This window comes from Paenibacillus sp. TY11, assembly GCF_059772165.1.
Map to the genome: position 1 here is coordinate 1 of NZ_JCBAIQ010000010.1, position 230,686 is coordinate 230,686.

General features: G+C 45.9%; 211 protein-coding genes, 1 tRNA gene and 4 pseudogenes (1 of these 216 cut by a window edge). 155 read left to right on the forward strand and 61 right to left on the reverse strand.

Annotated features, from left to right (window positions below; translation table 11 throughout):
- Positions 1-619 (forward strand): NAD(P)H-hydrate dehydratase (locus AC6EJC_RS12830; RefSeq protein WP_444954284.1); only part of this gene is annotated, 619 nt, incomplete at its 5' end.
- Here the strand turns inward: AC6EJC_RS12830 and AC6EJC_RS12835 are convergent.
- A complete protein-coding gene (locus tag AC6EJC_RS12835; RefSeq protein ID WP_444954285.1) occupies positions 603-1,097 on the reverse strand; it encodes a hypothetical protein in 495 nt (164 codons plus the stop codon). The genes AC6EJC_RS12830 and AC6EJC_RS12835 overlap by 17 nt on opposite strands.
- A gap of 167 nt (positions 1,098-1,264) precedes the next feature.
- Here AC6EJC_RS12835 and AC6EJC_RS12840 point away from each other — a divergent pair, with 167 nt between their 5' ends.
- Entirely contained in the window at positions 1,265-2,101 is an 837-nt protein-coding gene (locus AC6EJC_RS12840) for an HAD hydrolase-like protein (protein WP_444954286.1), read from the forward strand.
- 308 nt (positions 2,102-2,409) lie between these two features.
- Here the strand turns inward: AC6EJC_RS12840 and AC6EJC_RS12845 are convergent, their stop codons facing one another.
- The 4 genes from AC6EJC_RS12845 to gap form a co-directional block, all read right to left on the reverse strand.
- The gene (locus AC6EJC_RS12845; RefSeq protein ID WP_444954287.1) at positions 2,410-3,684 is read right to left on the reverse strand and encodes an oligosaccharide MFS transporter; all 1,275 of its coding nucleotides are present in this window, start codon (positions 3,682-3,684) and stop codon (positions 2,410-2,412) included.
- A 354-nt stretch (positions 3,685-4,038) separates the two neighbouring features.
- Positions 4,039-4,662: an MFS transporter gene (locus AC6EJC_RS12850; RefSeq protein ID WP_444954288.1), complete on the reverse strand. Its 624-nt coding sequence runs from the start codon at positions 4,660-4,662 to the stop codon at positions 4,039-4,041.
- Positions 4,640-5,386 carry an MFS transporter gene (locus tag AC6EJC_RS12855; protein ID WP_444954289.1) on the reverse strand — a complete coding sequence of 249 codons (747 nt, stop codon included), beginning with the start codon at positions 5,384-5,386 and terminating at the stop codon, positions 4,640-4,642. The genes AC6EJC_RS12850 and AC6EJC_RS12855 overlap by 23 nt, the downstream gene beginning before the upstream one ends.
- A gap of 82 nt (positions 5,387-5,468) precedes the next feature.
- Positions 5,469-6,479: a type I glyceraldehyde-3-phosphate dehydrogenase gene (gene gap / locus AC6EJC_RS12860; protein WP_103046957.1), complete on the reverse strand. Its 1,011-nt coding sequence runs from the start codon at positions 6,477-6,479 to the stop codon at positions 5,469-5,471.
- 274 nt (positions 6,480-6,753) lie between these two features.
- Between gap and AC6EJC_RS12865 the strand changes: the two genes are divergently transcribed.
- Complete coding sequence (locus AC6EJC_RS12865) at positions 6,754-7,353, forward strand: TetR/AcrR family transcriptional regulator (RefSeq protein WP_103046956.1); 600 nt, start codon at positions 6,754-6,756, stop codon at positions 7,351-7,353.
- A gap of 233 nt (positions 7,354-7,586) precedes the next feature.
- On the opposite strand, the gene tnpC is transcribed toward AC6EJC_RS12865, so the two are convergent.
- The 3 genes from tnpC to AC6EJC_RS12880 form a co-directional block, all read right to left on the reverse strand.
- Positions 7,587-9,047 (reverse strand): IS66 family transposase, encoded by a 1,461-nt coding sequence (gene tnpC, locus AC6EJC_RS12870; protein WP_444954290.1) that lies wholly within the window; start codon positions 9,045-9,047, stop codon positions 7,587-7,589.
- 353 nt (positions 9,048-9,400) lie between these two features.
- The gene (locus AC6EJC_RS12875; protein ID WP_444954291.1) at positions 9,401-10,432 is read right to left on the reverse strand and encodes a ribonucleotide-diphosphate reductase subunit beta; all 1,032 of its coding nucleotides are present in this window, start codon (positions 10,430-10,432) and stop codon (positions 9,401-9,403) included.
- 20 nt (positions 10,433-10,452) lie between these two features.
- Entirely contained in the window at positions 10,453-12,786 is a 2,334-nt protein-coding gene (locus AC6EJC_RS12880; protein WP_444954292.1) for a ribonucleoside-diphosphate reductase subunit alpha, read from the reverse strand.
- A 525-nt stretch (positions 12,787-13,311) separates the two neighbouring features.
- Here AC6EJC_RS12880 and AC6EJC_RS12885 point away from each other — a divergent pair.
- Entirely contained in the window at positions 13,312-13,659 is a 348-nt protein-coding gene (locus tag AC6EJC_RS12885) for an MTH1187 family thiamine-binding protein (RefSeq protein ID WP_025682770.1), read from the forward strand.
- 74 nt (positions 13,660-13,733) lie between these two features.
- A tRNA-Thr gene (locus AC6EJC_RS12890) sits at positions 13,734-13,805 on the forward strand.
- A gap of 245 nt (positions 13,806-14,050) precedes the next feature.
- On the opposite strand, the gene AC6EJC_RS12895 is transcribed toward AC6EJC_RS12890, so the two are convergent.
- Both AC6EJC_RS12895 and AC6EJC_RS12900 read right to left on the reverse strand, forming a co-directional pair.
- Positions 14,051-14,701, reverse strand: a complete 651-nt coding sequence (locus AC6EJC_RS12895) for a hypothetical protein (protein WP_444954293.1) — start codon at positions 14,699-14,701, stop codon at positions 14,051-14,053.
- Positions 14,702-14,866: 165 nt separating this feature from the next.
- Positions 14,867-15,043 (reverse strand): hypothetical protein, encoded by a 177-nt coding sequence (locus AC6EJC_RS12900; protein ID WP_444954294.1) that lies wholly within the window; start codon positions 15,041-15,043, stop codon positions 14,867-14,869.
- 468 nt (positions 15,044-15,511) lie between these two features.
- Between AC6EJC_RS12900 and AC6EJC_RS12905 the strand changes: the two genes are divergently transcribed.
- From AC6EJC_RS12905 to AC6EJC_RS12915, 3 genes are all read left to right on the forward strand, one after another.
- Positions 15,512-16,327 carry a DUF2935 domain-containing protein gene (locus tag AC6EJC_RS12905; RefSeq protein WP_444954295.1) on the forward strand — a complete coding sequence of 272 codons (816 nt, stop codon included), beginning with the start codon at positions 15,512-15,514 and terminating at the stop codon, positions 16,325-16,327.
- A gap of 281 nt (positions 16,328-16,608) precedes the next feature.
- Entirely contained in the window at positions 16,609-17,463 is an 855-nt protein-coding gene (locus AC6EJC_RS12910) for an aminoglycoside 6-adenylyltransferase (RefSeq protein WP_444954296.1), read from the forward strand.
- A complete protein-coding gene (locus AC6EJC_RS12915; RefSeq protein WP_444954297.1) occupies positions 17,447-18,058 on the forward strand; it encodes a dienelactone hydrolase family protein in 612 nt (203 codons plus the stop codon). Before AC6EJC_RS12910 ends, AC6EJC_RS12915 begins: the two co-directional genes overlap by 17 nt.
- Positions 18,059-18,323: 265 nt before the next feature.
- Here AC6EJC_RS12915 and AC6EJC_RS12920 read toward each other — a convergent pair whose 3' ends face one another.
- A complete protein-coding gene (locus tag AC6EJC_RS12920) occupies positions 18,324-19,013 on the reverse strand; it encodes an ArsR/SmtB family transcription factor (protein ID WP_444954298.1) in 690 nt (229 codons plus the stop codon).
- A gap of 107 nt (positions 19,014-19,120) precedes the next feature.
- Between AC6EJC_RS12920 and AC6EJC_RS12925 the strand changes: the two genes are divergently transcribed.
- The 4 genes from AC6EJC_RS12925 to AC6EJC_RS12940 all read left to right on the forward strand — a co-directional run bounded on the left by AC6EJC_RS12925 (position 19,121) and on the right by AC6EJC_RS12940 (position 23,747).
- Complete coding sequence (locus AC6EJC_RS12925) at positions 19,121-19,768, forward strand: flavin reductase family protein (protein WP_444954299.1); 648 nt, start codon at positions 19,121-19,123, stop codon at positions 19,766-19,768.
- A gap of 63 nt (positions 19,769-19,831) precedes the next feature.
- Positions 19,832-20,449, forward strand: coding sequence for a nucleotidyltransferase family protein (locus AC6EJC_RS12930; protein ID WP_444954300.1), 618 nt, complete (start codon positions 19,832-19,834; stop codon positions 20,447-20,449).
- A 145-nt stretch (positions 20,450-20,594) separates the two neighbouring features.
- A complete protein-coding gene (locus AC6EJC_RS12935; RefSeq protein ID WP_444954301.1) occupies positions 20,595-21,887 on the forward strand; it encodes a homocysteine synthase in 1,293 nt (430 codons plus the stop codon).
- Between the two features lie 195 nt (positions 21,888-22,082).
- Positions 22,083-23,747: a CoA-disulfide reductase gene (locus AC6EJC_RS12940; RefSeq protein WP_444954302.1), complete on the forward strand. Its 1,665-nt coding sequence runs from the start codon at positions 22,083-22,085 to the stop codon at positions 23,745-23,747.
- On the opposite strand, the gene AC6EJC_RS12945 is transcribed toward AC6EJC_RS12940, so the two are convergent.
- On the reverse strand, positions 23,732-24,100 hold the full coding sequence (locus AC6EJC_RS12945; protein ID WP_444954303.1) for a VOC family protein: 369 nt from the start codon (positions 24,098-24,100) through the stop codon (positions 23,732-23,734). The two genes, AC6EJC_RS12940 and AC6EJC_RS12945, sit on opposite strands and share 16 nt — an antisense overlap.
- A 141-nt stretch (positions 24,101-24,241) precedes the next feature.
- Between AC6EJC_RS12945 and AC6EJC_RS12950 the strand changes: the two genes are divergently transcribed.
- From AC6EJC_RS12950 to AC6EJC_RS12975, 6 genes are all read left to right on the forward strand, one after another.
- Positions 24,242-24,571: a hypothetical protein gene (locus tag AC6EJC_RS12950; RefSeq protein ID WP_444954304.1), complete on the forward strand. Its 330-nt coding sequence runs from the start codon at positions 24,242-24,244 to the stop codon at positions 24,569-24,571.
- A gap of 340 nt (positions 24,572-24,911) precedes the next feature.
- Entirely contained in the window at positions 24,912-25,034 is a 123-nt protein-coding gene (locus tag AC6EJC_RS12955) for a hypothetical protein (RefSeq protein WP_444954305.1), read from the forward strand.
- 102 nt (positions 25,035-25,136) lie between these two features.
- Positions 25,137-25,445: a hypothetical protein gene (locus tag AC6EJC_RS12960; RefSeq protein ID WP_444954306.1), complete on the forward strand. Its 309-nt coding sequence runs from the start codon at positions 25,137-25,139 to the stop codon at positions 25,443-25,445.
- Between the two features lie 808 nt (positions 25,446-26,253).
- A complete protein-coding gene (locus AC6EJC_RS12965) occupies positions 26,254-27,756 on the forward strand; it encodes an HD-GYP domain-containing protein (RefSeq protein ID WP_444954307.1) in 1,503 nt (500 codons plus the stop codon).
- A gap of 174 nt (positions 27,757-27,930) precedes the next feature.
- A complete protein-coding gene (locus tag AC6EJC_RS12970; protein ID WP_444954466.1) occupies positions 27,931-29,376 on the forward strand; it encodes an ATP-binding protein in 1,446 nt (481 codons plus the stop codon).
- A gap of 48 nt (positions 29,377-29,424) precedes the next feature.
- The gene (locus tag AC6EJC_RS12975) at positions 29,425-30,144 is read left to right on the forward strand and encodes an NAD(P)H-binding protein (RefSeq protein WP_444954308.1); all 720 of its coding nucleotides are present in this window, start codon (positions 29,425-29,427) and stop codon (positions 30,142-30,144) included.
- 84 nt (positions 30,145-30,228) lie between these two features.
- On the opposite strand, the gene AC6EJC_RS12980 is transcribed toward AC6EJC_RS12975, so the two are convergent.
- Positions 30,229-31,494 carry a DUF4179 domain-containing protein gene (locus AC6EJC_RS12980; protein WP_444954309.1) on the reverse strand — a complete coding sequence of 422 codons (1,266 nt, stop codon included), beginning with the start codon at positions 31,492-31,494 and terminating at the stop codon, positions 30,229-30,231.
- The gene (locus tag AC6EJC_RS12985; protein WP_444954310.1) at positions 31,491-32,018 is read right to left on the reverse strand and encodes an RNA polymerase sigma factor; all 528 of its coding nucleotides are present in this window, start codon (positions 32,016-32,018) and stop codon (positions 31,491-31,493) included. The genes AC6EJC_RS12980 and AC6EJC_RS12985 overlap by 4 nt, the downstream gene beginning before the upstream one ends.
- Before the next feature lie 274 nt (positions 32,019-32,292).
- Between AC6EJC_RS12985 and AC6EJC_RS12990 the strand changes: the two genes are divergently transcribed.
- The 3 genes and pseudogenes from AC6EJC_RS12990 (at position 32,293) to AC6EJC_RS13000 (ending at position 33,088) form a co-directional block, all read left to right on the forward strand.
- Positions 32,293-32,673 (forward strand): RidA family protein, encoded by a 381-nt coding sequence (locus tag AC6EJC_RS12990; RefSeq protein WP_013308546.1) that lies wholly within the window; start codon positions 32,293-32,295, stop codon positions 32,671-32,673.
- A gap of 121 nt (positions 32,674-32,794) precedes the next feature.
- Positions 32,795-32,923 (forward strand): annotated as a pseudogene (locus AC6EJC_RS12995) (glycosyltransferase); the annotation flags it as partial.
- 51 nt (positions 32,924-32,974) lie between these two features.
- Positions 32,975-33,088 carry a hypothetical protein gene (locus AC6EJC_RS13000; RefSeq protein WP_444954467.1) on the forward strand — a complete coding sequence of 38 codons (114 nt, stop codon included), beginning with the start codon at positions 32,975-32,977 and terminating at the stop codon, positions 33,086-33,088.
- Positions 33,089-33,359: 271 nt separating this feature from the next.
- Here the strand turns inward: AC6EJC_RS13000 and AC6EJC_RS13005 are convergent, their stop codons facing one another.
- On the reverse strand, positions 33,360-34,115 hold the full coding sequence (locus AC6EJC_RS13005; protein WP_444954311.1) for a TspO-related membrane protein: 756 nt from the start codon (positions 34,113-34,115) through the stop codon (positions 33,360-33,362).
- A gap of 446 nt (positions 34,116-34,561) precedes the next feature.
- On the opposite strand from AC6EJC_RS13005, the gene AC6EJC_RS13010 reads away from it, so the two are divergent.
- From AC6EJC_RS13010 to AC6EJC_RS13020, 3 genes are all read left to right on the forward strand, one after another.
- Positions 34,562-35,503, forward strand: a complete 942-nt coding sequence (locus tag AC6EJC_RS13010) for a bile acid:sodium symporter family protein (RefSeq protein WP_444954312.1) — start codon at positions 34,562-34,564, stop codon at positions 35,501-35,503.
- Between the two features lie 174 nt (positions 35,504-35,677).
- On the forward strand, positions 35,678-36,802 hold the full coding sequence (locus tag AC6EJC_RS13015) for an NADH-dependent flavin oxidoreductase (protein ID WP_444954313.1): 1,125 nt from the start codon (positions 35,678-35,680) through the stop codon (positions 36,800-36,802).
- Positions 36,803-36,913: 111 nt separating this feature from the next.
- Complete coding sequence (locus tag AC6EJC_RS13020) at positions 36,914-37,501, forward strand: GNAT family N-acetyltransferase (protein WP_444954314.1); 588 nt, start codon at positions 36,914-36,916, stop codon at positions 37,499-37,501.
- Here AC6EJC_RS13020 and AC6EJC_RS13025 read toward each other — a convergent pair.
- Positions 37,431-39,092 carry a response regulator gene (locus AC6EJC_RS13025; protein WP_444954315.1) on the reverse strand — a complete coding sequence of 554 codons (1,662 nt, stop codon included), beginning with the start codon at positions 39,090-39,092 and terminating at the stop codon, positions 37,431-37,433. The two genes, AC6EJC_RS13020 and AC6EJC_RS13025, sit on opposite strands and share 71 nt — an antisense overlap.
- 7 nt (positions 39,093-39,099) lie before the next feature.
- Entirely contained in the window at positions 39,100-40,914 is a 1,815-nt protein-coding gene (locus AC6EJC_RS13030) for a sensor histidine kinase (RefSeq protein ID WP_444954316.1), read from the reverse strand.
- Between the two features lie 208 nt (positions 40,915-41,122).
- Between AC6EJC_RS13030 and AC6EJC_RS13035 the strand changes: the two genes are divergently transcribed.
- The 3 genes from AC6EJC_RS13035 to AC6EJC_RS13045 all read left to right on the forward strand — a co-directional run bounded on the left by AC6EJC_RS13035 (position 41,123) and on the right by AC6EJC_RS13045 (position 44,360).
- Positions 41,123-42,004 carry a carbohydrate ABC transporter permease gene (locus tag AC6EJC_RS13035; protein WP_444954317.1) on the forward strand — a complete coding sequence of 294 codons (882 nt, stop codon included), beginning with the start codon at positions 41,123-41,125 and terminating at the stop codon, positions 42,002-42,004.
- The gene (locus tag AC6EJC_RS13040) at positions 42,005-42,841 is read left to right on the forward strand and encodes a carbohydrate ABC transporter permease (protein WP_444954318.1); all 837 of its coding nucleotides are present in this window, start codon (positions 42,005-42,007) and stop codon (positions 42,839-42,841) included.
- Positions 42,842-43,064: 223 nt separating this feature from the next.
- Positions 43,065-44,360 (forward strand): ABC transporter substrate-binding protein, encoded by a 1,296-nt coding sequence (locus AC6EJC_RS13045; RefSeq protein ID WP_444954319.1) that lies wholly within the window; start codon positions 43,065-43,067, stop codon positions 44,358-44,360.
- 197 nt (positions 44,361-44,557) lie between these two features.
- On the opposite strand, the gene AC6EJC_RS13050 is transcribed toward AC6EJC_RS13045, so the two are convergent.
- A complete protein-coding gene (locus AC6EJC_RS13050; RefSeq protein WP_444954320.1) occupies positions 44,558-45,097 on the reverse strand; it encodes a dihydrofolate reductase family protein in 540 nt (179 codons plus the stop codon).
- A gap of 104 nt (positions 45,098-45,201) precedes the next feature.
- On the opposite strand from AC6EJC_RS13050, the gene AC6EJC_RS13055 reads away from it, so the two are divergent.
- The 9 genes from AC6EJC_RS13055 to AC6EJC_RS13095 all read left to right on the forward strand — a co-directional run bounded on the left by AC6EJC_RS13055 (position 45,202) and on the right by AC6EJC_RS13095 (position 55,503).
- Positions 45,202-46,155 carry a helix-turn-helix transcriptional regulator gene (locus tag AC6EJC_RS13055; RefSeq protein WP_444954321.1) on the forward strand — a complete coding sequence of 318 codons (954 nt, stop codon included), beginning with the start codon at positions 45,202-45,204 and terminating at the stop codon, positions 46,153-46,155.
- Positions 46,156-46,334: 179 nt separating this feature from the next.
- On the forward strand, positions 46,335-49,460 hold the full coding sequence (locus AC6EJC_RS13060; RefSeq protein WP_444954322.1) for a DEAD/DEAH box helicase: 3,126 nt from the start codon (positions 46,335-46,337) through the stop codon (positions 49,458-49,460).
- 20 nt (positions 49,461-49,480) lie between these two features.
- The gene (locus AC6EJC_RS13065; protein ID WP_444954323.1) at positions 49,481-50,206 is read left to right on the forward strand and encodes a phosphoribosylglycinamide synthetase; all 726 of its coding nucleotides are present in this window, start codon (positions 49,481-49,483) and stop codon (positions 50,204-50,206) included.
- A gap of 151 nt (positions 50,207-50,357) precedes the next feature.
- The gene (locus tag AC6EJC_RS13070) at positions 50,358-51,263 is read left to right on the forward strand and encodes a M15 family metallopeptidase (protein WP_444954324.1); all 906 of its coding nucleotides are present in this window, start codon (positions 50,358-50,360) and stop codon (positions 51,261-51,263) included.
- Positions 51,264-51,353: 90 nt separating this feature from the next.
- Positions 51,354-51,911, forward strand: coding sequence for a hypothetical protein (locus AC6EJC_RS13075; protein WP_444954325.1), 558 nt, complete (start codon positions 51,354-51,356; stop codon positions 51,909-51,911).
- A complete protein-coding gene (locus AC6EJC_RS13080) occupies positions 51,911-52,258 on the forward strand; it encodes a hypothetical protein (protein ID WP_444954468.1) in 348 nt (115 codons plus the stop codon). The genes AC6EJC_RS13075 and AC6EJC_RS13080 overlap by 1 nt, the downstream gene beginning before the upstream one ends.
- Before the next feature lies 1 nt (position 52,259).
- Positions 52,260-53,726: a glutathionylspermidine synthase family protein gene (locus AC6EJC_RS13085; protein WP_444954326.1), complete on the forward strand. Its 1,467-nt coding sequence runs from the start codon at positions 52,260-52,262 to the stop codon at positions 53,724-53,726.
- Between the two features lie 72 nt (positions 53,727-53,798).
- Complete coding sequence (locus AC6EJC_RS13090; RefSeq protein ID WP_444954327.1) at positions 53,799-54,212, forward strand: DUF350 domain-containing protein; 414 nt, start codon at positions 53,799-53,801, stop codon at positions 54,210-54,212.
- A 214-nt stretch (positions 54,213-54,426) separates the two neighbouring features.
- Positions 54,427-55,503, forward strand: coding sequence for a Gfo/Idh/MocA family protein (locus AC6EJC_RS13095; RefSeq protein WP_444954328.1), 1,077 nt, complete (start codon positions 54,427-54,429; stop codon positions 55,501-55,503).
- Between the two features lie 410 nt (positions 55,504-55,913).
- On the opposite strand, the gene AC6EJC_RS13100 is transcribed toward AC6EJC_RS13095, so the two are convergent.
- The gene (locus tag AC6EJC_RS13100) at positions 55,914-57,383 is read right to left on the reverse strand and encodes an MFS transporter (protein WP_444954329.1); all 1,470 of its coding nucleotides are present in this window, start codon (positions 57,381-57,383) and stop codon (positions 55,914-55,916) included.
- 165 nt (positions 57,384-57,548) lie between these two features.
- Here AC6EJC_RS13100 and AC6EJC_RS13105 point away from each other — a divergent pair, with 165 nt between their 5' ends.
- On the forward strand, positions 57,549-57,971 hold the full coding sequence (locus AC6EJC_RS13105) for a MarR family winged helix-turn-helix transcriptional regulator (RefSeq protein ID WP_444954330.1): 423 nt from the start codon (positions 57,549-57,551) through the stop codon (positions 57,969-57,971).
- A gap of 172 nt (positions 57,972-58,143) precedes the next feature.
- On the opposite strand, the gene AC6EJC_RS13110 is transcribed toward AC6EJC_RS13105, so the two are convergent.
- Positions 58,144-58,722 carry a TetR/AcrR family transcriptional regulator gene (locus AC6EJC_RS13110; protein ID WP_444954331.1) on the reverse strand — a complete coding sequence of 193 codons (579 nt, stop codon included), beginning with the start codon at positions 58,720-58,722 and terminating at the stop codon, positions 58,144-58,146.
- A 187-nt stretch (positions 58,723-58,909) separates the two neighbouring features.
- On the opposite strand from AC6EJC_RS13110, the gene AC6EJC_RS13115 reads away from it, so the two are divergent.
- The 3 genes from AC6EJC_RS13115 (at position 58,910) to thrS (ending at position 62,558) form a co-directional block, all read left to right on the forward strand.
- Positions 58,910-60,136 carry an MFS transporter gene (locus AC6EJC_RS13115; RefSeq protein ID WP_444954332.1) on the forward strand — a complete coding sequence of 409 codons (1,227 nt, stop codon included), beginning with the start codon at positions 58,910-58,912 and terminating at the stop codon, positions 60,134-60,136.
- Positions 60,137-60,209: 73 nt separating this feature from the next.
- Positions 60,210-60,344, forward strand: a complete 135-nt coding sequence (locus tag AC6EJC_RS13120; RefSeq protein WP_444954333.1) for a hypothetical protein — start codon at positions 60,210-60,212, stop codon at positions 60,342-60,344.
- 300 nt (positions 60,345-60,644) lie between these two features.
- Positions 60,645-62,558, forward strand: a complete 1,914-nt coding sequence (thrS, locus tag AC6EJC_RS13125) for a threonine--tRNA ligase (protein WP_444954334.1) — start codon at positions 60,645-60,647, stop codon at positions 62,556-62,558.
- Positions 62,559-62,716: 158 nt separating this feature from the next.
- Here the strand turns inward: thrS and AC6EJC_RS13130 are convergent, their stop codons facing one another.
- Positions 62,717-63,517 carry a GTP pyrophosphokinase gene (locus AC6EJC_RS13130; RefSeq protein ID WP_444954335.1) on the reverse strand — a complete coding sequence of 267 codons (801 nt, stop codon included), beginning with the start codon at positions 63,515-63,517 and terminating at the stop codon, positions 62,717-62,719.
- A 276-nt stretch (positions 63,518-63,793) separates the two neighbouring features.
- Between AC6EJC_RS13130 and AC6EJC_RS13135 the strand changes: the two genes are divergently transcribed.
- From AC6EJC_RS13135 to AC6EJC_RS13150, 4 genes and pseudogenes are all read left to right on the forward strand, one after another.
- Positions 63,794-64,255, forward strand: coding sequence for an S-ribosylhomocysteine lyase (locus tag AC6EJC_RS13135; RefSeq protein WP_444954336.1), 462 nt, complete (start codon positions 63,794-63,796; stop codon positions 64,253-64,255).
- A 75-nt stretch (positions 64,256-64,330) separates the two neighbouring features.
- The gene (locus AC6EJC_RS13140) at positions 64,331-65,032 is read left to right on the forward strand and encodes an SDR family NAD(P)-dependent oxidoreductase (protein WP_444954337.1); all 702 of its coding nucleotides are present in this window, start codon (positions 64,331-64,333) and stop codon (positions 65,030-65,032) included.
- Between the two features lie 30 nt (positions 65,033-65,062).
- A pseudogene (locus AC6EJC_RS13145) lies at positions 65,063-65,943 on the forward strand (MetQ/NlpA family ABC transporter substrate-binding protein).
- Between the two features lie 262 nt (positions 65,944-66,205).
- Positions 66,206-67,024: an alpha/beta fold hydrolase gene (locus AC6EJC_RS13150; protein ID WP_226000989.1), complete on the forward strand. Its 819-nt coding sequence runs from the start codon at positions 66,206-66,208 to the stop codon at positions 67,022-67,024.
- A gap of 178 nt (positions 67,025-67,202) precedes the next feature.
- Here the strand turns inward: AC6EJC_RS13150 and AC6EJC_RS13155 are convergent, their stop codons facing one another.
- A complete protein-coding gene (locus tag AC6EJC_RS13155; protein WP_444954338.1) occupies positions 67,203-68,996 on the reverse strand; it encodes a response regulator in 1,794 nt (597 codons plus the stop codon).
- Between the two features lie 1,331 nt (positions 68,997-70,327).
- Here AC6EJC_RS13155 and AC6EJC_RS13160 point away from each other — a divergent pair.
- The 10 genes from AC6EJC_RS13160 (at position 70,328) to AC6EJC_RS13205 (ending at position 77,290) form a co-directional block, all read left to right on the forward strand.
- Positions 70,328-70,957 (forward strand): YkoP family protein, encoded by a 630-nt coding sequence (locus tag AC6EJC_RS13160; protein ID WP_444954339.1) that lies wholly within the window; start codon positions 70,328-70,330, stop codon positions 70,955-70,957.
- A gap of 141 nt (positions 70,958-71,098) precedes the next feature.
- Entirely contained in the window at positions 71,099-71,737 is a 639-nt protein-coding gene (locus AC6EJC_RS13165) for a YqaA family protein (protein ID WP_413232181.1), read from the forward strand.
- Entirely contained in the window at positions 71,715-72,236 is a 522-nt protein-coding gene (locus AC6EJC_RS13170) for a phosphatase PAP2 family protein (RefSeq protein ID WP_444954340.1), read from the forward strand. The genes AC6EJC_RS13165 and AC6EJC_RS13170 overlap by 23 nt, the downstream gene beginning before the upstream one ends.
- A 24-nt stretch (positions 72,237-72,260) precedes the next feature.
- Complete coding sequence (locus AC6EJC_RS13175) at positions 72,261-73,427, forward strand: MGDG synthase family glycosyltransferase (protein WP_444954341.1); 1,167 nt, start codon at positions 72,261-72,263, stop codon at positions 73,425-73,427.
- A gap of 30 nt (positions 73,428-73,457) precedes the next feature.
- Positions 73,458-74,159, forward strand: coding sequence for a polysaccharide deacetylase family protein (locus tag AC6EJC_RS13180; protein WP_444954342.1), 702 nt, complete (start codon positions 73,458-73,460; stop codon positions 74,157-74,159).
- Between the two features lie 22 nt (positions 74,160-74,181).
- Positions 74,182-75,315, forward strand: coding sequence for an MGDG synthase family glycosyltransferase (locus tag AC6EJC_RS13185; RefSeq protein WP_444954343.1), 1,134 nt, complete (start codon positions 74,182-74,184; stop codon positions 75,313-75,315).
- Complete coding sequence (locus AC6EJC_RS13190; RefSeq protein WP_444954469.1) at positions 75,315-76,538, forward strand: MFS transporter; 1,224 nt, start codon at positions 75,315-75,317, stop codon at positions 76,536-76,538. The genes AC6EJC_RS13185 and AC6EJC_RS13190 overlap by 1 nt, the downstream gene beginning before the upstream one ends.
- Positions 76,516-76,734 (forward strand): hypothetical protein, encoded by a 219-nt coding sequence (locus tag AC6EJC_RS13195; RefSeq protein WP_444954344.1) that lies wholly within the window; start codon positions 76,516-76,518, stop codon positions 76,732-76,734. The genes AC6EJC_RS13190 and AC6EJC_RS13195 overlap by 23 nt, the downstream gene beginning before the upstream one ends.
- Positions 76,731-77,153 carry a DedA family protein gene (locus AC6EJC_RS13200; protein WP_444954345.1) on the forward strand — a complete coding sequence of 141 codons (423 nt, stop codon included), beginning with the start codon at positions 76,731-76,733 and terminating at the stop codon, positions 77,151-77,153. Before AC6EJC_RS13195 ends, AC6EJC_RS13200 begins: the two co-directional genes overlap by 4 nt.
- The gene (locus tag AC6EJC_RS13205) at positions 77,150-77,290 is read left to right on the forward strand and encodes a hypothetical protein (RefSeq protein WP_225999856.1); all 141 of its coding nucleotides are present in this window, start codon (positions 77,150-77,152) and stop codon (positions 77,288-77,290) included. Before AC6EJC_RS13200 ends, AC6EJC_RS13205 begins: the two co-directional genes overlap by 4 nt.
- 89 nt (positions 77,291-77,379) lie before the next feature.
- Here the strand turns inward: AC6EJC_RS13205 and AC6EJC_RS13210 are convergent, their stop codons facing one another.
- Entirely contained in the window at positions 77,380-77,838 is a 459-nt protein-coding gene (locus tag AC6EJC_RS13210) for a Rossmann-fold NAD(P)-binding domain-containing protein (protein WP_444954346.1), read from the reverse strand.
- A gap of 196 nt (positions 77,839-78,034) precedes the next feature.
- Here AC6EJC_RS13210 and AC6EJC_RS13215 point away from each other — a divergent pair.
- Both AC6EJC_RS13215 and AC6EJC_RS13220 read left to right on the forward strand, forming a co-directional pair.
- A pseudogene (locus tag AC6EJC_RS13215) lies at positions 78,035-78,178 on the forward strand (MFS transporter); the annotation flags it as partial.
- A 727-nt stretch (positions 78,179-78,905) separates the two neighbouring features.
- The gene (locus AC6EJC_RS13220) at positions 78,906-81,065 is read left to right on the forward strand and encodes a serine hydrolase domain-containing protein (RefSeq protein WP_444954347.1); all 2,160 of its coding nucleotides are present in this window, start codon (positions 78,906-78,908) and stop codon (positions 81,063-81,065) included.
- Between the two features lie 726 nt (positions 81,066-81,791).
- Here AC6EJC_RS13220 and AC6EJC_RS13225 read toward each other — a convergent pair.
- Positions 81,792-82,355, reverse strand: coding sequence for a spore coat protein (locus AC6EJC_RS13225; RefSeq protein WP_444954348.1), 564 nt, complete (start codon positions 82,353-82,355; stop codon positions 81,792-81,794).
- Positions 82,356-82,773: 418 nt separating this feature from the next.
- Here AC6EJC_RS13225 and AC6EJC_RS13230 point away from each other — a divergent pair, with 418 nt between their 5' ends.
- The 5 genes from AC6EJC_RS13230 to AC6EJC_RS13250 all read left to right on the forward strand — a co-directional run bounded on the left by AC6EJC_RS13230 (position 82,774) and on the right by AC6EJC_RS13250 (position 87,845).
- Positions 82,774-83,526 carry an ABC transporter ATP-binding protein gene (locus AC6EJC_RS13230; protein ID WP_444954349.1) on the forward strand — a complete coding sequence of 251 codons (753 nt, stop codon included), beginning with the start codon at positions 82,774-82,776 and terminating at the stop codon, positions 83,524-83,526.
- Positions 83,523-84,539 carry an ABC transporter permease gene (locus AC6EJC_RS13235; RefSeq protein ID WP_444954350.1) on the forward strand — a complete coding sequence of 339 codons (1,017 nt, stop codon included), beginning with the start codon at positions 83,523-83,525 and terminating at the stop codon, positions 84,537-84,539. Before AC6EJC_RS13230 ends, AC6EJC_RS13235 begins: the two co-directional genes overlap by 4 nt.
- Positions 84,540-84,589: 50 nt before the next feature.
- On the forward strand, positions 84,590-85,933 hold the full coding sequence (locus AC6EJC_RS13240; RefSeq protein ID WP_444954351.1) for an HlyD family secretion protein: 1,344 nt from the start codon (positions 84,590-84,592) through the stop codon (positions 85,931-85,933).
- Between the two features lie 42 nt (positions 85,934-85,975).
- Positions 85,976-86,674: a TetR/AcrR family transcriptional regulator gene (locus AC6EJC_RS13245; protein ID WP_444954352.1), complete on the forward strand. Its 699-nt coding sequence runs from the start codon at positions 85,976-85,978 to the stop codon at positions 86,672-86,674.
- A 712-nt stretch (positions 86,675-87,386) separates the two neighbouring features.
- Positions 87,387-87,845 carry a hypothetical protein gene (locus AC6EJC_RS13250; protein ID WP_444954353.1) on the forward strand — a complete coding sequence of 153 codons (459 nt, stop codon included), beginning with the start codon at positions 87,387-87,389 and terminating at the stop codon, positions 87,843-87,845.
- A 166-nt stretch (positions 87,846-88,011) separates the two neighbouring features.
- On the opposite strand, the gene AC6EJC_RS13255 is transcribed toward AC6EJC_RS13250, so the two are convergent.
- Entirely contained in the window at positions 88,012-90,441 is a 2,430-nt protein-coding gene (locus tag AC6EJC_RS13255) for a UvrD-helicase domain-containing protein (protein WP_444954354.1), read from the reverse strand.
- 315 nt (positions 90,442-90,756) lie between these two features.
- On the opposite strand from AC6EJC_RS13255, the gene AC6EJC_RS13260 reads away from it, so the two are divergent.
- Together AC6EJC_RS13260 and AC6EJC_RS13265 are read left to right on the forward strand one after the other, a co-directional pair.
- Entirely contained in the window at positions 90,757-91,602 is an 846-nt protein-coding gene (locus AC6EJC_RS13260) for a zinc-ribbon domain-containing protein (RefSeq protein ID WP_444954355.1), read from the forward strand.
- A 65-nt stretch (positions 91,603-91,667) separates the two neighbouring features.
- Complete coding sequence (locus AC6EJC_RS13265; protein ID WP_444954470.1) at positions 91,668-92,456, forward strand: TrmB family transcriptional regulator; 789 nt, start codon at positions 91,668-91,670, stop codon at positions 92,454-92,456.
- Between the two features lie 8 nt (positions 92,457-92,464).
- Here AC6EJC_RS13265 and AC6EJC_RS13270 read toward each other — a convergent pair whose 3' ends face one another.
- The gene (locus AC6EJC_RS13270) at positions 92,465-93,097 is read right to left on the reverse strand and encodes an NUDIX hydrolase (RefSeq protein ID WP_444954356.1); all 633 of its coding nucleotides are present in this window, start codon (positions 93,095-93,097) and stop codon (positions 92,465-92,467) included.
- A 172-nt stretch (positions 93,098-93,269) separates the two neighbouring features.
- On the opposite strand from AC6EJC_RS13270, the gene AC6EJC_RS13275 reads away from it, so the two are divergent.
- Together AC6EJC_RS13275 and AC6EJC_RS13280 are read left to right on the forward strand one after the other, a co-directional pair.
- The gene (locus AC6EJC_RS13275; RefSeq protein ID WP_444954357.1) at positions 93,270-93,563 is read left to right on the forward strand and encodes a hypothetical protein; all 294 of its coding nucleotides are present in this window, start codon (positions 93,270-93,272) and stop codon (positions 93,561-93,563) included.
- A 72-nt stretch (positions 93,564-93,635) separates the two neighbouring features.
- Positions 93,636-94,337, forward strand: a complete 702-nt coding sequence (locus AC6EJC_RS13280; protein WP_444954471.1) for a histidine phosphatase family protein — start codon at positions 93,636-93,638, stop codon at positions 94,335-94,337.
- A gap of 75 nt (positions 94,338-94,412) precedes the next feature.
- Here the strand turns inward: AC6EJC_RS13280 and mscL are convergent, their stop codons facing one another.
- On the reverse strand, positions 94,413-94,904 hold the full coding sequence (mscL, locus tag AC6EJC_RS13285; protein ID WP_250267358.1) for a large conductance mechanosensitive channel protein MscL: 492 nt from the start codon (positions 94,902-94,904) through the stop codon (positions 94,413-94,415).
- Positions 94,905-95,056: 152 nt separating this feature from the next.
- Here mscL and AC6EJC_RS13290 point away from each other — a divergent pair, with 152 nt between their 5' ends.
- Together AC6EJC_RS13290 and AC6EJC_RS13295 are read left to right on the forward strand one after the other, a co-directional pair.
- On the forward strand, positions 95,057-95,500 hold the full coding sequence (locus tag AC6EJC_RS13290; RefSeq protein WP_444954358.1) for a carboxymuconolactone decarboxylase family protein: 444 nt from the start codon (positions 95,057-95,059) through the stop codon (positions 95,498-95,500).
- Between the two features lie 18 nt (positions 95,501-95,518).
- Entirely contained in the window at positions 95,519-96,457 is a 939-nt protein-coding gene (locus AC6EJC_RS13295) for a sigma-70 family RNA polymerase sigma factor (RefSeq protein ID WP_444954359.1), read from the forward strand.
- Positions 96,458-96,520: 63 nt separating this feature from the next.
- Here the strand turns inward: AC6EJC_RS13295 and AC6EJC_RS13300 are convergent, their stop codons facing one another.
- The 4 genes from AC6EJC_RS13300 to AC6EJC_RS13315 form a co-directional block, all read right to left on the reverse strand.
- On the reverse strand, positions 96,521-96,859 hold the full coding sequence (locus AC6EJC_RS13300; RefSeq protein ID WP_444954360.1) for a DUF4870 domain-containing protein: 339 nt from the start codon (positions 96,857-96,859) through the stop codon (positions 96,521-96,523).
- A gap of 364 nt (positions 96,860-97,223) precedes the next feature.
- Positions 97,224-97,505 carry a transposase gene (locus AC6EJC_RS13305; RefSeq protein WP_444954361.1) on the reverse strand — a complete coding sequence of 94 codons (282 nt, stop codon included), beginning with the start codon at positions 97,503-97,505 and terminating at the stop codon, positions 97,224-97,226.
- 30 nt (positions 97,506-97,535) lie between these two features.
- Positions 97,536-98,687 carry an MGDG synthase family glycosyltransferase gene (locus tag AC6EJC_RS13310; protein WP_444954362.1) on the reverse strand — a complete coding sequence of 384 codons (1,152 nt, stop codon included), beginning with the start codon at positions 98,685-98,687 and terminating at the stop codon, positions 97,536-97,538.
- A gap of 43 nt (positions 98,688-98,730) precedes the next feature.
- A complete protein-coding gene (locus AC6EJC_RS13315) occupies positions 98,731-99,768 on the reverse strand; it encodes a serine hydrolase domain-containing protein (RefSeq protein ID WP_444954363.1) in 1,038 nt (345 codons plus the stop codon).
- Positions 99,769-100,130: 362 nt separating this feature from the next.
- Here AC6EJC_RS13315 and AC6EJC_RS13320 point away from each other — a divergent pair, with 362 nt between their 5' ends.
- Both AC6EJC_RS13320 and map read left to right on the forward strand, forming a co-directional pair.
- On the forward strand, positions 100,131-100,319 hold the full coding sequence (locus tag AC6EJC_RS13320; protein ID WP_007428354.1) for a hypothetical protein: 189 nt from the start codon (positions 100,131-100,133) through the stop codon (positions 100,317-100,319).
- Between the two features lie 139 nt (positions 100,320-100,458).
- Positions 100,459-101,208: a type I methionyl aminopeptidase gene (gene map, locus AC6EJC_RS13325; protein WP_444954472.1), complete on the forward strand. Its 750-nt coding sequence runs from the start codon at positions 100,459-100,461 to the stop codon at positions 101,206-101,208.
- Positions 101,209-101,273: 65 nt separating this feature from the next.
- Here the strand turns inward: map and AC6EJC_RS13330 are convergent, their stop codons facing one another.
- The gene (locus AC6EJC_RS13330; RefSeq protein WP_444954364.1) at positions 101,274-102,560 is read right to left on the reverse strand and encodes a hypothetical protein; all 1,287 of its coding nucleotides are present in this window, start codon (positions 102,558-102,560) and stop codon (positions 101,274-101,276) included.
- A gap of 147 nt (positions 102,561-102,707) precedes the next feature.
- On the opposite strand from AC6EJC_RS13330, the gene AC6EJC_RS13335 reads away from it, so the two are divergent.
- Positions 102,708-103,220 (forward strand): GNAT family N-acetyltransferase, encoded by a 513-nt coding sequence (locus AC6EJC_RS13335; RefSeq protein WP_444954365.1) that lies wholly within the window; start codon positions 102,708-102,710, stop codon positions 103,218-103,220.
- Here AC6EJC_RS13335 and AC6EJC_RS13340 read toward each other — a convergent pair.
- A complete protein-coding gene (locus AC6EJC_RS13340; RefSeq protein ID WP_444954366.1) occupies positions 103,209-104,468 on the reverse strand; it encodes a DUF438 domain-containing protein in 1,260 nt (419 codons plus the stop codon). The two genes, AC6EJC_RS13335 and AC6EJC_RS13340, sit on opposite strands and share 12 nt — an antisense overlap.
- Before the next feature lie 14 nt (positions 104,469-104,482).
- Positions 104,483-104,710, reverse strand: a complete 228-nt coding sequence (locus AC6EJC_RS13345; protein WP_444954367.1) for a DUF1858 domain-containing protein — start codon at positions 104,708-104,710, stop codon at positions 104,483-104,485.
- Between the two features lie 238 nt (positions 104,711-104,948).
- Here AC6EJC_RS13345 and AC6EJC_RS13350 point away from each other — a divergent pair, with 238 nt between their 5' ends.
- The 19 genes and pseudogenes from AC6EJC_RS13350 to AC6EJC_RS13440 all read left to right on the forward strand — a co-directional run bounded on the left by AC6EJC_RS13350 (position 104,949) and on the right by AC6EJC_RS13440 (position 123,780).
- A complete protein-coding gene (locus tag AC6EJC_RS13350) occupies positions 104,949-105,668 on the forward strand; it encodes a hypothetical protein (protein WP_444954368.1) in 720 nt (239 codons plus the stop codon).
- A gap of 41 nt (positions 105,669-105,709) precedes the next feature.
- Positions 105,710-106,111, forward strand: a complete 402-nt coding sequence (locus tag AC6EJC_RS13355) for a GntR family transcriptional regulator (RefSeq protein ID WP_013369244.1) — start codon at positions 105,710-105,712, stop codon at positions 106,109-106,111.
- 5 nt (positions 106,112-106,116) lie between these two features.
- Entirely contained in the window at positions 106,117-107,094 is a 978-nt protein-coding gene (locus AC6EJC_RS13360; protein ID WP_444954369.1) for an ABC transporter ATP-binding protein, read from the forward strand.
- Positions 107,091-107,993, forward strand: coding sequence for an ABC transporter ATP-binding protein (locus AC6EJC_RS13365; protein WP_444954370.1), 903 nt, complete (start codon positions 107,091-107,093; stop codon positions 107,991-107,993). Before AC6EJC_RS13360 ends, AC6EJC_RS13365 begins: the two co-directional genes overlap by 4 nt.
- The gene (locus tag AC6EJC_RS13370) at positions 107,986-109,314 is read left to right on the forward strand and encodes an ABC transporter permease (RefSeq protein ID WP_444954371.1); all 1,329 of its coding nucleotides are present in this window, start codon (positions 107,986-107,988) and stop codon (positions 109,312-109,314) included. The genes AC6EJC_RS13365 and AC6EJC_RS13370 overlap by 8 nt, the downstream gene beginning before the upstream one ends.
- Before the next feature lie 74 nt (positions 109,315-109,388).
- Complete coding sequence (locus tag AC6EJC_RS13375) at positions 109,389-110,594, forward strand: TraB/GumN family protein (protein WP_444954372.1); 1,206 nt, start codon at positions 109,389-109,391, stop codon at positions 110,592-110,594.
- Between the two features lie 594 nt (positions 110,595-111,188).
- Positions 111,189-112,337 (forward strand): pentapeptide repeat-containing protein, encoded by a 1,149-nt coding sequence (locus tag AC6EJC_RS13380; RefSeq protein WP_444954373.1) that lies wholly within the window; start codon positions 111,189-111,191, stop codon positions 112,335-112,337.
- Between the two features lie 6 nt (positions 112,338-112,343).
- The gene (locus AC6EJC_RS13385) at positions 112,344-112,901 is read left to right on the forward strand and encodes a hypothetical protein (protein WP_444954374.1); all 558 of its coding nucleotides are present in this window, start codon (positions 112,344-112,346) and stop codon (positions 112,899-112,901) included.
- A gap of 20 nt (positions 112,902-112,921) precedes the next feature.
- A complete protein-coding gene (locus AC6EJC_RS13390) occupies positions 112,922-113,581 on the forward strand; it encodes a hypothetical protein (protein ID WP_444954375.1) in 660 nt (219 codons plus the stop codon).
- A complete protein-coding gene (locus tag AC6EJC_RS13395; protein ID WP_444954376.1) occupies positions 113,578-115,002 on the forward strand; it encodes a phage baseplate assembly protein V in 1,425 nt (474 codons plus the stop codon). The genes AC6EJC_RS13390 and AC6EJC_RS13395 overlap by 4 nt, the downstream gene beginning before the upstream one ends.
- A 27-nt stretch (positions 115,003-115,029) precedes the next feature.
- Positions 115,030-115,464, forward strand: a complete 435-nt coding sequence (locus AC6EJC_RS13400; RefSeq protein ID WP_444954377.1) for a DUF4280 domain-containing protein — start codon at positions 115,030-115,032, stop codon at positions 115,462-115,464.
- An 11-nt stretch (positions 115,465-115,475) separates the two neighbouring features.
- Positions 115,476-118,493 carry a phage baseplate assembly protein V gene (locus AC6EJC_RS13405; protein WP_444954378.1) on the forward strand — a complete coding sequence of 1,006 codons (3,018 nt, stop codon included), beginning with the start codon at positions 115,476-115,478 and terminating at the stop codon, positions 118,491-118,493.
- 8 nt (positions 118,494-118,501) lie between these two features.
- Positions 118,502-119,011: a hypothetical protein gene (locus AC6EJC_RS13410; protein ID WP_444954379.1), complete on the forward strand. Its 510-nt coding sequence runs from the start codon at positions 118,502-118,504 to the stop codon at positions 119,009-119,011.
- 308 nt (positions 119,012-119,319) lie between these two features.
- On the forward strand, positions 119,320-119,664 hold the full coding sequence (locus AC6EJC_RS13415) for a DUF2185 domain-containing protein (RefSeq protein WP_444954380.1): 345 nt from the start codon (positions 119,320-119,322) through the stop codon (positions 119,662-119,664).
- A gap of 815 nt (positions 119,665-120,479) precedes the next feature.
- Positions 120,480-120,947 (forward strand): hypothetical protein, encoded by a 468-nt coding sequence (locus tag AC6EJC_RS13420; RefSeq protein ID WP_039270437.1) that lies wholly within the window; start codon positions 120,480-120,482, stop codon positions 120,945-120,947.
- A gap of 431 nt (positions 120,948-121,378) precedes the next feature.
- A complete protein-coding gene (locus AC6EJC_RS13425) occupies positions 121,379-121,552 on the forward strand; it encodes a GMC oxidoreductase (protein WP_444954381.1) in 174 nt (57 codons plus the stop codon).
- Positions 121,548-121,925, forward strand: a pseudogene (locus AC6EJC_RS13430) (GNAT family N-acetyltransferase); the annotation flags it as partial. The gene AC6EJC_RS13425 and the pseudogene AC6EJC_RS13430, both read left to right, overlap by 5 nt.
- A gap of 184 nt (positions 121,926-122,109) precedes the next feature.
- Positions 122,110-122,508 carry a MarR family winged helix-turn-helix transcriptional regulator gene (locus AC6EJC_RS13435; protein WP_444954473.1) on the forward strand — a complete coding sequence of 133 codons (399 nt, stop codon included), beginning with the start codon at positions 122,110-122,112 and terminating at the stop codon, positions 122,506-122,508.
- A 39-nt stretch (positions 122,509-122,547) separates the two neighbouring features.
- Positions 122,548-123,780: an epoxide hydrolase family protein gene (locus tag AC6EJC_RS13440; RefSeq protein WP_444954382.1), complete on the forward strand. Its 1,233-nt coding sequence runs from the start codon at positions 122,548-122,550 to the stop codon at positions 123,778-123,780.
- Positions 123,781-123,961: 181 nt separating this feature from the next.
- On the opposite strand, the gene AC6EJC_RS13445 is transcribed toward AC6EJC_RS13440, so the two are convergent.
- On the reverse strand, positions 123,962-125,323 hold the full coding sequence (locus AC6EJC_RS13445; protein WP_444954383.1) for an amino acid permease: 1,362 nt from the start codon (positions 125,321-125,323) through the stop codon (positions 123,962-123,964).
- A gap of 134 nt (positions 125,324-125,457) precedes the next feature.
- Positions 125,458-125,853, reverse strand: coding sequence for an acyl-CoA thioester hydrolase/BAAT C-terminal domain-containing protein (locus AC6EJC_RS13450; RefSeq protein ID WP_444954474.1), 396 nt, complete (start codon positions 125,851-125,853; stop codon positions 125,458-125,460).
- A 196-nt stretch (positions 125,854-126,049) separates the two neighbouring features.
- Here AC6EJC_RS13450 and AC6EJC_RS13455 point away from each other — a divergent pair, with 196 nt between their 5' ends.
- Positions 126,050-127,015, forward strand: coding sequence for a bile acid:sodium symporter family protein (locus tag AC6EJC_RS13455; protein ID WP_444954384.1), 966 nt, complete (start codon positions 126,050-126,052; stop codon positions 127,013-127,015).
- Between the two features lie 160 nt (positions 127,016-127,175).
- Here AC6EJC_RS13455 and rpoN read toward each other — a convergent pair whose 3' ends face one another.
- A complete protein-coding gene (rpoN, locus tag AC6EJC_RS13460) occupies positions 127,176-128,495 on the reverse strand; it encodes an RNA polymerase factor sigma-54 (protein WP_444954385.1) in 1,320 nt (439 codons plus the stop codon).
- Positions 128,496-128,730: 235 nt separating this feature from the next.
- Here rpoN and AC6EJC_RS13465 point away from each other — a divergent pair, with 235 nt between their 5' ends.
- From AC6EJC_RS13465 to AC6EJC_RS13500, 8 genes are all read left to right on the forward strand, one after another.
- Positions 128,731-131,523 carry a sigma-54-dependent transcriptional regulator gene (locus AC6EJC_RS13465; RefSeq protein ID WP_444954386.1) on the forward strand — a complete coding sequence of 931 codons (2,793 nt, stop codon included), beginning with the start codon at positions 128,731-128,733 and terminating at the stop codon, positions 131,521-131,523.
- A gap of 199 nt (positions 131,524-131,722) precedes the next feature.
- Positions 131,723-132,142, forward strand: coding sequence for a PTS sugar transporter subunit IIA (locus AC6EJC_RS13470; protein ID WP_444954387.1), 420 nt, complete (start codon positions 131,723-131,725; stop codon positions 132,140-132,142).
- A gap of 2 nt (positions 132,143-132,144) precedes the next feature.
- Positions 132,145-132,633: a mannose/fructose/sorbose PTS transporter subunit IIB gene (locus AC6EJC_RS13475; RefSeq protein ID WP_025682751.1), complete on the forward strand. Its 489-nt coding sequence runs from the start codon at positions 132,145-132,147 to the stop codon at positions 132,631-132,633.
- Positions 132,634-132,664: 31 nt separating this feature from the next.
- Positions 132,665-133,435, forward strand: coding sequence for a PTS mannose/fructose/sorbose transporter subunit IIC (locus AC6EJC_RS13480; protein WP_225999790.1), 771 nt, complete (start codon positions 132,665-132,667; stop codon positions 133,433-133,435).
- An 11-nt stretch (positions 133,436-133,446) separates the two neighbouring features.
- The gene (gene manZ / locus AC6EJC_RS13485) at positions 133,447-134,289 is read left to right on the forward strand and encodes a PTS mannose transporter subunit IID (protein WP_444954388.1); all 843 of its coding nucleotides are present in this window, start codon (positions 133,447-133,449) and stop codon (positions 134,287-134,289) included.
- Between the two features lie 245 nt (positions 134,290-134,534).
- The gene (locus AC6EJC_RS13490) at positions 134,535-135,275 is read left to right on the forward strand and encodes a LytR/AlgR family response regulator transcription factor (RefSeq protein ID WP_444954389.1); all 741 of its coding nucleotides are present in this window, start codon (positions 134,535-134,537) and stop codon (positions 135,273-135,275) included.
- Position 135,276: 1 nt separating this feature from the next.
- Positions 135,277-136,578, forward strand: a complete 1,302-nt coding sequence (locus AC6EJC_RS13495) for a GHKL domain-containing protein (protein ID WP_444954390.1) — start codon at positions 135,277-135,279, stop codon at positions 136,576-136,578.
- A 123-nt stretch (positions 136,579-136,701) separates the two neighbouring features.
- Positions 136,702-138,744 (forward strand): serine hydrolase domain-containing protein, encoded by a 2,043-nt coding sequence (locus tag AC6EJC_RS13500; protein WP_444954391.1) that lies wholly within the window; start codon positions 136,702-136,704, stop codon positions 138,742-138,744.
- A 71-nt stretch (positions 138,745-138,815) separates the two neighbouring features.
- On the opposite strand, the gene AC6EJC_RS13505 is transcribed toward AC6EJC_RS13500, so the two are convergent.
- A complete protein-coding gene (locus AC6EJC_RS13505) occupies positions 138,816-139,799 on the reverse strand; it encodes a glycoside hydrolase family 5 protein (RefSeq protein WP_444954392.1) in 984 nt (327 codons plus the stop codon).
- Between the two features lie 491 nt (positions 139,800-140,290).
- Here AC6EJC_RS13505 and AC6EJC_RS13510 point away from each other — a divergent pair, with 491 nt between their 5' ends.
- The 3 genes from AC6EJC_RS13510 to AC6EJC_RS13520 all read left to right on the forward strand — a co-directional run bounded on the left by AC6EJC_RS13510 (position 140,291) and on the right by AC6EJC_RS13520 (position 144,223).
- Positions 140,291-140,854, forward strand: a complete 564-nt coding sequence (locus AC6EJC_RS13510) for a 5' nucleotidase, NT5C type (protein ID WP_444954393.1) — start codon at positions 140,291-140,293, stop codon at positions 140,852-140,854.
- A 124-nt stretch (positions 140,855-140,978) separates the two neighbouring features.
- Positions 140,979-141,773 (forward strand): Nif3-like dinuclear metal center hexameric protein, encoded by a 795-nt coding sequence (locus AC6EJC_RS13515; RefSeq protein ID WP_444954394.1) that lies wholly within the window; start codon positions 140,979-140,981, stop codon positions 141,771-141,773.
- Positions 141,774-141,853: 80 nt separating this feature from the next.
- Positions 141,854-144,223 (forward strand): glycoside hydrolase family 2 TIM barrel-domain containing protein, encoded by a 2,370-nt coding sequence (locus tag AC6EJC_RS13520; RefSeq protein ID WP_444954475.1) that lies wholly within the window; start codon positions 141,854-141,856, stop codon positions 144,221-144,223.
- 140 nt (positions 144,224-144,363) lie between these two features.
- Here the strand turns inward: AC6EJC_RS13520 and AC6EJC_RS13525 are convergent, their stop codons facing one another.
- Positions 144,364-144,915: a helix-turn-helix domain-containing protein gene (locus AC6EJC_RS13525; protein ID WP_444954395.1), complete on the reverse strand. Its 552-nt coding sequence runs from the start codon at positions 144,913-144,915 to the stop codon at positions 144,364-144,366.
- A gap of 114 nt (positions 144,916-145,029) precedes the next feature.
- On the opposite strand from AC6EJC_RS13525, the gene AC6EJC_RS13530 reads away from it, so the two are divergent.
- From AC6EJC_RS13530 to treR, 6 genes are all read left to right on the forward strand, one after another.
- The gene (locus AC6EJC_RS13530; protein WP_444954396.1) at positions 145,030-145,611 is read left to right on the forward strand and encodes a LysE family transporter; all 582 of its coding nucleotides are present in this window, start codon (positions 145,030-145,032) and stop codon (positions 145,609-145,611) included.
- A gap of 358 nt (positions 145,612-145,969) precedes the next feature.
- On the forward strand, positions 145,970-146,443 hold the full coding sequence (locus AC6EJC_RS13535) for a MarR family transcriptional regulator (protein ID WP_444954397.1): 474 nt from the start codon (positions 145,970-145,972) through the stop codon (positions 146,441-146,443).
- Positions 146,444-146,599: 156 nt separating this feature from the next.
- Complete coding sequence (locus AC6EJC_RS13540; protein ID WP_444954398.1) at positions 146,600-147,835, forward strand: MFS transporter; 1,236 nt, start codon at positions 146,600-146,602, stop codon at positions 147,833-147,835.
- Positions 147,836-148,304: 469 nt separating this feature from the next.
- On the forward strand, positions 148,305-150,038 hold the full coding sequence (gene treC / locus AC6EJC_RS13545; RefSeq protein WP_444954399.1) for an alpha,alpha-phosphotrehalase: 1,734 nt from the start codon (positions 148,305-148,307) through the stop codon (positions 150,036-150,038).
- A gap of 98 nt (positions 150,039-150,136) precedes the next feature.
- Positions 150,137-152,104, forward strand: a complete 1,968-nt coding sequence (treP, locus tag AC6EJC_RS13550; protein ID WP_444954400.1) for a PTS system trehalose-specific EIIBC component — start codon at positions 150,137-150,139, stop codon at positions 152,102-152,104.
- Positions 152,105-152,179: 75 nt separating this feature from the next.
- Complete coding sequence (treR, locus tag AC6EJC_RS13555; protein WP_444954401.1) at positions 152,180-152,929, forward strand: trehalose operon repressor; 750 nt, start codon at positions 152,180-152,182, stop codon at positions 152,927-152,929.
- 125 nt (positions 152,930-153,054) lie between these two features.
- Here treR and AC6EJC_RS13560 read toward each other — a convergent pair whose 3' ends face one another.
- From AC6EJC_RS13560 to AC6EJC_RS13570, 3 genes are read right to left on the reverse strand one after another with little or no spacing between them, the layout of a single operon-like run.
- Positions 153,055-154,248 (reverse strand): Ger(x)C family spore germination protein, encoded by a 1,194-nt coding sequence (locus AC6EJC_RS13560; RefSeq protein ID WP_444954402.1) that lies wholly within the window; start codon positions 154,246-154,248, stop codon positions 153,055-153,057.
- Positions 154,241-155,344, reverse strand: a complete 1,104-nt coding sequence (locus tag AC6EJC_RS13565; RefSeq protein ID WP_444954403.1) for a GerAB/ArcD/ProY family transporter — start codon at positions 155,342-155,344, stop codon at positions 154,241-154,243. Before AC6EJC_RS13565 ends, AC6EJC_RS13560 begins: the two co-directional genes overlap by 8 nt.
- 24 nt (positions 155,345-155,368) lie before the next feature.
- Positions 155,369-157,039, reverse strand: coding sequence for a spore germination protein (locus AC6EJC_RS13570; RefSeq protein ID WP_444954476.1), 1,671 nt, complete (start codon positions 157,037-157,039; stop codon positions 155,369-155,371).
- Positions 157,040-157,377: 338 nt separating this feature from the next.
- Here AC6EJC_RS13570 and rpe point away from each other — a divergent pair, with 338 nt between their 5' ends.
- From rpe to nirD, 7 genes are all read left to right on the forward strand, one after another.
- The gene (gene rpe / locus AC6EJC_RS13575; RefSeq protein WP_444954404.1) at positions 157,378-158,034 is read left to right on the forward strand and encodes a ribulose-phosphate 3-epimerase; all 657 of its coding nucleotides are present in this window, start codon (positions 157,378-157,380) and stop codon (positions 158,032-158,034) included.
- A gap of 19 nt (positions 158,035-158,053) precedes the next feature.
- Positions 158,054-158,503 carry a ribose 5-phosphate isomerase B gene (rpiB, locus tag AC6EJC_RS13580; RefSeq protein ID WP_322172494.1) on the forward strand — a complete coding sequence of 150 codons (450 nt, stop codon included), beginning with the start codon at positions 158,054-158,056 and terminating at the stop codon, positions 158,501-158,503.
- A gap of 44 nt (positions 158,504-158,547) precedes the next feature.
- Entirely contained in the window at positions 158,548-159,507 is a 960-nt protein-coding gene (locus tag AC6EJC_RS13585) for a DUF7916 family protein (protein WP_444954405.1), read from the forward strand.
- Between the two features lie 140 nt (positions 159,508-159,647).
- The gene (locus AC6EJC_RS13590) at positions 159,648-161,507 is read left to right on the forward strand and encodes a beta-glucoside-specific PTS transporter subunit IIABC (RefSeq protein WP_444954406.1); all 1,860 of its coding nucleotides are present in this window, start codon (positions 159,648-159,650) and stop codon (positions 161,505-161,507) included.
- The gene (locus tag AC6EJC_RS13595; RefSeq protein ID WP_444954407.1) at positions 161,504-162,175 is read left to right on the forward strand and encodes a DUF4867 family protein; all 672 of its coding nucleotides are present in this window, start codon (positions 161,504-161,506) and stop codon (positions 162,173-162,175) included. Before AC6EJC_RS13590 ends, AC6EJC_RS13595 begins: the two co-directional genes overlap by 4 nt.
- A gap of 368 nt (positions 162,176-162,543) precedes the next feature.
- The gene (gene nirB / locus AC6EJC_RS13600; RefSeq protein ID WP_444954408.1) at positions 162,544-164,973 is read left to right on the forward strand and encodes a nitrite reductase large subunit NirB; all 2,430 of its coding nucleotides are present in this window, start codon (positions 162,544-162,546) and stop codon (positions 164,971-164,973) included.
- Between the two features lie 40 nt (positions 164,974-165,013).
- Positions 165,014-165,334, forward strand: coding sequence for a nitrite reductase small subunit NirD (gene nirD, locus AC6EJC_RS13605; protein ID WP_444954409.1), 321 nt, complete (start codon positions 165,014-165,016; stop codon positions 165,332-165,334).
- A 75-nt stretch (positions 165,335-165,409) separates the two neighbouring features.
- Here nirD and AC6EJC_RS13610 read toward each other — a convergent pair whose 3' ends face one another.
- The 3 genes from AC6EJC_RS13610 to AC6EJC_RS13620 all read right to left on the reverse strand — a co-directional run bounded on the left by AC6EJC_RS13610 (position 165,410) and on the right by AC6EJC_RS13620 (position 171,261).
- A complete protein-coding gene (locus AC6EJC_RS13610; RefSeq protein WP_444954410.1) occupies positions 165,410-166,675 on the reverse strand; it encodes an exosporium glycoprotein BclB-related protein in 1,266 nt (421 codons plus the stop codon).
- A gap of 295 nt (positions 166,676-166,970) precedes the next feature.
- The gene (locus AC6EJC_RS13615) at positions 166,971-170,873 is read right to left on the reverse strand and encodes an immunoglobulin-like domain-containing protein (protein ID WP_444954411.1); all 3,903 of its coding nucleotides are present in this window, start codon (positions 170,871-170,873) and stop codon (positions 166,971-166,973) included.
- Positions 170,874-170,919: 46 nt separating this feature from the next.
- Positions 170,920-171,261 carry a phage tail protein gene (locus AC6EJC_RS13620; RefSeq protein ID WP_444954412.1) on the reverse strand — a complete coding sequence of 114 codons (342 nt, stop codon included), beginning with the start codon at positions 171,259-171,261 and terminating at the stop codon, positions 170,920-170,922.
- 301 nt (positions 171,262-171,562) lie between these two features.
- On the opposite strand from AC6EJC_RS13620, the gene AC6EJC_RS13625 reads away from it, so the two are divergent.
- Genes AC6EJC_RS13625 through AC6EJC_RS13635 form a run of 3 tightly spaced genes read left to right on the forward strand, consistent with a single transcriptional unit; the run spans position 171,563 to position 175,576 of the window.
- Positions 171,563-173,263, forward strand: coding sequence for a spore germination protein (locus AC6EJC_RS13625; RefSeq protein WP_444954413.1), 1,701 nt, complete (start codon positions 171,563-171,565; stop codon positions 173,261-173,263).
- Between the two features lie 22 nt (positions 173,264-173,285).
- Positions 173,286-174,380: a GerAB/ArcD/ProY family transporter gene (locus AC6EJC_RS13630; protein WP_444954414.1), complete on the forward strand. Its 1,095-nt coding sequence runs from the start codon at positions 173,286-173,288 to the stop codon at positions 174,378-174,380.
- Positions 174,377-175,576: a Ger(x)C family spore germination protein gene (locus tag AC6EJC_RS13635; RefSeq protein WP_444954415.1), complete on the forward strand. Its 1,200-nt coding sequence runs from the start codon at positions 174,377-174,379 to the stop codon at positions 175,574-175,576. Before AC6EJC_RS13630 ends, AC6EJC_RS13635 begins: the two co-directional genes overlap by 4 nt.
- A gap of 99 nt (positions 175,577-175,675) precedes the next feature.
- Here the strand turns inward: AC6EJC_RS13635 and AC6EJC_RS13640 are convergent, their stop codons facing one another.
- Positions 175,676-176,224 (reverse strand): PadR family transcriptional regulator, encoded by a 549-nt coding sequence (locus tag AC6EJC_RS13640; RefSeq protein WP_444954416.1) that lies wholly within the window; start codon positions 176,222-176,224, stop codon positions 175,676-175,678.
- Between the two features lie 167 nt (positions 176,225-176,391).
- Between AC6EJC_RS13640 and padC the strand changes: the two genes are divergently transcribed.
- Entirely contained in the window at positions 176,392-176,883 is a 492-nt protein-coding gene (gene padC / locus AC6EJC_RS13645; protein ID WP_444954417.1) for a phenolic acid decarboxylase, read from the forward strand.
- 111 nt (positions 176,884-176,994) lie between these two features.
- On the opposite strand, the gene AC6EJC_RS13650 is transcribed toward padC, so the two are convergent.
- From AC6EJC_RS13650 to AC6EJC_RS13660, 3 genes are all read right to left on the reverse strand, one after another.
- On the reverse strand, positions 176,995-177,441 hold the full coding sequence (locus AC6EJC_RS13650; RefSeq protein ID WP_444954418.1) for a hypothetical protein: 447 nt from the start codon (positions 177,439-177,441) through the stop codon (positions 176,995-176,997).
- A 270-nt stretch (positions 177,442-177,711) separates the two neighbouring features.
- Positions 177,712-178,101, reverse strand: a complete 390-nt coding sequence (locus AC6EJC_RS13655; RefSeq protein ID WP_444954419.1) for a winged helix-turn-helix transcriptional regulator — start codon at positions 178,099-178,101, stop codon at positions 177,712-177,714.
- 165 nt (positions 178,102-178,266) lie between these two features.
- Positions 178,267-179,610 (reverse strand): glycoside hydrolase family 30 protein, encoded by a 1,344-nt coding sequence (locus AC6EJC_RS13660; protein WP_444954420.1) that lies wholly within the window; start codon positions 179,608-179,610, stop codon positions 178,267-178,269.
- Between the two features lie 211 nt (positions 179,611-179,821).
- Between AC6EJC_RS13660 and AC6EJC_RS13665 the strand changes: the two genes are divergently transcribed.
- The 7 genes from AC6EJC_RS13665 (at position 179,822) to AC6EJC_RS13695 (ending at position 185,317) form a co-directional block, all read left to right on the forward strand.
- Positions 179,822-180,502 (forward strand): response regulator transcription factor, encoded by a 681-nt coding sequence (locus AC6EJC_RS13665; RefSeq protein ID WP_444954421.1) that lies wholly within the window; start codon positions 179,822-179,824, stop codon positions 180,500-180,502.
- Positions 180,499-182,268, forward strand: a complete 1,770-nt coding sequence (locus AC6EJC_RS13670; protein WP_444954422.1) for a sensor histidine kinase — start codon at positions 180,499-180,501, stop codon at positions 182,266-182,268. The genes AC6EJC_RS13665 and AC6EJC_RS13670 overlap by 4 nt, the downstream gene beginning before the upstream one ends.
- 24 nt (positions 182,269-182,292) lie before the next feature.
- A complete protein-coding gene (gene pssA / locus AC6EJC_RS13675) occupies positions 182,293-182,802 on the forward strand; it encodes a CDP-diacylglycerol--serine O-phosphatidyltransferase (protein ID WP_444954423.1) in 510 nt (169 codons plus the stop codon).
- 22 nt (positions 182,803-182,824) lie between these two features.
- Positions 182,825-183,319: a DedA family protein gene (locus AC6EJC_RS13680; protein WP_444954424.1), complete on the forward strand. Its 495-nt coding sequence runs from the start codon at positions 182,825-182,827 to the stop codon at positions 183,317-183,319.
- 87 nt (positions 183,320-183,406) lie between these two features.
- On the forward strand, positions 183,407-183,823 hold the full coding sequence (gene psiE, locus AC6EJC_RS13685) for a phosphate-starvation-inducible protein PsiE (RefSeq protein ID WP_444954425.1): 417 nt from the start codon (positions 183,407-183,409) through the stop codon (positions 183,821-183,823).
- Positions 183,824-183,878: 55 nt separating this feature from the next.
- Entirely contained in the window at positions 183,879-184,886 is a 1,008-nt protein-coding gene (locus AC6EJC_RS13690; protein WP_444954426.1) for an AI-2E family transporter, read from the forward strand.
- A gap of 227 nt (positions 184,887-185,113) precedes the next feature.
- On the forward strand, positions 185,114-185,317 hold the full coding sequence (locus AC6EJC_RS13695; protein ID WP_444954427.1) for an NADPH-dependent FMN reductase: 204 nt from the start codon (positions 185,114-185,116) through the stop codon (positions 185,315-185,317).
- Between the two features lie 264 nt (positions 185,318-185,581).
- Here AC6EJC_RS13695 and AC6EJC_RS13700 read toward each other — a convergent pair whose 3' ends face one another.
- Positions 185,582-186,463, reverse strand: a complete 882-nt coding sequence (locus AC6EJC_RS13700) for a metal-dependent hydrolase (RefSeq protein ID WP_444954428.1) — start codon at positions 186,461-186,463, stop codon at positions 185,582-185,584.
- A 124-nt stretch (positions 186,464-186,587) separates the two neighbouring features.
- On the opposite strand from AC6EJC_RS13700, the gene AC6EJC_RS13705 reads away from it, so the two are divergent.
- The 3 genes from AC6EJC_RS13705 (at position 186,588) to AC6EJC_RS13715 (ending at position 188,691) form a co-directional block, all read left to right on the forward strand.
- The gene (locus AC6EJC_RS13705) at positions 186,588-186,956 is read left to right on the forward strand and encodes an MmcQ/YjbR family DNA-binding protein (protein ID WP_444954429.1); all 369 of its coding nucleotides are present in this window, start codon (positions 186,588-186,590) and stop codon (positions 186,954-186,956) included.
- 106 nt (positions 186,957-187,062) lie between these two features.
- A complete protein-coding gene (locus AC6EJC_RS13710) occupies positions 187,063-187,689 on the forward strand; it encodes a nitroreductase family protein (RefSeq protein ID WP_444954430.1) in 627 nt (208 codons plus the stop codon).
- A 51-nt stretch (positions 187,690-187,740) separates the two neighbouring features.
- Positions 187,741-188,691: a ring-cleaving dioxygenase gene (locus AC6EJC_RS13715; RefSeq protein WP_444954431.1), complete on the forward strand. Its 951-nt coding sequence runs from the start codon at positions 187,741-187,743 to the stop codon at positions 188,689-188,691.
- Positions 188,692-188,814: 123 nt separating this feature from the next.
- Here the strand turns inward: AC6EJC_RS13715 and AC6EJC_RS13720 are convergent, their stop codons facing one another.
- Both AC6EJC_RS13720 and AC6EJC_RS13725 read right to left on the reverse strand, forming a co-directional pair.
- Entirely contained in the window at positions 188,815-192,180 is a 3,366-nt protein-coding gene (locus tag AC6EJC_RS13720) for a DEAD/DEAH box helicase (RefSeq protein WP_444954432.1), read from the reverse strand.
- A gap of 163 nt (positions 192,181-192,343) precedes the next feature.
- Entirely contained in the window at positions 192,344-193,294 is a 951-nt protein-coding gene (locus AC6EJC_RS13725) for a macrolide 2'-phosphotransferase (protein WP_444954433.1), read from the reverse strand.
- 335 nt (positions 193,295-193,629) lie between these two features.
- Between AC6EJC_RS13725 and AC6EJC_RS13730 the strand changes: the two genes are divergently transcribed.
- Complete coding sequence (locus AC6EJC_RS13730; protein ID WP_444954434.1) at positions 193,630-194,718, forward strand: site-2 protease family protein; 1,089 nt, start codon at positions 193,630-193,632, stop codon at positions 194,716-194,718.
- 157 nt (positions 194,719-194,875) lie between these two features.
- Here AC6EJC_RS13730 and AC6EJC_RS13735 read toward each other — a convergent pair whose 3' ends face one another.
- Positions 194,876-195,790, reverse strand: a complete 915-nt coding sequence (locus AC6EJC_RS13735) for a helix-turn-helix domain-containing protein (protein ID WP_444954435.1) — start codon at positions 195,788-195,790, stop codon at positions 194,876-194,878.
- A gap of 148 nt (positions 195,791-195,938) precedes the next feature.
- Here AC6EJC_RS13735 and AC6EJC_RS13740 point away from each other — a divergent pair, with 148 nt between their 5' ends.
- The 7 genes from AC6EJC_RS13740 to AC6EJC_RS13770 all read left to right on the forward strand — a co-directional run bounded on the left by AC6EJC_RS13740 (position 195,939) and on the right by AC6EJC_RS13770 (position 205,135).
- Entirely contained in the window at positions 195,939-196,631 is a 693-nt protein-coding gene (locus AC6EJC_RS13740) for an MFS transporter (RefSeq protein ID WP_444954477.1), read from the forward strand.
- Positions 196,632-196,853: 222 nt separating this feature from the next.
- On the forward strand, positions 196,854-198,860 hold the full coding sequence (locus AC6EJC_RS13745) for a beta-galactosidase (RefSeq protein WP_444954436.1): 2,007 nt from the start codon (positions 196,854-196,856) through the stop codon (positions 198,858-198,860).
- A gap of 134 nt (positions 198,861-198,994) precedes the next feature.
- Entirely contained in the window at positions 198,995-200,794 is a 1,800-nt protein-coding gene (locus tag AC6EJC_RS13750) for a sensor histidine kinase (RefSeq protein WP_444954437.1), read from the forward strand.
- The gene (locus AC6EJC_RS13755; RefSeq protein WP_444954438.1) at positions 200,791-201,858 is read left to right on the forward strand and encodes a response regulator transcription factor; all 1,068 of its coding nucleotides are present in this window, start codon (positions 200,791-200,793) and stop codon (positions 201,856-201,858) included. The genes AC6EJC_RS13750 and AC6EJC_RS13755 overlap by 4 nt, the downstream gene beginning before the upstream one ends.
- 249 nt (positions 201,859-202,107) lie before the next feature.
- On the forward strand, positions 202,108-203,388 hold the full coding sequence (locus AC6EJC_RS13760; protein ID WP_444954439.1) for an ABC transporter substrate-binding protein: 1,281 nt from the start codon (positions 202,108-202,110) through the stop codon (positions 203,386-203,388).
- Between the two features lie 38 nt (positions 203,389-203,426).
- Complete coding sequence (locus tag AC6EJC_RS13765; protein ID WP_444954440.1) at positions 203,427-204,311, forward strand: carbohydrate ABC transporter permease; 885 nt, start codon at positions 203,427-203,429, stop codon at positions 204,309-204,311.
- Positions 204,308-205,135: a carbohydrate ABC transporter permease gene (locus tag AC6EJC_RS13770; protein ID WP_013308681.1), complete on the forward strand. Its 828-nt coding sequence runs from the start codon at positions 204,308-204,310 to the stop codon at positions 205,133-205,135. The genes AC6EJC_RS13765 and AC6EJC_RS13770 overlap by 4 nt, the downstream gene beginning before the upstream one ends.
- A 234-nt stretch (positions 205,136-205,369) precedes the next feature.
- On the opposite strand, the gene AC6EJC_RS13775 is transcribed toward AC6EJC_RS13770, so the two are convergent.
- Positions 205,370-205,756, reverse strand: coding sequence for a hypothetical protein (locus tag AC6EJC_RS13775; RefSeq protein WP_444954441.1), 387 nt, complete (start codon positions 205,754-205,756; stop codon positions 205,370-205,372).
- 186 nt (positions 205,757-205,942) lie between these two features.
- Between AC6EJC_RS13775 and AC6EJC_RS13780 the strand changes: the two genes are divergently transcribed.
- Positions 205,943-206,989 carry a hypothetical protein gene (locus AC6EJC_RS13780; RefSeq protein WP_444954442.1) on the forward strand — a complete coding sequence of 349 codons (1,047 nt, stop codon included), beginning with the start codon at positions 205,943-205,945 and terminating at the stop codon, positions 206,987-206,989.
- A gap of 318 nt (positions 206,990-207,307) precedes the next feature.
- Here the strand turns inward: AC6EJC_RS13780 and AC6EJC_RS13785 are convergent, their stop codons facing one another.
- Together AC6EJC_RS13785 and AC6EJC_RS13790 are read right to left on the reverse strand one after the other, a co-directional pair.
- The gene (locus tag AC6EJC_RS13785) at positions 207,308-210,607 is read right to left on the reverse strand and encodes a DUF5695 domain-containing protein (RefSeq protein ID WP_444954443.1); all 3,300 of its coding nucleotides are present in this window, start codon (positions 210,605-210,607) and stop codon (positions 207,308-207,310) included.
- Between the two features lie 128 nt (positions 210,608-210,735).
- Entirely contained in the window at positions 210,736-211,464 is a 729-nt protein-coding gene (locus AC6EJC_RS13790; protein ID WP_444954444.1) for an HAD-IIB family hydrolase, read from the reverse strand.
- A 73-nt stretch (positions 211,465-211,537) separates the two neighbouring features.
- Here AC6EJC_RS13790 and AC6EJC_RS13795 point away from each other — a divergent pair, with 73 nt between their 5' ends.
- Both AC6EJC_RS13795 and AC6EJC_RS13800 read left to right on the forward strand, forming a co-directional pair.
- Positions 211,538-212,200 carry a Crp/Fnr family transcriptional regulator gene (locus AC6EJC_RS13795; protein ID WP_444954445.1) on the forward strand — a complete coding sequence of 221 codons (663 nt, stop codon included), beginning with the start codon at positions 211,538-211,540 and terminating at the stop codon, positions 212,198-212,200.
- An 80-nt stretch (positions 212,201-212,280) separates the two neighbouring features.
- Positions 212,281-212,919, forward strand: a complete 639-nt coding sequence (locus AC6EJC_RS13800; RefSeq protein WP_444954446.1) for a pentapeptide repeat-containing protein — start codon at positions 212,281-212,283, stop codon at positions 212,917-212,919.
- Positions 212,920-212,928: 9 nt separating this feature from the next.
- On the opposite strand, the gene pdxR is transcribed toward AC6EJC_RS13800, so the two are convergent.
- The gene (pdxR, locus tag AC6EJC_RS13805) at positions 212,929-214,443 is read right to left on the reverse strand and encodes a MocR-like pyridoxine biosynthesis transcription factor PdxR (RefSeq protein ID WP_444954447.1); all 1,515 of its coding nucleotides are present in this window, start codon (positions 214,441-214,443) and stop codon (positions 212,929-212,931) included.
- Between the two features lie 115 nt (positions 214,444-214,558).
- On the opposite strand from pdxR, the gene AC6EJC_RS13810 reads away from it, so the two are divergent.
- The 8 genes from AC6EJC_RS13810 to AC6EJC_RS13845 all read left to right on the forward strand — a co-directional run bounded on the left by AC6EJC_RS13810 (position 214,559) and on the right by AC6EJC_RS13845 (position 221,317).
- Entirely contained in the window at positions 214,559-215,170 is a 612-nt protein-coding gene (locus AC6EJC_RS13810; protein ID WP_444954448.1) for a pyridoxamine 5'-phosphate oxidase family protein, read from the forward strand.
- A gap of 352 nt (positions 215,171-215,522) precedes the next feature.
- A complete protein-coding gene (locus AC6EJC_RS13815; protein ID WP_444954478.1) occupies positions 215,523-216,107 on the forward strand; it encodes a TetR/AcrR family transcriptional regulator in 585 nt (194 codons plus the stop codon).
- 114 nt (positions 216,108-216,221) lie between these two features.
- Positions 216,222-216,323 (forward strand): hypothetical protein, encoded by a 102-nt coding sequence (locus tag AC6EJC_RS13820; protein WP_014599460.1) that lies wholly within the window; start codon positions 216,222-216,224, stop codon positions 216,321-216,323.
- A 345-nt stretch (positions 216,324-216,668) separates the two neighbouring features.
- Positions 216,669-217,124, forward strand: a complete 456-nt coding sequence (locus AC6EJC_RS13825; RefSeq protein ID WP_444954449.1) for a MerR family transcriptional regulator — start codon at positions 216,669-216,671, stop codon at positions 217,122-217,124.
- A gap of 40 nt (positions 217,125-217,164) precedes the next feature.
- Complete coding sequence (locus AC6EJC_RS13830; RefSeq protein ID WP_444954450.1) at positions 217,165-218,394, forward strand: MFS transporter; 1,230 nt, start codon at positions 217,165-217,167, stop codon at positions 218,392-218,394.
- Between the two features lie 27 nt (positions 218,395-218,421).
- Positions 218,422-218,850, forward strand: a complete 429-nt coding sequence (locus tag AC6EJC_RS13835; protein WP_444954451.1) for a universal stress protein — start codon at positions 218,422-218,424, stop codon at positions 218,848-218,850.
- A gap of 43 nt (positions 218,851-218,893) precedes the next feature.
- Positions 218,894-220,312 carry an aldehyde dehydrogenase family protein gene (locus tag AC6EJC_RS13840; RefSeq protein ID WP_444954452.1) on the forward strand — a complete coding sequence of 473 codons (1,419 nt, stop codon included), beginning with the start codon at positions 218,894-218,896 and terminating at the stop codon, positions 220,310-220,312.
- A gap of 438 nt (positions 220,313-220,750) precedes the next feature.
- On the forward strand, positions 220,751-221,317 hold the full coding sequence (locus AC6EJC_RS13845) for an NAD(P)H-dependent oxidoreductase (RefSeq protein WP_444954453.1): 567 nt from the start codon (positions 220,751-220,753) through the stop codon (positions 221,315-221,317).
- A 111-nt stretch (positions 221,318-221,428) separates the two neighbouring features.
- Here the strand turns inward: AC6EJC_RS13845 and AC6EJC_RS13850 are convergent, their stop codons facing one another.
- Both AC6EJC_RS13850 and AC6EJC_RS13855 read right to left on the reverse strand, forming a co-directional pair.
- Positions 221,429-222,292 (reverse strand): hypothetical protein, encoded by an 864-nt coding sequence (locus AC6EJC_RS13850; RefSeq protein ID WP_444954454.1) that lies wholly within the window; start codon positions 222,290-222,292, stop codon positions 221,429-221,431.
- A gap of 569 nt (positions 222,293-222,861) precedes the next feature.
- A complete protein-coding gene (locus AC6EJC_RS13855; protein ID WP_444954455.1) occupies positions 222,862-223,326 on the reverse strand; it encodes an AbrB/MazE/SpoVT family DNA-binding domain-containing protein in 465 nt (154 codons plus the stop codon).
- Positions 223,327-223,682: 356 nt separating this feature from the next.
- Here AC6EJC_RS13855 and AC6EJC_RS13860 point away from each other — a divergent pair, with 356 nt between their 5' ends.
- From AC6EJC_RS13860 to AC6EJC_RS13870, 3 genes are all read left to right on the forward strand, one after another.
- Complete coding sequence (locus AC6EJC_RS13860) at positions 223,683-224,054, forward strand: MerR family transcriptional regulator (protein WP_444954456.1); 372 nt, start codon at positions 223,683-223,685, stop codon at positions 224,052-224,054.
- Positions 224,055-224,184: 130 nt separating this feature from the next.
- On the forward strand, positions 224,185-225,165 hold the full coding sequence (locus tag AC6EJC_RS13865) for an aldo/keto reductase (protein ID WP_444954457.1): 981 nt from the start codon (positions 224,185-224,187) through the stop codon (positions 225,163-225,165).
- A 259-nt stretch (positions 225,166-225,424) separates the two neighbouring features.
- Positions 225,425-226,189: a MerR family transcriptional regulator gene (locus AC6EJC_RS13870; RefSeq protein ID WP_444954458.1), complete on the forward strand. Its 765-nt coding sequence runs from the start codon at positions 225,425-225,427 to the stop codon at positions 226,187-226,189.
- Between the two features lie 102 nt (positions 226,190-226,291).
- Here AC6EJC_RS13870 and AC6EJC_RS13875 read toward each other — a convergent pair whose 3' ends face one another.
- Both AC6EJC_RS13875 and AC6EJC_RS13880 read right to left on the reverse strand, forming a co-directional pair.
- Entirely contained in the window at positions 226,292-226,768 is a 477-nt protein-coding gene (locus AC6EJC_RS13875; RefSeq protein ID WP_444954459.1) for a hypothetical protein, read from the reverse strand.
- A 90-nt stretch (positions 226,769-226,858) separates the two neighbouring features.
- Complete coding sequence (locus tag AC6EJC_RS13880) at positions 226,859-227,338, reverse strand: free L-methionine (R)-S-oxide reductase MsrC (RefSeq protein ID WP_444954460.1); 480 nt, start codon at positions 227,336-227,338, stop codon at positions 226,859-226,861.
- Positions 227,339-227,558: 220 nt separating this feature from the next.
- Here AC6EJC_RS13880 and AC6EJC_RS13885 point away from each other — a divergent pair, with 220 nt between their 5' ends.
- From AC6EJC_RS13885 to AC6EJC_RS13905, 5 genes are all read left to right on the forward strand, one after another.
- Entirely contained in the window at positions 227,559-228,584 is a 1,026-nt protein-coding gene (locus AC6EJC_RS13885; protein ID WP_444954461.1) for a hypothetical protein, read from the forward strand.
- Positions 228,585-228,680: 96 nt separating this feature from the next.
- Positions 228,681-228,986, forward strand: coding sequence for a hypothetical protein (locus AC6EJC_RS13890; protein ID WP_444954462.1), 306 nt, complete (start codon positions 228,681-228,683; stop codon positions 228,984-228,986).
- Positions 228,987-229,173: 187 nt separating this feature from the next.
- A complete protein-coding gene (locus tag AC6EJC_RS13895; RefSeq protein WP_444954463.1) occupies positions 229,174-229,770 on the forward strand; it encodes a GNAT family N-acetyltransferase in 597 nt (198 codons plus the stop codon).
- Positions 229,754-230,512, forward strand: coding sequence for an energy-coupling factor transporter transmembrane component T family protein (locus AC6EJC_RS13900; RefSeq protein ID WP_444954464.1), 759 nt, complete (start codon positions 229,754-229,756; stop codon positions 230,510-230,512). The genes AC6EJC_RS13895 and AC6EJC_RS13900 overlap by 17 nt, the downstream gene beginning before the upstream one ends.
- Before the next feature lie 158 nt (positions 230,513-230,670).
- Positions 230,671-230,686, forward strand: partial view of an ECF transporter S component gene (locus tag AC6EJC_RS13905; RefSeq protein WP_444954479.1) — the 5' end (the start) only. The gene runs 575 nt beyond the window's last position; 16 of the gene's 591 nt are visible here — the first part of the coding sequence; the start codon lies at positions 230,671-230,673; the stop codon falls past the right edge of the window.

Genomic DNA, 230,686 nt, shown 5'->3' on the forward strand with positions numbered 1-230,686 from the left:
AGCAGCAGGCGAAGACGGCGAATGGAACGCCGACTCCGCAGACGAGCTGCTACAGCTCGCGCAGGCACGCGATGTGCTGGCCGTCGGTCCCGGCCTCGGCCGCTTCGCAGGGGACACCGGCTGGCTACGTCGCCTGTGGGAGGAATACAGCGGCCCGCTCGTGCTTGATGCGGACGCCTTGAACATCCTCGCCTCGGCGGGGCCTGAGCTGGATGCTTGGAAGTCGAGAAGCGCGGCGGTCGTGCTGACGCCGCACCCCGGTGAAATGGCTCGTCTGCTGGGCATATCGACAGCAGAGGTACAGCGTGACCGCATCAACCATGCCCGGCAGTACGCCCGGACACGCAAGGTCACGCTGGTGCTCAAAGGAGCGCGCACCGTGATCGCGTGTCCCGACGGAACGGCCTACGTTAATACCACAGGCCACGCCGGGATGGCGACAGGCGGAGCGGGCGATGTGCTGACAGGCATCATCGCAGGTTTGCTGGCTCAGGGCTTGAACGCTTCGCAGGCAGCAGCCTTTGGCGTGTATCTGCATGGTGCGGCTGGAGAAACAGCCGCGCGTCATCGCCAGCATCCCGCCTCAGTGGTGGCTGGTGATATTATTGAAGCCCTATAGGCCATAGCAGCAGTGGCAGGAGGAAGGCCAGCATGATCTGTACTCCATATTCACGGTTCAGCCAGTGCCTTCCCCCATAATACAGCAGTGTAATCCCTGCACCTGCTATGCCTGTGCTCCATGAAATACCCGTTCCGGCAGGCGACATCAAAGAACCTAGCAGGAGAAAGACACTGAATCCTGCGGCAAGGTATAAAATGGACTGCTCGGGCTTGCGAAGCCAAGGTAAAAGATCGCGTAGCGCATCAGCGGCAAGAGCCGCCGGAAGGGCAAAGCCATAGGCCCACAGCTGCGCGGTCAGTTCACCGCTATTGCCTGCTATAGTCACAGGAATCCCTGTTATTTCCTCTGTCAGATAGCAGTAGACCCATAAGAGACCAAAAACCAATCCTCCACAGGCCAGTTTATTCAGCGCATAACAACCAAGCTCCATCCGCCAAGGCATTTTAGAATTAAATTCATTCCAAGGCTGTCTCATGTTGCGACTCCTCCTTATCACACTCGGTAATTCACAACCAATCAAGGAATTTATTTTCAATTACAATCCGCTTACGGTTTACGGCATTTCAGTTTACGTTAGCTGTGTATCATGTTCCTAAGCAATAAAGATTGCGGATAGCCGCGGTACGGAAAGGCGGGGATTGCATGATACAGGCGGTTATTTTTAATCTCGAAAGTACATTGTTAGACCCCGGAGGACGGGGCTTAATCCAGGGAATGCGTGACATTTTCAGATGGAAGGGTATACAGGTAACCGAAGAACAGGTATCTCATGGGCGGGGATTGCCGATCCGGGATCATATTGCGAATGTGCTGGGACTTTCAGAGGTTCGGAAAAAATGGTTGGAGAGCTTCGGTACGCATCCCGGCAGAGTGGATATTGAGCATATTTATCTTGAGCTTGTCCCTGTTCTCCGCTCTTTGATCCAAGGGGCTGAGCCTGCTATCGGTATAGACAAGGCGCTGCATGAGCTGCAGGATCGCCGCATTCAGTCAGGTGCCACTGCATCCTGTCCGATGGAGATGCTCAGTCACGTGTTTACGCCTGCACAGTCACCCTATACGCTGGATTGTATGGTAGCCCCTTGTGAAGTTTCACAAGGGAGGCCTTATCCCTGGATGATCTATGAAATTGCACATCGCTTGCAGGTATTCCCGCTTAGCGATATTGTGAAAGTAGGAGATACAGCAGCCGATATGCAAGAGGGACGGAATGCTGGCGTATGGACGATTGGGGTGTTGAACCATAACGAAAGCGTGCTGACCGCAGCTCAAACCACCAGCTGTGAAACGGATGACAGAGTGGCTGAGGAACGGCGCAGACAGAGCGTATATGGTTTGAAAAGGGCAGGAGCCCACATCGTGATGAACTCGGTTGCTGACTTGCCGCGTATTTTGCGTGAAATCGAAATGCTCCAGCATACGGGAGGCTATCCTTCTTATACGAAACAGGTAAAAACAGCGGCGATGCCCCCGTCGTGAGAAGAACGGGTATGAATCTCGAGTGCTTGAATACACACTTCTAGGTTATATGTATGCACCTACCTGGATAAAGGTGAACTCTGCTCGGCTTTCATAACATAATAATGGAGCATTCGCTACGTTAGCGAATGCTCCATTTTAGTTTACTCCTTTTCGTTTGTTGGACAACTTTCACCCGGAACGCAGTATCCGCGAAGCCCTATTATTCGGACATCCCCCTTTCACTAGACGAGCAAAAAACGATCTTGAGCAGTATGCCCGCCTTGCCGGACAAACCTTATGATTTGGATATCGATGTCACCATTAAATTACGAATGAACTACTTTAGATTTTTTAACTGCTCTTTTCAGGTCCTGCTTGCGGCGTTCCTCCAAATACCGCTCCCCATTCTTCTTGTCTGCTGTCAGCGTAAAGCAGGAAATGATGGTGAACAAACCTGCAATAGAACCCAGAATTAAATAAGTAATCGGGAAATTCAGAACTTCATACATATGTCCGACAACTGGCGAGAAAACGGAAACCACCAGGGAGCCCATAAACAAATACAGCAGGTACATGGTGGAGGACAACCGCTGGTCAAAGTTAACGGTAATGTACTTGAAGATGGCTACCAAAATAAGCGGTTTCTCCAGAGAGTGAATCATCTTCATCGCAGCCACCCATATGGAACCGAATGGCAGCGAAGAACCGATAATACGCAACGACATAATCGCCCCGGCAATAATCAATGCCCATTTGGCGGTCGTTTTGTTCACAAACCAAGGGGTAACAAACAGGAACACAAATTCCAGGAAAACCTGCACAGCGCTCAAATCGCCAAGGAATTGATTTCCTTCCGCTTTGGAACTGAACTGCGATACGAAATATGTGGCAAACTGCTGGTCATATACCTCATAAATTTGGGTCACGCCAACCATGAATAGCATAAGAAACCAGAACTTTGTGGTACGTACGAGATGCAGCACATCAATTAGCTTCAACGATTCTGTTTTCTGCTGCTCTTGTCCGGAAATTTCGACTTTGGTCAGGAAGATACAGATCATAGCAACAACGGCAGATACGGAGGCAATCCAGAAGGTCAGATTTACATTGATATTGATGACCCGTCCCGCAACAAAAGTAGCCGCCGCCCACCCGAGTGAACCCCACATACGAACCCGTCCGTATTCAAAGCCGTATTTGCGCGAAACTTTGTCCATATACGAATCGACGACACCGTTACCTGCGTTAAACACCAGGCCGATAAATAGCGCACCGACAATGGCACCAATGACGAACTGCGTTTGAAGCAATGGACCGTAAACATAGATAAAAAAGGGACCGACGAGCAAAAGGATCGTAAAGAGTATGTACAACAGATGTTTTCTCAAGCCCAGCTTGTCGGATAAGTAACCGAACAGGGGCTGCATGACCAAGGCGACGATTGAGTTAGCCGCGTATAGAAACCCCGTGTAGGTTTCTGAAATCCCCAGGCTTTGCCCCAGCCAAATGACAAAAAAGGACATGGCCGCAGACCATGTAAACAGATAAGCGAAGTTAAAAATACTCAGAGACCAATAGTTGCGTTTTGCCAAATTCATCATGTTCAAGCACCCCTTAAAATTGTAGCCGCTCAATGTGTTGCAAACGTGAGTATGCATTGTCTTTACTATTAATTGTAAGGATTATTCCATTGAATCCATAGGGCACTTTTCCAAGATTTCCTGTGCTTTTCGCAATCAGTTGCTGGATTCTATAGAAACACAAAACGTAACTATTCAGGTACCGATCTTATAGCCAACGCAAATAAGGGGTGCAGCGCACCCCTTAGGGAAAAAATAAATGGGAAGAGCAACTTTCCCTATCTATAATTTGAAGGAAGGGGATGGGGATGGGGAATAGATAAAAAACAAATATTCGCATTTAATTAAACGAAGCCCCACCTTTGAAGATGCCCATCAACTTATTCTCGACAACGCCGCATTTTGGGCTAGTCGTCTTACGTACAGAAAAGCACACAAATTGGCCAAAACCGCTACCATGGCCAGTCCCCAGAATAGGTTTGCATACGCATGGCTAGTCGGAAGATGCTTTTGCCATTCCATTGCGCTAGACATCACGGCAATGCTGAATGCCCCGCTGATAAATTGCATCAGTTGAAACAATCCCGTGCCTGAGCCAATTTGAGAAGAGGGCAATATGCACGAAATTTCGTTTGAAACGCTACTGCTGATGATAGCAAAGCTTAAGTTCATCAGCATGTACACGAAAACATCCGCTATCCAAAATTGGGTACCCACTCCTGCGAACAATACGGCCGCCAAAAGTATTAGCATGGGAGTCGTACGCAACATCCTGCTGTTTCCCCGCTTGTCGATCATCGCCCCGATCATTCTCGATAGCAATATGGACAAAATAGCCCCCGGAAAAATAACAAAACCGGCATGACTTACGCTCAAACCAAAATGGTTCAATAGCATTTGTGGCAACAAAAAAAGCGTTGCAAAGTTGCATAAATAGGATAAGACCCCGAGTAAGGCAAGCACAAGATAGGTTCTGTTAGCTAATAATGACGGCAGCACAAACGGGTGCTTCGCTCGGCGGATACGCAGAGCAAAGACGAGCAGCCCCGAGATTCCGATCAACAAGGCGACGGGATGAAAGTTGGTGAAAAATAGCAACAGACCTGCTGTACCTGCGCTCAGTGCCACTGCCCCCAGTAAATTCGAAAGACCGTTTGGACAGCGACTCTTTTGGAATATAACGCATAAGCAGCGGGGCAATGCACATCAACAAGGATGTAATTGCAAAGAGATACTTCCAACCGAGATATTGCACCACAAAGCCGCCGATCACCGGACCTAGCCCAAACCCCAGTGACACGGAGGACATGATGAACGTCATCGATTTTCCCCGGCGCACCAGCGGTACGTAACGGGTCAGAAAAACGATAGACAGGGAGAGCGCCGCACCGGCACCGGCAGCTTGCAAAACGCGTGCCGCAAGCAGTATCCAGAAATGGTTGCTCAGCATCGCCCCAACCGACGCGCCTCCCGTCAAAACCAGACTAATGGCGAACAACCGGTTCAACGGAACAAAATCAGACAACCGGCTGTAGGTTATCGAGGAGATGGCGAACATGATAGAATAACTGGTGACCGTCAATGAAACGATAGATGCCGGCAAGTTAAAATAATGGCTTAAATCGTTTAACGCCAAATTAAACATGGCCGTATTCATAGTGACCAACACAACGGTAATGCAAAGCAACGTAATAATAACGCCTTCACGGGGAAGAAGGAGCACTTCGTTTTTCTCGACCATAGTATTGTGGAGAGCATCCTCCATGGGATTTTCCTTCTTCCATCTTTTGATTTGGGGAGGTTATTTATCTAGCGACCTTAGCGAAATGCTCCAAAGTGCGAACCAGTTGGGCTGTATAAGACATTTCGTTATCGTACCAAGCTACGGTTTTCACCAGTTGCTGGTCTCCGACTGTCAGAACTTTCGTCTGCGTGGCGTCGAAGAGCGAACCGAATGTGATACCTTTGATATCGGAAGATACAATTTCGTCTTCCGTGTAGCCGTAAGTTTCTGGATCGGAAGCTTCTTTCATAGCAGCGTTAACATGCTCAACCGTTACCGTCGTATTCAATATGGCAACGAGTTCAGTCACGGAACCTGTTGGTACAGGTACACGTTGGGATGCTCCATCCAGTTTTCCCATCAGTTCCGGAAGAACCAGACCAATGGCTTTTGCGGCACCGGTTGAGTAGGGAACGATGTTCACCGCAGAGGCGCGCGCGGCACGGAAGTCGCCTTTTGGATCTGGAGCGTCAAGCGTGTTTTGGTTGCCCGTGTAAGCGTGAACTGTCGTCATTAGCCCTGATTGGATACCAAACTTGTCGTGCAAAGCTTTAGCCATAGGGGCCAGGCAGTTCGTTGTGCAGGAAGCGCCGGAAATAACCGTTTCAGTTCCGTCCAGCGTGTCATGGTTCACGTTGTATACGATCGTTTTCATATCGCCTGTAGCAGGGGCAGAAATGACGACTTTCTTCGCTCCACCTTTCAGGTGAAGCTCGGCTTTTTCTTTCGTGGTGAAGAATCCTGTACATTCGAGAACAATGTCAACGCCCAGCTCTTCCCAAGGGAGTTCTTCAGGATTCCGCTTAGCCAGAACCTTAATCTCTTTGCCGTTTACTTTAAAAGCTCCTTCATGGACTTCAATATCACTGTGAAAAGTGCCTTGCGTAGTATCATATTTGAGCAGATGAGCTAACATTTTAGCATTCGTAAGGTCGTTAATCGCTACAACTTCGACACCTTCCACATCTTGTATTCGGCGAAAAGCGAGTCGTCCGATCCGTCCAAAACCGTTAATGCCTACTTTTACAGTCATTGAAAAATCCCCCTAAATGTTTTATTTATTCCAAACAGGCGGATGCCTGTCATGAAATCAAAAGAAATCAGTTCTTCCATGATCAGAATACCCTGCGTCCCCTTGGTGAATGGCCCAGCCCAGGGCTATTTCATTTTGGAATGGCTTGCTGTACAATAAAAAAAGAGACCGAATGGTATCTTTTATTTTATCATGATTCTAGTAAATGACAAGGCCAGAATTGTATAATTTGTTTAAAACAAATGAAATAGAATAAGTTCATACGGAGGAGCTCATGAAAAAAGGGGATAGAACACGGGAGCACATCATTATAAAATCGGCTGAAGTTTTTAACCAGAAAGGATATGCCGGTACATCGCTGAACGATATTATTGCCGACACAGGAATCAAGAAGGGGGGCATCTATCGACATTTCGCCAGTAAAGACGAGATAGCGCTGGAAGCCTATAATTATGCTGCTAGCATAGTCACCAGAAAAATTTTAGAGGCGGCCGATCATGAGCAGTCTGCGTCAGGAAGGTTGATTGCTTTTTTTCGTGTTTATGAGGATGTTATCAACGATCCGCCATTTATTGGAGGGTGTCCCATGCAGAATACGGCTGTGGAGAGTGACGATACTCATCCGGAGCTTTGTGGTCGGGCAAGGCAAGGGTTGCATACGTTCTTGGATATGATGAAAAGTATTATTCGTGACGGTATTCAAGCTGGGGAGTTTAGAGAGGATCTGGATGTTGATGCGCTAGCATCATTTGCATTTTCCTTGTTGGAGGGAGGGATTTTGCTCAGCAAGTTGGATGGGGATAACAAGCACATGTTAATGAATATAAAAATTTTCTCGTCCTATTTGCAGCAATGCTGCTTAAAGACCGGTTAAACAGGTGAACTGGCACATCGGAATGGACCATGTAGGGCTGCATTCTAAATATGCAAAGGGAGAGATGAATTGCGGCCGTATCGGAAATCGGCAGACAAGTTAACCCGGTTTAAAGCGAAGTAGCGAAGCTTGTTGATTTAAATCGATTTTTTGCTATCGTGAAAGGTAACTATTCAGGTACCGATCTTATAGCCAACGCAAATAAGGGGTGCAGCGCACCCCTTAGGGAAAAATTAAATGGGAAGAGCAACATTCCCTTTAAGCACGGACTGAATACTTTCGAGCACTGGAAGGGAATGTTTTTTCAAGGTGGATAGGAAGCCTCGTATACGGCAAAAGGTTTTCGCCCCTTGTTCACTACGGAACGTTCCGGAGACCTTTTGCTGGACTTTCATCATGCGAACGTCCCGCTCCGCTTGGTTATTATCGAAAGGAATGTGGAATTCACACAAAAATGAGAGTACGTCCAAGCGATGAAATTCCAAACGGTCCAACAAGTTCTTGGCTTTACTTTGCTTCAGCCGCCCTTTTCGTTTTTGCTCAATGGGAGCACTTTTCATCGACTCCTCCAATCGACCATGCGCTAAAATGAGATCGTACCGTTCGGCAAAACCAGCTAATTCTGCCACTGTGAACGACTCTGCACGAGTCCTCCTGTCATCCACTGCGTGTTTCATGTCAACGAGCAGTTCGATCATGCGGCCTGCCCATAGCTGCTTCTCCTGCTCCAGAATATAGGTGAGCTCTCGAAGGTGGTGAGCGTTGCACAGCGCATGTTGACACTGGTCGTAGGCGAAATAGGGCTTCCATGCATCATGGATGGCGATTCCCTCATAATTAGGAAGTATTCCTGCGGCCTCGAGACCTTTCAGCCCGCGACGAGCATGGATCGTGTAATGGGTGTGGCTGGTGGTGCCGGCCACATGGAGCCAATGCTTTCTCCCCTCCACTTGGAGTCCAGTTTCGTCGAAGTGAACCACGGGAGTCTGCAAGATCGTCTGAGCAATCTGTTCTTCGACCGGTTCCAGTCGTCGATATAGATCGAGATTGCTATTGATGATGGTCGCTTGACTGGGAAGATGACCGAACCAATCCTTGAATAGTTCTGCGATTCGCTCGTAAGGCAGCAACTGGTATTGGTTCAAGTAAATCCAGAACGCCTTCATGTTCGGGCCATACTGAACCGGAGCCGCTGCTTCCGGAGGGAATACCGCTTTCGCGATACCACCACAATCCGGGCATTGTTTCACCTCGGCCCAGTGCTCGGTGACCTCTACAGGGATAGGCGGTATGTCCCAAACCTGTCTCTTCTCATAACGAGTCAATGTTTGTTCCTCTAAACATCGCCCGCAGGAGCAAGAGGAAAGCGAATGAATCACGACGTGGTCCGGTTCCGCAGTGAACTTAAGGGTATGCCCCGGATACCCTTGTTGACCTCCCACAGCGTTCTGGCCTTTCTGGCGTAAACTTTTAGGCTGAGGTTTGTTAAAGCCATCAGAGGAAGGCGGCTTGCTGCTGTTCCGGCTATTCTTATGGACTTGCTGTTCCAACTTACGAACGCGTTCCTTGAGTTCGGCTATTTCTTCACGCTGCTGCTGGATAATCGTCGTAAACTCTTGAATAAGTCCTGTGACCAGTCGTACAACTGCATCAGGACCGGCTTCGTAAACAGCCAATATCTCTTCTCGTTTCATCACATTTCATCCCTACTGGAAAATTCTACTTGAATCTTACCACAGGAGTTATACCGATTAATACATGTTTTTGGAAGTACCTGAATAGTTACCACAAAACAGCCAAACGACGTGTATACGTCATTCGGCTGTTTTAGTGTAATTGGGTGAATATAGGGAATTAATTAAAAGATCTATACCAGTTTATTTTTGAATCTTCACGAACACCGGATTGGAGTAAAACCACAGATCCTGCTACGGATTTCCCCATTCTATATGTTTCATGGAATTTTTTTTGCACACTGCGTAGTTTTTATCCTTCATAAAAAAAGCCTTAGCCCGGTAAGTACCGAGTTAAGGCTGTAGCTTATTACTTACAAATCGTCAAATCCGTTGTCATCTCCGACCTTGCCATAATTGCGTGATTTTGCTTCAAAGAAATCCGTTTTGGTTGCATTCAGCGCTTCATCTGAGAATGGTTTGATCCAAGGCATACAATTTACATCTACGCCTTCGTAAGCTTTGTCCATACCAAGCAGTCTCAGGCGCATATTTGCCATGTATTTGATATAATCGCTCAGCTCTTTCAGGTCGATGCCGCGAACCTCTTTAAGCGTATAATGCGCCCAATTCGTTTCCAGCTCCACTGCGCGGTCGATCATACGATAGACATAGTCCGTATTTTCCTTGGTATTCAGCTCAGGGAAATCAGACAATAGCTGCTTGAATACTTCGGCAAAAAAGTAGCAATGCTGATTTTCATCGCGCTGAATATAAGAGATCATTTGGCTGGTTGCCATCATTTTCTGGTCACGGGCCAAATTGTAGAAGAAAGCAAATGTACTGTAAAAGAAAATACCTTCCAGAATCAAATCGGCTACCATCGCCTGGAAAAAGGTTTGCGGGTTCTGCTCATCGCGGAACTCCTGGTAAATGTCCGAGATGAATGTGTTACGCTCCAGCAGGACAGGATCGTTTTTCCAGTATTCGAAAATTTCCTTCTGTTCCTGATCTGACACCAAAGAAGACAGAACGTAGGAGTAGGACTGGTTATGCACCACTTCCTGCTGTCCGATAATCGCCGAAATGGCTTCCAGCGAGGAATCGGTAAAATAACGTTTTACATCCCCGACAAACATCGTTTGCATGGAATCCAGCACAGCCAGCAGGCCGATGTTAATTTTGAATGTGCGCTGTTCTTCGGCATCCAGCATAGGGAACTGGGACGCATCCTTGGACATTGGAATTTCATCCGGAATCCAGTGGTTCAGCAGCAGTACTTTATACAGTTTGTACATATGCGGCATCCGAATATCGTTCCAATTCAAAATACCGGAGCTTTCGCCTTCAATAATACGGGTAGAGCGATTCGGCGCTTCCGTGTTAAAAATCTTTTGTAACTGCATGGGAGATTCTCTCCTTTAATTTAGGATGCGCAGCTATCGCATTCTTCAATCGTCAGTGCGCGGCTGCGTACATAATAGGTCGACTTCATACCTGATTTCCAGGCATGGATGTGCAGCTCTAAAAATTCGGTAGCTTTAATATCCGGACGTACATACAGGTTAAAGCTTTGGCCCTGGTCAATATGACGCTGACGTGCAGAAGCCATGTTGATCGAAGCATGTTGATCCAGCAAGAAAGCCGTCTTGTAGTACCAGATGGTTTTTTCGTTCAAGTCCGGTGCAGGGTTAGCGATCTTGTAGGTTGTTTTCTCTTCATAGGAAAGCAACTCATACAATGGATCAATGCTAGCGGTAGAGCCTGCGATGATGGACGTGGAACCGTTAGGCGCGATGGCGAACAGCCATGCGTTGCGGACACCGTTTTGCTTGACTTCTTCCGCAAGTTCGCTCCACTCGGACGTAGTGACAAATTTGCCTTCGCGTGTACCGTCCGTATAGCCACGGGAAGTGAAATAATGCCCAGTCGACCAGTCAGAACCCTCGAATTTGGCATAACGGCCTTTTTCTTTCGCTAGCTCCATGCTGGATTTTACAGCCAGGTAGTTAATTTTTTCATACAAATGATCGTTATAAGTTACCGCTTCATCGGATTCCCAACGGATGCCTTCAAGTGCGAGCAGATGATGCAGTCCGAATGTACCCAGACCGACTGCGCGATATTGGCTGTTCGTATATTGTGCTTGCAGCACTTCAATGTTATTGATATCAATAACGTTATCCAGCATACGTACCTGAATCGGTACGAGACGATCCAGCACACCTGCCGGAACGGCGCGAGCCAGATGGATGGAGTTCAGGTTGCACACAACAAAGTCGCCAGGAATTTTGGAAATAACAATGCGTGTTTGTCCGTCCTTGGTGACTAGTTCTTCTTTTTCCACTACAGTTGCAGATTGGTTTTGCATAATTTCCGTACACAGGTTGGAGGAATACACCATACCGTGGGCGCGGTTCGGGTTGGCCCGGTTTACCGTATCGCGGTAGAACATGTACGGTGTACCTGTTTCCAGTTGTGATTTCATCAGGCGCTTCATGATGTCGATGGCAGGCACCGTAATGCGGGAGAGAATCGGATGCTGTGACGCCTCCTCATACTTCTCACGGAAGGAACCTGAACCGAAGGTTTCATCATAAAAATCCTCCAGTCCCAGTGGACGACCCTTGTCATCTTTCCAGCCCATCACCTTCTTCACTTCATGCGGACAGAACAGATTCCATTCGCCGCGTGCTTCGACCCGCTCCATGAACAGATCGGGCAGACATACACCGTGGAACACGTCATGGGCACGCATTCGCTCGTCACCGTTGTTCAGCTTCAGGTCAAGGAACGCGAGAATGTCCTTGTGGAATACGTCCAGATAAACGGCAATTGCACCTTTGCGTGTACCCAATTGGTCTACGCTAACAGCTGTATTGTTCAGCTGACGAATCCACGGAATGACGCCGGAACTTGTGTTTTTATGTCCACGGATATCGGAGCCGCGCGCCCGTACTTTACCGAGGTATACGCCGATGCCGCCGCCCATTTTGCTAAGACGGGCTACATCGGTATTGGAGTCGAAAATGCCTTCCAGCGAGTCGTCTACGGTGTCGATAAAGCAGCTGGAGAGCTGTCCGGCCACCTTTTTTCCGGCATTGGACATGGTTGGTGTAGCTGCCGTCATGTACATGTTGCTCATCGCCCAGTATGCTTCCTTGACCAGTTCCATACGCTTGTCGGCAGGTTCTTGGTGCATCAGGTACATCGCGATGATCATATAGCGTTCCTGTGGCAGTTCCATCACGCGTCCATCAAAATCATTTGCCAAATAGCGCTCAGACAGCGTCAATAGCCCGATATAATCGAACAGCAAATCATTTTGTGGCAAAATGGCTTCGCCTAACTCGTCAATTTGCTCTTTGGTATAGTAGTCGAGCAGCTCTTGACGGTAGATTCCCTTTTCGACTAACTCGGTAATGAGTGGATAAAAAGCACCGTAAGGCTCGTCTGCGTAGGATTTGTAACGGCGGTGAGTAGCCGCTTTTTTATATAAGGAAGTGAGCAAAGCACGCGCAGCAGCGAATTTCCAGTCTGGTTCTTCTTTGCTAACCAGTTCAAGGGCAGCCATCGCAAACGCGTTGCTGATTTCATCTCCCGTCACTTCGTCCCGGCGCAGCTTACTGGTTACACCACGAATGAGACGATCTTTATCCAGCTTGTCCAGCCCGCTGAGTACACGGTCGGCATATACGGAAATGCGTATTTCATCAAAAGCCAACTGGCGATTGTTTGGTTTGGTTACGAGTTGTGGCATAGGATTAATTCCTCGCTTTCCTGATTTGGAATTCATACTTAGGGAATAGGCATGAAAATGATCATGATGAAAAAGATAATGATGAAATAGCGATGGTTCAGACAGCATTTGGGGGCTGTATGTAATCCAATAACATAGAAATAGCGATGCGTTTGCCAATGAAGGGGGAAAAGATGGTTCCCGTACGACTTATCGGCTACATCACTATATTTAGACGTGTTATGAATATTTAACCCAACATATTGTGTTTATAAACTTAAAATTTCAAATAAGTGCAAGGAGTATTATAGCAACATTCGAAGCCATACGTAAAGGAAAAGGAATGGAAAATCAAAATATGCAGAGAAGTCGCGGACTGTATTTGAATTGAGGCTGTGTGAACGGTACAATGAATGATAAAGGTGTTTCCTACAGAAACAAGTAGCATACATATGGACTTTTTTTACGAAATAAGGTTGCTTTATCGGACAGAGGTTTTAGATTTTTAAAGAAGTGACGATTTTAAATTAAAGGAGGAACTTGGCGATGGCCATTGCAGAAGTGACTGTGATTCCGATTGGAACGGGGAGTACGAGCCTGAGCGACTACGTTGCCCAGATGCAAAAAGTGTTGAAGACGCAAAAAGGAATTACCTATGAGCTTACCTCCATGAGTACGATTATTGAAGGTTCGTTGGACGATGTGTTTACCGCTATTGCTGCGCTGCACGAAGCGCCATTCCTGTCAGGAGCCAAGCGCGTTTCCACCTCGGTCAAAATTGATGATCGCCGTGACAAGCCTTCCTCCAGTCGCCAAAAGCTCCGTTCCGTCGCAGATAAACTATCTGGCACCGCGACAGGAAATGTTACCGAACTAAATCCAAATCCTAGTTGAAAAAGTTGATGTAAGTGATTGATTTTTATGTAAGTAAGAGTATAATAGTTTTTGTTGTCAGTTTATACTGACTCGCTGGTGTAGCTCAGGGGTAGAGCAACGCACTCGTAATGCGTAGGCCGGGGGTTCAATTCCCTTCACCAGCATTCTATAAAACTCAAGCACAGCGCGGCTTCCAAGCTTTTTGGAGGTCGCGCTTTTTTAAGTGGAGTAAGGAGAACGCAAACAGTTTGCAAACCTTTAGTCTAGTAAATGTAAAAAAGGACTCTATGGGCATTTAGCCGGATAGAGTCCTTCTTGTTTATTTCGTTGAATACTCGCTTACTTCAAATGTAAGGATTCTTTTTTTTGCTTAAAAGAAAAAGCCCCGAAGGGCTTACATGATTAAAATTTATTGATTTTCTTTCGTGAGAAAAGAAGCTGCTAACAGTGTAGTATTCGTATAGCCACCTGAAACATTTTCATATGAAAAATTAGCGATAGGAACTCCAATAACTGAAGCAACGTCTCCTTCAAAAATTTCTCCACTTGCTCCCGGATAAACTGCCATTACTGTATTATCATTTTCATCACTAATATAAACGATGGCCATTGTCCCTTCAGCAACGTTATCTTCTTCTATATCTATTACATCGCCGCTTATTTGTACAAATTTGTTTAAGTATAAATTCAGACTTTTATTTAAGTGTTTTGTTGTTACAGATTTGTCTACTAGATGAATGACTTTGCTTTTATCTGTGGAAGGAAACAAGCTGCTGTTGTTAACAATGAAGTCGTAAGATGTTTGCTCCATAGAAGCTTGATCTTCTGTTAAAATGGGTGTCCCATCTTTCATGAATTCGGCAAATAAATATTGCTTGTCTGTAACCTGATTATTTGTAGAGGCTTGCTGAGCAGTATTCTCATTGCTCGCTGTTTGTTCAGTAGCAAAGGATGTGGTTGAAGAGTCAGATCCTAATTTTGTTGTTTCTTCTTTAAAAATGCTTCCACAAGCTGTTAGAGATACAGAAAGTAGAGCAATGAATAGAATTTTTTTTAACATGATGAATTCTCCTGTGAGGTCCCTCATCGGCTGAGGTAGTTGCTCATTTTATCTTGTTACCTTTATTATCGAATATTGGTGTTGAATATGTAATACTTTTCAATTTTACATTAATGATAATAAACTGGGCTCATTCTATTCTTGAGGCATTTCGTTAATATGCTGCTATAACCCAGCTACATGCTTACGCGCCAGCCAAAGGCTTTTTTCAATGACAGTTGTGGCGGGTACGCTCACAACGTTGGCGATCATCATCCCCTGTAATGATACGCGCAATATCATGGCCTCGTAATTCCAAGCCAGCGCACCCAGCGTTTGTCCGACTAGAAAAAGGACCGTCACCAGTAGGAGAGCTTGTTTGTGGTGTTCTTAACAGCCCGGCTGTCAGCAAGGTGCCCTCTACGACCAACCCCGCAGTAAAACCGAAATTAAATATCCAATAGAAGATACCGAAACGCCGAACTCTACCGCGAGAGAATTCATCATCCCAGCCACCATAAATTCAGAAGTGTTCATGCAAAAGATGATCAGGCCTAGTACATGGATGACACGGAACAAAACTTTTTGGAGAAGTTCGATGTGACAGTTGAACATGTGATCCACTACAGGGTCAACACCGGATCGCTCCATCGCAGCAATGATTGCCAGGCAACCACTATGCTCTAAATTGGAAAAATCATCAATTACACTAAGAAACTACATCGGTACGCACCATAATGTATGAGGCGTGGGATTCAATATTCATAATGAGAAGGCATATTCCATATGACTAAGTAAGTGCTTTTTTGCTCACATAGAGGAGGGATATGTTTGGATGCATTCGTAGCACGCTCATTAGATGAAATACGATTTTGGTCCAGGATCATGAAGGAGCATTCATTTTTTCTGGGGTTAGGTTTTAGAGCGGAAGATACTCAACTCATTACAGAAGCCAATCAGTTTTACGCTATTTTTGAGGATATTGAGAGAAGATCCCACGATTTTAATATCAATACAGACCCTCACACCATCAAAGAGTTTAATACGGAGGTCCGGAATGCAGCGACTAATATTTGGGCGTTTAAGAGAATGGTATTGGGCCTTATATTGCAATGCAAACTTCCCGGACAAACAAATTTTCCCTTACTGGTAGATCATGTGAGTCGGGAAGCGAATTATTTCAGAAACCGTTTAGAGGAACTCAATTCAGGAAAGCTCGAACCATTACCCGATGCAATTATTGATGAAAATGTATTTTTCTTAAAAATCATGGCCGATCATGCAAAATTTATAGGCCATTTGCTTGATCCATCCGAACGTAAACTGGTTGAACAAGCTAGAGAGTTTAGTAATGATTTCGATATGCTGATGTTTCAAGCGATTGATTTAAGTCATATGCGGCCACAGTCACAAACCGCTCCACTCCTAAGTCAATTTGTGGATGAAAACCGTGTCTCTGTTAAGTCCTTGCGTGATTTTAAGAAAACAGCGCGTGATTTAATCGACGAATGCCGAATAAAGAGCATTATCCATCCTTTATTAGCCGATCATGTATTTCGTGAAGCTGAGCGCTTCCTTTTTATTCTCGATATGTTTGATCAATCTTTATCAGGTGTTAAGGTGAATAAGAAAGAAATCATGCACTGAGAGAGCCATGTCGATGAAATAGGGCCAGCTGGTTCTATTTGTGGTCATCGACCATCAGGTGATAGATACACTTAAATACATTTATTAAGACGGAGGAGCGCTGAAAAGCGTTCCTTTTTTAGAATCTTTGTTTTAAATAAGACGGATTAAATGGGGAAGAAGACAACACACTTTTAATTAGTGTTATGAGAGACGACATTCCTTTGAATGTTAACTAAAAAATATATACCGTAATTATCGGATTGGATATAATGTTCCTAATACAAGGAGGCTGCGTAGTGATGAGTAATGCTTACGAGGTGCTCGAGGAGCGCATATCCGATTGGGGACTTTCTAATGAAGAGATTATTGCGGTTTATGTCGTTGGGTCCCGGGCAAGAGAGGACAAACCATTTGATAAGTTTTCCGACTTGGACGTAGTCGTCTTTTCAACGAATCCAGATTACTATCTTCAAAACGATCAATGGTTACAAAGCATCGGTAAGGTTTGGACCAGCTTTATGTTTCAAACGGCAAAAGGAGATCCGGAAAAACTGGTTCTCTTTGACCAAGGGGCTGAGGTGGATTTTGTATTTCATCATATTTCTGATCTAGATCATTTAATCAAAAGCGGGCGTATTCCTCAAAGTTTTCAGCGGGGGGTCAGGATTCTGCTCGATAAGACGGGGAACGGAAACCAAATAATCCCTCAAACGACAACGATCCCTGATGCTCCTCCGATAACTGAAGGAGCTTTTCTACAGGTTGTTAATATGTATTGCTTCGCCTCTCTGTATGTGGCTAAACAAATTTTGCGCAATGATATGTGGGTAGCAAAGCAAAGGGATACAGACTGTAAACAATTATTGCTGCAAATGATAGAATGGCATGCAAAAGCTGTACATGGATCGGTATATGATACCTGGCATGCAGGGAAATTCATTAACGAATGGGCCGATAAAGATATAGTTGCTGATTTGAAAAAATCTTTCGGGAAATACGATCCAAATCATAGTTGGGAAGCACTGATCGTATCTTTTGAGTTATTCAACCGGTTATCCTCTGAAGTGGCAGCTAAGTATAAATATGCGTATCCGGATCACTTATTTTCCCATAAACAAACTTGGTTAGGGGTGCAACATGATAAGCATAGATAAAAAGTCGGATACCGTAATCGTTGTGCTGCACGAGATATACGGGATTAACCAGCATATACAACATATGTGCAAATTATTAGCGGATCAGGGTTATGACGTCATTTGTCCAAATTTACTGGGAAGAGAAACACCTTTTGACTATTCGCAAGAGGAAACTGCCTACAGAAATTTTATGGAAAATGTAGGGTTTACCCACGTTACATCTCAAATTGAAAGTTTATTATTAAGTATTCGAGATCGCTATAAAAAGGTATTTATCGTCGGCTTTAGCGTAGGGGCAACGATTGCCTGGCTGTGTAGTGAAGAAAAATATATTGATGGAATCGTAGGATATTATGGCTCCCGTATTAGAAATTATTTAGAAATGACTCCACAATGTCCAACACTGCTATTTTTCCCACAGGAAGAACCATCATTTGATGTAGATGAGCTTATTTCAACTTTAAATAACAATAATAATATCAGGGTACATAAATTCAGCGGACAGCACGGATTCAGTGACCCGTACTCTCCTCGATATAACGTACATTCAGCTCAGCAATCATTTAACGAAATGGTGGATTTTTTCGATAGAAAGGGACGCGTCCATGAGTGATGAGATATCGAAGGTACCCAGGGACGAACTGGGGCAGGAGATTGGGGTTCCGTATGGCTGAATACCAGTAACGATCGGCTTAACAACTATGCGGCCGCAGTTCATTTTGCCGGGTCAACCGACGGAACACGTTCTGTATCTTGCCCGATTGACCGGGCGATGAGAACGTACGGAACCTTGGTTGCCATCCCGGCTGGAGCTGGAAGATATAAAGCAGGTGTGGCAAAAGGGAAGGCTCCAAAAAAAGGACTAGAACTATGGTTATCTAGCCGATCTCTATCGAAAATATCTCTTGAAAACCTCTTTTACCATCGGCGGTAATGCGTAGCGCTCGGGTTGTGGGCAGACGTTCGATCCAATTTAATTCGAATAATCGGTCCAGAAGAGAACTCCCTAAAGCACCTGCAAGGTGATGTCGTCGTTCACTCCAATCCAGGCATTTATGTGAGAAGGAGCGGCGCTTTTGTCTCATTTGTTTAAGGTCCATCTGAAGGTCTGCGAAGAAAGTCTCTCCTTTTTCGGTGACATGAAGTCCGTCCTGATCCTCGGAAAGAATCCCCTTTTGAATGAAAAAACTCATGATCTGCACGCCTAAATGCCCCGCAATATGATCGTAGCAAGTTCTTGCCAACCGTATGGCCTCGTCTTCGGAGGCTTGTTTGAATGATTTAATCTGAACGGGCGGAGCTATGGATAAAAGTGACTCCATCACCCGGGCAACTTCGGAATTTTGGATGCCATAATAACGGTGCCGCCCTTGTTTCTCCACAGTAACGATTTGAGCCTCGGTCATTTTAGACAAATGGAAGCTGGCGGTTTGCGGTTTGATGCCTGCCATATGGGCCAATTCGCTTGCCGTATGAAATCTGCCGTCTAATAAAGCGATGAGTATAGCTGCACGGGAAGGCTCGCTGACGAGAGAAGCAATCATGGCTACATTTGATTTGGTGCTCATGGCACAGTTATCCCCCTTTGTAATCCATACTTCGATGAAAGTTGAAGTATTTACATTTTATAATAAGGAAGAAGACATGAACAGAAGGTGAAGGGATGATAGACCAAATGAATCAAATAAATGAAATAAATCAGATGAATCAGATGAATCTCAGCCCAGGCATTAAAACGATTAACCCTAGCATTTTATATTACGGAACCCCTGTGATTTTACTCAACACGCTGAATGAGGATGGAACGACCAATATTAGCCCTATTTCCTCCTCATGGGCATTAGGAGATTGTGTGGTACTAGGCATTGGAATAGGCGGAAAAGCATTTGAAAATATGAAGCGGCATCCCGAATGTGTAATTAACGTTCCGGGACCTTCTATGTGGGAAAATGTAGAACATTTGGCTCCTTATACAGGCAAGAATCCTGTTCCAGTGGAAAAGAAGAAAAATGGATTTACATATCAAAAAGATAAATATGAAGTCAGTGGACTAACTTCGATTGACTCGAGTTTGGTCAAACCCGCCCGAATCAGAGAATGCCCTATTCAAATCGAAGCCAAGGTGAAGGAGGTACGGATTCCTGAGCATTCTCCTTATTTTGCAATCGTCGAAACCCAAGCTATACAGGTGCATGTTCATCAGGATATGATCCTCGGTGAGAACCATATTGATCCGGCAAAGTGGAGCCCGCTCATCTATAACTTTCGCCATTATTTCGGCCTTGGGGAGCAGTTGGGTAAAACCTTCCGGTCTGAAACCTGATGATATAATGAATGTAAATAAATCCTGATGAAGCATTTATTTTCAGAAAATGGAGGGTACAAGTTGAAAACCAATTTCTCTGTTTATAATCAGGATCTTGCTGTTCAGATGGATGGTCTAACCCGGATTATAGAGTCAAACCCTATGCTAGATGCAGTGTTGCAGAAAGCAGTTGAGTTAGAAATAGAGCATTATTACGTAGGTGCCGGGTGTATTGCGCAAAGTGTCTGGAACCATCTGCTCGGCTTGCCCCTTCAACATGGGATTAACGATGTTGATTTTGTGTATTATGATGCCGACGTATCGTATGACAAAGAATGCGAGGTGATCCATAACGTCAGGGAACAGTTTGGAGATATGGATATGCCTGTCCGTCTGGATATTAAAAATCAGGCGCGCGTTCACTTGTGGTATGAACAGCATTTTGGCTATACGATCCAACCGTATAACTCTCTAGAGGAAGCTATCAATACTTGGCCTACGACTGCTACGGCCTTAGGCGTGCGAAGGACAGAGGGCGGAGCTTGGAAAGTTTACGCCCCTTTCGGATTAAATGATCTGTTTGGGTTAATCGTGAGGGCTAATAAAGTCCAGATAACCCAAGAGATATACAATAACAAGGTACAAAGATGGAGAGCCAATTGGCCGGGACTAAGAGTTATTCCTTGGGAGTCGAATTGAACATTTTAATAATATCCTACCTGAATAATGAGAATTATCTTCCCAAATCGTTCTTTTTGTGCGAGAATGATTGAAAAATCATCCATGAGTACGCATACAGGAAGAGACGATTCATACAGCACGTATAACAAGGGAGGAAATAACCATGTCAGAAGAACGCAAGCTGTCATTCGAAACTCTCGCTGTCCATGCCGGACAACAAATTGATCCTACTACCTTTGCCCGCGCCGTTCCGTTATACCAAACCACGTCGTATGGATTTCGGGATGCCGAGCATGCGGCTGATTTGTTCTCTCTAAAAGAATTCGGCAACATTTATACGCGTCTGATGAATCCGACTACGGATGTGTTCGAACAACGGATCGCAGCGTTGGAAGGTGGGGCTGGCGCGTTGGCAACGGCTTCGGGAGCAGCGGCGATTTCTTTTTCCATCTTGAACATTGCGGGAGCTGGGGATGAAATTGTGTCGGCCTCCAGTCTGTATGGCGGTACATATAATCTATTTTCTACAACACTGCCGAAATTGGGCATTAAAGTGCATTTTGTTGATTCGGATGATCCGGAGAACTTCCGTAAAGCCATTACAGATAAAACGAAGGCCATATTTGCCGAAACGATTGGCAACCCGCAGGGCAATGTGCTGGACGTGGAAGCAGTGGCGGCGATTGCGCACGAATATGGTATTCCGCTGATTGTGGACAACACGTTTCCGAGCCCATATTTATTGCGTCCTATCGAATACGGAGCGGACATTGTCGTGCATTCTGCAACGAAGTTTATTGGCGGACACGGTACGTCTATTGGTGGGGTGATCGTGGACAGCGGCAAGTTTGACTGGAAAGCGAGTGGTCGTTTCCCGGGACTGACTGAGCCGGACCCAAGCTACCACGGGGTTGTATACACCGAGGCGGTGGGACCTATCGCATATATTATCAAGGCACGGGTGCAATTGCTGCGGGACTTGGGAGCAGCCATTTCTCCGTTCAATTCATGGCTGCTGCTTCAGGGCTTGGAGACACTTCATCTGCGGCTGGAAAGACATAGTCAGAATGCCTTGAAGGTAGCGCAATATCTCGAAAGCCACAAGGACGTGGAGTGGGTCAGCTACACCGGGTTGCCGAGCCACCCGTCCTATGAGTTAGCTCAAAAATACTTGCCAAAGGGGCAAGGAGCGATCCTGACCTTCGGCATTAAAGGTGGAAGTCAGGCGGGAAGCAAGCTGATTGCGAATGTGAAGCTATTTTCCCATTTGGCGAATGTGGGTGATTCCAAGTCTTTGATTATTCATCCGGCAAGCACAACGCACCAGCAGTTGAATGTGGAAGAACAGGTCGCTGCCGGAGTCAAACCGGAGCTTTTACGTCTATCTGTCGGGACAGAAGCGATAGACGATATTTTGTACGATCTGGAGCAGGCGATCGCGGCCAGCCAGCAGTAATTATCAGTAGTTTGCGGCTTGTTAAGCCAGGTATGATAGAGTATTCGTATAGCATTCGCAAGTGATTTTTCGACCCAGAACGGTATTCGTTCAGTGTTTGATCAGGCGGGGGGCAACCTCCGTCTTTTTGTGTGTTGACAACATACCCCCATAGGTATATATTATACCCCATAGGGTATGTGAGGAGGAGAAGAAATGGGTAGGAAAATAGTTATTATTGGTGGGGTAGCAGGTGGAGCTTCTGCTGCGGCGAGATTGCGCAGATGGAGTGAGGAAGACGAGATTATTCTGTTTGAACGCGGAGAGCATGTTTCTTTTGCGAACTGTGGTCTTCCCTACTATATTGGCGGGACAATTCATGCGCGGGAGAAGCTGTTTCTCCAGACGCCTCAAGGGATAAGAGACCGATTTAATATAGATGTACGGGTACTGAAAGAAGTGATACAAATAGACCGCGAGCATAAGCTCATCCGCTTCCGGGATATGATCACAGGGGAAACGGATGAGCAGCCGTACGACATAGTGGTATTGTCGCCGGGGGCCAAACCGATGATACCGGACATTCCCGGATTACATGAAGCTGCGAATTTATTTACGTTAAGAAACATTCATGACACGGACGTTATTAAGGCATATGTAGATGAAAGGCATCCAAAACATGCCACGGTGATCGGGGCCGGATTTATTGGGCTGGAGATGGCCGAGAATTTGCGGGAGCGTGGACTTGCAGTAACCATTATTGACATGGGACAACAATTGCTGAATCCGCTAGACCCTGAAATGGCCAAACTGGTGGAACAACATATGAAGCTGAACGGGGTGGAGGTGCGTTTAGAGGAAGGAGTCACGGCTTTTGAAGAGCAGGGTACACGGCTCCGTTTGACCTCCGGGGGTGTGCTTCAAACGGATATGGTTATTCTGGCGATCGGTGTTGTTCCTGAAAATGAGTTGGCCAAGCAAAGCGGATTGGAACTGGGTTTTCGCGGGGCCATTCAGGTAAACGCTCAACTGCAAACCAGCGATCCGGCCATTTATGCGGTGGGGGATGCCATCCAGGTCAAAGACCGCAATCATGGGTTTGCAACTATGGTATCGCTAGCCTGGGGAGCCAATCGCCAGGGGCGATTGGCGGCGGATCATATTAACGGTCAGGCAATTTCTTATGATGGCGCGCTCGGAACATCCGTAATTAAGACCTTTGCATTGACTGCAGCCTCTACAGGCAATAATGAAAAAACATTGCAGCGGCTGGGCGTTCCTTATCAGGCTGTTCATATTCATCCTGGTTCGCATGCCGGTTATTATCCTGGCGCATCACCCATCGCTATGAAGCTGCTCTTTAATCCGGAGAACGGGATGATCTACGGGGCACAGGCTGTTGGAGCTGATGGTGCAGACAAAAGGATTGATGTCATTGCGACGGCTATTCGTGGCCATTTGAACGTTCGTGAACTGGCTGACATTGAACTTGCTTACGCACCTCCCTATTCTTCAGCAAAAGACCCTGTGAATATGGCGGGTTACGTGGCTTCGAATATCATGGATGGGCTGGTCCAAACGATACAGTGGCATGAAGTTGACGATTTTCACCGCGATGGTGGTCTTATTATTGATGTTAGGGATGCGGTGGAGCTACAGGCAGGAGCCATTCCAGGTTCTATTCATATTCCTCTGGCCGAGATTAGAGAGCGGATGTCGGAAATCCCTCGTGATCAGGAGGTGGCGGTATCCTGCCAAGTCGGCTTGCGAGGCTATATTGCAGCCAGAATTTTGACCCAATACGGTTATCAGGTGAGGAACGTTGATGGTGGCTATAAGACGTATTCAGTTATGACTGAACGTGTTCATCTCTTAAAATAGTTCATCACCCATCCGATCTGGTTGAGGTGATCCGTTACTTCGCCGTGCAGCGCACCAAAGAAGGTATCTTGTAGCTCCACGGTAACGGTGCCTTTTTCCGCTAGTGCGCGGTAAGCCTGCTTAAGCTCGTCCTCACTTTCACAGTCGAGAATGATTTGTACAAGCTGCGCTTTCAGCGGTTTACCGTAGGAATCCGAAAAATGGATATGACTGCTACCCAGATGAAGCTCAGCGTGCAAGAGCCTGCCTTCCTGCTTGTTTAGTACTTTGATTTTCCCGCCTAAAACAGATTGGTAATAATCAATTGACTGCTGCACATCGTTTACAATGACAAAAGGACTTGCACTTCTCATGGGATCATTTCCTTTCATGTCTTTGATGTAGGATCGCTACTATACATTATTTACGTTACCCGCAGGGTTTACCCCTTTTCTGATCAAATTATGGCTTGGTTCACTGTGTGACGTCTGTTACAATAGAAGAGGCATATACGAATGGATAGAAAAGAGGTCGAACAGGTGGGCACTTCAGTGATTTGGGAAGCAGTTATATATTGGGTGATCTTGGTGATTTCTGCTTTGTGCGTGATCGCAGTATCTGGTAGTCGGAAGACAGCAAGCACGATTATTTTGGCGCCCGTTGTTTTGTTCTGTACCATATTTATGATGCAGGGCTCGGTGTTTACTGCCATGGAGCACCCGACGATGGGGTCTAATGTAGGTTTGGGTATGGCATTTCTGACAACATGGGTAGTCAGCGGAATTTTGTTTGCTGTAGCGCTTGTGATTGCTTTTATTAAATATAGCAAGAAGAACAAGGCGTGATTTAGCCTTAATCTCAGATGAACAAAGGCTTTCGGTGATGTACCGAAAGCCCTTTTTGTATTCTTTTTTAACCATGCAGGATGTCTCCGCTTATCTGCGTCTTCTCATAAGCAATACAACGATCAGCACCACGATGATTACGATCAATAGAAATTTCATATTTGATAACCTCCTTGGTCTGTCTCATATTTTGGTATTAACCATTTTTGCTTAGTATGCACCGATGGATCTCAAGTAAGTATCTATTGTCGAGTTCTTGGGAAAAATAAGCATGTGGCATCAAAAAGAGGTTTACAGGCTTAGCTGGAAAGTGTATACATAAAGTAAGGAGGCGATTGCCATGAGTGATCGTGCATTTCATTTGTTTTACATTATTTTCTTAACGGTTCTGGCACTTGGAAGTGTTGGTGGAATCGGCTGGTGGCTGCGCTCTGTCAGTCGTCAGGAGAAGGAAAAAAACTAAATTCAGCATGGGCATACAAGCTTACATGCATCTTCCAGTAGGAGGGTGCATTTTTATGTGTTATAATGAGAACATATGTTCTTTGTAGAGGGAGAGAAGACGATGTTGCCAGATTTGGAACGAAAGCTGCTACGTATTTTGTATAATTATTTTGCCCAGCATCGCCATATGCCCACAATGACGGAATTGACCGTAAAAACGGGCAAGCGAGACGATGAAATTACAATTGCCTTGCGACATATGGAACAGGAGCGCTACATTACATGGGAAAATAATACGGGTACCCAGCATGTTGTTTTACTGGAAGGGTGGGAGCGTCCTTCAACCCATAGGCGCACCCAAACGGAAACAGGATGTTCTACTACGCAAACGACGCCGCCCGATGGTACAGAATATTGGACGAATTATTAGAAGGTATATAAAACTGGAAAATTAATGAGTTTTTAAGGTGCATATCATTTAGTTTTAAGAAAGCGAGACTATAATGACCCTATTAACCCCTTTTTGATCAAGCTATAGGCCCTGCCGATGTATCGGCGGGGTCACTTTTTTGTTCATAGATACGCTCGGCGGGGACACAAAATATCCTATGTAAAAATATATCTAGTGTGTATGGATGAAAATCTGTATATGAAAAATCCCCCGGGGATCATCCGGAGGATGGGTGCAGTTTGCATATACTGCACGGCCTGCTCAAACTTTATCGTTTGATGGCATAATATATATTCAACCCCTGCTACCTTGCATTATATGGTCAGCATGTTCATAAGGGGCAGTCTGATTCCACTGTTCATTTTCCAAACGACAAAAGCCCTACCTCTCTTTCGTCCTTGCGGCTCCGATGACCGCGCCAGTGTGAATGTGAAAATCTTCGGCAAAAGCTCAAAATTCTACATTAGGGTTATACATAAAATTTGGAGAAGCTCCATACGGTGATTAGGAGTATAGCTTGTTGCGTGGAATCCTATGGGGTTAATACATACTTTAACAGTATAGCAAGAATGGTTCTAAAACACAAGGCATTTTTGGTTTTTTTGATTATAGGCTGGAAAAAATGTTGGATAAGATCATATCCGTACCTCTATACATTGCGGTTTGAAACCCGTCTTCTGTATTTGTGTAAAATGCTCAAGCAAGAAGGTTAACTTTTGATGGTTGGACTCCGATATTGAATACACAAGATGTTTTTGAGTGTACGGATGAAAAGAGGGGTAGCAATTTGCCGACCTATAAGCGCTTTATTCAGCATGTTATCCTGAACTATATTATAGGTTCGTTTATCGCTGTATTGTTGGTAGGTATGATTTTTGTATTTTCAACGTTAAATGTTGCCCATTATGAATTTCTGGGTCTTTTGAAAATCATTGGATTTTCCAGCATCATTATGATTGGTTGTGAAGTGATGGTGTTTCGGATGCATTTGAGACCGGTTCATCATTTTTTTCATGGCAACCAGATAACGTTCAAGGATGTAGAAGCGGTGTATATCCGGGTTCATCACCTGCCTAATTTGTCGGTTTTACGTATTATTGGGCCGCACTTGTTGGGTTTTTCCATCCCGGCAGCCATCATAGCCTTATGGATGATACATACCGGACAGCTTACCTTTCCTTTTTATTACGTAGGGATCGCCTGTATAGGGGCTTGTCTAGTTGCTTCTATGCATGCCTTGGTTGAATTCTTCCTGACGATGAGAGCGATCCGGCCGCTGCTAGAGGAAATTCGTGACCGAACCTACCAGCAATATGGATTGAACCTGTCCCTACGAGGACGAGTTCTGCTATCGCTTCGGCATAAATTTCAGTTAAGCGCGACGTTAATTGGTGCTTTTCCTCTGTTTCTGTTTTGTCTGGCTACGCAGATTCGGCTGGAACGATTGGGTGCGACGCATTCCAGCTCCTATTGGGCATGGGCTGGAACGATTTTAATTTTTGGTGTGGCCTTTGCCTATCTGGGAGGAAGGTTGCTGACCCGTGAGATCGAGCAGCCGATCCACCATCTGCTGGAAAAAATGAACGCAGTGAGGGAAGGCCGACTGAACAGTAATGCCAGCGACTTGTACTCCGACGAATTTGCGGAACTGGTTGAAGGCTTTAATGTGATGATCGAGGGCCTGAAGGAACGGGAAGAAAAGAACGGTCAGCTATTGGACAGTTACTTCGCCACCTTGGCAGCAGCGCTGGATGCGCGAGATGCCTATACCGCAGGTCATTCTTTGCGTGTGGCTGAATACTCTGTACTCATTGGGCGAAAGGGAGGTTTGAACGAGACGGACCTCGACTTGCTGCGCAAAACAGCCTTGCTGCATGATATCGGTAAAATCGGTGTGGCTGACGCTGTGCTGCTCAAGGACGGCAAGTTGACGGACGAGGAGTTTGATCAGATTAAAATGCACCCGGTTATGGGAGAAAGCATTCTCCGTCAAGTTGAGCCAGCTTATGCTATGGCTCCTTATTTGCCCGGCGTGCGCTCGCACCATGAGCGTTACGATGGCAAGGGATACCCTGACCAGCTCTCCGGGGAGGATATCCCGCTATTTGGGCGAATCATTGCCGTAGCGGATGCTTATGATGCGATGACGTCTGACCGCCCTTATCGGAAAGGTATGAACGAAGAGGAGGCGGTTATGATATTGGAAGAGGGAAAGGGAACCCAGTGGGACCCTTACTTTGCCGAATTGTTTGTCAAGGAGTGGCGTCGGAACAAAGGCATCACAAGCTGACTCTATAGGTACCTGCACTAGAGCGAGCCATTGCGGTTCGCTTTTTTTATATATGCATGTAAGCATCTTTTGGCATGTCGAAAGATGGGGCTTCATGTTATGATGTACGAGAAAGGCAAACGCGGTGAGCATAGACCTGGCATCCAAATTTTCGCGCTATGGGAGTGTGAGTCCATGCAATTTTCAATGATGTTTTTAATGAATTTGGGGATGCTGATTGCCGTTGCCTATGTGGCGAACGTGATTTACAAATATGGTTTAAGTCGTACCTCTTCGCGGTTCAAATATGTCAGCTCGGTGCTGCTAGTGATATTTGGCGGATGGGTCAGCTCTAGCTTTGGTTTTAACTTTAGTGAAACGGTTATTTTTGACCTGCGTTTCGTACCGCTGATTATCGCGGCGTTGGTGTATCCCCGTTCCTATACGCTTATTATTATTGGGGTAGCGATCGGACTTACGAGATTTACCTTCGGTCTGAATATGGCGGCGTGGGTCGGCTTTCTGAATATGAGCATTCTGGGCGTGTTGTGCGCCGGATTGAACTACTGGATGCGCCGCTCCACCTGGCGTCTGATTATTAAGGCATCGGTGACCATTTTAGCGGTTAATATCGTAAATACGTTAAATATTGCCTGTCTGGGCGTCATTCCCTGGCGCTATTATGTAGTGGAGGTGGTTCCTCTTACACTGCCTATCGGCGTCGTCCTCAGCTTTTTATTTGCTCTGATTTTACGTGACTTTCAAATGGAGCAACAGCGAAATTATCAGATTAAGCAGGCGAATGAGTTATTATCAGAGCAGCGTGACAAGTTGCAGAAGGCGAAGGTTGTTTTAGAGGAACGTGCCAAGCAACTGATGATGGCTTCCCAATATAAATCGGATTTTATGGCAACGATGTCGCATGAGTTACGTACACCTCTTAACAGCATCATTAACCTGGCGCAGATTATCAACGAGCAGGGAAAAGAGCTGGATGAGGACGAGCTATACCAGTACAGCGATCTGATCTATGCCTCGGGGCATGATTTGCTCCAACTGATCAACGACATTCTAGACTTGTCCAAGGTCGAGGCTGGGCATATGGAAATCGTAAGTGAGCCGGTCAGTGTGCGTGAGATTGCGCAGGTGATGATGATGCATTTTGAAGTCACTGCGAAGGATAAAAATCTGGAATTCAGCTTGAAGGAGCATGAACATATACCGGATGAAATCCGGTCCGATTCCAAACGTGTACAGCAAATTTTGCGTAATCTGTTGTCCAATGCCTTTAAATTCACTCATGAAGGACGTATATTGCTGGAAATCAGCACACAGCATCTGGATCGAAAGGGACAAGAGGGAGATTGGGTTGTATTTGCTGTAAAAGATACGGGCATCGGTTTTTCCAAGCTTCAACAACATGTTATTTTTGAGGCATTCCAGCAGGCGAACGGTTCCATTAATCGTAAATATGGAGGAACCGGGTTGGGATTGTCCATCAGCCGTGATTTTTCCCGCTTATTGGGCGGGTTTATCCGTCTGGAGAGTGAGGAGGGCAAGGGAAGTACATTTTCCCTGTACTTACCCATGTGTCCGTCTAAAAGCATGGAGGCGGACGAACAGCCGTTTAAACTAACCTAATCGCAATTGTAAGAGCAGGAGCGTAATGGTGCACAAAGGAGGTCTATCATGGAACGTAAAGCGGTCGTTGTGGGTGCAACAGGGCTTGTCGGGGGTTATGTTGCACGGGAGCTGCTGGTGCAAAAAGAATACAACCGCGTCATGGTTATGGGCAGACGTCCGTTGGAAATCAAGCATCCCAAGCTGGAGCAGGTGCTCATCGATTGGGAACAACCGCAGAAAGCGGCGTTCGCCTTCGAAGGGGTTGATGATGTTTTTTGCTGCCTTGGGACAACGATGAAAAAGGCTGGTTCCAAGGAGCAGTTTCGTCAGGTGGATCTGGACTACCCGGTTCTGGCTGCCCAGTTGGGCAAAGAGGCTGGTGCAGTGCAGATGCTTGCGATCTCTGCGATGGGAGCCGATCCGGATTCACGCGTGTTTTATAACCGTACCAAAGGTGAGGCTGAAGAGGCGCTTGCCGCTGTAGGGTTGCCTGCACTGCATTTGTTCCGTCCGTCGCTGATTTTGGGCGCGAGGCCTGAACGACGTTTTGGCGAAACCGCCGCCGCTGTTGTCATGAAGGCGCTGGATGGCCTGATGACGGGCAAACTCGCTTCCTACCGCGCCATCCCGGCTTCGGTCATCGCACGAGCCATGGTACGAATCGCTCTCGCACAGGCGAGCGGCGTACATATTTATCCGAATGATATCATTCGAGTCATCGGCGCAGAAGTGACATCCGATAATGATGAAACTGGCACGGAAACGGATGCGGATGACAACGTGTAAAACCTCGCTCAGGTCAGGATACCCAATGACAATAACGCCGCTGTTACCCGGTGATGCGGGTAGCAAGCGGCGTTATTTGTAGTATCATTTTTGGTTTGTATTTTGTGGTACATCCATCGTAATCTCCAACTCAGGAATGTAACGGCGGATCCAGTTGCCGTTAGCGTCCAGAATGGCCCTTCCATCCGGTTCGGTGGGATTAAAAAATGGTTTGAAGATAATCTTTTTCGGTGGCTCCACAAAAGGAGTAAACAACATGACCGTTTTGCCCGGATGGTTTTTGGAAAGGGAACTTCCCGAACCACTAAGCATTTTTAATTCACGTCCCTGATCGTCAAAAACCGCATAACCGAGGACATTGAGTTCTTTTTTGGTATAGTTTTTGTGTGGTCCCTCTGTAGAAATATACTTCCGTTCTATTGCATAGTCGTCAGGCATCTCTTTAAGGTCCACAAGCATAGTGAACGTAGTGATGACTTTGGTTGTAACCGGGGTCATTTCTACCTGATCTGCAGTAAATTTAAGATACGGGGTGGATTTGTTCATCTGCGGCTGGAGCACCTTACTGGCGATCTTCGTTTTGTAAACAGTTGTTTGGATAGTGAACGGCTCTGCTACTCCCTTTAATTTGCTGTATACTTTTAGCTCGAACTGATTTGGTAAGGCAGGTAAACCGCTGACAGGGTCACGCATATAGGAGATCAGTATAGAATTGCTGTCTTTGCCCGGGCCCCATGTCAATAAACGAAACGCGCCATTTTCGTTGATCACAGATTTCCCGTTAATGAATAAGTCGAGTTGTTCTATGATGTCTTCAGGCTTGTGTCCATCTGAACTTACTTTTGAAAACAAGGGTAAAACTTCCTGATCGCCGTCCTGTTTTTCGAGCGCAATGACCAGACGTGTGCCGTCAAAGACAATTTGGGAGACCTTCAACGTAATATCGTCATGGGTAGCGCTAAGATTCGTGGAAGTTGCCAGTCCTTTCTGATCAGCGGTTTGCAGCCCGAGATCGCCGGCCAGCCTGAATACGCTGTCGACAAGCGGTACCTGCTTCAATGACTCAGCCATTGTAGGCGAAACAAAGGCGCTGCCAATGATCATAACGCCAATGACAGCCGCAGAAGCAGCGGTAATTGCGGTTCCCCGAAGAAATCTTTTGATGGGTCGATGTGAGGATGGAGAGCTGGATAACGGCTCCATATCCGATTCCATTTGTGCATAAAATGCATCTAAGCGTTGTCTTACCAAGTCGGGAATCTTCATCGTGTCTGCTTCCACATTTTCTTTTTCCGATTGTAATTTCTGATCCAGCTCCTGATCCTGTTTCTCAAACTCTGAAGGTCTCATTGAAAGGTCACCTTCCTTTCTCCGCGATTTTGTAGCAGGTCCATTAACGTTCTGCGAGCACGGTGCAATCGTGTTTTGACGGCACCCTCCGATAAATCTAGTACCTCTGATATTTCTTTGATCGGCATATCCCGCAAATAGTGCAGGGAAATCACGGTTCGCATAGATTCCTCCAAGTGGTCGATGGCCTCGCGCAGTTCGATTTTCTCATATCCGCCCGAGGTGGAGGGTTCCTTTATAAATTCCGCCACGGGTACGACCCGTTTTTGCTTGCGGATAATCTGATGGCACTCATTAATGAGGATGCGAAGCAGCCATGTTTTAAAATAGCGAGGTTCACGCAGCTCACCCAGAGACTTATAAGCCTTGAGCATTGCTTCTTGCATCGCGTCCGCGCAATCCTCATTGCTGCGAAGAATGGAACGCGCCATACCATACATATCGGCTTCCATATGTTTCATCAAGGCAACGAATGCCTTGCGGTCCCCGTGCCTTGCTTGGTGTAAATTTATTTCGAGATTCAAAGGATGGTGCTCCTTTCCCGTCTATACTAGCTATGATCATTGTACCTGTACCTGTACCTGTATCTGGATTTGTAGAATCTATTTTTTACAGGTTACAGGAGTTAGATGTTTAGCAAGCTTTAAAGGTTACAGCGGAAATAAAAAAATATAGCACAACCGCAACATGGTGTCTTAAGAGAAACCCTGCGCGTTAATCCGTCGTGCGGAATAGTGGCTTTAGGCTACCCGTGCTATAATACGGTGAACCAGTATCAGGAAGGAGAATCCCAACCATATGAAGAAAACAATTGCTACTGAAAAAGCACCCGGTGCTATCGGCCCTTATAGCCAAGCGGTAGAGGCAGGCGGGTTTATTTACACCTCAGGACAGCTTGGGCTGAATCCGGCAACCGGTGAGTTCGGTAAGGATGTCCAGGAGCAGGCACGCCTGTCCTTGAGCAATGTACAAGCCATTCTGGAAGCGGCAGGCAGCAACATGAACCAGGTTGTGAAAGCGACTGTATTCCTGAAGGATATGAACGACTTTGTCAGCGTCAATGAGGTGTACAGTTCTTTCTTCGAGCAACCGTATCCAGCACGCAGTGCAGTAGAGGTAGCTCGTCTGCCTAAGGATGCACTGGTGGAGATTGAAGTCATTGCATTGAAGGGTGAATAGTCCGGAAGGTTCGTTCATAAAATAAAAAGTTTGCATTGCAACCGGGTGTCTCTACTATAGTGGCATCCGGTTGTTTAAATGTAATGTTTGTTGTTCTTTTGGATATAAAGTGGAGGTGGAGATGATCAATAAAAAAATAATTTTCACGGGTGGAGGCTCTTCAGGACATGTAGCAGTAAACCTGGCTTTAATTCCTCACTTATTGGAACAACATTGGAGTGTCAAATACATAGGCTCTGAACAAGGGATTTAAAGAAAATTGATCCTCCGGACTGGAGACCAAGTAAATCAATCCATTCATATGTATGGCTATAAGCAATTTGAATACATAAACGATGAACTAGCGGATGTTATGACGATGGCAGATATTGTTGTTTCTAGAGCGGGATCAAATTCTAAATGCAAAATCATTTAAAGTACAAGGCTTTTGTGAGTTTTTAGAAGAAGAAGAGCTGGCATCTAAACTATTTGTCGACATGATTCTTCGTTTGTATGAAAAAAGGTCGGATTATATTCTCAATATGGAGAAAATAAATGCAGATCACTCGACAAGCAAACTTATGGATTTGATTAAAGTCTATGCCAAATAGTATTTGGGAAAATGAATAAACGAAGCAAGCGAGCCTGGACTAAATGATTTAGACCCAAGCTCGCTTGCTTTTTCTAGGAGATTATAATATTTTCCTCTAATCCCGGTCTCGATTACGGGCAAAGAATAAACATAGCGAGTAGACCAGAATGATTGCGGCCAAGATGAATGCAGCCAGCCGCACATTTTCATTGTTCGGATGCCCGACGGCGATAGCGACATAGGCCCATACAAATACGAGAGGATAAATGCTGTCACGATAAGGGAAGCTGACCATGATCGCCAACGCGGTGCCGATGAGCAGGATGATGATCGCCCATGTCGTATCGCAGAGTCCCCAGCCACTCCATTCATTCTTTTCCAGTGCAACCGCAATGTTGACGATGGTAGCAACGGATACCCAACCGAGGTTCAGACTGAACGGCAGCTTGACGAACCACATTTCTCCGCGGGTTGGCTGCGGCGTGCGGGTACGTACATACACGACGAGCAGGGAAATCAAGTATAGAATAATGACGATCACGCATAGCTCTATGTATACATACTGCCACAGGAAAATCCAGATGATGTTGAAGAGACAGCTTAAAATAAAGAAAATACTGATGGACTGAACGCTTGTCTTGGCTTGCCCTGTAGGTGTAGCTTGGTACACGACAAAGCCGGCGAGCAGCACGAAGATGACCGACCAGATGGAAAAAGCGTAACCCGCTGGTGTGATCAAGGTAGGATACATGTTGGATACAGCAGCAGTGCTCCTTCCGCCGATAGGAAGTGTAGAAGCCAGGGTGTTAACGAGAATGACAGCGATGAATGCAATGATATTCCACCATTTATACGGATGGCTTCGTGACATAGGATATCTCCTCCTCAACGAATGATGATCCAAAATGACCGACTGGTCACAATCTTCTATTATGAATATACCCACTTTGCTCTCAAATATGTCCTCACAAGGAAAAGTATCGCGCTGCGGCTATGTTTAACAAAAAAGGTGTATGTATATGCAGTCATATGTAGTACAATGAAAAAAATTTTAAGCACTATATAACCTAAATTGAGAATTCACATGGGGTGCCAATTATGCAGGCGGATGATGCTTCCCATCGCTGTTGCCCCTAGATTTTCCTGAATAAACGCACCATGGTAGAAATCTGGGGGCAGTATATGCTTACGATGTGAGCTTTCCTCAAGAAAGCTTTCAGGCGACCGCTAACGCTTGTACAGCATCATTCTGCCTACTTCGTTTCCCATGTGAATTTCCTCAAATTCAGCTTATATAGAAGTGAGGAGACAAGAAGGATGAATGGTTTGGAAAAAGTGGGGAAGTTCGTAGGAGGAACCTTTTCCATCTGGGTACTTTTATTTGCATGTCTGGGATTTTTCTTTCCTGCGGCGTTTACGGGGTTGAAAGGATACATACAGTTATTTCTTGGCATTGTTATGTTCGGGATGGGACTGACCTTATCTACGGCTGACTTTCGTGAAGTATTCCGGCGTCCGGTGGATGTGGCTATTGGTGTTGTCGGGCACTATCTGATTATGCCGTTTCTGGCTTTTGCGTTGGCGCTGGTATTGCAGCTGCCACCGGATATTGCGGTGGGTGTCATTTTGGTAGGCTGTTGCCCAAGCGGAACCGCGTCCAACGTAATGACGCTCTTATCCAAAGGCGACGTGGCGTTGGGAGTATCGATTGCTTCGGTGTCGACGCTGATTGCCCCACTGGCGACCCCCGCCATGATCAGCCTGCTTGCTGGACGTTGGATGAATATTGATGCGAAATCGCTGATTATGGATATTCTCGTCGTGGTTATTGTCCCCATTGTGCTGGGCGTTATCGTCAAATCGCTATTTCGCAAACAGGCGGAAGCCAGTGTCAAGGTGCTGCCGCTCATATCAACGCTAGCGATTGTAGTCATCGTGGCTATTGTGGTTGCAGGCAGCAAAGGCAAGATTTTGGAGACAGGTCCGATTATTTTTGCAGTGGTTATTTTGCATAACGGTATCGGGTTTCTGCTCGGATATTGGTTTGCCAAGCTGTTCGGCATGAATCTTTCCAAACGCAAAGCCGTTACGCTGGAGACGGGAATGCAAAATTCCGGGCTGGGCGCTGCGCTGGCAGCGGCTCATTTTAACCCGATTGCTGCTGTACCGAGTGCGATTTTCAGCGTGTGGCATAATATTTCCGGCTCGTTGCTCGCGACCTGGTTTTCTCGTCGGGAAGAGAAGGATAGAAGAGGATAATTTGACTTTATAGGTCCGGATCATTATACTGTGGTTGTTACAACCACTGTATTTAAGTAAGCAACAGTAGATAGGCTTCATCATTGAAGTAAAGTTACACTGAATTCGTATTCGGCTTCATGCTCAACAGCCCTATATTATCTGATCTGACTTAAACTGAAGGAGAGAGAACGAATGAACCCAAAATATAAGCCTCTATTTGAAGCTTTTACCCTGCCATCCGGCGTTACGTTGAAGAACCGTATCACCATGGCCCCTATGACTAACTTTGCTTCCCACGAAAATGGCGAAGTCAGTGACGAAGAGCTGGCATACTACCGTGAACGCTCCGGTGGTGTGGGCGCGGTTATTACAGCTTGTGTGTATGTAACTCCAGATGGCAAAGGCTTTGTCAATGAGTTTGGTGCGGACAAGGATGAAATGATTCCGAGCCTGCGCCGTCTGGCAGATACGATTCATCAGGAGGGCGCGAAAGCGATCCTGCAAATTTATCATGGCGGCCGTCTGTGTCCACCGGATCAAATTCCAGACGGACAACCGATCAGTGCAAGCGCAGTAGCCGAGGAAAAAGAAGGCGCACCTGTGCCGCGTGAAATGACATCCGACGATATCCACCGCGTAATTCGCGCCTATGGCGAAGCGACTCGCCGCGCGATTGAAGCAGGCTATGACGGTGTGGAGCTTCACGGAGCGAATGGTTACCTAGTGCAGCAGTTCTTCTCCCCGCACTCCAACCTTCGTACCGATGAATGGGGAGGAAGTGTCGAAAAACGATTGACCTTCCCGCTGGCGGTTGTTCACGAAGTGAAGAAAGTGATCGCAGAGCATGCGAAGCAGCCATTCATCTTCGGATACCGCTTGTCTCCTGAGGAAGGACACACGCCAGGCATTACGCTGGATGATACGATGGTGCTTGTAGACCGTCTGGCGGATCAAGGGCTGGATTACCTGCACATTTCCGTAAATCATTTCTTCGGTGGTTCGTTCCGTGACCGTAGTGACGAACGGTCACGTACCGTTCTCATCCATGAGAAGGTGGGTAACCGTGTGCCGATTATGGGAGTTGGGTCGCTGAATACACCGGATGAGGCGCTTGCAGCACTGGAGACAGGTGTACCGCTTGTATCGCTGGGACGTCCGCTTCTGATGGAGCCGCAATGGGTTCAGAAAGTGCAAAACGGCACAGAAGATACCATTCGCACGACATTATCCAAGCAAGCCCAGCAGGAGCTAGTCATTCCTGACTACTTGTGGGGTGCCTTGACGACCCTTCCAGGCTGGATGCCTGTTACGGACTAAATTTTGAATGATGGAGATACCCTAGGCTGCTTTTAGGCACCTGGGGTATTTTCTTGTCTCGTGACCGTGAACACAATAATATAGGAATAACAAAGAAAGAAGGTGATGACAATGATACATGAAGCTAATGGTGCGATTTCGATTAAGTCCACCCATCCGGGGCTACAGATTCGACTTTTACAAGTAAGTGATGCAGAACGCTTATTAGAGATCAGACGTGAAAATTTTGACTTTTTCAAACCGTTCGAGCCTGAACGACCTGAAATTTACTTTACGCTGGAAGAACAGGCGCGTCTGATTTCCAACGGTTTGGAAGCTGCACAAGCTGGACAGGGATATACGTTCGGACTTTTTTTGCCGGAAAATGATAAGCTGATCGGCAGAATGGAGCTGTCTGGTGTCGCTAGAGGTCCCTTTCAAAACGCCAATCTGGGCTACTTCGTAGATCCTGCATATCACGGACAAGGCTATGCTACCTCTGCAGTGAAGGATATTGTACGTTACGCCTTGAATGAGTTGGAATTACACCGTATTCAAGCCGGAGTGATGCCAAGAAATACACCTTCCAATCGAGTGATGGAAAAGGCGGGATTTCGACGGGAAGGGCTGGCTCTCAACTATTTGAAGATTAATGGTGTGTGGGAAGATCATGTGTTGTATGCGGTAACGGCTGAGGATTTGCAGAATGGCGCCTTCTAAATTCGCCAGGCGTGACACCCTCCAGTTTTTTGAACACCTTGCCAAAGTATTTTTCATCCTGATACCCGACCATACCAGCGATATGATGAAGACGCAGCTTGTCATTCAACAATAGCAACTTTGCCTTGCCCATCCTGATCTGGCACAAATAGTCGGACAGATTAACCCCGTACTCCTGCTTGAATTTACGAGAGATATATTCCCGACTGAGGTAAAAGCGGCTCGCCATATCCTGTAGAGAAATGTCCTCGTCGTAGTGAGCATCCAGATAGCGGGCGATATCACGGATCGTCGGGTTGTTTGGGCTATGGCTTGGTGTAAGTGCCTGACCGGCTGCCAGCAGTCGGTTTTCGACCTGTTTTTTCCATAAGGGCAGGGAAAGCATGCCGCGGTTGTCGACCGGCAAGGCAGGAATGGAGCCGGGCTCATCTGCCAGTTCCTCGCCTTCGGCATCTCCGGGTCTGTCATTCAGCCAGCGGGCCAGCATCCAATCCAGCTCCTGATTCCAGCTGGCTAGCTGCTCTGCTGTAACCGAAGGCAGCACGGCTACGGCTGCTATCCAGCGGCCTACCGCTATAGACACACGACTGGCATTACAGCTGAGCGCGCTAAGCCGTAGTTCCTCTTCCATCTCAGGCAACTGGGGAAGACGAACGGTTTGCCGTGCCAGAGTATTCTGGTGCATCCAGTCGGTGGCCTGCAACACATCCCGTTTCCACAACGCTTGCCGTGCCTCTTGGTAGGCTGTGGCTGCCGTCACGGGAAAGGCACCGAAAGAGCCAACCCCGATGTGCATGTAGCACCGCAACGCCCTTCTGATCCCTGCGTGAATATCCTGCAAGAGCAGTGGCCAACGAGCTGGCTCGCCCCAATACAGCAGAATAATTTCGTCCATACGCTCCAGATGACGGAATGCAACTCCGGTTTGAGAGGTCACGAGAAATTCGTTGCAGATGTTAATGAGGGAAAAGCTCAAAAGCGCACGGCGCGTTTTATATTTGTCCAGTATATCGGCATCCAGCTGTGTGGTACTCATCACAGCTGCATTACATATCTGAATAGCTGCGGGAAGACGTAGCTCCTCACGTAAGGGCGTAATGGAAAGAGGGGTATTCGCCGTACCGGACACCAGCTCGGTCAAGAGCTTATCAGCATAGTGCGGCCTCATCCGGTTTACTTCGATGGCCTGCATTGTTTGCCTGCGCCGATCTTGCTCCGCTGTTCGCCAAGCCTTAGTGGCTTTGGATAGAGCCTCGTTAATCTCTACCGGGTCTACAGGTTTGAGAATATAGTCCATCCCTCCCCGGCGGATGGCCTGTCGGACTAGATCAAAATCGTCATGGCCGCTCACCACCACAACTCTGGTTGCGGGGGAATTGACCTGAATCCACTCCATCAGGGCCACTCCATCTTTGCCGGGCATCCGCATATCCGTGAGTACAACGGATGGGGAATGGGCGGTAATGATCTCAATCGCCTGATCGCCCGACTCAGCTTCAATCACCTCGGTCACGCCGCAAGCTTCCCAATGTACGAGCATCCGAATGGCATGACGCACATGCTTTTCATCATCCACAATTAGGACTCTCATTGACAGATCACTCTCCCTTAATATGAATTCCGGTCTGAGCTTCGCTACGAATTTCGAGTGTATAACGAACGCCATGAGGTAGAATATTGTCTACGCACAGGGTATTAGAACCATCCTCTGAGTGAAGCTGAATACGCAATAGAACATTCTGAAGACCAATGGAGTCCTGCTCGCTGGTGTTCGGTTCCTCGTAAGCTTTCAGCGGACGTTGTAGCATATGCTGAAGCTGCTCCAATTCGGCCTGTGGAATCGATGTTCCGTTATTTTCCACTTCTATCTTCACAATGCCTTCCCGGATTCGGCAGCCTGTAATGCGAATTTCACCGGGCCCCAGCCGAGGATCGACACCGTGTTTAAAGTAGTTTTCCACCAACGGCTGGAGAATCATTTTCGGAACCCGATCATTCAGGACCTCATCATCCCATTGGTAAGTGACCTCTAATTGCTCGCCGAAGCGTTCCTTTTGCAAATCAAGATATTGTTTTACATGCTCGGCTTCTTCCTTGAGTGTAACGACTGTATGGTCCCGCATGTTATAACGCAGCATTTTGGCAAGGGAAGAGAGCAGTGAATAGATTCGCGGTACCTCATGCTGTAGAGCCAGTGTTCCAATAGATTGTAGCGTATTATATAAAAAATGAGGATTAATCTGTGCTTGAAGCGCTTTCAATTGATGTGTCTTGTTAGCCAGTTCCAGCTTGTATTCCCGTAAAATGAGGTTATTGATGGTATCCATCATCTGTCTGAAGCGGCGCGATAGCACTCCGATCTCATCGTTGCCCATGGCCCGGATGTCTACATCCAGTTGACCGGATTGAATCTGGTTTATGTAGCGAGTCAGCCGCTTAATAGGTTCCGTGATTTTTATCGAAATCCATAATGTGGCAACAATGACGAGTAGCAACGCTGCGCCGGTAATGACCGCATTGATCTGAGTCAGGCGGGTAGCCCGTAAATAAAGCGTACGATGAGGAATCTTCTTGACGAGCGTCCAGCCTGACAGATTGGCATCCAGCTTGCCGTACACGTGCAGTGCCGTATCATCTTCAATCACTCCGTGCTCGCCTTCTTTAGAAGTTCGATTGAGCAGGCCAGATTCCTTCCAGTGTGTTCCAATGGATGCTTCTTTTCCGCTATATATGATCGTTCCGTTTCGATCGATCAAATACAGCTCCTCTGTATCCGCATCATACAATTGACGGCAAATACTGCGCAGCGGCTCCAGACCAACATCTATAGCCAGTACCCCAAGCGTCTCTGAGGAAGGAATGTTTCGAATCGCCCGATGAAGTGTAAACACCTGCCGCTCTGTGCTATGCTCCGCATAGGAAACTGCCGAAAAGCCGTACAAATGCTTCATATGCGAGGCCTGTATGAACAGTCCGGAAGGGCCGTAATGAATAGAACCGGTGAAGGGCTCCAGCCGGAATTCCCGTAGAGGGACCGTGCTGGTAATCAGCGTAGATTGCCCAGCCTCATAAGAATGCAAATACACCTGGTCAATGCCTGACGAAGCATTCATCATCGTTTGCAGCGTGGTGTAAATTTCAGCGACGGCCCGGTAATCATCCGGAATTTTGGCCAGGTTGCGCAGAAAATGAGGGTCGTTATAGACTCCGATGGACGCGCGATTCAATCCCTGTAAATAGTTATCCAGATTCGTAATTCCCTGAAAAATAAGCCGCTCATTTTCTTGTGTGGCCTGCTCCCGCAAGGATTGCTTGGTGAGAATGAAGGTCATGGTCATCGACAGTAGCAGCGGTAGGGTGACTGCAATGAGCAAAAACCAGATCAGGCGGGAACGAATGCTGTGAAATTTCATACAGTTAGCTCCTTTCACAATTTCAAGGCAAGCCAGAGGTCAATATTTTCCCCCCTAATGGTTCACGATCTTACGTGTTCTCCAGAGCGCTTATTCGACATAATGAACATGTGAATTGCACATCCGTACGGCTAAAGCGTGCATGCTGCTTGAAAGGAAGCCGTAGGAAGCGTTCCAGACACCACAGACAACAAAAGGGGGGATCGGTTTGAATCGTGCCAAGTCGTCGCAATGGCTCCAGCAATGGATTTTTGTAGGGCCATCGACGTTATTTTTCGTTATCATTATTGTAATCCCTTTCATGCTCGGAATGTACTATTCTTTTACAGAGTGGAACGGGGTAGCCAATCAGGCGAAGTGGGTCGGGCTGGATAATTTCAGTCACATTTTATGGAATGATGACAAATTTGGGACAGCGTTCTGGTTTACGGTCCGTTTTACGGTGATAGGAGTAGTGGCTGCGAATATTTTTGGCTTTCTGCTGGCGTATTTTCTAACCAAGCCGCTGAAAACAAAAAATGTGCTAAGGACTATTTTTTTCATGCCTAATGTGATCGGAGGTCTGTTGCTCGGATTTATCTGGCAGTTTATTTTCGTCAAGGGATTTGCAGCGATCGGAGAGAGTACGAACTTGTCCTTCTTCAATCTATCCTGGCTGGGAGATGAGATCACGGCCTTCTGGGGCATTGTGATCGTGTTTATCTGGCAAACTGCCGGGTATTTGATGGTTATTTACATCTCTTCCCTGACCAATGTGCCCCGGGATATGCTGGAAGCAGCCGAAATTGACGGAGCGAGCCGGATGCAAATCTTGCGGTCGATTATACTGCCTTTGATCATGCCTGCCGTTACAGTATGTCTTTTCCTGGCGATATCATGGTCGTTTAAAATGTTCGATCTCAATTTGTCACTGACCAAGGGCGGTCCCTTCGGGTCCACAGAGTCGGTTGCACTCAATATTTACAATGAAGCGTTTGTGAATAATCGTTATGGGTTGGGGACGGCTAAAGCACTCATTTTCTTTATCATTGTTGCTCTTGTTACGAGCCTTCAGGTACGACTGACGAAAAGCCGGGAGGTGGAAGCGTAAATGGAAACAAGCAATCGCTACCGCTTTGGAACATGGGCGACCGAGTTGGTGATGATCCTCGTCGCATTGTTATTCCTCGTCCCGTTTTATTTTTTATTCGTGAATTCGGTCAAAAGCTTTGGTGACCTGCTCACCGATTCTGCGGCCTGGCCACAGACCTTTGTATGGAGCAACTATGCCAGAGCATGGAGCATCACGCGTTTTCCTGAAGCTTTATGGAATTCATTTGTAGTTACGGTGGTCAGTAATTTGCTGCTCGTACTGATCAGCTCAATGGCTGCTTACCGAATGGTCCGGCATCCGACGCGTTATAATCGAGTGTTGTTTAGCCTGTTCGTGGCTGCTATGGTCATTCCTTTTCAATCTGTGATGATTCCTTTGGTCAAGGTTGTAAGTACGCTGGATTTAATGAACAGCATTAGTGGTCTGGTAATCTGTTATCTGGGATTCGGAGCCCCTATGTCCATCTTTCTCTTTCACGGGTTCGTCAAAGGTGTGCCGGTCGAGGTGGAAGAAGCAGCTACAGTGGACGGCTGTTCGCCATACGGAGTGTTTTTCCGGATTGTGTATCCGTTGATGCTGCCGATGATGGTAACTGTTATTATTTTAAATACGCTCTGGATCTGGAATGACTATCTCCTGCCTTCTCTGGTGCTGCAAAAGGCTGAACTGCGCACGATTCCAATTGCTACCTATGCCTTTTTCGGACAATACACGAAGCAGTGGGATTTGGCATTGCCTGCACTGGTGCTGGGCATCTTGCCAGTCATCGTGTTCTTTCTGGCCATGCAAAAATATATTATTCAAGGTATTATGGCTGGTTCGGTCAAAGGTTGAGTGTGGCGATGAGCTCGAAAATGTACACGGTGTGCCACTCCGCAAACGGATGGTGCTTACCATCGCTGTTGCCTCCAGATTCCCCTGAATAAACGAATAAAGGTGAGAATCTAGAGACAAAGGCGAGCGCTATCGCTTGTTCAGCACCATTCCGTTTGCTCCGTTTCCACATGAATTTTTCGAGTTCATCTGATATGAATTTAGAATAGAAAGGAACATAAATATGAAAACGCATACTTTTAAAAAGAAAGCCCAAGCACTGATTTTGCTTCTCGCGGCCTTTGCCCTGGTTTTGGCAGGTTGTAACAGCAGTGGTGGACAAAATGCAGGCAAAGAGGAAGTGAAGGAAAAAACAATTCACATTTTTCAGTTCAAGGTAGAGATTGCTGAAGCGTTAAATCGTATGAAGGCGGAATATGAAGCGACTCATCCGGGGATCAAGCTCGATATTCAGACCGTGGGCGGGGGCAGTGACTATGGGGCGGCGTTAAAGGCGAAGTTCGCCTCCGGGGAGCAACCGGATATTTTTAACGTAGGAGGTTACCGCGAGCTGGATACGTGGCTGGAATATCTGGAGGACCTGTCTGACCAGCCTTGGGTCGGCGATGTGGTCGATGTCGCCAAAGAGCCGATGACCAAGGACGGAAAGTTGTACGGTCAGCCGATGAATCTGGAAGGGTATGGCTTTATTTATAACAAGGATTTGTTCAAGAAGGCGGGGATTACGGAAACCCCTAAAACATTGTCCGAGCTGGAGGGGGCTGCCCAGAAGCTCCAAGCCGCAGGGATTACACCATTTTCTAATGGATATCAGGAATTTTGGGTGCTGGGCAATCATTTGCTGAACGTGGCATTTGCCAATCAGCCGGACCCCTCGGCCTTCGTCAAGGGACTGAATGATGGAACAGCGAAGATTCCGGGCAACGCTGTATTCGCCGAGTGGATTAAGCTGTTCGATCTGACGTTGAAGTATGGTAGTTCGAAGCCGCTGACGACCGATTACAATACGCAGGTAACGAACTTTGCCACTGGCAAGGCTGCCATGATGCAGCAAGGGAACTGGACTCAGGTCCAAATTGACGGGATTAATCCGAAGCTGAATCTCGGTATTCTGCCTATGCCGATTGGTGAAGATGCAGCAGCCGGAGATAAGCTGTTTGTAGGTGTCGCCAATAACTGGGTCGTTAATAAAAATTCGTCTGTCAAAGCCGAGGCGAAGGAGTTCTTAAACTGGATGGTGACATCCGAGCAGGGTAAAAAGTATATCACCAAGGAATTTAAGTTTATTCCAGCGTTCAAGAGCATCAAAGGGGCAGAGGCCGATATGGGCCAACTGGGTGCCGAAGTAGTGAAATACAGTCAGGACAATAAACTGCTGGGCTGGTTCTTTAGCCGCTATCCTGAAGGAGCACAGCAGGAATTCGGAAGTCAGATGCAAGCCTATGTGGCAGGTAAATCGGATGCTGGGAAGCTATTCGAGGATTTCCAGAGAACATGGGATAATTTGAAGACCAAATAATGAACAAAAGCACGCGATACAGCCTTCGTATTTCAGGAAGATTGCATGATCCTGAAATACGAAGGCTTTTCTGTAAACAAATTTATATAGGCTGAACTCGAAAAATGTACATAAAAACGGAGTAGGCGGAATGGTGCTGTACAAGCGAAGCACCATCCGTCTGCGCAGTGGCACGATATGAAACTTTCAAGTTCGGCTTATATATGATAATGAAGCAGAGCAATATCCCCGCGGCGCTCTATTTCTTTAAGTTCAAATGTACTTGGCAGCGTTCCTTCTGGAAATAACGGTATTCCTTGTCCAAGCACTTTGGGAATGATCGCAATGATAGCCTTCTCCAGTAGTCCCGCTTGCATGAAGGCCTGAACTAACTGGCCTCCACCTACTAGCCATACCGCACCTTCCGATTGTTCTTGTAGACGTGGAACCAGTTCAGTCAGGGCTTCGTCCGTAAACGTAACATGCGGTGCTTGCTGTTGCTCCGTTAATGATCGTGTGAGCACATAACAAGGCTTGCCAGCATAAGGGAAGTCATCTGAGAGCTTCAACACTTCCTCATACGTCAGCCTGCCCATCAGCACTGTGCCTACGGTGTCGTAAAAGTCGGCATATCCATTGTCTCCGCCATCCCCCTTGACATCATGCAGCCAGTCCACCGAGCCGTCCGGCAAAGCTATATACCCGTCGAGACTCATGGCAATATACAGTACTAGTTCGTTTGATTTCAAATCCTTCATAGTGTATCACTCCTTTCTATCTCCTATGTTACAATATATTTATGACATACTTTGTCGTAGTTAAACGGTCGTTTAAATTTAACTTTTGATTAGAGGAGTACCTTATGAACGAACGCAGAATTGCTCTTATGAGGATATTGGATTCCCGAAAAAAATATACGGCGCGTGAGCTGTCCGAACGATTTGGCGTCTCCGTCAGGACGATACAAAGAGATCTCGACTATTTGCAGCAGACCGGGTTCCCCCTTTATACCGAAACGGGTCCTCATGGTGGGTACCGGGCACTGCCCAATCGGCTTCTTCCTCCCCTTCATCTTGCCCGCGACGAGGCCCTTGGTCTTTTTCTCATGCTGCAACTGCTGGAAGACATTCCAGATATCCCTTTTGGATCGGTTCGTGGGCATTTATCCGAGCATTATTATGCTGAGCTTCCACAGGATGTGCAGGACAGCATCGATCAATTAAAGGATTACATTTCTTTTCGTATGATACCCACTCATGCAGACTCGCCCTACACCTCGCTCATTTTGGAGGCTGCGCTGAATAAGCGACGGGTGAACATGCATTACCGCTCTGTTTCCGGAGAAAAGTGGACCAAAGTATATCCGATAGGGCTGTATTTTGATCACGGATATTGGTATATGCCAGCGCATAGCAGAGACCGCATTATTTTGTACCGTTCAGATCGGGTGATCGCAATGGCGATGCTAGAAGAAACCTTGGACAGCCTTCCCACACTTCAGGAATGGTTGGCTTCGGAGGATTCCCGTATAGGAATTCCGTCAAAAATAAAATTTACCGCATGGGGTGCCAGGCTGGCCGAATCAGATGCCCTCTTCCAAAATGTTTCCCATCAGGAAGGGCAGGGTCAGGAATGGCAGGGACATATTCCGATTGAAGAGTTTAGATATGTATCCCGACTTCTGTTAAAATACGGGCCAGAGGCCGAGGTCGTATACCCGAAAGAGCTGCGTATGCGAGTCAAGCAACTGTTGCAAGACAGCCTGAATCCTTATCTGAAAGATGATAAAGCGGATGATGAACAAAAAGAGAATTGATCCTATAGATGGAGTCTCTTATTTATAGTTAACCGCATGAATATTTATAGTTAACCGCATGAATATTAAAGGTTATTAACTTATGACTTTCCATTTATTTTTGTGATAAAGTTTTGAAAAGAGCCCGTTTTCGTATATGATGAAGAGTAATAATTCAAAAGGCTGGACGGGAGACAGATATGAATCAACCGCTTTATGGAATATGGCTCGGAGATGTGTTTTTTTGCTTTTCTGGTGAGACGTCGGAACCACGTATAGATGCGTGGAGCAGTGTGATCCGCAGGCTGACGCTAAAGGGAGACCTTCGGCCGTTTCGGCAGGCTGCGTTGCGTCTTGCTGAGGTACGGATACCGAACACTGCTCGTGTGGAAACCGCGGGCAGAGGTGGCAAAAGACGTTCCATGCTGGGGCGCACATTGGAGGGTTTGGCGCTGGAACCGCGCGAGACGATGGCTCTGCTGATCCGCATGGACGAGAAGGGCTGTGCGGCATCGGGCATTACGCTGGGCGAGGAAATGCAATATTGGCAAAAGGCCGCTTATTTTGCCCTGGAACTGATGCAGCGGGGCGAAATTGCGCCGTCGCTTACAGAGGCGCGTCCATCGGGACCGCGCCGTCGTGGCCCGGAAGCGGCAGTCGGGGTGTGGATTCCTCGGATGTGCCAAGAGGAGGACATACGCCGCTTTCATGAGCTGGCTGCTGCGATGCCAGCCGTTTGTATGGCAGCTCCGGCCGTTTTCGCGGGCAAGGAGCCGGAAACACGCGAGGATGCAGCTGGAATCGTGCTGTATTCCTTCTTGTGTGCGGTCATCCATGCGGAAACGACCGCGGTGCTGGCAGCATCAGACCGTGAGTTGGGCCGTTATCGAGCAGAGTATCGGCGCGGAGGATCGCCGCTGGCGGAGCTGTGGTGGAACAGTCTGCTGACAGGTTCCCGCCCGGTGGCGATTCAGGGAACGCCCGCGGAAATGGAGGAGCTGGTTCTTCAAGCGTCCTCTCTTGAGGGAAGCGCGATGCCTGTCACGGAACGAGAAGACAAGGAACCGATAGAAGGGCAACTGCGGTTGTGCCTTCGTTTGGAACCTTCTCTGGAAGAGAGTGTAAAGGAATGGCGCATTACCTTTTGGGCAGAAAGTGATGCTGAGCCAGGGTTGCGACTGCCTGCGCTGGCGCTGTGGGCACATCCTGAACGTGATCTGGTTCGCGGCGGACTTGTGTACCGTCAAGTGCAGGCACAACTGCTGACGAGGCTCGGACAAGCGGCTGAAGCGGCACCCATATTGCAAGACGCATTGAACCGCCCTTATCCCGAGGGGCTGACACTGGAGCCGGAGCTGTTCTTCCGCTTCCTGACGGAAGCCGTACCCGCTTTGCAAAAGCACGGTATCACCGTGCAAATGCCTTCACGCTGGAGCCGGGAGGGTCGAAGACGTGCAGGTTTGCGGCTCAAAATGCGTTCGACAGAGCAGGGGGCAAAGCCAGATGGTGTGATCGCCGATACATCGTCGGTCGGCATTAACCGCATGATTTCGTTTGATGCCGAGGCTGTACTTGGCAATACCACCTTGACGATGGAGGAACTGGAAAGCATCGTCGCGGCCAATTTGCCGTATGTACGTCTCGGAGGGGAATGGATCGAGGTCGATCCCAAGGAAATTCGTCAGGTGCTGCGCTTTATCAAGCGCGGGGAAAACGGTGAGATGAGCTTGTCCGAATGGATGCATCTGGCTGCGGAAAATGAAAGTGCAGGCGAGGCCTCATGGAAGGGCTTGTCCATCTTTGGTGCGGAATCCGCCGGATTGCTTGCGTCTTTGGCTGAGGGCGGCGTACTCCGTTCCGTAGAGCCGCGGCCTGTGCCGGAGACGCTGCACGGTGCATTACGGCCCTATCAAGAGCGCGGCTTTCAATGGCTGGCTGCGATGCGCGGATTGGGCTTTGGCGTCTGCCTTGCGGACGACATGGGGCTTGGTAAAACGATTCAGGTCATCACCTGCCTGCTCGACGGTGGCATCGGCGCAGATGATCAACGTCCGGCGTTGATCATCTGTCCGACGTCCTTGCTCGGCAACTGGCAGCGGGAGTTGAAGCGCTTTTCACCGGATTTGTCGCTTTATATTCACCATGGCAACCAGCGACTCCACGGGGAGCTGTTTCAAGAAAGTGTACGTGAGTATGATATCGTCCTCACTACCTACCATTTGGCGGGCCGGGACGGCAGCGATTTATCCGCGGTCTATTGGTCTTCTATCGTGTTGGATGAGGCGCAATATATAAAAAATGCACGAACAAAGCAGGCACAAAGCGTCATGAAGCTGTCTGCTCCACACCGGATTGCCATGACAGGTACTCCGGTAGAGAATCGGTTGAGCGAGCTGTGGTCTATTTTTCAATTCCTGAACCCAGGTTACCTCGGTACGGCGTCTTCGTTCCGCCAGCGTTACAGTCTGGCGGGAGAGGAGCGGGGGTCCGCGTTGCGTGAGCTTCATCGCCTCGTCTCCCCGTTCATGCTGCGTCGACTCAAAAGCGACCCAGATATACGCAAGGATTTGCCGGAGAAGCTGGAGTTGAAATCCTATTGTGTACTGACACCAGAGCAGGCCGGATTGTATCGCGGCGTGGTGGATCAATTATTGGGAACTCTGGATGGGCAGATCGGTATGGCCCGTAAAGGGCTCGTTCTGTCCTCATTGACTAAGTTGAAGCAAATCTGTGACCATCCGGGTCTGATCATTCCGGCCCGGGCTGATAGCGGTAAAACCGAAAACTCGGGCAAAATGGAGCGACTGCTGGAATTGGTAGAGACGATTCGCGAGAACGGCGAATCGGCGCTGATTTTCACCCAATATGTGTCGATGGGAGAATTGCTGGTGTCTCGTTTGGCCAAAATCTTCGGGGAAGAGCCGTATTTTCTGCATGGAGGACTGGCAAAAACCAGACGGGACGAAATTGTTCACAACTTCCAGCAGGGAGAAGGGCCGAATATATTCGTACTTTCCCTGCGTGCAGGCGGCGTGGGTCTGAATCTGACGCGTGCCAGCCATGTCATTCACTATGACCGCTGGTGGAATCCTGCGGTAGAAAATCAGGCGACGGACCGGGTATTCCGTATTGGTCAAAGCCGCAATGTACAAGTGCATAAGCTGATTTGCCAAGGTACGCTGGAGGAGCGGATCGACGAGCTGATCGAGAGTAAAAAGGCACTTTCGGAGCAGGTTGTCGGCTCCGGAGAACATTGGCTCACCGAAATGTCTGATGATGAACTGCGCAGTCTGATTGCGTTGCAAAATGATGTATGGATTGAGTGAGCAGAGAAAGGATGAAGGCGATGACGAGGCCGCGAGTGAAGCTGAAAGTAACTGACGGTCAATGGATAGCGGAATTAGACGTAAATGAACTGGAAGGCGGATCGACGGGTGTACCTTCCGCACATGCTGTCCAATGGACTGGCCCAGTGCCTGTAATGAACCCCGAACAGCGGAAGGCATGGTTGGAACAGTTAAAAGCGGATCCTTTGGACATATACCGTTTCTTGCAAGGGGAAACCTGCCTATCGCTGGATGAGATCGTTCAGATAGCAGCTGAGACAGCTACTTCCAGCATGGAGAATGGCGTGGGTGCAGTCGACGATGTGAAGAAAGCTCTTCAGACCGGGCTGGAAAGCGAGCCACAGAACTGTCTGGAGCTGATCGGAATGACGCGGGAAGAGCTGCTGGAGTACGTATTCAGTGCTTGGGCTGGGGAATTATCCCACGTGCAGGGAACATCCCCCGCGCTTGAGCCTACCTCGCGGACGGAGGGCGGACGCAGCGGATCGGCAGCGATTAGCGAATGGATTGCAGAATCTGCTGCTGAAGGGGCATTGCACCGTCCCGGTGCAGGCTTTCATGCGATTGAGATTCGTCTGCCGCAGAAGCTTACTTCCAAGAATGAAGCGGATATTACGTCTTTGCTGCCGGGTTTACCTCGTGCGGAAGAGGCATTGAAACTCATACGTGAACGGGTAGCCGAGCGGGCCCGGGCTGCAATCCCGCAAAAACGTCATACTCCGTAACAATTCGGGTATATGCTTCCTTTTTCGAGTCTATTCACCTTCATCGAACGGGATAACGGCTTCGAAGAGTGTCAAAAGTTCAGTTACAATGGGGGAACGGAAAAGTCACAGCAAGTCATGCATCAATTGTAATATTGGAGGAGATACCAGCATGAAACGACATATACAACAGACGCGAGCATCTCAGCGCTGGACCAAAGCGCTCATTCCGGGGCTGATCTTGCCAGGCCTATTGCTGGCAGCTTGCCAGCAGGGGGGATCAGGTGGACAGGAAAGCGAGCCGTTGAAGTCATCTACAGCGGTACAGGAGAATGTACAGCCTTCCACCCAGCCGGATGCGGGCAATGGCAGCACTAGCGATGGACAAGCCTCCACGGCTACAGGTAGCGGACAGGCTAACCCTGTGATGGCATTGCGAAGCCAGAGTGCGCTGCAAGCCACGGTTAAGGAAGAGGATGGAACAGCGGTTGTCACCAATGCGACTTCTGATACAGTCGTTGTTAACAAAAAGCGCAGCTTGCCTGTAGGCTATGTCCCGGATGATCTGGTGGAGCCGCAGGTGCCTTTTTCCTTCGACGGGCCACATGAGAAGCGGCATTTGCGCAAGGAAGCGGCAGAGGCACTGGAGAAGCTGTTCGACGGTGCAAAAAAGGACGGCATTGAGCTGCGTGCGGTATCGGGATACCGTTCCTATAAGCGTCAGGTGTCTATTTTCAACAACAATGTAAAGACAAAGGGGCAGGCATATGCCTCTAAAGTCAGCGCCGTACCGGGTACGAGTGAGCATCAGACGGGATTGTCCATTGACGTATCCAGCCCAAGCGTAGGCAATGTACTGGAGCAATCCTTCGGAGCTTCCAAGGAAGGCGAATGGCTGGAAAAACATGCACCGGAATACGGATTTATTATTCGTTATATGAAGGGTAAGGAAGATGTGACCGGCTATGTGTACGAGCCTTGGCATATCCGTTATGTGGGAATAGACATTGCGGAGGATGTAGCCCAGCAGGGGATGACGCTGGAGGAATATTTCGACGAGAACAATATCAAGCTGTAGGAGCCAAAACCAAGCCGTAATCCTGGGGATTGCGGCTTTTTGACGTATTTTTCTTCCAAATTGAACCTTTTCGAGGTAGAATCTCGTATAGTGAGCGAAGACAGAATCGCTTTGATTTGTAACAAACCTCAGGACAGAAGCGTGCAGGAAGGGAAGGGAATCATCATTTATTATTCATTAACGTATCGCGAATGGTCGGAAGACACTCAAAAGGAACTGCGTAGCCTGACACGGGAATCCGTATCGGGAGATGAGCTGTTTCTACGCAAGCTTGTAGACGCTACGCGTCTCCATGACAAACTATGGGCGCATATATCGAATGAAAGTGAGGATCATACGGATCATTCCGTCTATGTGACCGAATTTACAGGGGAACGTGCGAAGCCTTACGGTGCGTCCATCACAGACCTCGTGCTGGCAAGTGAGGGAGGTTACACTTCCACGTTCAGCGCACTTTACTGGGTATGGCATGAACCTGCGTTCCGTAGTATGGATCAGCGGGAAGGCTCGGTATTTACCTTGGAGCTAGCCCAACGGCTATTGGATCACTATACGGTGCTGGGCGGCAAAACATATGAATTTATATATTCGGTACTGGACCCTCAGCTGAAAAAGGTACATCTGTTTGTGAGGGAGGTCGATCTGTGATGGAGCATTCTTGGGAGAAAATCAAATCCAAGCCCGGATCTCGTACGCGGATGGCGGCCTTTGCCCTGATGTTGGCTGTGCCAGCCGCTCTGACGGGTTGCGGTGACGACGAATATTATGACTGCGATGAGCTCCCTGTATCGGAGCAAACGGCGTGTCGGGATTCAGGCAGCAGCGGGTATTACTATGGCGGATCGACTTATTATAGTGGAGGCTCCTCATACCATAGCAGTCGTTCTTCTTTTTCTTCTTCTTCTTCCAGCTCTTACCGCAAGAGCTCATCTTCCAGCTCACACAGCGGTTTTGGCAGCAGTGGCTCACGCAGCGGCTTTTTTTCTGGGGGTTAAGATGAGTATGCGCAAGATTCGGCAACTGCCTTATGAACATGACGAGCTTTTTAACGGTGAAATCAGCCGTATGATTCCGTATCATCGCATGTATGGCAAGTCCTATTGTTTGCCCGCATTAACGGTGTATCGGGAAAGCGAGCTGGCAGAGCTTCAGGCTGCATCTGAGTCGGTACATCGTATTTATCGCAAGGTTCAGCAATTCGTCCAGCGCTATATGCCAGATGAATATCTGGTAGAACGGTTGGGGATTCATCCGGGCTTGCTGCGTGCTGCGCGCATGGAGGCTGCGCCGGATGGGATAACCCGTCAGGACTGGATTGTGGGTGAAGCGGGTATCAAGTGCATTGAGAACAATACCGATACCCCAACCGGAATTCCCGAGGTAGCCTATCTCGAAGGGAAGCTGCTGGAGATACTGAGTAGGGGCGGAATGTCGGGGGATGACATTGCTCTACTTGGACCGTCATCTGGAATGGACGAGGCGATTCAGTCTGCTTTGACTGATTTCATTCATTTTTATAGCAATAAGGGATTAGGAACAAAGGTGTATTTCACTTGCTATGACTGGCATATCGAGGATCAGACGAATACTAAATATATCATGCGTTTATGTGAACAAGCCGGATTCGAAGTGGTTTATGCGCCTCTGGAAGAACTGGAGATTATTCCGAATGAAGGATTGTATCACCGGGGAGAGCAGATTCACATTCTCTATCGCCTGTATCCGCTGGAATATCTAATTGATGATCGGGAGGAGGATACAGGGCTTGAGGTGGGTCGGGCGCTAATGGATATGGTGGCAGACGGGAAAATAGGATTAATCAATCCACCGCAGCATATCATTACCCAGAGCAAAGGGTTCACCGCAACTGTGTGGTCACTGTATGAGCGCAATGAGCAGACACCAGAGTTCTGCGGTTTTCGTTTGTTTGACGATCGGGAGCTGGAGGTGATACGAACCTACCTGCTACCTACGTATTTTGAACCATCGGTGTTTATGCAAAATAAAGAGCCTTATGTGGCCAAAGGCATATGGGGTCGGGAGGGTAAAGGGACGCACTTGATTGAACATACTGAACCCGAGGAGAGGCTGGAAGGTGTCTCGGGAGAGGTTGAAAATGCGTCAACCCTAACAGCACAACAGGCGGAATATGTGAAGACTGACAATCCTGATCAGCTTCACCAAGCTGACGCTCCACTAACGCCTGAACAGGAGGAGGCCGCACATATTGCCGCTTATTACGAAGGACAGCCTAAGATTTATCAGCAGCTATGGCCGATGCAGAGCGCAGAGGTGCAGACCGAGGAAGGGCTATTTCACGGCTATGTGCTGACAGGAGTATTCGTGATCGGGGGACGTTTTGCGGGTATCCTGCCGCGAATCGGTGAAAAGGTAACAGGTGATATGGCCTACTATTGTGCCGCCGCCGTTGCCACCGTCCCTCCTAATCCGCCCATTGTATAAGTTGAATTAAAAAAATGTACAATATTCGAATATATCTATTCATATTCATAAGTACCATAAGGAGGAAGAAAATTGGACTCTTCTATCAGTTTGGGCAACGCATTGGGCAATGTAGGTATCGGCCTGCTTATCCTGTTTGCCATCTTAATCGTAGGTTATTTTGTGTTCAGCTTGCTGACACGTTATAACGATAATCAAGAAATCGCACGCGGCAATGAGGCGGCAGGCATCTATATGGGGGCAAAGCTGCTAGGTCTGTGTATAATCGTGGGGATGGTGTCGTACAGCAGTCATTCATGGCTCGATATGCTGACTTGGTCGGCCGTGGGTATTGTGGTGCTGTGTCTGGTCTATGTGATTTTTGATCTGTTGACGCCGCGTACCAAGGTGTGCGAGGAAATTGCCAAAGGCAATGTGGCTCTGGCACAGCTGCTGCGCTCGATCATCGTCGGGGTGTCTTTTGTGGTAGGTACATTTTTGATGTAGAAGGGATACAAAGGATCTGCAAAACCGTACAACGGAGCTGCAGATTTTTTTTTTTGTAAAATTGTATTCACTGTCCGGTATCGGTCTGTTGAGTTGAAGAATACGACAATCACTTCTGTGGAGACTATTCTACAAAGCTACGGGTGATACTGCATAGCAAAAAGGATTTTCTGCACATATCAAATCAAATTGAAGAGAAGGGAATACAGAACATATGAGTACCTCCACCTCCCAAACCAGACAAATTCGGATGGGTATCATCGGCCTGGGCCTGATCGCTGAATATCACATTAGATCACTGCATACGATCGCGGGGGTTTCCATAGTGGCTGTTAGTGATGTGAATCCAAATCGCCTTCAAGCCATCGGAGAACAATTGCAACTGCCTGCTTCCAAGCGGTATTCCCATTATGAAGCAATAATTCGTGACCCGGAGGTAGATGCGATTCTGTCGCTGACACCTAACGATGTGCATTTTGACATTATTCGTATTGCACTGGAAGAACACAAAGCTGTACTGGCGGAAAAACCGTTGACACTCACGTGGGAGGAAGCGGATCAGTTGAAAAAGCTGTATACAGCGAATCCGGTGCCTTTACTGGTTCACTACAAGCATCGCTACGGCGCGGCCTTCCAATATGTCAAGCAACTGCTGGATGAGCAAAAACTGGGCAAAATCTATAACATTCAATTCCGCTATCTGATGGATGCATTTTCGCCGTATCGTCAGCATCCGTATACATGGCGACACAATTTAGCCAAGGCAGGCTCCGGAGTAGTGGGGGATACAGCCTCACATATTATTGATTTGGCTCGTTTTCTGGTTGGTGAATTTAAAAGTGTCGCGGCGCTGCTACATACAATAACACCCGAGCGGCCTGATCCGGTCACGGGTCTGCCTGTAAAAGTGGATGTAGAAGATCTCGCTACCTTTCATGGCATCGTAGGCGATAATACCGTGGGTACCTTCATCACTCATAAAAATGCCATCGGCAAACGGCACGATATCGAAGTCGACATCTATGGAGAACTCGGTACGCTGCACGCCAGCCTCAACAACCCGGAAAGTATCCGTATCGTGCTGCGTGACCTGGAACACCCGGATGCCGAATACGAGGCTTGGGCTGTCCCTGCAATTTTTAATCATACGGCCTATGGAGATTTTATTGAGCTGGCAAGAGGAAACTCTGTGGATCGTGCCCCCTTGTTCGAGGACGGCTACAAAAACCAGTGGGTCCTTGAGAAAATACTGCAGTCCTGGAAAGAGAATGGACGTTTAGTAGACGTGTAGATGAGGAGAGTCGCTGAAATTCCAGCAATGACGAAGAGTATATATGACCCGCAAGATGGTCCCTTGAAAAGAGTGGCCCTCTTGCGGTTTGCAGTTCAATATACCCGTAAAGTAATCTTTTTCATCATTTTCGTACCGCCCTGCTTATACCACTTCAAATGAATCCTGCCTCGATCTTTTGAATAATGGTCAGCAAGATGGCAAAAAGGGATAGGACCTTCGCCTTCACACTCCTTCACCATCAATTTTGTTCCACATTCATAGCAATATTTCATTTAAGCGCCACCCTTGTATCACCATTTTAAAATTGTAAATGTTGCTTTTTACACCGTGTTTATACTGCAATACTCATCATCTTAATTCTACGATCACCATTCTGTCTACGGGCGCTTTATTTCTTCTCTTGATCTTTACCCCTTTTCTTGCTGCATTCTTGCCCGTTTAGCCCCGATCAGCCGCCAGCCTGTCAACAATGCCGCCACAAGACAGATGGATGCGGACGTCATAAAGACTACATGCATCCCTGACAGAAAAATTTCCGGGTGACCCGAAACCAATCCGGTGACCCGATAACCAGCCTCTTTACTCATGATATAAAAGAGAATGGATGTGGCCAAAGTGATCCCCACAACCATACCGACGTTGCGAACCAGCGAATTGACACTCCCGGCTGAGCCGAGCTGCGTGCGGGGTACCTTGGACATAATCAGCGAGTTGTTCGGCGATTGGAATAAACCACTGCCAATGCCTAGCATGGCAATCCACAGACCAACAAGCGGGATGGAGCTGCCTGCGTGCAGTTGGGCCAATCCAATTTGGGCTACGACCATAACCACCAGCCCGGCGAATGTGAGTAGTTCAGATCCGATTTTATCGGAAAGCGCACCGCTGAGAGGGGCCACAATAACCATCGAGATTGGGAGCAGCATTAGTAGGAACCCGGCATAAAAAGGCGACAAGTTCAGTATATTCTGCGCATAGAAAGGCGAAATGATGTTAAAGCAGAAGTTAGCGACGAACACCAGAAAAGCACACAAAATACTAAGAGAAAACAACGGATTTTTGAATAGCGCGAGCTGTAAGAGCGGCCCAGGACGACGAAGTTCCAACCGAATGAACATGGCAAAAGCAACTACAGCCACCACCAGCGAAGCAACGATACGTTTGTCTCCATATCCGACCTGCTGTCCCAGCAACAATCCGACGAACAAAGTGAGAATAAAAATAGCAAACACCAAGCTACCGGGAACGTCAATTTTATCCTTCACCTTGATCAGATCCTTCGGCAGAAGCTTCCAGCCAAGAAAGACAGCTACCAGCCCCACCGGTACATTGACCCAGAAAATGTACTGCCAGCCCAGCGAGGAGACAATAATCCCGCCCAAGCTAGGCCCGGCGATGCTGCCCAGAGAAACGAAGGTTCCGATGAGGCCAAGCGCTTTGCCCCGTTCATTGGACGGGAAGATATCTGTCACGATCCCCTGGCTGTTAGCCATGGTCATGGACGCCCCAATCGCCTGAATAATGCGGGAAATCAGCAGCATGGAGAGGGAAGAGCTAAGACCGCACAATAGGGAGCCAAGAATGAATATGATCGTGCCGATCTTGAATATTTGGATTTTACCGACGATATCCCCAAGCTTGCCAAAAAATAAAATAGCGGTACATATAGCCATTAAATAGGCGGTTGTCACCCATTCAATCTGTGCCACGGGTAAATGTAACGTGCGGGACAACACAGGAAGAGCAATATTGACGATGCTTCCATCCAAGGTGGACATAAACGTAAACAGATTCAATACAATCAAAATCAACCAACGTTTCTTCTGAATTTCGATATTCTCTTGGTACGTTGCAGCAGTTGTAGCGGTTGAACTCATAGTTAACACCTCTTCATCGTTGACAATTACCATTTAGTTGCGCGTGCAACTAAATGAACGGTTCTAGTTTACAGCATATTAGTTGCGTACGCAACAATATTATTGTAAACTTTGCTTTGGTCCCAACTGCGGATTTGTCATTTTTAAGCCAATGAGGTGTATTTGATGAGAAAAAAACCGATTGGAAAGCTAATTTCCCACCTGTACCGTCGAAATCAAAAAATACTGTCCAAAAAACTGGCTCCTTACGGAATCGGTAGTGGGGGTCAGCACAGCTTTTTAAAGCTTATTTTGCAGCGGCCGGGCATTACACAGGAACAATTGACGAATGAACTCAAATTTGATAAAGCAACCACGGCACGCTCTGTGAAACAATTGGAGGAATCAGGTTACATTGCACGGAAAACGGACCCGAATGACCGCCGTTCCCATCTTTTGTCTCCCACGACCAAGGCGTTAGAATTCGCCCCTGTCTTGCAAGGAATCTTGGACGAGTTCAACGTTAGCCTTGTCCACAACTTATCCGAAGAGGAAGAGAATCTTCTTATCGACTTACTGCAAAAGATTAGTATAGATTCTGACGAATAAACAAATCAGGAGTTAGCTAGAGAATTGCGCAGGTAAAAGAAAAAGCAGCCCTGACAGAGGATACTCTGTCAGGGCTGCTTGATGCCAGTCTGAAGAAGGTATATTGTCCGGTATAAACGGTCACTCATACTCATACTTGGACACCCATCAGGCCAGCTATGGCATACATCATTCAGTCCGCGCTAATTCCTTCGAACGCATTCATGACTAATTGTCGCATATAGGAATCGTCTAATGGATAACCGGTTACCAGCAATCGATAAAAAATCGGTCCATAAATGAGATCGATACATAATTCAATATCGAGATTTTCCTTCAATTCCCCGCACTTCATCCCCCGCTCAATTAGATGCCTGGCCTCGAGTCGCCGAGGATGGAAATATCGGGTCCGGTATGCCTCTGACAATCCTGAATCAAGTTGCCCTTCACCTATTAACTCCGTAATGATTTTACCCTCTCGACTTATTAAGAACCGTACCAAATTCGTAGCATGCATGAGAATATCGTCTAATACACAACCCGTGTCGGGCACGGGCAATCTTGCCATGGTAGCTGACAGGAAGCCATCCATCACTACGGCAGCTTTGTTAGGCCACCATTTATAAATGGTGGCTTTGCTCACTTTCGCTCGCTCAGCAATTTTTTCTACCGTAACCGCTCCAAAGCCTTGTTCCAACAGTAGATCATAGGAAGCGGTAAGGATAGATTTTTGCGTTTCCATATTACGTGGACGTCCTCTTTTACTCTGCACTGGAATGCTCACCTTCTTAACAGATATAAGTAAACACGAAAAATAAACTATACGTTCAGTATATCAAATATCGTGTGAGAATAAAAAGTTGAATTGCCTATTTACAAAACGAAACGTTCAGTATATTATTTGATTATCGAATTAATGAACTATACGTTTAGTATTTAAATTTACGAGGAGGATTATCATGCAAAGAGAACAACAAGCTGTAGAAAGTAACCGTATTTCAAATTGGATGATGTTTCTGTTAGCAGCCGCATGCGGCCTAATCGTTGCCAATCTTTACTATGCTCAAACCCTTGTAGGGCCTATCCATGTGGCTATGGGTCTTTCGTCCACTACTGCGGGCTTCATTGTCACCTTAACTCAAATCGGTTATGTTGTGGGACTGCTATTTATCGTACCGCTCAGCGACATTATTGAAAATCGACGGCTCATGGTCGTATCGTTAATCATTACAGTCGGTGCATTGCTCGCAGCCGCTTTCTCCCCCAATGCGCTGTTATTCCTGACAGCATCTTTGTTCATTGGAATCGGATCTGTGGTAGCCCAGATACTGGTTCCGTATGCCACCTATTTAGCGTCCGAAGAGCAGCGCGGTCGCGTTGTTGGGAATGTGATGAGTGGACTCTTGCTAGGAATTATGTTCGCACGACCGGTGGCAAGCTTTATAACCAGCATCTGGGGATGGCAAGCTGTATTTATTTTGTCAGCAATTGTTGTGACGCTGTTGACGGTTCTACTCTCTCGAGCTCTTCCGAAGCGCAAGCCTTCGCCTACGGTATCTTACAGTAAATTAATTTTCTCGCTAGGCACTCTTTTAAAACAAACGCCTGCATTGCGCCGCCGCGCCCTATATCAAGCCTGTCTATTTGGAGCCTTCAGCCTATTTTGGACTGTTGTTCCTCTACGATTGGCGGATGATTTCGGAATGTCTCAACAAGGTATTGCATTGTTTGCTTTAGTAGGCGTAGGCGGCGCAGTAGCTGCTCCGATTGCCGGGAGATTGGCTGATAAAGGCTGGAGCAAAGTATTAACCGGGCTAGCTATGATCATTGCAGCCTTGTCTTTTTTGCTCATCTATCTTTTTCAAAGTCATTCGACCGTTGCGCTCGTACTTCTCTTTATTTCAGCGATTACACTAGATATGGCTGTATCGGGAAATCTTGTACTTGGACAGCGTGTGATTTACTCCTTGGGAAGTGAAGCGAGAGGGCGCCTGAACGGACTTTTCATGTCTATTTTTTTCATAGGCGGAGCGATTGGATCATCATTAGGCGGTTGGTCTTATGCGTTAGGCGGTTGGAATTTCAGTTCTCTCATTGGAGTCGCCTTGCCTGTGTTAGCTTTGTTGTACTTTTTCACTGAGAAAGAAACGAGTGGAGACGTACAAAAGAAACCTTCGGCAGAATAACCATACAACAAGAACGTTAACCCCTGTTCGTCTAAGTAGTTATAGATACACATGACGAATAGGGGATGTTGTGATGAACTTACATAAACGCCCACTTGAAATACCTGCGAATTTGATCTATAATGCTGTAGCATATAGTGATATTCAAGGCATTGACCAAAGACATGATTTCCTTGAAGGGCCGTTCAGAGAGAAAAGACCAGGCTGAGAGCTTTTCCGGCAACCGCATGTGAAGTTACCCCTTTGTAGCCGTGACGTTGAACATGTAGCTGTGCAATGTGGCAGTGACATCAGTAAGCGCCTACCGATTTATCCCCGTTAACGGATACCAATGGAGGGCCACGCATGTCGTGCAAAAGCATGTTTTAATGAACATGAATGTACGCACAAGAGCGGGCCGAACTAGGGTGGAACCACGAGCTGAACGCACTCGTCCCTTGAGGGAGTGAGAGGCGTTTTTTTGCGTTCAATTTTGATATAGCACACAATTTGAATGGAGGCTTTAATCGTGAGTATTCAAGTGAAATTGCCAGATGGAGCCGTACGCGAGTACGAGCAGGGCGTAACCATCGCCGACGTGGCGGGTTCAATCAGCTCCGGACTGAAAAAGAACGCAGTAGCAGGTAAAGTGAATGGGAAGGCTGTGGATCTGAATACCGTTCTGGATCAGGACAGCGACCTTGAAATTATTACGCTGGACGGTGCGGACGGTCTGGAAATTTATCGTCACAGTACAGCGCATTTGCTGGCACAGGCTCTCAAACGCATTTACGGTGAGAAAAACGTGAAGCTGGGTATTGGTCCGGTCATTGACAGCGGCTTCTACTATGACATTGATATCGAAAACCCATTGTCCGTTGACGACCTGGCAAAGATCGAGAAGGAAATGACGAAAATCGCACAGGAAAATCTGCCGATTACACGTCGTGTGGTCAGCCGTGAGGAAGCAACTCGTATTTTTGGAGAGATGGAAGATCCATTGAAGCTGGAACTGATTCGTGATTTGCCGGAGGATGCGGAAATTACGATCTATGATCAAGGCGAATTTTTTGACCTGTGTCGTGGTCCGCATTTGCCATCTACTGGCCGCATCAAAGCTTTTAAACTGCTGAGCGTAGCGGGTGCATACTGGAGAGGCGATTCCAACAACAAGATGCTGCAACGTATCTACGGAACAGCATTCCCGAAAAAAGCGCAACTGGATGAGCACCTGCACTTGCTGGAGGAAGCGAAAAAACGCGACCATCGCAAGCTGGGTAAAGAGCTGGAACTGTTCATGTTCTCCGAAGAAGCACCGGGCATGCCGTTCTACCTGCCTAAAGGTATGGTTGTCCGTACTGCGTTGGAAGATTACTCCCGTGACATTCAACGTCTGCATGGCTATGAGGAAGTACGTACACCGCTGATGATGAACAACCGTCTGTGGGAGCAATCGGGACACTATGAGCATTACAAGGAAAACATGTACTTCTCCGAAGTAGATGAAACTACATTTGCTCTGAAACCGATGAACTGCCCAGGGCATATGCTTGTGTTTAAAAATGAGCTTCATTCTTACCGCGATCTGCCGATTCGTATATCCGAATTTGGACAAGTGCATCGCCATGAGCTGTCCGGTGCGTTGAACGGTATGATGCGTGTTCGTACATTCTGTCAGGATGATGCGCATATTTTCGTCACACCAGGTCAGATTGAACAAGAGATTACGGACGTAATTAAGCTGATTAACGAAATGTATAGTGTGTTTGGCTTTGACTTCACAGTGGAGTTGTCCACACGTCCAGATGACTTTATGGGCGAGCCAGCGCTGTGGGATCAAGCGGAACAAGCTCTGCAAAACGTGCTGGATCACCTGGGCATCAACTACCGTATTAATGCGGGAGATGGGGCATTTTATGGTCCGAAAATTGACTTCCACATTCTCGATGCGCTCAAACGCAGCTGGCAATGCGGAACGATCCAATTGGACTTCCAAATGCCTGAGAAATTCGACCTCACTTATGTGGGCGAGGACAACCAAAAGCACCGTCCAGTCGTTATTCACCGTGCCATCTACGGTTCGATTGACCGCTTCATGGGCATCCTGACTGAGCATTTTACAGGTGCATTCCCATTGTGGTTGGCTCCTGTTCATGCGAAGCTGTTGCCTGTATCCGAGAACTATATCGAGACTGCCAATGAGGTGCAGGAAGCGTTGCTGAAAGCGGGTCTGCGCGTCGAAGTGGACACTCGCAATGAGAAGCTTGGTTATAAAATCCGTGAAGCGCAATTGGAGAAAGTTCCATACATGTTCGTTATCGGGGAAAATGAAAAAACAACCGGTACTGTAGCGGTGCGCAAACGGGGCGAAGGCGATCTGGGATCACTCAGCATTGCGGACATCGTTGAGAAAATCAGCACAGAGATTCGCGAGAAGCAATAATATTCGATTACAAGAATGTGCAAAAGAGCCATCAAAACCATGATCAAAGTGGTTTTGGTGGCTCTTTATTTATACCAAACACTTAAGTTTCCAGGGGGAGACTAAACCAAAGTTTTTGCAGCTCAACTGAATGCCTAAGTTATCCTGTACACGAATACCTAGCAGGTTTGCGGCCGGGAAGCGGCGTGATCCGTGGGGAGGGAGAGTGTCTTCGAAGACGCCTCCGTAGATCGTTTCGCCGAGGATTCCTCCAGATCCTGATCCTCACTGAGTGATAAAATTTCGCCGCGAAGCTTCAGCATTTTCTGATCCAGCTCATAGGTTGCACGTGCAGCTTCGGTCAATCCATTAACGACATGCTCAGGCACTTTCTTATCGAACTTATAATACAAAATATGCTCCATACTGGCCCAGAAATCCATAGCCAATGTGCGCAGCTGAATTTCAACCTTGATCCAGCGTGTGCCCTCAAACAGGATCAGCGGAATTTCCACAATGACATGTAGGCTCTGATAGCCGTTGGGCTTAGGATGGGCTATATAGTCCTTGACCTCCAGAATACGAATGTCTTCCCGTGTGTGAAGATGGTCCATCAGACGATAAATATCTTTGACAAAGGCGCATACCACGCGCATTCCCGCGATATCATGAATTTCACGCAATATATTGTCCAAGGTGACTTCATGCCCTTTGCGCCGGACCTTTTCCACGATGCTGTGGGGCTCTTTGATCCGGGTTTTAATATGCTCAATCGGGCTAAAACCGTCTAATAGCTTCCATTCCGTCTGGATCAGCTTAATTTTGTTCTTTAATTCCTCCAGAGCCAGCTGATAAAGGACGGGAATCTTCCTCCACTCCTCTAATTGCTTGGCGTCAACACTGTTCTGATCCAGCTGCAGCTGAAATTCCTGTAAGGGCAATGGGACAGCATTCAAGTGCTTCCAATTCGGTTCATTCACAGGGCATTCTCCTCAATGAGGCTTACGATGTCCTCGATCTATTTCGTCAATATACATTACCGTATATATTGTACACTATGTCAAAACCTACAGGCAAAGGAGAGACGGTCAAAGAAAGGGGAAATAGGAGAAGAATTATTGTGGTAAAACCTAGTAATCCGATGTATAATTGCAAAAATGCTGATTTGACGCATTTAATTTTTTTAAAAATAGTACAAATGTAGAGTAGCCGTCATTAGAATAAATATATAAATTACAGAAAAGAGGGTAAGAAAAATGGCAAAAGTAGAAAGTTTTCAATTAGATCACACGATTGTAAAGGCACCTTATGTAAGAGCAGCCGGAGTAGAGCATGACGAAAAAGGAAGCACGGTACAAAAGTATGACTTGAGATTTTTGCAACCGAATGAAGACGCACTTCCGACAGCCGCTGTACATACGCTGGAGCACTTATTAGCGACGTATCTTAGAGATGAAATCAAAGGAATTATTGATATTTCTCCTATGGGATGCAGAACGGGGTTCTACTTGATTTTATGGAATGAACATGAGCCTGAGGAAATTGCACTCGTTTTGGAAAAAACCTTGAAAAGAATTCTGGAAACGACAGAGATTCCGGCTGTTACTGCTTTGGAATGCGGGAACTACAAGGACCATTCTCTTTTTTCAGCGCAGGAATATGTGAAGATTGTATTAGAGGCTGGCATTAGCCGCGATCCTTTCGAAAGAGTATTTTAAAATCTATGATTTCGATTGACCTATCTCTTCCGACAGCGGTAGTGACAGGCGGCAAGTCAGGTATAGGCAAGGGGATTGGTAGAGCTTTTCATTAAAAGCGGAGCTAAAGTGATTTCTGCTGATATCTCTTATGAAGAGCCATATAGAGTAGTCAATCCACAGTGGGTTGAAACGCAATTGGATATATCCAAGCCGGATGATATCGAAAGATGGTGCAATGTACTATTCAGCGAAGCGGGAGTTCCTGATATATTGGTGAACTGCGCTGGCACTTCTACGATGGATTATGTCATTGACTCCGAATTAGCCGACTGGGAAAAAGTATTTTCGATCAATTCAACCGGATTGTATGTAGCGTCCAAACGTTTTGCCAAAGAAATGGTGGATGCACATAAACCAGGGCGAATTATACAGATTGCCTCGCAGGCTGGAAAAAATGGTTATCGGGCCATGGGTGGATATTGTGCCTCCAAACATGCGGTTCTTGGCTTGACCAAGGTGATGGCCATTGAGCTTGCTGCGCATAACATTTTGGTCAACGCCGTATGTCCCGGTATTGTAGAAACACCGATGAAACATCGTGAACGGATTGAAGGGGGCATCATTCGCGGAATGACTGCTCAAGAAATATACGAGGAAGATTGTTCGCAGGAACCTTTGGGGAGAACGGCCGAGGTGGAGGATATCGCCAATGTGGTATTGTTCCTGGCAAGTCCGCTCTCCGCATATATGACAGGACAAGCGATTAATGTTACAGGCGGAATGACGATGCACTAGCATACTAGCATGATCTGGGGGGGAATATAAGTGAAGAAATCATTCGCTGTACTATTAGGAATTAGTTTATTATTGGTAGCCGCAGGATGCGGTAATAAAAGTACTGAAAGTAACGGCTCCAGCTCCGCTTCCGGTTCGGAAACGCAAAAAGTAGTTATCGGCTCCATGGGCTCTGACGCCCAGATATGGAGACATATTGCCGATTCTCAGGCAGCCAAGGATGCCAAGCTGGACATCCAGGTGAAAGAAATTAACGGTGGAATCGAAACGAACAATGCGACCAGGGATGCGATGTGGACGTGAATGCATTCCAATCGTGGGCGTATCTGGTGAGCTACAACAAAGAGAGCAAAGCCGATTTGAAGGCTATAGCCACAACCTATCTGGAGCCTATCGGAATCTATTCACAAAAATTTAAAAGCATTGGTGAAGTGACCGACGGGGCTGTGGTGGCTTTGGCAGATAACCCGGCCAATACAGCAAGAGGCTTGAAGCTGTTGGAAGCATCTGGTCTAATTAAACTTAAAGCTGACTTTGATAATGCCCTGGGTACAGTCAATGATATTACCAGCAATCCCAAACACCTGAAATTTGAATTGATCGACGATAAAACAGGACCACGTGTCATTCAAGATGTGGGCTTGGTATTGATCGGGAATACGATTGCTTTAGAGGGTGGCCTGAATGTGCTGAAAGATTCCTTGTTCCACGAAGAAATCAGTCAGGCGACCAAGAACAATATTAACATCCTGGTTACTACATCCGATAAGGAAAATGACAAAGGACTGCAAAAATTAGCGGCTCTCTACCATAACGAGGATACTCAAAAATACATTAAAGATGAATTTGGCGGCACCAAAATAGAGGTTAAAGAGCCTGTTTCTTATTTGGAAGGACAAACTACAAAATGAGTAAAAGCATAGTTCAAACCATGGTTATCATGGTTTGAACTATTTTTGTTGTGAAAATAAAGTTGTAGACTGACCGATGGTATTAAGCTAACGGGCAGGTTAGTTTAACTCCAGAAATAAGAAAAGGGAACAAGCGTTCTTTACATATATTATATATGAGTATATAATCAAAACGAAACGGAGATCTGGTGTGCTTGTTAAAGCAATGTAGATTTTTCTTTAGTACAAGCACATTATAAATAGCTCAATTGGAGGAGTCTGTATGCCATATTGTAAAGTCAAGAATGCCAATATATATTACGAAGAAATTGGTAAAGGCAAACCGATTATAATGATTCATGGTTTTACACCAGATCATCGGTTAATGAGTGGGTGTATGGAACCGATATTTGAAGATATCCCCGGTTGGCGTCGTATCTATCTTGACCTGCCTGGAATGGGACAAACAAAGGATTATGATCAAATATGTAATTCAGATGATATGCTGGAAGCAGTTATAAATTTTATTGAAACTCTTGTCCCAAACCAAGATTATCTCATAGCAGGCGAATCATACGGTGGATATATTACAAGAGGAATAATTAATAGACATAAAGATCGTATTGGTGGAGCTGCACTGATTTGTCCATTAATTATTCCTGAACACAAAAGAAGAATACTTCCTGAGCATTTTGTTGTTCATTGTGATCGCGAGTTTATGGACACCTTAAGTGAAGAGCAAATAAGTGATTTTAGCGCAAATCAGGTCGTTCTCAATGAATATAATTGGAAAAGGTATTCTGAAGAGATAGTGGCAGGTTGTAAGATCGCTGACTACGATTTTCTTAGCAAGATTCAAAGCAACTATGCATTTTCCACCAATATAGATGAATTAGTTTTCGATAAACCAACAGTATTTACTCTTGGGCGACAAGATGCAGTCGTTGGTTACATAGATGCTTTCAGAATTTTAGACAATTATCCTAGAGCAACCTTTGCTGTTCTAGATCGAGCAGGCCATAATCTTCAGATTGAACAGGCTCTATTATTTGAGTCACTTATGCGTGAGTGGCTTGAAAGAGTAACAGAGTTTGGATTTTAGTTGTATATTAATCCATTGAACTAACGGGTACGATAGTTCAACTTCACTTGCTGCTATGACGAGAACCGGATTCCCCTGTAAGGGTCCGGTTTTTTTCTGCAACGCATTGCTTAGCGTACGATTTTTTCCGTTTCGTGAGGTGACCCCTATATCGTGAGTACCATCGGGAATTCTCCAGCTACACGATATTTTTCATTCGCGCCATTTCTATTGCTTCTTCACGGTTGTTGACGCCGAGTTTCGAGTAGAGAATCGAGCAGTAATTGCGGATCGTTCCCTCCGATAAAAATAGCTTGGCGGCGATCGATTTGTAGCGCAGTCCGCTCGACAGATGCTCCAGAATCTCCATCTCGCGTTTCGTAAGCCCGTACGGGTAGTTTCCCTGACTTGAACCGATTCTCTCCAACTGCTCACGTTGACGCTTCATCTCTTCAAAAACTCGCGTAGCGACCGATTGGTCGATCCAGGTTCCTCCATTATAAATAAGTTTCAAGGCTTCCTTCATCTCCCGCGGATGAATCGACTTCAGCATGTAGCCTTCTGCCCCGCGCTCCAATGCAGTTGCTGCCTGCAAGGAATCCTTAAACGTTGTCATGAATACAACCTTCATATCAGGCCATCGTTGTTTCATCTCAACTAAAGCTTCAATCCCGCCCATTCCCTGCATACGAATATCCATTAGCACAATATCTGGTTGGGAGCGATCACAATGTTCTAATGCTTCGCGCCCGTCCCTGGCTGTACCAACGACGTTAAAATCAGCATGTTGATCCAAAATTTGCTTCAAGCTGTCGGTAATGATCACCTGGTCATCAACGATCAGCAGGCGAATCGCATCATGTACAGGCTCTGTCTGCAACGGAATATTACATATGACGAAAGTTCCTTGTCCTGACTCGGAATGCACGGACACCGTGCCGTGAAATAGTTCAAGTCGTTCCTTCATTCCATTGAGCCCAAATCCAAATTGGATTTCTTCCATTCCGATGCCGTTATCTTCGATCTGTAATCGAAGCTGCTGACTATTGAAATGTAACTGAACGGATATTACGCTCGCCTTGCCGTGCCGAACCGCGTTGGTTAGAGACTCTTGAAGGCAACGATATAAACAAATGTTTATTTTTTGCATAACGAGAGTCTCACTGCCGATCACACGGAATTTGACCGTTATACCTGTTGACTTCATAAAATCTTCAGTTAGTTGCCGCAGCGATTCACTTAACGAATGGTTCAACGGAGTATGAGAGAGCTGATGCAGATGCTTTCGGATATCAACCAGACTGTGTTGGGCGATTCCGACAAGCGAATCGATCCTCTCTATTTGCGCATCTGGTACGGACGATCGCAGTGATTGGACGCCGACGATGAGCGAGGTAAGCGTATGGCCAATCGTGTCATTCAGCTCATGTGACAGCCGGCTGCGCTCCTCCATCAGCGTAAGTTCCTCAATCCGCTTAATATGCTGCTCCAGCAACAGCTTTTGCTCTTGAATAATTCGGGCTTGCTTATGGGACTGAATTAAAATATTAAACGCGAAGCCGATGGCAAAACCAAGGCTGCAGCTAACGATAAACTCATACGGGAGACGATCAGCAATCCAACCGTTCAATACCGGGAATACGATTCCGCTAAGGATACCTGTCCACACATAGGTTCTTCGACTGCTCGTCAAGCCGATGGTTATCACGAGTAAAACAAAAGACCAAAGCAATCCCGGGGCTGCGTAGGCTAAATAAAGATAAAAAAAGCCCGTTACCGTGACTTCGATTGTGAGATACCAGTCTTCTTTCCTATAGAGGATGATTAATGGAACGAGATAAACGACGAAAGCGAGAGAAAGTACAACCCAAAGCGACACAACGGTCAATGACGGATCGACAAAACCAGCGCTTGCGATAATGACCAGCCAAAGCGTTCGTATGGCCACAAGTATCCAATCATACCAGAACCTTTTTTTCATTATCGAGAACACGAATTACGCACACCTTCTTATATTTTTTTGCAAACCAATTTCCGAATGATTCAGACCTATCATGCAATATAACTTCCCGATCCGTCAAGCGAAAGAGGGTGGGGTAACAGCGGTTAGAAACGTAGCTTAGCAAGCACGTCATATAAGACAGTTGACAGTTTGTCATGCGGTATATGTGACAGGTCCAAGTACGATGTCATCAAAGCTTGGCGGTTTTATCACTGTTCGATTTAACAATATCGGAGGTAAGGTGAGGGGGTAAAGCAGAACAACATTCTAAAATAATAGGAGCGATTGCGTTATAAAATCATTCACCATTCAAAAAGGAGTGGCACTTACTTTAATAGCTATATTGGCGGGTACACTGGCTTATGGAACTGTCCACGCAGAGGGTCAGACGGCAAGAAATCGCCCCTTACGAAACATCGAAGATCAGAATTAGTATATGGCAGATTTTCAATACCATTCCGACCTATTTGCTACTCTGATACTTACCTTACCAAAGTTTGAGTGTTTCCTTAAACTGTTAAACAAAAAGGGGGATGGGGGATATTTGGATACTGACAGTAAAAGAATACTGTCGGCTTCCTTATGGAAGCGTATAGGCTACCGGCTTTATCGATATGTGTTGCTGACCGATACCGGCACATAGTTCACAACGCTGATCAAAAAGTTTACCGCCGCTCCTTATACCATGCCTCTCTGGCAATAGACGCAGAACTGAACGAATTGTTTAGCTTCGGCCGTAAGAGGGCGACGAATCCTTAGGTTGCAGGGTTTGTTGAAGAAGATGTCTATGAGGGGACTTTCCGTCATTTTCCCGGCACGTGCTGCACACTGCTTCAATTGAAGGTTTCCGATCAGCATCGTACCGATGTGATTCGGATCATCCGGACTTTTCAGAAGGAGAAGCCATCCTATCAGTATTACCTGATTTGATTGTTAGTAGTACAAATGAATCTCAACTAGCATGTAACGAAATTATTTTTGGTCGCACTTATATATCAAATTAAACTTGAGCGATCAGCGATGTGCATCAAATTGGGTGACGGCCCCCCCAACCCCAAACGAAATTAACCTTTTCTTAAGAATTTCTTTACGTTTAATTATGCTTTGTTTTTCATACTTAATCATAGACAGTAGGCAACCGGATGTATCCGGCCCCGCCTCAAGACGGGCCACCAACCAGTACCTCAGCCCGTATGCTCTTTTGGTTAAATCCTCTATCATAAAGTTAACAGAAATAAGGAATTCACATAGAAATATTATTTCAGTTTGACAATTTCAATGAAATTTGTCGATTAAAATAAGAATGAGGGATGGTTGGATCAATGTTGCTTCGTTTACGCAAATCTTCAATGCAGGCGGTCTGGATGGTGTGGGAAAGAGGGTTCGATTGGATTTCACGCTTTCGCGGCTCGCATACATCGCACTTTGGAATTTGCAAAGTCATGATTAAGAAACACCGAGGGGAGAGCATCGTCTGTGCGGACTCCACCATCATCGATAAAGGCGATCTGGTCGGGGAACTTCATCTCAATAATGAAACGATTCTGATGCTGATCAAATCCGAAGACTCAGACCGCGCGGCGCTCATGACGGCCCGGCTTACACGGAAATCCATGCAGCAGATCAGCGAGGCATTCGCAAGTCAGCCGGAGTTCAGAGAGGTGAAGGCGTTAGTCGGCATTACGCTGCTTCATCGTGGTTTGACACATGGTCTTGGTTTCGAACAACAACCGTTGAAGTCCGATCTGTTCCAACGCATTACAACGGCTTATCTACGATTATTGTTATCCGTCATGCACCCTGAAGGCAAGAAGCGGATTGGCCGCAAGACCGAACAATTGATACCGATGATGCTGATTCACTCCCGCAGCTCGCTGAGGAACCGATTTATGACGATGAAGAGACAGTCCGTTTCAAAGGAGTTATGTCTACCCAAATCAAGCTCCAATTAATTAAAACAAAAGAAACTAAGAGCGTGGTGAGTAAGTTCCTGGAGGGCGGTATGGAGTTGGAACACAGCGATTGGAAACCCATACCACCCGGAGGCAACCTATTTTTCATCATGCTCTGTAACAAAGGCGGGATAGGCATTCATGGATAAAATTATGGAATTTTTACAGAACTTCGGAGCGACGGGACTTTTTATTCACGCTATGCTCGATGCGATTATCTTCCCCATCCCGGCGTTCTTCCTGCAGCTTTCTTTAAGCGCGGTGCAACCGGAGTCGGCTTTATGGCTCGCTACGGTTGGCTTTGCCGGAAGCCTGCTTGGGACACCGATCGGTTATGGGATCGGCAAGGTGTCGGGAAAGCATGTTTTGGGCAGTGTAATGAAGAAAAAATGGCTGGATTCGGCAAGCGACTTATTTGCCCGCCGCGGCGAGGCCGCAATCCTGATCGGATCGTTCACTCCGATCCCGTTTAAAATATTTACGATTTTATCCGGATGCATGAATTATCCGTTATGGAAGCTGCTCAGCTATGCGGCCATTGGCCGGGCGGTGAAGTTTTATGTAGTCGGTTTTCTCTTCTATATATATGGCCGCGCGGCAGAGAATATGGTGAACCAAGTTCTCACGATTATGCTGGTGGGCGTTGGTGTAGCGATTGCGGCAATATGGTTCTTGATACGGAAGCTGTCTGAGTGGAGGAAGATAAGGGATGAACATCAACCGATCGAAAAAACAGGGAACGGAGGCGGAAAGCAGGATGCAGTGGATAAGGCGAATTGATCAAACGATGTTCTTCTGGTGCAACCATCGGCTGAGTAGTCGGGCCCTGGACCGATTGTTCGGATGGATTACCCATTTGGGCGGAGCTTTGTTTACCATCATTTGCGCAGTGTCCTTGGCATGGTTCGCCGAGGGGGAGTTCAGCAGAATCGGGCTGCAAAGCTTGATCGCACTGGTCGTTAGCCATATCGTTGCTGTCCTGATCAAGAGAAAGGTGCGCAGAGACCGGCCTTTCCGCAAGCTGGAGCAGGTAAAGGTAGGCAAATTCCCGTTGAAGGATTATTCCTTCCCATCCGGCCATACAACCGCTATTTTCGCCCTGGTTACACCTTTTATGTTGGCCTCATCGCCGGCAATTATGCTTATCTTGATTGGTCTGGCCTTGTTGGTGGCCATATCCCGGGTTTATTGGGGCTATCACTATCCAATCGATTGTGTGGCTGGTGGGATGGTCGGATTCCTAACGGCAGTGCTGGTTGTTTTGTTCTTGCATAGTTAAATTTCACGAAGGAGGCGATTGTTGATGAATAGCATGAAACGGGAAAAGCTGCTGATTCTGTCCGGCGCGCTCGGGGATGGACATATGCAGGCGGCCAAGGCGATTTTGGAGGCATCGGTGCTGTACAAACTGGGAGTAGAGGTGGTCGACTTTATGCAATGGATCCATCCCCGCATGCATGTGGTTGAACGGTATTGCTTCCTGCAATGGGTGAAGCATTTTCCCTCCTCATACGGATATATGTATCAGAAGACCCGGACGGACAGTACACTTACTTTCTTCCTGAAGCATTTTCTCACGACCAGCCTGCAGCGGCTGCTTAAACTTCTGAATGAGGAACAGCCGACGTTGATTGTCAGCACGTTCCCGCTGGCATCAGCCGCCATTTCCTTGCTTAAGGAAAAAGGGATGACGGATCTGCCTGCGGCAACAGTCATTACCGACCATTCCGATCACAGCTATTGGATACATCCGTTTACGGATCTGTATCTGGTTGGCTCCGAAGGCGTGCATGCAGCTCTGCAGAGAAAAGGCGTTGCTGACCACAAAATTGCTGTAACGGGCATCCCTGTTCGCCCATCCTACAGTCAGACCGACAATAAAGACCGGTTGCGCGAGAAGCTGGCCTTGGCTCTTAACGCCTTTGTCGTGCTGGTGATGGGCGGCGGCTGCGGGATTATCGATAAATCCTTCATCGAGCAAATGCAATCTGACTCTTTTCCCCCTAACGTGCAATTTGTCATCGTATGCGGACGCAATGTGAAGCTGCTGAACCGCCTGCATGAAGCGTTGGGAGACAGGGATAACGTCATGCTGACAGGCTTCCTGGAGGGAATCCATGAATGGATGGCGTCCGCAGACGTATTGATTACCAAGCCGGGCGGACTGACGACCTCCGAAGCGCTGGCGCTTCAGCTTCCCATGCTGCTGCTGGAGCCACGGCTGGGGCAGGAAAAGGATAATGCCGATTATTTGATTCAAGCGGGAGTAGCGTATCTATGTCAGATTGACAATTTGCAGGATCAGCTTCAGCGGCTGGTTCAACAGCCTTCCCTATTGGAAGAAATGAGGGAGAAAGCAGGGCTGTGCAGACAGCAGGATTCCGCCAGACATGCGGTCATGCAAATTCTGAGCATGCAGAGAGATACACAGGAAGAAAAATGGGTTTGCTCCTTGCAGCAGTATGCTTAAGCTTAATTTTCACTAAGGGGGATAAAGACGTTGCTTGTTAAATATTTGTTGATTGGGCTCATAGGCTTCATCAGTCTGTATATGCTAATTCCTAGTTTTTTGCCACGAATGATCAGATTTGGAGCCTTTCGTAAGGGAACGACCAAGAACCAGGTAGCGTTCACGTTCGACGATGGGCCGCATCCGAGGTATACACCGGAATTATTGGATTTATTGCAGGATTATCAAGTGAAGGCCACATTCTTCGTGCTTGGCTCGCAGGCGGAACTGCACCCGGATCTGATCAGAAGAATGGATCGTGAAGGTCATCAGATTGGAATCCACAATTACGATCACACCTCCAATTGGCTGATGCTTCCCTGGACGGTGCGGCGTGATCATATGAAACGGACCGCAGATATTATTGAATCCATAATTGGAAAAAGGCCGGATCACTATCGTCCGCCATGGGGGCTCATGAACGCTTTCGATTTCTTTCATCCCAAATCGTACCGCATCGTACTCTGGTCCTTGAAGGCGGGGGACTGGCGCAGTAGAAGCTGCCGCAAGAAGCTGAAGGCAACGCTGCTGAGCGGAATTACGGACGGATCTGTTATTTTGCTGCATGACAGCGGAGATTCGCCGGGAGCGGACCGTCACGCGCCATATTTTATGCTTCGGGCTCTGGAGGAAGTACTGCATCAATTACAGGGACGCAACTTGCAATTCGTTCGTCTAGATGAAATGGCTTGACAAATGAAATGAGGTGACAATAGTGGGACAGGAACCGCAAATTTTAATTTTAACGGCCGATTACGGAGAAGGTCATCATCAGGTGTCCAAGGTGTTGCAGCAAAGCTTGATTCGCAATGGTTATAGCCAGGTGGCGGTTGTCGACTTGTTCCGGGAAGCTTATCCTGTGCTGAACAAAATAATCCGCTTTCTGTACCGGCAAAGCCCGTATGCAGCCAGCCTGGGCATTCCCTATTACGGATGGACCTACCATCTGACCAACCAGCTTCCCATGAAGGGAAAGATCGCAGCCTGGATGAACAGTCTTGGCGGCGACAGGCTCAAGAAAATCATCCTCCAGTACCAGCCGGAAGTCATCATTTATACATTCCCGTTCGGTAGCTTGCCAAGCAGCGAGGCATTATCTGCGATCCGTCCCCGGACTGCTGTTGTCATAACGGACTTTGACGTTCACCGAAGATGGCTGTTCGCCAAGCCGGATCATTATTTTGTCCCTGCCAGCGACGTGAAAGAGGCCATGGTCAGGCAGGGCGTCCCCGAGAGTCGTATTACCGTGACCGGAATTCCGGTCAGGGAGTCATTTTATGATGCGGCAATGATCGGTTCCGGCTCCGTTAAAGAAGCAGATGAGCATGTGATTCTGCTTATGGCTAACGCCTGCGGCACATTGCATTCGCTATCGAGGCTCATCGGGAAGCTGCTGCTCTTGTCAGGCGTCCGCATTCAAGTGATTTGCGGCCGGCAGGAAGGATGGAGACGGAGGCTTGCGGAGAGCTGGGCGGATGATGCAAGAGTGGATGTATTCGGCTTCACCGATCAATTGCATGTTCTGATGAGCAGCGCCTGCTGCGTCATCACGAAAGCGGGAGGCGTTACACTATCCGAGACGATTCAGGCCGGGGTTCCGATTTTCATCCTAAATCCGTTTCTGGGGCAGGAGAAGGAAAATGCCCTGTATTTGCAGCGCAAAGGAGCGGCAGTCGTGGCCTTTACGATTCATGATCTGGTGTTGCAGATACAAGCGATGATCTCCTCTGAGCCGATCAAGCAGTCGATGATGAACGGGCTGCTCGCAGCAAGGCAGAAAACGGCTGCGGACCATATTGTCCGGCATTTGTTTCCTGAGGCAAGTCCCTTAAGAAGGGGTGGAATATGATGAGCGGGAGGAGCGCGTTCAAGCTTTCTACTCTGACGCTGTTCACGGTGCTTTTTTGCACAGAGTTTGTCCGAAGCGCTTTCTTGTTCTCGTTCCTGCCGAACTTTGCCGTCAACGAGTCGGGGCAAACCGTTGCTTTGGTCGGTCTTGCCGTCTCGCTTCATTATACAGCCGATACGCTGATTAAATGTGTGGCTGGATATTTGCTGGACAGGTTTTCGCTGCGCTGGCTGCTGCCCGCCACTTTCGTCCTGATGCTGTCCGGACTAGCCGCCGTGTTCTTTAGTCCGTATGCCTGGGGGCTCGTTGCCGGTTCCGTGATGCTTGGGATGGGGGCGTCGCCTATATGGCTCATTTGTCTGGAGAAAATCCGGCTGACGGAGCGGGCGGCCCAGATTGGGGCGATATACACCGTGTGGCTGGCCTGCATCGGTCTGGGGCCGGTCACAATCAATCTCACCTTCGATTATGGCTTCGAACCTGCCTTCCGGCTGATGGTTGCGCTGCTCGCCGTCGGCTGCATCGCATCGTTCGGGATTAACAGAACAACCCCTTTGCATCTCCAGAACGTCAGCTTTGCCGAACAAGCGGCAGGACTGCGAAGAAGACTCGTTCAGCTGAAATGGCTGCTGCCAGGCATGGTCCTGCAGATGACCGCCGCAGGACTGCTGCTGCCGATACTGCCCGGTTTTGCCGCTGACCATCTCGGTCTGAGCCAGCCGCAATATTCGCTAATGCTCATATTAGGCGGGGCCGGCGCGATGCTGTTTCTTGTCCCGATGGGGAAGCTGGCCGATCGATGGGGGCACAAGCAAATGCTGTTCGCCGGTTTCGTATCGCTTACGGTCGTATTGGCTCTGTTAATCGTATCCATGCCGCCGCCTGCATTAACGATGCTGTTTGCCTTTATGCTGGGATTGTCTTACTCAGCCGTGCTTCCGGCCTGGAATGCGGTGCTGTCGTACCTTGTTCCGGAGGATCAGAAGGGGACCGGGTGGGGAGTACTCTCCGGGATTGAAGGGCTCGGTATTATGATTGGCCCGGTCATCGGGGGATGGATAGCCAGCCAGTATACGAATGCCGCTGCCATTAGCATCAGCGCTGCTTTACTGGCGGTTCTTGCACTTTTTTATTTGATTTTGCCGCAAAACAAGCTTGTCTCGGCTGGCGGGACTTTGCAGCACAAGAGGGAGAATGCTCATGGACCTGATCGGGTTAGTTGAACAATTGTTTCACGAATATGGATACCTGGTCTTGCTCATCGGCTTGCCGCTGGACTTCATCGCGCTCCCCATTCCGCCGGGCAACAGCACCTTGACCTATACCGGTTTCTTAGCCTCTAAAGATGTGCTTCATGGGCTGTCGGCTATTGCGATGGCCCTGACGGGATCGATTATAGGGTCACCATCACGTACGTGATTGGCTACAAGGCAGGTATGCCTGTGATCGAGCGTTACGGCCGCTGGCTCTTCCTCAAGCAGGAGTTGGTCGAGAAGACGCGCCGCTACTATGACAAATACGGGGACCGATTGCTGCTGGTCAGCTTCTTCATTCCTGGAGTCCGGCAGTTTATCGGCTATTTTATCGGCATTATCCGGGTGCCGTACTGCAAAGTGCTCCTATATGCCTATACCGAGGGCGCTCTATGGGTCATTGCATTTTTTTCAATCGGCTATTTCTTCGGGGAGCAGTGGCAATATATGTTCAGCATCATTGAGCAATATTTGAAGTTCTTTTTTATCGGAGTGGCTTTTCTCGCGGGGGTGTGGTTGCTGGTTCAAGTTCGAAGCTCGAGGGGGAGTCGCAGTAAAGGGAACGTAAGGAGCGGAGGGAAGTGAATCACGGCGATATGATGATGCGGAAGAAGCTACCGGACGGCAAAACCGTGTTGGAGAAGTCGGACTTGGCCGCCCATCTTCTCCTGCCGAATGGGGACGCAGCAGTTCAATTCAGCGCAACGATCGTCACAACATAGTCCAGCCAGATGCAATTAGCTAAAGTCGAAGTAATTATAAGGGGGTGTCCCAAGCAGCCATTTAAGGCTGTTGGTACACCCTCCTTTTTTTATGCAAAATAATGCCCTTCTTCGAGATCGGCGATCAGTCCGGGCTGCATCGGTTTCCAGCCCAGAAGCTCCCGTGTTGCCAGACTCGCCTGCGCAGTGTTGAACACGCCTGCGATGTCGAATGCCGCAATGGGGCCTAGAAAGCCGAAATGGGCAGCAGCTTCTTCAGGTGTGGTGCTGACCGTCGGCACGTTCAATTGCCGCCCGATGACCTCGGCGATCTCGAAGAACGGAATGCCTACATCGCCGACGCCAAGCATCCGTGAGCCCGCCGGGGCGGATTCCAGCGCCAGTCGGTACAGAACCGCCGGCCAGCGGTTCGTTCCGTCGCCGATGTAGGCGGCGAAGCCCTTCTCCCGGGCGATGTTGATCATCATCGGTACAAAGGCCCTATCGCCTTCGCCGTGCACGGACGGTGAAAGCGTGACGATGAATGCCCGAATACCCCGCTCTGCCATTGCAAGCACTGCATGGTCCACGGTATGTCCATTTTTGTGAAGGTGACCCGTGGTAATGAACGGCTTCCCGGAGCCTATACTTTTCTGGATTTGCGGTCGGGAGCTTCTTTCTTGGGATAGGCTGAGCTATGTTCTCAGTGGGTGTAAACTCACTGCCCAATATTAGCCAAAAGAAAAGTAAGGCACCTAAGAACACGTCCGAAGCTCCTGGAAGTATCAGCTCAAGCAGGTTTATCGTAACGAAAAGCTGTGGTTTTTCAGCATTTTTTACTTCATCACCTTCGGCTCTTTCGTTGCTTTTACAATCTATATTCCTAGTTTTCTGGTCGGCTATTTTAAATAAAGCAAGGTGGATGCATGAATTGACTTGGAAGCCGAAGCATGGAGCTTCAAAATACAAAAACTGAACGAGTAGCTTCTAATATACGGCGTCAGCAATAGCCAAAGAAGAGCGCAAAAAATCAAAAGTACGGTAAGAAAAGAAAACTGTAAAGAAACATTCTCCGACTGCAATCAAAAAAGAAAGTACACTGAAGCAGGGGGAGTTGAGAAACAAAAGCGTTACGAATGCTATCAAAAAAATGTATGGCCGGGTTGGAGAATTTCGGCACCTCCGGGGAAAATCAAAAAGTACAACATCAATGATATTTCAGAAAATTAGGTTGATGACAAGAAGCAATGAATTTGGAGATTGCTGCTAAATGAATTGCTGGAATTTCCAGTGAAGTCTTCTTGTTTAATTGTCGTGGTAGTTTAGTTTATCCATTGCTAACTAAGTTGTATGAGCTCTATCAAATAACATAGTTAGAACAACAACTCATTCTGGGCATGTTTTTTTGCCTATCGGTAAAGGTTGTTGTCCTAACACCTTTTGTACTAGAGATCCCTATCTTAGCAAGCACGTCATATAAGACAGTTGACAGTTTGTCATGCGGTATATGTGACAGGTCCAAGTACGATGTCATCAAAAGCTTGGCGGTTTTATCACTGTTCGATTTAACAATATCGGAGGTAAAGTGAGGGGGTAAAGCAGCACAACATTCTAAAATAATAGGAGCGATTGCGTTATGAAATCATTCACCATTCAAAAAGGAGTTGCACTTACTTTAACAGCTATATTGGCGGGTACACTGATATTCCCTGCTTATGGAACTGTCCACGCAGCGGGTCAGACGGCAACCTATCAAGCAATCGATAAAGCTGCCAATACCGACAATATTCCAGGCGTTGTCGTTACCGTGAAGAAAGGAGATGCGAGTTGGTCATATGCTTCCGGTGAAGGGAATATCGAAAGAAACCATAAGGTGGACGCCGACTCCTCTTTCCGGATCGGAAGTACAACGAAGACGTTTGTCGCTACGGTTGCCTTGCAGCTTGCTGGCGAGAAGAAGCTGTCCCTTGATGATACGGTGGAGAAATGGCTGCCGGGGCTCATACAGGGCAATGGGCACGACGGCAATAAAATTAAGATTCGTCAATTGCTAAATCAAACAAGCGGACTTCCAGACTACTTGACTCCAGAACTCAAGACTAAATTACTCACAAATCCTGGCGAAAATTATACAGCTGAGCAGTTAATCGCCCGCGGCTTGGAGTTAAAGCCGGTAACAGGGTGGGCATACTCGAACACGAATTACGCGATTATTGGCCTCATTATCAAGAAAGTCACCGGGGAAACATATGCGGAGCAGATTAAGAAACGAATTATTGAACCGCTTCAACTTAAAGAAACGTTCCTCCCCGGTAACTCGATGGATATTCCGAAAAAAAATGCCCGCGGCTACTTCGACATGGGAAATAAATTATTAGATATTACTGTGATGAACCCATCGTGGGCTAACGCCGGCGGAGACATGATCTCGACAGGGGAAGACATGACGACGTTTTTTCGCGCCTTATTGGGTGGAAAACTGTTGATACCGGAGATGCAGAAAGAGATGGTGACCAGCACAGCCGACTCCCCATATGGAAAGTATGGACTTGGCATACACCAAACAAAGCTACCGGACGGCACCATCGTATGGGGACATGGAGGAGGTATTCCTGGATTCACCAACTTCGCAGGCGGAACGGAGGACGGTCAACATGTCATCTCGATAAATATCAATGTACTGGGAGATGCGGTTAAACATATCGACAATATTTTAGCGTCGGAATTCGCAAAAGAAACCAAAAAAGAACTCAACGAGAAAGAAAAGAAAAGCAAGCATCGGGAAGAAGTCAAACGCGTCATGGATCAAGTAGTTACCAACAAAAGAGTTCCAAGTGTCGTAGCAGGCGGGCTACAGGATGGGGAACGTTGGTCCTACGCTACGGGTACTGCCAGTTTCGAAGTGCCACGCCCGGTGGAGCCGGATTTTTCATTCCGTATTGGAAGCATCACGAAGACATTCACTGCTACCGTTGTATTGCAGTTGGCTGAGGAGAAACAATTGAACCTGGATGATTCGGTCGAAAAATGGCTACCGGGGGTCATAAAGGGTAACGGGTATGACGCCAACAAAATTACGATTCGTCAGTTATTGAACCATACAAGTGGGCTTGCGAGCTATACTGATAATAATTTTCGAGATATTACCTTGCCTCAAAATCCATACCGTTACTATTCCACCGATGAGCTTATCAGCTTGGGACTTTCAAAGCCGCCTGTATTTGCGCCAGGGAAGGGCTGGAACTATTCCAACATGAATACTATACTAGCCGGTCAAATTATTCAGAAGGTAACAGGAGATACGTATGCGGAGCAGATCAGGAAACGGTTCATCGAACCGCTCGGGATGACAGGGACATTTGTAATGGAAAATAGTCACGATATTCCGGGTAAGCATGCCACAGGATATAATATGGACAGATCGGGTCATTTGTATGATTTAACAGAAATGAATCAATCATTTGCAAATGCAGCCGGAGATATGGTCTCAACAACCAAAGATTTGACCACCTTCTTCAGTGCGCTGTTGGGCGGAAAGCTTCTAAATCAAGAGATGATGGACCAGATGCTCACAACAGTAGATTCACCTTTAGGTAAGGTCGGACTAGGGATTTATGAAGTAAAAACAGCGGACGGGCAATCCTACTGGGGGCATGCCGGCGGTACTTTCGGATTTGAATCGAGAGCCGGCGGATCTCTAGGCGGGCAGCATATTTTGGTAACGTGCATCAACTCGGTAGCCCCGGAAGTGGCGCCGGCTCACAATAAAATAATCGATAAGGAGTTTGGCCGTTAAGTTTAAAGCCGACATCGCGTCCTTTATTTGAGGGCGGATGTCGGTTTCTGCTGTGATTAACCGTCGTTTCATGCAATCGAGGCACATATGTCCGCATTCAGAGTAAAACGACATCAAAATAGATAAGATGCACGAGGGGCATAACGACGGCGTATTTTATATTCGGTCGGTCGAGCTCTACTATCGACTTCTTTACCACTCCCGCCAACAGATTGTTTACCGCCGAAATGGGTAAAATAGGTTAGACGCAAATTCGATATAGAGAATAAGAAGATATATGAATTTTTAGAAATACATAGTAGGTATAGACAACGTAATATTACTAACCTACACATTGCACCAGCCTACAATTTCTATTTAAAAAAGACTTCAAGGAAAATCAAACATTAAGACTGTTGTACAAAAATATCAGAATTTCGTTAATGTTATTCCGCTAACGGGAAACGATAGTTCAAAAAAACAGCGGCAGTCTATGACTTTATTTTTTAGTCAATGGCTGCTGCTGTTTCTTTTTTGGAAGTCGGTCTGGAGGTTTCCTGGAAGGTCCGGATTCTTTGATCTTTGAGCGGATGGATCGTCCTGTTGTCTCATGTTTTCGACATTAGGGATGTAACTTATTGAGTTGCTACTGTCTTTCGTTATTTGTTGGTCTCAGCAAACGGTTCTCTCAATCTGATCACGAACCCGCTGAAAAACTACCCATTTCTCTTCGTCTGTTAAATCAAATTACTGAACGGGAACTGGCTCTCTGACCAATTGATACATATTTCCTAAAGTTGTTAAAGTCATACTAGGAGCGGCCTCTAGAGGGTAATAGCCTTTTTTGACCATCCATTGCCACACTTCATAAGCATGGCGTGAACTCATTCGAAACACATCTTCTAAAAAAATCCTTATATCGGGATTGCTCATTTCCATCGCGGACCACGCATATTCCCTGCCTGCTCTTTTTAAAGTTAGCAGGTATGCTGTAGCCATCTCTCGATCATCAAATTGCTGTACAGAAGTTCGAGGGGTTACTGGAATTGGACTGGCTTGGGATTGAGTAAATGATTGAAGTATTGGTTGCAGATCGGGAACCGGGAACTCGGAAGAGGCCCCTTCTGCTTTACTTAAATACTCCACTTTCATGTTGTAATCCTTAATATGAAGCGGAAAATGTTTGTGTAATATGGATTTCAACTCAGCATCCTGAACTTGGTTCATAAAGCAAGCCATATTGGTTATCGAATTTACACAACTTAATGCCAATTCATGTAGATCTTGCGCTTCACGTACGGTTAATTGCATTTTGCCTTTCCTCCTTTGAATTGGTTACCTAGATAGGATTTACGGCAAATTCTTATTTATTCAGTTTACATTAAGAGGAGAACTCTACTTTACTGGACATATACTAATAAACATTATTTAGGTGATCAATTTCAATAATCTTTACTTCCATTCAGTCCATGGATAAAGGGAGGGAAGGCATAGGTAAATTTTTGTCACGCAAAAAATGCACAAATCTGCCTACATAATGGGTTATTGACACAAATGTCCCCACATATATATAGGGCAAAAAATCGGATGACAAGAACAAAGTTTTAACCACATTTATATTTTCAAACAATATATATTGACGTAAAAACAGAATTATATATAATACTAATGAGTGATCACTCACTTTATTGTGAGTATTTACTTAATTTTGTTTGGAGCGGGGAAACTTATGGAACAATTAACCTTGGAAGCTTCACCACAGGCCTCCTGTGTCCGTATTAATCACGTCGACCGTTTTTTTAGTAAGAAGCAGGTGCTTTTTAACATTAATCTGGACATTCCTTATTCCCAGATCTTCGGTATACTCGGCCCTTCCGGCTCCGGCAAAACGACACTGGTCAAAATGATTGCTGGCGTGGATGAGGCTACAAACGGCGAAGTGTATGTGCTTGACAAGAAGATGCCCCTACTGTCCATGCTGAAGAAGATTGGCTATATGGCGCAGGCTGATGCTCTGTATGGGGAGCTTACGGCAGCGGAGAATCTAAATTTTTTTGCTTCCATGTTTAAAATGCCGCGCGCCAAAAAACAGCAGCGTATCAAGGAAGTGTTGGAGTTGGTCGATTTGACGGCTTTTATAACCCGGCAGGTCAAACACTACTCTGGCGGCATGAAGCGCCGCCTGTCCCTTGCGATTGCACTGCTTCATGAACCGCCTATCCTGATCCTGGATGAGCCTACGGTGGGCATTGATCCAGTGCTCAGGATGTCGATTTGGGAGGAGCTTGGGAAGCTTCGCGACAACGGAACAACCATCATCGTGACAACCCACGTCATGGATGAACTGGAACGATGTGACAAGCTTGGCATGATCCGCGATGGTAAGCTGATCGCGTCAGGTTCGCCGTGTGATCTGAAGGCCGCGGCTTCCTCATCGACGATCGAAGGAGCCTTTCTGTATTTTATAGGTGAACGGCGATGAGAACTTTTTCCATTACCTTACGCATATTACAGCAGCTGCGACATGACCCCCGCACTGTAATAATGATGATTTTTGTGCCGATGCTGGTATTGACGCTGCTTTCCTTCATTTTCAACGGATCGGATTATAATCCAAAGATCGGGGCTGTCCATGTGCCGTCCAATTTTATATATAAATTGGAAAATCAGGACGCGAAAGTGTTCCGGTACAGCGAATACGAGGCACATGAAGCCCTCCGAGCTTCCGAGGTGGATGCCGTCATTACGCTAAAGCGGGGTATTCCGCAAATCGAGCTGGAGGGCAGCGATCCGAATAAAAATCAGGCCGTGCTGGCGGTGATCCAGAAGGCAAGTCAGGGTCCCACCCCGACGGTCCATCCCGATGTCACGTATGTATACGGCTATGAGGAAATGTCGTCGTTTGATAACTTCGGTTCCATCCTGATCGGAATGTTTGTTTTTCTGTTCGTGTTCCTGATTTCCAGCGTGGCTTTCCTCGGCGAGCGGACTTCCGGTACTTTGGAGCGGCTTCTAACGACACCAGTGTACCGGTGGGAAATCGTGCTCGGCTATCTGCTGGGCTTCGGCTTCTTTACAGTGATTCAATCCGCGCTGGTGGCCTGGTTTGCGATTAATATTCTTGACGTAATGATGATCGGTTCCTACGGGTTGGTGTTGCTGGTTACTATTCTGACCGCGATGGCTGCTCTTTCAATGGGCATTTCGTTGTCGACCTTGGCCAATAACGAGCTGCAGGTCATTCAGCTGATCCAGGTCACGCTGGTACCGCAGGTCTTTTTCTCCGGGCTGTTCGATATTACGGCGATGCCGGTATGGCTGCAGGCGCTGAGCCGCATCATGCCGCTATCCTATGCGGTGGATGCACTGAAGACGATTATGATCCGCGGCAAAGGATTTTCAGACATTGCTGGAGATGTAGGGGTTCTACTTGGCTTATGTCTGGTTCTGTTTGTGGTGAATACCTTCGCTTTAAAAAAATACCGTAAAATCTAGCAGCTCGATACGGGCTAATCAAGCATGTATATCTTTTCTGAGGTGATCACATGAAAAAGCTACAGGCATGGGGAACAGTGTTTGCGCTGCTGCTGATGACGGGGTGCTCGGGCAGCCCTGGCTCTCTTTTTGGCGGAGATTCGGACACTTTAACGTTGGAAGGCGAGATTGAAAATACAATTATAACGGCTACGAGCACAGTATCCGGCCAAATTATCGAGATGAAAAAGGGTTTGGGCGAGACGGTTGTAAAGGGTGATGTTATTGCCGTTATTGAGCATGAAAGTCAGCAGCACTCTGTAGAGCAGCTTCAGGCCTTGGTGAATCTTAAACAGGCTGCTTTGGAGGAACTGAAGGCGGGGGCGCGCCCGCAGGAAATTGACCAAGCTGAAGCCCAAGTTAATGCCGCTAGGGCCAAATTGGAGGAGCTGCAGGTCGGTTCCCGGCCCGAAGAACTGGAGCAGGCGGAAGCAAAGGTGCGGGCAGCCAAAGCCCAATACGATTTGGTCGCAGCAGGAAATCGGACCGAGCAGATAGCGCAGGCCCGCAATAATATATCCGTCGCCAGCGAAGCAGTAGACACGCAGCAGATGCTGTATGATCAAAGCAAAAAAGACTATGGAATTACACTGACCTTACACAATCAGGGAGTTGTTTCGCGGAGTGAGCTGGATGCTGCCAAAAATAAACTGGACATGGCCGAGCATCAGCTTGCTACGTCCAAGCTTCAGCTCGACAATGCAAAACAGCAGCTGGCTCAACTCGAAAAGGGCGCTAGGGCTCAAGAGGTCAGTATTGCCGCGGCTAACTATGAAGCGGCGAAAGCCAGCCTTGCATTTCTGAAGAAGGGTCCTACCAAGCAGGCCGTCCAGGCGGCCCAAGCGGCGGTGGACCAAGCTAAGGCGCAACTCGCATTGTTGAAAAATGGTGCCACAGTGCAGGCTATTCGTGAGGCAGTGTCCGATCTGGACCAGGCAAAGGCTCAACTGCGGCAGGCGGAGAGCAAGTTGAACAGCTATTTTATCCGGGCGCTTGATACCGGTATTATTGTAAGCAAAAATTATGAGCTAGGCGATGTTGTGAATGTCGCCAGTCAGATCGCCGACATCGCGGCAAACGATTTGCAGGTTGTAGTGTATTTACCGGTGGAGCATTTGGATAAGGTCACCTACAACCAGACGCTGTCAGTGAGCTCGGCGGCAGGGAAGCTGGAAGGACGAGTCAGCTATATTGCGTTGGAAGACGAATATTTGCCAGAGGACAAACAGAGCGGCTCAACGGAGCCGACCGCTGTCGAGATGAAGGTATCGGTCAAGGAGGAAAGCGGCGTCCTGAAATCGGGCATGCCGGCCGAGGTGACAGTTCCTCTGACCGCGAAGGAAGCTGACGAATGAGGCAGAAGATAGTTTTGAATTTGTTTTCACGAGCAGACTATAATGGAAACACTGAAAGGAAGTGAAATCTGGTTGCCTCAAAATAATTTGTTTGATGAGATTATAGCTTATGCCAAGGAATCCAGCCTTAAACAAAGCGCTAAACAGAAGAAAATTCTTGAAGTGGCCATTGGCATGTTCGCCAAAAAGGGTTACTCCAATACCTCTACAGCAGAAATTGCCAAGCTGGCTGAGGTATCGGAGGGTACCATATTTAAGCACTATGGAACCAAGGATAAACTGTTGTTTTCGATTATCTTCCCGTTTATCAAAAGCGCTCTGCCGAGTTTGGCTGATGAAGTATTTCGCGAGATTTTTACAGAAAAAACGGCTACTTTTAAAGACTTTTTAATGGCTTTTTTCAAAAACCGTACCCAATTTATAATGGAGAACCGGCAAATTTTTCAGGTCGTCGTGAAGGAGTTGATTTATAGGGAAGAACTCAGGAACGAACTGCTTCCACTGTTCCAAGAGAACATTACTCCGCGTATAAATCGGGTAGTGGATTATTTTAAAGCCCAAGGTGAGCTTATCCAGCTTCCAAATGAGATGATTTTGAAGGCGCTGTTCACTTTTTTTGGAGGCTTCTTCATTTCAAACTTTGTATGGTTGAATAGATCAGCGGTCAGCAACGATGAGATTGAAGCCGCAGTTCAGTTTGTGATGCACGGACTGACGAATTCAAACGAAGGAAGCGAATAATGAAAAAATAGAGGCTGTTGGAATTTCGGCAGTCTTCCTTCTTTTCTACCCTTATGTACCGTGTAGAGCTTGCCTTAGACACGTCGAAATAAGCAATAGAAAACAGAAATGCAAAAGTTATAATTATGTGTAATTTCTCATTTTAAGGATTCAGTTCTGAACTGAAGGGCTTTTTTTGAATTTAAGTAAATTTCTATTCGGGAAAAATTTCTTTAAATCAATATGTTCATCGTTTAGTGCGAAATGGAGCATCTTTTCATGTACATTATTGGGGAGTCATGCCAAAGCATTATGACAATTTACTGCATAAAGGCTTACGAAAATGGACATGACGTTATTGACTCTACCGATGTTGATGCAGTTATCGTAACCTCTGGGGCCCTACAAAAAGCGATAGAGATTAAGCATTTCTAATGACCTTTTTTTAGTTGCTGAATTAATCGGTATTAAACTAATGGGTAGTTTAGCCCAAATATATTCAATGTAGGGAACATACTGGTAAATCGGGAATTAGGGACAACCTTATTATGAATGAACAAACCGTAGAAAAAGTAAAGCAAGCACACGATGCAATTGCACAAGCACAAATTGGACGAGGATATTGTAATTGCTAGTGAAGTCGCCCAGGTTGAATAAATGGAAATAAAGAGGGGGAGAATCCCAAATGAGACGGGATGTCAACAACAGCTTTTATTAGTAGGAGGGCAAGTTTATGGCCAAAATAATTGACGTTACGTTAGCGACAATGCAGAGCGTAGGAACTCAAGCGGCATCCCCATTAGGCGCGATACGGTGCTCAACAGTCCGCGCCGTGAACGACAAAGAAAGACACCAGATAGAGCTCCTATACTATAGAGGAGACTCCGAGCAACCGATGCATCCAAGTGGGAAAAGATTCCTTCTACCAGGTGAGAGTCTGACATTCAACGTCACAAAACGACTTACAGTTCATTCAGAAGATGAGATGTTAATGTTTGATTACGACCTAAATGAAAAACCCAGTGGCCCTGACGATCGAGGGGAAATATATCAAGGTAGTGATTACCGTAAGGTACGATTTGAGGAGCTCGATGGGTTCCAGACAATCTCTTGTTCTTATGGAGTTGTTGACGGAGGAGGATACACAAAAAAAATCAATGTAATTTATACGGTAAATCTCATTTCGGGATGATACTTGAGCCTGCATGGCTGGCTGAAGACCAAGAACTCGGGTACGTTAATGTAATAAAACAACGGCAGTCTAGGACTTTATTTTTCTGTCTTAGGCTGCCGCTATTTCTTTTATTTAATCTGTCTAAAACGTAGCACAGCCCCTGTACCGGCTATACGCCTCGTACTTATCTGGCCGGGATGCTGCGTGTCCCCTCTGTCATCGGGGAGGAGCAGAGCGGGCACACTGGCGGCGTGCCTGTGCCAGCCGCAGCTGTGCGGCGTGCGCCTGTTGTATCGCGCCGCATCCACGCCTTGCAGGCGTCGTCGGTGCATTTCCACACAGGCACGCTGATGCGTGGCTCTGTACGTGAGCCTGCCACCGACGAGGTTGTTCGCGCCGCAGCACTGCCCGGCCCGGGCTTGCTGCTCACACGGGTCGCTACACCGGATGCGGACGCTCCACCGCTGACACGGCTGCTGTACCCGGAAGCATTCTTTGGTTGCCCGAAGCTGGTGCGGCGCGTTTCCGGCTTGGAAGCCTCAGGGGGCGTGACCCCATAGGCTTCCAGCAGGAAGCGTGACACGGCGGCAGGCTTGCCGTGATTGGAGGCGGGGGAGGTAATATACAGCAGCTCCTTCGCCCGGGTGACGGCCACGTAAGCGAGGCGGCGCTCTTCCTCCAGCGCTGCATCGTTATCCACGGCCGCTGTAGGGGCTACGCCTGCCCGCCGATCCTCCGGTAGCTCGCTGTGCAACGCCGAGCTGTGCGGCAGGATGCCTTCGCTTGCCCCGATCCAATAGACGCAAGGGAACTCCAGTCCCTTGGCGCGATGGATCGTCATGAGACGAACGGCATCGCTGTCTTCCTCTCTGCGCAGCGATTCCATCTGGCGGTGACGCTCGGAAAGCTCGTCCGCAAAGCTGACGAACGCCTCTACCGTCTCGAAGCGCTTAGCTGCCGTTTCCAACTCCTCCAGACTTTCTTGCATCGTTTCCTTATAATGAGTCCATGCACCCGTATCTCCACTTTCCAAATATTTGTCATAAAAGACGCGCCGCATTTCTTGAATGGCATAGGCCGGTTTCATTGTAGTGAGACTGCGAATCAGACGAATGCGCTCTTTCACCTGTTCACGCTGAAAATCACGTAGTCGATCCCAGCGGCTGAGATGAATCAGCGGGTATTTTTTAGCCTGCTGTTTTTCCTCGCGCATAATCCATTCCATCCCCGCCTCACGGGAGACGTACAGCGGCCCAAGGGTGCTCGGAATAGATTCCATTCGCCGGGGGTTCAACGACAAACGCAGGTGATCCATTAAGGGACGAATCAGAGACTGATCGTAAAATACGGCTCCTGCTCCGTACTGAATAAAGGGGACATCCCGCATAATCAATTGCTCAAAAATAGATCGGCTTCCGCTGGCTGTCCGGTGCAAAATAGCGATATCCCGGTAGCGCAGCCGACCTTCCTCTACCTGCCCGAGTAGATGGGTAACAATATGCCCCGCTTCTTCCTCAGGTCCGGATGGTGTGGCAAACTGCGGCGGCAAGCCCTCACGCCCGGCAGCCGAAAGACGTTTGGAGCGTCGATGAACATTTTTGGCGACAATGTTAGAGCCCAGCCCCAAAATCCGCGCATCGCTGCGATAATTAATATCAAGGGTAATGACCTTAGCATCCTTATAGACCTTGTCAAACTCCAGAATGGATTCCTGACGTGCCCCATTAAAGGTATAGATCGTCTGGTCATCATCTCCGACGACCATCAGATTGCGGTGTCGGGCAGCCAATCGCTGCACCATTTCATATTGCAGGGCATTCGTATCCTGAAATTCATCGACCATGATATGGGAAAAACGTCGCTGAAGCGGCTGAAGCACATCAGGGTCACGCAGCAGTACGGAAGCACGCAGCAGAATATCGTCAAAATCCATTTTATTGCGTTCCTGTTTCCAGGCTTCATAGGCGAGCATGGCACGCTTGGCATCCGATTCCTCGCGTGCGGTTTCCGGTAGCTCGTCCGCGCTGCGGCCTTCCGCTTTCCAGGCGGAGAGGGCAGACAGCAGGCTTTCCGGCTGGAATGCCTCGCTAAGTCCAAGCTGGCGCAGCATCATTTTCATGACGGTATGCTGGGCCTGCGTTTCACCGAACACTTCATCTTGTACCCCGCGATGACGCAGCATCGCCAAAGCGAATGAGTGAAAGGTGCGTGCCTGAACGGCACGTGCAGCAGCAGGGCGTACACCGGGCAGTCCTGCGATGCGCAGCTTCATTTCGGCAGCTGCCTTGCTGGTGAAGGTCACCAGCAGGATGGACGATGCAGGGACATCCCGCATCGCCATCAGGTAGCCCGCGCGGGCAGCCAACACTGTGGTTTTGCCGCAGCCAGCCCCTGCTAGGGTTAAAAGGGGGCCTTTGCCGTGGCGGACGGCCTGAATCTGTGGGCGGTTCAGGTGAATACCCGCGTTCTCTATAGCACGAAAATAGGCCGAGTCTTGGTCGGTGTCGGGTACCAGCGTTATACTGGTATCCATGGAAGCACGACGTGCCTGAGGGCTCGACGTTGAATAAGGAACCCCGATGGGTCGGGGGTAAAAAGCAGGATGTGGGTCCATGATCCTGAAACCCCTTTCGTTCTTAAAATCTTCCATTTTCACAAATGGGGGTAGTTTTTGGTATGATAGAGTTCTAGTCAGCTTTAGCTGACGATAGGAACAAGGCGATGGACTAAAATGATGCTGAAATTTATGCGGATCTTGCCGGATCGGAGCGTCAGAACGTCAACATGTTGACGCCAATGCCTATAGCTTTCAAACAGGCGATATGACCGCATTCCATTATACAGGAGTTCGAGGTTTGCCAACAGAAAAAAACTTTGGGATATGCGGACGGTACATTGAAATCCGGCTGGATATGGGGAGGAAATAACGATGAAACTGATTCAACGTATAAAGGAAGGCGCTAATCGCGCAACAGAAAGGGCGCAGCATGCTGTCGAGATCAGTAAGATCAATTCTCAAATTACTACGATTCAGCAGGAAATGGATGTTCATTTCTTACGAATGGGTCAAATCTTTTACGAAGGCTACCGGGCATCCGACATGTCGGTGGCAGAAACCGAGATGACACAGCTATCCACTGCTTGTGATGAGCTTCAGGATGAAATTGACGAGCTGCGCAGCAGAATTGCACAATTGAAAAACGCTCATCTATGCACCTGTGGAGCCGTTGTACCGCTGGATGCGAATTTTTGCCCAAAATGCGGACGCAAGCTAAATGAAGGTCAGTCTGCTTCCAAGCAAGTGGCTGCCGTGCGTGAAGAAATACCGACAGACGTCTATTCTTTTGATCTGCGCAAGCCGGAGGCAGCCAAGGCTACTCAGCCTGCTTATACGGAGTATACAGAGCAAGAAGTAGTTGAGCGGCATGAACAGGAGCAGGATGAGCTGCATGAAAACGAACCAGCCGGATCAGACCGCAATTATGTGTCTGATTTTACACCGGAGGAAAAAGCGGCATTCGACGAGGAGTGGGAGCGCCGTCGTCAGGAAGAGCTGGAGAAAGAACACCGCCGTCTTGAAGAACTGGAACGTGAGCGGGAGCGTCAGGAGGAGCTGGACGAGCGCATTCGATATTGGAAGTCCAACAACTCCGGAGCTGAGAAGCCGGCAACGCCGTCTACACAAGTACGTGAAAATGTAAAATGCCAAATCTGTACTGCAGAACTACCCAAAGGGTCCAAGTGGTGCCCGCGCTGTGGAGCTGAACAGATTTGACGCAGCCGAACAGGCTGCCGCAGGACACAGACATAACGCCGGGCAGCATAGGGGGAACAGAACATATGGAGCGTTTGCTGCATCATCTGCGGAATCTGGGTTTTACGGAAATGGAAGCCAAGGTTATGGTCGAGCTTTCGAAGCAAAATGCGGCTTCCGGCTATGAAGTGGCTAAGCGTCTAGGCGCATCACGCTCCAACGTGTACGCGGCTTTGCAGCGTTTGGCCGGGCAGGGATACCTCAGAACCAGTGCGGGAGAGCCTGTACGGTACAGCATGCTGCCGCCGGGTGAACTGACCCGGATGATCGAAGGGCAGATGCAGGAGTCCCTGCGTGCGGTGGAGAAGGAAATGCCACGAACAGAACCAGCCAAGCCGACCTTTTATAACGTGGAAGGTGACCGGAAGGTGCTAGAAAGCCTGACACGTGAGTTGGAACGGGCAGAACATGAGATTGTGCTGGATTTGTGGCGCGAGGAAGCCGAACTGCTACGGGCAGAGCTGGAAAAAGCCGAGAGACGGGGTGTGCGTCTGCTATGGTCCTGCGACAACGGAGAAAGCGTGCTAGGACCGTGGCTACCGCGCGCGTCTGGCACAGACGGACAGGAACCGGCAGGGCGCAAGTTCTCTTTTGTTATTGACCGGCGTTGGTGCATGCTGGGTATGCGGGGAGAGAATTGCCTGACGCAGGCGCTTATAACAGAGCATCCGGTAATGACAGGCCTGCTGCTTAATCATTTTGCTCAGGATCTTATTCTGTATGAGCTGGAGCATGATTTGGGCAGCGAGCTGTCGACCCGGTATGGCTGGCGGTATGAAGGCATTATCGGCAAATATATGTCAGCGGGAGAATAGCATAAGGATTACCGGGCAGGAAGTTCCATCAGAGCCCGGCATATAGATGTAATATAGCCCGCTTTATGAGGCACGAATTGCTCCGATGTAATCAGGCGGCGAGTTTTTTCTGGGTTGGGCCCCGACGTAATACCTTGGGCTTCGATAAAGGGAATATGGCCTTCAAAAAGGGCCAGTGCTTGGTCAAGGTCTGCTTCGTACAGCCCAGCCACTTCTTCTTGCTGGAGACGGTAAGTCTCCAATGGCTGGTTCGACAGCAGTCCAAACACCGAGCTGACCTCACGATCCCAAAAAGATGTGCCTTGTGCGGTACCTTTGCTTTCATACCGAACGGTCATTAGCGGTGTTAATGAGGTAAAGGGAACATGAATGCCCAGTTCTTCCTCCAGCTCACGCGCTGCTTGTGACATATCTTCGCCTGCCGTCAAATGGCCGGCTGCTGTAATATCGTAGCATCCGGGGAAGGTGTCCTTCGTATCCTGACGCTGTTGGAATAGCAAGCGACGGCCTGTCGAAGTGTCTCGTGCTAGCCAGCAGTGAAAGGTATGGTGCCAGTATCCCTTGGCATGTGCGTCTTGTCGGGAAGCAGTGCCGAGGGGATTGTCTTCATCATCGTAGATATCCAGAAGCTCGCTAGTCATCGTGGTTCCTCCTATAATATGCAGAAATCAAAGGTCTACTTTACAGTATAACGTGTTTTACGTCCTGACGATATGAAGGCGGATGTGGAATGTGAAGTGGCATTTGGGGTATGCTGGGAACATGAGGATTTGCGACATAACATAGGTTTATGATTGAAAGGAGCGATTTTACATGGAATGTATTGTACATTTTCGAGTCATGCATCCGGAGGAACCCAAGGAGCTGCGCGGGTTGATTATGCTGGAAAGCGGGGGCAAGCCGGGGATTGACCAAATTACGGATATGTTCAAAAATATGGGCTATGATGTCCGTCCGGACAATCCGGAGGAGTTGATTTTCAAACCAGTCGATGCCAGAGCGAACTATACATATATCCGGGTTATTGAGCTAGATACAGGTGAGGAAGTCTACCAGGAAGACAGGGATCTACGCGCGATCCTGGAAAATTTGCTGAATAAACGCTAAGGATCAGGAGAGCTAACCGATGGAATGAGATAAAGCGATCCTGTCGTCATTCATAGGAACGGAGAACAAATGATGAGATTGTATATTATCCGACACGCAGACCCCGATTACCCCAACAACACCATCACGCCGGAGGGGCATTTGGAAGCTCAGGCACTGGCCAAACGGCTTTCCAGTCACGGACTGGACCGCATTTATGTCTCTCCTTTGGGGCGGGCTTTGGATACGATGCGCTATACCGCCGACTCTCTCGGTATGACTCATGAAGTGGAACACTGGACGCAGGAGCTGGCCCTAAAGCTGGAGGAAACTCCATACGGCCGTCTTTCCCATTGGGATCTGCCCGGTGAAGTTATCCGCTCCGAGTTGCCCTTGCCGACCCATGATTCTTGGAAGGAGATTTCCTATTATCAGGGAACGCAAAGTCCCGAAACCTTCGAGCGGCTGAAGTTACATTCCGATGAATTTCTAAAGCGGCAAGGATTTGAGCGAATCGGGGGCAGGTACCGGATTCTCAAGCATACCGAGGACCAGGTGGCTGTATTCTGTCATGGCGGCTTTGGGCTGACCTGGCTTGCCCATCTGCTGGAGCTGCCTTTGGCCTTGGTCTGGTCCGGCTTTTGGATGCCGCCTAGCTCCGTAACTACGATCTTGTTTGATGAGCGCTCCAAGGAATGGGCAGTTCCCCGTTGCATCGGCTTCGGTGACGTCTCCCATCTGTATGCAGAGGGTTTGCCCGTCAGACCCCGGGGCATTATCACCAATTTCAATTAATTAAGCTCCGATATCATGTGAAAACGGCTTAAGACGATACACCGTCTTAAGCCGTTTGTTGTAGTCATATGCCAGCTAGCGTGCTTCGACGTACCCTTCCAGCTTGGAAGTGCAATGTGCGCAACGGGTAGCGGCTACAGGAATTTCCGACAGGCAATGCGGGCATTCCTTGATCGTTTTTTCCTGAGGAGGTTTTTCTTCCTCTTTGCGCTTCAGCATATTAATCCCTTTGACCATCAGGAACACACAGAAGGCCACGATCAGGAAGTCCAGCAGGACGTTGAAAAATTGCCCAAACGCCATAACCGCAATGCCGGCTTCCTTGGCCTGTGCCAGAGTCATGCGAGTGTTATCTCCGTTATATGGATTCGCGCCTATAGCATAATACAAATCAGCAAAATCAACGCCACCCAGAAGTTTACCAATCGGGGGCATAATAATATCATTTACCACAGAAGTGACAATCTTGCCAAACGCTCCACCGATGATAACACCGACCGCGAGATCAATTACGTTACCCCGTACAGCGAATTCTTTAAATTCTTTAATAATACCTTTTCCGCTCATATGAGTGCTCACCTTCTTTACATAAAATCATTTATCTATAATACATGCTATGTCAACTGAGGGCAATTGCTGAGTTGATGTATTGCGCTTTGTCACAAAATCACATGTTCATTTGTCTTCTATATGTAAACCAATAATGGAGGCGATGTATCGTGAGTTTAAGATTCAATCACAGAGCAGTGAGTCCTAGCACATTCAAGGCAATGATGGAGATGGAGAAATATATTTCCGGTCGTTTTACAGACAAAGTATTGTACGAACTACTGAAAATTAGAGTATCCCAAATCAATGGATGTTCCTATTGTCTGGATATGCATGCCAAGGATTTGCTTAAACTAGGGGATTATGCTGACCACATTTTACAGCTTGCCTTATGGCGGGAGGTTCCTTTGTTCACGGAAAAAGAACGTGTTATGCTTGAATTAGCTGAAGCGGTCACCCGCATCTCTGAACAAGGGGTACCTACGGATTTGTATAATCGGGTCAGAGAACATTTTTCGGAGGAAGAGTACGTAGATTTGATTACCGCAGTTAACGTGATTAACAGTTGGAACCGGATTGCCATTGCAACAGGGATGTATCCGGGCATTCTTTAATGAACAGGGGGCTATGCTTTGACTGGCAAAGAATACGGAATTGAACAAGAATCGGTGGATTTAAATCTGGAGGAGCTGTATCAAAGGTATCGCAAATATTCTTTTGCCATTGCTTATCGCATGCTTGGAACGGTTACGGATGCCGAGGATGTAGTTCAAGACTGCTTTGTCGATCTGAAGAATAAGCCCCTGGATGACATACACAATCCCAAAGCCTATGTAGCCAAAATGACAATGAATCGGTGTCTGAATCTGTTGAACTCTGCGCGAAAGCAAAGAGAGACGTATGTAGGACAGTGGCTGCCGGAACCGCTGGGTGAAAGCGCAGATCTTCCTGCGGATTGGTTAGAGCGTAAAGATATGATATCTTACGCGTTTCTGGTTTTGCTGGAGCAGCTAAAGCCGATAGAGCGGGCTGTTTTTGTGCTGAGGGAAGCTTTTCAATATGATTATAAAGATATTGCAGAATTACTGGGGAAGACCGAGAGCAACTGTCGTCAGTTGTTCAGTCGCTCCCGTCGTATTCTATCTTCCGGAGAATCTGCTCTTGTCGCTCAGTCAAGTCGGAATATCAATAACTCTTCCCGGATAAAACTACTGGAACGTTTTACAACCGCCTTTCTCGCCTACGATGTGACTGCTATGCTGGAACTATTGGCTGAACAACCTGTATTCGTGTCAGATGGCGGAGGTAATGTGCATACAGTGATGAGACCGATGGTTGTACGCAAAGGAGTTCTCGCCCTGTTAACCTCTCGCCGGGTATTAACCGTTTTACGAGAAAGAGATCTGGTCCACACCGTCATCAATGGCGAGGTTCAGCTGGCATTTCTGAAAGACGGCAAAGTGAGAGAAACTTTATGTCTCAGACTGACACCGGACGAGGAGCATATTCAGAATTTTTATTTAATGGTCAATCCGGATAAGCTGGGATACATTCATGCAAACAAGCGATAAAAAAATAACCACCAAAACAACAAAAACCTTGAATCCTGCTAAGGATCAAGGTTTTTGTTGTTTTCACAACTGCCGGGCTTGATGTAGAGCCAGATCGCCTACCCAAGGAAGCTTAAGCCATTTGCCTTGTCCCGCACGAATTAACAGGATAATCCACAATACAAGGCCTGCTAGCGTTAGCAGGGAAGCGAGCAGAGGACCGAGTAGCGGAATGAATCCGACAAGCACATGCCCGATCATGAGGGCTACAAACAAAAATATAGATTGTAGCGCGTGAAATAATACGAATCGGCTTTTCTTTTCCAGCATGACAAAGGCCAGTGCACCAATAAATGCGAACAGATAGCACAGGACAGCAGCTATATTTTCATCCAATCCCGTGGAAGACTTATAGACTGACATGTCAGGCAAATCCCCCTTTATAAGTTATTCAAGCTAAGTCTCCGTACTATACAAGCTATGAGGACAGGAATTAAGGATATGCCCGAAATCGCCAGAAAAAGTTTAATCAGAAGAATGTGTATAAAAATACGAAAAAGGCTGAACGAAAAAGGATTCGCTCAGCCATTCATACGGTTATGCACAGGTTTTGCACATCTTGTATGCAATTTATCCACCGCACATTACTATTTATCCACAAAAACAGCATGCTTTATGCACAATTTGTGCACAAACTGTAGACAATATAACGATACCTCACACTTTGCACACAGATTGTCCACAAACTATCAACATATTGGGAGTAACTGTGGATATACTTCCGTAATTATCGGTCGCCAGTTTTTAAATGGCGGCGCGGATGTGTGATTTTACCCATTTTATTCTTGTCATCCTTTTTGGGGATAAGTCGTTCATCAGTACGTCCTTCATGATGATTATCAAAGGCGTACTCGGTCATTTTCCACTCGGAAGTACCCAAAACAACATCAGCGGGAAAATGCTGACCTCTGTGCAAATGCTGCTCATGTCCATCCTCATCAATATAAACACCATCCACTTCTACCTTTTCACCCGAAAGCGGGAGCAAATCCTTTCCTTTGCGTTCCATTGGTATCCCCTCCGTCTGACTTATTCTTCGTTAATTTGTCCGGACGGAAGGTCCTTTATCCACAAGCTGATGCAAAATATCCTCGGCAATCTGGTCTGCGGGATGAGGTTTGCGAAGTAACCCAATCGCCTGCTTCATCTCATCAGCAAGAGTGGGAGTGGAAATCAGGTCGATACAATGTTGAATCAGCTCCTCCGTAGTGCGAGCAATACGAGCCGCTCCTTTTTGCTGCAAATACAGAGCATTGTTTAGCTCCTGACCGGGTACGGGCTTGAACGCAAGAATGGGCAAACCAGATGCGATGCTTTCCGAGAGTGTGATGCCGCCGGGCTTCGTAATCACCAGATTGCTCGCTTGCATAAGTGCCGGAACATAGTCTACGAATCCATAGGTGTAGATGTCGGGGTGGTCTGCATACAGCGCATCCAATTCTGCTTTCAGTTGCTGGTTACGTCCGCAGACGATCAGTAGCCGTAGCTGCGGAAGCTGGCTTAAATGCCGACATATATCCAGCATGCCGGATAGAACACCATAGGCACCTGCCATAATGAGCAGTGTGGTAGTGTCAGCCTGTAGCGGTGGGATTATCTGTTCCTGAACAGGAGCAACGTCGGCAGACAGGTTATAAAAAGAAGCGTGGATCGGAATACCCGTAGCGATAATGCGTTCGTTAGGTATTCCCCGCTGCACGGCCTCTTGCTGGATATCCTCAGTGGCTACATAGTAGCGGTCAATATCGGGATGCAGCCAGCGCCCGTGCAGGTCGAAATCCGTAACCACGTTGACAATAGGCAAATTCATTCCCATTTTACGGCGTAACGCCGGAAGAGCGAGCTGCGGGAACGTATGTATCACGAGATCCGGCTGCTCCTTTTTCAGTGTGACAGCAAGCTGACGCATTCCGAATGAATGCAACACATGGCCAAAGGCCGATTTAGCCTGCATTTCGCGCGTAATGTTATAGATCCAGCCGTAAAGCTGTGGAATGGTTTTGAAGCTTTGCATATATACAAATTTGGTCAGACCATTCAACCAGGGGTGAGATTCAGCCATCAGGTCGAGTAGTTGCACCTCGCAGCGTCCGAGTCTTCGCAAACTGTCCATGATTGCCCGAGCGGCCTGCACATGGCCTTCCCCGTAGCTGGCGTATAATATTAGAATTTTTGGTGCTGAGACTTCCATGATTGTTTAGCCCCCTATATTCAATAAGCGCATGAAGCTCATTTCAGGAACGATCCAAGTTGAGGGAGGATACGGCTGGCAAAACGTAGCGCTCCAGCAGTGTTCGCGGGTTTTTCCAACGGCTCACCTTACTGTCTGCTGTAAATACCACGACTGCGTTCGCTTCCGGCACAAGATAAATTTGCTGTCCCCCATGTCCGTGCGCACACGCGTAGTCGATGCCGTGGAGTCGTCCAGTCCACCATTGGAATCCGTAATCCCCGAATTCTGGATAGCCTTCAACCTGTCGCTGCGTAGCCTGATGCAGCCAATCGGCCGGAATCAATTCCTTTCCGTTCCAGCTGCCTTGATGAAGGCAGCAATCGCCGAATTTAGCCATGTCACGCGATGTCAGATACAGCCCGATGTGTCCCATGGTGTAGCCCTCCGGATCTTGTGCCCAACCACTTCTCCCGAAACCTAACGGTTCGAATAAATGTTGGAGAGCGTACGTATAGGCGTCAATCCCACAGCAATGGGTCAGTAGCACGGACAACAGGTGTGAATCAACACTACGATATTGGAATATACCAAGTTGATCCTCCTGTACAGGTAAGCGTAGGGCAAAGGACGGCCAGCTTTTGCTGCGATGAAAACGGTGGATAAAAGCTTCACCGAGCTTTTTGCCCGTCTGCCAATACAAGCCGGACGTCATGGTCAGCAGATGACGAATTGTAATCCGCTCTAGCAGTGTTTCCTTCCGCCGAGGCAAATACTCAGGCAACAGCTTATACACAGCCGTCTCTGGACCGGGCATATCACCGCGTGCCATAGCAATGCCGATGAGCGTGGAAGTGAAGCTTTTGGTTGCGGATCGCAAATCGTTCAGTGAGCTTGCTTCATGTCCGTTGTAATAGCGTTCCCAGATTAGCTTGCCGTGGCGAAGCAGCAGGAAGCTGCGCATTTTAGGAAACTTAGCTTGGATTTCGCGGTCTGCCTGATCAAGCAGAGAGACATTGATGCCTTCCTCCTCACAAGTTCCCAGGTTCAGGACAGACAAACGGGCGACAGGTGCAGTGAACAGCGGAGCATAGCGGCTCATCCTTTTCCCTCCTTGTTATGTTTATTTATTTTACCCCAAACACATACACTCCAAAAACCGATAAATAGGGTATACCTCTGTGCAGCAGCTAATCGAGTATACAAATGACATGATGCGTAAAAGATAGGTAAAATCAATGTAAATTTACTGGAAAGCTGAAAGCTGTATCTGAATATGTTATAATGGGGTAGTGATTCAGCCAAAAGAAAATCGGTTAATAATAGTGTCAGGTACATGCCTTGCGTAAGGCGTTCCCGACCTAAGCTGCATTAGACATACTACTTCACTGCATAAGGACATCAATACTTTTCGGCATTCTCTTCAACGGAGCACTTATTTTCAACGTTTTGGGAGGGAGTTACATGGCAACGAAAGGTCACAATGAAGTTAAGGAAAGTCTGCGGGAAATGACTCGAATTTTCCGGCCTAAGGATCCCAAAAAATTTGTAAAGGAATATGTGCGAAAATACCGGATTACAGGAGGGTATGAGGAAGAGTTGACCATGGTGGTGGAAAACGAACTCGGTCGCATAAATTCTTCAGTATCTTAAAGGGTTCGATTACCCGCAAAACTAGAAATACGACTTTTATAAACCGTCTATCCACAGAGGAGACGGTTTTTTTGTGTCCGCCCTGCATACAATGGGATAGGTTTAGTGAAATTTGTATGCTCAAAGGAGGCGGATTCCAATAGAGATAGCGATACGAACACCGGAGGAAATCGGCTACATGAGGGAGGCCGGACGTATTTTGGCAGATTGCCATCGTGCGCTGGAGAGCCGTATTCTTCCGGGAATCACAACGCTCGAAATCGATGCGTGGGTGGAGCAATTTCTAAGCAAGCGCGGAGCTACGCCTGAACAAAAGGGCTATAAGGGTTTCCCTTATGCCACTTGCGCTTCGGTCAACGAGGTGGTATGTCATGGCTTTCCCTCGGAGCGTGTGCTTCATGATGGGGATATTGTGACCATCGACATTGTGGTCAACAAGGACGGTTGGTTGGCTGACCGGGGATGGACCTATGCGGTAGGTAACGTCAGCCGCCCGGTAGCACGGCTATTGCGACAGACCCATAAGGCACTCTTGCGCGGTATCGAGGTTGCCCGCCCGGGGAGGACGTTGGGGGATATCGGGCATGCAGTGGAAAAAGCGGCAGGCTGGCGGCGATTTGGCATTGTCAAGCCTCTGATCGGGCATGGCATTGGCCGCCACATGCATGAGCCGCCGGATGTTCTGCACTACGGCCGTGCCAGAACGGGATTGCCGCTGCGCGAAGGGATGGTGATTACCATTGAGCCGGTATTTACGCTCGGAATCGAAGGCGCCGTGCTGTGGGGAGATGATGGTTGGACCATCAGCACAGCAGACGGCAGTTGGGGCGCTCAATACGAGCACACGATTGCGATCACAAAGAACGGCCCCTATATTTTGACCTCATAAAAGACAGTTGTGCCATAGGGAGTCAATGTGCGGGCGTATACATTAGGCTCTCTAGGTAAGTTTTTTCAGGATGATACATTCATCGTGTTCATAGAGATTTTTCGATAAAGCAACAGATAGATACCCAGCTCGACAGGAGAGGAAACCGCCATCACAATTCCTGCCACTTTGCCGTCCAGTCCTGGAAAAAAGCAGATACATAGAATAAGCGCGAGAATCGCAAAGCTCACAGAAAACAGCCTGCCGATGAAGATAGGTTTGGTATTGCCGATCAATATCGACCGTCCAATAAAATATTCTACCCATGGATAAAATGCGACATAGACAGCCAGTATGCGAAGCAGCCCTCTAGTTTCTAGCAACAATTCCCCTTCCAATCCCAAAACATTCCGTAACACAGGATCACCAGCAAATCCGAAGGAGAGTAACAGTAGTAGCAGCGGCGACAGGGTGGACAAAAAGCTCAAAAATATCAGCACTTCCCTGCGCTTGGTCGTATAAAATTGAATCACAATCTGATGCAAAGAGCTGCAAAACCAGACAAACAGATTCAGGATTTGCAGTGCTACAGAAAAGGAGGCCACGGCCAAAAGTGGATCAGTTGTATTGTTCAGCGCAGCTTGGATGGAAGGATTCAGGATAACAAGCACCAGCGCCGAATATAGCAAAGGAAGGTAAAAAGGTAGTAGATACTTTGCGTGATGGATGGTTTGTTCTGCGTTGTCAGGAGGCAGCTTTCTTTTTAGAACCCGGCCTTCTAAAAAGGTAACAACCAGCTCAATGAAGATACCAGCAATAAAAATGGCGGCACCGATTCGTCCGTCATTGGTCCAGCCGGCACGGATTAAAAACCAGGACGCGATTAGCATCACGACAATACGTATGGACGAGCTGAACGTCATCCATGCGGTTCGGTGCTTGTTGATAATAAGTCCCTGATATATGTTACGGACAGCTACCAATATGTATAGTAAAGTAAGAACCTGAAATACGTTCTTGGTGGGTTCGATCAATACGGGGGACACACCAAATACATATTGAAAGACCAGATTACCTATGGGTGTCAGCCCGATACTCCAGCCTATGATCAGTACAGCCACCGCCACGAACGCACATAAAATACCAATAGAATGAACGGACTTGCGGTCATAACCAAATTTCGTGGTCATCTGCCGTACGGCAGTTAACGGAGTTTCCAGCAGCAGGCACAAGCTGACGGCGACCGCATAGCTGCTTAATGTAAACGAAGGATGATCAGAACGAGCGAGCACAGCATTGACGATGACATGTGTTAGTGCAGCGATCAATGATGAAATGCCAAGCGGCACATAAAATGAAACAATTTTATTCAAGTCGAATCCTCCAGTAATGAATGAGTAGTATAGTGAACTGTTATAGTATCCAACTTCACTAAACAATGAACATTCTTATTATAGATCAAGATTCGGATCGTCGGTATAAAAGAAAGCATAATATTGGGAACTAGGAGTGAAACTCACATGATCATCAGGGAAGCAACGATATCAGATGCCGAGGGCATCGCCAAGGTGCACGTAAATTGCTGGAGGACGACGTACAAAGATATAATGCCTGCCCAGGTTCTGGAACAGCTTTCCTATGAGCAAAGAACAGAACTGTGGAATGCGAATCTATCCAGTGAAGACGGTCATCGGGTATATGTTACTGAAAATGAGAAGGGGGAAATCATCGGATTTGTGAGTGGAGGTCCGGAAAAGTCAGGTGAATATCCCCCGTATGGGGGAGAAATAACGGCTATTTACGTTTTGAGTGAATACCATAGTTTAGGCTTGGGGAAGAGACTGTTTTTACGTCTGCTTCAACATTTCAATAGTATGGATATTCACTCTGTAATCGTATGGGTGCTAGCAGATAATCCAGCATGTACTTTTTATGAAAGGCTGGGAGCCAAACTTATAGTAGAACAACATATTATAAATATGAGTGGCAAAAACCTGAACATGTTGGCTTACGGTTGGATACTATTCGGATAGAATACGCTTTTGTCCTTCCAAGGCACGAATCGGTGCGATATTTTGCGTAAATTCCAACGTTCCCAGATAGTGTCCCTCAGCATCACGGATGGCAAAATAACGGATATAGACAAATTTGTCCTTGATCGGAATCCAAAAATCTTCAACATCCTTGCGGCCTGCCTTAAAATCTTCCAGTAGCTTCTCAACGACATGCACGCTTTGGGGTGGGTGGCAATTCTGAACGGTACGACCAATGACGGCTTTCGTGCGCGCGAAGATTCGTTCTTTACCATGGGAAAAATAGCGAACAACATCATTTTCATCGATAAAAGTCAGGTCAACGGGTAGATGATTCAACAACAGTTCCAATTGTTGTACGGATACAATCCCCGTCTCGAATCGCACGAAGCCTTGTGGCGTTCCTGATGCGCCTTCTGTTTGCTCAAGGGCTTCTGCGGGTTCCTCTGCCCGTTCAGGTATCCATTCACGTTCAGGCGCGGTCAGGCAGAACCCGATTTCCTCGCTTTCCCGGGCTATTTTCAGCCATTCATCCTCTGTCAGCTTACTGAGTGCCATCGGCAGCAAAATATTCTCTTCTTTGAATATCATTTCATTCACTTCGCTCATGATATGGGCAAGCGCCTTCCCAATCCGTTCACGATCTCCGTTATATTCGGCGAGCAGACTCTTCGCCTCCTTGATCGCGGCACGAATGCTGTCGTCCACACCCCACATGACTTTGGTTGGGCCAAAAATTCCATAGCGTTCTAGATAAGGAAAGACCAAATTTTCTTTACGACTATAGTGCTTGTCGAGATCGAGCAGCAGACTTAAATCTTCCAGCAGCTTGTAAATGATTTTGGGGCTGTCGTCCCTTTGAAATTGGTCCGCGTGCAGTGCCAACTGGAAGTTGACCAATCGTTCGATCTCCCGATTTTCCAGCTTGAATGTATGAACGGGATGCCCCGGTTGTTCCTCCGGTCCTGAAGGACGGTGAATATCCTCAATGGAACCCTTGAATATCGATGTATGCACGGAACAAAGACGCTGCACTTCCGACACGGGGATCCCCTCCTCAGTCATCAGGGCATGCTCCATGGCTGAAATTTCTGCCACACTTACCCCGCCAACTGCCACTGCGAAGCGCGCTTTGACTTCATCCACGCTTTTCCCGTCATGAAGTTCCTTCATAATTTCCTTTAATATTTGCTGGCGTTCTGTGAGTTCCTTTGCTGTGTGTTCGCGGTTGTTAATCAGCTCGCTCATGATGGTTCGCTCCTTTATTTTTGAATGGTAAAACCATGTTGCAAAAACGTGCGCTGCACGGTTTCCATAGCTACTTTTTTCAATGCAATACCTTTAGACAGTGTCATAAAACGACCTGCGGTTTGTAACATGCCAGGCTTGGCGATATCATGAAAACCTAGTTCTACCATAATGCCCTTCACTTCGGGATAACGGTTAACAAGGTTAAATATCGGCTCATCCCAATGCAGTATCTTATCCATTTGTTCATCCCCTTGATTGAGAACGTTTATCATTTACAGGGTAACATAGGTCTTGACGAGCTTTTGTGATTGTACGCACAATTTATATTCAGGTGTTGACAGGTGTGATTCACAGTTTATATACTGTGTATAAAGATATATACAGTAATAACACTGAATACTGTGCTAACACCTTCGAATTCAAGAGAGAACGAGGTCGTCATTACAGGAAGTGCAGAAGGGATCGGGGGATAAGAAAATGACAAACATGAAGCAGGCATGGATGATTACCCGTCAGGATTTTCGCAACAATCCATATGTAATGCTGTGGACGTTGCTGTTTATTGCGTATCTGGGGTTTACCATGAGTTTTGCTGTAAGTGTGCAATGGGGTGAGCGTGCAGCCTTGAGTCCAGCAGCCGATTTCATCATGCTGGTGTTGATTCCGTTTTTAGGATTCTTTTATAACCGTCGTGCATTCAAATATTTGCAGGAAGATTCCTATACGCACATGCTAGCCTTTTTTCGCACCTTGCCTATACCGATGAATGCGGTGATTATGAGTCGAATTCAACAGGCGCTTTTGGCGTTTTTAGCGAATAGTGTGATATTTTTTACTCTCTTGTTTACGTTGTCAGCTACGTTTCGGGTATATGCCGGTACAGGTTTCTTTGTATCGTTTGCACTTACCTGGATAGGCTACGGAATGTTAATTCAAGCCATTTATATTCATTTGGAATTTCTGAAAAAAGGAAAAGCCTACTTCTGGTTATCCATTGTCATCATGCTAATTTGCGGGATTGTTACAATTATAGTTCGAGTATGTGGGACCAATCTGGTATCGATAACGGCATCTTACAGCAAGGAATGGCAGCTGTTATCTCCGGTGATGTGGGGAGCGCTGCTGGCAGGAGCTCTGGGAATGTTGGTGTCTTATCGGGTGACACAGCGTAAGCTCATGAAACGGGATTTAGCTTAGAAGTATGTGTAAAAAGATAACTAAAAAGGGGGGAGAAGCAGGTGAATATACCAGTGCAAATTGATGAGAATAGCGCGGAACCGCTGTATGCGCAGATTGAAAAGCAGCTTCGTTCACTCATCGTAACGGGACAAATTGCAGCGGGAACGCTGCTTCCCTCCATTCGCGAGTTTGCGGGGACGCTCCGTTGCAGCGTAATCACTGTCCGGCGGGTCTATCAGGATTTGGAGAATGAAGGCTTGCTTCGTACCCGACAGGGAACGGGCACCTTCGTAGCTCTGGTCGAGGACGATATGCGCTCAGGTTACCGCCTTAAGGCGGTGACCGAGGCATTGGAAACGGCGATTGCCACAGGCATAGCTGTGCAGATGACAGAACAGGAATTGTTGGAGCTTTTCGCAGAAATGGTGAAGAGAAGGTATGAAGTCCAAGTGAAGGAGTGACGCCCATGAAGAACCATGTAAATAATCATGTGGAAGTTCCTATGGAAATACAGATAAAAACACCGATTATTGAGATAAGCCAAGTCTATAAAACCCGAGGTAACCGGAAAATTGGACCGATTAATCTGACGGTTGAACCAGGATATGTGGTCGCTTTGGCTGGACATAACGGATCAGGAAAAAGCACATTGATTCATTTGCTGACTCAGCTAATCCATCCAGATTCCGGTGAGATTCGTTGGTTCGGTCAAGCGTATCCGGACGGTATGCCGGCGGATACACGACAATGGATCGGGTATCTGCCTGAGCAACCGAGTCGTGAAGAAGATCGATTAACGGCAAAAGCAGCAGCGGCTTTTCGAGCATTGTGGTATCCCGGCTGGGATGAAACCCGCTTTCAGCGTCTGATGGAACGATTTCAGGTTCCTCAATATACGAAATTATCGCGTATGTCCAAGGGAGAACGCCGTAAGTTTGAGCTGGCTGCTGCCTTGGCGCCTCATCCTCGTTTGTTGCTGCTGGATGAGCCATCGTCGGGTTTGGACCCTTTTGCCTGGAAGATCATGCTGGAGGAACTGCGGGATTGTATGGAGAACGGCAAAACGACGGTCATTATTGCGACTCATATCATCGACGAGATCAAGCGTTTGGCGGATTATATTGTCCTGATGCATGATGGCAGGCTACTCGGCAAGCTGGAAAAGGACCATTTGCTCGAAAATAGCAAGGAAATGTGGTTTGAAGGCACGCCAGAGGAGGCATCGGAGCTTCCGGGTGTTGTAGAGACGGAGAGCGAAGGCGGATTGCAGCGAATTGTAACGTTAGCAGCGGGAGAAACCAGTGCCATATTGGAGCAAGCGGGCATTCGTCCCATCCGTGTGCGGCGTTTGGAGCTGGATGATATTTTACTACATTGGTCTGCGGGACAGCTATCAGATGATGCAGAAACATACATGCAGAAGAGAGGGGCAGAGCAATCATGAGTATACTGCAATTGGAAGAGGTCGTGAAGCAATATGGGAACCATACGGCAGTGAACGGAATTTCGCTGAATGTGAACGCTGGGGAGATTTACGGACTGTTGGGAGGCAATGGAGCAGGCAAAACGACAACGATGCGCATGGTGCTTGGCCTGATTTACCCTGACGGGGGAAGCATTCAATATGAGGGCAAGCCATACAGCAAGGAGCTTCAACGGACGATGGGCTATTTGCCCGAGGAGCGCGGGTTGTACCCCAAGGTGAAGGTGAGTGAGCAAATCAACTATTTGGGTAGGCTGCGCGGAATGTCGGCCAAGGAGGCGGACAAAAGTCTACGTTACTGGCTGGAGCGCTTTGGAGTGCCGGAATATTACGACAAGCGGATTGAGGAGCTATCCAAGGGGAATCAGCAGAAAATGGGTTTTATTGCTGCCGTTGTGCATCGCCCGACGCTGCTCATTTTGGATGAGGCCTTCAGTGGGCTTGATCCTGTGAACGTCGAGCTGCTTAAGGAGACAGTAAAGGAGCTGCGGGACGATGGAGCTGCGATTTTATTCTCGACCCACCGCATGGAGCATGTGGAGGAACTGTGCCGCCATATTACGATTTTGCATCGTTCAAATACCGTTGTGCAGGGAAGTGTGCAGGAGATTAAGGGCCGTTACCCACGCGAAAAAGTTCGTCTCATCACTACAGGTGAAGTGAACGGACTGGAGCAATTGCCCGGCGTGCGCCGTGTAGAGCCTATGGATCGCGGCTGGATGCTGCATATTGAGCAGCCGGATGCGGCAAAGTTGATTTTACAAACGGCGTTAGGGCAAACGGATGTGGAGCATTTTGAGATTAAGGAACCTACGCTGAACGAGATTTTCATAAGAGAGGTGGGTGATTCCCATGAATAGACTGGGGACGGTGATCGGTTTTACGTTTCGTCAGAAGGCGAGAACCAAATCTTTTATCATTACGACGCTGGTACTGGCCTTGCTTATTACGCTTGGCATGAATCTGCCGTATTTGATTTCTTTGTTTAAGGGAGAAGGGGCAGGTGGTGCAGGAGGTTCCGGGAAATCTGCAGCCGAGCAACATCGTCTGGCACTGATTGCCGGGAGTCGAACAGAGATTGCGGATCAACTGGAGAAATTCACCAAAGAGCAGTCCAACCCGGCAGCCAGTTGGGTACGTTATGACAACGTACAAACTCTGGCAATGCAGCAAGCATTAAAAGACGGGGAGCTGCAAGGCTATGTGAAGCTCAAAGAGCCTGCCGCCAAGGGAGAAACGTTTCCCCAAGTGGAGTACGTATCCGTAGAAAAAGAGCCGTCCCCGGCTGTCATCACATTGCTGCAAACGGGGCTTCAAGCGGCAAAGGTTCAAGCCATTATGGGCGGCAATGCATTGACCAGCGATCAAATTCGTGAAATTAGCACACCTGTAATGGTGGATAGCAGGGAAGTAGACAGTCCGTCTGAGGCAGGGGGAGCTGTGGGGACAAAGGAAAAAGCGACCTCTATGATTAACTATGGTTTGGTCTATGTACTGATGATTTTATTCTTCACCTCCTCCATGATGACGGGGAATATGATTGCTTCAGAGGTGACATCGGAAAAAAGCTCACGTATCATGGAGATTCTCATCACAAGCGTTTCACCGTTGACCCAGATGTTTGGGAAAATTATCGGCATCTTCCTGGTCGGTCTGTTGCAAATTGCTGTTTTTGCAGCCGTTGTGTGTGCCAACCTTATGCTGCCGCATAATAATGTCATTCTTAGCTCAGCCGGGTTGGATCTGTCGCAACTGAATATCGCGGTGTTGGGCTATGGTCTGGTATTCTACATCCTCGGCTACTTTCTGTACGCAGTATTGTTCGCTGCGGTGGGTTCTATCGTTAGCCGTACCGAGGAGTTGGGACAGGCCATCATGCCGATTACCGTGCTGTCACTGGCGGCCTTTTATATCGGTATCTTCAATATCGCCGCACCTGATACGATTTTCGTTAAGGTGGCCGGTTACATTCCGTTCTTTTCTCCGACCGTTATGTTGTTACGCATCGGGCTGGAACGGGCGAGTCTAATGGAAATTTGGCTTTCACTTGCCATTCTGGTCGCCTCCATTCTGTTCTTCGGTTGGCTTGCCGCCAAGATCTACCGTACTGGCGTCTTGATGTACGGGAAACGTCCTTCGTTCAAAGAGCTAAGAAAGGCTATGAAAGCTTACAAGATTTGAGAAGCTGTTGTTGATGTCCCATGTGTGTTGTCATAATTAATGACAATTGATGAACAAATTTAGGAGAACTCTACATGAAAAATTGGAAAAGAACACTCTTATCACTTATTATTTCGGCGGGTATGCTTACAACAACTGCTCCTGCAATAGCTGCTCCACAGCAACCTTCATTAAAGGTTAATAACGAAAACGTCGAGTTTGCAATGAATGCCCCTGTTGTGGAGCAAGGCACAACTATGGTACCGCTGAAAATAACTCTGCAATCGTTGGACATTAAGCTGACTAATGCACAAAGCGGAACCATTCATGCTGTTGTTGACGGAAAGAAAATTACACTGAAAAGTAAGACTAAACTCATCAACGGTGTGACGTATGCGCCGATTCGGGTGATCGGTGACGCCGCAGGCTACGATGTTCAATGGGATCAAAAATCCCGCACTGTGCTTCTGGTCTCCCAAGCAACCAACGAAAACGCTCGAGGCTTCATGTGGGAAGTGGGGAATAAAGGGAATACCGTTTATCTCGTAGGATCGATCCACATTGCGGATGACAGTTTCTATCCACTGCGTTCAGAGTTTGAGGAGGCTTTTGCTGAAGCCGATTATCTGGGTGTAGAGATCGACATCAGCAAAGCAGCAGATGAAGAACAGCAGCAATTGATTATGAAAATGGGCATGTATCAGGATGGCACGACACTGAAGGATCATGTATCCAAGGAAACGTATGCGAAGGTTGGAGAAATCCTGAAGCAAAACGGAATGGAGCCGAACGCGTTTGATGCATATAAGCCTTGGGTTGCTGAGACGACGCTCAGCAGTCTGAAATCAATAAAGGCAGGATATAAAGCTGAAGCGGGAATTGATCTCTATTTTATTCAGAAAGCCCTGAAGCGCAAATTACCGATCTTGGAACTGGAATCGTTCGAATCTCAGCTGGGCATGTTCAATAACTTCTCCCAGGAACTACAGGAGAAGAATCTGAAGACCGCGTTGGACAATTACGATACGCTGGATGACAACGTGGATCAATTGGCTGAAATGTGGAAGTCAGGAGATGACGAGCAACTGCTCGAATTCACCGACAGCATGGCTACTGATCCTGAATATAACAAAGCAATGCTGATCGATCGGAATATCGGTATGGCTAATAAAATTGAGGGTTATCTTAACAGTGATAAGAAAGCAGAGTATTTCATCGTTGTTGGCGCAGGCCACTATCTGGGTGAGCATGGAGTCATCCAACTGCTGAAGGATAAGGGCTACGACGTCGTGCGAAAATAAGCAGTCACAAAAAAAGATGAGTCGATTGGCTCGTCTTTTTTTGTGCGTAGAAGACGATCAATCAGTAGTCAGATCCCTAAAGTATTTCAGTATCAGTGGCTATACGAATTGAAATATTACGTTATAGCATGTTAACGGCATGAAACACTTTCGTTGGAAATAAACAATATTAAGAACCTCAATATATTAATATACTCAAAAATAGGCTCAAGTCTGCCATGGAATAACCAATGGCAACTATATGACCATGTACAATAGATCCAGTGTTGAAAGAAGCTTGTGAGGGCGGGTGGACGGTTTGGGGCCTTATGTGGGCTGTGGTCGTTGGTAAAAGAAAATAAGTAATATGTAATTTCTCCGAGTGGGTGGGTTCGATTGTGAACCCACCCATTTTCCATTGAACACAGCTATGGTTCTTTCTGTAAACAAAATCACTAATTTGTCCGATACATACATAAGGATGATTTATTGTTAAATATACCCTTGAAAAATATCATTTCACATATCGTTTATATTAGACTTCATTTAAGGATAACCAGCTACTTTATACGCATTAACTTTATACGAATGCAGTAATCAGAAAGGAGATAGGACTTGAATCGTGAAGAGGTTTTTCGACATTTTACAAATGAGATCTATGAACCCCTAAAGCATCGAATGTTATTCGCATTGGAAGCCCATTTTCAAAATCATAAGCATGCCTTGGCTAAGGCATTTCGAAATTCACTGGGGCAGATATTTGAGAAAGTCAAGTTGATGCAGCAAGAAGGTAACAAACAGGCGTTGGGATATATATCTTATTCTATGCTTCGTACCGAATTAGCAAACGGAAGGGCGACCTATTTAGTGGAGGCGCTGGATAAAAGATGGTTTATGGATCTCCATACTTGCCGAGAAACCTATAATGCGGATTGGGCATTTCGCTACTTGGACGAGTGGGAGACGGAATTAAGTAAGCACGCTAAGAAATACGGTGGAAGAATCGGATTAGATGATATTCAGAGGATGAAATTGCACGTGGCAGTACATGTTCATCAATATATCATTGCTTTGGCGCGTTTTAGTATAACAGAACAATGGTTGGATGAAATTCAATTTGCCCATGAGATACAGTTGGAAGATGTGTTCGAAGTGAGAATCGGAGAGTATTTAGACCACAGTGAAGTCGTCTATAAACGAGATGTGCGTGTCAAAGACTCCATTGTGATTAAAGACTGGCTAGAGGAAAAAAAGCCCTACGACTACATACATGAGGTTTTCCGCAGGATCGATGGGTCTCAAGGAAATTATGAGGGAATACGTCTACAATATGCTGATTTGAGTGAAAGTTCCTTTAACAATAGTGTTTTTACGGGAGGAAATTTGATTGGTTCCCGTTGGAATGAAGCATATTTAATAGAAGCTGACTTCAGCGGTTGTTTGATACAAGAAGCACGTTTTGAAAAAGCCAACTTAAGAGAAGCTTCTTTTCGAGATGCAGTAGCTGTACCTGGAATATACCAGTCTGAACGATGGGAAAGACCTGGTTTTCAACCCGTAAGTTTTGCAGGAGCAGATCTTACAGGAGCCACATTTCAGGGCGCTTACTTACAGGATGCAGATTTCACCGGGGCTATATTGCAGGGGGCCGACTTCATTGGTGCAGCTATAGAGGGGGCCTGTTTCAAAGGAGCGGTGCTGGATGGAACCCGATTTAGTTTAGGCATGCATCCAGTTGCCCGGGATCTAACTTCATTTGGATGAAACCATGTGGGACAGACGCAATGGAAGGGACGTGGCATAGTGGAGTTTTTTCTTTGTCAACATGATGATCGGATGTTATATTCTGCTGTTCCCGTATGGGACGAAGAGGCCAATGCAGAGATGGTAAATATAAATGATTGGACGGAATGGCCCTCTTCTTATGCTGCACAGTTTAAGGTCAAGGGTCACGAATACACGGTTTACCCTGATATTCTGATGGGTTCCAGGATGATGGTATCTGATGCTGTGCATGAGTTGTTACAGGTCTATACACCGAGCCTGTTCAGTCGGATGGCTTTGTTTCGGGATATGGAACGTTCTCAGCAAAAGTTGTACTGGATGATTCAGCCCCCTTTAGTGAACTGTGTAGGTGAGCTAAGTAAATTTCATCCCGGAGGAACATTGATGGAACTGGTAGTGGATCGAGAGCGCACTGAGGGAAGACCCCTGTTGCAAGTTCAAGGGTTGCGTGAAACCTGCATATTAGTAAACCTGGCATTAGCAGAAAGTCTGTTGCGGAGGGGAACGAGTGGTATCTCCTTTCAGGAAGTCGATATGCAGTAACGAAATGGGAGGAGATATTTGTGGAACATCTGGATAAGAAAATTGTTTCTTTGCTACATACGGTAACATCAGAAAATGCCGAAAATAATCCATCCTTAACTAAGGATGAAGCTTTGAGTCACGCACACGAGAAAGAACTGTTTGGGCAGCCTTTACAAACATTCATGCAACTTGATGGAGAAAGTCTGATTTTTGCTCAGCGGTATTTAGTGGATGAACGCATCAGTATAACAATGCCAAAGAGCTTTCGGGATATGCCAATTGACGAGCAACTATTAAAATATCCTTCTCATCATCGCCCAGATTTTATTTTCACTAATGAGGCAGGCACGATTAACTTAACCTTCAAGCATACCGAAAGCCCGTTGCAAACAGAAGAGTTGGAGGACTTTACGGATGAGATGGCTCTGGTGGTAAAACAAACCCAGAAGTTGACCGAATGGTTTGGCCATGAAGTGTTGGAGGTAGGAGAGAATCGAATAGGATACTGCGAATTCATGACGCCTGTATGGAATGCACGTATGTATAATTTATCCTTTTTCACAGTATTGGAAGGACGGGCGCTAATGTGCGCGTTTAACTGTACGGAAGAAGAAATGGTGACCTGGAAGCCTGTTGCCCGCAGTATGCTGCTAACGTTGAAAATCGAACCCGAGCGAAAGGAAAGTAAACCCTTATGACATTAACTAACATTACATATGATCGGCTGCAAATTACACCATTTGAATTGGTGAGTATTCAGGAATTGCGTATGACCAAGCGGTTGAATGAGCATACCCGGCTCTCTTTTACAGCTATTTTACCTGAAGAATTACAGGACAGTTATGTTCAATTGATCGAAGCCGATTCCCCGGTTTGTGTATCACAATTGGATGAGGCAGGAACACCAACACCGCTATTTAACGGAACGATACTTCATATGGAAGTCAAAGCTGTCCGAGATGTGTATTACCTGGAGGTCGAGGCTATATCACACACGTATAAACTGGATATTCGCAAAAAAGACAGGTCCTTTCAGGATAAAAATATGAAGGTAGAGGAATTGCTGCGGGCTGTAGGTAGGGATTATCCCGGTTTTGACATTATTGATTCGGCTACAGGGGGAGCAGCTTTAGGTCGCATAGCGGTCCAATATCGTGAAACAGATTGGGAGTTCCTCAAGCGGATCGCTTCGCGTTATCATACTTCACTCACGCCTGCCTCTGTGTTTGATGTGCCGAAGTGTTATTTTGGTGTTGAGGAGACCCAGTCAGGACTTGATTTAACGAATTATCATTATACCGTCAGTAAACGAGTTGCGGATTATCGTTATTTTAACGGCAATGATACAGCACATGTAAACGAGCATGATTTTATTGATTATCTGGTTGAGGCGGAGCAAGTTTTGGAGTTAGGCAGCACCGTTACTTTTAAGGGTAAAAGCTTGTACGTGTACAAGGTAGACACTCACATGCAAAAGGGTGTGCTGCAACACGTGTATACCTTAACTTCTCACAAGGGGTTGAGGCACAAGGAAGTCTTTAACGAACAGCTTATTGGTCTGTCTTTACCAGGTAAAGTCATTCAGGTAGAGCGAGATCGTATCAAATTACATTTGAATATAGATGCCGTTCAAGACCCTACGAAGGCTCACTGGTTCACGTATGTTTCTCCTTATACTGCGGAAGGACATAGCGGATGGTACGTGATGCCTGAGTTGGGAGATACCGTGCTACTCTATTTCCCTGCCCATCGGGAAGAAGAAGGCATGGCAAGTACATCTTTGCGCCAAAAGAATCAGAGTGTAGAGCAGCATACTCTTGCTAATCCCGACATCAAATTATTTCGTACGGCCCACGGTAAGGAAATCAAATTAACTCCTGATGAAATTGTAATCACCAGTAAGGAGGGAGCTGTGTATATACAGTTAAATGAGAAAGATGGTATTCATATTGTAAGCGACAAACAGATTCATTTCTCAGCAGGAGGAAATATTTCCATTCATTCCGGCAGTAAAGTGAGAATCACGGCAGGGAATGAAATTCAAATGACTAGCAAAGGCAGCACCATATCACTGGGCGGAATGACAAATGTTCTTGGCAGTGAAGTGAAGACGAACTAAGAAAGGAATGAAAGGGGGAATAGAAGAATGGCAAATAAGTCTCATTCCGATAAGGAACCTATTCAAGCTGGACGGGGAAGTAAACAAGGATATGTTGTTGCTGGAGCGATCTTAAGCTGCAGCTTTGGTACGCAACCGACACGTCTCAAACGTCCGTTCAGTCACGGAGTATATGTAAAAGATAAAGCGCAAATGAACGTTACAGATTACTTGCCAGGAACCAATATCAGCAATTTCGGTCGTTGCTCCTGTCCAGCTAATCCAGCGGTCAAAAGCAGTGACATGGTGGATATCTACGGGGTGAAAAAAGCGAACTGTGTTCCGGTCATCACCGGACCCTGGATCGGCGGCAAAAGTGATGTGCTTGTGGAGGGAGAACCAGCCTTGCTGGATCAATGCTCGAATGCGTGCCTACACGGGGGAATGATTCGGATTACAGACGATGGCCAGACGCTGGAGTAAGGAGGTACAAGTTGAATCACACACAAACGATGTTAACGTATACGGAGTTGGAATGTACAGGTCCATTTCCTCTTCAAACGATAAGCGAACTGCGTATTGAACGAAAATTAAATGACCATGCCCGGTTAAAGATCAGTGGATGGTTAGATGAAGAGCAGAGAGATCATTACATAGAACAGGATCAGGATAACGAACCGGTCATTATCCGTACCAAAACAGAGAATGGTCAGCCTGAACGCATTTTGTTCCATGGTTTACTGGTCCATGCAGAAACACGGATGGTGCGTGGCATCTATTATGTGGAGCTTGAAGCCGTTTCTCATACGATTCAGTTGGATATCACACCTGTAACACGTTCTTATCAGGATACCTTAATGCCCTACGGAAATTTGATCAAGCAAATCATTCAGAAGTACAATCAGGCCGATGTTATCGATAACGTAACAGACGGTACTATCTTGCATGAATTTACTTTACAATATCGAGAGACGGATTGGGCCTTTCTCAAACGGATGGCTTCCCGGTTTGGAACGGTGTTGATCCCAGAGATTTCATTGAATGGACCTAAATTCTGGTTTGGTATGCCTGAGGGGCAGTACGTTGAGATGAAGCATCCGGTTTACCGTACTCGACGTAGTTTTGATCCGAAAAGGATAGCGGAATTCAGCTACATGATGGAGAGTGAAACGCTTGCCAGGCCCGGAGACCTCACGAATTGGAATGGTGAGCAATGGATGGTGGCAGAAGTCACTTCTGAATTGCGGAAAGGGTTGCTATTACACGAATATGAACTGGTTCGCGAACAGGGACTTCAGCAAACAGAGATTTTGTGCCCTCACCTCACAGGAGCTTCACTCGAAGGACGTGTAATAGAAGCCAAATCAGGCCGAATCCGTGTTCATCTTACAGTGGATGAAAAACAAGATCGGGATAAGGCGTGGTGGTTTCCATATGCCAGCAGTTATACCGCCGAAGGACATAGCGGGTGGCACGTCATGCCGGAACGAGGAGATACAGTATCTGTCCGCTTCCCTACAGAGCAGGAGGCGGATGGATATGCGGCAAGTTCCATACGACAAGGGCGAAGCTCGTCCCCCAAGCTCACTGATCCAGCCACCAAGTATTGGGGGACTCCTCATGGCAAGGACATCAAGCTGAGTAACAGTGAATTGAAGGTGACGGCTAAATCGGAACAGGTTCACATTTCAATGAATGGTTCAGGAATTCAGGTCGTCAGTGAACATGAATTGTCATTGTCGGCAGGCAAGACGCTCTCCTTGCATGCAGACGGGGAGCTGAATATTCAAGCTGCCGAGGCTATTTATTTCAAAGCGGGCAGCAGTAGCTTGGTGTTGGATGGAGAAACGGATATACGGTCCGCTAAAGTACAGCTGGAAGGCACGGTTAAAAGACCGGTTTTTGTTGCTGATTTAGCACCGATTTGGGAACCACCACTAATGTCTATGAAAGCTTATGCGGAGGCGCAGGCGGCGAAAAGTGCAGCAAACAGCAGTACAGGGGGAAGCTCCAATTCAAGCGTTACATCGAAAGATAAGGGAGCCGTTAAGTCAGCCGTAAACACTCCGAATTCACCGAAGGCTAGTCTACTCGATGGCGTATTGGGACTAGCCCAGAAAGTATGTGATGTGGCTGCGTCTATTCCTGTATTGGGTGCCATACCGAAAGCAGCAAGTCAAAAAATAGCTTCGATTCGTTCCGAAGTGGCTTCCTCTGGACCGTCATCCATAGTTAAATATGCGGCAGCCGGATTGTCCATGATTGCCAGCGTACCTTCCCATGGTTGGGGAGTGGTGTTGGGGAAGACGGCCAAGGTTGCTGCTCAAACCTTACATGCGCACGCGGAGGAACAGAGGGCTCGTGAACGGCATGCGACGATGGATTTTCTTGGTAAGGTATGGACGAGTGCCAGAGGGTATGGAGAAGTACAATCCATACATGACTTCATCAACTATGTAAAGGGAGTCAATCAGGCTTCCGTCCAAGCCTATAGCGATATTCCTTCTGATATACGGGAACGATGGTATCAAAGAAATGTGGATCAACAGTTTGAGGATGCGCTGAATGCCTATTATAATAATCAGGATCTCTCCACAGATATAGTCGCATTAATGGAACATCAACGGCAGACAGACAATCATTTTCGATATAGTGACAGAGCTTTGATGAGTTCCAAGTATCGGGATGATATGAAAGGGTACACGACAGAACAGAAGAAATATCTAATTGATTTTCTGAATTCAATTGACGAATATAGAAAAGAGTATGGGCCGTATAGGGAAAGCCCTTTTATGAAAGACCTGGATGAGACTGAGCGGATTGTGTTTAATGAAATCAAAAACTTTGCCTATGAGAGTGTAGAGGACATGGCAGAGAGGCTCCGGAATTTCCCTAATATAGATATTCGCCAAATGGTGATCGATAACATCGAAGGAAAACAAGACGTAGCAGATAAAATTGTTAAAGTCATAACGGATCCAGATGCTGCTTATGAAAAAACGATAAACAGCTCCAAACAAGAAAATGCCCGTCTGTTAGTAGAAGCAGCATTTTTATTTGCCGTTGGAAGGAAAGGAAAGAATCATTCTAAAGATGACGGTGCTTCACCAGGGGGATCGCATAAGAAGGATGATCATTCTTCTGAGGGGACGAATAATGGTGGCCCGAAACCTAGTGGGGCTGAGCCGAATTTTAGCCCGAATTTCGATAAAAAATTAAAAAAACATGCTCAAGATATCTATGAAACTTCAAGGGATTTAGGTGTTCCGGTTAAAAAAGGGGATAAAGAAGGGATGAAAGAGTTTGTTTCCTCAATTGTAAATGACTCAAAAAATCTCGCTAATTCGAAACCTTTTGAATGGAATACAATCGAGTCTGTAGACGCTTTTGTTAAGGGGGATGCAGTTGTTTTAGTTAATCGACAAACAAACGAAATATTGACTTTCTTAAATAAAAAAGGAGATCGTTTATCAAGTAAGTTAAAATCCGAATTAGATTTGATTGGAGAGTGAGGACGACTATGAATAACTATATAATATCTTTTACAAAAAAGTTTGATTATTTTTTCGAGCAAAAAGAAATCTCAAATATTATTTATTTACATGATGAGGATGATAATGAGAGATTAGACCATGTCCTTTTCCTTGAGAAAGATGATGATAATGTTATAGGCTTGTATATAAGAGGCATGAATCCGTTAATCTCAGTGAATAGAATTTACGATTTGGATGATTTTAATTTATTTGCAAGTTATGAAGGATTGGTTGAATCTAAGGAAAATATTAAACTCAGAATAGAGTATATAGGTTTGTTTTTTAGTACTCAATACAACGAATTATTGGGTTTCTATTTGGCGAATAACGATGCATCTAGTTCTATATTTGTATTATTTTTACAAGATGAAATTTATGTGGAAAAGGATTGTAGTAAATATGAGGCTAGTAGGGCGCTTGAAAAAAGGTTTTCGACTGAAGGTTTTATAACATACGAAAAAAAACGTGAGACTGACTGGAAAAAAATAAACTTCTAACCGAAAAAAAATTACTTTTTATTTTAATGTATTGCGACCTTCAGTGGAATATATGTTGGATATCACCAAAATTTTAATTGAAAATGGTATTGATATTAACGCCTTGGATAAATTTAATGCAGTACCTTTAAAGTATGCAATTACTATAACAAAGATTACTACTAACGAATTAAAGCCAATATATTTTTATTTATTGAAGAACGGATCGGATTACAATAATAAATATATATCTGGTAAATCGTGTATTGATTATTCAAAAGAATATTCATGGAGGAATGAAGTCATAGATATCATAAAGGAGTTCAAAGATGGAGATAAATAACAGTGAATATGGTGGCTTCTTGGTTTCAAAAAATATTACTTTGGGGTTACCTATTAGATATTCTTTTAGAGAAAAAAGTTCTATACCACATTTAAATGGATGGAATTTTTATTCTATAAATGATGACGAAGAATACATTAATGATTCAAGAAATTTTGCAATACTTAGTGCTGAATCTATATATGGAATTTCTCCTATCATGTTAGGGATCTTTAATGCTCCTTATGGCACAGATTTATGTTGGCTATACGAAGAAGGAGTCCATACAGGATTCTATGACTTATTATTTGAAAAAGAGGTTACAATTGGTGAGATTCTAAAACAGACTTAGGTAATGGGGTAACCCAATACCGAATGATTTCATCATTCAAGAAATAACACATATAACTCTTTATTTGCTTGTACGCACATAAATGCTTGAAGTTTATAATCTAAATAACGCTAATGCGTTACATTAAACAGGTCCATTATGGTAGTCAGGCACCACCATGATTGACCTGTTTTTTATTACCTCCGGTTTCTCATGTTTTTATCAAATATATCGCAACAATGTAATAATCCAAGACGATAGATATAATGCAAGTGACATGATTTACAGAGCTAGTCTGCAAGTTTTCATAGTCATACATCGACCACTGTAGTAAGAGGCCTTAATTGAACATCATTAAAAATACGGAAGGTCAACTCCCATATCACTATAATACAAGTGGCAAATCCGGCAAAGGTTTTGCCTGATGGGGGAACGAATGAACAACGTACTACTTTCTATTACAATATATCTGTTGAATACCAAAAAGTGCATATCAATTTATATAACTAACTGGCTTTATCCTTAGGGATTGGTACAACATTGCACCATCCATAAATCATGGGGGTTAAGTCTAGCATTGAAACTAGTAAATGGTGATTCTTATCTTCATCTCCGTTATCAACCGTGGTAACAGAAGAAATCTCGAAAATACAGCCTCTGCATTGAGACGTATCCTAGTTTTAGGCACTGATTGGTATACTGGTTCAAATAAAAGCGGCGGTTGGAACAGAAGTAATTCTGTCTTAACCACCGTTTTTAGCTGTCCAATTTTGGGCTTATTTTGTCTTTGAGGAAAACCAAGTAAATATAGAAAAACTGGAATAGAGGCGAGAATAATGCAACGGAAAAGCTTTTATTTTAAACATTCGTCAGAAATAAGAAAGAATGAAAAATTGGCTTATACTATTTCAAAACTTGGGTCTTTCGAATGGGTTAGAACTGTTATGTATTTTGAGGATGATATATTTAAATTACCTCCAGGATTCTTCTTTAGGTTTTCTAACGGGGAGGAAATATATAATCAATTGAAAGAATGTATAAGATCGTTTGATGGAAGGCTTAGTTGGATTATGTATATGAGTAAAGATACAAAGAATAAAAATTATATTATTGAACCCACTGAAGTGTACATGGCAAAGTCTACAGATGAATTTCACGAGCATTACAATGTAAAAGAGATTTTAAAAGATAGATACAGCTATATATGCGAGACAGCAATCCAGGATATTGAGCCGTTTTGTAAGCATATTGAGACTTGGTTTAATTTGGAGGATGCAAGACCTGTATTACCTAAAATGCCATGAGTGATCTTTATTAGGTGCGACTAAAGTTTAAAGAGAGGGACATTTATTTAGCGGAAGAGAATGAACATACCCTGGGGCATTATCACATTCAAATCACAGCGCGATCCACTAGTCAATGCAGCAACTGCTGTCGTCCAAAGACTATGTTGTGTTTGTCTTCGCTGTGCTAGGTGAGCTTGATTTAATAATCCAAGGAATTGGGTTCGAAAAACGGAAGGGAATGGCCTCACTAGTAACGTGCTTCTGCAGGTAGAGGAAAACGAAAAGGACCTTGCCGTGTAGGACACAATGGAGGAGGGAACATTTGAAGCCTTGGAATGTGCCCTCTCGCCCCAAGGTCAATGCAGAGTGGAGTATTGGCATGGAGATGCTAACGGATTGGTACATGGCAAGCCGCTAGACCAGATCCCTCAGAAATAAGAGTGCTAGGTATGGTACACGAAGGATCTACCATTTACATTGGTTCCGATGAGAATGCAGTTGTAGGACTGGATTATCGACGTAAGGGAGTAGAAAATGTGTGCGTTACTGGTGCATCTCTCTGGCCTGTTAGTGGTTCTTGGAATCCAACTTTGGCCATGGTAGTTTTGCCCAGAATTCTTTAACCCGAATCTATATCTATTTTCTGAAGAAAAAGTAAAAGAGAAGATTGAAATCATTACGAAGAAAACAAAAGATATCATCTTTGTTTGTGAAGTAAACAACGAGGTAATAGGATATATTCACGGAAGCCCATATGAGTTGCTTTTTTCTGACCCTTTAGTAAACCTCTTGGGATTTGTTGTTAAAGAAAAGTATAGAAATCAAGGTGTAGGCAGCATATTGATTGAGCATCTTGAGCAGTGGGGGAAAAACAATGGATTTTCTGGTATTAAGCTGTTGTCCCACCCAAGCAGAATACATGCCCACAGGTTCTACGAACGACATGGCTATATGTTTACAAAGGAGCAAAAAAATTATATAAAAATGTTCAAATAAAACATATTCATCACGACAATTGGATATCGCTAATTTAAATTTTTTAAGAGTCAGTAGCTATAGAACTTTATGCTACTGGCTTTTTTATAAATTTATTATATTAGAAACTTATATAAATTAGTGATATAATTTTGACATGAAACCTAAAACTCATACCACCGATCTCAATGTCGCCGATTTCACTATGGTGATCGAAGATCTGACGAGGATACTTATTCGGTTACCATCAATTGAGAAACTAAGCTTCACAACGCTTTCCGTTCTACACACATTGTCTCGCAAGAGCCCCATGAGACTTACTGAGTTGACAGCTACTGAGCAAGTCACGCAGTCGGCAATCACACAGTTGGTGATCCGGCTTGAACGAGACGGATTTGTCGAGCGTCGACCAGATCCAAATGATGGCCGAGTGGTTCAAGTACATATTACCGCACTGGGCGCAAATGTTATTGACTCGCGTCGTCTGGATCGCATGGCACAGCTCTCGAAATTCATTGAAGGGCTCGCATTGGAGGAAAAACAGGCAATTGCATCCGCATTACCCGCATTAAGGCGTATAGTCAAACTTGGAAACGGATCGTAGACGCAGTTAGTGCATCCATTCGAACAAGGAGGAACACTTATGACCACAGCTCCTTTCATGCTTGAACCCAGTCCGATCTACGTATCGGATGAGTTACTTACTGATCTTCAAAATCGTCTAAAGTCCACTAGATGGCCTCTCGATGCCGGTAATGATGACTGGTTTTACGGCGTTAGTCGAAACTATCTTGAAGGACTTGTCGTCTATTGGATTAATAAGTTTGACTGGCGCAAATCCGAGAATGCGATCAACGCCTATGAACACTATAACGTAAATGTTGACGGAGTTTCGGTGCACTTTATGCGTAAACCAGGCATTGGGCCCAATCCTATGCCATTAATCCTGTCCCATGGTTGGCCTTGGACATTCTGGCATTGGTCTAAAGTTATTGATCCATTAGCAGATCCGGGCGCATTCGGGGGTGACCCAGCTGAAGCCTTCGACGTAATTGTACCCTCACTTCCTGGGTTTGGATTTTCGACGCCACTTCCAAACAACCCGGACATGAACTTTTGGAAAATGGCCGATCTCTGGCATACACTTATGACTGGTGTTCTCGGCTATGAAAAATACGCGGCAGGGGGATGCGATGTAGGCGCTCTCGTGACGGGTCAACTGGGACACAAATATAGTGACGAGCTCTACGGAATTCATATCGGGTCTGCTCAAAAACTGAGCTTGTTTAACGGGGATCGCGCTTGGGATCTCGCCGGAGGCCGTCCTCTCCCCGACGACCTTCCTGAGAAAATCCGAACGGAGATTTTGGAGCTTGATCGTCGTTTTGCATCGCATCTCGCCGTACACGTTCTTGATTCCAGCACACTTGCCTACGGACTGAGTGACTCTCCAGTAGGAATGCTTGCATGGATCTTGGAACGATGGTCCAGATGGAGTGATAATAATGGTAACGTCGAGAATGTCTTTTCGAAGGACGATATCCTTACACACGCAACAATCTTCTGGGTAAACAACGCCATCGAAACCTCAATGCGCGTCTATGCGAACGCAAACCGCTATCCATGGACACCCGCTCATCATCGCTGGCCTGTCGTTGAGGCACCAACTGGTATAACCTTCGTGGGCTACGAAAATCCGCCGGGTATCACGACCGAAAATCGCGTACAGAATTTTCTCGACAGCGATCGTGCTCCTTGGTATAACCATGTCAACATCACAGCCCACGAACATGGGGGACACTTCATCCCCTGGGAGATTCCGGACAAGTGGGTCGAGGATCTGCGACGAACTTTCCGTAGCATGTCGTATCACTGATCCAGCTTGGAAGGTATTTTAACAGCGTAACAATTCGCAGGGCAGTGCTATAAGGAAGCTGTGGATTCAATTCTAGAATGGCTGCAGAGATTTTGAGATGTATAGGAGCCTTCAGCTTCTATAGAAGCAATAAAGCCGCCCAATCCAGTTGGGCGGCTTTACTCTACAACAAATTTATATGTTACTGTCTGTTCGAGCTCCAGCTTCTTTTCTTGAGCAAATAGATTGCGGCTATCAGAATGAACCACACCGGTGTAACAAATAGCGCCACTCTCGTATCCTCGGCCAATGCCAAGATAACCAGAACGAAGACGAGAAAAGCTAGCACAATATAGTTAGACAGTGGGTACAGCGGCAGCTTGAATGTGTTGCGGCGGGCCAGCTCCGGCCGCGTGCGGCGATATCTCAGATGGCTGATTATGGTTATTCCCCAGACAAAGATAAAGCAAACGGTCGACACACTCGTAATCAGGGTAAATACCCCCTCAGGCATCACATAGTTCAGGATAATCGCGATCAGAATGACAATACTGGAGAACAGCAACGCATTTGACGGAACCTTCCTGCTGTTCAGCCGGCCCAACGAACTGGGAGCGTTGCTGTCCTTGGCCATGGAGAACACCATTCGGCTTGTACTAAAAATAGCACTGTTGCAGGCTGAAGCCGCAGAGGTCAGCACAACAAAGTTGACAATCCCTCCTGCTGCGGTAATACCAATGGCTGTAAATACCTGTACAAACGGACTTTCACCCGGTACAATCTCGTTCCACGGATAAATACTCATGATGATCAGCAGTGCGCCGACATAGAAGAGCAGAATCCGGATTGGGATATTATTGATAGCCTTTGGAATTACCTTCTCGGGGTCCTTGGTTTCCCCTGCCGTCAATCCAACAAGCTCCATGCCTACGAAGGCGAAGACCACCATTTGAAAAGAAAGCAGAAAACCATGAATCCCTTTCGGGAACATTCCGCCATGATTCCAGAGATTAACGAAGCTCGACGGTCCTTTGGTGGTGGAGAAGCCTTTGACAATCATAAATAAACCGACGAGAATCAGAGCCAGAATCGCCAATACCTTGATCAGGGCAAACCAAAATTCCATCTCCCCGAACAGCTTAACCGTTGCCAGGTTCATAAGGAGCAGAATCACAAGGGCGATTAACCCCGGCATCCACTGAGGAATCTGCGGAAACCAATATTGCGTATACAGCCCGACCGCCGTCAGATCCGCCATCGCAATCGAAATCCAGCAGAACCAGTAGGTCCAACCGGTAATAAAAGCGGCCATATTCCCTAGATAGTCCTTTACAAAATCAACAAACGAATGATATTCCAAATTACTGAGCAGTAACTCTCCTAATGCACGCATTAACAGGAACAAAACCATACCTGTAATGATGTAGGCGATCAGGATGGACGGACCTGCCAGATGAATCGATTTGCCTGCCCCGAGGAACAAGCCGGTACCAATGGCACCTCCGATGGCCATCAGCTGTACATGCCTGTTTTTTAACCCCCGTGTTAACGTTTCTCCCTGCATGGTATCTCACCACTCTCTTTCTGTAAATACTCTCAATGGACTGAAAATTTTTATACCTTTCATATTATAATAATTTGACCAGAATACCTATCCTTAAGCTGAAATTTTTTAGTTCATACAAAAAAGCCCACCTTTCACGGTTGGACGAGCTTCATAAAAAATTCTATTGTTTTCTGCCAAGAATCTGATTGACCATAAGAATTCCCTTTTAATGTACCACCGCAAGTGAAAACGCCTAAACCCATTTTTACGTTCAATGTTTCACTTAAGGGTACAACATACGGTATTGGTAATGAGTGACCTAAACCTTCATACGCTAAAAAATTGTAGTCATATTTGTAATTATGTTTTGCCAAAGTGTCCATCACTTCAACACATGCATCATAAGTATTCCACACATTATCTTCCTGACCTGTAATTAATAATAAATCTGCATTTGCATTCTCTGTTTTTATTCGGGCATCTTCTTTATTTTTTGCTACTTCTACACTTTTTTTATATGTAGTAGTAAGTCCAAAAGGTGTACATATCGCAAAACCCCCTTAATAGTATAAAAATTTCAAGTAGCAATAATGTTATATTTTTAATCTCCACCATTTATATGACCTTTATTTGGAGTTAGGCAGGTGCTTACAAGAGGATAAATTAATCAGCGAAAAAATCCTCAGATCATTTACGAATCGGCGCTGCAAGGTCTATACTGTAGTATAAAAAAGGAAGTTATGCATGTTCAGAACGTTGAATCGGAGACTAAATGCCGCTATGCCGCTGATTACGCCCATCAGCATTCTAATCGGCGTCCTGATCGGTACGCCGTTGTCGGAATACACCGGATTCTCTCCCTGGCTATTTGCATTCATGACCTTCGCGGGCAGTATCAGCATGGGTTTCAAAGATTTTGTCCATGTGATGAAGCATCCCGGCCCGCTGATTGCCTGCCTGTTCATTCTTCACCTGGCTATGCCGATGCTCGCGATGATGCTCGGACACTTGGCTTTCACCGCCGATCCTTATACGATTACCGGGCTTATTCTTGGTGCGGCTATCCCTACGGGCATTTCCAGCTTCGTGTGGGTTAACATTTACAAAGGCAATACGGCGTTGACGCTAGCCATCATTTTGATTGATACAATTTTGGCCCCATTCGCCGTTCCCGGCATTATGTCCCTGCTGGTCGGAGCGGACGTGCATCTTGATACTTGGGCAATGATGCAGAGCCTGTTCTGGATGATTGTCGTTCCTTCGTTAATCGGCATGGTGTTGAACGAATGGACCAAAGGGAAGATCAAGCAGGTGTGGGGACCTCGGCTTGGCCCGTTCTCCAAGTTGGCTATGGCTCTTGTCGTGATGATTAACGGATCTGTAATTGCGCCCTATCTGGTGGATTTTAATCTAAAGCTTGTCGGAGTATGCCTATCGATAATCGCCCTTGCTTCCACTGGATATGTGATCGGTTACCTGATCTCCAGACTGATGCGGTGGAATGATGCCGACCGTACGGCACTTGTCTTTAACGGCGGCATGCGCAATATCAGCGCAGGAGCCGTGCTTGCCATCACCTACTTCCCAGCTCCGGTAGCGCTGCCTGTGGTGCTCGGAATGATTTTCCAACAATCCACAGCGTCTCTGGTCGGATTTCTGTTGAGCCGTCATGACCGAGGCAAGGCCAAGGAGCGGCGAATCGCCGCCTAGACCTGCTCAATGAGAAATACTTCTGATATTGCCGATATAAAAAAATAGGCAGCCATTAAGCTGTCTATTTTTTAATTTGGTCTTGCTGTTTTTTTAATTTTCACAACGGCTTGCCCCTGAGTAAGGTGGCAGGGCTATAACCGATATGGTCACCGAAGTTTTAAAATATCTTTCTCTTACCAGAAGAAAGATATCCGAGCTCTTCCCGGTATTTGGCCACCGTTCTGCGTGACAACTCCAGCCCTTCCTTTGTCAGCAGTTCTGTGATTGCCTGATCCGAAAACGGTTTTTGCTTTTCTTCGTCGTCGATGATCTGCTTAATACGCATTTTTGCACTCTCCGATGAAGTGGCATCTCCGTCTTTCGACACTAGGGCTGAGGTGAAGAAATATCTGAGCTCGAACAATCCACGGGGCGTCTGTATGTATTTATTACTGACCGCACGGCTGATCGTGGATTCATGTAAGCCAGTTATTTCAGCAATCTCCTTTTGGGTCATCGGTTTGAGATAATGAACGCCATGCTCGAGAAATTCCCGCTGTCTATCAACAATGGCTTGGGCTACACGCATCAGGGTCATGCGGCGCTGTTCAAGGCTATGAATAAGCCATAATGCCGTATTCATCTTTTCATGAAGAAATTGCTTCTCATCCCCCACCACCTGCTCCCGGAGCATACGCTGGTAAAAAGGGTTAATTCCGACGCGTGGAACTGTGATATCATTAACTGTCACAAGATAGTCGTTCTTGGATGTTACTACCGAGATGTCTGCTATATTATACTGGTGTTCATATTGGGCAAATACCGCTCCTGGACAAGGATTCAATTTGCGTATTTGGTCGGTTATTTGCTGTACCTGGCGAATGTCGATACCCAGAGCATCCGCAATTTTTTGTATGCGGTTACATGAAAGGTTGACCATATGATGTCGTACGATCTCTTCCATGTAAACATCAACCTTACCGGCATACCGAAGCTGCAAAAGAAGACATTCCTCCAGGCTGCGGGCGGCGATTCCTGCCGGTTCAAAGCCTTGGATCAGAGCAAGTATATTTTCAACCTCTTCGGCAGGGACATCAAGTATTCTGGCAGCTGCATTTACGTCCAATTCGAGGTAGCCTTTTTCATTTAAATTTCCAATAAGAAACGTTGCAATCATCCGCTGCAATTTGGATAGCCCACGGACTAGCCCGAGTTGCGCTTTGAGATGTCCAAATAAATTATCTGCAGGGTTAGAGACAAAATCCAGAAGATCTACCGGATTATCGCTTTTTCGTGGTGAATATTCTTCCCCCTCACTTATCCTTTCGCAGGACATGTCGATCTCTGTCAAATCAATAACCGGATTTTCATTCGCTTGTTCATGGAGATAGGACATTAGATCGGCCGAAGAATATTGAAGGATTGTGATGGCTTGTCGTAATTCAGGAGTCATAACCATCCTGAATGTCTGCTCTTGCTGTAATCCGTATCGTATCATTTTTATCTCATCTCCTTGCGGGGCAACAACTTATTTGTTAAGTTTATACAATTATACTGCAACCTTTGATCTAAGAAAATAAGTAAATTGAGTGGGTTAAAATTCAAATTTGCGATAGCTCCAATGAGCGTGTATCAAATTTCAGATTAGCTTGTCAGTTGCTTTTATTGTAGAGGATTACTTGATTTTTTCTATACTAATTAAATAAGGACTAGTTCAGGCTGGGGGGGATACTGTGAAACGAATTGATGAGATTTTAGAATATATTGCCAATGGCACAAAGAAACTGACGGTAGAGGCTTTGCTGGATGGCGGTGGAATTACGGCTGCGGAAATAGCCGATCATCAGAATATGCTGAGAAATAATGTGAGCAAGGAGCTGAATAGTCTACTTCGGGGCGACTTGATTATTAAAATCAAGGGGAGACCCGTCAAGTTTTTGCACAAGCAGGTGATCGAGGAGATCTTTCGGGTCCAGCTTAAAGAGAAACAAATCCAAATAAACAGCATTAATGAAATATTGCTGCCTGAAGAGCAAGTCGATCCGTTTCACTCCCTAATCGGTTTCATGGGGAGTATGAGAAACCAGGTTGAGCAGGGAAAAGCGGCCATATTATACCCGCCGAAGGGCCTGCATACGCTGATTGTGGGACAGACTGGCGTAGGAAAAACGATGTTTGCCAGATTGATGTATAATTATGGAAAGTATATGAAACGGTTTTCGGAGCAAGCACCATTTATCGTATTTAACTGCGCCGATTATTACAATAACCCTCAACTGCTACTTTCTCATATTTTTGGTCATGTGAAAGGGGCGTTTACCGGGGCTGATCGGGAAAAGGAGGGACTGGTCGAGAAAGCTGATGGAGGTATCCTGTTTTTGGATGAGATTCACCGGTTGCCTCCGGAAGGTCAGGAAATGATTTTTTATTTCATGGACACGAACAGTTACAACAAATTGGGTGAGTCAGAGCGTAAACGGGATGCGAATGTGCTGCTCATCGGTGCTACGACAGAAGATCCCGGCTCTTCCATGCTTAAAACCTTTATCAGACGGATACCGATTACAATTAACATTCCTTCCCTGCAAGAACGAGCAGTTGAGGAGCGGTTTTTGATCCTGAAGCATCTCTTCGCAAACGAGGCCCATCGTGTTAACAAGCCCATTCGGGTCGAATTGGAAACTGTAAAAGCACTGATCGGCAGTGTGACCTATGGAAATATCGGCCAGTTAAAATCGAACATTCAGCTTGTGTGTGCCAAAGGATTTTTGAACAGCATACATGAAAATAAGGAAGAAATTGATCTTGATTTTAAGATTTTGCCTGGAAATATCAAGGAAGGTCTATTTAATATGGGGAAAAACCGCAAGGAGATTGCCGAAATGGAAATGGTCAACTCCTCGCTGTATATTACTCCTGAAGGTAGCAAAGGAATGGATGAAGCAGATGCTTCTGAACTGCCGTTTAACCTTTACAAATTGATTGAAGACAAAATAGGGATGCTGAAGGAAGAAGGGCTCGACGACAGCTTTATCAATAAGTTTATTACTACGGATGTTAATATTCATATCAAAAGTTTCTATAACCGATTTTATAACATCAAAGGGGGACGGGAACGGATCCTTAAAATCGTGGGCAGAAATATCCTGGAGTTCGCTGAACAGGTGCAGGAGATGGCTCAAAAAGAACTGAACAGAAAGTACAGTGACAGGTTTGTTTATGCCTTCAGCCTTCATTTGAGTGCCTTTTTAAAGCGAATCCGAGAGAAGAAATACATCAGCAAACAAATCTATGATCCGATTAATGATCAGGATGAAGAATACAGACTGGCACTGATTATCAAGGATTTGATTGAATCCAAGTTCGAAGTCAGCGTACCCGATGCCGAGACTACCTATGTGGCCATTCTTCTGAAATCCGTCGAAGAGGAGCATCAAGGAAATGTGGGGATCATCGTAGCTGCACATGGCAACAGTACGGCAAGCAGTATCGTAGGCGTCGTCGATAGCCTGCTGGGAAGCTCAAATATTTGTGCAGTAGATATGCCTTTGGATGTTAGTCCCAGAGAAATCCTGGAGGTTATTATTGATAAAGTAAAGGACATTGACAATGGCAGAGGCGTATTGCTGCTGGTTGATATGGGCTCCCTGCTTAATCTTGAAGCAACCATTATGGAACGTGTCGGGATCAAGGTGAAGACCATTGATATGGTATCAACTCCCCTTACGTTGGAGGCTGTGCGAAAGGCTAGTATTTTTGATATGAATATAGAGGAAATTTATCAATCTTTGAAGGACTTCCGTGGATATAACAATGGAAGCGCCGAAGTGAAAGCAGAGAAGGTTAGTAATAAGGTAATTGTGACGGTTTGTTCTTCCGGCAAAGGCGCCGCAGTCAAGCTGAAGGAGTTTGTGGAGAAAGTCGTTTACGACCTAACAGAAGAGAAGATAGTCGTTGTACCGGCAAAAGTCAGGGAATTGGATAAGGTGGTGAAGGATTTACGAGCCAAGCATACGATTCTCGCGGTAATTGGAGTTAAGCGGCCAAGCGAGCTGAATGTACCGTTTATTCCTTTGGAAAAACTGATCGAGGCAAGCGGTGAGCATGCATTAAGAGAACTGTTGCTGAACAATCAACTGCCTGTTATGCATGCTAACGAAAGCATAGTCGTTAGAGATCTATGTGAGGATACGCTAAAGGAGTTCATGACTTATCTGAATCCCCACAAAATCTTGGGGATTTTGATGAAATTTATCGAGCAGCTGGAACAGGAACTGGAAGTCGATTTTCATTATGCAAAGAAAGTTCAGCTTGCCGTTCATACGGCTCATGCCATGGAACGAATGGTCATTGGAGAAGGGTTAGTATATCAGGGAGATGAATCCTTGCTTGATCAACGAGTCCTCGATGCGGTGAACCGTTCCTGCAATATATTTGCTTCCAGTATCAACATGAAGCTGACCAATGATGAAAAATATTATATTTGTGAAATTTTAAGCGAAGTATATAACTGTATTCCCGAGTAATAGCGTAAGTGTATAAAACGCTTTCAAATGTGTATCAATAATGTGGATGTTGAAAATAAGCATATGGTGAGAAAAGACCAAACCCTCGGAACGGCCGAGGGGTTTGGTCTTTTTTCGGATCATGAACGGTTCATACAGAATGTTGGCACGAGACTTGCATATAAGTATAGGCGAAGGAAGTAAGGAGGGGGTGAAACCAATGATAGGTGTTATTGTCGGCACACACGGAAAATTTTCCAAAGAGATCCTAAGATCCACGGAAATGATTTTCGGCCATCTGGATAATGTGGTGGGTGTGACGTTCGAACCTGGTGAAAGCGTTAACGGACTTGTTGAGAAGTACAAGGCGGCATTGGAAACAATTGATTGGACGGATGGACTTATCTTTCTCGTCGATTTGTTTGGTGGCAGCCCCTATAATGCGGCCAGCAGGATTGTGGCCGGGTATGAAAAAATGGACATTGTAACAGGGGTAAACCTGCCGATGATCGTAGACCTGCTAACAAATAGAGGGCTGGAGAACGTGGAGAATCTGAGTGATCTGGCAATCCGTGCGGGTCAGGATTCGATGAAGTCTTTTCGTGTCATCCGGGACATACAAGCAGAGGAGGAATTATAGGTATGGAAATTTCATTTGTTCGTATTGATGACCGTCTGATCCATGGTCAGGTAGCTACTGTGTGGGTGAAGGAAACGAAGTGTAACAAAATTATCGCCGTCAGCGATGAGGTCGCTGCGGATACGCTGCGCAAAACCTTATTGTTACAGGTGGCGCCGCCGGGAATTAAGGCTTATGTTGTCACGATTGCGAAAGCGATTGAAGCTTACAATAACCCTAAATATAACGATTTTAAGACCTTATTCCTGTTTACCAATCCGACTGATGTACTGCGGGTTGTAGAAGGTGGGGTACCGTTTACATCGGTAAATGTAGGTGGGATGTGCTTTAAAGAAGGCAAAACACAGATCACCGGAGCGGTGTCCGTAGACAAGCAGGATGTAGAGGCATTTCATAAACTGCACGAAAAGGGGATTGAACTGGAAATTAGAAAAGTGGCCAGTGATCCTAAAATCAATTTGATTAACAAGCTCCAGAATGTCCAGTTTTAACAGCAGGTTGGCATAAGAGAGGGGGTCAAACATGAGTGTTTTTGAAATCGTAATGGTAGCGCTGGTTGCAGCCATTTGCGGAATGGGCAGTGTTTTGGATGAAGGGCAGACTCATCGGCCTATAGTTGCGTGTACACTGATCGGTCTGGTCCTGGGAGATCTCAAAACCGGTATTATTCTAGGCGGTACGCTGGAATTGATGGCTTTGGGCTGGATGAATGTCGGGGCGTCCATGGCTCCGGATGCGGCTTTGGCCAGTGTAGTCTCAACCATATTGGTTATTGTCGGGCATCAGTCGATCGGCGCCGGAATTGCCGTTGCGATTCCGATTGCGGCTGCCGGACAAGTGTTGACAATTTTTGTAAGAACGATTACCGTGTTCTTTCAGCACCTGGCAGATAAATATGCCGAATCTTCAAATTTCAGAGGAATTGAACTATGTCACTTCATCGCCCTCCTTCTTCAGGGATTACGCGTCGCTTTGCCTGCCGTATTGGTGGCTATCGCAGCAGAAACCGGCCTCGTTACGGCTTTGCTGGATGCGATCCCCGAGGTCATTACAAAAGGGCTGCAAATTGCAGGAGGATTCATCGTCGTTGTAGGGTATGCCATGGTTATTAACATGATGGCAGCCAAATACCTGATGCCTTTCTTTTTCTTGGGCTTTGTCATCGCAGCATTTACAAGCATCAATTTGGTTGGCTTTGGAATCATGGGGGCGGTTCTGGCTCTGCTGTATATCCAGCTCAATCCTAAATATAGCCAGCGAAAAGATCAAATGGGTGAAATTGAAGAGCTCTAAAGAAATACCTAATGAAAGAGTGGGATACTATGGAAGAAAAAAAGTTAACAAAAAGCGATTTAAACAAAATGTTTTTCCGTTCATGGTTCCTGTTGGGCTCGTTTAACTTTGAGCGTATGCAGTCGATTGGTTTTTGTGTCACCTTGATTCCTGCAATCAAGCGGCTTTACAGCAAGAAGGAAGACCAAAAAGAAGCATTAAAGCGGCATCTGGAGTTTTTTAATACTCAACCGTTTATCTCTGCACCGATTATGGGTGTAACGGCGGCTATGGAGGAGCAGAAAGCCAATGGCCAGCCAATTGACAATGCTACTATAAGTGGAGTGAAAATCGGCTTGATGGGGCCCTTAGCCGGGGTAGGGGACCCTATTTACTGGGGAACGTTACGCCCGGTTCTGGCTGCGTTGGGAGCTTCCATTGCTTTGTCCGGTAGCGTCATCGGGCCTGTCCTTTTTTTCCTGCTCTTTAATGTTATTCGCTTGGCAACCAAGTGGTACGGACTGAAATACGGCTACCAGAAAGGGACGGAGATTGTGTCCGACATGTCCGGAAACCGGCTGCAAAAGCTTACAGAATCAGCCTCCATCCTAGGACTTTTTGTCATGGGCGCACTCGTATCCAAATGGACTACTCTAAATGTCCCACTGGAAGTATCAAGATATACCCGTGCGGATGGAGTAGAGGTGGTTACGACGATACAGATGATTCTGGATCAATTGATACCTGGTCTGTTACCTCTTTTGCTGACTTTTTTGTGCATGAGACTGCTCAAAAAGAAAGTGAATGCTATAGCTCTGATTTTTGCTTTGTTCGCAATAGGAATTATTGGATACGCCCTTGGTGTATTGGCTTAAGCCAATTTTTAAAGTGATCCGGTCAAGTAGCCGATTTTTTTCAAGGATAGCCTCAATAGTTAAGAAACCAGTTTAGAAACCCTGTCTTCTGAAGACAAGGGTTTCTTTTTTCACTTTCTAAATTGCATTTGAGGGATTTGAATTTGCGTTTTATACAGAAGCTATGTATGGAATATTAAATCATTGTATACTGTTTAGACTATAATTCCATGCTAGATGCAATGGGAATGAGGTGTATGTTATTTATGTATAGAGTGGCCATCTGCGATGATGAGCACAAGCAAAGAGAGCTTGTTAAAAATATGCTGATCGCTTTATCGATAAAGACAAATATAGAATTTAAAATTGAGTTATTTGACTCAGGAGAACAGCTAGTATCTCATTATCTAAACGATGAATTGCCATTCCATATCTTAATATTGGATATTGAAATGAATGGTATGAACGGAATTCAAACTGCCCAAAAAATAAGGAGTTTAAATCACCTTGATGAACAGATTGTTTTTTTAACGAGCTATCCTGAGTATATGCTGGAAAGCTTTGACGTGGTTACCTTTCAGTACTTAATAAAACCGATTGCTTCCCATATCTTTGAGGAAAAAATGATAAAACTGTGTCAGTACTTTCAATCTCTCGATAAAAAATTCGTTATCATCAAGTCAGCTTATGAAGAGGTGCTTTTAAAATATGATGATATCATTAGTATTGAAGTGGCCAAAAGCTTAACCATAAAAAACAAACTGCATTTTGTAACCTCTACACAAACCTATGATAGCAAAGGGATTCTTTCTGATTATGTATCAGCATTAAAGGAATATAATTTTCTGCAAATTCATCGTTCGATTATTATAAATTTAATTCATGTGAAAAAATTTGCTGGTGGTGATGTTTTGATGTCAAATGATGTGAAGCTGCCTATTGGACGTTCTAAAATAAAAGAAGTTAAAGATCTGTATACCAAATTTATGATCATGAAGATGCATTAATATGATGGAATATAGCTACCTGCTTCTTAATCTATGTGTTGTACTGGTGATGTGCTTTCAGGTGAATTTTTACTTTAACTCGGTTTTTGATAAGTCCAATCGAAAGCCGAATAGAATCATCTATTTCATTATTTTTGGATTACTGAACATCTTATATTTAAGTGTTTATCTGTCTCCTACGCTATCCTCGATTTTAGCATTACTGGTCATATTTAGTTTAGCGCAATCTTATATCGTGGAAATAAAGACAAAGATTATTTTTTCTATACTTTATGCTGTATTGTTCACCATCGTTAATTTTATATCCCTGTATATTTTATATGCTGTAGACTCTGTTAAGATAAGCAACTTCAGTCATTGGAGTGGACAAGATCACTTGATATTCTCTAAGGTTATGTTACTTAGCTGTATTATCATGTTTGCTGTCATTCAGATTATACGATTATTTGCCAAACGCAGAACCTTCCCTATGCATGCTCGTTATTACATTTTATTTTTAATTGTTCCCATCATAAGTATATATCAGGTCAATGTTTTATCTGTTTATAGTGAAAAGAATATGTATTATTTTATATCTATTATTAGCTTTATTTTCTTAAATGTTTTTATCATATACATCTTCGATAATATCATTGAAAAATTTCAATTAATGCATGAAAATGCTCAATTACAACATCAGATGGACTACCAAGACGCTAACTACGAAAAAACGGTTCACAGCTTCAAAAATATGAAAAGAATCATTCACGACACACACCAGCAGTTTTTGTATATTGAAGAATGCATAAAAAGAAATGAATTAGCTGAGGCAAGTGAACATATTAAGGTTACATTAAATAAAATCGAAGGAGCCTATCAAAGGGTTAACACCGGTAATCTAGTCATCGATGCCCTTGTCACGAATAGTATTAATATTGGGCAAGCCAATGGTATCAAGGTGGATACCCAGCTTAGCTTATACTCACACAAAGTAAATATTGAACGTTATGACTTATGCGTCGCTCTGGGCAATATGCTGGATAATGCCATAGAAGCATCTAAAAAGGTCAAGATTGCGGATGATAGGTACATTCTTATTAAAATACATTCCAATGAATCTGCGCTTTTCATTCACATCCTGAATCATGTGGAGAATGAAGTTGCCCATTTGCATAGTCAAAAATCAAACCCGGATATCCATGGTATAGGTCTAACCAATATATCCAGAATATGTGACAAATACGGTGGAAACATGACCATTGAAACGAAAAATAAAATATTTAATAATATGGTTTTATTGCCATTTTATAAGGACAATCCTTAGACATCATGCTGTTTAGGGATTGTTTTTTTCGTTTAAGGGTGACTTTTCTATATAGAATCTTCATTCATTGTATGATCAGTCCAGTAATAAAATCTGGGAAGCCATAAGAGGAGGAAATATGGAATGAAGAAAATAATAGCTGTGTTCATTTCGGCTATGCTTCTTGTACTGCCGATGACGAATGCTTTTGCTCAAGGTAGTCCTGAACCCATCAAGGAAAAGGCCCGCAATCTGGCCTCGGAGCTGGTATCCAAATACGGTGTTAGCGGTGTGCAGTATGCCATTATGGACCATGGAAACATCGTATTATCGGATAGCGTAGGTGTAAAGAATAAGGAAACCAACGAGCCAATCACCAAAGATACGATGTTAGGTATAGGCTCTATCAGCAAAATGTACGTGTCTGCTGCAACGATGATGCTGGTGGATGCCCATAAGGTAGATATTGATCAGCCGCTAACAACATACATTAAGGACTTTACAATGGCTGATGAAAGGTACAAACAAATTACACCGCGTATGCTGTTAAATCATTCGTCAGGTCTTTACGGTGCTCACTATAAAAATAGTATGTTATTTAATGACAATGATACAGAAAATCATGATGAGCTATTGCTGAGATTGCAATCAGAAACTTTAAAATCCAACCCCGGCGAATATTCCGTTTATTGTAATGATGGATTTCAACTGCTAGAAATATTGGTTGAACGGGTGAGCGGTCTAAGTTATACCGAATTCCTGGCAAAGCATATTAGTGCCCCTTTGGGTTTGGACTCTACGAAAACACCACTCGATCAGTTTGATAGACAAATGCTGTCCAAAACTTATTTTCCTGCGATTGAGGGGGCCTTACCCGTTGAGAATGCCAATGTGTTTGGAACAGGAGGCTTATACTCCACCGCAGAAGAGTTGGCTATGTTTTCAGAAGTATTATCGGGGAACAAAACCGATATTTTATCTGCACAATCAGCAAAGTCCATGCAAAGTCATGAATATCGAAAAGGAATATGGGTACCTGAAGAGACAAACAGCTTTAATTATGGGCTTGGTTGGGATGCGGTTCAGTTGGCACCGTTTAGTGATTACGGAATAACTGCGCTATCCAAGGGTGGGGATACTGTTTTGTATCACTCTGTCTTGATCACCATACCAGAGCATCAACTTTCTATGACTGTGCTTTCATCTGGAGGGTCTTCCATCTTAGATAGTATTTTTGCTTCTAACGTTTTATTGGAAGTTTTAAAAGATAAGGGCATCATTAAAGACATCATACCGGATAAAACATTTGAGCCTCCTGTAAAAGTGGAAATGCCATCTGATTTACTTTCTTATTCGGGATTATACGGTTCGGTGGGTACAACCATCAATGTAGACATTAAAAACGGTGAGTTTGAATTACCTGCTTTTCTGGAGGGGTTCGTCCCGGCGCAAAAATATGTGTATACAGGCAATGGACAATTCAAAAGCAGTGATGGCAGTGTAGCCATAAGCTTTGACAAACAAAAAAACGGGAAAACGTATATTAAGGCTAACGCATATTTAAACTTTCCGGGATTAGGCCAAATGGTTATGGTGATTTATGAATATCAAAAGCTGGATGCCAATCCTCTAAATACTACAGTTAAAAAGGCATGGGAAAATAGAAACGGGAAAAATTATTATGCCCTGGATGAAAAGATATCTTCTATTTTTTATCTGGCCCCATCATTTATAACGAAAAAAATATCCGTTGATCATGATGGATACGCAAGTGGTACTAAAATTGTGGATGAGAATAAAGCAGTTAATGCAGTTGAAATTCCTGTTATGAGTGGAAGAGACGCATTTGATCTGAATTTTACTACCAAGGACGGCTCGGAATATTTAATCATAGATGGACAGTCCTATATCAGTGAAGATGCTGTTGAACCTATTTTGGGCGGGAAATCAGATTACACCCTACCATCGAATGGCCAAGCTAAATGGTTTACAATAGATAAAAACTCAGCCCATAAAACGATGACCGTTGATGCTCCAAAAAGCGGAGGGTTCGCTGTCTATGATGAAAATGGAGCAGTTGTAGATTTTTCAACTGCCAGCCATAACAATTCGGTTGTACTGCCCAAAGGTGGATTGATCGTTTTGGGTGGCAATGCAGGGGATGTATTTAAAATCAATTTGAATTAAGCGTGTAGCCGCTTCTGAAAATTCAGGAGCGGCTATTATAATATAAGCTCTTCATTTTGGGTTGTGTGCTTTTAGAAGATACCCGCTTTTTTTGATGTTTCTTTAATCCCGTTGGCTCCATTAACTACAGTTTTACCCCAATCCGTCAGATTGCCATTAGGTCCGGTTGCAAGATCAAGATAGGAAAGGTGGGAGCTATTCCCATACCAGGACCAGGCTAACCAGCCTATACTTTTGGATTGGCCGTATCTCATGATTTCTGTCTCGTCAACATCCGCTCCCTGATGGTAACCGCCAAATTCGCCAATAATCAGTGGAAGTCCTTGATTCAGAACGTTATCAATATTGGTTCGAACAGTTTGAGCATCTTTACCAGCATATTCATACATATGGATGGAGAAAACCGTATTTCTTAATTGATCCGCTTCAAATACAGATTTTCCAAAATCATTGATAGACTGAGGATATTGTCCCCACCCGGCACCATCGACGATGAGCGTATTTTTGATGCCTGCGTTTCTGAGCTTGGGAATCGCTTGTTTGTATCCATCAGCCCAACCGTTTCCATTCCAAGATCCATACCATTCGTTCGCAATGTTTACGATAACCCGGTCTTCCTTGCCGATCAGAGCATCTTTGATGCTAATCCAGTAATTCACAGCTGCATCCAAAGATGCGTAGTCGTCTTTACCCGTAGCGTCATGAACTTCAAGTACAGGAATCATTTTATAACTTGTAACCAGGGAGATAATATTGTTCACGGAATTAATGTCATCCTTGGTGTATTGGTTTCCGTCAGAAAGGACAATCCGGACTGTGTTAGCACCTGTCTGGGCAATTGCCGGGATTGCTGTATAAAGATCGTTTTTGTACCAAGTGTGAGCATGATTGACGCCTCTCATAACAAATGGCTTACCAGTAGAATCATACAATTTGGTACCGCTTACATAAAATCCTGAAGCAGCTTGTGCCTTTGAGATGATTCCCCCTAAACCTATCATGATGAGCAGGCCAACAAGTGCAGACAATAATGCTTTTCTTAACAATACCTTCATTTTTATTCCTCCCTAAATATATTATTCAACTTCCTGCTATATAGAGGTAGGTTAGGTATGTAAGTGTATAAATAGCAGCAAGCTAAACACAATGTTAAGCGCTCTCATCATAATGTTATTTTTCGTTATTCTATCACTTGTATTTTTGTTATTCAATTGTTTTCTTATTTTTCTTGATTTTTTGGAAATGTAGATACATAATTTTCTTATTAATGGACAATTTTTCTCCTGGTTTATTGTATTTATTGCTTCTATTAAGGTGTTTAACCTTATGCTTTTACATGAAGTTAGTCATATATAAAAAATACACCTAACTGATTTTGTTTGAACAGACTTATTTTATGTAGAATAACCTAACGTTCTAATTGGCTGATGAACATGGACAATGTGAGGATCCAAGGGTACAACTAATACCTAAGCTTCACCACGATATTAAATTATAGTATGATATTCTTGTGAAAAATTTTACCAGAATGGATAGGGGCAAGCTGATGAGAAAACCAATCATTGCAGTCGATATGGACGACACCATCTGTCATCTCGTCAAACGAGCCATATACCATAACAATAGTGAATTTCCCACTCATCCGCTTCGTTATGAAGAAATGTTAGATTGGAACACCGATCATCTACGTCATCCGAAAAGTACGCTTGAGGTATTTTATGGGCGACCGGGTTTGTTTGAGGAACTTGAACTGTTTGACGAGTATGTCGTAGAAGAAATGGAGAAACTTTGCAATGCTTTTGATGTCATTATTGTGACAGCGGCAGAACCCAAGACCGTCGTGGAGAAATGGAACTGGCTTCAAAGGCATATGCCATTCATTCCGATTGAGAACTTTTTCCCATGTAAACGAAAGAACCTGATTAACTATGATCTCCTGATTGATGATGGTCCTCATAATTTAGTGCCTGCGCTAGAGGCGGGGAAAAAGGTGCTTTGTATTCCTCATCCATGGAATCTGAAAGCAAGAGAACAATATGAATTCCCGGTCATGACATCTTGGCAAGGAGCAAAAGAACGAATAGACTCCATTTTAGGAGTTCTGAAATAAATAATAGATAAATTCATACTACAGCCGGCTCTCTAGAGCTGGCTTTTTTTCGTGAAAGAATGGACCCATGATTGAAATAAAATGGTATAATTGATGCATATTCTCCATGAGGAGGGATACGTGTATGACCATGACTATGGGGCAGATTGTGAATCATCTGACAAAGGGAATAAGCACACCCAAACCCACCGTAGATCTGCTTAACCCAGGACATATAGATACTGAGGTACAAGGAATTGTAACCGCTTTCTCTTCGTCGCAGTATGTGATAGAACAGGCTATTTCTCTAGGTGCAAATTTTATCATTACGCATGAAGGTATTTTTTATAGCCATCAGGGGATGCAGGAATGTTTACTACATGATCCCGTTTTTTTGCAAAAATCTCGCCTGATTGCCAATTCAGGTGTAGGCATTTATCGTTTTCATGACACCATACATCGTTATCAACCGGATGGAGTGATGGTTGGACTTCTTCAGGCACTTGACTGGCACACCTGCGTTGTGAAACAGCAGCCGACGGCCGCCATTTTGACTATTCCGGCTATGGAAGTTAAGGAGGTCGCTGAATATATCAAAGCCAAACTACATATTCGTTATGTACGGGTAACTGGCGAGGTTTCCATGCCATGTGAACGAGTAGGAATCTTAGTAGGATACAGGGGAGGTGGCGAACTAGCCATTCCATTATTTCTAAATGAAAATGTGGATTTGATCATTGCCGGTGAAGGACCAGAATGGGAAACACCAGAATATGTGAAAGACGCTGTCTATCAGGGGCAAAGTAAAGCACTTATCATGCTGGGACATGCTGAAAGTGAAGCACCTGGTATGAAGTATCTCGCTGATGTACTTTCCGTCCAATTTCCAATGCTCCCCGTACACTTTGTTGAAGATCGCCCGGTGTTTCAAATATTGTAATCGAGAACACGTCTATTGTGATGGTCATCCCGCACTGTTGTTATATCCGTTCATCCACTTTATGAAATGGAGGCAAGATGATGGGAAGCAGAGTGATTATGCCGTTCAAAACAGACTGGAAATTTATAGAGGGAAATTACACAGGTGCCGAGAAGATGGATTATAACGATGAGCATTGGCGGGACCTTCATATTCCTCATGACTGGAGCATTGAAAAGTCCTTTGATCCACATATGCTGTATGGTGGCAATCAAGCTTATTTGCCCAGATGGTCTGTCGGATGGTACAGAAAGCATTTTAATGTGAAGCCCTCCTCTCCAAAACAGCGCGTATACATACAATTTGATGGTATTCATAATAACAGTGAGGTTTGGATTAATGGGCATTTTGTAGGCAAGCGGCCTTATGGATATGTTAGCTTTCAATATGATTTGACTCCATATATTCGGTGGGATGAGGATAACGTGATTGCCGTCAAAGTGGACAATACGATTCTTCCACCTGACAGATGGTATTCGGGGTCCGGTATTTATCGTAATGTCTGGCTGATTTGTACGGATTATATTCACGTAACCGAATGGGGGACTTACATTACTACACCTGAAATTTCGCCAGAGGAAGCCAAGGTGAGTGCCAGAATCCAGGTCACTAATTATCATGAGCATGCCGTAGAGTGTAATATTGTGACTGAAATTCTGGACTCACAGGGACAAATAAAAGGAAAAATTGAAAACCGGGTGACTCTTTCGGGCTTTGAAACAGGCGAAATGGAGCAAAAAACGCGAGTTTTAGAGCCAGAATTATGGTCACCGGACAACCCGGTGCTCTATGAAGCCCAAACGACGATCTATTGTGAAAATAAAGAGGTAGATCGTTATCGTACTCCTTTTGGCATAAGAGAAGTGAACCTGGATGCTCAAAAAGGTTTATTTCTGAATGGAAGCAGCTTGAAGTTGAAGGGAGTGTGCCTTCACCATGATTTAGGCTGTCTGGGGGCTGCTTACCATGATACTGCCATGAAGAGAAGGCTACAGAGACTGAAAGAAATGGGCTGTAACTCGATTCGTTTTGCTCATAACCCTATGGCGCCCGAATTATTAGATCTTTGTGATCAGATGGGGTTCTTGGTGATTGATGAAGCTTTTGACAAATGGAAATCTCTTTCCTATGAGCATTTATATGATGAATGGTGGGAAAAGGATCTGGAAGCGATGTTGGTCAGAGACAGGAACCATCCCAGTGTTTTCATGTGGAGCGTTGGGAATGAAGTGGAGAACCAAGGTCAGCCGTCCATGCTCAAAATGTTGGAGCAACTTGTCGCCTTTTGCCATGAAAAAGACCCAACTCGACCGGTTACATGTGCGCTTGAGCCGCATAATACACCGATAAGTTTGCGTGAAGGTTCGATTCAAGCCAAGGTGGAGCACACCAAAATGCTGGCACAACGGGTGGACGTACTGGGGCTAAACTATCAGGAGCAGTGGTATGAGCACTATAGGAGGGCCATGCCGGATACTCTTATCCTTGGAACAGAGACTTTCCCATACTATCGGGGCAAGGATAACCGTGTTAAAGGTTATTTGCCCCTGAATCCCTGGTTTGATGTCGCTAATCATGATTATGTGATCGGTCAATTTGTTTGGAGTGGAATTGACTATTTGGGAGAAACAAGCTATCCCTCCAAAGGGTGGTCCTCGGGCCTGATTGATACTTGTGGGTTCCGCAAACCTGTATCTTATCTCCAACAAAGTTTATGGTCTGATCAGCCTGTTGTGCACATAGCCGTATTTAACGAACATATGAAACCGGAATATAATCCGCCATGGACGATGCACTGGAAATTTCCGGCTATGGAAGATCATTGGACATTTCCTGAATACGGTGGAAAATTGATACGGTTGGTTACCTTCACCAATTGTGAGAGCGTGGAATTGATCGTGAACGATGAATCATACGGTGAGAGGAAGCTGGCCGATTACCCTAATCACCTAATCGTATGGGAGCTCCCCTATACATCGGGCAAAATCCGTGCTATAGGCCGCAATGGAAATCAGCAGGTTTGTGAGCATGAATTAACCTCTGCCGGGCTTCCTTATGCTCTAAAGTTGGAGGCTGATCGGGTGGTTCTACCTGCTGATGGGCATGAGATATCCCATGTGGAAGTAAGCGTCATAGACCAATACGGGATCATTGTACCCAACCAGGAGTTTGATGTAACCTTTAAACTACATGGTGATGGTCGTATCCTTGGAATAGACAACGGCGACCTCACCAGTGATGAACCCTTCAAGGGAAATGAGAGACGAACACACAGAGGAAGGTGCCTCGTTATTGTACAATCCGGGGTTCTGACGGGAGAACTGTTGCTTCAAGCATCAGCAGATGGAGGGTTGCAAGGAGAAACCAGACTGAAAATTGAACAAGAAATACAAGTGACAATTCAAGGTTGATTCAGTATGGAGCTTGTATTGTTTAACTAAAAAGGTCTGAATAGGTGGTGAGTGCTCATGCTCTACCTTTTCAGGCCTTTTTTAATATGTTTACAACTGACGACCAAAAGACTTTACCACTTATGCTCTTCAAGATTGAACTATACAGAGTAATAAATAATCATATTCATCCGAACCAGTGTTTCTCCTAGATTATAGTATATGTGTGGGCGGTCTGCTTTAAAGCGGATCGAATCTCCAGCTTTAACCGTGTACATTTCTTCGCTGACTTTTACCACCATTTCACCCTCAAATACCGTAATAAATTCTTCTGTACCTTCACGGTGCGGCGCTGAACTCAGTTCCCCGCCTGTTTCAATCTCTACTGTGTAGACCTCAAAATTTCTGCTTCCTTCATAGGGGAAAAACGGATACAACCGATAGCTGTTATTTTCTTCAAGCACTTGTACTTTGCTTTTAGGGACGACTACTGCATCTGCAGGCGGTTCATTAATTAGAGCAGTGAAAGAGATTTTCAAGCCGTTCGCAATTTTCCATACGGTTGTAATGGAGGGATTAGATTCTCCCCGTTCAATTTGACCGAGCATCGTTTTACTGATCCCAGTCAGGTCAGCTAATTTATCTAAACTTAATTTTCTTTCATTTCTTAGATACTTTAAATTTTTACTTAAAATCAAATTAATATGCTCCATAAATTTTCGCTCCCTATTGTGCTTTATAAAGAACATATTGTACAATCACAAAGTACAAACGTGCGTTTAAACGTACATATTGTTCAATTATAACACACTGGAGTTGATTGTTGCATGCCGTTTATTCCGTTCCTTTCTTATGCGCTTGTTACAAGCTTTACGCCCGGTCCCAACAATATTATGTCTTTAGACAGTGCCAGGCGGTTAGGTTTGAAAAAGGCATTTCCATTCTTGCTGGGAGTAACAGCGGGCTGTTTCGCCATTATGCTGTTAGCCTGCTATTTTAATCTTGCTTTGTATCATTTTTTGCCACGAGTTAAAATCTGGATGAATATACTCGGTAGTCTGTACATGCTTTATCTGGCAGTAAAAATAGCTAAGAGCAAATCTTCTACGAAGAATAATGATCACAATGAAGGATATTCCTTCAAATCAGGACTGTTGCTGCAATTTATCAATTTAAAAGTCATATTGTATGGTATTACTGTAATTTCAACGTTTGTTATGCCTTACGATGTTTCGTATATTGCGCTCATTACGATTTCATTACTCCTTACCTGTATTGGTTTTGTATCTGTCGTTTGCTGGGCGGTTTTTGGTGCTATGTTTCAACGTTTCTTGAATAAGTATGAGCGCTCCTTCAATATCATAATGGCCTTATTACTCATGTATAGTGCACTATCAATATGGATTTAAATAAACCGTATTCGCGATAGAAAAGAGAGGTTTCTGCTATAGGCAGGATCCTTTTTTCAACATTATAGAATTTATAAATTTTCGGGGTGGGAGCAGGACTACCACTCTGTTTTTGTTTAGTCGTTTCCGAAATTTTTAAATGCCGGGCACTCTCTTTTATCTTATAATATATGTACCATAGATAATTAACTTAATCCCTTTTTCCGTGCGGGGAATGTGTACCCCTTTTCACGCTTCCCGCCTACAGGTTTTTTATTCCTATGAATAGAATATACCGAGGAACAAGGTCAATTCCATTTTAAAAATAATTATTTTAATATTGCTAATGTTAATGCACCGACGGGTGGGAGGACAGGCCATGAACAAAGAAGAACAGGTCATAATGGGTTTCAGGGACTTATTCAACAAGATGGTTTGGCTTAATAAGTTTAAGATGGAAGCCAGTCTTAAGGGTTATAAGTCTTCTGAAGTACATTGCATCGAATACATTGAAAGAAATGTAGATTCCAACGTGACAAAACTTGCGGAGTCCCTTTATATGACTAGCGGTGCCATAAGTAAAATAACTAAGAAGCTCATAAAAAAAGGCATTATCGAAAGCTACCAGAAGCCGGATAACAAGAAAGAAATCTATTTTAGGCTTACTGAGCAAGGGAAAGTAATTTATAAAATCCATGAGGAACTGCACAAAGAGTTTCAAGAGCGGGATAAAGCCGTATTTGAGCAGGTAACCGAGGAACAATTTGACAGTATGCTTAGCTTCATGGAAAAGTATAGTAGGCATTTGGATGCAGAAATAAAGAAACAGGGTATAGATATTAAGTCGGAATAAATTTGAATAATGAAAATCAAACCACAGGCAGCCGGGCTCTATTGAGATCGGGCTGCATTTTTATTGCTATTATTTTGTTGCCAAGGAAGCAAAATCATGATACGATAATTTTGCTTCCAAGGAAACAAAGTAACAACTTTTGAGGGGAGAATTCAAGTGTTCAAATTTAGATCACACAATGAACAGAACACAGAACAAACCGTAGATAAAAAGGCTTTAATATTCGGTCTTATGTCTGTGTTTCTTTGTGGAATAGGCTTCAGTATCATAACACCTGTCGTCCCATTCTTAGTGCAGCCTTATATAAGCAATCCGGGAGATCAAGCTATAGTTGTTACGCTGCTGACCTCTGTTTATGCAGTCTGCGTGTTTTTTGCGGCCCCCGGACTTGGAGCTTTGAGCGACAGATATGGCCGTCGTCCATTACTCTTAGTATGCCTTTTGGGTTCTGCAATCGGGTACTTAGTTTTTGGTATGGGAGGAGCTCTATGGGTACTATTTGCTGGGCGCATAATAGAAGGTATAGCAGGCGGGAGCATAAGCACTCTCTTCGCATATTTTGCAGACATCACTCCTAGAGAACAGCGCACCAAATACTTTGGGTGGGTGAGTGCGGTTGCAGGTGTAGGCTCCGCCATTGGCCCAGCTCTAGGCGGGTTGATTGCCAAGTTTGGTTATTCTGCACCTATGTATTTTGGTGCAATAATAACTTTATTAAATGTTGTTTATGGATTCTTTTTTATGTCTGAGAGTCTTGACAAGAATAATAGACTGAAAAAGATTACCTTTGTAAGACTGAATCCGTTCACTCAGCTTGTAAACGTACTTTCCATGAAAAACTTAAAAAGGCTACTTGTCTCAGCGTTCTTAATTTGGATACCCAACGGATCTTTACAGGCAGTTTTTTCACAATTTACAATAGATACTTTCAATTGGGCGCCTGCACTAATCGGACTTATGTTTTCAATTATGGGCGTCCAAGACATCATTTCCCAAGGTTTCATAATGCCAAAGCTTTTGAAAAAACTCAGTGATGCACAGATATCAATTCTTGGAATGGTTTCGGAGATTATAGGCTACAGTCTTATTGCAGCATCGGCTTTGTTCTCATTCTATCCTCTTATTATCGCTGGTATGTTTATATTTGGTTTTGGTGATTCGATCTTCGGGCCTTCATTCAATGGGATGCTCTCCAAGTCTGTCGATTCTAGTGAACAAGGAAGGATTCAAGGAGGTAGCCAATCTATTCTGGCTTTAGCAAGAATAATTGGGCCTATCATTGGAGGTCAAATCTATGTATCACTTGGTCATGCCGCGCCCGCTTTTATGGGTATGATCCTTATAGCAGCGGCAATACCAGTTTTGTATAAGGGTACGCATGTAAATAAGTAAATACTTACTTTACATTGAATGACAATGCAATAGAGCAAAGTGTAAAAACAACCTGCCCTGTGGTAAATAAAAAAAACGCAGTTTTGGCAGATAGTTTTTTGCGACCATTTTAGCGGCAAGACCAAGCGACGGTTTTGGAAATAACAAATCAAAGCCGCCGCCATGTTAATTTTCATTCGAGATAATTTGGTATTATTCTGCTTATCAAAAAAAGCTTATTCTATTTATGGGACAATCCCGTATATGAACATGGCATTATTATTCAAGCCCGGTTGAGTTTATTTCAACTGGGCTTTTTCATGTGAACTGAACTTGTTTAACGATTCATGAAATACGGGTATTACCTTAATAGATAAAGTTTGTTGACAACTTGTATATACATGATTTAATCTTGTATATACAAGAAATTGAAAGCGTTATATTAAATTCTTTTACGCTACTTCATTTCGAAAGAAAGGAATGAGCATGGATGAAAGCAATGAATAAAGCTTTACTTCCTCAAGATACGGACTGGTGGCGAAAATCAGTGGTCTATCAGGTTTATCCCAAAAGTTTTAACGATACGACGGGCAAAGGAACCGGTGATATAAGAGGACTGACGCAAAAGCTGAATTATTTACAAAAACTAGGTGTTGATATTATCTGGTTGCAGCCTGTATATGTCTCACCACAACGTGATAACGGGTATGATGTAGCTGATTATTGCCGGATTAATCCCGATTATGGAACAATGCAGGATTTTGAAGAATTGAGCCAGGAAATTCGGGCGCGTGGGATGTACTTGATGATCGACATCGTGGTTAACCATTCTTCCACAGAACATGTCTGGTTTCAGAAGGCACGGCTTTCTAAGGATAATGAGTATAGGGACTATTATATCTGGCGTGATCCAGCACCCGATGGAGGACCTCCGAACAATTGGATATCCAAATTTGGTGGGCCGGCCTGGCAATATGACCAAACAACAGGCCAATATTTCCTGACACTGTTTGACAAGACGCAAGCGGATTTAAACTGGGAAAATCCCAAAGTCCGTCAGGAAGTCGTCAATCTGCTGAAATTTTGGGCTGAGAAGGGAGTTAGTGGCTTCCGACTGGATGTCATTAATTTAATCTCCAAAGATCAGCAATTCTCGAACGATGATAGAAGCACGGCTCCTGGCGACGGACGTAAGTATTATACGGACGGTCCACATGTGCATGAATACATTCATGAATTACATGAGAAAGTATTCGCTACGTATAACAGCCTCACCGTGGGTGAGATGTCCTCCACCTCACTGGATCACTGCATCCGTTATTCCAATCCAGAGAGAAAAGAATTGTCCATGACCTTTAATTTTCATCATTTGAAGGTGGATTATCCGAATGGGCAAAAATGGGAGTTAATGCCTTTTGACTTTGAAATGCTGAAAAAGCTATTCTCGGATTGGCAAATTGGCATGCAACAGGGCGGCGGCTGGAGTGCATTGTTTTTTAATAATCATGATCAGCCAAGAGCGATCTCTCGCTTTTTGGATGATGGCGAATACCATGCGGAAAGCGCCAAGCTACTGGCGACCACGCTACATGGTCTTCAAGGAACGCCCTATATATTTCAAGGCGAAGAGATTGGTATGGCCAACCCGCAGTGGTCGGATATCGAAGAATTCCGGGATGTTGAATCTCTAAATATGTATCGTATTTTACAGGAACAAGGCAAAAGTGCAGAAGAAGCATTGAATATCATTCGAGAGCGGTCTCGTGATAATTCGAGGACACCGATGCAGTGGGATAGCACTCGCAGCGCGGGCTTCACTACAGGTACTCCTTGGATTAAGGTAGATGAACGATATCCACAGATCAACGTTCAGGCTCAGTTAGAGGATCCGAACTCTATTTACCACCATTACCATAAGCTGATTTGTCTGCGTAAGACGGTGCAAGTCATTACCGATGGGAATTATCAACGTTTGGACGAAGCTCATCCTCAGGTCTATGCCTATCAACGCAGCAATGAACAGGAGACTTTGATCGTCATCTCCAATTTTAGCGGACAGGATGCACAATTCCGTATACCTGATTCATTTTATTCATCATTAAAAAATCAAGCATTGGGTGCGGCTGAGCTTTTAATTGGTAATACCCAGCACGCCCTGGAGCTAAATCAGGTGATCTCTTTGACCCCGTATGCTTCCTATATGTGGATCATTCGTTATCCTTGATTGAATAACATGGAAGCATCTAGTAACGCCCCAGGTACGTTGCTTTTTACAACCGGGGTTCTGCATTAAAATGAGCATACGTTAAGGGAGTGGGTTAGATGGCGATTGAAAGAGCACAGGTAGAAGAGATTATAAAAGCCGTTGGTGGTAAAGATAACATAGAGGCATCCACGCATTGCGTAACCCGCCTGCGATTTGCCCTCTATGATGATAAACTGGTCGATAAGGAGGCCCTTGATCAAAATGATCTGGTCAAAGGGCAATTCTCTTCACAAGGGCAATATCAGGTCGTGATTGGTCCGGGTCTGGTGGATAAGGTATATGATGAAATGATTTCAATAACAGGGGGCAGTCGGGCTTCTAAAGACGAGGTTAAAAATACCGCCAGCAAGAAACAAAACCCGATTCAGCGTGCCATCAAGACGCTGGCAGATATTTTTATCCCCATACTGCCCGCCATCGTGACAGCAGGCTTACTGCTTGGAATTAATAATATTTTGACAGGCAAGGGAATCTTCTTTGAAGGAATGTCCCTGGTTCAGGTCTATCCCCAATGGACCGACTTTGCTGCCATTATTAACACCATTGCCAGCACTGCTTTTGCTTTCCTACCCGCCTTAATCGGCTGGTCAGCCGTTATCCGGTTTGGTGGCAGCCCCTTACTCGGGATTGTGCTGGGTCTGATTCTGGTTCATCCGGATTTGCTGAGTGCTTACAATTATGCGGATGCAGTTACCAAGGGGACCGTTCCGGTCTGGAATCTGTTTGGCTGGGAAGTGAACAAGATCGGTTACCAAGGACAGGTTTTACCGGTTTTAGTATCCGCTTACGTTCTCGCACAAATTGAAAAATTCCTTAATAAAAAAATAGCCGATTCGTTTAAGCTGTTACTCGTTGCACCGATCACATTATTAATTACAGGATTTCTAGCATTTACGGTGATCGGACCGCTTACTTTCATGATTGGTAATGCCATTACATCCGGTATTGTATACGTTTTCAATTCAGCTCCTGCGCTGGGAGGACTGATTTATGGAGGCTTTTACGCTCTGCTTGTTATAACGGGAATGCACCATACTTTCCTGGCGGTGGACGTGCAATTAATCGGTACACAAGGGGGGACGTTCCTGTGGCCCATGCTGGCGCTGTCCAATATCGCTCAAGGTGCCGGAGCACTGGCAATGATGCTGGTATTAAAGGAGCAAAAGGGCAAAGGATTGGCCTTTACCTCTTCAGTGTCTGCTTTTCTGGGTGTAACGGAGCCTGCAATATTCGGGGTGAATATCCGATATAAATATCCGTTTGTATTTGGAATGATCGGTTCCGGTATTGCAGGTATATTGCTTACAGTAAATCATGTGATGGCTTCTTCCATTGGTGTGGGAGGGATTCCAGGCTTCTTGTCTATTTTCCCGAACAATTGGGGTGTATTCTTCATCGGGATGGCGATCGTATTGATTTTGCCGTTTACCTTAACTGTGATGTACGGCAAAATACTAAATAAACGCCGTCAGGATCCAGCTGCACCAGCTAACGGTTCCGTACAGAGCAACACGACGAGCCACGAGAATTCTGCACTCGATGTGCTTGAAGTAAAGACTCCGGTACTGGGGAATGTTGTGCCATTGGAGCAGGTCCCTGATCCGGCGTTTGCCGAACGTCAGATGGGGCAAGGGATTGCAGTGGAACCGAAGGATGGTCAAATTGTTGCCCCTTTCAGCGGAAAAGTCATTCACATCATGATGAAAAGCAAGCATGCCTTGATTTTGGAGCATCCGACAGGTGTGCAGATTCTGGTACATGTGGGAGTCAACACGGTGTCACTGAAGGGGGAGGGATTCGCCATGCATGTGGAGACAGGTCAAACCGTGGAGCAAGGGCAACTTTTGATGGAATTTGACCGTGATCTGATTCAGAAATCCGGATATCCCATCATTACACCGGTAATTGTCCCGGATGGTCAGGATATGATCAAATCGGTTGAGGAGCTGCCGGGTGAGGCGAACGATTTGCAGTATACCTTAATGAGAATTCATTTGAATTCTTCATCAGATAATACGGATTAAGTCAGATTCATTCTACCAGCCTATTTTAGTAACCTGGCCAGTGAAAGAATGCTACAATGAACGTGGTGATGAAAATTGACAAAGAATATATTTTTGCAAATTTATCAGGAGTACTCGGGACGAATCCAGACAGGCGAATTGGCTCCGGGTACGAAAATGCCTTCTGAAAATGAACTGGCCCGGGAGTATAACACTTCTCGCGAGACCGTGCGTAAGGCACTTCACTTGCTTGCACAAAATGGGTATATCCATAAAATAAAGGCTAAAGGATCTTTTGTTCTGGATATTGGGCGAATGGATTTTCCAATAGGGGGATTGGTCAGTTTCAAAGAAATGTCCGAGCGGATCGGGCGTAAATCACGTACAATTGTACATGAAAATCAGCTAATTCCCATTCCAGATGACATAGCCAACCATCTTGAGATTGACAAAAACAAATATTTTGTCTGGAAAGTCATTCGTGCGCGTGAGATTGAGGGTGAATGCGTCATCCTGGATAAAGATTACTTTCGATCAGACATTGTACCCGTGCTTACCAAGGAGATTAGTCGTGGATCCATCTACGAATATCTGGAGGGAGAGCTCCATCTTCAAATCAGTTATGCCAAAAAAGTCGTTTCCGTAGAAAACGCAGACGAAGAAGATCTTAGGCTGATGGACCTCCAGAACTATACCCATGTGGTCGTAGTGCGTAATTATGTTTATCTGGAAGACACCACGTTGTTCCAGTACACCGAGTCAAGGCATCGGCTGGACAAATTCCAATTCGTCGACTTTGCCAGACGTTCCCACGGTGAAGAGAAAAAAACTGATTTTTTAAGCTAACCCATCAGTGTAGATACAAGAAAGAGTAATTATATCGGAATAGCTCACAGTTGTGGAGAAACCCTGCTTCTTAGGAAGAGGGTTTCTTTCTTTTACCTTAGGAGAAACTCTTGAGTAGACTTTAATCATTCAGCAGATGAACCTAAATCCGTAATGGATAATTTAATATCGAAGGTTACTGGTATTTGGCTGAATTTATAATCCCAATCATCCTTTACTTTTTTCCACACTTGAGGTTCTTCAATATTTAAGTGTTCGCCAAAACCGGCAACATCGACTTTATATTCCGATTGTAGCTTGTGCATAAGAGACTTAATCCTTCTAGTCACTTCTTTTTCAAACTCTTTCTCAGCCTCTTTCATGTTTCGTGTCTCAGTCGGGTCCATTTTCTCATCCCAGTTTTCGATTAAACGTCCTTTGGATTCAATTTTGACATGAAAGGATATATCGTTTCCCTTGGCCACCTTAGTCGTTATTTTGCTCTTCACGGATTTGATCTCATAAGTTATAGGTTTATTCCGCTCGTCATACGTTTTGATAGCTCCGCCCTGAACATCCCCCTTAATCCATGAAATACTTTCCACGTCTTGTTGCCCCAATTTACCGATCCAATGACCGGTATCTCCCTTAATAATACCGGCACCTGAAAATTCAAACTCTCCTTGGGCTTCAATAATGTTTTGCAGGATATAGCTTTTTTTGGAATGCATCAAACCATCGAGTTCAGATAAATTGACCCCTCTCATCAGCTTGCTGGTTCTGAAATGGTTACGAAGCATATACAAAAGATGAAAGGAGGGGACCTCATCCTTATATTTTGTAACTAATGTGTCAGCTGCTCGTTCCTGACTTAAGAAAACCAGGCAGCTAGGCCGAATATCATTATCACGAAGCACAAAATCCATCAATTGCTGCATCGTCTGTTGTTTCGCCAGTTCGGTGGAAACCACGAGGACCTTTAGATGTTGACCAATAATCGGGCGCTCCAAGCGGATGGAGTACTGCCGGAAGATTTCAAATAAAGAATCCCCGGTGCCAGCTATATTGATATAGTTTGGCCCAGGTCCACCGCCTTGTTTAGCTGTGCTCCCAAAAGATTTTTTTGGGACGATTTGTATGGTGGCCGTAATTTTATTTTTCTTGAAGTAATGGCTTCCTTTCTTCTCCAAGTCCTGTTCTAACGGAGTGAGTTCACCCTTATCTAGAGCCAGTCCTGTATATATGCTTAGTTCCTCCACTTCTTTGCTGCTCCAACAACCAGCTTGAGTAACCAGAAGAATGAAGGCAAGCAGCAAAGATAGGATAGATCTTCTACACATTTTGCTTCATTCCCTTCTTCCTGATCATAAAAACGATTAAAAGAAGTACCGGAACCAGAAAGAATAAAATGATTCCCATGTATCCAATCGCATCGCCGAGACTAAACACTTCAGTCATACGAACAGGAGTCATAGTGGAGATAAAGATCACCGGGATTAAGCTAAATATAGCATAACGGTATTTAAGGCCAAATACCTGTGAGACACCTAAGGATGCATTAAAGTAAAAACTGCAGAAATTACAAAACATTTGCATCATCCAAATCACCAGCAGTGGAAACTCAAGACGTTCAAAAAGAAATCCTGAGATTTCAAAACTGCGCATTAAATTAATGGTGGGCCAAGTACTTGTCACAGTAGAGTCCACAGATAACCCACCGATTACCATAACTACTGTCAAAAAGTACAATGCCAAAGGGATACTGATTCCAACTACCATGGCCTTGGCGGCTTTTTCAGGGTGCTGCAGGAAAGCGACCAGTGTCATGACTATTTCACATCCAGTGAAAACAAGGACAGTCGATTTCAGCCCCTTAATTACAGGCAGAATCCCGTTACTCAATACAGGACGAAGATGATCCAATTCAAAGACCCTCAGGCTAAGGACAAAGCAGAGGAGCAAAAAAAAGAGACTGATCGGGAGTACAATCTGATATAATCGTGCGATGGGATTAATTCCTCCAAAAACCAGGTAACTTCCCACCCAGATGAATGGAATCACAATCGCCCAGACGGGTGTACCTTCGAGCAGAAAAAACATGGTCACTTCAGCCAAAACGCGAACCTCAAAGCCAGCGATGATGATAAAGTATATAATTAATAACAGACTTAAAAATCCTCCCGGAATGATACCCACGATCTTCCTGGAGTATTGATACACGGTATTTCCTGGAAACTGTTGACTTAATTTTACCATTAGCAAGACCACTAATATGACAATACATCCGCCGATTAGGACAGAAAGCCATGCATCCGGAGTCTTTACCGTTTCAGTTACACCTCTCGGCAGTGTCAAAATCCCTGCGCCCAATACGTTATTGGTCAGGAATACTGCCGCCTGTGTGGATGTGATCTTGTCATCAGTGCGTGTAAACATAATAATTCCTCCTTCCTTTTGGTATTATGATCTGCGCTTGCTTTGCTGAGTTTTCATCATCACGGGTCTTCGTTTCATTAAACTTAAAGGTGCTCGGATAAAAAGATCTTTCCAATCTTTTAGACGTATGGGTGTGAAAGGAGTAATGTACGGTACCCCAAAGCTTTTCAATTTCGTCAGATGGATACAAATTAACAGAAAGAACAAAATTGTTCCGAACATGCCCAAAATTGCTGCAAAGAGCATTCCGGCGAAACGCAAAAGACGCAAGGTAATGCCCGCACTGTATGTTGGTATCGAAAATGAAGAAATGGCAGTAACCGAAACCACAATCACAAGGAATGGGCTAACAATGCCTGCATTTACAGCAGCATCGCCGATGACCAAACCTCCCACAATGCCCATCGCAGGACCAATGGGTTTAGGCAATCGTATGCCGGCTTCCCGCAAGATTTCGATTGAAATTTCCAGAATCATAACTTCTATGACAGATGGAAAAGGGACACCTTGACGGGTTTCAATAATGCTAATGACCAGCCTGGTCGGAATCAAACCGGGATGGAACGATATAAAAGAGATATATAAAGCAGGACCCATAAGCGCTATAAAAGCTCCGATAAATCGCAACAGGCGTAAAAGTGTTCCTGGAATCCAGCGATCATAATAGTCCTCGGGAGATTGAAGCAGCATACTGAAGGTCACCGGAACAATGAGCGCAAAGGGAGTGCCATCCAGCAGAATTGCTATTCTTCCTTCCAGCAAAGCACTAATGACACGGTCGGGGCGCTCTGTGTTGTGAGCCTGTTGGAATGGGCTTAAATAATTGTCTTCAATAAGTTGTTCTATATAACCGGATTCAGCCAAAAAATCCATATCTATTTTTGAAATTCTGTTCTTCACTTCCTGAAGAAGTTCCGGATTTACAATATCCTTTATGTATGCAATAACCAGATCTTTTTTGATCCTGCTGCCTACTTGAAACTTCTTCATCTCCAGATTTTTATTTAAGCCTTGGCGTCGAAGCATCGAAGTATTTTCACTTAATACCTCCGTAAAACCGATTCGGGGGCCCCGAAGTAATGCTTCTGAGGTGGGTTCATTCACTGATCGTACGGAGCCGTTAGGGGACCCCACCAGCAGTACTTCCTTCATTCCTTCAATCAAAAGTGCGGTATAGCCTAATAGGATAAACTCGTGCAGCTCCTCCATATCGGCTACTTCACTAATTTGCGTAAGTGGCATCAAGCTTTCTTTTATAAAAGAGTTACTTATACTTTCCGGCTGATCCTGCTGGCCCTCAAACATCAAGACCTGCAATACTTGCTTGTTTATAAGCTCTTCATCCTGCATACCTTCTATGAAGATTAACACGGACCGTGCATGAAATTTCTTCACCATAAACTCACGAAAATGCACATCACTATTCTCGCCTATAGCCGCTTGGAGAGATTTCAAATCGGCATCATAATTCCCTATGATTTTGGACCTTGGTTCATGCTGCTGATCAGCGTGGCCTTCGTTATTTTCATCGGAGAGCGGACGATCAGAAGAATGTTTGGATTTCGCTCCCTTGCTGCCGACAAACGAATAAATCAAGGTGTTTATATAATAAATCCCTAAAGGAATAATCAACGCGAGAGCAGCCTGAAAGAGTGTAATCCAGCTCGGAATAAAAGATACTATTTTAGACCACATCATGATGACCTCCAAATAATTCAATTCATCTCATTTCCCCGTAAAATTAGAAGTTGTTCATAAAGTATTCCTTATAAAGGTTGTATTTACACATGAATTGAAAAGGTTTGTTCGATGAGGTGCTTTTTTGCAAAGAGTTGATTGACAATGGTATCAGAAGATGATAATTTAAATGTGTAAAGGTAAACGTTTACCCAAATGCAACTCCATAAATTGTTACTAAAATTTTCAAAGAGTAAACGTTATCTCGTTTTTAACTCGACATAGAAAATAATCGTATGAAGCAATATTATTATGCTTGAGTAATCGTTTACTCGAATCGGAAAGGATGATTTTTAATGAATATGCTATTATGTCCTTCTATGATGTGCGCCGATTTTAGATCCTTGGAGCATGAAGTAGCCGCACTGGATCAAGCGAATGTGGATATTTATCATATCGATATTATGGATGGTAAATTTGTTCCCAACTTTGGAATGGGGCTTCAGGATTTGGAGTACATCCGTAAACAAACTCAAAAAACAGTAGATGTACATTTGATGATTGACAACCCTTCTGCGTATATTGATTTATTTGCTGATAAGGGGGCAGACATCATTTATTTTCATCCGGAGTCTGACATGCATCCGACGCGTACCATTGATCGAATTGTTGGAAGAGGGGTAAAAGCAGGAATCGCCCTTAATCCAGGAACAGCAATTGCTGCGGTGGAACCTTTACTTGGCATGGTTGACTATGTGCTGGTCATGACCGTAAATCCAGGTTTTGCAGGGCAAAAATATTTACCCTTCGTGAACGACAAGATTAAAGCACTGCAAGCATTCAAGCACGAAAAGGGACTGAATTATACAATCGTAGTTGATGGGGCGATCTCCGAAGAGAAGATCAACGAATTGACATACTACGGGGTTGAAGGATTCGTTCTGGGGACATCCACTTTGTTTGGTAAAGAAGAATCCTACAAAACCATCATTAACAGATTAAAAAATAACTAATTCGGGGAGGAATAAAGCCATGAAAATTGCCATCGGGAGTGACCATGTGGCTGTAGAGCTTAAAGCAATTATTTCAGCTTATGTTCGTGAGTTGGGTCATGAGGTCATAGACTACGGACCGGAAAGTTCGGAAAGAACCGATTATCCAAGGTATGGAAAGATTGTTGCAGAGGCGGTTGTTGGCCAGCAAGCTGACGCAGGTATTCTCATTTGTGGCACAGGCGTGGGTATATCCATCTCAGCCAACAAAGTAAAGGGAATTCGCGCCGTAGTATGCAGTGAGCCTTATTCGGCACAGTTGTCTAAGCAGCATAACAACACGAATATTCTTGCATTTGGTGCGCGTGTCGTTGGAAGTGAATTGGCGAAAATGATTGTGAAGTCATGGCTGGAGGCAGAATTTGAAGGTGGCCGCCATGGTGACCGCATAAAAATGATTTCAGATATTGAAGAGCAGCATTTGTGCTGATAAACAACCACTTATAAAACATAAATGACTTGGAGGAGATTACATTGGCTAAAAGATTAATCGCCAGCACCAAAAGTGATATTTTGAAATTTAGCGCAGCAGATTTGAAAGAGTCCATCTTGGCTTCTGAAGGACGCGTCATTATGGGACAGCATCATGTGATGCTGAATTCCGGTCTGGTCGATGGTGTTACCAATGCGGAGATCCAAGCAGCTTACGGCGCAGATATGGTTATGCTGAACGGCTTTGACATGATCAAGGAAGAGTCCAATATCGGATTGCGGGATATGAAACACGGCAAGCTGGCTGATAAGCCTTATAGTCTGAAACAAGTCAAAGAATGGGCTGGAGTTCCGCTTGGAATTTATTTTGAATGTCCAAGCCCTGATGCACAGGTTGCGGGAGAGCAATATGTAGAGGCCAAAGAAGGAAGAGTCGCTTCCAGAGAGAACTTCCTGCGTGCTCTGGAGATTGGAGCTGACTTTATCGTATTGGGAGGAAATCCTTCCGCAGGTACAACCTTTGAACGGATCATTGAGGCTACCAAGCTGGCTAAAGAAACACTAGGGGATAAAATCTTAATCTGCGCCGGAAAATGGGAAGACGGCACCATCGAGAAGGTGCTGGGCGATCCGCTGAGCGAGAGACCTTCCAATGATATTATCAAGGATTTGATCGATTCTGGTGCTGATGTTATTACGTTGCCTGCACCTGGCTCCAGACATGGCATTACAGTAGAGCATGTCAGACAGTGTGTAGAATTTGTCCATTCGTATAAACCCGGAACGCTTGCTCTTTCTTTCCTGAACAGCTCAGTTGAAGGGGCAGATGTTCAAACGATTGCCTTAATCGCACTCATGATGAAACAGACGGGGGCGGATATTCATGCCATTGGAGATGGTGGTTATGCAGGAACACCTCTTCCTGAGAACGTATACCAGCTTGCGCTGTCCATTAAAGGACGCAGACATACAATCAAGAGAATGGTAGGAAGAAGCCGGTAACGATTGACCCGTGTAATTTAAAGACTCTATATTCTTTTCGTACTCCTTGGAGTGCGCGTAGAGTCTTTGGATTACCATCATTCATGTAAACGTTTACTTTCATAGAAATATGCCAAATGAGGATTAAAGGAGCGAGCAGTATGTCCAATGAAAAACTGGCAAAAGACATTTTAGCGTCCGTTGGCGGAGAAAGAAATGTCTCTAGCTTGGTGCATTGTGCCACTCGGTTGAGATTTAAATTAAAAAACAGGGATCAGGCCGACAAGAACCAAACACAAAATATTCCCGGGGTTATTACAGTTGTTGAAAACGGTGGACAATATCAAGTGGTCATTGGAAATACGGTTGGTGACGTATATAAAGACATTTTAAAGATCAGTAGCGTTGGAGATGACGACAAATCGAATGCATCCGCTGCTCCTGAAGGCAACTGGTTCAACAAAACGGTGGACATTATTTCCGGTATTTTCACACCGTTTTTGGGGGCACTGGCAGCTTCCGGGATTTTGAAAGGGCTTTTATTAATGCTTGCCTCGTTGGGATGGCTCACCAAAACAGGTGGTGTCTATTCGATCTGGTTCGCTGCCGCAGACAGTATCTTTTATTTCCTGCCGATCGCGATTGCTGTGACCTCTTCGAAGAAATTTGGAGCCAATACCTTTGTTGCGCTTGCGGTAGCAGGGGCTCTGGTGTATCCGAATATTATTACTTTGTATAACGATAAAGCGGATATTTCGTTCTTCAATATTCCTGTTATTCTTATGAGTTATACTTCTTCGGTTATTCCAGTGATTATCGCGGTTTGGTTGCTATCAATTTTGGAGAAATTCCTGAATAGAGTTATTCATGATAGCGTGAAAAATTTTATAACGCCACTTATCTGTCTGATGGTCATCGTTCCCTTGACTCTGATTGCGGTTGGACCAATTGGAATATATGCGAGCTTGGGGCTGGCTAAGGGTTACACTTTCTTATACAATTTGAGTCCGATTGTAGCAGGAGTCATTGTAGGTGCCGGGTGGCAGATGTTGGTTGTTATGGGGCTCCACTGGGCGTTTATTCCTATCATGTACAATAACATTGCGGTATACGGTCATGATACTTTGAAACCATTATTTGCGCCTTCTAACTTTGCACAAGCAGGTGCGGCACTGGGTGTATTCCTTAAAACTAAAAATCCAAAAGTAAAAGCGATTGCAGGTCCTGCAGCAATAACGGGTTTGTTCGGCATCACAGAACCAATTATCTACGGGATCAGTATTCGATATAGAAAACCGTTCATCTGGGCTATTATCGGGGGGGCTATAGCAGGTGCAATTACGGGTGCATCGGGTTCCGTGGCCATTGCTCCAGGTATACCGGGCTTGGCATCCCTGCCGATTTTCTTCGGCACAGGATTTGCCGGATTCGTAATTGCCATTATAGTAGCTTATGTATTCACAGCCATTACCACGTATTTCTTTGGATTTAATGATTCCATGGAAAAAGAAATGGTTGCAGTCCATGAAGAGAAGAAAGAAGTTGAAACCACAGCTCCTACGCTGACGAACGAGAATATTTCCAGCCCGCTGACGGGTGCTATCCAACCGTTATCCGAGATATCTGATGAAGTGTTCTCTACTGGAGCCATGGGTAAAGGCGTTGCTATTGTACCTGAGGATGGCAAACTGCTTTCGCCATTCAACGGAACTATAGCTAATGCCTTCCGTACAGGCCATGCGATTGGCATTGTATCGGATGGAGGAACGGAGATCCTGGTTCACATCGGCATGGACACCGTCAAATTGAAAGGACAACATTTTAAAACGCATATCGCAGAAGGAGATCGGGTTACCAAAGGTCAACTGCTAGTCGAGTTCGATATTGAAGAAATTAAAGCTCTGGGCTATGACATTACTACACCGATTATAGTGACCAATACAGCCGAATACTCTGACGTTAAGGTGTTAGGAAATAACCGAGTGCACACAGGAGATTCATTGCTGGAGGTCAAGCTATGAAGACTATGGAAAGACTAAATCAAGTCAATGCACCTCTGGTCATTCATGAGGTAATGAGCGAAGCGTTCCGCCCGTATGGGAGGCTGCTGCCTCATTTTAATACCACAGAGCTCATCAAGTATGCAGAAGAAACGACCAGCGTACCCGATCAGGGAAATCATTATGTACCTTCGGTGGCAGAACTCGAAGCCTTCGGTGTAATTCACCAGATTCAAGATAAGGTATACGGCCAACTTCCGATTCAGGCTGGTTTTTGCACGGGGCAGAATACGGGGCTGACCGGGCTGGAATATCATCAGGGCAGTGAGGTGGTAATTGCTGCTACGGACTGTATCCACCTAGTCGGCAGAGTGCAGGATATTGAAAATAATTCTTTTGACAGCGGAAATGTTCAGGCTTTTTTTCAGCCTAAAAATACGGTGGTCGAGCTATATTCAACGACACTTCATTATGCTCCTTGCAAAGTTGACGGAGAAGGGTATTTGACGATCGTGATCCTTCCGGCAGGAACGAATATGCCGCTTGATATAAGTGGGAACCATCAGGGAAATCCATTGCTTACGAAAAAAAATAAATTTCTCATGGTTCACAGCTCACAGACTGAAAAAATTGCAGCCGGGGTTCACCCCGGACTACACGGCAAGCTGCTGAATATTTCACCCATTTGAGTCAAACGCAATATTTCATAAAACAAAGAAACCGCTTCTGGAGCATGTTGAATGGTGTTTCCATTCTTCCAGAGGATGGTTTCTTTTTTTGTAGAATAATCTATAAAATTTATAGTGAGGAGGATCATAGCAGTTAGGTTGTGTAGGTATGCATTTAATATTTATGAAATTTGATTTTAAAAATCTACCTTTATCCCTTGAAATGAAATAGGGAAATCCCTAAACGTTTATAATTTGAACTACATTGTGATTGTGATCACATATAGCTCTATCTGCTGCATTAGAATAGAAGCATAAGCAATATTCATAGGAACGTAGGAGATGTCGTCGGATAGGAAGTATCGTCGAATGAATGGAGGAACCGGTATATGATAAACAGTAAACAGAAACTTGTGGTTATAGGGAACGGGATGGCTGGTATCAATACGGTCGAACAAATTTTGAAATTAACGGATAAGTATGAAATTACGGTCCTGGGAAATGAGCCGCATCCGAACTATAACAGGATCATGCTCTCTTATGTGTTGGAAGGCAGTAAAACGATTGATGATATCATACTGAACGATTTGCAATGGTACGCGGATCAAGGGATTACTTTATATACAGGGAAAATGGTGAAAAGCATCGACGGTGAGAACAAGAAGATTCACACCGAAGACGGACTGGAAATTGATTACGATGTGGCTTTGGTGGCTACTGGCTCACAATCGTTTATTCTACCTATTCCGGGCAAAGAATTACCGGGTGTCATCGGTTTCCGAGATATCGCCGATTGCTCGGCAATGCTTGAGGCGGCGAAGACCTATAAAAAGGCAGCTGTCATTGGCGGAGGTCTACTGGGGCTGGAAGCAGCTAAAGGTTTGGTAAACCTGGGTATGGATGTTACTGTCGTTCATTTGATGGAGGATTTGATGGAACGTCAGCTGGACCGGGAAGCCTCTGCGATGCTAAAAGCAGAACTAGAACGCCAGGGAATCAAGTTTGCTATGCAAATGCAAACTGCAGAAGTATATGGTCAAGATCGGGTACAGGGGCTGCGGTTTTCGGATGGAAGCGAACTGGAAGCGGATTTGGTCGTTATGGCCGTCGGAATCAAGCCTAATATTCAGGTGGCTGTGCAAAGTGGTATGGAAACGAACCGTGGAATTGTAGTCGATGACATGATGAGGACTTCAATGCAGGATGTATATGCTGTAGGGGAATGTGTTGAACACCGCGGGATCTGTTACGGTCTGGTTGCGCCGCTTTTTGAACAGGGAAGTGTGATCGCAAAGCATCTGGCAGGTGTGGATACAGAAGGTTATGCGGGATCAGTGGTTTCCACCAAGCTCAAAATTTCAGGAGTGGATGTTTTCTCGGCCGGGGAATTCATAACTCAACCTGAGCATGCGGTGATTGTAGCAAAGGATGAATGGAAGCATACTTACAAAAAAGTGCTGCTTAGAGATAATAAAATTGTAGGAACTGTATTGTTCGGGGATGTTAGCGAATCTGCTAGTCTTCAGAAATATGTGCGACAGCAAACATCGATGACGGATGAAATTTATGGACAGCTCATGGGTACTGGGTGTGGTAAAGGCGGTGCTAAAACGTCATCCGCTGAAACTATGGCTGATGATGAAATTGTCTGCGGCTGCAACGGTGTGACCAAAAAGGCAATTGTCGATGCGATTAATGAAAACGGACTGACCACAGTCGATGAAATTAAAGCATGCACCGGAGCCACACGTTCCTGTGGAGGGTGTAAGCCGGTTGTTGAACAAATTCTTCAGTATGTTCTTGGAGACAGCTTCAAGACGACAGCCAAACAAGGAATATGTGGCTGCACAACATTAAACCGGGACGAGATTGTTGAAGCTATCCGAACCAAAGGGCTGACAACAACGCGTGAAGTTATGAATGTACTTGGTTGGCATAATGATGAAGGATGCTCCAAGTGCCGTCCGGCGCTGAATTATTATTTGGGGATGATTAACCCGGATAGCTATGAAAATGAGGAAGATTCCCGTTTTGTGAATGAGCGATTGCACGCGAACATTCAAAAGGATGGAACGTTTACAGTTGTTCCAAGAATGTACGGCGGTGTAACGACCCCAGAAGATTTGAAGAAAATAGCTGATGTTTCTCTTAAATACAACGTTAAAGTCGTTAAAGTAACAGGAGGGCAGCGCCTAGACTTGATTGGTGTCCGTAAAGAGGATTTGCCTAAAGTATGGGAAGAACTCGATATGCCGTCGGGATATGCCTACGCGAAATCACTGCGTACAGTTAAAACCTGTGTTGGATCGCAATTTTGCCGTTTTGGCACACAGGACTCGATGGGAATGGGAGAAATTCTGGAACGGAAATTCGAAAGACTGGATTTTCCAGCAAAATTCAAATTAGCGGTTAATGGGTGTCCACGCAATTGCGCAGAATCGTGTACGAAAGATATCGGAATCGTAGGTAATGATGGAGGCTGGGAGATCTTTATCGGTGGAAACGGCGGTATCAAAGCACGGTTGGCTGATTCGCTCTGTAAAGTGAAAACCGACGCTGAATTGATTGATATTGTAGGAAGCGTGATGCAACTCTACCGGGAAACAGGCCAATATTTGGAACGTACTTCGGAATGGGTGGAACGGACCGGCCTTGAAGAGATTCAGAAGGCAGTTGTTCACGATATAGATAATCGTAAAGCTTTAGTAGGACGGATTGAATTTGCACTACAACAGGTTGAAGACCCGTGGAGAAAGATCATCAATGATGCGGATTCACGCAAGAACTTATTTGAGGTCGTCACCCCGTCTATTGTGTGATTTGTATCTAAAATGCCTGAGGAAGGGAGCAATCAAGCAAATGATCAAGCATGTCGAATGGCTTATCGTAGGTCAGAGTAAGGATTTCCCAACTAGAATTGGGCGGACGATTCGGTTGGATGATAAGGAAATCGCAGTTTTCCGCACTTCGGAGAATAAGCTTTACGCTGTTGAAAATTCCAGCCCGCATCCTAAAGGGGGGCCGCTTACCGAAGCGATGGTATCCGGTCATTACATTTATGACCCACTATGTGACTGGAAGATTGATTTGGAGACAGGTACCGTTCAAGAGCCTGATACCGGACAAGTCAAAACATTCGACATTCGGGAGGATGGAGAAGAAGTAAAAATATCGCTTTAATGAGCATTTTGCATAAATTCCAAGATGACAAGAGCCTCACAGGACTAGATCCTGTGGGGCTCTTGTCATCTTGGATCAGGTAATGGTAACACCTGCACTTGCATAACCCACTACAGTGTTAACGAGGGAAACTCCTGTAGCTGTTGCGGAGAAGACCATAAGCAGACGGGTCTGAGCGGTTACGGGTATAGCCAATCCGGTAGTGATGCCACTGGAGATCGTACCCAAGGCAACGATACCTGTCAGCGGTGGAGTTAATGTGACTGCAGCTCCGGGAACTGCTGTAAAGATGTTATTAGGTGTTGGGGAACTAAACAACTGGGCTGTGATGCTTATAGATGAACCTACAAGGGCTAGTGCAGCCGTAGTACTGAAATATCCGGCAATGGATGTAATCACACCATCACGTGGAACGGAGAAAGCAAAGTTAATTAGCGGTCCTACAAGCGTACCTGTGAGGTCAATGGTACCGCCTACGAGACCAATACCTGTTGCTGAACTTCCAAAGCCGATTAAACTGGTGGTTCCTGCCACCCCGCCAAGAATGGTTGTCAGAATAGCAGGTCCTCCCGAAGCGAACGGGATGATTGCCCCCGCACCGGTGGCTCCAGTTACACCCGTAGCCCCCGTAGCTCCAACGGCTCCCGCGGTTCCGGCAGCGCCAGTGGCTCCAGTGGCTCCGGCAGGGCCTACGGGTCCTGCGGCCCCGATAGGGCCTGCGGCTCCAATTGGCCCCGCAGGCCCGGCAGGACCAACAGGTCCGGCCACTCCGATAGGTCCAGCTGCGCCGACAGGTCCGGCAGGGCCTACTGGCCCTGGTCCACCTGCGGGACCTGGAGGGCCACCCGGCCCCGCAGGACCCGCTGGCCCTTGTGGCCCAGGCGCCCCTGACGTGGACGCGGTACCCAACGCAATACTGATAGCCGTTCCGGCGGTTCTGATTGCACTGATCAAACTGTCTTTAAGGGCAGGTTCGATAGATTCCTGTAAAACGATGGACAATAGGACATCCAGCAATTGTTGCAGTGTAGTTCCTACGCTGATTGGGGAGAAAGGGGTGGCTTCTAAAGCTACAATAGCCAGCTCCAACGCCGCCAGTAAGTCGGCCTTAGCCCCACCTCTAAGTTTTAAGCAATTCGCCAGAGACAACAAACGTCTTAAAATCTCTTGCAACGAAGATACATTAGCCGCAGAGGGATTTGCGAATACAAGTGGGATGATCGCGATCAATTCATTAATTAGCTCGAGAAGCGCTTCGGGGCCTTTCTTAACTCTTGGTGGTTTGCAGTCCTCGTCTTTTTTTGAAGCACCACTGAACCTGAACGGTTTTTTGTGTTTCATGTTCAAATATCTCCTCCTCACCATTCTTCCTACTTAGAGGGTGACAGGTGGTTAATCGCCCCTTTTCGCAGATATTCATAATATATTTACTGAAGCGAAAAGGGTGAATAAACAAGCGAGGATTATTATTGAAGGCTTGTACATAAAATTAATAATGACTTTCTGTATCTCCAAAATGGCTTTCCAACTGTATCACGCTGTATAAAATATTCATAAAAAAAGCGCGGTCTCCGATTAACTCGGAAGCCGCGCTGTATTGTTTGTAATCCATTTAATCCATGGAGCCTAATCAGTCTTATTTGAAAATACGTACCAGCAGTTCGGCCATCTCACCTCTGCTGATAGCCGCTTTTGGCTTGAGCGTTCCGTCTGGATAACCACTGATCCATCCCGAGGATACCGCATTTTCGAATGCTGTGGAAGCCCATGCTGCAATCTGCTGCTTATCCTTGTAGGATTGCAGTGCAGTAGTGCTGGAAATGGATGTCTGATTCTGTATCGCGTGTGACAGGATCACCATCGCCTGTTCACGGGTAAGGCTCTCATCAGGTCTGAAAGTCTGAGCGGTTAGCCCTTGAATCCATCCCTGACGGTGAGCGGCATCCACGGCTGATCCAGCCCAATGTCCCTTCATATCTGTAAATGAGGTAGATAGGCTCTCATCTCCAGAAGTTCCCAAAGCTCTGGTCAGTATGGCTACAAATTCTGCACGGCTTACCGCGCGCTCAGGGCGCATGTTGCCGTCTTTATAGCCATGTATCCAGCCTTTGGCTGCAAGAGATTGCAGGGACTTCGCTGCCCAATGACCTTGTATATCCGGCCATACCTGAGCTAGCTCTGTTGAATCTGACGAATTGATTTGGTCATTTTGCACACTGGCATTATCGGTTTGAGGTTTTGCGTCTGTGGAGATTGCAATGGCAAAGGTACCTAACCGGGTCGTATTCAGACTCACACCCGACAAAATTCCTTGTGAATCCATCACAGCAGTGCCTTTTAGAATCTCACGCTCGCCATTTTCATGAATAACAAGAATGGAGAATTGGGGTTCCACATTTTGCAATGTACTTAAGGATTCGCTATCCAGTGGTAGAACGATGGACGAGGTTCCTGTCACGTTAGCTTTGATTTCTACAGCCGGCCCAATCCGCTTCAGGTTGGATTGTTGCAGGGCCCAATCGCGGATCTGCTGTGTACGTTGTGTATCTGCCTGCTGGAATGACAATGTAACGTCCTGCTGGCCTGAGGCCATGCTGGTTAGGATGTCACTGGATATCATCAGTGTTCCATATCGGGATATCACCGAAGCTCCGATCTTATCCCATTTATTCAGTAAAGAATGAGAAAGGAGAACACGACTAATTTGCTTTTCCTGCTCTAAACGGATGTCTGCGTATGCCTTGCCTTCGCGAAGCGCTTCTTGTATCTGTTGATCCAGAAATGCCGCAGAAGGAGTAAAGAGGATACCATCTTTCCCTTGTTCGGAGAATCCTATCTGTTGTATGACAGCAGAAGTATCCAGATCCTCGTCTTTATCTTTATTAGACTTGCCCGTGTCCGTACTAATCTTGGCAGGGACGATGACTTCTATCGCTTGTGTCAAAGCATGAGAACCATCGCCTACCTTTATGACATCTAAAATTACAGTGACAACTGATGTAGCTGCTGCCGGGAAAAGGGTCCCATCTGTGCGGATGATGTCTGGCTGGCTACTATGGCTGAGGGTCACACGAAAACCATCGGGTACAACAGGCAACCTGAGCAGTGAATCACTTGTTGTAGGGGCTGGTATGCTTGTGATGGAATCCGCGACACGTTGGGCGGTTAAACCTTGTGCATATACTAACCCTGAGGGAGCGCTCTTCATGCCATTTACGCTCTGTAGCACATAGTAGCTGGTTCCCTCGGGAACGAGTGTAAAAATATATTTCCCCTCTCCGGAAGCGATCCCTTCGGCTATAAGCTCCTGCTGGGCATTGTACAGCTCAAGCCGAGCGCCCGGTAGGGCGCCTGTAACGATCACAGAGGCTATTTCTTCATTGCCTGCTGCGGCTCCAACAGCACGGGGCAGCACGTTTATACGGCGCTCTGCAGGCTCTGCCGTCCAGCCTCCATTATCGCTATAAGCATAGTTCAATACATATACGCCGGGTACATTTGTATCGACATTACCGCTGCCTGACAGCTCAGGGATCAGAACATTGCCGTATACGCTGTCCAGTACACTTGCTCCCGGATCGGTGAAGCTGTCGCCAGTTTCCAGAACAATTGGGTTATTGCCGTTCAAACGTACATAAGGTGTATTCGGCAATGCCTTCAATACTGTGATAATAAATGTTCTTTGCACGGAAGCCGAACCTTTTGACACCGTTGCCTTTAATTGCACATTAACATCACCGTCTGTAAACTTGGGCCGATTCACCTGACCGCTGCTGCTGAGGATATCCGGTTGATCCGAGGACCAGTCAATTTGGGTGTCGAATGCCCCTGTACGAGGCAGGGCGATGGAATCCTTAATCCCTTGCGGGTAATCCAGTGTCAGTGTATTTGCCGCCAAATTCACTGCTTCACCAGCACTTACGGGCAGTGCAGGCACGAGCAGGCTGAATGTTTTTCGAAGCTCAACCCCGCCTCTAGACAGAACCGCTTCCAGCGTAATGGTCTGATCACCCTGTACATAGCTCGGGAATATTACATGTCCATTATGATCCAAGAACTCGGGCTGATTCGATGACCATGACACCTGAACGCCATTCAGAGCGTCTTTTGGCAAATATACGTCTCCGGTTACTGTAGTCGTCGGCAACTCAAGCGCCCTGTATGCTGCGTCAACGGCTTCGGTGTCGTTTATCGGCAGACTGAGTACGTGTGCAGTAAAATTCTTTATTTTCGTTAAGCCTGCGAGTTGCAGGGTAGCCGTTAGGGTAACATCCGTATCTCCACTACTATAGGAGGGTCTGGTGAGTGTTCCATCTGCTGCAATAATAAGAGGTTTAGCTGTGGACCATTCGATCTGCACACCACCATAACCGGATAAAGGGAGAGATATATTTTCTTTTACCGCAGACAAATCGCCAAGCGAGAGGGTGTCTGCTGCTTGATCCAATGTATCTTGAGCAGTTATCTTCGATACGGTAACCTCGAAAGTTTGGGTATCCGAGGCGGTTCCCTTCGCAATCGTTGCTGTCAGTTTTACTTTTCGGTCACCCAGATCGTACCGCGGGCGTGTTACAACCCCCTCGTTCGTAATGACGTCAGGGGTATCCGAACTCCAGCTCACCGTCGTATCATTCAATCCAGTGAGTGGCAATGTCAGCTTTTGGGATACCGAATCAGCTGCATCTCCAGGTGCGAAGCCTAAAGCAAGTGCGGCTTTTGCTTGTGCAACTCCCTCGGCATCGGTAAGCATGTTCACTTTAACCTCTGAGGGAGTACTTTCCCCCTTAGCATTCACGGCCTGAAGACTGTAAAGAGCTTCACCTGGCGGCAATGCTGAAGTGTCTATAAATTGGGTTAAGCTACCTGTATAGAGCGTTACACCATTTCGTATGATTTTGTATGAAGTCGCATAAGGAACCGCATCCCAGCTCAATTCCACCGTACTTTCCTTTTTAATTCCTGTAAAATGACCTGGAGCCTGCGGAACGGGCAATCGCTCCCCATAAGCTGCGAATTCCATGATAGAAGCCCATAGATTGTTTCTCGCATTTCCTTGATCAATATATAATCGCAAGTATCGTGTAGTTACAGGAGTAATGCTCTTTTCAAAATTAGAATTCTCATTATTCTGAACGGTATCAACAGTCACCCAATTGCTCCCGTCACTACTCGTTTGCAGTCGGAAACTGTAAGGATCACGTTGATCTTGCCACCCATAAATGACTCCCATACCTGTAACAACGTACCGATTTACGATATACCAGTCTCCCAAGTCTACCTGGATCCATTTTTCACCGTTGCTGGCTTGATACCAGCGGCTTGTCGGTTCGTATGATCCGTCTACTGCTCTGGAGGGTTCATATGGCTGGATGTAACCGCTTGAGCTTACAGGCTTGTGCAGCACTACATTTTCCGAACCAGCAGCTTGGGCCTCGTTTGTCCCTATGAGCAGGAACGCACCGCCGATGAATGGCAGCAATGGAATCAGCAATCGATAGGGTTTTATTTTGTTGCGTGTGAAGTTATTGCCTTCGAGCACGCCATCACCTCTTCTTCATTAAATAGCACACCATTGAACACATTCATTATGGACGGGGCGGGAAATCCCCTAATGTTGCAATGTAGTAATCTACATTCGGCATCGGAGAGGCTCCACGCAAATCAGGCAATGCAAATGTGGTTGTTCCATTCCCCCCGAAATTAGTACCCAGCAGACTGAACAGTGCTGTATTTTGCGAAATAGATAAGAGCTGACCTTCACATTTTAGCCATCCATTGGGAGCGAAAGTGTAAGGATACATCGTAATTTCCCCAAGATAAGGTTCGGGCGATGCTTGTGCCTGCTTGGGACTTATCGCCGTTCCTCCTAACAAAATGATCGCTAACAAACTCAATACAGCGGCTTTCTTCCAAAAATGCTTCTTCATACCTACAACTCCCTTTTAAAATTTGAATAATGGACAAAAACTCAAGGAATTTGTGACATTAGTCATAGAATGAATAGATACTATCATGGATTCAAACTTTTGACACCGTAATTCGCCCATCAAATCTACCTTTTTATACCTTTAATTGATTGAGAAATTTATTCCACAAAATGAATATATTTAGGAAGAAATATCCCTCGTTTGGTCGTATGTGACCCTATGCGATTCGTCGCTCATGCATCTTTTTTCTATTCCCGGTAAATATATATACAAATTGGATGTGAGGGAAGGAGAAATGGACATGTGGCAGGCAATCGGAACTCATATGCCTAAATGGACCGTGTGGATGGAAGCCTTCTTTTTGTTCATCATACCTTTGATTATTTTTCTGACAGTACGACAAATTAGAGCGCTGGATGGTCGAGAGAGCAGACGTATGGAGCGATTAAAGCTTCTAGAAGAACAAGACCGTTCGAAGCATGCAGATCGCAATCCGTCTGTAAGTGAGGAAGAGAAGGCAAAGGAGACCTTTACCGAAGACTATGAAGTCAATTTAGCAAAAATCAGACTTGCAGTCACGGATATGTCAGACGTGAACGAACGATCGATTTTTCTGGAAAAGTTGAACGCTGTTGGCACACTTTTTTTTGTGGATGGATTAACGGACAAGGTTGGCATGGATCAGAACATTTTAAAGCCGCTGATGGATTGGGGCAGCTCCGGGCAAGAGGGCGACGATCTTCCGAAAGGAGAACTGCTTCGGGATATGATTATTCACCAGGTCATGCTGGTATCGGAGACAGAGTATACGTTGGATGTGCGGTTTTCCTTGCAAAAGGTGTTATTTGGTTCAGTGATCCTCATGATTCAGGGCATACCGGGTGCTTTTGTGCTGGGTACACCCAAGGGCAGTACACGTGGGGTGGAAGATCCCATATCGGAATCGGTGCTGCGGGGACCGCGAGTCGGTTTTACCGAGACACTCAGTGACAATACGGCGATGCTGCGCAGGCATGGAGAAAGTACGGAGCTGGCCATGTCGTCATTCAAAGTCGGCAAAAGAGTGGAGAAGCAGCTTATGGTGGTTTATTTCAGAGACATTGCCGATCCGGAGCTTGTAGATGAGGTGAAGCGGCGGGTAAAAACCATTGATATGGATGAGGTACTGGAGTCAGGATATGTGGAGCAGCTTATAGAGGATAATTTTCTTAGCCCGTTTTTGCAGATTCAGAATACGGAGAGACCGGATCGGGTCATGGCCGCTTTGCTGGAGGGACGTGTAGCGATTCTACTGGACGGTACACCTTTTGCGCTCCTTATGCCTGTAACGTACGGGATGATGCTCCAGTCTCCCGAAGATTACTATGAACGATGGATACCAGGGTCGCTTATTCGATTTCTTCGTTTTATGGCAACTTCGATATCTTTGTTCGCTCCTGCGCTCTATATTTCATTTATCTCGTTTCATCCCGGACTGATTCCGACCAAGCTGGTTATTTCCATTATCAGTGCGAGACAGGGGGTTCCTTTTTCCACGCTAATCGAGGCCCTGATTATGGAAACTTCCATCGAAATTTTACGTGAGGCAGGACTCCGGCTGCCTAAACCCATAGGCCCTGCAATGGGCATTGTCGGCGGTCTTATTATTGGACAGGCTGCCGTAGACGCCGGAATAGTAAGTCCCATTCTTGTCATTGTGGTGGCAGTTACGGCCATCTCCTCTTTTGCCTCACCTGTATACAGTGCTGGGATTTCCATGCGTGTACTTCGTTTTGCGGCGATGTTTACGGCGGCCATCTTCGGTTTGTATGGAGTGATCATGTTTTTTCTGATGCTGAGTATTCATATGGTGAAGTTAAAAAGCTTCGGCGTGCCATTCCTTAGTCTAACGGCCCCGCGTTCGTTGAAGGACTGGAAGGATTACTTCATACGGGCACCGTTACAGTTTATGAGAAACAGACCCATTCTATTGAAGCATAAAGACCCCAAGCGAAAAGGATGAGTTCAATACAGGAGGAAGCAAGATGGCCCGTGGGAAAAAAGTGGATAAAATCACAACATTACAGACGACGGCGATTGTGGTTAGCTTTATGCTGGCTGCTGGGTTGCTTACCCTGCCCAGAGAAGCGGTTGAAGCTGCGAAAACACCGGATGCGTGGATATCTGTCATTTTAGCAGGGGGGGTAACTTTCCTGTTCGGATGGATTATGGTTAAACTAAGTCAACGGTTTCCAGAGAGTACCTTTTACCAGTATGTTCAGCAGATCACAGGCAAAGCTGTCGGCAAAGGGTTAGGGGCGCTACTCGTCATTTATTTTGTTAGTATAGCTGCATTCGAAATCCGATCTGTGGAGGAAGTTACGTCGTTCTTTCTACTTGAAGGAACTCCGGCGTGGGCTATTTCAGCACTTTTTATGTGGATCTCTCTGTACCTTTGCATGGGCGGCATTGGATCTTTGGGGAGAATATGTCAAATTATATTTCCGATTACGGCGTCTATCTTTTTGTTGATATGCTTGCTGGGATTGAATGTTTTTGAATTGAATAATTTGCGCCCTGTCTTGTCGGAGGGGGTGATGCCAGTGCTTAGAACTCTCAAGACTACAACCCTGACATTAACGGGGACCGAGTCTCTGCTTATTATTCTTTGTCGCATGGAAAAACCGGAGAAAGCCACCAAGGCAATCGGGCTGGCGTTTGGGATCGCGGTCGTTTTTTATACGGCTGCGTTGATTCTGTGCATTGGCGTTTTTTCGGTGGAAGGGATTGTGACCAGAACCTGGCCTTTTTTGGATTTGGCTCGCAGCTTTGAAGTGGAGTATCTGGTATTTGAACGGTTCGAATCCCTATTGCTGTCGATCTGGATCATGCAAATTTTTGCCACATTCAGTATCGCTTTTTATTGCGCTTCGCTCGGAGTTTCTCAAATTTTGAATGGCTCTTATTCCAAGATGCTGTTTATTTTGCTCCCGTTCATTTATGTCCTGTCGCAAATTCCTAAAAACCTAAATGAGTTATTTTCTTTTGGAACGATCATCGGGAATGGATCTTTCATTTTGTTCGCTCTGCTTCCACTGCCGCTGTTACTTATTTCTCGCTGGAGGGGGGGACGGTCATGAAAAGAGTCCGGTTTGGATTACTCGGAATGGCGGGTCTTCTGATATGCAGTACACTTTCAGGTTGCTGGAGCAGCTCTCCGGTTGAGGATCTAAATCTGGAGACAGGCATTGCTATGGATGTAGCGGAAAAATCTTCGCAAGAAGAGCAAATTAATCGAAAAGGAGGAGAGTATCCGAAAAAAGAGTTAATTACGGGAACCTTTCAATTTATCATCCCAGAGGAAAGCGGCGGCTCCAACAGTTCCTCTCCACAAGCTAAAAAATTTTTTAATATTACGGAAACGGGAGATTCCGTTTTTGAAATGTTAAGAGAAATTTCGTTGCGGACCAATCGGCCTCCCATCGGACATCATTTAAAAACGATTATTATCAGCTCCAGTCTGCTCCGTAAGATTCCGTTGTATGAGCTGCTGGACTTTTTTTTGGGGGATAATGACATCCGGCCCAGCGTCCAGCTGCTGATTAGTACGGATAAGGCTGGCAATGCGCTTCAGGAGAGAATCCCCGGTCAGATTCCTGCCTATATCTTAAAGGATATTTTCGTAAACCGTAAACGAAACGCGCGGTTGATAAAGCCCGTGGCCTTGGTTAAAGTGATCGGTCCCATGAAGGGTAAAAGTAGCTTTATATTGCCTAATGTCATTACGGCAGAGAATGAAATCAAGCTCGCAGGTGCGGGAATCATCAAGGGAAAGACACAAACATACGGTGGATTTCTGAATGAGTCAGAGGTCGAAGGTCTCATGTGGATCAAAGGCCAATTGGCTGGAGGCGTGCTGAAAAGTACCGATCCGCAAACCGGTAAAAATATTGCATATGAGATCAAATCGGTGAAAAGCAGGATCAAGGCCATAGTTCAGGGGGACAATATTTCCTTCCAAGTAAAAATGACCTCAGAGGGACGCGTTTCGGAGGTTTTTAACAAGAGTGAAAATTTGCGCAGCAACAATGTGCTCGGACAAGAAGAGAGTCTCTTTCAGGAGAAAGTGAATTCATTAGCCGAACAAACCGTAGCCAAATTGCATAAGTTGCAGGCAGATGTCGGAGGTTTCGGAGAAGCTTTGAGGATTCAACATCCTAAAGTCTGGCATAAGGTCAAAAAGGATTGGGATACAACTTTTAGTACCATTCCAGTACGTTTTAGCACGGATATTCATATTGAGGATTACGGCTCTTCGATTACAACGGCAGACTAAAGAGATTCATTTTCACGTGTTATAGAAAAGCCTTCAATACCACGAATCTACGGGGCGTTGAAGGTTTTTTTATACTTCTTATTTCTTTTTCCTAAAGAACTATTCAAACAGGGACAGCGTTTCTTCCAGCCACGTAATATAGCTTTCCTCCCGATTAATGGCACGGCTCAGTACCAGATAATGGCCGAATTGATTAGAGCCGGGAGCTTGAAGGTTTTCGTCCAGCCGTTGAAGGGATTTTTTACTTTCGTACAGATATTCCAGCTTCACTTTCCGTTTGGCAATCTGGTCCTCGAACAATCGCTTGTTTTCTTCCTTGGGGATGGCTGCTGAGAAATACAGCATGAGCATAAACTCATCCTTTTCCGTTTCCGGTAACTCTTTGGGACTCAGCAGCCATTCGGTCAGCTCTTGGGTTCCTTTAGAGGTAATGCAGTACAGCTTCTTTTCCAGCTTGGCTCCTGTAATGGAGGTGCGATATTCAATGAGTTCCTCTTCGGTCAGCCTCTTTAACTCGGGATAGATCTGACTGTGTTTGGCGCTCCAAAATTGTCCGATTTCCTTCTTGAATTGACTCGTAATATCGTAGCCGCTCATTTCCTCTTTGTGAACCAGGCCCAAAATGGCATATTTTAATGTGCGTTTCAACGTAGCTCTCCTCGTAAAGCGGTATTTGACACTAGTATACCACAGTGCTACAATTCATATGTAGTTAAAAACATGTTTAAGTTTACATGTTTTAAATTGACTACTTATTATCTTTGGTCTCCTATTCAATTCATGAAAAACTTATAATTAGGAAAGAAGGATGCAAGATGGACAAGTTTATCGGCAGCCACATGATCTACACCTATGAGAATGGTTGGGAGTACGAAATATATATTAAAAATGAAAATACGATTGATTATCGCATTCATAGTGGGATGGTAGGCGGCCGCTGGGTACGTGATCAGAAGGTGAATCTGGTGAAGCTGGTGGAGAATGTGTATAAAGTATCGTGGACCGAACCGACAGGCACTGACGTTTCTCTGAACTTTATGCCTGAGGAAAAACGTATGCACGGTATTATTTTCTTCCCTAAATGGGTTCATGAGCATCCGGAAATCACTGTGCGCTATCAAAACGATTTTATTCCGCTGATGGAAGAATCGCGTGAAAAGTATGAAACGTATCCGAAGTATGTGGTTCCTGAATTTGCAGATATTACATTCATCGAAAATGCGGGTGTGAACAACGAACGATTGATTTCCCAAGCACCTTACGCAGGAATGACAGACGATATTCGTGCGGGTAAGCTGCAAGTATAATCAAAACCTTTGCTGATGGAAGTGGAAGTGTAAAGCCTGGCCTGTGTGAACAGTCCCAGGCTTGTTTATGTTAACTGGAGAGTGGGTTGAAAATGGGTCTGTGGGCGATATTTAGAATGAATAGTAGACCAGACCATGCTCAATGAGATACGAACGGCTAATCCGGGGAGTTAGGATGGGGACTGCTGGGGAGAGAATGTGCAGGTTCGCATGGGTAGCCAGGTCGGATAAGGCAGACAGAGCCAGCTCTGTTTTAACAGGCCCCCAGTGATCAGCGTGATGCTGAATATATTGCTCAGCCTCGGTCAGGGACAGACCCTTGAGTAAGGTAAACACGGAAGCCCAGCGGACGAGGTCAAAGGCTCCTTTAATTTCAAGCAGTTCGTATTCCGCCCGGCCTTGAGCGCCGTTACACGACATAGTAAGCAAGCCGCAGCAATGGTGTTGATAGGGTTTGGAGTCAGGAAATTGACGATAGTCGTATTGAATAATTTCCATGGAACCAATGCGTAATTGGGTCGCTTGGGGCGTTGTGGGCTGGGCAAGCGTCATGCTCATGCTAGAACGGCCTCCTTCTCGGGTTCACTGTAAATAGGGATGGAAGAATCATACGTCACAGCGGATGTAATGTAAATCACGAATACAAGTGTAAAATAAGGATATGTAGCGGAAAACGAGTTCTAATGCCAATGGAAACGGATACTTGCATCCGTTTCTTTTATTATCTTGCCGAACGTCTTTATATTACAAAAAGACAACCCCAGGTCTCCCCAGGGTCGTCTCTACTAAAAATATATTTCAGCATTTGCAAAATGCTAATTTAGCTGATCACACGGGTGCGACGTCCTGAATCGCTTCTTCTTCTTTCCAGATCACGTTCTCGCGATAGTTTGATCCCCAATCGTACATCGCTCTCAGTACCGGAATCAGGCTTTCACCATGCTCCGTCAGTGAATATTCCACATGCGGAGGGACGACGGGATAGACTTTACGAAGAATGAGTTTATCTTCTTCCAGCTCACGCAATTGGTTGGTCAGCATTTTTTGCGTAATGTGGGGGATCAGCTTCTTCAATTCACCGAACCGCTTGGTGCCTTCCATACCGAGATGCCACAAAATAATCAGCTTCCATTTTCCACCGATGACCGCGAGCGTCAATTCTTTATCACAATTAATCAGCTTCAAATCAATCCGGTCTTTTACAGTAGTGATATTCATCGACCTCCTGTCCGTAGTTATTCCAAGTATACTATTAATAACTACTATACGCAAAAGGAGATACATCCATTTTGGAAACTATGCATACGTTTGGGTACAGATAGACCGGACAGGGACAAACGGATGATGTGTGCAAGAATGGAAGAGTCCAGAAATCAGCGACGTTTAAGAAGGAATAACGATGGTGTTAAATGACTCCGGCTCCAGCTCCAAGCGGTGCATTGTTTCTCTGACAGACAGGTTCAGTACACGCGATTCCTTGAACGGGTTGGCGATGACTAGCACCCTTTGCCCGTCCGTATTTTGAAAAGCAACTGCGTTTCCAGTCCATGAGCCATGAAGTCCAATGCGTCTGGCACCCGGTAATACAAAATGAGAAAAGTGCTTCATGACGTAATGCTCCGGATTCAGGATAGGTTTTCGATCCGCTGGATCAACGGTAATCATCGAATTTTGCTCCCAGCCCCAGGTACTCTTGCCTTTCGGTTCCAAAACCATATTCCAGTAAATATAAGCATTCACACCATTGGTGAAGTAGTGTTGGTACAGGTTATATACATATTTGGCGTAGTCCCATGAGTTTTCTCCGTTCCCGCATTCATTTTCCGTCTGCATGTAACGAAGCTCAGGATAGCTGGCTACGGTGCGCTGAATGGCATTTTTGCCTGCCCACTGGTAGCCTACGCCTTTAATATATTTGTAGGCTTCGGGGTCACTCAACACGGTATGAGCATACTCATCGAATCCGGTAGAAGTTTTTTTCATTAATTCCTCCCACGGATCGGGGGCGTTAATGGTACCCAGCCAAATTTCCGTATCCAGTCCATGTTCCTCAAAGGCAGGGCCCAAATAGTCGCGAATAAATTCACGCAGCTGCTCTCCGGTCCATACACAGGAAGGGAACTTCTGATCGGCAATGACTTCATTTTGAACATGAACTTGATGGATCGTAATGCCTGCCTCGCGGTAAGCCTGAACAAATTTGACAAAGTACAATGCATACGCTTTCAAAATATCCTTTTCCCAGCGCAGAGTGCCGTAATTGTAGGCTTTAGGTGATTTCATCCATGTCGGCGGGCTCCAGGGTGAAGCGAACAGCTTCAAGTCCGGATTGAGTTGTAACGCTTCCCGAATAAAAGGAATGAGATACTGCTGATCGCGCTCAATGGAAAAGTGCTTCATCTCCACGTCGCCGTCCGTTTCATTGTGACTGTACCATTCCAGCGCGTAGTCACTCGCTCCAATAGGAAGTCGACAAATCGTAAACTTGTGCTCGCCCTCCGGGTGAAAGAGAGAATGAAGTATCCGATCCCGTTCGTCCTTTTCCAAATGGTTCAGGGCCACATAACCCAATTCATTAAAACAACCGCCAAAGCCTTCGACAAGCTGATGTGTTTCTTCCGTAATGGTTAGGTTAGCACTGTCTTGGGTTTCGGTAAGATGATGAGCTTGGGATTGCCAAGCTTTAGCTTTGGAAGTGGAAAACCATTGAATGGTTTGATTACTCATGTATTACCCTCCTGTTCAAGCTTTTTGTATCTCTTCTTATTATAGGGTAGGATCATAGGAGAAGAGATGGCCTGAGCCAAGACAAATTTGCCCTAATCCAAGTTGGAATTTGCGGATGAGAAGTTCTACTGATAAGAAGTGCCAAGAACACATAAAGTACACATGTCTTTGATATGCTGTTGTCCTAGAACGACCGAAAGAGGGAAGTCGATTGAATAAAAGAGTTCTTCTCGTGGAGGATGAAATACGTATTCGTGAAGTTATTGCGGATTATTTTAAACAGAATAATTGGGAAGTCTATGAAGCAGGCAATGGAAAAGATGCACTAATCTGGTTTGATTCGGTGCAGCCAGACCTGATTATACTCGATATTATGATGCCGGAGCTGGATGGTTGGGAGGTGTGCCGTCAGGTACGCAGCCGTTCAGGTGTGCCCATCATTTTGCTGACGGCCAAATCCGGTGATGATGATAAAATATTGGGCTTTGAGCTGGGGGCGGATGACTACGTTACCAAACCTTTCAGCCCCAAGGTACTGATCGCCCGCGCGAACGCGCTGATGAAACGGGTGGAGGGACATGTACAGCCGGAGTCGCATATTTTGCGGTTCGGTAGTGCTATTCTCAACACGATGGCTCATCGGCTTGAGGTGGATCAGGCAGAAGTCGAGCTGACGCCCAAGGAGTATGAGCTGCTGCGACTGCTTATACATAATAAAGGCATAGTCATTTCACGGGATGCGATACTGAACCGGGTGTGGGGCATCGACTTTGAAGGAGACACACGAGTTGTCGATACGCATATCAAAAAGCTGAGAAGTAAGCTAGGTCGTGAATCACGCCATATCCGCACGGTTTTTGGTACAGGCTACAGGTTTGAGGAGGAAGAATGAACAAACGGGGAGTTACCTTTAAGTTGTTCATTATGACGGTTGTTTTTTTCCTGTGTTTTTACGGTATGGTGATTTTAAGTCAATTGCTGTTTTTTGAAAACTTTTATCAGCAACAGAAGATTGGTCGTGTGGAAAGCCGTTTGCAAAGCTTCGGTCAAAGTTATGTCAAGGAGGCTTGGGGATCGGGCAGGGTTTCGCGAGAGGCAGCTCGCTTTATGTTTCAGAATAAGAACCAGTTGGCGATTGTAACGCTGGACGGCAAAGTAAAGCTGGATGATCCCTTTCATATCAGTCTCAGAAAAGCAGATGGTAAAATTGCTAAGATATCGCTATCTCTGTTTATGAGCGAGTACGGAGATGAGCTGAGAACTGCCCGGATTCAGCCCGGTGATACGGTAACTGTTGAAGGTGAGGTATTGGGGACTGACGGCATCTCTTCTGCCAACTTAATTTATCCAACAGGCATCCAGAAGCCTGGTTTCAAAAATATAGGAACGACATCGGAAGAAGCCAGCACAGATGGCAGTGTAAGATTGTCCGGTACGGTGACAGAGATTGTACTGCCGGATCTGAAAACATGGAGTCAGCGACAAGGATTACTGTTTAGTGCGCTGGAGGAATGGTTTCCTTTATCGCAGACGCATCTGGAGAGGCTCCAGAATTTTGAAGTGTTGGAGGAAGAGTGGACAGAACCTTGGACGGGTGTACGTAATGCAGTTATAGTCCATCCTGTTCGTCAGAACACGGGCGAGATCGACCTACTATTCACAGTGACCTCGTTGCAGGAAATCAGTGAGACGAATGAAGCTCTGCGCTGGTTTTATCTGTATTTGGGGATCGGGGGATTTGCACTGATTCTGATTTTGTCTCTATTCTATTCCCGAATGGTGACACGTCCGCTCATAGCTTTGAATAATACCGCCAAGCGGATGGCTAAGCTCGATTTTACAGCCCATACACCCATCCGGCAAAATGATGAACTGGGCAGCCTTTCCTACAGCATGTATACCCTGTCCCAGAACCTGGACACAGCTTTGCGCGAGCTTCAGGAGGCCAATCAGCAATTGGTAGAGGACATGGAACAGAAGCAGAGGATGGAGGCTGTGCAACAAGACTTTTTTGCCAACGCTTCTCATGAGCTGAAAACCCCGCTGAGTATCATTAAAGGCTTCGCAGAGGGGCTACAAGATGGGGTTAGCGCCGGGAAGCAGGATCATTATATAAAAGTCATTGTAGAGGAAGCGGACAAAATGGAGCGATTGGTCAAGGATATGCTGGACCTCGCCAAATTGGAATCGGGTACCCTCAAGCTTCGCAAGACGACCTTTATGCTGAGTGAGCTGGTGGAGGAAGTCGTGGACAAGCTATTCCATCTGTTGAAGGAGAAAAAGCTGGAAGTGGTCATTATCCCCGCCAATGAGATGCCGATTCATGCCGATGCAGGATGGCTGGAACAGGTGATTATCAACTTTGTTGTCAATGCCATGCGGCATGCTGAGGAAGGAAGCTCGATCACGATTCGTATCGAAGGCTCTGGGGAAATCAATACGTTTTCCATTGAAAATAAAGGTGAGACCATTCCTGACGATCAGCTGGAGCAGATATGGGATCGTTTTTACCGGGCCGAGCTATCACGTAGCCGCCAGACAGGTGGGACAGGACTCGGGCTGTCGATCGTCAAACGAATTTTGGATTTGCACGAATTCCGCTATAAGGCGGAGAATACCAAGGACGGCGTCCGTTTTGTCGTCGTATTCGGAGGCTAAGCTATGACAAAGGAGTTAAGGAGTATGAAATGGAATTGGTTGCCCTCACTATGCACGATTGCAAACCTGGGGGCAGGGGTCTTATCCCTGTATTTCACGATTCATGAGCAATATATGACCGCTTTTATTCTCGTAGTGGTGGCTGCTTTATGGGATGTGTTAGACGGTTTGCTGGCAAGGCTGCTGCATTGCTCCAGTGATTTTGGCAAGCAGCTCGATTCGCTGGCGGATGTTGTCTCATTTGGTGTTGCCCCTGCTTTTCTGATCTTGTTATACAAGCTGGGAGATACCCATTGGATAGGTCCGCTTGTAGCTGTTTTGTTTGTAATATGCGGTGCGGTGAGGTTGGCAAGATTCAATCTAATGGCTTTTAGCAAAGGTTTTGTAGGTATGCCGATTACGGCGGCGGGTGTGATTTTGTCTTTTATGTTTTTATGGAGTGAGCATTTGAAGTCGGGGTTGTTGCTTGCGCTAATGGTAGTGCTGTCGTTCCTGATGGTTAGCCGTATTCCCTTCCCGTCCTTCAAAAAATAATCGGTCAGGAGGTGGCGTCCCTATGGAATGGGTCATCACCATGATTACACAATACGGATATATCGCTATTTTTGCGCTTCTTGCCCTTGGAATTATCGGCCTTCCGGTTCCAGATGAAATTATTATGGTGTTTGTCGGCTATTTATCCTCTATTATGGTACTGAATTATTCGGTGTCTATATTGGTCAGCTTCATCGGTGCGATGACAGGGATGATGATCAGCTACACGCTAGGCAAAAAGCTGGGTCAGCCCTTGGTGGATAAGCACGGCAAGTGGGTCGGATTGACACCGAAGCGATTTGCAAGAGTTAAAGGGTGGTTTGCACGCTTTGGATTGTGGACCATTTTGTTCGGTTATTTTATCCCAGGAGTCAGACATGCGACAAGCTATTTGTCGGGGATTAGTGCGATGCCTGTCCGAAAATATATGCTGGTGGCAAGCGCAGGCTCTCTAGTATGGACGCTTGTCTTTATCTCCATTGGTTATATTGCCGGGGCGAATATAAACTTTCATTAAGATGACTTCAAAAGTAATGTAGCATTTTTCATGTATTGCACCGATAATATAAATAAAGATACTGTACAACCAGTGAGGGGATCTGTATTGAATGCTTTAATGAAGTATATTGAGAAGTTACCCGGGTTTCTGCAAATAATCTTGAATATCTCGCTTTTTCTGGTCGGGCTGATTTTAAGCTTCTTACTTCTAAAAGAAACATGGTCTATTTTTTCTTATGTTTTCTTGTATACAGAGGCCGACAAAAATTACTATGAATTCACGGAAGAGTTGCTTGTGTTCTTCTTGTATTTTGAATTCATTGCATTAATAATTAAGTACTTTAAAACCAATTTTCATTTTCCATTACGTTATTTCATCTATATTGGGATCACGGCCGTCATCAGGCTCATTATTGTAGATCATGATGATGCTAAAAATACATTCTGGTGGTCCATTGCTATCCTAGTCATGGTAGGTTCTCTATTGATCGCTAACAGTAAATTGTTAAAAAGAGAAAGTTGATGCTGGGGAAGATTGCAAGGTTGACAGACAAGTGGGAGAGAGGGAATAAAGACGAATGGTAAGAAACTGGATGAATCATGCGGGCGTCAGGCGGATAGCCGTCCTTGCGATAATCGTTTTGCTGTTGTTTATGTTAAGAAGCATGATGAATATTATGTTGTTAACACTGCTGCTTACGATCCTGATTGGGAGTATATATAACGGAGTGAATAAGCTGGTCAAGCGGTTCGCCAATGTGCCGTCAATGATCGTGCTGCTTCTGGTGTATGGGCTGCTAATCCTGATTATGGTGTGGGGCGTTTACCGAATGGTGCCGCTAATCATTGTACAGGTCAAGCAGGTGTATCTAATGATTCAGCAAGCGTATATGTATCCTGATCGTAATCAATGGAACGAAACGATTATCGAATTTATGGATACGCTGAATGTTCAGCGGCTATTTGAGCCTGGCCTGAGTGCAGTGATGAAGGTCAGTCAACTGGGAACACAACTGCTGGTGTCGATTATTTTGAGCTTGTTCTTCCTGATGGAAAAATCCTATATTACACGTTTTACAGCTACGTTTGTAGATAGCAAGCTGGGCTGGTTTTTCAAGGAAGTGGGTCATTTTGGCCGTATGTTCCTGGATACGTTCGGGAAGGTATTGGAGGCTCAACTGCTGATTTCACTTATTAACTGTATATTGACCACAATTGCGCTCTGGATTATGGGCTTCCCTAATCTGCTCGGTCTTGCGCTCATTATTTTCGTGCTGGGATTGGTCCCGGTGGCAGGTGTGTTTATCTCGCTGGCACCGCTCGGCCTGATCGCTTTCAGTGTCGGCGGCATTCAATATGTGGTTTATCTGGTTATATTGATCGTGGTGATTCATGCGATTGAGGCCTATTTCTTAAATCCGAAGCTGATGTCGTCCAAAACGAATTTACCGATCTTCTTTACCTTTGTCGTACTTATTTTCTCTGAGCATCTGATTGGAATTTGGGGCTTAATTGTAGGTATTCCGCTGTTTGTTTTCTTCCTTGATCTGATTGGGATAAAACGCAAACAAGAGAAGGATACCTGATTCAGCACTATAGATTCCACCCTAGTATAGTGACTATTGATTTGCCACGAATGCCTGCGAAGCCGCAGGCATTTTTTTATTGCCCTTTTATTCATAGGAAGGATTGCTGACGCTCATCATCATGCAGGAGGTGTCCAACGGCATTATCTAATGCATTCTCACCTGCTTTTTTATAGTACACTGAATATGCAAGATTAGATCAAGTTAAAAGAAATGAGATGATACGGATGGAACAGAAAATTAAGGTATTGGCTATATCGGGTAGCCTTCGTCAAAAGTCCTCCAATACAGCGCTTATGAAGGCTACTATTGGGCTGGCTTCTGAAAATATGATGTTCACCGTCTATGATGGATTGGGGGATCTTCCGTATTTTAACCTTGACTTGGATATAGATGAGGGGTCAGCTTCCGTAAGAGAGCTACGGGAATAATTGAAACAAGTGGATGGAGTGCTGATCTGTACACCGGAATATGGAAATGGTGTGCCGGCGCTGAAACTAGGCAGGAGCTAGAAGCATTACTTCAAGGGCTTGAGCAAGCATGCTCAAGCACAGGAACTCTTTAGATTTTTGAAGTTTAATAAAGGAAAAGCAGCGGCAGTCTAAGATTTCATTTTCACCTTCGAAGCTGCCGCTTCCTCTTTTAATTGACTTTAAAGTTTGAAATATTGCTAAATCATCAGGACGTGTATGAGGTCACGGACGGTCGATAAATTCGTATAGAAAGGATTGACCCTCCCGATAGAAACGCGGGTCATATACGCCCAGACGCTGTCCGTCGTCTACAACGACCACGAAGGGCGACCATTGCACAAGCGTTTGCGCCTTCGGATTGCCAGCAAACAGCGAATCTAGATTGGCCTCATCCTTGGATGGCAGCTTCGCCACCGTGTGAAAGCCTGTCCAGAGGGAGCCTTTGCTCAAGGTGACCATGGAGTCTTTTTTGCTAATTACAGTGAACACACCGGGTACAAAATCGGCAGATAGCGCTGCCTGCTCATAAGGTGCTTGTGTCTTTTGCTGGTGCAGAATCAGCATACCTTGGGCGGTCTGAACAGTGAAATGCAGCGCCATCAGCGCCCATACGATCCGGTAAACGGTCATCGAAGATATCCGGGCAGAACGCCGGAAGCGGACATAGAGGAATCCCCCCAGCATCAACGCCCATAGGACAAGGTCCACAATCGAAATCGTCCCGAAGGTCACTCTCATCTGCGAGAAAGGCTCAAAATAACCGGTCCCCCAAGCATTAAACAGATCGCTCGTATCATGAATGAACACAGCCAGCAGGGCTATTCCAAACCACTTCCAGCCGGATTGCCGGAAGAGCAAGCGCACCAGTAAAGCAATGAATGCCGCCCATACGGGAACGAGGAACAGTGAATGGGTGAGGCCCCTGTGCCACATCTGGTATCGCCCCGACACATCCCACAATGTAGAAATCACATCTATATCAGGGATTTGCGAGCCAATAACAGTGCTGAATAGCAGTGCGCCTCTTTGCTTGCGCGTCATATTCGGCTTTTTGACTGCGCCGTATAAGGCCAAGCCAAATAATGTGTGTGTGATGGTATCCATAATGACTCTCCTTTTGGCACAGATATTCTAATTGTAGCATGGGACTATTGTATGTGGAGAGCGTGATATAATAGAGCACAAATCGTTTCATAGATTGATGACTGGAGCAGAGGAGTGAAGGCTGGTGTATGAACAAATTGTAACGTATGGTCTGAGCAAAAAAGAAGCTGTTAAGGATTATCCATTTGGTGCTGATCCGCTGGTACTAAAAGTAGGGGGCAAGATGTTTGCTCTATTATCTGAAAAGGACGGCATTAGCCACGTATCCCTAAAATGTGATCCGGTCATTGCAGAAAATCTGCGTGAGCAAAACAAGGCGATTAAGCCAGGTTATCATCTGAATAAAAAGCATTGGAATACGATAGAGGTTGATGCTACCTTTCCACTGGAGGATTTGTACAGCATGATCGACCATTCGTATGAGCTGGTCTTCAAGAGCTTAACCAAAGCGCAACGCGAAGCGATTACGATGAGAATACGGGCCGATCTGTAAAGGGCTGGTGAAGCCCTTATAGTTTTACTTGACAGAAATCACGAATGGATATATTCTTAATTTAAAGATAATTCATTTAAAAATAATATCAAGGGTGGAACTTAACATGAGCGAACTGGTGAATATTATTCAAGAGAGAAGATCAGCTTCTAAATTTATTCCTGATGTTACTATAGATGCAAAAGAACTAGAAGAAATATTTCAGCTGGTGAAGTTTGCTCCATCGGCTTTTAATTTACAGCATGCGCGTTATATCGTAGTGCAGGATGCTAATACCAAACAAAGACTGCATGATGAGGCAAGTAAGCAGTACAAAATATTAATGGCTTCGGCGACCATTATAGTGCTGGGGGATACAGAAGCTTATACCAAGGTAGCTGACCTCAACGAAGGATTCCTGAATTTAGGTGTCCTGAGCAAGCAGGAATATGATAGTACAGTGGAATCGGTAACTCAGTTTTATCGCGAGCGGGGACCTGTCTTCCAGAGAGAAGAAGCGATCCGTAATGCCAGCCTGTCGGCTATGCAATTTATGTTGATTGCCAAGGACAAAGGCTGGGATACTTGCCCGATGATCGGCTTTGACCCGGCGAAGGTGCAGGAAGTATTGAATATTCCAGAACAATTTGTGCCTGTGATGATGATTACCTTGGGGAAAGAGGACGAATCGGGTCAGCGGCCACGGGGATACCGCAAGCCGGTTGGACAATTTGTCAGCTACAATGGATTTTGATTTTTTCTAATATTGTAAATGAATTATCATGTTAATAAAGGAGTGATGAAGATGTCATTGAAAACCGCTGGAATTCACCATATCACGTCCTTTGCAGGCGACCCGCAGGGCAATGTTGACTTTTACGCAGGTGTGCTTGGTTTACGATTGATTAAAAAGACGATCAACTTTGACGCTCCAGAAGTATACCACTTGTATTTTGGTAATGAAGAGGGCAGCCCAGGAACGATCATTACCTTTTTTCCAGCTCCGGGTACACGCAAGGGTAAGATTGGAGGCGGACAGGTCGGGATTACGACGTATGTCGTGCCGTCCGGTGCTTTGGAATACTGGGAAAACCGCCTGCATAGCTTGAAGGTGTCTTTCACGAAGGCTACTCGTTTTGGCGAGTCATTCATCCAGTTCCGAGACAATGAGGGCTTGCATCTGGAGCTGGTGGAGCGCGAAGAAGGCCCGGTGAACACGTGGACAGCCGGCGGTGTGCCTACAGATAAAGCCATCAAAGGCTTTGGCGGCGCGGTACTGTATAGTGCAGATTCCAAGCATACGCAAGGGGTACTGGAGAACGTCCTGGGGATGACTCCTATTGGAGAAGACGAAAATGCAGGCTACATCCGCTATCAGACGACTGGGGATTTGGGTAACCTGATTGACATTCCGGTCAAGGATGTACCGTGGGGGAATGGCGGTGCCGGTACGGTTCATCATATTGCCTGGCGCGCGCAGGACGACACGGAGCATCAGGCGTGGAACGAATGGGTTCACCAGCATGGATTTGGGACCAGTGGTATTGTGGATCGTCAATACTTCAATGCCGTATACTTCCGCGAGCAAGGCGGTATTTTATTCGAGATCGCAACTGATCCACCCGGATTTACCGTGGATGAGGAATTGAATGAGTTGGGGCACAAGCTGATGCTGCCTGAATGGTATGAGCCTCAGCGCGTCCTGATTGAGTCTAACCTGGTTCCTATTGAACTTAGAGTGATCAAACAGGATTAATCGGTTTGAGCAGGACAATCATATATGCAGCACAAAAAGGTCCAATGCGGGTATTTCCACCCCAATTTGGACCTTTTTGTCTCTAAATTGCCATACAGCGTAAAATAAGCGTGAAAGAGCGGTTTAGATCATGAGCAGTTCACGAATCTCCAGCTCGGTCAGTGCTGAAAGAGTTTCTTGTCCCGGCTGAATGACCTGATCGATCAGGTTTTTCTTTTTTTGCTGTAGCTCATACATTTTGTCCTCTACCGTACCTTGGGCGACGAGACGAATAACCTGCACGACTTTTTTCTGACCCATTCGGTGTGCGCGGTTGGTAGCCTGCTCCTCTACAGCGGGATTCCACCACAGGTCATACAGAATGACTGTATCTGCGCCGGTGAGGTTCAGGCCAGTGCCTCCTGCCTTTAGGGAAATCAGGAACAGCTCGCGTTCTCCTTCGTTGAAGCGACTGCACAGCTCGACTCGTTCCGGAGCGGGAGTCTGCCCATCCAGGTAAAAGTAGGACACCCCTTCTCGAGCAAGCTCGCGTCCGATCATTTGAAGCATCATGGTGAACTGTGAAAAAATGAGTATCCGTTTCCCGGAGCTGAGACATTCCGTAATGATCTCCAACAGCTGTTCAAATTTGGCGGAGCTTCCCGTATATCCTTCGATGAACAAGCCCGGATGACAGCAGAGCTGACGAAGTCGGGTCAGACCTGCGAGAATTTTGATCCGATTTTTCTGAAATCCTTCCTCGTTGAGATGCTTCAACGTTTCATGCTGGAGCTTGGCCAGATAGGCTGTATACAGCTTTTTTTGATCTGGCAGAAGCCGGGATACCTGCACGGATTCGATTTTTTCCGGCAGTTCCTTTAGGACATCGCTCTTGAGACGGCGCAGCAGAAACGGACGAACCCGCTTGGCAATCACATTTCGAGGCAGGTTGTGAAACGCTCTTTTTCCGCCGGGAAATAGCTCAGGAAATACAACGTCGAAGATGGACCACAGCTCTTCCAACGTATTTTCTACTGGCGTTCCTGTCAGGGCAAAACGGTAACGGGCTTTTACATCCTTAACAGCCTGCGCCGTCTGGGTGGCATGGTTCTTGAACGCTTGTGCCTCATCCAGAATAAGCGTATGAAACGATGGCTTGCTGTACACATCTGCATCGCGTCGTAGCAGCGGATAGGATGTAATGACGACATCATAACTGGCGGCATCCCGTATGATCCGCCCGCGTTCTTCCGGGCTGCCATCTGCGATAGTGACGCGGATATGTGGGGCAAACTTCTCCAGTTCATTTCGCCAATTATACACCAGTGATGCAGGGGACACGATCATGGCTGGAAGCTGCTGGCTGCGAATCTCCGGCAATACTGAGACGAGAAAGGCGATACTTTGCAGCGTTTTACCCAGCCCCATATCATCTGCCAAAATGCCCCCAAAACGGTAATGCGCCAATGTCTTAAGCCATTGAAAGCCGTAAACCTGATAATCTCTCAAGATTGGAGCAAGCATGTCTGGAACTGGAAAGTCGAGATGGTCTGGGTTACGTATATTTTCCAGCAGCTGACGAAAGGTTTTACCCAAAGTCAGGTTTTTCCCATGATCGTGAGGATCAATTAAGTACAGTCCTTGCGTGACAGGAACACGAATTTGCGCTGCATCCAGATCGCTTTTGCGGATACCTGTTTCATTCATGAACCGAATCAATTCCTTGTACTCCTCTGTTTCCAGTGGGAGCAAGGCACCATTCGGCAGACGGTGATATCTCTGTTTTTCTTCTAATGATTTGAGCAGTTTGCGAATTTCCGGTTCCGGTATGCCCTCCATATCAAATTTAAATTCAAGCCAATCCGTACGTTCATCCCACTCCGCGCGTATCCTTGGGGTGGGCAGAGTGTTGTTTATCTTTGATTTGACTGCACCTGTGGCATAGACGTCCAGCAGCTTTTCCAGTTGCGGAACAGTATGGTATAAAAAATCATACTCTGCATCTTCATCTTCCATAAAATATCCGCTGTCTGTTCTGGCGAACGAGCTATGCTCCATCAGCTCCAAAATCCGCTGCTCCTGTTCCCCATCACGTATCAGAATACGGTCGTTACCTGGCGTTCGTGCATCTGTTTCCAGCGGGTTGATGATGATATCCCCATATTGGAACTCCAGCCCTGCGAGCAGCTTGTCTCTTACTCGGTCCAGATATAGCTTTGCCTTCAATGGCTGCTGTGTGACCCGATCTGAGACGGAACGTGTCATATGAACACGTCCGAGCTTCATTAACCCGGGTACAACCTTGTCCATAAAAGATTCCATCTGCTCCGGCGCAATCTGAACTTTTCGCCTGTGATGTACTTCTACCATCCGTTTTAGCTCAGACAAACGCCGTAAGGGGTCGGCTTTCTGTTTGACAAGCTTGCCATCGGCAATGACGACACCATAGTCTTCCATGATGGTCAAATCATCCATTCCCTGAATGCTTAGCTGGTAGCCTTCGGTTTCAGCTCCAGCCTCATCGAATTCAAATTGCAGCGGAAGCATCTGATCCGACTGGGGAATACCCTCGCTTGTGTTTCCATGGATTTCAAAATAAACGCCCTGTGCTGCTGTCAGCAAGGGAAATAGTTTTTCCCAGGCCGCAGGCGGGATAAGGAGCATTCGCTCACCGCTCATATGGCTGCCAGAGGATGAATACGTACCTGAGGTTTCCCGAATCATGCGCTCATGGTGGCAAACCTGGGATAATTGCTGGAGAATAGCGTCATGTTCAAGTCGGAAGCGGTATAGCTCAGGCTCGTATGAGAAGCTTTTCGTGAACATGTAGCTATCCCCACGGTCAATACTATCCAGAAACGGACGAATTTTCTGGACGATATATAATCGTTTGGGCCCAGCCTTCATTTCCACACCGAACATATATTTTTGGTAACCGTAGGCAAAAGGCCGGATGATGAATTGAAAATCCAGGATCGCACGAGTATCCAGCAGGGTTGGCGTGCTGCGAAGCGGTCGCTTGCGGCCGAATAGTTTTAACATACTGTCGGTCAGCTGGAGGTCCCCTTGTGTAATGCCAGAGGATCGTGCCGTTCTAGCAGTGTGATCATATGGGGCATCTGCAGATGTATACATCCCGTCTGAATCCATGCTTCCTGCTGTATCTGGGTCAGTGCCGGGATGAAGTCTGGAGGCATAGGAGCGTACAGACAGACTTTTTCCACGTCGCATATCATAGGCGTTAAGGAGAACAGCAGCGATATGCTTACAATACCGTCCGGTGGTCTGAAATGTGCTACAGGTGCATTCCGCGCGGATAGTGCCATTGGGACGGATCATCACAGCAACAGCATAAAAGCCGCTTCCTTTGACTGTAGCTTCGTACACACCTTCATCATGATCTATTTGTGTAAAGGCCACCTTTTTGGCCCGATAATAGGCATCCCCGTCGTCATAAGCGGCTTGACTGCATAGTTGTCTGATGGCTCGCCGGGTAAGTTCAAAGCTCATGGTTCGTAATCCTTTCCTGAGTTATTCCGTTTTCTTACATGATAACAGAACAGACAGGAGGATGGACACTTGAGTGCGGAACGTAACTTTACGAAAAAGGAGAGCAGAAAAAAAGCAGGCCTTGGTGTCATTGAACCAAAGCCTGCCAGGCGGCTACACTATATTATATGTCGGGCAACCCTTCTTCTTGCTCTTGGACTCCCAGCGCGTTGCGTGCCATCTCCATATACTCATCTATTCCGGACTTGAGGGCGAATTCGGCGATAAGCACAGGGTAAGCCGCGGTTAGTTCAACGATATGCTCGCTCATACGTGGCCATACACGTCCGCCTGCTGCCTCGTAAAACTTCAATAAACGAGTAAGCTCTACTTCTCCGAACAAAGTATAGTAACTCGTAAAATCAATCGCTGGATCAGCTACTTCAGCCTCGGTCCAGTCCAGCATTCCAGTAACCTCTGTATTCGAAGAGACTAGAATATGGCCTGGGTGAAGATCGCCGTGTACAAGTGCAGTATATTCCGGCCAGTAGCTATCTTCCGCCAGCCAGGCCTGCCATCGTTGCCAAAGTTCATCAGACACACCAATGACACGCCGTATTTCCTTCATCCGCTGAATCATCAATTGCCGAACTTCGTCGTACTGCTTAACGCGGACACCGAATTCTGCTGCCCGTTGGTGATCCGTCCGGTGCAACGCGGCTAAGGCTTTAGCGAGCGAAGCAACGAATCTTTCCGTCAGAGCGTCAGGTTTGATGAACCATACGTAGCTTTTTGTTTCCATATCAATGGTAGCGGCAGGAGTGCCCTTCAGCTGAGGATAGGCGATGAGCTCTGGACTATACACTTGCCAATCCGGTACCGCCACAGGAAGAGTATCACGAATCGTCCGAAGCACTTTATGCTCGTAAGCGGCTGATTGAACCACATCTGTTCGTCGCGGTGTACGTAGAACCCAAGGGGTACCCTGGATGTCTTTGGCGAATACAGCTCGGAAATCTAGCCCGGATTCATTGAGCTCCAATTCTTCATGTAGTATGTGAAGCCCGTTGCTTTTGGCAAGGATCAATATATCGCTGACGTCATTCGGGTTAGTCAAGGAACGCTTTTCAGTCATATGAAACACACCTCATTGTTCAGATTTAGTTAAAAAAAAGATAACTTAAACAAGCCTCAGCCCTTCATATGAAAAAACGGGTTGAGCTTCATTGAAAAGCCGATCCTTTTATCTGAGACGTATGTAGTGAGTACACATGAAAGTGCAAACCTCCTTTTACAAAATAGGGCATCTAACCCAGCACTAATATACCATTCGACATTGGAGGATGTCTAACAATATGCGGAATAATGTACATAGCTACCCCAGTTCGCTTATCTGTGGGTTAGAGAAGTTTTTACAAGCTGTACATAGCAGGATACAATAGAAGTGTTAGAGAAAGGAGAAAGATACTTTTGCCAAAAGAAGACCAAAAGACTGATTCCAAGTCCGGCTCATCCAAATGGTATCTCGGTAGTGCAGCAGCATTGCTTCTTCTAAAAGGCAAGTCGTTGCTTGCCCTTTTAAAATTCAGTAAATTTGGCGGTGCGCTGATATCTATGGCATTGACGATTGGCACGTATGCGATCATTTACCCGTGGGGATTTGCGGTCGGGTTCGTGTTGCTGTTGTTTGTGCATGAGCTGGGGCATGTATTGGCCGCCAAGCGTAAAGGGCTTCCCGTGTCAGCGCCGTTATTTATTCCTTTTCTCGGTGCGCTGATTTCGATGAAACGGCATCCTTTAGATGCGCAAACAGAGGCGTATGTGGCGATGGGCGGCCCGTTACTGGGCACGGTTGGAGCCATGGTGGTATACGCAGGAGCCTATGCAATGGACAGTCCGCTATTGTATGCGCTGGCGTATGTCGGATTTTTCCTGAATCTGATCAACCTGCTGCCGATTCATCCGCTCGACGGAGGACGGATTGCTACGGCGGTGACACGCTGGCTGTGGTTGGTGGGTCTGTTGGGTGGAATCGTCGTCATTGTGTATTTAAAATCCTTTTTGTTTTTCTTTATTTGGGCGCTCTTCGCCTATGATTTATACAGAAAATATGTCAAGCGCAATAAAGAAGACGTCAAGGTCCAATCCCTATTACAAAAGCCGCTGGTTAACGTACAGCATCTGTATGAGCAAGGATATCCGCTGCCCGGACCAGAGCATACGCGCAGATTATCCTTTAATACCTACTCGGATCTGGAGGGGCAGCAATATGTGACGGTGTATATGGAAAGTCTGGATGTGGAGCAGACGCTTCTGCTGCCACAGCAGTGTCTTGTCCAGCATGTATGGCTGAACGGTGTGGAACATATACCGACGCCGGATGCGTATCAGCTCAGATTGCTGTGTGGGATTGATTACATTCCGTTTGAAAATGATAAATATTACGAAGTACCCGCGTCCTCACGCTGGAAATTCGGCATCGGTTATTTGACCCTGGCCGTGTTCTTGATGGGGATGATGTATGTGGTGCACCAGCATATAGGGGATATTAGGCTGTGATCCGAATGATAAGAACTTGGCCATGATTTTAGATCATTAAGGCCATGGGACTGATTATAGAAAATAGAGTGAAAAGAGCGCGACAGCCGCAATATTCGGTGTCACGCTCTTTTTTGTATGATTAACACGGTGGAGCCTTTGCTATCCTTGCTTATATCTAGCTCCTTTGTTCATCAGTAATCGGCTTTAACGTCTGGCGGTATTTAAGCGGACTGATGCCCGTCCAGCGCTTGAATTGCCTGCTGAAATGAGCCAGACTGGAATATCCAAGTAGAGAAGCCACCTTGTTTAGTGGCAGATTAGGCTGCTGGATCAGCACCTTAGCCTCATGCAACTTGGTCTCCGATAGATAGTGACGCGGTGAATAGCCATATACTTTGCGGAACACTTCCTGGGCATAGCCGGGACTAATCCCGAGGGAAGCCGCCACATCTTCAAGCCGGAACGTCTGCTCGCCAGATTCATCCTCCCGATAAGGCTTGAACCTCGATTGAATGGCTTCCATGATGGCCTTAGCATATTGAACAGATGAAGGCGAAATCGTAGGCTCCAAACCGGTAGATATCATTTGCGAGAATATCCCGAATAGCTCAAATAAGGCAATCTGCATGCGAAAACGATCTGCTGTCGTATATTCTCCGCTCTCCTGCACCATGCCAATCCAGCTATGGACGACCTTTTGCAGTTTGGTATTCGTTTCAGTACCCGCCGGGAAAAAGAGCTGATTGTTCTTAATCATTTCCTGACGGAACAATGGATCATCGACATTAAAATGAGTGCTAAAATAATACATGCCGTTTGGGGAAACACACTGACTCACATGCTTGAAACCCGGCGGAATAATTAAAATATCATCTTCCCCAACCGAATATACGTTATTTTCCATAATCGTTTCCTGACGACCTTCTAAAATAAGTGCAATTTCAAAACCGATATGAGATTCCTCAGGCATGCACCAATCCGCTTTGACCCGGTGAATATGGGCGCCAAAAAATTTCACATTCCAGTCAATAATGGGTAGCCATTGGCAATCGTGGAATAGAGCTGGATCAACATCAGGATTTAATATCATCAGATCACCTTCGATTAGGGCAAATTTTACACCGCTTAGACAATCTCATTGTATCTAACATTTAACTATAATAAAAGAGCGTTTACAAATGCTATAGTATAAGCTTTTACATAAAAGAAAGCGCTTATATGTAGATATTTTGAAAGCGATGCTATTTTATACGGATTATGTTGGCATATCTGTTTCTGTTATCGGTACTTTATTCGGACTAGCCCGCATATGGGATGCGCTTAGTGCTCCGATCTTCGGCGTGATCATTGACCGGGCTAATCTAAAGGGTGGTTTGTTCAAACCATGGACGAATCTCGCTTCCATCATTTTGCCAATACTTACTGTGCTTATTTTTCTCGTTCCCAGTGATGCGTCGCTTACCGTCAAGGTGATTTATATCGCCGTCACGTATCTGGCATGGGAAATGTGTTATACGATCAGTGATGCGCCCGGTTTTGATTTGGCTACGCTGATGCCGAAAAACACGCACGAACGTGATCTGTTAATGTCCAGAGGCCGGACGATGGTTTTCTTGGCTTTTATGGTCATCTCCTCGTCTTCGGTAGCTGTGGCTAATCAGATATCTTGGCCGATTTTAGCGCTGATTGTTGCCGTAGCGGGTTTGGTCTTAGCAGGCTATATCCCGAATGCAGCGCAGACCGGACAGGTTCTTACATGGATTTTCGCGCTCTATGCGGTAGTACCTGGTGTGGGGGCCTTAATTACGGCAGGTCTGTTCGCGTGGCTGTACAAGATTAAAGAAAAAGACGTAGAAGGCTGGCTGGCAAGTGCGAAAAAAATCAGCAACAGGCTGATTCTGCGAAGCAGGGTGTTGCCGATAAATCCATAACCGTTCCGTCTCTGACGAAGCCGCATAACAGCCACGGTGTTTAAAAAAATAATAAATGGTATGACATACCCTATTACGAGAGGATTTTGCAAAAATCCGATAAGCGACTTCCAATGAACAAGATATAGATCGAAATGGTTTAGTTCGTCTATATCTTGCACTTCGGAGCGACTGGAATCGAATTTTGCAAAATCCTGACGAACCTAATTGGAGGACGACTTGATGAAAAAGATACTGTACGGTGTTGCTTATTATGATGAGTATATGCCTTATGACCGTTTGGACCAGGATATCCAAATGATGAAGGATGCGGGCATCAACGTGGTGCGGATTGCCGAATCCACTTGGAGTACGCATGAACCGCAAAACGGCGTGTTTGATTTTACCTCTGTGGATCGGGTGCTGGACGCCATGCATAAGGCGGGCATCGAAGTCATTGTGGGGACGCCCACCTATGCCGTACCCACATGGCTGGTGAAGGAGCATCCCGATGTATTGGCGACAACGCCTCAAGGTCCGGGCAAATATGGAGCTCGCCAGATTATGGACATAACGAACCCGGTGTACCTGTTCCATGCCGAGCGAATCATACGCAAGCTGATCGGACGGGTGAGTCAGCATCCGGCGGTCATTGGCTTTCAGACGGATAATGAGACGAAGCATTACAACACAAGCGGGCCCAATGTGCAATTGCAATTTGTAAAGTATCTGCGGGAGCGGTTCGAATCGCTGGAGGAGCTAAACCGCAAATTTGGTCTGGACTACTGGAGTAATCGCATCAATAGCTGGGAGGACTTTCCTTCGGTGGTCGGAACGATTAATGGAAGTTTAGGCGCAGCCTTTTCCCAATTCCAGCGCAAGCTGGTGACGGATTTCCTGGCATGGCAGGTCGCGCTGGTGAATGAATATAAGCGGGAAGACCAATTTGTTACGCAAAACTTTGATTTTGAATGGAGAGGTCATTCCTTTGGTGTTCAGCCAGACGTGGATCACTTTGCGGCATCGCAAGCCTTTGATGTGACTGGGGTGGATATTTACCATCCAACACAGGATGATCTGACTGGAATTGAAATTTCCTTCGGTGGCGATGTGGCGCGTTCGACGAAACATAATAATTATCTGGTGCTGGAAACGGAAGCGCAGGCTTTTACCCACTGGGTTCCCTATCCGGGGCAATTGCGTCTACAAGCGTTCAGCCATCTGGCTTCTGGAGCCAATATGGTGGCATACTGGCACTGGCATTCCATCCATAATTCCTTCGAAACCTACTGGAAGGGTCTGCTCAGCCATGATTTTGAACCGAATCCTGTGTATGAGGAAGCACAGACCATAGGGAAGGATTTTGCAAGATTGTCTCCGCATTTGGTCAACCTGAAAAAGAAAAATAAAACGGCGATCCTGGTCAGCAACGAAGCGTTGACGTCGATTGACTGGTTTAAATTTAATATGAGCAGCCCCTTGAATTACAATGACATCGTACGCCGGTTGTATGACGAGCTGTACAAACTGAATATCGGGACGGATATCGTTCATCCAGGTACAGAATCGTTGGACGACTATGATCTCTTGATCGTCCCGGTCCTCTATTCTGCCCCAGACGCACTACTGGAGAAGCTAAACCGATATGTGGAAAAAGGTGGTCATGTCGTATACACATTCCGAAGCGGATTTACCGACGAGCATGTGCAGGTAAGAACGTCCCGGCAGCCGGGTGTGATTAGCGAAGCCTGCGGCATTCATTACAGCTTGTTCGTGGAGCCAAAGAAGGTGACGCTTAAGAATAATCCTTTTGAGGTGGCACCAGAGGACAATCAGGTAGATACGTGGATGGAGCTGATTACCCCGACGACTGCCGAAGTATTGGCCTATTACGATCACCCGCATTGGGGAAAATATGCCGCAATTACGCAAAACCGCTATGGTCAGGGAACAGCGACCTACATCGGCTGTATCGTCAGCCCGGCGGTCATCCGCGAATTATTCAGCTCTGTAGCCAAAAAGGCAGGAGTATGGGGACTGGATCAGGAAACGTCTTATCCGATCATTGTTAAATCCGGCACGAATGAGCTGGGACGGACAATCCGGTACTATTTTAACTATTCCGAACAAGCAGGCTCGGTGGTGTATCCGCACGGAGACGGTAAGGAGCTAATCGGAGAGCAGACAGTTACTCAAGGACAAACGCTCCAATTGGAGCCTTGGAGTGTTATAATTATCGAAGAAGCGTAAATGATGAATAGTGGGCTGAAACCGACATACGAATAAAATCATATAGGTATCCCGCCGAGAGTATCCGGCAATTGAAGCGCCCCTGCGAATAGCGGGGCGTTTTCGCATATGGCTGAATAGAGGAGTGCATCGCTATGCCAACCCGAGCAGTCCGCTGGTTCCGGGCGTTAACGGCCCCGTATCGACGCAGCATTCAACTCAAGCTGATCTTGACGATGATTGTTCTATCTGTGCTGCCGGTCATTGCCGTCACGGTGCTGGCTGCGGAGAAAAGCAGAGCATCTATGGAAACCGAAGTGGTAGAGACGAACATGTCCAATATGAATTGGACGGGGATCTATATCAGTGACCAGTTAGATCGTCTGAATCATCTGATTTACAGCATTCAGATCAGCCCTGATCTGAGCGATTATTTGAATGAGCGCGAGCCTGACAACCTTTCAAGCCAATTTAATGCCCAGCGAAAAATGCTGAATACGCTGGCGAATGTGTATTATTCGGCCGGGAGTCATGTGATCGGTATTCAGCTTTATTTGAAGCAATCGCAAACCCTGTTTACCTTCAATAGTATGCAAAATGAAATTACGACGGTGAACGGTATTCCCCCGCAGTATGCCGAGATGTGGCAAGCGAATAAGGATTATTCGATTCGCCCAAGCCCTGCTGACCCGGAACGCTTTACACTGACGCGCAGTATTCGGCGTTTTGAAGACCAGAAGCAGACAGGGGCTATTTCATTGGATGTATTGTGGTCGCAATTCGATCAGACGCTGGGCCTGCTGGGACGAGGGGATCAGCATCAGGTGCTTATTACAGATGCGGATGGCAGGGTTATGTATCCAGCTCAGGCTCGTCAGTCGCCTCCTCCTGCAAGTGTGCTGACAGCTCTTCGTGACGTTAAGGCGGGCCCCGGCATGATTCAAACGGCTGAACATTATGTGTTCTATAATGATCTGGATGTGGTTGGGCTGAGGCTGGTCAAAATCGTACCCACTTCCTCCATTAACCACAGCGCCTTTTCAACCATGCTGTATGGCATTATCGTAGGCGTGATTTCTATCCTTGTTTCCATCTGCATTGCCGTTTTCATCGCATGGCGGACCGCACGTCCGATTGTTCATTTGGCGCGTTCGGTACAGGAGCTGGATATGATCAAGGGGCCGATCGGAGAGCCAAGTACACGCCCGGATGAGATTGGGTTGCTGGAAAGAAGTCTGCATGGGATGGCAGGCCGAATCCGCGAGCATATCCAGACGGAATACAGTATAAATTTGCAAAAAAAGACGGCTGAATTGAAAGCGCTCCAAGCGCAGATCCATCCGCATTTTCTGCAAAATACTTTGCAAATGATCGGAAGTATGGTATTTTCCCAAAAGCCGGAGGACACCTATGAAGTAATCCGGTCGTTGAGTGAGATGTTCCGTTACGTGGTGCGGGAACCTCAGGATATGGCCTCTTTACGCGCAGAGCTCGACCATGTGGGGCACTATATGCGCATCCAGCAACGGCGATTTCCGCAAAGATTGGTGTTTCAGGTGGAGACGGAAGAACAGGCGATGGATATTCGTCTGCCCAAGTTATCGCTTCAGCCATTGTTGGAAAACGCGTTTCAGCACGGTTTTGATCGCAAGGCGGGGGCATGGCGAATGGGAATTCGGGTGGAGATTGTGAAAGAAGATGTGTGTATTACGGTTTATGATAATGGTAGCGGCATGGCCCCGGACAAGCTGGAAAAAGTACAGGCAAAGCTGGAAAAAGTATCGGAGGAACCGATCTGGGCGCAGGGTAGTCATATCGGATTAAGCAATGTGTCTTCACGCATACAAATGAATTTTGGAGTGCATTACGGAGTGACGATAGATAGTGAGCAGGGAGTCGGTACACGTGTCACCATCCGCATTCCATTCACCTCAGCAGAGGAGGGAAAAGTATGATCAGGGTATTAATTGTGGACGATGAGCCGTGGAACCGCGATATTCTAAAGACATTTGGCACATGGGAAAAACTTGGAATGTTGGTGGTGGGTGAGGCTGAGGACGGAGACGAGGCGTTCAGGCTGGTCGGGGAGTTAGCTCCGCATATTGTGATTACTGACATGCGCATGCCGGGTGCGGACGGAGTGGAGCTGCTGCAAGCGTTGAATAACCATTGTCCTGATGTGAAAATCATTGTCGTGAGCGGTTATGACGATTTTGCGTATGCCAAACATGCCATCCGTTACAAGGCCGTCGATTATTTGCTAAAGCCTGTCAATCCTGCTGAGCTGAATGCGGTGCTGCTCAAATGCAAAAACGATCTGGAGGTCAAGGCGGCTGAACAGCAGCAAGAAGCAACGGAGCTGGATTATGAGTTTTTTCACAAGTTAACCCGGTATAAGCAACTGCTGCGTCTTTATTTTAATGAGCTGAACCGTGACGGGGTGAACATAACATGCAGGCAGGTTGTGCAGGAGCTGGAGAGTTATGGAGCACCAAGTCCACATATACTAGGCAGGCTGGTGCAGGAGCTTCTTTCCCTGCTTAAAGAGCTGGCAGCGGATAACGGGCTGGATACTTCTACGGCAAAGGCTGGATTTCCGCTGTCGCCGGATGCACTATCTTCTGCAGACCAAGCGCTGGAATTCGTATCGGCATGCTATGGTCAGGAACTGGATCAGCTCATCCGGCAGCGGAAATACAAAAACAAGCTGAATTTGGAGGAGGTACGGCGGTATATCGACAGTCACTTTGCTGGGCCGATTACACTGGAGCAGTTGGCAAAAAACTTTTTTGTGAGCAAAGAGTATATGAGCAAGGTATTTAAGCAGGAGTATGGTCAAAATGTAACAGACTACATCGTAGAGCGAAGAATGGAAAAGGCGCGGGAATGGCTGGCCAATAAACAGATTTCAATTAAAGCAGTTGCGGAGATGGCAGGATATGAGGATGTGTCTTATTTCTATCGGGTATTTAAAAAGCATTTTGGCATGGCACCCGGTGAAATGAGGAAGGAGCATTAATATAAAGAGATAACAACCGTAGTTTAAAAAAATCCAATTCAATAAGCTAAGGGTGTCCAATGGCAGAAGTGACCTCCCACCCTATAATGAAAGCGTATACAAAATATGCGCTACAGAGGATTTAGCCTCTATGCAGCTCACCCTCAGATAGCATGATTAGAGGTTGAGGACCGACAGCATAGCTGCATGAAATCCTAACTGATAGCCAGTAGGTAACCGTTATTTTCAAAATAGGGGAGGTCATTTTTCATGAAAATGTGGAAAGGTGTATTGAGCACGATGCTGGTTGGCTCGTTATTGGCCGGGTGTGGAGCGAATTCTTCAGGCAGTGACAGCAGCGGTTCCGGTGGAGACGGCAAAACGGTGAATCTGAAAATGTTTATTGCTCAGCCCCGTTTGAAGGAGCACTACGATAAATACATTAATGCGTTCGTATCGAAAGAGAAGAAAGATAAAAATATCGACGTTACGGTTCAACTGGAGATGCCGCCTGCTGACAACGCCCCACAAATTTTGAAGACAAGACTCGCATCCAACGATGCGCCGGACGTATTCGCATTGCACGCGGTGAATGAAATTCCACCCTTTTACAAAGCGGGATATTTGGAGGATTTGTCCAGTCAGCCTTTTGTCAGCAAATTAATGGATAGTGTGAAGCCTTCGGTGACAACCAAAGACGGCAAGGTCGTAGCGGTTCCTTTGGAAACGATCTCATGGGGCTACTTGTACAATAAAAAGATATTTAAGGATTTGGATTTGAAGCCGCCGGGAACGTTGACCGAAATGAAGGCTGTGGTTGAGAAGCTGAAAGCGAATAATGTGAAACCGTTCCTGTTGTCCTACAAGGAATCCTGGATTCCACAGCTGTTCGTGCCTCTGACAGCAGGTGCGATGATGAACACACAGAATAAAGATTTTATCGAACGGATGAATCAGGACAAAGGCTCTTTTTCCGAAATGAAGAGCATGTTCGATATTATTGATCTGGTGAACAGCAACGGTACAGACAAGGCACTGGAAATCGGCGGGGATGATGGATCGGCAGCGTTTGCTTCGGGTAAAGCGGCGATGTGGATTCAGGGACCGTGGTTTGCGGAAACGATTTTAAAATCTGATCCGAAGATGGATTTTGGGGTAGCACCGCTGCCGATCAATGACGATCCGAATGCGACATTGATCAATCTGTCCACCTCGACTTCGCTGGCTGTATCCTCTACAAGCAAGAATAAGGAGGTTGCGCTCGATTTTGTTAACTATGTGCTGGATGACAAGGATTCCAGCGCGTTCTATGAAGCATTGAAATTTAACCCGATCTCCAAAGTGCATACGTTTAAAAGCTATCCTTGGGTTAATGACGCTACCGAATATGTGAAAGCAGGTAAGTCGTACCAAGATCCATCTATCCCGCAAGCGGTCAAGGACGAGGCAGGCAAATCGCTACAATCTTACTATGCAGGCCAACTCACGCAGGATGATGTCATTAAGGCGCTGGATAAGGCATGGAAATCGTATAACAAAGTGAACAAGTAACGGTAACCTATAGAATTACACCAGGAGGGAGAGACTCCATGCCTTTTAAAATCTATAAAAAATACGTCATGCTACTGGCGTTTACAGCCCCGGCGCTGATCTTTTACGCCATCTTCCTGCTCATTCCAACGATCAGCGGCATGTACTACAGCTTTACAGACTGGAACGGATTGAATCCCAATTACAGCTTTATCGGCTTGGGGAACTTTGTGGAATCGTTGAAGGAAGACCCCGATTTTCTCAATTCCCTTTGGTTTACCCTTAAATACGTATTGGTCATGATTGTGCTGCAAAATGTACTGGCACTGGCTCTAGCAGTGTTGATTGAGTCGCGTACACGTACCAAAGGATTTTTCCGGACGATATTTTTCATGCCCAATATGATCAGTACCATTATTAGCGCATTTATGTGGACATTCGTTTTTTCCTCCGTGCTGCCACAGATCGCCGAAAAGACGGCTATCGCCTTTTTGGGCCAATCGTGGCTGGGCGATCCGAAAGTATCTTTCTTCTCTATCATTATTGTGTCGCTCTGGAATGGTGTGGGCTATATGATGATCATTTATCTGGCTGCCCTTCAGGGTGTGCCACAAAGCTTGAAGGAGGCTGCTATTATTGACGGAGCGAACGCATTTCAGACATTGCGAAGCGTAACGCTGCCGATGATTACCCATGCGATTACGATCTGTTTCTTCCTGACGCTGAATGGTGCCTTCAAGGTGTATGAGGTCGTATACGGACTGACTGGCGGGGGGCCGGGGCGCAGTACACAGGTGATTACGATGAATATTTATGAGGAGGCGTTCTCCAACAACTTCCGTTATGGTTATGCGAGCGCCAAATCCGTTATTTTGTTCGCAATCGTTCTCATTTTCACCCTGATTCAGCTGCGTGTCATGAAGAAGAGGGAGGTGGAGGCATGAGGCTGAAGAAAGCCAATTCCTTGCTGATTACGCTGATTCTGTGCGTGGGCGCTGTCGTGTCCTTCTTCCCAATCTACATGGCGGTAATTAACTCGTTTAAAACACAGGGTGAGATGTTTGCATCCTTTACGGCGCTGCCGACGAAGCTTCACTTTGAAAATTACAGTCAGGCTTTTCATCAGACTCATTTGCTGAACAGCGCTCTTAATTCCACGATTATTTCTTTTATCGGTATTGGTGGTATTGTGATCTGTTCGGCACTGGCAGGCTACAAGCTGTCTCGTACACAGGGGAAACTGAGCAGTGCGATTTTCTTCCTGTTTGTCGCATCGATGCTGGTACCGTTTCACTCTATTATGATACCGCTTACACGAATGGCGAAAGATTTGTCCGTTCAAGGCAGTACGTACGGCTTGGCCCTGATCTATATCGGCTTGGGTGTGAATATGGCGATCTTTTTGTATCATGGATTCGTCAAATCCATCCCGCGTGAGCTGGAAGAATCCGCGCAAATGGACGGCTGTAATGAGTTCCAAACGTTCTTTCGCATTATATTTCCTTTGCTGCTGCCGATCACAGTTACCATCGCGATTTTGGATTTTCTGTGGATTTGGAATGACTTTTTGCTTCCACTGTTGATGCTGACGGATGTGAACCATTACACCCTGATTCTCTCGACCAATATGCTGTTTGGAGAGTACAACAAGGATTGGTCGCTTATTTTGGCTGCACTCGTGCTGACCTCCATCCCGGTTATCCTGATCTATGCATTCTTTCAGAAATTCATCATGGAGGGCATCGCGGAGGGAGCGGTTAAGGGATAACTGGAGACGGCGGGCAGTCAGATGGTACTTCCCATCGCCCTCATAACATAAATATCAAAGCCTTCCTATAAACAAGGAAGGCTTTTGTTTTGGAACGACTGCACATCCAACGTTACTTTGAGAAATTACTTATAATGAGCATTTTGCATAAATCCCAAGAGCGTTTTCAAATCAGTAATATATAGATCGAAACGCTTTAGTTCGTCTATATATTGTACTTACGAGCGTTGGAAATCAATTATGCAAAATGCTGATAATTAAAAATAAAAGCGAAATGATGATCAAAAATAGATATATACTAGAAATCCGTTTTCCGATTGTAGCTCCAAACTCTTTGGGATTTTTATATCCAATGATTAAACTGGGAATAAAAAAAATACTGGATAGAAAAATGGTGTAGTGAAACCTAGTATTATCAACACTGTTAGACCAGGCGGGCAATCCTAAAAAGGAAAGCAACTGGTCTCCCAATATGTAATTGCCAAATTCGAAAGAAACAGCCATACCAAGAAGAGATAAAAGCAGTGAAAGTGATCCCCAACCTATTTTTTTTCTGTTTTTTCTTAACAATTCAAAGATAATCAGTAAAATTACAATTGCTTGTATGCTGTATGTCAACATGATTGGAAAACATAAAGTACCTCCTTAAACATCAGAATCCAATGATAAGATGTCAATTTCGGAAATGAGTATACCATTTTTTGGAATGCTTTCATATGCCTTTCAATACAGCGATCGTAAGATCAAATGGAACGCGAAGCGCCTTCAGCCATACAATATTTCATCTGAATGTAAAAGGAGATGATTATGTTGGCTACCTTCTCGGCCGCGCTTCAAGTGAAAAAGCGGATGGCCAAGCGAGTGCTAAAATTATCCGGTGTCCACGGCATTGGCGTAGGATACAAGGACCCTGCTCATCCCAAAAAGGGAGCCGCAGTCATTGTGTACACAGACCGTCTCGTGTCGGCCTCTACCGGACTCCTATCGGCCACCGCATTAGGAAAGAAAACGAACGTTCCTGTCCGGATTGTAAAAACCGGAAAGATCAGAGCCAATGCTACAAACTACAGGGCGCGCATACGCCCGGTCATCGCCGGCTACAGTGTCGGGACGATTGAAGGCTCCGGTACAACCGGACTCATCGTTGCCCCAACTGGAGCGCCGGCTACACGTTATGTTTTTAGCAATAACCATGTCCTCAATCCCTCCAATACAGACAATCGGGAGGCTACAATTCAGCCAGGCGGAGCCGATGGGGGAACGGCTACCCAGGATCGTATAGGACGGCTGTATCGTTATGTGCGCTTGAATCCAACCGGAACGAACCTGATTGATGCGGCGCTTTCCCTGCCGACCAGCAACAGCTTGCTCAGTCCGCGTTACGCCACCGTAGGAGGGGTTCCGGGCCATGTGACTGCTTACCGTGTAGGAGAAAGATTTAAGAAGGTAGGGCGTACGACCGGGCGGGTCAATGGAACAGTGGAGTCCGTCTATACGGACCTGCAAATTAATTATGGCGGAAGCCTGGGCCTGCTGACCTTCGAAGATCAGACTGTTATTAGAGGTACCACTCCTGTATCACTTCCCGGAGATTCCGGCTCTGTCTGGCTCAGACAGTCAGATAATTATGCAGCTGCGGTCAACTATGCAGGCACGGCAGATGGTCGCTTATCCATAGCCTTTCCGGTACAGTGGTCCATGCAGGTATTCAACACACGTGTAGCCCGCCCCAACGGGGCAGGCAGGGTGCTCAGGATAGATACAGGATCTTCCCCTCGTTCTTATACTAGGCAACTCACCAGTGAGGAACTGGCTCGCTTAAGACCCAGAACGACACGCATTAGACGGAGCTAAACGCCTTGCAGATGGAAAAGCCGCCGCTGATCATCCCGGTGAAGCGGTCGCTTTACAAGCTTTCCATAGGAAGGCTCGCTTCGGAAGCATCATCTCCCCGGATTTTTCCCCTGATTACAGATTTAATTCAAGAAATCCGGGGACGGAGGCGATGGGAAGCACCGTCCGTCTGCGCAGTGGCAGCAAGGTAACTTTTGAGTCCAGCTTATATAGCAAGAATGATTCACGATACAAATCATTCACGATATCAATCATTTAAGACACAAATCATTCACAATCTAAAACGTTAACGGCATGAAATGAATGCATAAATACATTCTAATCTGCTCCTTCAGCATATGAACGGGCTCCCATATCATGGGCTGTAATGGTGCTGCTTGCTGTGGCCAAGCCCCGTATTTCCTGAGCAGTCAGAGCCCTGTTGTAAATGATCAGCTCATCCACCGCACCGTTCAGATAGGGATCATCAAACTGGGATTTTCCAATATAGTTCCGATCTGTCAGCCCAAGGCTGGAAGGCTTCAGCGTCATGTTCGTGTTACGCGTCGCCTCTACACCGTCCACATACATAATTCCCGTATTGCCTGACAGAGTCACGGCAACATGCTTCCAGACCCCTGTTGCCAGTTCCGGAGCGTTCAACTGCTGTTCCACTCCGTTCCCCGAGACGGTGATGGCAAAGCGCATACCTGTCCCCTCGGCCTTGGGTGTCAAAAACATATACCGATCCGTGCCTGCTCCAAAATCAAACAGACGGGCCCAACCGTTATGCGTGTTCACCCGTACCCAAGCTGCAATTGTAAAGTCATTTAAGCTGCTAAATATACCACCGGGCAGGCTGACATAGGCGTCTGTACCGTTAAAGTGCAGGGCGTTGCCTTTCCGTCCGGCTCCCCACAAGCCTCCACTTACACTGGCCTGCTGTCCATAACCTGACGAATCGGCTGCGGTAGATCCGGCCGTTTCGTTAAATTCATAACGGGCTACAATGTCTCCGGCGGGAGCCGGATTGCCTGTACTCGACTGAATACGGATATCGTAGTTGGCTGCCGTACCGATATTCAGTCTGACCTTGGTCTCAGAGCTGTTAACAGCCGTGACTGAGCCGGTTTTTGTGCCGTCTACGAGCACGTCATACGTACCTGCCGCGAGTCCGGTCAAGCTCAGAACGGTGGTATGAGCCGTGCCCGGTGTTGTATTTTTTAACGTCAGGCGGATGTTGTTCTTGGACTTGGACACGATGGCCAAGCTATATTGGTCCCGGTTCAGCTCCAGACTCAGCCTTTGGGTGATCAGATGCAGACGTTGGAATACCCCGTCCTTTGGAGTGATTGTGTAGCTGTTACTGCTTTCTGTAACGTCACAGCCATAACCGAACAAGCCGAATATCGGATCGACAGCAACATCCGAGCTTAGCACTTTAATCGCTCCAAACAGCCCCAGATCGGCTTCGCCAGACATGCCACGCCATCCGTTAAAGAGGGGACCACCATCCAGACCAAGAGCCCCATAATTGCCCTTGCCCGCCTGATACGTCCACGATACCGCACCGATATTGGCAGGATCAGAGCTGATCTGTCCCGAGTTAATCGCCCCGATGTTCGCCAGCTTGGCGGCATAGGACAGGCGTTGGTCCACTTCGGGCTTGGACGAATGCCGGCGTGTCCAGTCATCCATCGCATAGCCCGCCAGTGAGGTGGTGTACTGGAAGTTCCACCAATTCTCTCCGGTGATTGTGACCGGATCGGCGTAATAGTACCAGACAGGCATATGACCGCGTGCAGCGCGCGTTTTGGCGTTGATTTTGCTCATCATCGTCGTGTTGTTGTTCATTTTGGCGAGTGTATATACCGCTTCTTCGCCTGTATTGTCATAGTTATACTCAGAGCCATAGGGATAGGTGGTGTTTTTGAAATTGTTGTACTTGGTAGCCATTTTGGCAATCAGGTCGTTGGCCTCGGTGGTCAAGCCTTCTTCCTGAAGCGCTTTAATAATATCCGGTGTGGTTAGCTCACCCATGAGTCCCGTGTTCCAGTTATAAGCAACAGGGCCTTCATACAGCGCTTTGAAAATACGGTAAGCACGTAGCAAATATGTGTTTTTGCTATTGCGATAGCTGATCAGGTTGGGATACAGCTTGGCAAGTTTATACATGCTAAAAAACGTATTGTAAATATGCGGATAGGCATAGCCCCGGTACGTTGGTGTCGTATTAGGTTGCGGCATCAGGAAATCAGGAACCAGATAATCGGTATGATGGCCTTCCATCAGATTCGTCCAAATGGCCACCTCCAGATAATCATCGACTGCCTTGATCTCAGATGCCACGGGCTTCTGAACGTTTTTCTCCGCTAGAAACTGACCGTGAGTTAATCCCCAATCGTCACCCCAGCCCCAGTAGCCAGCAAAGCTGTTGCGTTTGGCCTTATATTGCATCATCCAGTCATCAAACACCTTGTCCCGCAGGTCGCCCGGCACGTTCCATTGGGTGCTGTTGACCATAAAGGTAGAGTGGCGCTGAAGTGCAGCGTCGACTGGCTCGACGGCATAGAACTGGAGAACGGTTTTTTCGCCGTTACCGTAGTTCACAGTAATATTGTTGTGTCCCAGTCGTCCCAGTGTAAGTTCATATATTTTATGATTTGTAGGGGCTGTTTCCAGATAGCTGATGGTCGTTTCAGACGGATATTGCGCTGTGACAGAGGTAATGGATTTGCTGGTATGCAAATCGAATTTAGCCTTGAGATTCGTCGGGAAAATCATACCCGGAACCACGGTCACATCCACATGTCCCTCGCTGTACAACCTGTCCTTCACGGCCTGCTCGTCCGCTACCTTGAAAAATTTAAAGGCATACGTTTTGCTTTCGCCAGGGGCCAGCGACAGACTGGTGTTGGAAAGATAGCCACGGTTGGTGCTCTTGATGACATTGGAGTGGATATAGAACACATTCAGTCCTTCGGACCAGCCGCCTTGCTCCATAGCCCATGTGCTGCCGGGATGCTCTTCGATTCTCCAATGGTCCTGATATTCGAGACCCGCGCCTGTAGAGCCATCAGGGATAAGTAATAAATACGGCCCGATGCCGCTAGGGCGTCCAGCGGTAATAAAGGAACTGTTATTCCCTACAAAGGAGTGGGAGAGTACCCTGGTTTCATAGATTTGTTCGTTATTGCCGCCGGACCAAAATTCGTTGAAAGGAAGCGGCAGCCCCCAATCTCCGATTTCCAGCGTTTGATTAGAGGTATTCGTTACTTTCATTTGCCAATGTAAATAGTCGTTAACCAACGAATAGGTTTCATGTAAAGTGAAATTACGTATTCCCTGAGAATTCGAAGAATTTTGATAGGATACCTGAACACTGTTGCCAGAAGAGATGATCTTACGGACATCAGCAGAATTGCTTGTCCATGCCCGCGTCCACGTCCCGTTACCAAGACGATATGTGAACATAAGCTCACCCAGCCACTGATGATCCGACGTATTTTGATTAGGTGCGTTCGAGCCGTTCATGACATAATTCGTATTGAATGTGTCTCCTACTATGCGTAAGGAAGAGATATCGCCGTAATCTCCTACCGAGATGGAGAATACTTGATTAGATAGCTGTACTGCCATTCTATCAACCTCCTTAAAAAGGTTCGTGAGCGTACTCTCACAACGTTAATATATGTAAGAGAAATGCTTTTGCTACCCTATGAGTGGAGATTGGTAGGAAATAGATTCATATATGCTTCTATTCAACATTATCCATATTGATATGCTAATTCTTGAATTCTGCTAGCAGCATTTGCAGGTGTAACAGTTTCATTAGCATATATTGAAACCGGATGATTACCCACACAAACACTGTAAATCGCTTGTTCAAATAAAACTCTATCGTTCGTATCGTTTCCAAAAGCAACATATTCAGTAATACCCAATTGATTTAATCCTTTTGCTTTATCAATACCTGGCGGGCTAATATCAATCAATACTTCTGTATGGTGTTCAAATAAAGACACGTTCATCAATTGTAATAAATCCTTTACTTCATCTGTTGGAGAAAACATAACCATCTTTGAAATGCCGTTTAATTGATTTAGTTGCTTATTGCTGGCCTTTTTTAAGGGATCGATATTTCGGTAAATGGAATGATGTTCATCCCCCGTATAGCTATAATTCCAATCACTATCAGCCAAGTATCGCAAGTTGTGTGCCTGTGTGATTTCAACTAACTGTGCCTGAATTTCTTTTGAAAAATAAGTGACGCCTATTTGTTGATCTGCATAAGTGAATGCTCCATTACCACCAACCATACGAAAATGGTGATATTCCTTTGGTAAAATAGGTAATAAATCGCGAATCGGTCTTGCGGATGCAAAGATGACTTCATGTCCTTGCTTTATACATTCATCTAAAGCGTGACAAACTTGCTCATCTAGCGGTTGGCCTTTAAAACAAATGGTTCCATCCAAATCAAAAACAAAGTTCATTTGATTCACCTCTATTTATACATATAAGAGACTTTTGGTAAAATGAGAAGGACAGATGTCCCGGAGGTAATAGATGAATATTCAAAAAGCTTGCGAACATTTCCAAATCCCGATACCTTTGTCTATACTGTCATTATGCAAATGGCTCACAATTTCTCCTCAAGCAACAATTCTTCAAGCAGGTGATGAGATTGCAGGACTCTACTTATTAGTCGAGGGGAGATATTATGTAACCACCAAAGAGGTTACTGGAAAAGAGCTGTTACTGCGATACTGCCATCCTTTATCGATTTTAGGAGATATCGAAATACTGCAAAATTGCGACATCCAATCGGATTGTATTGCGGCTACAGAATGCTCGTTTATCTTTATTCCGTTGTCCGTTTATGAAATGCATTTGCAACATGACGGCGCATTCTCCAGACTATTACTAAAAGAATTGGCATACAAGCTACAGACATGTACGATTTCCTCCAGAGTGAACGCTCTAGCATCAGTTGAAGCACGGTTTGCAGCTTATTTATGTACCATTTATTCAAATGCTTTTACAAAAGAATATCTATTGACATCAAATTTGAATGAGGTTGCTTCATTAATCGGTACAACAAAAAGGCATTTAAATCGAATCATTAAGAAATGGGAGGAACAACAAATCCTCTCACGGGTCAATGATGCGCTTCAAATCATTAATTGGGGGAAATTATACACTTTATCTGAAAATATACGCTATGAGTAACCATGCCTACTACATACAAAAAGCAGCTATAAAGTTTGGTTTATCGTATGTCGGTATTCGTGCTCAAGAGATGAGGTATTATGAAAATTAAAATGGAGTTACCGAAGATTCCTGCGGACTTACCCGTATTAAACGAAGAAATGTACTCCTTACGTTCCAAAGACGAATATAGTATGGGGTCCGTAGAGGATATCATTATGGACAATGTGGAAGCGGTTAAGGTTTCATTGGATAAGATGACCTTTAAAAATGTAACCATCATGGAATCGTCATTGCCGGAAAGTGAATGGACAGACGTCATTTTTGATAAATGCGATCTGTCTAATGTTAATTTTTCCGGTTCCTTTATCCATCGGGTAGAGTTCAGGAATTGTAAATTGCTCGGAACGGATTTTTCCAGAAGCAGGCTCCAAAACGTTCGTTTTCTGAATTGCTTAGGAGATTATTCGATATTCCGTTTTGCTAATTTCAAGCAAGTGGGTTTGGAGGATTGTTCTTTGGTAAGTGCCGATCTTTATCATTTAACACTACAAAAAACCTCTTTTGCCCGTTGCAATCTGGATCAGGCGATGCTATCGGGGTCCAAACTCAAGGGGATTGATCTGAGCGATTGTGAATTTGATGGGTTACAGGTGGATATAGAAGACTTGAATGGCTGCATCATCTCACCGCATCAGGCTTCATCATTTGTGGGACTGTTGGGGCTAGTGATTAAATAAGGGGGTCCCTCACTGATTTTTAATACTATCCCAAGCATGGCGCAGACGGTTAAACCCTTCAATAATTTGCTGCTCTGTTAAATGGGCAAAGATAAAGCAGGCAGATGGAGGACCTGGGGTCAGTTGGTAATCAACGGCATCACGCCATGTGACTCCGTAAAATCGTGCTGTCTGCATCAAATGATGATATTGGGCAGACTCATGCTTCCAGATGGCATAGGCGTGTAGTCCGCAATCGTTCTGATGCCAGTGAAACAGTTCACTCAACTGCTGTATTTCACGCTGGAACACGTCGTAGCGTGATCTGTATATTCGAGTCATCCGCCGCAAATGGCGAACGAAGTCGCCGCGCATCATAAAACGTGCCAGTGCGCGTTGTTCCAAACGGGCAGGCGGCAGGGGATCGTATAGTCGTTTGGCAGCTGTCAACGCTTGGGCCAGTTCAACAGGCAGGATCGCAAACCCGAGTCGAAGACTGCTGAACATGCTTTTGGAAAAGGAACCAACATAGATAACACAATCCGCGCGATCCAGTGCTTTCAACGGTTCAATGGGTCGCCCTTCCCAGCGGAATTCACTGTCATAATCATCTTCGATGATCCACGCACCTTTGGATATCGCCCATTGCAAAATATGTTGACGACGTGCTAATGGCAACACAGCACCGGTTGGAAACTGTCGTCCCGGTGTAACAAACAGCAGTTTGGAATCCCAATCCTGTGGGACAATTCCTTGCTGATCCAGTTCAGCAGCCTGAATCTGTCCGCCCGAGGCCGTAACCGCACGGTAAATGCCGGAATAACAGGGATTTTCCAATATGATTTGATCCTGTTCATCAATAAGCAACTGGCATAACAGGGTAATCACTTCCATGGAACCACTGCATAATACGACTTGGTCCGGGTGGGCCGTAATCCCGCGTGTTCTGCCAACATGATGGCAAATCGCTTCACGCAGCCATTCATCACCGCTCACTGATGCAGTCGTCGAGTCAGCCGAAGGTTTCTGCAGGTCTTTGCCTGCGGCAGCCATTGCACTTTTCCATGCGATCTGTGAGCTGCCTTCCAATACTACTTCTCCTGCTTGAAAAGAAATCAAAGCCTGTTGCGTACCGTCTCTATCCGTAGCAGAAGCAGGAGACGACTGTAAGTCTCGTCCCCTTTCGATCTGCATTATTCGTTGTCCCCATGCTGACAGAGCAGGGGCTTTTTGCTTTGCAAAAGGTGGATTTTGGTTCTGCTGGTCGATTGGAGATTCGCCTGGCAGCATCGCAGTCTGTTCCATAACAAAGGTTCCTTTGCCTACTACCGAATCTACATATCCTTCTGCCAATAGCATATCGTATGCTTCTTTAACACTCCCTCTTGAAATTCCATACATTACAGCCAGATCACGACTGGAAGGCAGGCGCGTACCGCCAGCAAGGGAACCGTTGAGAATCCCGTCCCGGAGGGCATGATATAATGCTAAATATTTAAGATGATATTTTTGAATGGCACGCTGATAAGCAATCGTAATATCCATACCCTTCTCCTTCTATTGGACCACTCATTTTCGTTCATATTGGATCTTTTTATTAATCCATTTTCAACATAATCTGAAATGTATCGTTGGTCAATAGATGGAAGGAGAGTTACCCATGAGAAGAAAAGAATTTACGGTGGCAGAAGAAGAGGAAATAGAACAATTTCTGAGCGAGGTCAGTTTCGGATTTTTAGGCATGAATAGCGAGGATGGTTTTCCGCGTGTGGTCCCCTTGAATTTCGCTTATGGAAATGGCGTTTTTTATATTCATGGCAGCCGCGCTGGAGAAAAGATGGAACGGATGAAGGATGACAACCGGGTCACATTTTCCGCCGCCAAAGAGTATGCACTGATTCCGTCTTATTTTACGGATGAACATATGGCATGTCCGGCGACTTCATTTTTTAAAAGTATTACCGTGCGTGGTCATGCGGAGCATGTAGTGGATCTGGAAGAAAAAGCATCGGCATTTTCCATTTTTATGAGTAAGCTGCAACCGGAAGGCGGGTATGATACGATCGATGCCAGCGATTCTCGATATGCTTCACGTTTGAAAGGGGTCGCTCTGATCAAAATTGTACCGGATGAATGGACTGCCAAATTTAAATTCGGTCAAAATGTCAAAGGCCAGGAACGTCAGCAGATTATCGCCGGCTTGCAAAAACGGGGGCTGGATGATGATCTGACAACGATTGAGATGATGCGCAAATATTGTCCTCATCACTGATATATATCGAAAGTCAGGATTTTGCAAAATTCGATTTCAGTCGCTCCGAAGTGCAATATATAGACGAACTACACCATTTCGATCTATATCTTGTTCATTGGAAGTCGCTTATTGGATTTTTGCAAAATCCTCAAGTATAAATATTTGAATTCGACGTAATAATTCCTGCTCGCTCATCGTCTAATTGGTTAATTATACCTTGAAGGAAGTTGCCCTTGATTTTCCAAAACTTTCAGTTCTTCTGTATTAGGACTTTTGAAGGACAGGTATATATCATCCTCAAGCCCATTGTTCTTACTGCAAAGGAACTTTATAATACGATAGATTTGTGGCGTAAGGGGGCAAGACCGTGATAAGAGCAGGAGTCAGAAGTCGGGAAAGTCGACGGTTGTTACTGGAAGCAGGGGCTGAAGAGTTCGCTCAGACGGGGTTTTATCAGACAAAGGTAAGTTCGATTGCGGCACGTGCAGGATTGACGCAGCCGGATTTTTATATTCATTTTGAAAGCAAGGAACAGATGTATGAGGAGCTTGTTGAGACCTTCCGTACTTTGGTGAATGAGACGGTACAAGGCATGAAGGTAGGCCCGGATCAAAGCGAAGCTGAAATTTTGAAAAGGGGACAAGTGTTTCTGGAAGCTATTTTTCGCATGTTGTCTAATAATCCGGCGATCACTCGTGTCGGATTTTACCAGGCGGCAGACTCGGTGCGCATTAAGGCGGAAATGGCCGAGCACATCAAAAAGTATCTGCTGGCGGCGCAACGATGGGGTTTCTGTCGTGAGGAACTGGACCCTGAACTGACAGCAGAATGCATGATCGGCTTAATTGAACGGCTGACGTTAACTAAATTGCTGCCTGGACGCGAAAGTCCGTCTGTACTTGCCAAGCAGGTACGAAACCTGCTGTATCACGGTATGCTGGCGCCCGAAGAATAATGGAACTGCACGAAACCAAACCTACATTTGGGCGGTAGGCGCGGCATTTGTCCCTATCATGGATGGCGGCATAAGCATAAGATGCTTTTGTAAACCATGAAGGGAGGAATCAGCATGTCTGGAGTAGGCGCTGGTTATGGAGCTTTTACATCTACAGGAGCGATTCTGGTACTTTTCATTCTGCTCGTTATTATTTCCAAAGCATTCGTTATCTAATTCGTAGCTCAAGAATTTGATTTCGGGCGATTTGTTGTAATCGACAGAGGGAGGAGGAATTTGAGATGGGTGAAGTAGAAAGAGGCTGTGGCGGTGGCGGCTACGGCATGTGGACTTCCACGGGTGTTATTCTGGTACTCTTCATTTTGCTGGTTATCATCACACGTACCATTTTCATCTAAAGCTATAATCATGGATTTGAGCACCGATGTTTCGGATCTATGACATGCAAAAACAGGAACCGTCTCCAACAGAGGCGGTTTCTTTTTGTGCGGAAGTTAACGTTGACGTTAACGTTATATAGGCGTAATATTTATATATAATCTTTTTCATAAGGTGGGTGTCATGGTTACGTATAAAATTGATGAGGTCGCCAAGCAAAGCGGTTTAACCAAGCGAACCATTCGTTATTATGAGGAAATCGGTTTATTGCCCTCTCCGCAGCGCAGTGAAGGAAATATGCGGCTGTATACGCAGGAGGATGTGGATTTACTAAAAAAAATAGTGAGTGCCAAGGAAGTGCTTGGTTTCTCCTTGCAAGAGCTTCAGCGTTACATGTCCGCAGCGGAAATGCTCAAGGGTCAGCGGGAGGAATATCGTGAGCGAACGGAGCATTTGCAACCGAACGAGCGACGGGCCATGTTGGAGGATATGGAAGGTACGCTGAACGAACAATTGGAGATGATGGAGGGAAAAATCAACAGTATCCGTATGCTCCAGACTGAGCTGGAGGAGTTGCGGATCAGGGTTCGTGAACGGAAGGCTCTGCTCGATGAGGAGCTTGGCAGCGACCCGTCATAACAAGAACATTTACATTCAGATGTGGGGGTAACATCATATTATGAGTTCACAACATGCATTACCTGAAGAGTTAAAAGGTCCTGATGAGTTAAAAAAACAATCAGGCTTGCTGTCTCAGCCCAAAGCAGTATGGGCGGTCGCCTTTGCCTGTGTTATTTCATTTATGGGTCTGGGATTGGTCGATCCGATTCTTCCGGCCATTGCCGATCAGCTTCATGCTACGAAAAGCCAAGTGTCATTGCTGTTTACCAGCTATAATCTGGTGACAGGCGTTGCGATGCTAATTACGGGCGTCGTATCTAGTAGATTGGGTGTCAAATGGACGCTACTAACCGGGATTTTGTTTATTATTGTGTTTGCTGGACTGGGTGGCACGGCCAATACGGTTGGCGGAATTGTGGGCTACCGGGCAGGCTGGGGTTTGGGGAACGCTCTGTTTATCGCAACAGCGTTGTCTGCGATTGTAGGTTTGTCTACTTCTGGAACGGCTAAAGCGATTATTTTGTATGAAGCTGCATTGGGCCTCGGGATTTCAGTGGGTCCGCTGCTTGGTGGTGAGTTAGGTTCCATCTCCTGGCGCGGTCCGTTTTTCGGTGTAGCCGGACTGATGGTTGTGGGATTTTTGTTCATTACGTTTATGCTGCCTTCGATTCCAAAGCCCAAAAAGCGTGGATCCATTGCGGATCCGTTTAAAGCGCTTAGTTATCCGGCCTTGCTCACGCTCGGCATTGTAGCATTGTTATATAACTTTGGATTTTTTACGTTGATGGCGTATTCTCCATACGTGATGCATTTAGACGAGCATGGTTTGGGTTATGTGTTTTTTGGCTGGGGAATTATGCTGGCCTTTACCTCGGTGTTTGTGGCACCGAAGATTCAAGCACGCTTGAGCGTGGTATCTTCCATTAGTATCATGCTGACGCTGTTTGCCATTGATTTAGGTGTTATGGCGATTGGGACGATAGCAGGTTCGCCAACGACTGTAATTGTCGCCGTAATTGTGGCTGGTATTTTTCTGGGGATTAACAATACATTGATCACAACCGCTGTTATGCAGGCTGCTCCAGTGGAGCGCTCGACAGCATCTGCGGCTTACAGCTTCATGCGTTTTTTGGGCGGAGCAATTTCGCCGTGGCTTGCAGGGAAGCTGTCAGAGTGGTACACAGCAGAAACTCCGTTTTATTTTGGGGCATTGATGGTACTGATTGGTGTAGCTGTGCTGATCGTACGTCGTCGACATATGCAGGATATTCAGGTGGATGCACACTAAGATTGAACTTCTGAGGAGGAAAAGAGTATGAGCGAATACAAACATATTCTGGTCGCGATTGATGGTTCGGAACACGCTATGAAGGCGTTGGAGACAGCCAAAACGTTGTCCAAGCAGCTTCAGGGGAACCCGCATCTGACCGTATTGCATGTAAATCCGGCTTTAACCATGAATGAACCTCCGGTTGGGATTGATGTGGATGAGCGGATCGAAGAGGAAGGTCGTCATATCTTGGAACCTGCATCCGACTATTTGAAGGATGAGGGCATCTCTTACCGTATGCTGGCGGGTCATGGTGATCCGGCGAGTGTTATTTGCGAAAGTGCAAAGCAGGAGAAGGCGGATCTGATTATCATGGGCACGCGGGGAAAAGGACTGGTTTCCGAAATGATACTGGGCAGCGTGAGCCATCATGTGATTCAGCATGCACCTTGTCCGGTGCTGACGGTAAAATAGATGGTACAAGGAACGTTAATATAGAGAGAAGGAGGAAATAAGTATGCAGCAGCATTTATTTATTGATGGTGAATGGAAAGCAGCTTCATTGTATACGACATTAAAATCACCGTATTCCGGGGAAGTCATTGCTGAGGTGGCAGAGGCCACAGCAGAGGATGCCAAGGCTGCTATTCAGGCAGCCTCTGCTGCACGCTCGAAGATGCGGGCCATGCCAGCACACCAGCGGTCAGCTATTTTGGAGAAGCTGGCTGGCCTGCTGGAAGAGCGGCGTGAGGATGCAGCGCATATCATTGCACGCGAAGCGTCCAAACCATGGAAGGCTGCGCTGGCGGAGGTTGACCGGACGGTGCAAACCTACAAGTTCGCAGCCGAAGAAGCCAAGCGGATTCACGGGGAAACCATTCCGTTGGATGCCGCACCGGGCGGCGAAGGCCGTATGGCCTACACGCTTAAGGAGCCGGTTGGTGTGGTCGGAGCCATCACACCCTTTAATTTCCCGATGAATCTGGTCGCTCATAAAGTTGGTCCCGCGCTGGCAGCAGGCAATACGGTCGTATTAAAGCCTGCCGAGCAGACCCCGCTTTCGGCTTACTTGATCGCGGAGCTGCTGGAGCAGGCCGGATTGCCTGCAGGCGCTCTTAACGTGATCAGCGGCGACGGCAAAACCATTGGCGACGTACTTGTTACTGATCCGCGCGTCAGCTATATCACCTTTACCGGTAGTCCGGCGGTCGGTACAGAAATTCGCTCCAAGGCTGGCTTGAAGCGTGTCACGCTGGAGCTGGGTTCTAACGCGGCCGTTATTATCGACCGTGATACGGATGTAGACGCGGTCATCGACCGTTGTGTGAGTGGAGCCTTTGCCAATCAGGGGCAGGTATGTATCTCGGTTCAACGTATTTACGTTGTTGACGAACTGTATGATACCTTTGTATCCCGGTTTATAGAAGCGACTCAACGTCTAAAAATTGGAGATCCGCTAGAGCCGGACACGGACGTATCCGCGCTCATTTCAGCCAAGGATGTCCGACGTGTCCGTGAATGGCTGGAGGAAGCGGTTCAAGCGGGTGCGAAGATCGCTCTGGGGGGGCAAGCCGAAGGAGGTATTCTGGAGCCGACCGTTTTGCTCAATGTGGACCCGACTTCCAAGGTGTCCTGTCGCGAAGTGTTTGCCCCGCTTGTGCTGATTCATTCTGTTAGCTCTATAGATGAAGCTGTAAACCATGTGAATGATTCGATTTATGGCTTACAGGCGGGAATTTACACACGTAATATCACGACTGCGCTGGATGCAGCGGACAAGCTTGAGGTGGGGGGCGTGATGATCAATGACATTCCAAGCTTCCGTGTCGACCATATGCCATATGGCGGTGTGAAGCAAAGTGGCACCGGACGCGAAGGTGTAAAATACGCCATGGAAGAAATGCTGGAAACGAAGCTGGTCGTCATTAAAAGATAAGTAGTTTCTTACCATAAGGCAGCAGGTGACTTTGTCTGTGAAAAGACGTAAAAACGTAATTATGCAAAAGCCTATCTGATGGACATAGAAAATACGCTTGGCGTATGTCTGCTCATCAGACGGGCTTTTTTCTCCCCTTCTTCGCGATAGTAACTGCTATTGGATCAGACCTTTTTATAATCTTTTATATAAAGTTGAACAAAAAGCACTTGCAAAGTAAAAAGGAATATACTATACTGAGGTCAATCATTAGTAATTGATCAATCACTAACTCGATTAACAAGCAAAGGAGGTGGTATTCATGAGCAAGATTCAACTCAAGTTCATCGATGGTATCTTTATTGGGATTATTGGTTTATGCATATTCAGTTGGTTGGGGTAGTATAAAGTTAAGTAATTGATCAATCACTTATTTTTTTATAAATGGAGGGAAAAACAATGAAGCATCTTATTATTTACGCACATCCATCCCAGGGAAGTTTTAATCATGCGATTTTGACTACGGCGGTCGAGGGGTTAAAGCAAAAAGGACATGATGTCGTTGTTCGTGATCTATATGCTATCGACTTTCAACCTGTGGTCAGCAGCAGCGAGGTCATTGGAGGAATTGGAGAAGATATTGTACGGGAGCAGGAGTATTTGCAATGGGCAGAGGTAATCACTTTTATTTATCCTATTTGGTGGACGGGGATGCCAGCCATTATGAAAGGGTATATTGACCGCGTATTCTCATACGGATTTGCTTATAAATATGTAAATGGGGTGCAAATGGGACTGCTAAAAGGGAAAAAAGCGATTATTCTCAATACGCAAGGGAAATCACATGCGGAATATGCCAGCATTGGCATGGATCAAGCACTTCGCTTGACCTCAGACAAAGGAATATTTGAATATTGTGGACTTGATGTCATGTATCATATATTCTTCGAGTCAGTACCCCAATCCGATGAGGATACACGCAAGACGTGGCTTCGCCAAATTGCAGACATGGCCAGCAAAGCATAATGAAAATAGGTTAAGGAGAAGAAGGCTTGTAATATTAAGCCTTCTTCTTTTGGAATGTGCAATAAATATGTTTGATAGTGCAGTAAAACTGAATTGGTAATTTAACAGGGCCTATATAGTGATATCTATGCCTTGAGTATGAATGCTTACCGAAGATTTAGATAGCTCGATGGCCTGAGCAAACAATTGATCGAAGGATTTACGGTCCACAAGCCCCTTGTACGAGACAACGTTATCCATCGCGTCCAACTCCTTGCTTTTCACCTTGCTGGTGACGGCCTCAAGGGTGTGTTGATCCAAGTTGTTTGCTTTTTGGAATTCACTTCTGACTTGGGACAGAGTGGAGCCATAATTTTCGAGCTTCGCCAATGCGTTAGCAAATAGGCTTCGGATATCGTCGCTTTCAGTAATATGGTCAAGTCCTAATGTTTGGGGACTCACATCCAACAGATTGACATCCGTCTGCTGCGTTGTACTATCTTTAGGCTGGATAACCTCTTGAAATGCTCCATCGGTGGCTTTGTTATACATTTTGGCAGTTCCTTTTAAGAATCCCCCATATAAACCTGTAATCGTATCCGTCATTTCTTGAAGATGTTCCTTGATTTCAGACTTCGCTTGCTCCTTATACTCTGAAGATGCGTCACTTTGGTCAATCTTATCCAGTTCATCCAGCCAAGGATCTACCGAGTTTTTCAGGCTTTGATGCAATGCAGTATATATTCCTTGTACGACCCCTAATCCCCGATCAATGAGAGCGCTTTGAGTCAATCCATCATCTAGTGCACTTTTGTTATTCATTTGCTTCAAATCCAGCATTTTCTCTGTACGTTCACTTTTTTCAGCCTGGGCATTCTGCTGCATACGGGCAGCAATCTGTTGGTTGAGCTGTTGAACTGTCGAATTATTGATTGAATTGCCTTGTTTGCTGATGCGATTGAAAGCTACTGGCAGAGATGCATTGTTTAACCTCATGAAATTCGTACCTCCTATGTATATTGAATATGAATACGCATACTCTATCAATATCGGCAGAGATCGAGAAAAATTAAAGGAAAGTGCACACGCATTCGTATACCCTCCCTGTTAAACAAGCATTCTAATTAGTGATAGGCAGGTCTGACCTGTATTCATCATTTTTTCCAAAATAATACGCCACGCTTGGCCGCTGCCATAGCTTTTGGTGAAGGGATGATATAGAGGTGTTTTCACCTTTTTGGGCTTCATTTACCGCTAGGTTGTGCAGTTTATTTTTGGTCAAGGGTGGTTTACTACAGAAAAATGAATAAATAAATGAAATGACCTTCTCTAATTAATGAAGGTCATTTTTTAAATTAAGGAATAACAATAAATTAAGCATAGCCTTTTGATATAGGCGTAATCGTTTGGAAGTCATCCAGTGGTTCTTTATACCTAGTATGAAATTCTTGCCATGGACGTCCATGCATTTTGTCGGTTAGCTATGATGCTGCGTATCACGGTTCAAAAGTAGCTGTACATGATGAAATCACTGATGTATACCTATGTAGGGTAGCAAGCTGTAGTTATAGCATTTTTTTGAGCTGGGATATACGGGCTTGGGAAACCTCAAGTATTTTGGCATATTCGTGCTGTGCTGCATTAGGGTGTTTTTGCATTAATTCTTTTAGACTTTCGATCATCTGTTGTGTCGATCGCCGCAGACGCTTGGACTCTTTAATAGACCGTTGTCCGTTAGATAAAGCTGATTTGGATGGCCTTAGGATAGGACTAAAATTTATCCCCTTCTTTAAACTTTCAATACATTCCCCGCAAATAAAACTATCTCTAAAATAAGTCAATTGTTCTGTTGAACCACACATTTTACACGTCACTCCGGTATATTTTCGAAAGGCGAGAATACCAGTTTCCTCATCTGCAAAAATCTCAACAGGATCACCCACATTGTAATCCATGGAAATTCGCATTTCTTTGGGAATGACGATACGGCCTAACGCATCTAAGGGGCGTGTCATACCTGTACTTTTCAAATGATAACCTCCTTTTTTTATATCCTTATAATACTAAATAAAGAGGATAAAAAAGAATAGGCTTAGAGGAGCAATCGCATATATTAAGTAAACTGTTGAAAAGTATACAAGAAGTTTCCATAATATGTTTGTCTTATTAGGAGGAAACGTTGAATTTATATTTTTCTCTTTCACATGTCCAGAGGAGGATGTCAGAAGTTATATTGGGAAATTGCGAGGGGAAGGACAGGGGGAGAGCTAGCTTTCCTGGTTAGACCAATACAGGTATCTTAATTTTTGCACTCTTTTCTATGAAAACCTATACTTATCGTTAAAGCTGACTTTAAGAAAGTAAAAGAACGAGGAGGGGAACAACCATGTACTCCATTAAAGAAGTTCAAATCAAGAGCGGATTGCCCGCATCTACCCTTCGTTATTATGAAAAAGAGGGCATATTACCTGATGTCGGTCGGGATGAAGGTGGAAGAAGGGTATATACCGAAAAACAAATCGATTGGATCAGGTTCCTTATGGCTATGAAAGATACGGGGATGACAATTGAAGAAATTAAGGCATACCTTGAGCTAAATGTAAAAGGTGAAGCCACCATACATGAGAGAAGAGATCTTCTCGTAGCCCATAAGAAAAAGGTAGAAGAACAGATGGCCCAAACGCAGCACAATTTGGAGAAAATTATTCAAAAGATAGCTTATTATGATCATGTGGTTATGGGAAAAAGCTTTTCTTAATGGGTGATTTGACTTCAAGTTAACTTTATGTTGTACGATGTAAGTATCCACTTAAAGGAGTGATTCAATTGCCTCAAGAGGCACCCCGATATTCCAGATTATAAAATGATATCCATTAGGAGGCCGCAGCATGGATTATGTGAAACTTGGAAATACAGGACTGGATGTATCCAGAATTGCTCTGGGCTGTATGAGTTACGGCGATCCCGAGCGTGGCGTGCATAAGTGGACATTAAATGAAGAACAAAGCCGCCCTTTTATTAAAAAGGCTCTCGATCTGGGTATTAATTTTTTTGACACAGCCAATGCTTACCAAGGAGGAAGTAGCGAGGTCATCGTCGGTAAGGCTCTAAAAGAGTATGCAAATCGCGATGACGTGGTGATTGCAACCAAAGTATATATGACGATGCGTGAGGGGCGGAACGCTGGCGGTTTATCACGCAAAGCAATTATGACCGAAATAGATCATAGTCTACGTCGTCTTGGCACCGATTATATTGATTTGTATCAGATTCACCGTTGGGATTATAACACGCCGATTGAGGAGACGATGGAAGCTCTTCATGATGTAGTAAAAGCAGGCAAAGCACGTTATATCGGAGCTTCTTCCATGTATACATGGCAGTTCCAAAAAGCACTGTACACCGCCGAGCGTCATGGGTGGACCCGTTTTGTGAGCATGCAGAATTACCTGAATCTCTTGTATCGGGAAGAAGAAAGGGAGATGCTTCCTTTCTGTACTGAGGAGAAAATCGGTGTTATTCCATGGAGTCCGCTGGCACGAGGTCGGTTAACCCGAGATTGGGACACTACAAGTACACGCTCCGAAAATGATACCTTTGGCAAATCTCTTTATGAAGCAACGGCAGCGACAGATCGGAAGGTCGTTGAGGCTGTGAAAGAAATTGCCGAAAACCGTGGTGTTTCCCGTGCCCAAGTGGCCTTAGCATGGGTACTGCAAAAACAACCGGTCTCCGCTCCGATTATTGGAGCAACAAAGGAGCATCATTTGACAGATGCCGTTGCTGCGTTGGAAATCAAATTAACGCCTGACGAAATCGAACAGCTTGAAAAGCCCTACATACCACATCAGGTAAAAGGTTTCGTTTGATCTGCGAATAGAAGTAGAGTCAAATCGAATATATGAAGCCCCCAGCATATTTGCAATACGCTGGAGGCTTTTTTTTGCATAGATATCCAAAAATCTAAAGATAAACGTTGTAGGTCGCAAGTATGAAAAATGGTTTGGCAAGTGGCGGTTCATAATGCGTTTATAGGGTAAAAGTGTAGTACCAAGGTGGGGAAAATGGGGGAGTTGACTCTCACGCCACGTGAGACTATAGACTGTGTAACAAGGGAGGTGAAGCGGGATGGCTTATACGGTGAAGGAAGTATCCGGTCTGTCCGGAATTAGCGTACGAACTTTGCATTATTATGATGAAATCGGATTACTAAAACCACATCATGTCGGGGATAATGGGTATCGCTATTATGAACAGGAACAACTGTTGAGGCTCCAGCAAATCATGTTATACAGGGAACTGGAATTACCTTTATCTGAAATTGCCAGTTTGCTGGAGCGAACAAAGGAAAAAAAGGCCGAGGTTTTGCAGGCGCATAGAATCAAGGTGCAAAACAAAGTCTTCCGCTTGCATACTCTCCTACAGACCATCGATGAAATGGTGGCTCATTTGAAAGGAGAACAAACGATGAAACCGGAGCATATGTACCAAGGGTTTAACCCGGAAAAGCAGGAAATGTATGAACTTGATCTGACGGAACGTTATGGTCAAGAGGTCGAGGAGAAGATCCAGGAGAGCAAGAGGGCGACGACAAACTGGAGCAAAGAGGATTATTTGGATTCGCAGGCAGAGGCAGATCAGATCCATCAGCAGTTGGCTGAAGCCATGAATAAGGGATTGAAGCATAACAGTAAAGAAGTGCAGGCGCTGATCCGTCGCCATCTCCAATGGGTGAGCCGATTCTATACACCTACAGCAGAAATTTATAGCGGGCTGGGGGACTTGTATGTGGAGCATGAGGATTTCAGAAAAATGTATGAAGGCTATCGCTCCGGACTGGCTGAGTATTTGCGAGACGGGATGAAGGTGCTGGCTGAACGGGAATTAAACTAACAACAGCTGGTGAAAAAAGGTTGTAAGAGGTACGACAAAAGGGATGAACAACAAGCCCATTCCGATGGCCTGATGTTCACCCTTTTTGTGTGTAAAGCTGCTTTACATGCTGCTGTGTGTCGCTCTCATACCTTGTTGATTGCTGTTTCTGTACTGCTGCATGTTACCATTGCTTGCATACTGCTGCCCAGTTGTACCCATGTGTTGTGGAAAGCTAGGACTCATGTGGCTTCCCGTACCAAAGGAGGACGGTTGTGTACTGCGGGAGGCGTAGTTATCGCCAAATCCGGGCTGAGTCATTTGGCTGCTGGAGCGGATGGTGTTTTCCAACTGACCACACAATTGAATGACTTGTTGGTATTGCTGCATAGCTTGTTGGTGGTGCTGGATTGCGGTTTGGATCATTTGAGCTGCATTACGTTCACGTTGCACCAGGTCTTCAAGACTGGATGCATTTTGTTGCTCCTGTTGCAGCAACTGCTGATACATGGCAGTTCCTTGCTGTGTTTGCTGTACCAATTGCTGCATAATTTGTTCACATTGATGAAGTTGTTGCTGTGGAGCCATGTTGTTGTACATTGATCATCAATCTCCTTCGCCGGATAGTTTTAGGTTTTAGGACCCTCATATATTGTGGCGAAGGAAGACCATATATATGCACAATTTTGGTTACAGGCTAGACACCAGAATAGACGTAAATTCCTCTAGGAATACACGATCTTCGTGGTCAAAGCGGCCTTTTAGCGGGCTGTCAATGTCTAGCACTCCAATCAGTTCATCGTTCTTGATCAGAGGGATAACGATTTCGCTATTGGAAGCAGCGTCACAGGCGATATGTCCTGGAAATGCATGCACATCATCTACAACAAGCGTTCGCCGTTCTGCTGCTGCGGTACCGCATACACCGCGTCCCAGTGGAATCCGTATACATGCGGGTAAGCCCTGAAAAGGACCGAGTACAAGCTCGGTACCATCGTAAAGATAGAAGCCGCTCCAATTAATATCCGGCAGAAAATGACCTAGTAACGCAGAAGCGTTTGCTAGATTGGCAATGGTATTGGATTCATCGTGAACAAGTGCCCGGAGTTGTCCGAGAACGGATTCGAATTGTTCCTGACGTGTGCCTTCGTAGGGGATAGCTTGAAACATGTAGAGTCCACGCTCCTAACAATGATTTTTGCATTATCTGTTGCATGTATATCCCAAAATAGGTAATTATGCAAGTCGCTTTTACCATTGGTTAATTAATTTAAGATATAACGATTGTATACATTCAGTCAAGTGGAAAATCCTCTGTAACCTTTTGGTAATCCCCGTACTCTAATCTCTGTACAGAATAATTTTGGGAAGAGAAAAGGAGTTGTCTATTATGAAAAAGGTATATTACACACTCACCTCAGCGGTGGTGGCGAGTTTGATTCTGACCGCTGTTCCTGTGTCGGCAGTATATGGAGCTTCAACGAACAATACCCAACCTGCACAAGCTGCAACAGGAGCATCATCCCTAAAGGAAGTGGATGCTAAAATTGTGCAAAAGGCGCAAGAGTATATAAAAGCAGTGACAGGCAAAATCTATACGTTTAGCGGGGCAAAGAAATGGAGTATGGGTAACGAGAGCGGTTGGGATTTTAGTATAAAAGGTGTTGAACACAGTCAAGTCATGGTTACCAAGACGGGTGAATTAGAACGTATATATGTGGATCAATCCTGGGGGGAACTCAAGGATAGCTACAAACAGCAACTTCAAGCTGCATTGAAAAGCGTTCTCCAGGAACCGGAAGCAAGTAAGACACCGGAAAGAGTAAATATTACAGTGGATAAAAGCCCGGAGTATCCTAAAGGTGCAATAGATTTATATACCAAAATCGATAATAACATTATTATTCTGCGGGAGGGTAAAGTGCTGCGCACAATAAAGCTGCTTGCCAAGCAGGAGATTGATGAAAATGCACTGAAGGCGGCAAGCGGTGTCTTCGCTGGTCTGGAGGGCGTAAAGCAGGGGACGCTGGTTGAACCAACCCAGTTGATCACTGCGAATGGAAAGACCTTATATAACCTGATGTTTGGAACTGGAGCGAATCCGGTGTTTGTGAATGTCGAAAAGGGTACGAACAAAGTAACCAAGGTTGCGGCATATGAATTGCAGGATTCCGCTGCTAATTATAAAGAAGCATTCAAAAAAATGAAATCATACAGCGAGGCTCAACTGCTGAAAAATGCAGCCGGGCATTCCAAGGAGCTTTTGAAGGTTGACCTGACTGGCTATAAAGCGACACTGGATCCCAAGTTGACGGCTGTCGTGCATTTTACGAAAAGTGGATCTCCTTCTCTAATCGGTTCCTTTAATTCGAAAGGCCAATTTTATGAACTGGAATTTAAGGAATATAGAGAGTAATTCGACAAGGGCTGTCCCTCATCTGTTTCCGGCTTGTTTACAATGGGTAAAAACAGTATAACGTTGTTGGCCTTAAGCCGGGGAGGAGTTATAGCCATGCATGCAGATGTTCAAAACTTGTTTATCCGTATCCAGATGCTATCCTATGCACAGCAGAATGATCTGACGGTAAGAGATATTCAACCTGTATTGGAAGAGCGCGGTTACCGCGTAGGAGAACGTGAGGTCAAGCAGGAGCTTGAAAACCTGACGCAGGAAAACTTTCTGACACCGCATGATGATTTGTTCAGTATTACCGGCGCGGGGATCGATGAATTACAGGAAATTCAGTCGATGCTGGGCGTATTGTATAAGGATGTCGTGAAAAATTCAACGCATGTCACTTCCCGTGCCTCTTCTTAAAAGTATAGGAGCGCAAAAAAAATCTCATAAAATAAAAGTTGCCCTCTTCATTCCTGATTTTAGGAAGCGGAGGGCTAATTTTATATATAAAAGCTTCTCAGCTTTAAAGAAGGTTGTGTTTGTTGGAGGTGTATGCTTAAATGTAGCGTATATTTGTTGTCATTTTGATGCTGGAAGGATGATGAACATGTGTGCATATGCATGTAAGGGGCTTATACCACCGCTGGAAAGCCCGCGTCTTCGCCTGCGAAGGATGGAAAGCGGGGATGCGGCTACGATGTTCGCCTGCTGGTCTGACCCGGAGGTTCACCGTTATATGAACCTTTCTGGTATGTCAGGACGTGAGGATGCAGAGGATATGATTGAGCTGTTGAATGAACTAGCGAAGACAGAGGACGCGCTGCGCTGGGGCATAGAGCTGAAGGAGAACGGGAAGCTGATTGGAAGCTGTGGTTTTAATTATTGGCAGACGGAGGGAGCTTATAAAGCCGAAATTGGTTATGAGTTGGCCAAGCCCTATTGGCGACAGGGTTACATGACCGAGGCGCTACGCTTGGTACTGTCATTCGGGTATAATACGATTCGATTGAATCGGATCGAAGCGCTGGTGGACCCACGCAATACAGGCTCGCAAGCCTTGCTGTCCTCCATGGGCTGGACACAGGAAGGACTGTTACGGCAGGTGCAGCATACATCTACAGGCTTTAAGGATATGCTGATGTATTCTTTACTGCATGGAGAATGGCTCAGACTGGAGGCAAAACGAAATGCTGTTTCAGTATAACGGCGGGTCGTCGCCGCTGCACAGGCTAGGGCCGTTAAGTAAGCTAATATGGGTGGGATGCTTTAGCCTGCTGTCGATGGCATGGGATTCGACGCTGCAGGAAGCGGCACTTTTGGCTGTACTGATCGCTGTCGCTGGCTTGGGCGCACGTTTGACCCTAGCACGCCAACTTCGGGCTATGTCGTTCCTGATTGGTTTAGGTATTCCGTATTTTATACTGTCTATTCTAGCGATTCGAGAAGGACATACAGTGGCGTCATGGGGACCAATTGTGATTACAGCAGAGGGACTGGATATCGCAGGGGCGTTAACGCTGCGGATTTTTGTGTTGTTTTTGGCATCCTATATCTATCTCTCGACAACGGATCCCAGAGATTTTGTACAGGCTTTGAACTTACGCTTGCGTGTTCCTTATCGGTTTGCGTTCGGTATTTCGGTGGCGTTGACGTTTCTCCCCTTATTGGAAGAAGAGGGACGAACAATTATGGCGGCAAGGCAGGTTCGTGGGCAGAAACCACCACGAGGGCTGAAAAATCGATTAGCCTATTGGAGCGGATATACGGCTGCAGTGTTGGTGAATGCAGTGAGACGGGTCCAGCAGACGGCGCTGGCTATGGAAGGGAAAGGGTTTGGAGCTTATGCGGACCGTACCTATCTTCGCGAACTCGATAATGATCGCTTAGGCTACATATATGCTTTGGTTGCTGTAATAGCTACGGTTGTTTTATGGTGGAGCTTATAAAGAGCAGCCTCTTTTTTTGTTCATATTGTCAACTTATAAAATAAATTTTGGTTGACAATATGAGTGCGGGTGAATACATTTATACAGTAGCAGCTTGTACAGGATCGAGGCTGTTACCTTTAACATTTAGATTATGGAGAGGAGTTATGAAAATACATATGAAGGAATCTCGTA

What these genes read in the sequence shown, in the direction of transcription:
- AC6EJC_RS12835 (WP_444954285.1), bottom strand. Translation starts at nt 1,097, where the DNA reads ATGAGACAGCCTTGGAATGAATTTAATTCTAAAATGCCTTGGCGGATG.
- AC6EJC_RS12840 (WP_444954286.1), top strand. Translation starts at nt 1,265, where the DNA reads ATGATACAGGCGGTTATTTTTAATCTCGAAAGTACATTGTTAGACCCC.
- AC6EJC_RS12845 (WP_444954287.1), bottom strand. Translation starts at nt 3,684, where the DNA reads ATGATGAATTTGGCAAAACGCAACTATTGGTCTCTGAGTATTTTTAAC.
- gap (WP_103046957.1), bottom strand. Translation starts at nt 6,479, where the DNA reads ATGACTGTAAAAGTAGGCATTAACGGTTTTGGACGGATCGGACGACTC.
- AC6EJC_RS12865 (WP_103046956.1), top strand. Translation starts at nt 6,754, where the DNA reads ATGAAAAAAGGGGATAGAACACGGGAGCACATCATTATAAAATCGGCT.
- tnpC (WP_444954290.1), bottom strand. Translation starts at nt 9,047, where the DNA reads ATGAAACGAGAAGAGATATTGGCTGTTTACGAAGCCGGTCCTGATGCA.
- AC6EJC_RS12875 (WP_444954291.1), bottom strand. Translation starts at nt 10,432, where the DNA reads ATGCAGTTACAAAAGATTTTTAACACGGAAGCGCCGAATCGCTCTACC.
- AC6EJC_RS12880 (WP_444954292.1), bottom strand. Translation starts at nt 12,786, where the DNA reads ATGCCACAACTCGTAACCAAACCAAACAATCGCCAGTTGGCTTTTGAT.
- AC6EJC_RS12885 (WP_025682770.1), top strand. Translation starts at nt 13,312, where the DNA reads ATGGCCATTGCAGAAGTGACTGTGATTCCGATTGGAACGGGGAGTACG.
- AC6EJC_RS12895 (WP_444954293.1), bottom strand. Translation starts at nt 14,701, where the DNA reads ATGTTAAAAAAAATTCTATTCATTGCTCTACTTTCTGTATCTCTAACA.
- AC6EJC_RS12910 (WP_444954296.1), top strand. Translation starts at nt 16,609, where the DNA reads ATGAGTAATGCTTACGAGGTGCTCGAGGAGCGCATATCCGATTGGGGA.
- AC6EJC_RS12915 (WP_444954297.1), top strand. Translation starts at nt 17,447, where the DNA reads ATGATAAGCATAGATAAAAAGTCGGATACCGTAATCGTTGTGCTGCAC.
- AC6EJC_RS12920 (WP_444954298.1), bottom strand. Translation starts at nt 19,013, where the DNA reads ATGAGCACCAAATCAAATGTAGCCATGATTGCTTCTCTCGTCAGCGAG.
- AC6EJC_RS12925 (WP_444954299.1), top strand. Translation starts at nt 19,121, where the DNA reads ATGAATCAAATAAATGAAATAAATCAGATGAATCAGATGAATCTCAGC.
- AC6EJC_RS12935 (WP_444954301.1), top strand. Translation starts at nt 20,595, where the DNA reads ATGTCAGAAGAACGCAAGCTGTCATTCGAAACTCTCGCTGTCCATGCC.
- AC6EJC_RS12940 (WP_444954302.1), top strand. Translation starts at nt 22,083, where the DNA reads ATGGGTAGGAAAATAGTTATTATTGGTGGGGTAGCAGGTGGAGCTTCT.
- AC6EJC_RS12945 (WP_444954303.1), bottom strand. Translation starts at nt 24,100, where the DNA reads ATGAGAAGTGCAAGTCCTTTTGTCATTGTAAACGATGTGCAGCAGTCA.
- AC6EJC_RS12950 (WP_444954304.1), top strand. Translation starts at nt 24,242, where the DNA reads ATGGATAGAAAAGAGGTCGAACAGGTGGGCACTTCAGTGATTTGGGAA.
- AC6EJC_RS12955 (WP_444954305.1), top strand. Translation starts at nt 24,912, where the DNA reads ATGAGTGATCGTGCATTTCATTTGTTTTACATTATTTTCTTAACGGTT.
- AC6EJC_RS12960 (WP_444954306.1), top strand. Translation starts at nt 25,137, where the DNA reads ATGTTGCCAGATTTGGAACGAAAGCTGCTACGTATTTTGTATAATTAT.
- AC6EJC_RS12970 (WP_444954466.1), top strand. Translation starts at nt 27,931, where the DNA reads ATGCAATTTTCAATGATGTTTTTAATGAATTTGGGGATGCTGATTGCC.
- AC6EJC_RS12975 (WP_444954308.1), top strand. Translation starts at nt 29,425, where the DNA reads ATGGAACGTAAAGCGGTCGTTGTGGGTGCAACAGGGCTTGTCGGGGGT.
- AC6EJC_RS12980 (WP_444954309.1), bottom strand. Translation starts at nt 31,494, where the DNA reads ATGAGACCTTCAGAGTTTGAGAAACAGGATCAGGAGCTGGATCAGAAA.
- AC6EJC_RS12990 (WP_013308546.1), top strand. Translation starts at nt 32,293, where the DNA reads ATGAAGAAAACAATTGCTACTGAAAAAGCACCCGGTGCTATCGGCCCT.
- AC6EJC_RS13000 (WP_444954467.1), top strand. Translation starts at nt 32,975, where the DNA reads ATGTATGGCTATAAGCAATTTGAATACATAAACGATGAACTAGCGGAT.
- AC6EJC_RS13005 (WP_444954311.1), bottom strand. Translation starts at nt 34,115, where the DNA reads ATGTCACGAAGCCATCCGTATAAATGGTGGAATATCATTGCATTCATC.
- AC6EJC_RS13010 (WP_444954312.1), top strand. Translation starts at nt 34,562, where the DNA reads ATGAATGGTTTGGAAAAAGTGGGGAAGTTCGTAGGAGGAACCTTTTCC.
- AC6EJC_RS13015 (WP_444954313.1), top strand. Translation starts at nt 35,678, where the DNA reads ATGAACCCAAAATATAAGCCTCTATTTGAAGCTTTTACCCTGCCATCC.
- AC6EJC_RS13020 (WP_444954314.1), top strand. Translation starts at nt 36,914, where the DNA reads ATGATACATGAAGCTAATGGTGCGATTTCGATTAAGTCCACCCATCCG.
- AC6EJC_RS13025 (WP_444954315.1), bottom strand. Translation starts at nt 39,092, where the DNA reads ATGAGAGTCCTAATTGTGGATGATGAAAAGCATGTGCGTCATGCCATT.
- AC6EJC_RS13030 (WP_444954316.1), bottom strand. Translation starts at nt 40,914, where the DNA reads ATGAAATTTCACAGCATTCGTTCCCGCCTGATCTGGTTTTTGCTCATT.
- AC6EJC_RS13040 (WP_444954318.1), top strand. Translation starts at nt 42,005, where the DNA reads ATGGAAACAAGCAATCGCTACCGCTTTGGAACATGGGCGACCGAGTTG.
- AC6EJC_RS13045 (WP_444954319.1), top strand. Translation starts at nt 43,065, where the DNA reads ATGAAAACGCATACTTTTAAAAAGAAAGCCCAAGCACTGATTTTGCTT.
- AC6EJC_RS13050 (WP_444954320.1), bottom strand. Translation starts at nt 45,097, where the DNA reads ATGAAGGATTTGAAATCAAACGAACTAGTACTGTATATTGCCATGAGT.
- AC6EJC_RS13055 (WP_444954321.1), top strand. Translation starts at nt 45,202, where the DNA reads ATGAACGAACGCAGAATTGCTCTTATGAGGATATTGGATTCCCGAAAA.
- AC6EJC_RS13060 (WP_444954322.1), top strand. Translation starts at nt 46,335, where the DNA reads ATGAATCAACCGCTTTATGGAATATGGCTCGGAGATGTGTTTTTTTGC.
- AC6EJC_RS13065 (WP_444954323.1), top strand. Translation starts at nt 49,481, where the DNA reads ATGACGAGGCCGCGAGTGAAGCTGAAAGTAACTGACGGTCAATGGATA.
- AC6EJC_RS13070 (WP_444954324.1), top strand. Translation starts at nt 50,358, where the DNA reads ATGAAACGACATATACAACAGACGCGAGCATCTCAGCGCTGGACCAAA.
- AC6EJC_RS13080 (WP_444954468.1), top strand. Translation starts at nt 51,911, where the DNA reads ATGGAGCATTCTTGGGAGAAAATCAAATCCAAGCCCGGATCTCGTACG.
- AC6EJC_RS13085 (WP_444954326.1), top strand. Translation starts at nt 52,260, where the DNA reads ATGAGTATGCGCAAGATTCGGCAACTGCCTTATGAACATGACGAGCTT.
- AC6EJC_RS13095 (WP_444954328.1), top strand. Translation starts at nt 54,427, where the DNA reads ATGAGTACCTCCACCTCCCAAACCAGACAAATTCGGATGGGTATCATC.
- AC6EJC_RS13100 (WP_444954329.1), bottom strand. Translation starts at nt 57,383, where the DNA reads ATGAGTTCAACCGCTACAACTGCTGCAACGTACCAAGAGAATATCGAA.
- AC6EJC_RS13105 (WP_444954330.1), top strand. Translation starts at nt 57,549, where the DNA reads ATGAGAAAAAAACCGATTGGAAAGCTAATTTCCCACCTGTACCGTCGA.
- AC6EJC_RS13115 (WP_444954332.1), top strand. Translation starts at nt 58,910, where the DNA reads ATGCAAAGAGAACAACAAGCTGTAGAAAGTAACCGTATTTCAAATTGG.
- AC6EJC_RS13120 (WP_444954333.1), top strand. Translation starts at nt 60,210, where the DNA reads ATGAACTTACATAAACGCCCACTTGAAATACCTGCGAATTTGATCTAT.
- AC6EJC_RS13135 (WP_444954336.1), top strand. Translation starts at nt 63,794, where the DNA reads ATGGCAAAAGTAGAAAGTTTTCAATTAGATCACACGATTGTAAAGGCA.
- AC6EJC_RS13150 (WP_226000989.1), top strand. Translation starts at nt 66,206, where the DNA reads ATGCCATATTGTAAAGTCAAGAATGCCAATATATATTACGAAGAAATT.
- AC6EJC_RS13160 (WP_444954339.1), top strand. Translation starts at nt 70,328, where the DNA reads ATGTTGCTTCGTTTACGCAAATCTTCAATGCAGGCGGTCTGGATGGTG.
- AC6EJC_RS13165 (WP_413232181.1), top strand. Translation starts at nt 71,099, where the DNA reads ATGGATAAAATTATGGAATTTTTACAGAACTTCGGAGCGACGGGACTT.
- AC6EJC_RS13170 (WP_444954340.1), top strand. Translation starts at nt 71,715, where the DNA reads ATGCAGTGGATAAGGCGAATTGATCAAACGATGTTCTTCTGGTGCAAC.
- AC6EJC_RS13175 (WP_444954341.1), top strand. Translation starts at nt 72,261, where the DNA reads ATGAATAGCATGAAACGGGAAAAGCTGCTGATTCTGTCCGGCGCGCTC.
- AC6EJC_RS13190 (WP_444954469.1), top strand. Translation starts at nt 75,315, where the DNA reads ATGAGCGGGAGGAGCGCGTTCAAGCTTTCTACTCTGACGCTGTTCACG.
- AC6EJC_RS13195 (WP_444954344.1), top strand. Translation starts at nt 76,516, where the DNA reads ATGGACCTGATCGGGTTAGTTGAACAATTGTTTCACGAATATGGATAC.
- AC6EJC_RS13210 (WP_444954346.1), bottom strand. Translation starts at nt 77,838, where the DNA reads ATGGCAGAGCGGGGTATTCGGGCATTCATCGTCACGCTTTCACCGTCC.
- AC6EJC_RS13220 (WP_444954347.1), top strand. Translation starts at nt 78,906, where the DNA reads ATGAAATCATTCACCATTCAAAAAGGAGTTGCACTTACTTTAACAGCT.
- AC6EJC_RS13225 (WP_444954348.1), bottom strand. Translation starts at nt 82,355, where the DNA reads ATGCAATTAACCGTACGTGAAGCGCAAGATCTACATGAATTGGCATTA.
- AC6EJC_RS13230 (WP_444954349.1), top strand. Translation starts at nt 82,774, where the DNA reads ATGGAACAATTAACCTTGGAAGCTTCACCACAGGCCTCCTGTGTCCGT.
- AC6EJC_RS13235 (WP_444954350.1), top strand. Translation starts at nt 83,523, where the DNA reads ATGAGAACTTTTTCCATTACCTTACGCATATTACAGCAGCTGCGACAT.
- AC6EJC_RS13240 (WP_444954351.1), top strand. Translation starts at nt 84,590, where the DNA reads ATGAAAAAGCTACAGGCATGGGGAACAGTGTTTGCGCTGCTGCTGATG.
- AC6EJC_RS13245 (WP_444954352.1), top strand. Translation starts at nt 85,976, where the DNA reads ATGGAAACACTGAAAGGAAGTGAAATCTGGTTGCCTCAAAATAATTTG.
- AC6EJC_RS13250 (WP_444954353.1), top strand. Translation starts at nt 87,387, where the DNA reads ATGGCCAAAATAATTGACGTTACGTTAGCGACAATGCAGAGCGTAGGA.
- AC6EJC_RS13255 (WP_444954354.1), bottom strand. Translation starts at nt 90,441, where the DNA reads ATGGACCCACATCCTGCTTTTTACCCCCGACCCATCGGGGTTCCTTAT.
- AC6EJC_RS13260 (WP_444954355.1), top strand. Translation starts at nt 90,757, where the DNA reads ATGAAACTGATTCAACGTATAAAGGAAGGCGCTAATCGCGCAACAGAA.
- AC6EJC_RS13265 (WP_444954470.1), top strand. Translation starts at nt 91,668, where the DNA reads ATGGAGCGTTTGCTGCATCATCTGCGGAATCTGGGTTTTACGGAAATG.
- AC6EJC_RS13270 (WP_444954356.1), bottom strand. Translation starts at nt 93,097, where the DNA reads ATGACTAGCGAGCTTCTGGATATCTACGATGATGAAGACAATCCCCTC.
- AC6EJC_RS13275 (WP_444954357.1), top strand. Translation starts at nt 93,270, where the DNA reads ATGGAATGTATTGTACATTTTCGAGTCATGCATCCGGAGGAACCCAAG.
- AC6EJC_RS13280 (WP_444954471.1), top strand. Translation starts at nt 93,636, where the DNA reads ATGAGATTGTATATTATCCGACACGCAGACCCCGATTACCCCAACAAC.
- mscL (WP_250267358.1), bottom strand. Translation starts at nt 94,904, where the DNA reads ATGAGCGGAAAAGGTATTATTAAAGAATTTAAAGAATTCGCTGTACGG.
- AC6EJC_RS13300 (WP_444954360.1), bottom strand. Translation starts at nt 96,859, where the DNA reads ATGTCAGTCTATAAGTCTTCCACGGGATTGGATGAAAATATAGCTGCT.
- AC6EJC_RS13305 (WP_444954361.1), bottom strand. Translation starts at nt 97,505, where the DNA reads ATGGAACGCAAAGGAAAGGATTTGCTCCCGCTTTCGGGTGAAAAGGTA.
- AC6EJC_RS13310 (WP_444954362.1), bottom strand. Translation starts at nt 98,687, where the DNA reads ATGGAAGTCTCAGCACCAAAAATTCTAATATTATACGCCAGCTACGGG.
- AC6EJC_RS13315 (WP_444954363.1), bottom strand. Translation starts at nt 99,768, where the DNA reads ATGAGCCGCTATGCTCCGCTGTTCACTGCACCTGTCGCCCGTTTGTCT.
- AC6EJC_RS13320 (WP_007428354.1), top strand. Translation starts at nt 100,131, where the DNA reads ATGGCAACGAAAGGTCACAATGAAGTTAAGGAAAGTCTGCGGGAAATG.
- AC6EJC_RS13335 (WP_444954365.1), top strand. Translation starts at nt 102,708, where the DNA reads ATGATCATCAGGGAAGCAACGATATCAGATGCCGAGGGCATCGCCAAG.
- AC6EJC_RS13340 (WP_444954366.1), bottom strand. Translation starts at nt 104,468, where the DNA reads ATGAGCGAGCTGATTAACAACCGCGAACACACAGCAAAGGAACTCACA.
- AC6EJC_RS13345 (WP_444954367.1), bottom strand. Translation starts at nt 104,710, where the DNA reads ATGGATAAGATACTGCATTGGGATGAGCCGATATTTAACCTTGTTAAC.
- AC6EJC_RS13350 (WP_444954368.1), top strand. Translation starts at nt 104,949, where the DNA reads ATGACAAACATGAAGCAGGCATGGATGATTACCCGTCAGGATTTTCGC.
- AC6EJC_RS13360 (WP_444954369.1), top strand. Translation starts at nt 106,117, where the DNA reads ATGAAGAACCATGTAAATAATCATGTGGAAGTTCCTATGGAAATACAG.
- AC6EJC_RS13365 (WP_444954370.1), top strand. Translation starts at nt 107,091, where the DNA reads ATGAGTATACTGCAATTGGAAGAGGTCGTGAAGCAATATGGGAACCAT.
- AC6EJC_RS13370 (WP_444954371.1), top strand. Translation starts at nt 107,986, where the DNA reads ATGAATAGACTGGGGACGGTGATCGGTTTTACGTTTCGTCAGAAGGCG.
- AC6EJC_RS13375 (WP_444954372.1), top strand. Translation starts at nt 109,389, where the DNA reads ATGAAAAATTGGAAAAGAACACTCTTATCACTTATTATTTCGGCGGGT.
- AC6EJC_RS13395 (WP_444954376.1), top strand. Translation starts at nt 113,578, where the DNA reads ATGACATTAACTAACATTACATATGATCGGCTGCAAATTACACCATTT.
- AC6EJC_RS13400 (WP_444954377.1), top strand. Translation starts at nt 115,030, where the DNA reads ATGGCAAATAAGTCTCATTCCGATAAGGAACCTATTCAAGCTGGACGG.
- AC6EJC_RS13410 (WP_444954379.1), top strand. Translation starts at nt 118,502, where the DNA reads ATGAATAACTATATAATATCTTTTACAAAAAAGTTTGATTATTTTTTC.
- AC6EJC_RS13415 (WP_444954380.1), top strand. Translation starts at nt 119,320, where the DNA reads ATGGAGATAAATAACAGTGAATATGGTGGCTTCTTGGTTTCAAAAAAT.
- AC6EJC_RS13420 (WP_039270437.1), top strand. Translation starts at nt 120,480, where the DNA reads ATGCAACGGAAAAGCTTTTATTTTAAACATTCGTCAGAAATAAGAAAG.
- AC6EJC_RS13425 (WP_444954381.1), top strand. Translation starts at nt 121,379, where the DNA reads ATGGTACACGAAGGATCTACCATTTACATTGGTTCCGATGAGAATGCA.
- AC6EJC_RS13435 (WP_444954473.1), top strand. Translation starts at nt 122,110, where the DNA reads ATGGTGATCGAAGATCTGACGAGGATACTTATTCGGTTACCATCAATT.
- AC6EJC_RS13440 (WP_444954382.1), top strand. Translation starts at nt 122,548, where the DNA reads ATGACCACAGCTCCTTTCATGCTTGAACCCAGTCCGATCTACGTATCG.
- AC6EJC_RS13445 (WP_444954383.1), bottom strand. Translation starts at nt 125,323, where the DNA reads ATGCAGGGAGAAACGTTAACACGGGGGTTAAAAAACAGGCATGTACAG.
- AC6EJC_RS13455 (WP_444954384.1), top strand. Translation starts at nt 126,050, where the DNA reads ATGTTCAGAACGTTGAATCGGAGACTAAATGCCGCTATGCCGCTGATT.
- rpoN (WP_444954385.1), bottom strand. Translation starts at nt 128,495, where the DNA reads ATGATACGATACGGATTACAGCAAGAGCAGACATTCAGGATGGTTATG.
- AC6EJC_RS13470 (WP_444954387.1), top strand. Translation starts at nt 131,723, where the DNA reads ATGATAGGTGTTATTGTCGGCACACACGGAAAATTTTCCAAAGAGATC.
- AC6EJC_RS13475 (WP_025682751.1), top strand. Translation starts at nt 132,145, where the DNA reads ATGGAAATTTCATTTGTTCGTATTGATGACCGTCTGATCCATGGTCAG.
- AC6EJC_RS13480 (WP_225999790.1), top strand. Translation starts at nt 132,665, where the DNA reads ATGAGTGTTTTTGAAATCGTAATGGTAGCGCTGGTTGCAGCCATTTGC.
- manZ (WP_444954388.1), top strand. Translation starts at nt 133,447, where the DNA reads ATGAAAGAGTGGGATACTATGGAAGAAAAAAAGTTAACAAAAAGCGAT.
- AC6EJC_RS13490 (WP_444954389.1), top strand. Translation starts at nt 134,535, where the DNA reads ATGTATAGAGTGGCCATCTGCGATGATGAGCACAAGCAAAGAGAGCTT.
- AC6EJC_RS13495 (WP_444954390.1), top strand. Translation starts at nt 135,277, where the DNA reads ATGATGGAATATAGCTACCTGCTTCTTAATCTATGTGTTGTACTGGTG.
- AC6EJC_RS13500 (WP_444954391.1), top strand. Translation starts at nt 136,702, where the DNA reads ATGAAGAAAATAATAGCTGTGTTCATTTCGGCTATGCTTCTTGTACTG.
- AC6EJC_RS13505 (WP_444954392.1), bottom strand. Translation starts at nt 139,799, where the DNA reads ATGAAGGTATTGTTAAGAAAAGCATTATTGTCTGCACTTGTTGGCCTG.
- AC6EJC_RS13510 (WP_444954393.1), top strand. Translation starts at nt 140,291, where the DNA reads ATGAGAAAACCAATCATTGCAGTCGATATGGACGACACCATCTGTCAT.
- AC6EJC_RS13515 (WP_444954394.1), top strand. Translation starts at nt 140,979, where the DNA reads ATGACCATGACTATGGGGCAGATTGTGAATCATCTGACAAAGGGAATA.
- AC6EJC_RS13520 (WP_444954475.1), top strand. Translation starts at nt 141,854, where the DNA reads ATGGGAAGCAGAGTGATTATGCCGTTCAAAACAGACTGGAAATTTATA.
- AC6EJC_RS13525 (WP_444954395.1), bottom strand. Translation starts at nt 144,915, where the DNA reads ATGGAGCATATTAATTTGATTTTAAGTAAAAATTTAAAGTATCTAAGA.
- AC6EJC_RS13530 (WP_444954396.1), top strand. Translation starts at nt 145,030, where the DNA reads ATGCCGTTTATTCCGTTCCTTTCTTATGCGCTTGTTACAAGCTTTACG.
- AC6EJC_RS13535 (WP_444954397.1), top strand. Translation starts at nt 145,970, where the DNA reads ATGAACAAAGAAGAACAGGTCATAATGGGTTTCAGGGACTTATTCAAC.
- treC (WP_444954399.1), top strand. Translation starts at nt 148,305, where the DNA reads ATGAAAGCAATGAATAAAGCTTTACTTCCTCAAGATACGGACTGGTGG.
- treP (WP_444954400.1), top strand. Translation starts at nt 150,137, where the DNA reads ATGGCGATTGAAAGAGCACAGGTAGAAGAGATTATAAAAGCCGTTGGT.
- AC6EJC_RS13560 (WP_444954402.1), bottom strand. Translation starts at nt 154,248, where the DNA reads ATGTGTAGAAGATCTATCCTATCTTTGCTGCTTGCCTTCATTCTTCTG.
- AC6EJC_RS13565 (WP_444954403.1), bottom strand. Translation starts at nt 155,344, where the DNA reads ATGTTTACACGCACTGATGACAAGATCACATCCACACAGGCGGCAGTA.
- AC6EJC_RS13570 (WP_444954476.1), bottom strand. Translation starts at nt 157,039, where the DNA reads ATGTGGTCTAAAATAGTATCTTTTATTCCGAGCTGGATTACACTCTTT.
- rpe (WP_444954404.1), top strand. Translation starts at nt 157,378, where the DNA reads ATGAATATGCTATTATGTCCTTCTATGATGTGCGCCGATTTTAGATCC.
- rpiB (WP_322172494.1), top strand. Translation starts at nt 158,054, where the DNA reads ATGAAAATTGCCATCGGGAGTGACCATGTGGCTGTAGAGCTTAAAGCA.
- AC6EJC_RS13590 (WP_444954406.1), top strand. Translation starts at nt 159,648, where the DNA reads ATGTCCAATGAAAAACTGGCAAAAGACATTTTAGCGTCCGTTGGCGGA.
- AC6EJC_RS13595 (WP_444954407.1), top strand. Translation starts at nt 161,504, where the DNA reads ATGAAGACTATGGAAAGACTAAATCAAGTCAATGCACCTCTGGTCATT.
- nirB (WP_444954408.1), top strand. Translation starts at nt 162,544, where the DNA reads ATGATAAACAGTAAACAGAAACTTGTGGTTATAGGGAACGGGATGGCT.
- nirD (WP_444954409.1), top strand. Translation starts at nt 165,014, where the DNA reads ATGATCAAGCATGTCGAATGGCTTATCGTAGGTCAGAGTAAGGATTTC.
- AC6EJC_RS13610 (WP_444954410.1), bottom strand. Translation starts at nt 166,675, where the DNA reads ATGAAACACAAAAAACCGTTCAGGTTCAGTGGTGCTTCAAAAAAAGAC.
- AC6EJC_RS13620 (WP_444954412.1), bottom strand. Translation starts at nt 171,261, where the DNA reads ATGAAGAAGCATTTTTGGAAGAAAGCCGCTGTATTGAGTTTGTTAGCG.
- AC6EJC_RS13625 (WP_444954413.1), top strand. Translation starts at nt 171,563, where the DNA reads ATGTGGCAGGCAATCGGAACTCATATGCCTAAATGGACCGTGTGGATG.
- AC6EJC_RS13630 (WP_444954414.1), top strand. Translation starts at nt 173,286, where the DNA reads ATGGCCCGTGGGAAAAAAGTGGATAAAATCACAACATTACAGACGACG.
- AC6EJC_RS13635 (WP_444954415.1), top strand. Translation starts at nt 174,377, where the DNA reads ATGAAAAGAGTCCGGTTTGGATTACTCGGAATGGCGGGTCTTCTGATA.
- padC (WP_444954417.1), top strand. Translation starts at nt 176,392, where the DNA reads ATGGACAAGTTTATCGGCAGCCACATGATCTACACCTATGAGAATGGT.
- AC6EJC_RS13650 (WP_444954418.1), bottom strand. Translation starts at nt 177,441, where the DNA reads ATGAGCATGACGCTTGCCCAGCCCACAACGCCCCAAGCGACCCAATTA.
- AC6EJC_RS13655 (WP_444954419.1), bottom strand. Translation starts at nt 178,101, where the DNA reads ATGAATATCACTACTGTAAAAGACCGGATTGATTTGAAGCTGATTAAT.
- AC6EJC_RS13660 (WP_444954420.1), bottom strand. Translation starts at nt 179,610, where the DNA reads ATGAGTAATCAAACCATTCAATGGTTTTCCACTTCCAAAGCTAAAGCT.
- AC6EJC_RS13670 (WP_444954422.1), top strand. Translation starts at nt 180,499, where the DNA reads ATGAACAAACGGGGAGTTACCTTTAAGTTGTTCATTATGACGGTTGTT.
- pssA (WP_444954423.1), top strand. Translation starts at nt 182,293, where the DNA reads ATGAAATGGAATTGGTTGCCCTCACTATGCACGATTGCAAACCTGGGG.
- AC6EJC_RS13680 (WP_444954424.1), top strand. Translation starts at nt 182,825, where the DNA reads ATGGAATGGGTCATCACCATGATTACACAATACGGATATATCGCTATT.
- AC6EJC_RS13690 (WP_444954426.1), top strand. Translation starts at nt 183,879, where the DNA reads ATGGTAAGAAACTGGATGAATCATGCGGGCGTCAGGCGGATAGCCGTC.
- AC6EJC_RS13695 (WP_444954427.1), top strand. Translation starts at nt 185,114, where the DNA reads ATGGAACAGAAAATTAAGGTATTGGCTATATCGGGTAGCCTTCGTCAA.
- AC6EJC_RS13700 (WP_444954428.1), bottom strand. Translation starts at nt 186,463, where the DNA reads ATGGATACCATCACACACACATTATTTGGCTTGGCCTTATACGGCGCA.
- AC6EJC_RS13710 (WP_444954430.1), top strand. Translation starts at nt 187,063, where the DNA reads ATGAGCGAACTGGTGAATATTATTCAAGAGAGAAGATCAGCTTCTAAA.
- AC6EJC_RS13715 (WP_444954431.1), top strand. Translation starts at nt 187,741, where the DNA reads ATGTCATTGAAAACCGCTGGAATTCACCATATCACGTCCTTTGCAGGC.
- AC6EJC_RS13720 (WP_444954432.1), bottom strand. Translation starts at nt 192,180, where the DNA reads ATGAGCTTTGAACTTACCCGGCGAGCCATCAGACAACTATGCAGTCAA.
- AC6EJC_RS13725 (WP_444954433.1), bottom strand. Translation starts at nt 193,294, where the DNA reads ATGACTGAAAAGCGTTCCTTGACTAACCCGAATGACGTCAGCGATATA.
- AC6EJC_RS13735 (WP_444954435.1), bottom strand. Translation starts at nt 195,790, where the DNA reads ATGATATTAAATCCTGATGTTGATCCAGCTCTATTCCACGATTGCCAA.
- AC6EJC_RS13740 (WP_444954477.1), top strand. Translation starts at nt 195,939, where the DNA reads ATGCTATTTTATACGGATTATGTTGGCATATCTGTTTCTGTTATCGGT.
- AC6EJC_RS13745 (WP_444954436.1), top strand. Translation starts at nt 196,854, where the DNA reads ATGAAAAAGATACTGTACGGTGTTGCTTATTATGATGAGTATATGCCT.
- AC6EJC_RS13750 (WP_444954437.1), top strand. Translation starts at nt 198,995, where the DNA reads ATGCCAACCCGAGCAGTCCGCTGGTTCCGGGCGTTAACGGCCCCGTAT.
- AC6EJC_RS13755 (WP_444954438.1), top strand. Translation starts at nt 200,791, where the DNA reads ATGATCAGGGTATTAATTGTGGACGATGAGCCGTGGAACCGCGATATT.
- AC6EJC_RS13760 (WP_444954439.1), top strand. Translation starts at nt 202,108, where the DNA reads ATGAAAATGTGGAAAGGTGTATTGAGCACGATGCTGGTTGGCTCGTTA.
- AC6EJC_RS13765 (WP_444954440.1), top strand. Translation starts at nt 203,427, where the DNA reads ATGCCTTTTAAAATCTATAAAAAATACGTCATGCTACTGGCGTTTACA.
- AC6EJC_RS13770 (WP_013308681.1), top strand. Translation starts at nt 204,308, where the DNA reads ATGAGGCTGAAGAAAGCCAATTCCTTGCTGATTACGCTGATTCTGTGC.
- AC6EJC_RS13775 (WP_444954441.1), bottom strand. Translation starts at nt 205,756, where the DNA reads ATGTTGACATACAGCATACAAGCAATTGTAATTTTACTGATTATCTTT.
- AC6EJC_RS13780 (WP_444954442.1), top strand. Translation starts at nt 205,943, where the DNA reads ATGTTGGCTACCTTCTCGGCCGCGCTTCAAGTGAAAAAGCGGATGGCC.
- AC6EJC_RS13785 (WP_444954443.1), bottom strand. Translation starts at nt 210,607, where the DNA reads ATGGCAGTACAGCTATCTAATCAAGTATTCTCCATCTCGGTAGGAGAT.
- AC6EJC_RS13790 (WP_444954444.1), bottom strand. Translation starts at nt 211,464, where the DNA reads ATGAACTTTGTTTTTGATTTGGATGGAACCATTTGTTTTAAAGGCCAA.
- AC6EJC_RS13795 (WP_444954445.1), top strand. Translation starts at nt 211,538, where the DNA reads ATGAATATTCAAAAAGCTTGCGAACATTTCCAAATCCCGATACCTTTG.
- AC6EJC_RS13800 (WP_444954446.1), top strand. Translation starts at nt 212,281, where the DNA reads ATGAAAATTAAAATGGAGTTACCGAAGATTCCTGCGGACTTACCCGTA.
- pdxR (WP_444954447.1), bottom strand. Translation starts at nt 214,443, where the DNA reads ATGGATATTACGATTGCTTATCAGCGTGCCATTCAAAAATATCATCTT.
- AC6EJC_RS13810 (WP_444954448.1), top strand. Translation starts at nt 214,559, where the DNA reads ATGAGAAGAAAAGAATTTACGGTGGCAGAAGAAGAGGAAATAGAACAA.
- AC6EJC_RS13820 (WP_014599460.1), top strand. Translation starts at nt 216,222, where the DNA reads ATGTCTGGAGTAGGCGCTGGTTATGGAGCTTTTACATCTACAGGAGCG.
- AC6EJC_RS13825 (WP_444954449.1), top strand. Translation starts at nt 216,669, where the DNA reads ATGGTTACGTATAAAATTGATGAGGTCGCCAAGCAAAGCGGTTTAACC.
- AC6EJC_RS13830 (WP_444954450.1), top strand. Translation starts at nt 217,165, where the DNA reads ATGAGTTCACAACATGCATTACCTGAAGAGTTAAAAGGTCCTGATGAG.
- AC6EJC_RS13835 (WP_444954451.1), top strand. Translation starts at nt 218,422, where the DNA reads ATGAGCGAATACAAACATATTCTGGTCGCGATTGATGGTTCGGAACAC.
- AC6EJC_RS13840 (WP_444954452.1), top strand. Translation starts at nt 218,894, where the DNA reads ATGCAGCAGCATTTATTTATTGATGGTGAATGGAAAGCAGCTTCATTG.
- AC6EJC_RS13845 (WP_444954453.1), top strand. Translation starts at nt 220,751, where the DNA reads ATGAAGCATCTTATTATTTACGCACATCCATCCCAGGGAAGTTTTAAT.
- AC6EJC_RS13850 (WP_444954454.1), bottom strand. Translation starts at nt 222,292, where the DNA reads ATGAGGTTAAACAATGCATCTCTGCCAGTAGCTTTCAATCGCATCAGC.
- AC6EJC_RS13860 (WP_444954456.1), top strand. Translation starts at nt 223,683, where the DNA reads ATGTACTCCATTAAAGAAGTTCAAATCAAGAGCGGATTGCCCGCATCT.
- AC6EJC_RS13865 (WP_444954457.1), top strand. Translation starts at nt 224,185, where the DNA reads ATGGATTATGTGAAACTTGGAAATACAGGACTGGATGTATCCAGAATT.
- AC6EJC_RS13870 (WP_444954458.1), top strand. Translation starts at nt 225,425, where the DNA reads ATGGCTTATACGGTGAAGGAAGTATCCGGTCTGTCCGGAATTAGCGTA.
- AC6EJC_RS13875 (WP_444954459.1), bottom strand. Translation starts at nt 226,768, where the DNA reads ATGTACAACAACATGGCTCCACAGCAACAACTTCATCAATGTGAACAA.
- AC6EJC_RS13880 (WP_444954460.1), bottom strand. Translation starts at nt 227,338, where the DNA reads ATGTTTCAAGCTATCCCCTACGAAGGCACACGTCAGGAACAATTCGAA.
- AC6EJC_RS13885 (WP_444954461.1), top strand. Translation starts at nt 227,559, where the DNA reads ATGAAAAAGGTATATTACACACTCACCTCAGCGGTGGTGGCGAGTTTG.
- AC6EJC_RS13890 (WP_444954462.1), top strand. Translation starts at nt 228,681, where the DNA reads ATGCATGCAGATGTTCAAAACTTGTTTATCCGTATCCAGATGCTATCC.
- AC6EJC_RS13895 (WP_444954463.1), top strand. Translation starts at nt 229,174, where the DNA reads ATGTGTGCATATGCATGTAAGGGGCTTATACCACCGCTGGAAAGCCCG.
- AC6EJC_RS13900 (WP_444954464.1), top strand. Translation starts at nt 229,754, where the DNA reads ATGCTGTTTCAGTATAACGGCGGGTCGTCGCCGCTGCACAGGCTAGGG.